Below are 230,686 nucleotides of genomic sequence, written 5' to 3' on the forward strand. Positions count from 1 at the left end.
AACGGGATTAACCAGTTCATTTACCAGGATGACACCCCAGACCAGAACCAGGGACGCGAAATACAGCCAGATCATAAACGAAGGCAATGGAAAATCACCGGTGTACTTTCTGGCCTGAAGCCAGGAACCCCAAAGAAACGCGGCGAATAAAACCAGAAAAATAGCCGTTGCAGCAGACACTATCAAGCCTTCCTTTTTATACCGGGACCGCCCGGATTATTTCACCGGCCAATCTGATATCATGTACGGCATCCCTGCCGCTGGTAATGGGTTCTGAATCGTTAACAATGCATTCATAAAAATGCATCAGCTCACTGCGGTACGCCTCATGGAAGGATGCGGAGACAACACTTTCCCGGGGACTGTCGGTGCCTTCGGCATTGTCGCAGATATAAACTTTCGAAGGGGCGTTTTTAAGGTACGGCCAGGGAAACACGAGTGACAGGTTCACTAAATCTGAATATACCGTAATGGATTCATCCCAGATTGACCGCTTCATAACCAAGCCGCTTTCCAATACGCATTCTATGTCGCCGAAACGCAGCACCGCGGTGGTAAAACTGTTTTTATAAACATCAGCGAAAAGAATCTTCGGTTCATTGCCGAAAAGATGGCGCATTAAAACCAGATCATGGGAAAATACGCCCAGCAGAAGGCTGTACGCTCCCAGTAAATGCTTCCGGTCGCCGCCGATCTCGCTGAGCATGGCAGCATTGGTTTTCTCCTTGCCTTCCAGCAGAACCGCTTCCGGAATATCACTCCCGGTGATTACGTCAAAAACATTTTTTGTGTAGGAAAAGGAACCGCCGAAATCATGGATCTTAACCATGCTGATATTGGTCATATTGTTTATCTGATTCCGCGCGAAATCAAACCCGGTATCGTAGCGTTTCATGTAGCCGACCATGAGCTTAACATTGTTTGCTTCAGCCGCGTCCGCCATTTTTTCGGCTTCGGCTAAACTGAAACCAAAGGGTTTTTCCACAAAAATATGTTTTTTCGCGTTCGCCGCTTTTACGGCCGGTTCACAGTGGTCTTTGGAACAGATAAAAACCGCGTCCAAATCTGGATCCGTGAGAAATAAATCGCAGTCCGTAAAAAGCTTTTCCGCGGGAACCTGGTATTTTACGCCGACTTTCTCCACGGTCTCTCTGGAAATATCACAAAGGGAATGGATGTTAAACCCATCAAGGTCGTGGAGGTAGGGCAAATGCATTATCTGCGCAATCTGGCCGCAGCCAAGAATACCCGCATTGATTTTCCGTTTCATACCGTTCCGCCTTTAAGGTTTAATGATGATTTTGATTGCCTGGCCGGAAGCCAGCTTCTTTATACCACTGTGTATTTCATCCAGAGGCATCACATCGGTAATCAGTGAGGCTAAATCAATGCTTTTCTCCTCGATGATTTTAATGGCCTGGGGAAAGGTAGCGTTGGCGAGCCAGGTGCCGAGCACGGCGATTTCCTTTGTGGTAATTTCCGACTGAGCTATTTCAGTTCTGGAATTCTTATTCACCCCGAACAGAACAACGGAGCCCCCTTTTCTGACCAGCTGTATAGAGGGAGCAATCTGAGAACCGGTCATGTCAAAGACGAAATCAGCTCCGATTTCGGTTTTATCGTAAATCACTTTTCGGGCGTCATCTTTGAGGGGATTCAATACCGAACCGAGGTTCAGCTTGCGGGCGAAATCGATTCTGTATTCCGAAGTTTCCAGTATAAAAAGGTTTGCGATGCCGGAGGCTTTTAATAACATTGCGGCCATAAGACCGATAGGCCCTGCTCCAATGACAACGGCGCTGTCACCGGGTTTTATATTAACCTTATTGAGACCGTTAATGGCGCAGGCAAGCGGTTCCGCGCAGGCGGCGGTTTCGGGAGAGACGGTTTTATCAATTTTATACGCAACCTTTGAATGAATGCACACGTATTTCGCGAAGGCACCATCGTAATCAATGCCCAAAGCTTCGATATTGCTGCACTGGTTGGGCAGGTTTTTTCTGCAGTATACGCAGACTCCGCAGTAGTTGTTCGGATTTACAACCACCCGGTCACCAACGTCGAGATGGGTAACGTTTTTTCCTTTTTCGATAATAGTTCCGCACAGCTCATGGCCAAGTGTTGTCCCGTCGGTTGCGATATACCCAGGCGGATCAGCGGTTATGTGAACATCGGTTCCGCAGATACTTACCGCTTCCACTTCCACAAGAACATGGTAATCACCCGCGAGGGAAGGAACCGGTACATCCTTCAGCACAAAACTTCCCTGTTTCTCAAAGACCGCAGCTTTCATTGTGTCCATACCAATCTCCTTAAAAATTTACCCCGCCCACAAGAATGATATTCGCATAAGGGGAACATTCGCCGGTCCTGATAAAAGCGACCGCTCTTTCGGTAATCTTTTTAAATTCCTCATGGGGTACACTTGTCCCCGCGACACCTTTCAGGGATTCCTCCAACGCGCTGTACAGCTCCGGGTTTTTAGCGGTTATTTCTCCGGCAGCAATATAAGACTCAACGGCTAGTTCCGGCAGAACAGCATTGAGTACATCCATAAATGAAGGGATGCCGCTGGTAAGGGAAATATCTATCACCTTTTTTCCGGGCGGTATCGGCAAGCCGGCGTCGCATAAAACGAGATACTGTGTATGACCAAGGGACGCGACAACTTCCAGTATCGCAGGATTCAGAATTCCGCTTTTTTTCATACCTGTTCTCCGTATTCCTTGATAAATTTTTCCACCTCCGTCCTGTCCGGGATGGAACTTTGCGCTCCGTTCCGGGACACTGAGAGGGAAGAGGCGAAATTGGCGAATATAATCGCATCCTCAACACTGCTATTTTCGGCAAGCCTGACCGCGACCGCCGCATTAAAGGTATCTCCGGCAGCGGTCGTATCAACGACATGTACATCAGGCGGCGGGTACAGTTTTGTCACCGTCGGAGAGACCAGCATAGCCCCCTTTGATCCGAGGGTAACGATCACATTCTTTACGCCCTTATTGAGAAAAAACCGCGCCGCTTCCTCTATATCCGGAAGCGAGTCCGTCTTCTTTCCCGACAGCTTCTCCAATTCCGTTTCATTGGGGGTGAAATAATCTATTTTTGAAAGAATCTCATCGGGGATTTCCGCAGGAGCCGGCGCGGGGTTAAAAATAATAATCTTACCCGCTTCAAAAGCGCTGCCGACGGTATGATACACCGTCTCTTCCGGGACTTCCATCTGAAGTACCACAATGTCGGAATCCCTGATTATTTCATGGTGCCGCTGTACATAGGCAACATCACACAATCCGTTTGCGCCGGCGAGTACCACAATAGTGTTTTTTCCCTCATTGTTTACATAGATATACGCCGAACCAGTGGGCTGCAGACCAGTGGTCTCCACCCGGGAATAATCAACACCGGCGGTTTTCATATTTTCAAGGATCAAATCACCGTGCTCGTCGCTGCCGACCAGACTTAAAAATGATATATTTCCCCCAAGGCGCCCGCACGCGTATGCCTGGTTCGCCCCTTTTCCTCCGGGAAATTTATCAAGCTTTTTCCCCGCCACGGTCTCGCCCACCGCGGGAAAACGGTCAAGCTGTAGCACAATATCAACATTTGAGCTTCCGATTACGGCAATCCGTTTCATTCAAACTCCAAACTGAAATATTTAATAAAATTGTTGTAAAATTTTAATTAAATGTTATAATGATTTTAGTGATATTTTAGCACAGCCTGCGGAGTTGTCAAGTTTTTTATTTACACAAATGCTTCGGCATCCGAAGGTATTTTTCAGGCAATGGAGTTACTTGAAAATGGAAAAACAAGTAACTATACTGTTTACACTTTACAGAGGTTCTTAGGGATTTATATGGAAGCTACCATTCATGATGTTGCCCAGAAAGCCGGAGTCTCAACAACGACAGTATCCTTTGTGTTTAATAACCGTAAGGGTGTCAGCGAAAAAACAAGAAAGATTGTGCTGGACGCCGCTAAATCCCTCGGGTATAAAAGCAATGTATCAAACAATTCCGGCAAAAAAAACGGATCAATCTGTTTTCTTAAAATTGCTTCCCACGGGCATATTGTCAATCCCGATCATAATGTCTTTATCGCCGATTATATTGACGGCATAGAGAAAGAGGCCCGTAAATCCGGTTTTTCCCTGGAGATACTGAACTATCCGGTTTTTGATATCAACGCCATAACCAAGGATCTGAAAAATTCCCGCTTTAACGGAGTGATCATCCTGGCGACAGAACTATCCTACAACGAGATAAGTTTGTTTACGCCGATACAGACGCCTAAGGTCTTTATGGATGTTACCTATCCGTTCTGCCCTTTTGATTTCGTTAATATGGATAATGAATCCGCCGTGTATACCGTGGTAAAAACTTTTCTGGATCACGGGCATACCAATATAGGATTAATTAAATCAAGCGCGGTTACCCAGAATTTCAAACTCCGGGAAAAGTATTTTTTTGAGGCCCTTTCGTATTTCGGGCTTGCGTCAAAAAAGGAATGGTGTTTTTCCGTGGATTCAACCTTTGAGAATTCCTACCACGAAATGTCACAGGTATTGAAAAAGTCACCATCCCTGCCGACCGCATTTTTCTGTGTATGCGATATAATTGCCCTCGGCTGCTGCAAAGCCTTCCGTGAAAAAGGCCTCAAGATCCCGCAAAATATTTCAGTAATAGGATTTGATGATCTGCCGTCATGCCAGATGACGGAACCGTCATTAAGCTCGGTAAAGGTATCCAAGAAGGATATGGGAAAGACAGCGTTCCAGATTCTGCACAGGAAATTATTGAAAAGCGACAATATCCATAATGAAAAAGTTTTTATCAGCTGCGATCTGGTACTCCGTGACAGCCTCCAGTCCAGAAAATAAACCGGGCGGAGCCGGTCTATATTTTAGTGGCAAACAATTGAGAAATACCCCATAATAGACACATTGTGTATTCTGTGCTCATTGCGGATGATGAACAGCTCATACGGAACGGACTGGCCCGTTCTATCCCCTGGGCCGATCTGGGATTCAGACTCGCCGGTACCGCGGCCAGCACTGAAGAAGCTATCGCTGTTTTTAAAAGCGGACCGGTAGCGCTGCTCATAACGGACATCAGCATGCCCGGAAAAGACGGGCTTGAACTTATTGACTGGGTGAACAGGAATTCGCCGGAAACACGGAAGATTGTTATCAGCGGCTACGACCGTTTCGATTACGCCCTGGGGGCGCTCAAATCAGGGGCAAAGGATTACATACTTAAACCCATAAAAAAACAGGAAATCATTTCGGCTGTCTCAAGGATAGCAAAAGAACTGGATGAGTTTTTTTTGCTTGAAAAGGAAAATGAAAAAACGGCCCGGTTTGTACGGGGATATTTTCTCCGCAAGCTCCTGGACAATTCCTTTGTCAGCTCCGAGGAGCTTAAGGAAATCAGGCAGCGGCTGGAACTTTCCGGAGAAACCGCCGCGAAATACCAGGTCACGGTGGTAGATACCTACGGCAGCGAACCATACCAGGAACCCTATATCCGAGCACTGGCGCCGTTCCGGGTTGATGATATCGGCAGCCTCCTTGTGGTTATCACCCTGGAGTCGGAAACCGCGGCGGTCCACCGGCTTGCGGAGGAGGCTATCGAAAAAAAGCTGATCCCTCCCCTGCCGCGGGAAAGCGGCAGTTCCCAGAGACTGGAAAATCTCTGTATTTCCTATGACAGCGCTCTGGGAAAAATGACAAACCGGGAACAGGAACAGGTACACGCCTTCCGGGCAACCCACAGCGAACACCGGGAACTCATAACCCTTATGGACCTGATTTCCATGGGAACCAACGAAAAAACAGAATCCATGGTACTCGGTAAATTCACCACCTTTGAGAATACCGCCAGCGGAAAACGGTGGTGCGTCTGGTTTATGGACCGGCTGGAGGAGAATTTTAAAAGCTATAAATTCACGGGAAAGTACCAGCAGGCGGTAAAGGATTTTCCCCGGAACCCGGAGGAGAATTCCTTAGAAACGCTTAGGGAATGCTTCATGCAATATCTGAAGAAGGTCTTTATGACCTTTGACGAAAAAAAACAGAGCGGAACAGCGGCTACGGTCAGCCGGGCAAAGGAACTGATCAGCCGGAATTTTCAGGATAAAAATTTCTCCCTCTCCGCTGCCGCGGAATCGCTGCGGGTAAGTTATGGGTATTTGAGCGGAATATTCAAACAGGAAACCGGTTCCGGTTTTACCGATTACTTAACTGAAGTGCGGATGAAAAAGGCGGCGGATCTTATCAGCGCCGGGGATATCCGGATATACGAAGCTGCGGACCGGTGCGGATATACGAACTACCGGTACTTTACGGATATCTTTAAAAAATACTGGGGCGTTCCGCCAAGCGAATACAAACCGGCCGCGGAGCGGCGGCCATGACGGCGAAAATCCGGTCCATCCGGAAAAAACTCGTCCGGTTCATGCTGGCGGTGCTTATCCTGTCTACCGCCTTGAGCAGTGTACTGCTCTACATTTTCCTGGCTGCCGCCGCGCGGAACAACGCGAAAACAAGCTACGGGAATCAGGCACTGCTGGTGCGGATGCTCATGCTCAGGGAACTCAGAAGCATAGAACAGGTAAACCTGGGAGTCATGTTTAACAGCACCATTCAAAATCTTCTGATGGATGAAACCCTGCTTCACTCGTACCGGGACCGGAACATCATCGCGTCGGTACTGATCGATCACCGGAATTTTCTGGATGTGGGAAACATAACCCTGTTCTCGCTGGACGGCAGGGTTCTCGCGTCTTCGGAAGGATACAACCGGGACCGGATGATTCAGAATCTGCACTTTTATCCGGAACTGGAACAATCCCAGGGAGCGCCGGTCTGGATAACCAGCCATATCGATACCGGAGACGACCGGTACGGCCGGGAATACGTAATCACCCTGGCCCAGAAAATCCGCCGCCTCGATACGGTCCGCCCGGAAAACAACGGTATTCCCATCGGATACGTGGTATTCAATATAGGCGAAACTTTTTTCTCATCCCTGATTGAGGAAGCCCGCTGGGACACTGCGGGATCGCTGTACCTCGCTGACCGGGAAGGGATAATAATCAGCCATCCGGAACGGGAAAAAATAGGCGGCCCCGGGTTATCACCGGGAAATACAATGGTGTTCCCCGAAACACGGATTGACCGGAAAAAAGGATTTCTTATCTCCACACAGCCTCTGGACCGGTACCCCTGGTATATTGAAGGCATTGTCCCGGTACGGATAATCATGGAAGGAGCCAACGGCGTCATAACCATAGGCATTATTGTTTCCTTTGTTTTTGCCTTTGTGTTTGCCCTGGTGGCGACCCGGATTGCCACGGCGATTTCCGCTCCCCTCGGGCGGCTTGAAAAAGCTATGGCCTCGGTTGATCTCAGCGGAACGGAAACAGTGGAGCTTGAGGAAAGCCCGGTAAAGGAGATCCGTTCCATCACCAGGAGCTACGAGGCCATGGTAACACGGCTCTCCGGACTTACCGAGGAAGTATACCGGTCAAAGCTGCGGGCCAAAGAATATGAACTTGCGGGGATACAGGCTGAACTGGCGGCTCTGCAGAACCAGATAAATCCGCACTTTCTGTACAATACCCTGGATTCAATCAATTGGATGGCCGACATGGAAGGCAATACGGCCATTGTTGAAATGGTTACCCGCCTCGGCGATTTCCTGCGGTTCAGCGCCCGGGGAACCGCGGTGGTAACCATTGGGGAGGAGCTGGATTATATTGATAATTACATTTACATACAGAAGATACGGTACGGAAGCCGGTTTTCCTACAAAACCGAATGCAGTCCGGCCCTCCGCAATATTCCGGTGATAAAACTCACCATCCAGCCGCTGGTGGAAAACGCGGTGATCCACGGCGCGGAAAATCTCAGCCGGCCGGTGGATATCGTCACAAGAATCGGTATTGAGGGGGACTTTGTGCGGGTTTCGGTTTCCGATAACGGATCGGGAATGGATTCGGAAACCCGGGAACGGCTCCTGAACAAAATTCAGACAAACCAGGGGATCGGACTGTCCAATGTGTACCAGCGTTTAAAACTGAGTTACCCCGGCGGCTTCGATTTTTCCTTTACCAGCGATCCCGGTACAGGAACGGAAATATCCTTCGCCTACCCCCTTCCTCCTGAAATATTCTGACACTTTCTGAAAAAAATACGGATTGCGGGTTTTCCCAAAACGCCGGATTATAAAGCAACCGGAAACGGTTTCCCATAGCGGCAGAATACCGTTCCCGGATAATTCAGGAGGAAGGCATGAAACGGATTATTTCAATAACCCTGACGGCGCTGTTTGCGTCAGCGGTGCTGTTCGCCGGCGGTTCCGGTGAAACCGGAAAGACCGGAAAAACCGTGATTAATTATTACACTTGGGAGGCTCTGGAGGACAGCAATCCCATCATAGAACAGTTCAACCGTGAAAACCCGGATATAGAGGTTGTTCTCCATATTGTCCCGGACAATCCCGACACCCAGGTAAAACTTGACGTGATGATGATGGGTTCCAGTGATATTGATGTGGTGCAGATCGCCGACGGACAGCAGTTTGCGAAAGCCAAGAACGGCCTGCTCAGGAACATCGATGACTATATCCGGCGGGACGGAATCGACATGAAAGCCAATTTCGGCGGAGCCGAGGAATGGGCAAAATTCGAAGGCAGTTACTATGTGTATCCCCGGCATAATTCCGTTGGCTGTGTATTCTACAACAAAACCATGTTCGACAGCCTAGGAATTCCCTATCCCAAGGATGACTGGACATACGCCGAATACATTGCTCTGGCCGAACGGCTTACCCATGGAAGCGGTTCGAACAAAGTGTACGGAACATTCAACCACATCCGGCCGGGATTCTGGTGTCTCACGGCGCTGCAGAAAGCGGATTTTTACACCAGCGACGGCATGGCGAACATCAACGCCGAACCGTTTGTCAATGATCTCCGGAACCGGATGCACCTGGACAGCAGCGGCTATGAAAAGAACTACAGTGAAATCATCGCCACCAATACGCTCCAGAATATTGAATTCTTCAATAAGAAATGCGCCATGGTAATGGCCGCATCGTGGATGGTCCGGGACATGAAGAACAAGGAAAAATATCCCTATGACTTTGAAGTCGGGGTCGCCCACTTTCCGCGGTATGACGGAACTATCGCGCCCAAAACTTCCTGGGGCAGTGTCTCCGCTCTGGCCATACCCACCACCAGCAAAAACCCCGACGCCGCGTGGCGCTTTATCCGGTACTACATAGAGAAGGGGTCTCTGGAGATCGCCAAAACCGGTACTGTCCCGGTTTACCTCCCCGCCTACAACCGGGAAATGATCGCCGCCTTCGGAGAAGGTTCGGGCCTGCCCCAGGGTGATATCGAAAAATTCTTTGATCCGGAAATTGTCTCGATCATGAAAATGCCCGTGGGCGAAGCGATGAATGAATACAACTCCATCATCCAGGAGGAAACCTCCCTGTTCTTTACCAACGCAAAAAGCCTGGAACAGACAGTCCGTGATATGAAGTCCAGGGTGGACAAGGCAATCCTCGATGAACGGTCCCAGAAAAAATAACCACTGATAATCCGTCCCTGCTATCCGGCGCAGGGACTGTGCTTGCACGCCGGGATATTCGGAATATCCCGGCAAACCGCTGAGAGGTTTTTATGGCGTATTTCCGGAAACTCACCCTTTCCGAACGGAAGGAGGAACGGGCGGGTTATCTGTTCATTCTCCCGAATCTGCTGGGTATCATCCTTATAATCGCGTTTCCCATTGTGTTTACCCTGGTTTTAGGTTTTACCAAATGGAATGTGATGCTCGGATTCAAGGGGATGGAATTTGTCGGGCTCGATAATTTCATCCGCCTTTTCGGCAACGAACGGTTCAGGGCAGCCTTGTCCAACAACCTGATGTACACCTTTACCACCGTACCGTGCACGATAATCCTGGCACTGATCCTGGCGGGAATTCTCAACCAGGCAGTTTATGCCAAGGGAGTGATCCGGGCAATGTTCTTCATGCCTTATATCTCATCCATGGTGGCTGTGGCGGTGGTATGGAATGTACTACTCTACCCCAACGGCGGTCCGGTGAACAGCGTGCTCCAGGCTTTGGGTGTACGGAACCTTCCCGGATGGTTTACCGACAAGGACTGGGCCATGCCGGGGCTGATCATTCTCGCCGTATGGTACCAGATGGGCTACTACATGATTATACTTCTGGCAGGAATGCAGAATGTTCCCCGGTCATTGTACGAGGCGGCGGATATTGACGGAGCCGGAACAATACAGAAATTCATCCACGTAACGGTTCCGGGAATCTCGCCGACGATATTTTTTGTTCTGATAATCGCCACCATCAACTCATTCAAAGTATTTGACCAGATAAATATCATCACCAAGGGCGGACCGGGATACGCCACCACCGTGCTGGTGTACGAAATATACCGGAACGCATTTTACGAATATAACTTCGGCATGGCTTCGGCGATTTCCTGGGTGCTGCTGCTGCTGGTCCTGGCTCTGACTGTAATACAGTGGATTTTCCAGAAAAAATGGGTCACCTATTGAGGAGTTTGCCATGATAACACCGCTGCAGAAAGCCGCCATACGAAAGACTGTGATAACGGTCATCATGTTCGGCCTGGCAATCCTTTTTATTTTTCCGTTTCTCTGGATGATATCAACATCCTTCAAATTTGAAATCGATGTCATGGAATTTCCTTTCCGGCTGATTCCGAAAAACGTGAACACCGCAAACTACACGAAGGTATGGACGGAAAGTAATTTCCCCCGGTACTATCTCAATTCCATATTCGTGACCACGGTAACCGTTTTCGGGGATCTGATACTCACATCCATGGCGGCGTACGCCTTCGCGCGGCTCCGGTTCCGGGGAAAGAATATACTATTTGCCCTGTACATCTCCGCCATGATGATCCCCGGTCAGGTACTGCTGCTTCCCAAATATATTCTTTTCGGATGGCTGGGCATCAACAATACCCACGCGGCGCTGATACTGCCGGGGATATTTTCCATCTTCAGTATTTTCCTGCTGCGGCAGTTCTTTATGACCATTCCGTATGACCTTACCGAAGCGGCAACTATTGACGGGGCCGGCCATTTCAGAACATTCCTGCAGATTATCCTGCCCCTGGCAAAACCGGGGCTGACGACACTCATTCTGATTTCATCCATCTGGTCCTGGAACGACTACATCAACCCGCTGATATTCCTTTCCAATGACAGGCTGTTTACGCTGACGGTAGGACTCCAGCGTTTTCAGGAATCCAATGGGACCAATTACGCAATCATCATGAGCGGCGCGGTCTGCGCCATACTCCCGGTGATCCTTCTTTTTATCGCATTCCAGAAACAATTCGTGCAGAGCATTGCCAGCGCGGGCATAAAAGGATAACAGTATGAATATCGACATCACCGCGAAACCATTCAATTTAAATGAACAGGCCTGCGTTTGGGTAAGAGACACCCTCAAGGCCATGACTGAGGAAGAAAAAATCGGCCAGGTTTTCTGCGGAATCCTCTGGGACAAACCGGGCACCCGGGCAGAAGCCCTCTTTGAAGATATCGCTCCCGGGGCAATCATGTACCGGCCTTTTGCCTCGGCGAAAATGCGGGACTATTCCCTCAAACTCCAGGCACTCTCGAAAATCCCTCTGCTCATTGCCTGTAATCTTGAGCGTGGCGGAAGCGGAGGAAACGGCGGTATGGCCGACGGAACGTATTTTTCAAGCCCCATGGGTGTGGCCGCCACGGACGAATATGAGCAGGCCTTACGTCTCGGCCGGATAGCCGCCCGGGAAGGAAACGCCGCAGGAATCAACTGGACCTTTGAGCCGATCATCGATATCGATATCAACCCGGAAAATCCTATTACCAATGTCCGGACCTTCGGTTCCGATACGGACCGGATTATCACCATGGCCAAGGGATACTGCGACGGCTGCGCGGAAAACGCCATGGCGGTCTGCATCAAGCATTTTCCCGGAGACGGGGTCGATTACCGGGACCAGCATCTCATGGCCAGCATCAATTCCCTTTCCGCGGAGGAATGGTTTGAAACATACGGAAAGGTATACCGGGCGCTGATCGGCCACGGGGCCCAGACACTGATGAGCGCCCATATCAAACAGCCCGCCCTTTCCCGCAGTATCAACCCTGCCCTTACCGACGGAGAAATACTTCCCGGTTCGCTTTCCCGGGAACTCAACCAGGGGATAGTCCGGGAAAGACTCGGATTCAACGGTGTTATATGCACCGACGCGACCCAGATGGTGGGCTTTACGGCCGCCATGAAACGGGAAGACGCGATTCCCATGGCCATCGAAAACGGCGCGGACATGCTGATTTTTTCAATAAACCAAAAAGAAGACGCCGGGTCCCTGCGCCGGGGAATTGCCCGGGGGATTCTTTCCCGGGAACGGCTGGATGCCGCGGTTCTGCGGATACTTGCCCTTAAAGCATCCCTGGGACTCCATGAGAAGCAGCGCTCCGGAACCCTGGTCCCGGAACCATCCGCCATGGAATGGATCCGGTGCGAAGAACACCGTGCCTGGGCCAGAGAATGCGCCGGCAAAAACATCACCTTGGTGAAAAACCAGGAAAACCTGCTCCCGCTTTCTCCGGATAAAACCCCCAAAGTGGCGCTTCTCCAGATAACCAATGAACGGTGTCAGGGAAAACTGCCGGAGGTTGAACTGTTTGCCGGTCTCCTGCGGAAAGAGGGTTTTTCCGTTTCGTATCTCGATGAAATACCTCTGCCCGGCCCGGAATATCCGGTCTCGGAATTCAAAAAAAACGTCGACCTGATTGTGTACTATGCCAACATGAAAGTAGGGAGCAACCAGACCACCATCAGGCTTGTCTGGGATGACTTTCTCGGGGAGACTTCCCCGAAATACGTCTGCGACATTCCGACACTTTTTCTTTCGTTTTCGAATCCCTACCACCTGGTGGATGTTCCTATGATTAAAACATATATAAACGCCTACGCTTCCCATCCACCGGCGGTAGAAGCCGCGGTGGAAAAACTCATGGGGCGGTCGGCCTTTACCGGCGTCAGCCCGGTGGATCCCTTCGCAGGGCTCTGGGATACCCGGCTGTAGGCTGCCGCTATGGTACGGTTTCCAGCCTTTAAAGCCGCGCCTGCGGAAAACGGAGCGGCTCCAGCCGAAAATTCCGGAGCCGGCCGGTGAGCCCCCGGGAACGGGGATGCTGCTTTGCCGCAACCGCAGCTTTTACATACTGTTTCGTCAGCCTCTACAGTATCAGTCCCCTGCTGCAGGACATCTCCGCCGAACTGGGACTTACCGCCGTCCAGGCCGGCGGCTACACTTCCTGGTATTTTGCGGGATACATCCTGAGCCAGATACCCGGCGGCATGCTGGCCGACCGGTACCGGCCCAAATGGATTCTGCTGGGGGCGGTGCTGTGCAATGGTCTGATGGCAGCGCTGATGGCGGCCGTTCCCGGATACGGCTTCGGTTTAGGGACACGCTTCTTTTCGGGATTGGCTTCGGGCTCTGTAATGGGAAGCTGCTCAAAAACAATCACAGCGGTTTTTCCCGGGGAAAAACGTTCCGGCGCCCTGGGTATTCTGCTGGCATCGCCGCCCCTGGGTATTCTCATAGCGAATCTCCTGGGAGGGATTCTGCGTCCGCTTATCGGCTGGCGCTGGGTGCTTCTGGGTATCTCGGGCCTGTCTGTGTTAACGGCGGCGGCGGTTTCATTTTTTCTTAATTCCCGGGATGTACCCAGAAAAGAATTGGAAACAAACCGCGGCCCCGGAATTGCGGGATTACGGATGTTTCTTACGGATTACCGTCAGGTTATAACCGGAATTGCCGGAGCCTTGTTCATGTTCTCAGTTGTAGGCTTTGCCACATGGATCAACCCGTACAGCGCGGCCATGGGTTTATCCGGAAATACCGGGCGCAGGATCATACTGGCGTACAGCCTCTGCGCGGTCCTGGGGGCTTCCGTCTCGGGGTTTCTCTTTACGGCTCTTAAAATAAGCCATTGCAGGGCGTTGATGATAATTTTCCCGCTGTTGTCGGGTCTTTCGGTACTCTTCGCTGTCCAGACAAATTCATTTCTCATTACCATGGTGGCCGCGGTTTACGGATTCACATCGTATCTGCCGTCCACCCATTTTACTTCCCTTGCGATAATCCGTGCGGGAGATACCTACGGAGCCACAGCGGCTTCTGTCCAGAATCTGTTTCTCCAGTCGGGCTCGCTGATCATGCCGGTGGTCACCGGATTGGTTATTGATACCAGCGGAAACATGTCCCTGATCTGGCTGATGTTTTCGTTCCTGTACGCGGCCGCTGCAGTCCTGGTCCGGGCAGCCGAGAAGTTCAGCTTCGGCCGGTAAAATGACCTGCCCATTGAACCGCCGCGGATCAAACATGCCGCGGAAAATTTGAGGACTTGTAAGAAACTGGTAATCATGTTACCGTTTACTAACACTCACCCGGGAGATGGCTGCAGATGGAACGAATTGGTTCGCGGAATGATATCACGGCTTTTTTCAGAGACCTTAAAAAAGGACAGCCCATCCGGATGCTCATAGCCCCGGCGGCGGCACAGTGTTTCGCCGATTTTCCGCGGGTTCTGGGTTTCCTCTGGGAACAGGGTGTGGTGTCGTTCCATCCGGTCCTGCCTTTTGCGGATATTGCCGTGTGGGTATACTATACCATGCTCCGGGAAAATCCCGAGGCACGTTTTATTACTTCCGCCTGTGTCGGTATGAACAGGCTTCTGGAAGAACGGTTCCCCCAATTCGGAGGAGCGCTTCCGAGGGTATACAGCCCCCTTCTCTGTGCCGCCCGTTATCTGAGGGGTTACAAAAAACTGAATGGCTCTTTCGCATTCCTTTCTCCCTGCGCATTAAAGTGGAAGGAATTCACCACCCCCGAAGGGGAAGAACTGGTCCGGTACAATGTGACCATCGACGCCCTGAACCGGTGGTTTGAGGCCAATCCGGCTGACCTGAGCCGGTATGAGCCCTGCTTCCCTGAGACCGGGGAAAACGGTCACGGCCTGACCCTGGCGGCTTTCGGCAGCATCGGGAAATCCCTGGAATTCCTGTTTCCGGAAATCACCAGCCGGGTTGAGCAGGGAACTGCCGACAGCCTGGCATACCTTTCCGGCGGAATCATGGAACGGGAGGAAGGACCCTTTGTTTTCGAACCCTATGCCTGTCCCGGCGGCTGTTCCAACGGCGCGGGCATTGGAAAAAAGAGGACCTCCGGCGATATCGGTTTTCTCAAATGCCGGCCCAGTACGGCCCGTGAGGATGTGGTGGGCCTGTTTTCCCGTTTCGAACGGGAGCTTGCTGTCGGCGATTTCCAGTATGGACAAACCATGGCCGGCACCGGACAGACCGCGGCGGCGGGATAAGTTCAGTTCATAATAGAAAACGGAAATTCCCGCTCCTTGCCCGGGAACTTTTCACGTAAAACCGGCAAATCAGCCCAATTAATTTTACTTTTCGCCCAAATCATATTAAAAATAAATATGGCTATAAAAGTTTCATCCCGCAATAACGGTGATTTTGCAGGCCTCATACAGGAAATTGACCAGCCCAATGTAAAATCGGTGATTTATTTTTACTCCGTTGAACTGGAGCCTCTCCAGCCGCAGAAAGCAATCAAAGACGCCTTCCCGAAGGCTCAGTGCATTGGGGCATCCATGATCGGCGGCTGGAATACCAACGGGGCCGTGGCCAGGGGAATAACCGCCATGTCCCTTTCATCAGATGAGGTTGACCAGGTTTTTACTGTTATCAAAGAGGGGGTCAAGGATGATCCCCGGGGGGCCGCCCGTAAGGCTATCGAGGATCTTAAGCGCAGCCTCGCGGGCCAGCGGGTAACTCCCGATGAATACCTGGGCATAATAGTTTTTGACGGACTCTGTCTGGGTGAGGAGATCATCCGGGAATTTACCATGGAAAAAGGCCTGACCATTCCCATGATAGGAGGAGCCGCCGCGGACGAATTGGAATTCAAGCGAACCCTGGTTTCGCTGAACGAGAAAATGTCCGGCGACGGAGTCGCGGTGATGGTTATGAAAATGAAGATTCCTTTTTTCTTCAACCATTACGTTCATTATATACCAACCAATACATCCTTCCTTATCACCCGTGCCGAACCTGCCAAAAGAATAGTCTGGGAAATAGACGGAAAACCGGCGGCCCCTTATTACGCGAATATTCTGGGGTTAAAAGGCGCTGAGGAAATTCAGCATTCCCATTTTGCCAAGAACCCCCTGGGAGTGGTGATCGGAGAAACGGTTTACACCCGGAGTCCAAACGCGGTCATCGACGGAACAGGGCTCCAGTTCTACTGCTACATTGAAGCCGGAACCAAGGTCCATCTGCTCAAACAGGGAGATCTGCTTAAAAACTCCCGGAACGCCCTCGATGAGGCACGGGAATATCTGCCGGACATCCAGGGGGCGCTGCTTTTTAACTGCATACTCCGGTATCTGGAAATGCAGGAATACAAAACCGTCGACGCCTTCAACGATGTGTTCAAACCCCTGTCGTTTATCGGCTTCAATACCTTCGGAGAGGAACTCTTTACCCACCATAACCAGACCCTTACCGCTGTATTTTTCGGAGGTCAGCAATGACGCCACTGTATCCAAGCAGACCGGACCTGACTCCGCCGGAACCATTCAGGCTGAAAACCAAACGCCTCTTCCATTTTCTCAACAGCAAAATCAAAGCCCTGATTTTTGAGATCGTTTCCAGCAGTGAACTCCTGAACGTGACCATCAGTTATTTGAATGAAAATTTTTCCAGGATCTCCGGGATTATGAAACGGGTGAATGTATCCTTCCAGGAAAGCATCAAGACCTTTATTACCTCTTTTCAGAATTCCCAGAACTCCATAGAAAAGATCAACCACACATTCAAGAATATCGACGGCGTTTTCAGTGAATCCTACAAGCTCAGCGAAGAGCTCCAGGCCCTTGCCAAAAGCGCCGGCGAGAACCTTTCGGTCATCAATGATATTACCGAAACCACCAACATCCTTGCTTTAAACGCGTCCATCGAAGCGGCCCGGGCCGGCGCCGCGGGAAAAGGTTTTGCCGTGGTAGCAGGGGAAATCAGGAAACACGCAACATCCACGAAGGGCTCTATTGAGGAAACATCCGGGAACATCCGTACATTGGTTCTTAAAATACACGAACTATCGGGAAAGATGGAAGCGATAAAAAAGGAAGTTGAACAGGGAACCGCCATTATCCGCGAACTTGTCACCGTCACCGATGATGAGCGCAGACTTATCGAAAAGGTCGATCAGGATGTCGAATCCGTGGATAAAACTTTTGCCGAATACGATACCATGAAGGAAACCCTGGAACGGATGATTAAACAATCTGAAGTTTCCAAGGACGAAATAGAAAAAATGCTCGTTTCATTCCAGGCGGATCTAAGCTGTATAGAAAAAAGCTGACCGGAACACGGAACCACCGCCGCAGGCGGTACGGTCCCGTTCCGGCCGGCACGCAGCAATCCCGGTCAGATTTCCGGCGGCGGTGACTCCACCACTCCGCCGCCGTTTCAGCTGACGCTGCTTCTCCGTTACAGAATACCGCCGGCTATGGGAATATTGGTTCCCGTCATATACCCGGCGTCATTGCTCAGTAAGAACGCGACTACACCGGAAATTTCATCCAACGTTCCGCATCTCCGCATGGGAACCGCGTTGATCATCTGCTCGGCGACTATCTTCGGATCCCGGTCGTAATACTGCGAGTCCGCCTCCGCCTGCAGATCCACCTGGCGCTGCCAAAGGTGCTTTGTATCCATAAACGCCGGGGAAATGGAATTCACCCTGATATGATACGGGGCAAGGTCGACTGCCGCTGTTTCGGTAATACCGATAACCGCTGACTTTGACGCGCCGTAGGCAATCATGTTCGGCGGTCCGTGTATCCCGGCCATGCTCGCCGCGTTGACAATCGCCCCGCCGTGGTTATCAATCATGGACAGGGAAACCGCTTTAAGCACGTAAAACACCCCCAGAACATTGACTTTAATAACCCTTTCAAAATCATCCGGCGGATATTCGTGGGTCTTCCGGAATTCACCCTGGATACCGGCGTTGTTAAAAAGGTAATCGATCCGGTTTTTCTTTGTTATTTCCCCGATGGTCTTTTCGACATTTTCCCAGGAACCAACGTCACAGACATAGGTCTCGGCTTCTTTCCCTAACGCCTGTTTCGCTTCGGACAATTTATCCCCGTTAATATCAATGAGTATTACCCGTGATTTTCTCCGGATAAATTCCGAAGCGACCGCCTTACCAATATCACCGGCGCCGCCGGTAATTACGATTGTTTTGCCTTCAAATTCACTGTTATACATATTCCGCATCCATAGAATTGGGGAACGTCCGGAACTCGAGTTTTTCCGCTTCCCCGCCGGAAAAAACTGAACCGACACTTGCGGAAAGCGGCAGAGACGCCGCAGCCGCAGAAACAAGCATTTTATTCGTCAGACCCCTCCGTATTTTCCGGCCCGCCTCCGGCAGGCTTACATCTATTCTTCCCGTCAGGAAGCGTAAAAATTTGTTGTTCAGGATGAACGCCCGAAAGAAGAAAAACGTTTGCGCTAACGATTTCCTATTTTACTCTTGATTTTTTCGGCTGTCAAGAAATTATTCAATTCATCAATTTTTTGTATTATATAAAGTTACCAATGGGTAAAAATTTATTGACAAAAATAGGGTCCTGTGGTTAACTATTTTATAGCGAAGGAAGGAAAACGTTTGACTAAAAATCCGGCCTACCGAAAACCAACGATGAAGGATGTCGCACAAACCGCGGGGGTTTCAATTTCCTCCGTGTCCCACGTTCTCAACGGCACCCGTTTCGTCTCGGAGGATACGAAAAAGAAGGTCGAACAGGCCATACAGGAACTTAATTTCAAACCCAATCCCATAGCCAGAAACCTGCGGAGCGGAAAGTCAAAACTCATCGGTTTTGTGGTTTCCAACCTGGAAAATTATTTTTACGTCAGCCTCGCCAAGGGTATTGAGAAAACCATCGGGACGTACGGATACCGCCTGATGCTGATTGATTCCGCGGAAAGCAAAAAAAGGGAAATCGAAAACGCTGAGTCCCTGTATCTGCGGGGCGTGGACGGGCTTATCATCGTTCCGGCGACGCCTGACTGTGAGTACCTTAAAAAAATTGTCAGACCCGGTTATCCGGTTGTATTTGTCGACCGGCAGCCGTCAAACTATTCGGGAGATACGGTTCTCCTCGCAAACGCCGAAGCGGCGTTTGCCGCCACGAATTACTTCATTTCCAAGGGATACCGGGATATCGGTTTCCTGGGTTTCCATTTCGGCGACCAGGAAATCGACAAAACCATGCAGGAACGCATTGACGGATACACACAGGCTCTCCGGGAAGCGGGTATTCCCGTGAACCGGGATTTTATCCAGGTAAAAACAGGCATGCCGGCGGCGATGAATGAACTGCAGCATACCGAATCCTACAAGATGATGGAGCATCTGAGAAAATCAGCGGTCCGGGCGGTACTCTGCGGCAACAGCCTTTCCGCCATCGGCGCGTACAGCTATCTGAAGGAAAACCAGATCCGGATTCCCGACGATATTTCACTCATCACCTTCGATGATGATGTCTGGCTGAAACTGACGACCCCGCGGATTTCATCGGTTGTCCAGCCGGCGGAATCACTGGGTATACTTGCGGCGCAGCGGCTGATGAACCGTCTGGGAGGAAAGGATCTTCCCTATGAATGTTTCAGGCTGAAAGCCGACATTGTTCTGCGGGAATCATAATCCCGAAATGGAGAAAGATATGGCAGCGGTACATCTTAACAGAAAAAATCTTAGCGGAATCACCTCGGGTGTCAAAGTTCCGGAATATTCACCGGATAACCTGAAACCGTCAATAGTCCACATCGGACTTGGCCATTTTCACCGGGCCCACCAGGCGGTGTATCTGGATGACCTGCTGAACCTCGGCTCCGGCAATGCCGGTATATTCGAGATAAACACGATTCCGGACGGCACTGGCCTCGCGGAAAAACTTGCCGGCCAGGACAATCTCTATACCCTGATTTCCAGAGACGCCGGAGGAGCGGAGGAAGTCCGTGTCATCGGTTCTATCCTCGGATACCTTTCCGCCCCCGATAACCGGGAGGCGGCTATTGCCAGGATGGCTTCGGCGGAAACGGAAATTATCTCCCTGACGGTAACCGAGAAAGGGTATTATTACGATACCGTCACGGAGGATCTCAGCCGGGAACATCCCGATATTGTCCATGACATAACCAACCCACGGGAACCAAAAACAGTTATTGCCTATATTGCCGCGTCGCTGAAACTCCGGTCCGAAACGAATAAGAAACCCGTCACCATTATGTCCTGTGACAACTTCCCGTCAAACGGAAAAATCCTGAAAAAATGCATACTGTCGTTCTGCGAAACCGCATATCCGGATCTGATACCATGGATAGAATCAAACACGGCTTTTCCCAGTTCCATGGTAGACCGGATTACCCCCGCTACAACGGAAGCGGATGTACAGTATCTGGAATCCGCGTACGGTATCAAGGATGCCCTGCCGGTGTGCTGCGAAGATTTCAGGCAATGGGTTCTGGAGGATAACTTTAAATCCGCGGTGCCGGATCTCGCCAAGGCGGGAGTGGAAATCGTTCCCGACGTGGAACCCTATGAGCTGATGAAAATACGGCTGCTGAACGGGAGCCATTCAGCCTTATCCTACCTGGCGTATCTTTTGGGGTACCGGGAAGTGGCTCCGGCCATGGGAGATCCTCTGCTGAAAACCTTTATCAGAAATTTTTATATGGAAGAAATCACAGCGACGCTCCAGGATATACCGGGAACCGATTTCCGTGTTTACAAGGACACGCTGATCTCCCGGTTCACAAATACCAATATCGGAGACCATATACTCCGGCTAACCTTGGACGGTTCAAAAAAGATACCCAATGCCGTGCTTCTGCCGCTTGAGGAAACCCTACGGCAGGGCCGGCGCTGCAACGCCATTCTGCTGGCATTGGCCGGCTGGGCGCGGTTTCTCGAAGGTACCGATGAAGCGGGAGTCCCTATTCCGGTAGAAGACTGCGGCCGGGATACTGTCATGGCAGCAGCAGCCTCGGCGCGGCGCGACCCGGAGGGTTTTCTGCGTGCCATCGGGGTCCACGGTATCGGGGCCGACGAGATGCGGTCAATTTCCGGAATATTCAAGGATTATCTCGAGAAGCTGCACAGGGACGGAACCCGCAGGACCCTTGCCGATTTTACAGGCGTCCCTGATTAAAGCTGCGGCGGATCCGGATCGGTTCGTTCCGCTTGACCGATTGTACCCGCGGCCTCCTGGACATTCATTTCCTTAAACACACCATACACCAGGGGGATCGCGAGGAAAAACGCGGCAATATCCGCCGCGGGCTGGCTCAGTTGAATACCCAAAAGACCGAAGGCATTGCCCAGAATGAACAGAGCCGGCAGAAGGAAAAAACCCTGCCGGGATGTCGCCATGACGCTCGCCTTGAAAGATTTTCCGATGGTCTGCAGCAGCATATTGGATAAAATGATCCATCCGCTCAGGGGAAAGGTAAGGCACTGGAGGCGGAGGCCGAGGCTGCCGATGCTGATCACCTCAAGGTCATCCTTCCTGAAAAGGGCAATGATCTGCGGAGAAAAAACAAACAGCACCGCCGCAGTAGCCAGCAGCACGAGAAAAGAAGATTTTACACAGAACCAGAAAGCCCTTTTTACCCGGTCATACCGTTTCGCCCCGTAATTGAATCCGCAGACAGGCTGAAATCCCTGGCCGAATCCCATCAGCGCCGATGATGCGAACATGGTAACCCGGGTCACAATGGAAATACCCGCGATGGCCGCGTCTCCGTAAAAACCGGCGAACTGGTTTATAAAGATTGCGGACGTGCTGCTGATGCCCTGCCGGAACAGCGAAGGAAGGCCGCCCCGGAGCATTTCCCGGTAATTTTTAAGGGTCGGGGAAAAATCCCTGAACCGTATCGGTATGTTGCCCTCCCGCCGGGAAACCATGAACAGGACTATACAGCTTACAAGCTGACTGATCATGGTGGCCAGGGACGCACCCTGGACCCCCATGTCAAAAACAAAAATAAAAAGCGGATCGAGAATAATATTGAGAATCGCGCCGGTAAGCATACCGATCATGCCGGAAGATGCGCTTCCCTGGTAGCGGAGCTGGTTATTTAGAACCAGGGACCCGGCCATCCAGGGGGTTCCTATAAGTATAAACAGGAGATAGTCGCAGGCATAGGGAAGGATTGTTTCGGTGGACCCCAGGAGCACCGCCAGGGGACGGAGGAAGATAAGTCCGGCAGCCGCGACAATGGTACCGCCGATCAGCGCCGAAACGAAACCCGTGGCTGCCATTTTTGACGCCCGCTCCATGTCTCTGGCCCCGAGCTGGCGGGAAATATACGTTCCCGACCCGTTGCCGAAAAAGAACCCCATGGCCTGGATAATGGTCATCAGAGGGAACACGACCCCCACGGCTCCGGTGGCGCTCGTACCCAGGGAACCTACAAAATACGTATCCGCCATATTGTACAGGGCGGAAATCATCATAATAACCATTGCAGGAACCGCCAGGTGGCAGACAAGAAGCTCCACGGGAGTTTCAATCATGCGGAAGTATTTTTCATTCTCGTGATTTACGGAGTCCATCAGGCTGTCCTTTTCGGATTTGAAACAGTATACCCTGAAGCCGGCCTCCGCGCAATTGACTGCGCGGGAGCGGCGGCGCAAAGATTCCGTAAATCCGCCTGAATACAGAAAACCCCGGACCAGCCGGTCCGGGGTTTCAGATCAAAAAATTATCCGGTTATTAACTTTCCAGGGCCGCGTTTTTTCCCGCAAGGTACCCTGACGTATGGGCCCAGGAAATCGCGTTGCCGCCGCAGTAGCTGGCGCCGCTGACACCGGCGACAACTTCGCCGGCGGCGTAGAAGCCCTGTACCGGGTTGTTTTCGGCGTCCATGACCTGGAGTTTTTCGTTGAGCCGGACGCCGCCCAGGGAGAGGTTGTTCCAGAAGGACATCCGGACCATGTAGTACGGCCCCGCTCCGATCTGCCGGGGCAGGTTCTGCCGTTTGAACAGCGTATCGTCCTTGGCCTGGACCATTCTGTTGTAGGATGAAACCGTATCCGCCAGAGCCTGGGCGGGGATACCGGCTTTCCGGGCAATATCCGCCAGGCTATCGGCTTTGAACACCACCTGTTCCTTGGCGAATTCCGCGTTGAGTTTATCCATGGACCATGAGGGCATGGAGAAGAGGGTTCCCACTTCATATTTCTTGAAGGTCTCGTCCCAGGTAGCCTGGTCCGCCAGGAGGAAGTGGCATTTCTCTTCCTGCTTGGGAAGTTCCGTGGAAATTTTAGTAAGCCCGGTTTCCTCGCTTATGAAGCGGACGCCCTTCTTATTAACCAGGATGCCGCCGTTCTGGCAGAAATACTGGAAACGGCAGGCGACTCCGTTCCGTCCGTCGGTGACCACGCCCCAGGGATAGCTCGCGATGTACTGCATATGGCTTATGGGAACAGCCACATCCCGCACCGCGGCCATAAGCGCCGCGCCGTCATTGGCCTTAGCGCCAACCGCGACTCCGGCGCCCGCCACCGAAGGCACCCAGGCGTCCAGGGTTTCCGCGCTTCCCGTAATGCCGCCGGAGGCGAGGATCACGGCCTTTTTTGCCTTAATTGTAAAATTACCGCTTTTTGATGAAGCTTCTATACCAACTACCCTGTTGGCGGCTTTATCGAAAAAGAACCTGACCAGGGCTGTATTGAGCTGAACCGGAATATTCCGGGCTTTGGCTTCCTTATCGAGAACGTCGATATAATCCTTGCCGGTAAAGGTCTTCTGCCGCACCGCCCGGAGATTCGTGTGGCCCGCGTACGCTTCCAGAAAGAATTCCGCGAGACCGTGATCAGCCATCCAGTCAAAGGCAGCTCCGGAATTTTCCGTCCAGACTTTGACAATGTGGGGGAAATTCATGTATCCGCCGTACTCCATGGCGTCAACGGCAAACTGCTCCGCACTGTCGCTGACATTCTGCTGTTTCTGTATTTTTGTTCCCGAAGCGGTAAAAAGACCGCCGCTGAGAACAGTGGCGCTGAGGTATGAAGACGCGGATTTGTCGATAACCGCGACGCTTGCCCCGGCGTCGTACGCCTGGATAGCGGCCATGAGCCCGGCCCCGCCGGCGCCGACCACAACCACATCAGCTTCCTGGTCCCAGCTTTTCGGAAGGGTTCCGGAACCGCTCCCTTTGGTACCTGTCCCGGTGGTAGCGCAGGATATCGTGACCGCTCCTGCCGCCGCCGCCATGGCGGTACCTTTGAGAAATTTCCTTCGCGATACATTCTTTGACATACATTTCCTCCAATATATCTTCTTTTCTTAAAAAACTACAAAAAAACGGCAGTTGCCGAGATCATTATAAAAAAGCGGAAAACACCATCAGCAATTGAGGGCTGCCATTATAAGGAAAAAAGATCTTCCAGGAATTCGGCGACCCCGTCTTCGGCGTTCGATTTTATCGTTATATCCGCCGCCTTCCGGACGGACTCCTTGGCGTTGGCCGGAGCCGCGGAAAACCCTGCGGTCCTGAACATGGGTAGATCATTGTCCTCATCACCGAAGGCTATCGCTTCTTCGGGTTTTATGCCCCGGAATTTCAAGGCTTCCGCGAGGCCGCTCCCCTTTGAAACACCCCTGGCCATGACTTCAAGGTAGAGGGTATACGACCGGGTCTGGTAAATTTCGGAACCGTATTTCTGTTCCAGTATCGCATAGATTTCATCCAGCACCGGGGGCTCCGCGATAAACATACCTTTGATACAGCCCGTTATTTCCGGGACGGCGATTGCCTTTTTGAGGTCGCAGAATTCAATATCAAGGCCGCTCCGGTTTTTATAAAAGTCCGATTCCTTTGAAGAATTCTCGGCAAGAAGCCGTTCCCGGGGGTCATTTCCGAGCCGGGGCAGAAAAATGTGGAAATAAACATTTTTTTTTCTGGAAAGATCAATGCAGAAATCCGCCACATCGAGTTCAAGAAGAGTGGATGCGAGGATATCGAATCCCGGCATGCGGATAACTTCCGCGCCGTTGTAGTATACCATGGGGCCTTCGGCGCCCATGACCGACCGGAAACGTTCCGCCGATTCCGGGGACCGGCCGGTGGCAACGACAATACCGATGCCGCGGTTTTTGCAGGCATCCAGGGCGGCAAGGGTTCTGTCACTCAGTACGGAATCCGGGCGGAGGGTTGTTCCGTCCAGGTCCAGGGCAAGAGCTTTAATACTTTCGGGGTTGATCACGGTTTGATTGTCCTTATCCATACTGGATATTTTATCCGAAAAAAATAAACACCGATAGACCGGCAAGCGGTGTTTACAGGGTTTCGATGATCCGTTCCGCCGCTGTCCGGCCGTCGGCGATGGCGTGTACCACCAGGCTTGCGCCGCGCCGGGAATCCCCGGCGGCCCAGACCTTCGGGTTTGAGGTATGGAAACTGCCTCTGGTCCGGATATTGCCCCGTTCATCCGTTTCAAGACCGAAATCCGCCACCGCGCCGTCCTGCACCACATGGGTAAATCCCATGGCCAGCAGGACCAGGTCGGCGCCGATCTCAAAATCCGAACCGGGAACATCTTTCATCTCCGGCCTGCCGCCGGCCCATTCCGCCCGGCAGGCCCGGACCGCTTCCACGGAACCGTTCCGTCCGATAAAACCCTTGGTATTAACCGACCAGAGCCGCTCCCCTCCTTCCAGGTGCGAACTGGATGTTTTAAGCACCCTGGGCCAGAGGGGCCAGGGTTCATCCGGCGTACGGTGTTCCGGAGGCCGGGGCATTACTTCAATCTGGGTAACCCTGAGCGCTCCCTGGCGGTTCGCGGTTCCCACACAGTCGGAACCGGTGTCCCCGCCGCCGATGACCACCACCCGCTTACCGAAGGCGGTAATCGGCTCCGGACCTTCGCCGCAGGCTTCCCCGGCGTTGGCGCGGTTCTGGAGGGCCAGGTAATCCAGAGCCTGCACAATACCTCCCAGTTCCCGGCCGGGCACCGCGATGTCCCGGGGCTCCCGGGCACCGATGGTCAGGAGTACCAGGTCAAAGGTTTTTTCAAGTTCCCGGGCATCGATATATTCAGCACTGCAGCCGCTGGTCCCGAATCCGAACCGGGCCGCTCCTACCCGGGCATTGGTTCTGAAGGTAACCCCTTCGGCTTCCATAACACCAATACGCCGGTCAATAAAATTTTTATCCAGCTTGAAATCCGGGATTCCGTAGCGGAGGTATCCCCCCGGCTTCCGGTCACCTTCGTATACGGTAACCGAAAACCCGGCGCGGTTGAGATAATACGCCGCGGCGAGTCCCGCCGGACCGGCGCCCACGACGGCGACGTTCTTTCCGTTTCTGCGCTTCGGGGGACGGGGAACCACCAGGCCAAGTTCATAGGCCTTTTCAATAACCGCGAGTTCGTTCTGGCGAATAGTCACCGGCTCGTCATTGATACCCAGTACACAGGAAGCCTCGCAGAGAGCCGGACAGACCCGGCCCGTGAATTCGGGAAAGGGATTCGTGTCTTCCAGGACGGCCCAGGCTCCGGCCCAGTCCCCCCGGTAAACCCGGTCCTGCCATTCGGGCATTACGTTCGATACGGGACAGGCCCAGTGACAGAAGGGAACGCCGCAGTCCATGCACCGCGCGGCCTGAAGCCGCCGGTCATCGTCGTCCAGACGGCTTTCTACTTCACTGTAATCGTTTATCCGCTGCTCCACCGGCCGGTACCCGGCAACCTTCCGTTTAATCTTCAAAAAACCCTTGGGATCACCCATGCTACGTCCTCACCGTTATGTCTTCCTGTTCCCGGATCTCGTAGAGTTTCCGGTCCAGTTCCGCCAGTTTCATCTGCTGAAGCGCCCGTTTGTATTCCACCGGGAGTACCTTGATAAAACTGTTCCTGCTATGGTGCCAGGAATCGAGAATCTCCTTGGCGTACCGCGAACCGGTCCAGTACACGTGGTTCCGGATCATGTCCCTGACGAAATTTTCATCTTCCTCATTATCCAAAGATGAAAGCTCAACCATTCCCTTGTTGATGAAATACTCCAGTCTGCTGTTCCGGTCAAAAACATAGGCGATCCCTCCGGACATGCCCGCCGCGAAATTCCGGCCCACGTCGCCGAGAACAATAACGCGGCCGCCGGTCATATACTCGGCGCAGTGGTCGCCGGTGCCTTCCACGACGGCGACGGCCCCGGAATTGCGTACACAGAACCGTTCCCCCGCGGCGCCGGCGGCGTACAGCTCACCGGAGGTGGCGCCGTAAAGAACCGTATTCCCGGCGATGATATTCTCATTAGTATTGAAGGATGATCCTTCCGGCGGGGCGACCACGATGCGGCCGCCGGAAAGGCCTTTGCCGAGGTAATCGTTGGCGTCCCCGGCGAGGCGGAAGGTAATTCCCTTTGCCAGAAAAGCGCCGAAACTCTGGCCCGCGGATCCGGAAAAATCCACGGTAACGAAATTTTCCGGCAGACCCTGCCCGCCGAACCGCCTGGAGACTTCATAGGAGAGCATGGTTCCCACAGCCCGGTCGGTATTGCGTACGGGAAAGTTCAGGGCGGTGGGGATTTTCCGGTCCAGGGCGGAGAAGCATTGTTCTATAAGCGACTGGTCCAGGATACCGGAGATCCGGTGATCCTGATCTTCCACACACCGGACCGCCTTTCCGCCGGGTACGTAACCGGGTCCCTGTTCACGGTACAGGAGGCCGCTCAGGTCCACCCCGGAAACTTTTGATTTTCCGTTTTGCCGCTGGACAAGCATGTCCGGACGGCCCACCAGTTCATCGAATTTTCTGAATCCCAGAGACGCCATTATCTCCCGGGTTTCTTCCGCGATAAAACGGAAAAAATTAACGAGGTGTCCGGCCTTGCCCGTGAAGAATTTCCGCAGTTCCGGGTCCTGGGTGGCCACACCCATGGGGCAGGTGTTTTCGTGGCACTTCCGCATCATGACACAGCCCAAAACAATAAGCACAGAAGTCCCGAAGCCGAATTCCTCGGCGCCGAGCATTCCTGCTATGACGATGTCCCGCCCGGTCTTGAGCTGGCCGTCGGTCATAAGACGGACCCGGCCGCGCAGACCGTTTCTGACGAGGACCTGGTGGGTTTCGGCGAGGCCTATCTCCCAGGGCAGGCCCGCGTGGCGGATAGAACTCTGGGGGCTTGCCCCGGTTCCGCCGTCGTAGCCGGAAATAAGAATATTGTCCGCCCGTGCCTTCGCGACCCCCGCGGCGATGGTGCCGACTCCGCTTTCCGAAACCAGCTTAACGCTGATCCGGGCCTTTGGGTTCGCGTTTTTGAGATCAAAAATAAGCTCCGCCAGATCTTCAATAGAATAAATATCGTGGTGCGGCGGCGGGCTGATAAGGGTAACCCCGGGAGTGGAATGGCGGGTCCGGGATATGAGGGTATCCACCTTGTGGCCGGGAAGCTGACCGCCCTCCCCCGGTTTCGCGCCCTGGGCGATCTTGATCTGTATCTCCTCGGCATTGGCGAGGTATTCGCTGGTAACGCCGAAACGGCCTGACGCGACCTGCTTGATGGCGCTCCGCGCCCAGGTTCCGTCGGGGCGGACCGCAAAACGGGAAGGATCCTCGCCGCCCTCACCGGAGTTCGACCGGCCTTTGATCGAGTTCATCGCCAGGGCAATCGTTTCGTGGGCTTCCTTTGAAATAGAACCGAAGGACATTGCCCCGGTGGTAAAGCGCTTCATGATGGATTCGGCGGGTTCAACTTCTTCCAGGGGAACCGGACCCGCGGGGCCATCCGGGACAGTACCCGGTTCCGCGAATTCCAGAAGGCCCCGGATCACATGGGGATTCCGGTTGAGAGCGTCCGCGGCGGCGGAAAATTCCTTGAATCTGGCGTAATCTCCGGAACGGGCCGCCCGCTGCAGCAGCTGTATGGTTTCGGGATTCCAGGCGTGCTGTTCCCCGTTTTTCCGCCACCGGTACTGGCCGTCACCGGGCAAGAGCGATTCCGAAGTACCGGAATATTCCCCCGGCCCGGTGTAGGCTTTCCGCGCGGAACGGTACCGGTCCACGGCTTCGGTTTCCAGTTCCGTGAAGCCAACGCCGCCGATACGGCTGACCGTACCGGGGAAACACTTTTCAACAACCGCGCCGCCGAGACCGACAGCCTCAAAAACCTGGGCTCCCCGGTAGGACCTGAGGGTGCTGATGCCCATTTTGGATATGATTTTCAGAATCCCTTTCTGGAGTCCTTTGCGGTAATTTTTTTCCGCGTGCCGGTAATCCCCGGTACGGGCGGCGCCGGAATTCCGGCACAGGGAGGCGACGGAAGCCAGCGCTCCGTAGGGTACGATGAGATCCGTGCCGTACCCGAACAGCAGGGCAAAATGCATAACCTCCCGGGGCTCGGCGGTTTCCGCGATTATTGATGTCTTCATTCTGAGTCCCGACCGGATAAGGCTGTGGTGCACCGCCGCAGCCGCGAGCAGGGCGGGAACCGCGCATCTGCCGGCCTCAGGGGCAAGGGCTGCCCGGTCGGAAAGAACGATAAACGCCGCGCCGTCCTCAGCGGCCCTGATGGCTTCCGCAGCGAGACGGTCCACGGCGGATTCCAGGGCGCCGGGTACATCCGGGGTCTTCCCGGCGGAATCACCCGGAACATCCAGGGGTACGTAAAAAGTCGTGTCCAGAATTACGGAACTGAAATCTTCCGGGTATATTTCTTTTAAACGCTGAAGTTCCGCGGGAGTCAGAATTGGATTGAGAACCTTGACCCTGCGGCAGCGGGATTCCGTTTCCTCCAGCAGATTTCCCTGGGGGCCGGAGAAACTTGTAAGGGTCATGACCAAATCTTCCCGGATTGAGTCGATCGGGGGATTCGTTACCTGGGCAAAAACCTGTTTAAAATAAGAATATACCCGCTGGCTCTTATCGGAAAAAACCGCCAGAGGTGTGTCGGTTCCCATGGAACTGGTCGGTTCCTGACCGGACTCCGCCATGGCGAGGAGAAGTGTATCCCGGTCTTCCCGGGTATACCCAAAGGTCCGTTCCATAAAAAGCACGGCCCGTTCATCAGCAAGCTGCAGATCGCCGAAATCGTCCGCCTCGGATTCCTGGTTCAGGGTAACGACCTGGCGGGAAACCCATTCGCTGTAGGGCTTCGATTCACAGACCAGCGTCTTAACTTCCTCATCGGGAATGATGCGGCCTTTTTCCGTATCCACGAGCAGCAGCTTGCCCGGCAAAAGCCGGCCTTTATAGACTGCTTCTCCGGGTTCAAAATCCTGTACCCCGGTTTCCGAAGCCATTACGATGAGATCATCCTTGGTTACGGTATACCGGGAAGGCCTGAGCCCGTTCCGGTCAAGGGTCCCGCCCACGTACCGGCCGTCGCAGAATACGATTGAGGCAGGACCGTCCCAGGGCTCCATCATGCACGCGTGGTACTCGTAAAACGCCTTAAGCTGCGGTGATATCGGGTTTTTATCGTTCCAGGATTCGGGAATAAGCATCATCAGCGCGTGGGGCAGGCTCCTGCCGGACATTACCAGCAGCTCCAGGACATTATCGAGGCTCGCCGAATCGCTCCGGCCGGGCTCTATGACCGGAAGGATATCCTTGAGGGCGGCCCCGAACCGGGGATGGGAAAACAGCGCTTCCCGGGCCGCCATCCAGTACCGGTTTCCCTTTACGGTATTGATCTCCCCGTTATGGGCTATCATCCTGAAAGGCTGGGCCAGAGACCACGCGGGGAAGGTATTCGTGGAAAACCGGGAGTGAACCAGGGCAATGGCGGTCTCAACCCCGTTATCCCGCAGCTCGGGATAGTAGTTCCGGAGCTGACGGGGCATGAGCATCCCCTTGTACACAATAGTCCTGGACGAAAGGGAGGTTATGCAGAAATGTTCGGCAATTTCCGAAAACCGGGGATCTTCCCTGACAGTTTTTTCAATTTTTTTACGAAAAATATACAATTGAAATTCCAGATCGGTTACGCCGGACTTTTCAGTCTCCCGGCCGGGATTTCCGCCGCCGGAATTATCCGGAATAAGGAAGATCTGCCGTACCGATGGTTCCGAGGCTTCCGCGATAATGCCTATTTCCGAATTATCCGTAGGAACATCCCGCCATACCGGAACCAGCAGCCCCAGGGACAATGCCAGTTTGTCTATTTCCTTTTCAATGAGGCGGACCGGTCCGTTTTTTGTTCCGCCGGGCATAAAAACCAGGCCGGTACCGTACGATCCCGGTTCACCCAGGGAGGGGACCAGTTTCCGGTAGTATTCATGGGGAATCTGAAGGAGAACGCCGGCTCCGTCACCGGTTTTATTATCCGCGCTTTCAGCGCCCCGGTGCTCCATCCGTTCCAGGACTTCCAGTCCGCGTTCCAGGATTCCGTGCGACCGGCGGCCTTTTATATCCGCCACAAAACCGATTCCGCAGGCGTCATGCTCAAATTCACCGCGGTATAGTCCGCCGGGATGGTTCCCTGCGGTTCCTTTTGTCTTTTTTCGCTGCCCCACGGTGCCTCCTCTAATCTGCAGTAGAATTGTATTTATTTTACTATCACTTAAGAAACATTATATTTATACATATTTATGGATATTTATGCAATATAAAGCGGAAGTTTTATACTAATTTTTATATTTATACATTTTGAAAATACCGGGAAAATAAAAAAAATGCCGCCGCCGAAAGGAGGAACGGCGGCGGCAACACAAAAAATTGTGGAGGAGGTTTTACATATATAATAACTAAAAATCGGGTAAATGGTTACAAAAAAAGAAATCTTTTGAGGTTTTTAAAAAAGGCCGCCCGGCGGCCCTTTGCGGTGAACGGTGAGCTTACAATTCCCAGGTATATCTGAGCCCCGTGGAGACACGGAACCCCGCGGCAAAATCGGCGGACCAGTTGTCCTCCTGACCCGATTCTGGAAAATACGACTGCCAGGCGAATTCCGCAAACAGCGAAAGCTTGCCGTCCGCAGCCCGTATGGTCAGCGGCGCCCAGGTAACACCGATGGCGCCGAGCCAGGAATTTCCGCCTTTATACGAGCGGGATTCCCCGCCAGACTCGAGCACGGGATCGCCGATGGTAAAAGCGGGTCCGATAAAAAACCGGAAGGTGTCGCTCAGCCCCGCCGACAGGGTCACGGGCATTCTGAAAACCCCCAGAGAACCGTCCCATTCGGGGCGCAGCTCCAGGCCAACGCGCAGGTAACGCTTGGCGATCGGGATATCATAGGCGGCCCGTATCTGGAATGCGCTGCCCCGGAGGGGATCGGCGAAGCTGCTGTTATAGGTATTCCAGCTGGGAGCCGCGGCAATGCCCAGGAAAAGTCCCAGGTAATCCGCCGAAGTCAGGGCTCTTCCTGCTCCGATATAGGTACGCTGCCAGTAATCTTCATGTAAAGATGAATAAATAACACCGGTTTTGGGGCCTTCCGACGCGGAATGGATGAACCGCCCTTCCCCCAGGTAAATCCCTACATGGGAAACGGAACCGGTGGTATTAAAAAACACCAGATCCCCGGGCTGCAGTTTTTCATCCCGGATCGGCTCGGTCCAGGTGTACAGGTTTTTTACGGTTCTGGGTACGGTTACATCCAGGACATCCCGGAAGACCAGGTATACCAATCCCGAACAGTCCAGGCCGTCGGCGCTGTGTCCGCCGTACCGGTAGGGAACTCCCTTGTATTTTTCCGCTGCCTGGGTCACATCGGAGCGTACGGATTTGGGTGATGATACGGCCAGGGGAACTGCTGCGAAAAGACTTCCGGATAGACACAAAAAAACGATTACCCATACCAGCGGTTTAGATAGCAGATTATATGGTATATTCTTCATTCTAACGGTACTAAAATACATAATTTTCATAAAAAAAGCAATATTCCGCGGGGTAACCGCAGTATATAAAAAGCTCTACACAGAAGTATGGAGATACTAAGCCGGGGGCCCGTCTGATGGAAAAAATACCGCAGGGCGGTTTTTCTTTCCATCAGACACCCCGCGTTGCTTTGTTGCGCCATACTTCTGTGCCGGTTCCCCTTGAATCCTGCGGTTACCCTGCTCTGAGGGGGTGCCGGCTATGTGACGCCATTCTCAGCGTGCGGCAGCGGTCACGATTTGGGGCGGCGGCTCAGGGCCCGGACGAACGCGTCCATATCCGCTTCCCCGCCGGGTCCATGGGGAAGAAGTTCCTCCCTGCTGATGTCAAGCTCAAAGGGCCGCCGGGCTACGTGCTCCGGATAATGGGCATCCGAAGACGTGGTCAGCGGATACCCAAGGGTATCGATCTGGGGCGGCAGCCGGACGCATTCCACCGCCGCCCAGGGGCCGGGAACAACGACGCCGAGCTGGCTGGTCATGGAAAACGCCGGACGGTCCACATGGGCGGGGATGGTGATGCCCCCGTATTTTCCGGTTACTGCCCCCAGATCGTCCAGACTGATGTCCAGGGCGTTCACCAGGTAGTATTCCACTTCACCTTCTATATTATCGTCTTCATCCACGTATACTTGATCGCCGGTGCGGTCAGGGTCATTGGGAAACTGGGGCAGCAGGGAATACGCATAGGAGCTGAATTCCATGGCGGCCTCAAGCTTTGAGAACAGGCACAGGACATGGACTTCCTCCTGGGAGGCGGCTTCCATGCCGAACAGGGGGATAAGTCCCAAACGGGCACAGTGTTTCGCGAAAGCGGGGCAATTAAGGGAGGAATTGTGGTCCGTCAACGCGAGAACCTCCACCCCCCGGGCCGCGGCCAGTTCCGCCAGCACCCCCGGCGACAGATCCAGAGAACCGCAGGGGGACAGGCAGGAATGGTTATGAAAATCCGCGACTAGGGCCATGGGGTTATTCCGTTTTTGCGCTGAGTAAATTGTACACTTTGCCGGAAACGGTAAACTGGTTGTCCTTGGTGCGGAGCACCGCGATACCTTCTTCCCGGGCGGCGTCCAGCATATCTTCGGGGACAGGCCGGGTATTGCAGACGATAACCGCTGTAACATTAACCAGGGTGGCCACGGCTATGGTATTTTTGTGGGCCTGAATGGTTATCAGCACACCCCCTTCCCGGGCGTTGGCCATTACATCCGAAAGCAGGTCCGACGTATAGGCGCCCATAACCGGGGTATCGGCGAATTCCTCATGGAGTATTTCCGCCCCCAGTTTTTCCGCCAGTTCCCTGATGGTCATTCATTGTCCTCCCCGTTTTTATTGAGGTAAATAATTGACTGAACCGTGGTCCCCGCTCCCTGGGAGGATTCAATGATAAATTCGTCGGAAACCCGTTTGGTATTCGCCAGGCCCATACCCGCGCCGAAACCCAGGGAACGGATCCATTCATTGGCGGTGGACCAGCCTTCCTGGATGGCGACTTCCACATCGGCGATACCGGGGCCTTTGTCGGCGGCGGTAATGATTACCTTTTCCGGCTGGATGGAACAGCTTATGGTGCCGCCCAGGGAATGGACCACCTGGTTTATTTCCAGCTCATAGCTTGCGATGGCGATCCTCCGGATGATTTTGGGGTCAATGTTCAGCCTTTTCAGGGCCTTTTTTATTTCCGTTGAGGCGTGGCCGGCAAGTTCAAAATCGTACCGGGTGGTTTTAAAATCCATCTCCGAAACCTCACCCGAGGGAGGCGCTTTTTCGTGCTGTATTTTTTCCAGCCTGAGCACCTCACGGTTCATCTCCACCAGCAGGGTGCGGATGACATCCTTGGAACTCAAGATACCCACCAGTTCACGGTTTTTATTGAGCACGGGAAAACGGCCGTAACGGAATTTGTTGAGGTAGCTGATGGCAAAGGAAACGGGCATATCATCCTCAAGGACAATCACGTTTTTCGTCATCCGTTCCTCCGCGGTATCATCGATATAGCCCTTATCCAGGGCAGTCACGATATCGTCAATCGACACGAGACCGAGCAGGCGGCGGTCTTCGGCGATGGGAAGCCCGGTGATGTAGTTTTCCCGCATCACCGCCTGGATATGCCGGAGGGTATCGGTCTTTTTTGCGGTAATGACAGCACTGGTCATTACATCCTTTATTTTAAGCCGGTATATGAGTTCAAGCACCACCGAAGGGGAATCAACGGTACTTATGGGTATATCTTCGTGAAGGGTATTGCCGTCACTCATGGCTGCACTCCTGCGGACTATCCGGGAAAGGGTTCCTTTCCCAGGATATAGCGTTCTATTATATCGGCGACGCCGTCATCGTCATTTGTCCGGGCGCTCACCACGCTGGCGATGGCCTTTATCCGCTCGTCACCGTTCACCATGGCGACACTGCGGCCGGCCCATTTGAGCATGGCCTCGTCATTCATGGAATCGCCCACGGCGAGGACCGATTCACGGCTGATGCCGAGCCGTTCGGCCACAATGGCCAGAGCCGACCCCTTATCCGTATCCTTTGGGAGAATCTCCAGGAAATAGGGCTTACTGGTAAAGAGGTTCGCCTCGTCATCCAGGTAGGTCTTGAGGATAATTTCCAGGGGTTTGAGGATCATAGGGTCCCCGGGAATAAGCAGCTTTGAGCAGCCTGAGGCGATCATGGCTCTGAAATTCTCCACCACCACCTGGCGCAGGCCGGTAAGCTTTACATCCTGGTCGGCAAATTCATTGGACCGGGAAACGTAGATTATTCCGTCCTCGTAAATCTGTACGGGAAAACCCTCGGCGTCGGCCAGGTCGTAGGCAATCCGGGCGGCTTCCGCGGGAAGGCGTACTTCGTAGATAATATTCCCGGTATGGCTCTCCTGGATAATGGCGCCGTTGTTGCACACCAGATATCCCGGCCGTTTGTGGAGTCCGAGAATCCTGGCAAACTCCTCCATGGCATTGGGGATCCGTCCCGATGCCAGGACCACCACCACTCCGGCGGCTTCGGCTTTTTTTATCGCGCTTCTTGTACGGAAGGAAATCGTAAGATCCGACCGCAGCAGGGTATCGTCCAGATCCAAAGCAAGCATCTTAATTTGATTCATACCATGGCCTCCGTCTTCAGGGGCCCCGAAAGACCCAGCAGGAACCCCAGGGAAATACAGGCCTCAAACATGGTCAGGGGCGTCGAAAGCAGGGTTATGTCCTGTTCTTCCGCCAGATCCTTCATGGCGCGCTGGGGCAGTTTATCGTTTACCAGAAGTATACCCCGGGCGCCGATCATGTCGGCGGTCCGCAGGGTCTGTTCGGTAGCCAGAGACGTTACGATAAGCAGATCCTCGTAATCGGTCACCAGGACATCGCTCATAAGATCTCCGGCAACCACATGGCGCAGGGTGATTCCGGAAAAATCCGTTGATTTATTCACCACATGGGCGGGTAAGTTTTCCACAACTTCGATAAACGTCATTCAGTCTCCAGTTTACGGTAGTTTTTCGCCGCCTCCGCGGCGGTTTTGACGTAAATTTCCGCGTTCCGCTTAAGATCCGCTATTTCCTCATCGGTAACATCCCGGATTCTGCGGGCGGGTGATCCCATTATAAGCGAACGGGGAGGAAAAATCTTCCCCCGGGGAACGAGGCTGCCGGCACCCACAATGGAATACTCCCCGATATGGGCATTCCCCAGAAGAACCGATCCCATACCGATAAGGCAGCCATCGCTGACGGTGCAGGAATGGAGGATTACCCGATGGCCTATGGTCACGTACTTTCCCACGGTGCAGGGGATGTTTTCATCCGTATGCAGCACCGAACCGTCCTGGATATTACTCCCCTCGCCTACTTTTATCGGCGCGAAATCCCCCCGGAGAACAGCGGAAAACCACACAGAACACCCTTCATCCAGTATTATATTACCAGCAACCTCGGCATTCCACGCGATAAATACGTTTTTTCCTATTATAGGGATGGTATCCCCTATGGTGTGAACCATTGTTACCCCCTGCTTACAGAATAAACCCTTGCCCTGGGGTATTCAATAGCAATTCTTCCCGGTATCATGCTATACTTAAGGAAACTATGGGAAGAGTATACGTTTTTGTTAACCAGAAAGGGGGTGTCGGAAAGACAACCTCCGCAATTAACATCGGCGCCTATATGGCGGAGGCCGGAAAGTCCGTTCTCCTGGTTGATTTCGATTCCCAGGCGAACCTTTCCAGCGGGATCGGCGTGGAAAACGCGAAACCCGGGGTGTATGAGCTCATTTCCGGCTCCGCCCCGATTGATCAGGTTATCAGGAAGACCAGCACCGCCCGGCTGTCGGTCATTCCCGCCAGTATCGATCTTTCCGGCGCCGCGGTGGAGCTTATTGAACAGGAAGAGCGGGATCTTTTTCTGAAAAAAGCCCTGGAACCGGTGCGGAACCATTATGATTTTATTCTCATAGACTGCCCTCCTTCTCTGGGGGTGCTGACCCTCAACGGGCTGGCGGCGGCGGACGCGGTGCTCATTCCCATGCAGTGTGAATATTTCGCCATGGAAGGCCTTTCCCTGCTGATGCAGACCATCAAGCGGATCCAGAAAAACCTCAACCCCCAGCTCCGTATCGGGGGAATTTTCTTTACCATGTTTGACCAGCGTACCCGGCTTGCCCAGGAAGTGGTCCGCCAGGTCAGCGCGTATTTTAAGGACCGGGTCTTCAGGACCATCATCCCCCGGAACGTGCGGCTTTCCGAAGCCCCGTCCCACGGACTGCCCATTTCACAATACGATCCCTCCAGTACCGGAGCCCGGAGCTATAAAAGCCTCGCCGAGGAGGTGATCGAACGTGGCAGTTAAGCACGGTTTGGGCAAGGGCTTGGAAGCCCTGATTCCCATGGAGGACGGAGAGGAAGTACTGAGAGGTCCCTCCGCGGCCGGGGAACGGCTTATTCCCCTGGATACTCTCAAAGCCAACCCCGGGCAGCCCCGGACCCATTTTGATGAGGAAGCCCTTATTGAACTGGCGGATTCAATCCGGGAACACGGTGTTATCCAGCCTATCATTGTGGAAGAAACCGAAGACGGGGGCTACATAATCGTCGCCGGGGAACGGAGGAGCCGGGCCGCGAAAATGGCGGGGCTCAAGGAAATCCCCGCCCTGGTGCGGAACTACTCCGAACAGCGGCGTATGGAAGTGGCTCTCATAGAAAACGTCCAGCGGGCGGATCTCAATCCCATGGAAGAAGCCCGGGCATATAAAAACCTCATGGCCCTGACAGGGCTGTCCCAGGACGAAGCGGCCCTGCGGGTCGGAAAAAACCGGTCCACCGTGGCAAACGCCCTCCGGCTGCTGAAGCTGCCCGAGGCGGTCCAGGAATCCCTGGAAGCCGGGCGGCTCACCAGCGGCCACGCCCGGGCGATTCTGGCGGTGAACAGCCCCGCGGACCAGGATGTACTCTACCGCGAAATCATCGGCATGGGTATTTCCGTGCGGGAAAGCGAACGCCGGGCCGGGGAGCTGAACAGCGGAAAACAGGGGGACCCGAAGAAAGAGCCCAAACCGGCGCCGGTGAAACGGGATCCCGAAATTGCGGCCATGGAAGAAAAATTCATCGAGGCCCTGGGGACAAAGGTCAGCATCCAGGGGGACCTCCAGAAAGGAACCATCCGTATCGACTATTATTCCATGGATGACCTGGACCGGCTGTATTCAATCCTTGGCGGAAAGGATTAGCTCCCAGTAACCCACATCACGCCATTCCCCGAGTTTAAATCCGACCTCTTTAAAATGGGCAACCTTATTAAACCCAAATTTTTCGTGGAGCCTGACACTCCCATCATTGGGTAAGGTTATTCCGGAAATAACCGCGTGGCATTCGGTTTTCCGGAGAACATCCAGAAGCGCCGTCAGCAAGGCCGTTCCGATCCCTTTGCCGGTAAGATTCGGCTTGAGGTAAATGGAATCCTCCACAGAATACCGGTAGGCGCTGCGTTCCTTAAACTTTCCAGCGTAGGCGTATCCGGTGATCTCACCGTTTTCTTCCCAGACGAACCAGGGATACGCGGCGGTAATATCCCGGATACGGCCGGCCATTTCTTCGTTGGAAAGGGGAAGCTCCTCAAAGCTGGCAGGGGTGTATTCAATGTAATAATTGTAGATCCCGGCAATTGCCGGAGCGTCCGCATCGGTCACAGGCCTAATCATTGGGTGTCTCAAGATCAAGGGACATGCGGATCATATCCCGGCATTCAATATCACCTTCAAAAATCGGTTCGGGGTAATTCCTTCTGAAAAAATCGAAATCCACCCCAACAATCCTGAACCCGCACCGCTGGTACAGCATCATCTGGTACAGCCCGGGATTACCCGTGCCGATTTCCACGGTACGGCACCCCGATTCCCGGGCTTTTTCAATGCCGAACAGGACCAGGGCCTTCCCGATGCCCCGGCATCGCAGGGATTCCTTAACCGCCACATTCATGATTTCCATGGTCCTGGGCCGTGTTTTAAGAAGCACGATTTCCCCGGCGATTTCACCGTCCAGGCGGACCGCATAACAGACACCCCGGCTAAGGTAATCGTCCACCATGGCCTCCGACGGATCAGCGTCAAGCAGCAGATCAGGCACAGCGGCCTTAGGATCTTCCAGAAGCTCAAAGGAAAGGTTCATAAAACCATACTATTTCCGCAGGAAAAATATTACAAGAGGAGAAACCCCGATTTTTTGAACAGAAAAGTACCATAAATTTTTGGAGCTTTCCTGCGTAACCGGCTCTATGCTGTCCGCTCGCGAGGGCTGCTGCAAAACCGAACAACGATGCTGCCATTTTATTCAGGAAAACTGCGATTTTTCCCGCCATCGCGGTGAGCACACCCAAATCATACCATCCAATACACGGCGCTAGCAAGGATTTTCAGGATACCAATGGGATGAAAAACACTGTACAGATTTTTACTTTGAAACCCTCTCAAATCCGGAATACGGCAGATCATGGAAGGCGTCTCCGGATACGGGTTCTTTATAGCGCAGGGAAAAATAATCCCACCCGTCTCCGCCTAACTCAACACAGGAAAGAAGTATTTCATATTTTTCAGAAGCGGCGGTTCCATCCGCGATCTCACCGCTGGGGGTGCACAGTATATCTGTCAGCGAATTATCCGTAATACCATAGACAGGATAATGATAGGAGGCTGAATCCCCTCTCGCAAAAACATGTTGTATCACCGGCGCGTCCGCAGGAATTTCCGTAACAGTTATCCCAAGCTCTCCGGTTTTTCTTTCCTCCCTGTTTCCCGTATAAAAAACAGTTTGGGTAAAATCCTTAAAAGCCAGCCGGTTACCGTTCATATCCCCGCCCCGGATTACACCGTTATACTCATACTGAATTGAACCATTACGGAATGACAGTGTTATCGTATAGGTTCTTGCCGCGGACGACCACCAGATATGATCGCTCATACCTGTTCCTATTTTTGTGTCAACCTCCTGTCCCCGGTAGGTTCCGACAAAGAAAGATTCCGAGGAGCGGTCGGAAGGATTATTACTGTCCGCAGCAGTTATGATACCATTTTTCCAGTTAAGCTGAATTGGAAAATCAGAAATAACAACCGGTAAATATCCGTAATTCGCGAAATCTTTAAAGGAGAGGGTATGCGATCCCGCCCCGGATACCTTTCTTTTGTACATCAGCATGGTTTGAGCGTTGCCGTCTTCGGCAGATAAACATATCTCGTATTGGCTGGAAGCCGATGTCTCAAGGGGCATAGTATCTTTATTTATATCGTATATAATTTCCGACACCGAGCCGCCGGAAGGAACAGCCTCATAAGAACCGGCAAAATAAAAATAATAATAATCATTGTCATCATCTTTGATAAGTGCAGTACCATCTTTCGCGCTTACCCTAATAGATGATGATTGGTATTTTTCCGGTATATCCGTAACGGTAATTTTAAGACTACCCGGAAGTTCTGTATCACCGCCGGGGATTACTCCGTTAGCACAGCTCCCCAGGAGCAGCACCGCCAAAAGAATAATCAGAACTTGAATTTTCTTCATCCAGATTTCTCTCAGCATGGGGCGTTGGTTCATCAGAGCTCTTCTTTTCCTGTGGCGACTCTGGTGCAGCTGATATTCAGATTTCCGTTGCGCTGGCGGATTTTGTCAATCAGTTCTTTTTCTCTTTTAGGATCAGTCAGTGTAATGGTATACCTAAGTTCATACAGACTCCCCAGGTTGGTGGTCTGGACCCGCTCAAGGGTTGCTTTCTTTGTAAATTCACTGAACAGATCATCAAACAGACCTGTATAATCCAGATCTTCCGGTATGACGATTCTTAAGGTTCGCTGCGACTGGTTACCTTCCCCGAAGCGAACGACGGAATAGAGCAGCATTACGACACTTATGACCACCGTAAAAATCACGGCATAGCCGATAAAACCCATGCCGGTGGCGAGCCCCACGGCCATGGCAAAAAAGATACTGGTGATTTCACTTGCGCTGCCGGGTATTGAGCGGAAGCGGACGAGGCTGAACGCGCCCATCACCGCGACACCTACACCCAGGTTGCCGTTGACCATAAGAATTACGGCCTGCACCATGGCCGGAAGCAGCGCGAGGGTTATCACAAAACTCTTGCTGTATATATTCCGGTACATATAAACCACAGCGATCACGACACCCAGTACCAGCGAGGCCGCAAGGCATATCAATGTCGTGACCGTTAAACTGCCGGGAGCTAGTGTTAAAATACTATCCAACATATCTTTTCTCCTTCATATTTAAAATTTCCCAATAGACCCTGCCGTATTTTGAGAAGGATATAGGGTAGATTTTCTGCTGGGACAGGAGATGGCTCAGCCAGAAGGGAAAAGCCCCATTCAGCTTGATCTCCATCAGACGTTCTCCGGGAGACAACAGAGGTGTACCATAATCTCCGCTTGCGAAAGTAAGCTGATCGTTCCGCCACCGGGTGTTTTTGTCGAAGGTGATACGTAAACTGCTGTCCGCGCTGCCGCACAGCGCAATCCGGTCGTAGAATACCAATACCTTGGGCGCCGGACGATAATGCATCTTAAACCATTCAATTTCGTTCAGAATCTGCCCTTTATGCTCCGGCAGTATGCCGCGGCTGAAGTATTGCTCACATTCATTAAGCGTCATGGGAACCCTGCGTTTATACGTGATACCGTTCAGCTTCTTTTTCAGTTCCAGAAATACAATGTCTTCCTGCTTTGGAATGCCATAGCTGCGCAGACGCAGTTTTTCTTTATATTCCGGCTTTTCAAGGGACCGCCGGATGAGTAAGTAATCCTCCGTATCATAGTAAAGGGAGCATATTGTGTGCAGTCCGTATTGATCCTGCTGCATATACTCCATCAATGATTTTAAAAGCTGTTCATATTCCGCCTGGGTTAGCAGATACTTCTTTTCATGGCGTTCAAATACCATTCCGGAAGCAATTTTTAGTTTCGCCATATATACCCTTATTTCCGCTTATCCTAGAGATAACTTCAAATCATACCATCTAATATACGGTACTTTCAAGGATTGCGCCCGGCGAAAAAAGCCGATTCTCCTGTATTTTAAAACAGCCCATCCGGACGGCTTTTCTGTGCCGCCCAAAACGCCGGGCAAATTTCCCGCGGTTTCTCCGGGAAATACCCGGTTTTTTGTATTTTTTTAATAAATTCAACAGATGAATAATTTGACAGCCGCCGTTCAGCCATTATAATAAACAGGAAACCCGGACAATTGAATTGTCCGGTAAATTTGGTTATACTTTAAATATGGATATACAAGCATTATCTATGGATATGGCTCAGGACCGGCTTCTCGAAGCCGCGGGTCTCCAGGTGCAGAAAATGGCCCTGGGGGACGCCAAAGAACAGGGCGCGGCCCTGATGAAACTCATGGATTCCGCGTCGGTGATTACCGATCCGGCCATGGGAAACAAAATCGACATCCTCGCCTGATTCATAGCCGGGAGGGGTTTCCGTAAAAACGCTTCCCGGCCACACTAATTTGATTTAATTCACGGTATACCCTTCTCCGCGGAGCGTCTGCACGGCTTTTTCCAGGGACACTTCCTTTATCATGATGTAATCCGTATCATAGGTTGAAACCACGAAAATACTGACCTCAGCTTCCGCGAGAACAGCGCTGATACGGCTGATAATTCCGATCATGCTGAATTCAAGGGTCCCGGAAACCCTGAACAGCCGCCACCCGGTTTCAGCCTTTTCGTATCCCCCTAAGGAACCGGCGGGCGCCGTCACCGAGAGCTCATCACCGGTTTTCGTCACCGAAACGAAGGCTCCGGCAAAAACATCAGCGGGCAGCTGAGCCGCCGGACCGTACCGGTACACGGAATATTCACCATCGAGAAGTTTCAGATTCATACACGCTCCTTGCCGCAAAAATCCCCGCTCAGATATTCCGAAGGGGTACAGCCGCAGATCTTCCTGAAGACCGCGCTGAAATAATGCTGATTTGAGAATCCCACCCGTTCCGCCACCTCAGCGATCCTGGTCAGCCGTCCCTCCCGGCGCAGAATCTCTTGGGCGCTGCCAATCCGCAGCTTTGTCAAATATTCGCTGAAGGACAAGCCGGTCTGTTTTTTCAGCACCTTGCTCAGGTGGCCTTCACTGATACCCAAAGCTTCCGCCAGGGTTCCCAGGGAATAGGCGCTTGCCCGGTAATGCTCTTCAATATGGCGGATAATGGAACCCAGCACAGGATCCCCGTCATACCCGGGGCCGGGTGTCACCAGTTCCATGGCGGCTTCCAGGGTGCGCCGGAGTTCTTCCGTATTAATCGGCTTGAGGAGGTACCGGAATACCCCGTGGCGGATGGCTTCCTGGGCGTATTCAAAACGGTTATAGCCGCTGATAATAATGAAGATTGTTTTAGGGTATTCCGCCTTGGCCGCTTCGATAAAGGCCAGGCCGTTCACGAAGGGCATGTTGATATCCACCAGGGCGATGTCCACGGGATTCTGCCCCAGGATCTCCAGGGCTTTGCGGCCGTCACCGGCTTCCTCGATACGGCCGGCGGGAAGACCGGAATCGGCTATCCGTTTCCGGATGCCGCTCCTGATCCGTTCTTCATCATCGGCGATGAGTATGCTTATCATGACGGCTCCTCCCCGCCGGAAATCACCGGAAACCGGACCCGGGCAATCACGATGCCGTCCCCGGCGAAAAGCGCCACCCCGCTGTCCGAGCCGAATTCGAGCCGGAGCCGTTCGTTGAGATTGAAAATACCGTGGCCGTGGGGGCCGCCGGTTTCTCCCGCGCCGAGCCGGCGGTTCACTTCCTCAATTTTCGCGGCATCCAGTTCGAGATAATTATTTTCGATCCTGATTTCGCAGACACCGCCGGCATTGCGGATCACCGCGCGGATGGTGCCGCCCCGCTCCATGGAGCGGATCCCGTGGTTTATGGCGTTTTCCACCAGCGGCTGCAGACTGAACTTCATGATCCGCTGATTCATGGGAACTCCCTCCGCGTCCAGGGTAAAGGAAAAACGCCCTTCATAGCGGAGCTGCTGGATCTCCAGGTAGCTTTCAAGGTGGCTCAGTTCATCCGCCAGGGGAATAAAAGACTCCAGGGTTGCCAGGCCGGTACGGAAGAACCGGGCCAGACCGCCGATGGCGGATTCAACCTTTCCGTAATCTCCCTCGATGGCCATGGACTGGATCGTTTCCAGAATATTGTACAGAAAATGGGGTTTAATCTGGGCGCAGAGAGCCCGGTATTCCGCCCGGCGTTTCTGCTGCTGTTCATCTCTAACCTGGCGGATCAGGGTCTGCATATTATCCAGCATGCTGTTATAGGAATGTCCCAGGCTGTGAATCTCGGCGCAGCTTGTATCGGGCTGTATGGGAATGAAGATCCCCTGGGCCAGCCGCTGCATGTGGTCCTCCAGGGACGCGATGGGTGCGACCAGTTTCGCGGTGCTTCTCCGGTTGAGCGTGATGGCCATTCCCAGCACCGCCGCCCCGAGCAGGACAATAAGCAGAATGGTGGTGTTTATCCGGCGGTCCAGAAAACTGTCGGGGACGAGCATTTCCACTATCCAGAGCGGGTAGGACCGGATCGGAGCGCTGAAAAGGGTATGCCCCCGTTCCTCTCCGGGACTTCCGGTCAGATCTGAAGCGATCAGGGTACGGCGGGTTTCCCGGTTTACCAGCCGCACAGGAAAGTCCCGGATATTCGCCCGGGACACAATTTCCCGGAGGTATCCCGATTCAACGGCGGAACTGAGGTAGCCCGTAATCGCCCCCCGGGAATTATAAATTTTCTTCAGAATCAGGAGCACCGACGCGCCATTCGCCCGGGACACAATAATATCCGAAATGACCAGATCCGTTTCTTCCCGCTGGAGGGCAATATAATAATCCCGGTTCCGTACGTCGAAGATATCTCCGGTGGTGACGTGGCTGAAGGCGTCCAGGCTGACGATTCCCATGGATTCATAAACTTCACTGTTCCGTTCCCGGAATAGTTCCAGCTGGGCCACGGCGGCGGCGACTTCTTCCGGCCCGCCGGTTTCCAGGGGGATTTCCCCGGCGAGCCGGGTAATCTCGGTTATCCGGGAATCCAGCCAGTAATTTATTTCATTGGATTTTGAATCCATCAGGTCCGTGGTGATCCGCCGGATATCCGGGGCGATGAACCAGCGGATATTGATCACCGAAACGGCGATGACCGAAAGCACCGCCACCCCCAGGAGGATGATCACCGGATAGGTTAGCCTTGCGTAAAGCGATTTCACGTATACCCCGATTGTCTGTGCTTCATTACCCTATTTCACCATATCCATAATTGTTTGAATACTCACCGGATAAAAACTGTTTACATCCACACCGACATTAACGGCTCTTTTTCCTAATACTTCAAACCGCGCTGCCTGCTCGCCGTTATTTCCGGAATTGTGAATATGGCCGTATAAATGTACCGCATCCCTGAAGTAACCGTCCCATTCCAATATGGGATAATGAAACAATACGAATTTCATCTTTTCATATTTCAATACATGATAGTCCTTAATCCATTGAAAGCATTTTTCATCAAACCCTTTTTCATAAATAAACTTATCATGGTTCCCCTTTATAAAGTATTTTTTTCCATTTAAGTTCTTTATAATTTCATTTGTTTCTGTTCCGCGGCCTCTGAATATCAGATCACCGAGAATATAAATCTCATCACGGTCCGTAACGCGGGAATTCCAGTTTTGAGCCAATGTTTTATTCATTTGTTCAACATCAGCAAAGGGTCTGCCGCATAAACGTATGATATTCGCATGGTTAAAATGCGTATCCGCTGTAAAAAATACCATCACAATGCTCCTTTAACAGAGTCGCTGAGATACAATCATACTCAAAGAATGAACCCGCGCATACGGGCCGGGATATCTTACTGGAGCATGAGCATTAATCATTTGGGAACAAAAAAATCCGAAACGGAAAGACTTATATTATAGCGGTTTACAATACATGACGCCGAAAACGCGTTCTGCAACCGGGCCAGTGACTTTTATCAATGGGCAATAATTCTGTGGGAAACAATGGCGGAACAGGAAAATCATCTCGGAGGCGCTAAACCGGCTCATCACGTTTTTTTGGCGAGGTTGGTGTAAACAGAATTGAATCACGGTATGATCCCAACAATCAAAACTTGGGATAAGTGATGGTAAAATGCGGAATGTATTACGAAGGACATAAACGGCAGGCTGATATAAAAAACCAGGGACTATGTGATTCCGTTGAATACAGTATATTGGCGGAGGATTATAAAAAGGCTCCCCGGTGATGTTCCGGGGAGCCTTTGGTTATTTTGATGTGACCGCGATTACTTTACCACATTCTGCCCGGCGATTCTGCCGAACACGATTATATCCGTGATGGCGTTGCCGCCGAGCCGGTTCGTACCGTGGATTCCTCCGGTGACTTCCCCGGCAGCGTAGAGGTTTTGAATGGGCCGGCCGCCGGTATCCAGTACCTGGGCTTTGGCGTTGATCTCGATTCCGCCCATGGTGTGGTGGGTGGACGGGGTGGTCTTCTGAATATAGAAAGGTCCTTCCTTAATGCTTATCAGGTTGCCGCCTTTGCTGAAATCCGGGTCCCGGCCGTTCGCGGCGAAGCCATTGAAGCGGCTCACTGTAGCGATGAGCGCCTGAGGATCGATTCCGTAATGGCGGGCGGCGTCTTCAATGGAATTGGCCTTGTAAATAACTCCGTCCTTCTCCATGGTTTCGTATTCCTTGGTATGGATAGAAACCATATTGCCCACGGATTCGATTTCCTTACCCCAGATAAGGTAGGCTACCGAACCGGTCTGGCTGACGATGCCCTGGGAAATAACGTCCCGCCGGCCCATTTCATCCACGAAGCGGTTCCCTTCCTGGTTAACCAGAATGGCGCCGTCGAACCGGGAGTTCGCCACGTAGGAAATAATTCCCGTCACGGGACTGCAGGTGGGATACACCTGGATGAGCTCCATATCGATGAGCCGGGCTCCGGCTTTTTCCGCCATAACCATTCCGTCGCCGGTGCTGGCCGCGGTGCAGGTGGTGGCGTATTTTTCATCGTATTCGGGGTTGTATTTCTTCCGCATTTCCAGGTTCGCGCCGAATCCGCCGGTGGCGATCACCACGCCATTGCCGGCATTGAAGGTGACGGTCTTGCCGTTGTTTTCGGCCGTTACTCCGGTGACGGCGTTACCCGACTTGACCAGGTCCGTCGCCCGGGTTTCGGGGAAGAAATCCACACCCAGTTCGTCCGCCCTGAGTTTGAGCTTGTTGATGAGGTCGTCCCCTTTGTTGCCCTTGGAAACCAGGGCCCGGGGAACGGAGTGGCCGCCGAACTGCTGGAGCCGGTCGGGCATGAATTCGACATGGATGGTTTCGATGAGCCAGTTGGACGCGTCCAGGGCGTTGAAGGCCATCACCCGGACCAGATCCCGGTTCGCGCGGCTGTCCCCGGAAAGGTAAGTATCTTCCTCAAATTTCTCGGGTGTATCCTTGACGCCCTGCCGGATCTGGAGGGCCGAGCCTGGCACATTGAGGCCGCCCCCTGAAACCAGGGTATTGCCGCCGGGGAACATGGTTTTCTCCAGGAGCGCCACCTTTGATCCCGCCTGGGCGGCTTCCACCGCCGCCGCAAGTCCCGCGCCGCCGGCGCCGACCACCACGACGTCATAGGTATAGGAATCCCGCATCGCCGGGCCGGAGGCGCTGACCTTTGCCATGGATTTGATAGTACTGTCCGCGGCGCCCGCCAGTTTCAGGGCGCCGGTTACCGCCGCGGCGATAGCTTCGGAACTCCGGGTCGCGCCGGAAATAGCGTCCACGTTGACCGTATTATTCCGCACCATGGCGGCGGCGATCTTGTCCATGGCCACGTCCCCAAGTCCCTTGGTTTCGCTGTGATCCGCCACGGTCACCGCGGTCATTCGGCCGTCATTAACCGCCACATCCACCGTAACGGTTCCGTTGTTTCCCGTACCGGTGCCGCGGTAGGTTCCGTCCCGGAGCACGTCATAGGTCTTCACCGCAGCTGCCTGGTCCGTCCCGCGGGAAGTGTTCCCGGCGCAGCCGATCAAGGCCATGACCAGAACAACCGCGGTTATTATGGATGGTATTTTTTTCATATTCTTTCCTCCTTCCTGATTCTGAAAAGGTATTACCCCACCGCATACTATCAGGCAGGAAAAAAAGAAGATTTACAAAATTCGGTTTATTTGTATGAAATCCAGTGATGGCGCCAGGGTAACCGCAGAATATCTGATTACCAGGCAAAGCAGCATGGTGATACCGGATCCGGGGGTCCTGCCTGGACACAGGGGATATGGCTCCTCAGCGGCCTGCGGCCTCGAAAGTCGCTCATATCCCCTGTGTCCAGGCACCCCGCGTTACCGAGATGGAACCATGCTGCATTGCCGCCACGCTGTATACTGCGGTTACCCTGCCTTAAGTGAGGGGCTGGGTGTGGGTAGATATTTCGGTATGGTGTGATGCCGAGGCCCGACGAGAGAAGCTCTTATGTTCTCATGCCATACCTGCGGAACCGGCAAGCATATCAGGGGACCCGAAGGACACACGCAGCCCTCCTGTGAAGGGCAGCATAAAGCCGGTTAAGGCCGGCAAGCACCCGGGCCGTAATGGAAACGCCGGGTGGCGTATACAAAGGGGATTGAGCGACTTTCTAGGCCGGAGGCCGACGAGGAGCCAATCCCCTTTGTATACGACAGGACCCGCGGCACCGATATACACCGGGTGCTTGCCGGATTGAAAGGCTTTGTGCTCCCCCTCTAACCGTGATACACTGGGCCTGTGAATATCATACTTTTCGAATCCCAGGAAGTGGGCCGGCCCCTTTCACGGCGGGACGAACGGACCATTCATCTCGTCAAGGTACTCCATAAAAAAACCGGGGATATCTTTGACGCGGGAATCCTCAACGGAAGCCTGGGAACAGGCCATATAGACTCAATAGGCATTGACGGGTCCCTTCGGTACTCCCTGGATCTCCGGGACGATCCGCCTCCCCGGAATCCCATACGGATTGGCGTGGGATTCCCCCGGCCGATACAGCTCAGGAGGCTGCTCCGGGACCTGTCCAACCTCGGGGTACAGTCCATCGACCTCCTGGGGACCGACCTCGGGGAAAAAAGCTACCGGGATACGAAACTGCTGAACGACGGCGGGGCCCGGGCCGCGCTTATCGAAGGCGCTGTCCAGGCCAGAGATACCCGGCTCCCGGACGTCCGCTCATTCAGAACTCTGGATACCTGGCTTGAGGAACAGCCCTGGGAGAAGGAATACGCGGAAAAGAACACCAATCTTCCCCTCCACGGCTCACCTCTGCTTATCGCGCCGGATAATGTCCGCCCCGAAGGATCCATGACTCACCTGGGCTCATCCAAGCGGCCGGTCGTTCTCGCGGTCGGTTCCGAGCGGGGATGGTCCGACCGGGAACGGGATCTGCTGGAACACAGCGGTTTTATCCGGCTGTCCATGGGAAGCCGGGCGCTCAAGACCGAAACCGCCTGCATCGCCGCGGTCATTCTGGCTCTGGAAAAAACCGGCGGCCTCGGGTAATATCCTTCTATGAACCAGGACCAGGTCAAAGAGATTCTCCTTTCCATTGAAGACGCCTCCCTCGATTTTACCCTCGTTTTTTCCGGGAAACAGAGTAAAAAGGTCAACGGCTTGTACAAACCCGAACCCAGGGAAATCATTATCCATAACCGGAATTTCAACGGGGACGACAATCTGCTCCTGTATACGGCGATTCATGAATACGCCCACCACCTGCACTGCTGTTCAATGGGGGGGAAACTGTCGGGCCGGGCCCATACGTCGGAATTCTGGGCGATATTTCACCGGCTCCTGGAAAAGGCAGAATCCCAGGGGACCTACCAAAATGTCTTTGCCGGATCACCGGAGCTGACCCAGCTGACCGATGAGATCAGAAAAAAATACCTCTACGAAAACGGCAGTCTGGTCAAGGAACTGGGACGGGAACTGCTCAAAGCCCATGAGCTCTGCACCGCCATGGGAGCCCGGTTTGAGGATTACCTCGACCGGGTGCTGTGCATTCCCAAGGTTGCCGCCAAGGCCGCCATGAAGATGTTCCAGTATAACCTGAATCCTTCGGTGGGTTCTGATAATATGAAGTTTCTCACGGGTATCAGAAACGAGGAACAGCGCATGGCCGCGGAAAGCGCCCTCCTGTCCGGAAAAAGCCCGGACCTGGTAAAAACGGAAATCGCCCGCAAACCCCGGGAGGAAGATCCCAAGGTTACCCTGGAGAGGGAAAAACTCCGGCTTGAGCGGACCATCGATTCCCTGACCAAACGCCTCGATGAGGTAGAACGGGAGCTGGAGGAACTCTAGATATTCCTCCGGGAAGATCACCACCTCCGGCCCCGCACAATGCCGGAACTGTCCCCATACACCCTTCACCGGCAGGGTACCTGCAGTATAGAGAGAAATGGTATGGAAGCATGGTGTATCCAAAGCCGCGCGGGGTGTCGTATGAAAAGAAATACCGCCCAGCGGGATTTTTTTCATACGACGGGCCCCAGGAAATGGCTCTCCATACTTCCGTGTCTACCTACTAAACCTTACTGCCGGTACCCTGGGAACATTCATGATTTCACCCTGTACTGCCGATAATCAGAAAACCATGCATGCCCTTAAAATGTCCGCGGCCGTTCCCGGCCGGGGGATTTGGATAGTTTTCTGCCTCCTGGCAGTCTGTATCCCCCATCTAAATGCTGAAAGCGCGTCAGTCGCCACCCCCGGAACCGTTGAAATAACCAGAACCGTTTCCCGGAAACCCTTTCCGTCTCTGTATTTCACGGACAATTACGCGGACTATCTGGCCAGGGAAGGCGCCCGGCCTTACTGGGTTTCTACGGAGGCGGAACTTGAATACCTTGCCCGCCTCGCGGAAGACCGCAAGTCAATCCTGCTTAACCAGGACATCCTCGCCTTTTACGGTCATCCCCTTTCCAAACGCATGGGGATCCTGGGAGTATATCCTATTGAAGAACTGGATAAACGCCTTACAGCCCTGGCGGATGAATACCGGGAGCACAATAACGGCAGGGGTATCAAAAAAGCGTTTTATATCATCTACGGCACCGTGTGGCCCGAGGGTGAAATTGGCATACTCCGGGATTCCGTACTGCTCAGCTACATCGAATACGCCCTGGAACACGATATTCTCGTTTTCATAGACCACCAAATCGGAAAATACGATGTCATTGATTCCCTGCGGCGGATGCTTCCCTATCTCCGGTTTCCCAACGTGCATCTTGCCCTGGACCCGGAATGGCGTACCCAGAAACCCATGGAGGAAATTGGCAGCGTCACCGCCGCGGAGGTTAATGAAGCCCAGCGGGTAATGGAAGAATACCTTATCGAACACAACCTTCCCGGGGAACGGATGCTGGTTATCCATCAGTTCAACTGGCGGATGATCCTCAACCGCGAACAGGTCAGGAGCAACTTTGACCGGGTCCGGATCGTCCACTGCGCCGACGGCTTCGGCAGTCCCGATCTCAAACGCCATTCCTACGCCTACAATGCCAGGGCCGCCAATATGCCAATCAAAGGTTTTAAACTGTTCTATAATTCCGGGATTCCCGGAGCGGGCTTTGACGATCCGATTTTAAGTCCCCGGGAAGTTCTCCGGCTTGACCCGAAGCCCTATATCATCATGTACCAATAGCAAAATCTTTCAGTACCCTTGCCGCTTATCCACAAGGTTCATCAGGGATTCGCCCCGGGTATACCGTCCCAGGTTGTCCAGGAATATTTCCAGGGCTTTTTCCCCGTAATCCGGACGGATTCCCCCGTAATGGCCGGTGATGATCACGTTTTCCATGTCCCATAAGGGCGACCCGGGATCCAGCGGTTCTGTTCCGAACACGTCCAGCAGAGCGCCGGCGATGGTTTCACGTTCGAGCGCCTCCGCCAGGGCGGTCTCGTCGGTGGTGGCCCCCCGGCCGATATTGCAGTACACCGCGCTGTTCTTCATGAGTTCAAATTCTTTTTTACCGAAGGAACCACGGGTTTCGGGTGTATGGGGAAGGATGTTAACCACAAAATCAGCCCGGGGAAGTTCGTCGTGGAGCCGGGCGGATGGAACAATACGCACCGTCCCGTCAGCTTTGCCGGCGGGAGGATTCCGCCTGAGACCGGTAACGGACATACCAAACCCGGCGGCAGCCCGGGCAGCGGATTCGCCGATGGACCCGTACCCGAGGATCAGCATTGATTTCCCGTCCAGGAGCGAAAGCGAACCGCCCCCAAGCTTCAGCCACTGGTGCTGCCGCTGGGCGGCAAAGGCCTTCGGCAGCGCCCTGCACCAGGCCAGGAGCAGAGCGAAGAGATGCTCCGCCATCTGGGGGCCGTGCATGCCCGATGTGGTGGTAAGGAGAAAAGGAAGGTCCTTTACTTCGGGATACTTCTGGAGCCAGTCCGCCCCGGCGGACCAGAGTTGTACCCACCGGAGGTTGGGCGCCCGGGAAATAAGAGAAAAAGGAAAGTCCCCGGCGGCGATTTCAATACGGTCCAGGTACTGCGCGATTTCATCCTGTTCCGAAGCGACGACAACTTCCCGGCCTTCCCCGGCGGCCGACACCTTTTCGGCTCCGCCGGCGGGGAATGATCCCGGTTTCAGGGCGACTAAAACAATTCCTTTTTTGTGTTCCATGGTTTTCATCATATAAAAAAACCCTTCAAAGTCAAAGGCTTTGAAGGGTCTGCGGACCAATCCCGCCGGGTTATTCCGGCGGAATGTTAAAATTAACGGGCTCCGGCGAATTTGGCGGACTGCTGCCCGGCCACCCGGCCGAAGACAACGATATCGGTGATGGCGTTTCCGCCGATCCGGTTGCCGCCGTGGATACCGCCGGTCACTTCCCCTGCGGCGTAAAACCCGGGAATGGGAGCGCCTCTGGTGCTGATGACCTCGGTATTGGTATTAATCTTCACACCGCCCATGGTGTGGTGGACACCGGGAGCGATTTTGATGGCGTAATACGGGGGATTAACCAGGGGATTTTCCATGGCCTCGTCCCGGCCGAAGGGATCGCCGGCGCCGGCCTTGGCGGCGGCATTCCAGGTTTCAACACTCTTCCGGAAGTTCGCCGGATTAACGCCCATCTTGGCGGCCAGGCCTTCCAGGGTGGGATCTTCCAGCACAAAGCCGCGGCTCACGTAGGTGTTGATAATAGACCGGATATTCCGGACATTCTGGTCGAATACGATGTACGCGTAGGAATCCGGCTGGGCCAGGACCGCGGCGGAAACCTTGTCCCGGGTGAGGATCTCATTGTAGAAGCGGTTGCCGTCGGCGTTGATCAGGATCGAGCCGTCCCGGCGGAGGCTTTCGGAAACCAGTTCCGACGTGGACTGCTCCACCGTGGGATGGATCTGGATCTGTTCGATATCCGTAAGGTCCGCGCCCACGGCCTCTGCCATTACGATACCGTCACCGGTCGCGCCGGGATGGTTGGTGGTCACGTAGCCCTTAAGTTCGGGGCGGTACTTGGTGAACAGGTCCTCATTGGCGCCGAATCCGCCGGTGGCCAGGACCACCGCTTTGGCGTTAACCGTAACAGTATTGCCGGTCTTACCCACACAGCGTACACCGGCGGCCTGGCCGTTTTTCATGATAATTTCCTCGGCCTTGGTTTCCAGCATCACCTGGATACCGTCCTGTTCCGCCCGGGCGGTGAGAACACGCATCAGCTCAATGCCTACGGGGCCGCCGTTATTGACGGCGTGAGACCGCTGGGCCGTAGTATAGTTCCCGAAGGTGTAGTTCATACCGAGGCCGGTAAGCCAGTCAACCGCGCCGGAAGAGTTTTCCACAAAGAACCGGAGCAGCGCCGGATCATTGAGTCCGTGGCCGCCGTCCATGGTATATTGGTAGAAAGTATCGTTGGTGTAGATCTTGCCCGCCCGTTTCTGGTACTGGGTTTCGGAGGCGTTCATACCGCCGGAGCCTTTGATGGTATTGCCGCCGACCAGGGGCATTTTTTCAATGATAACCACGGACCGGCCCGCTTCCTTCGCTTCGATGGCCGCGCTGAAACCTGCGCCGCCGGCGCCGATGACCACAACGTCAACATCCATGGTGACGTCCTTTTCCTTTGCCGCCGCAGCGCCGGCCTGTTTAAGGGCGGCGATGTTTCCGCCCGCCGCGGTCAGGGCAGCCTCAAGGGCGCCCAGAAGACCGTTGCTGGTAATGGTAGCGCCGGCCACCGCATCCACCGCCAGGGACTGGTTTTCGATAACCTGTCCGGGAATCATGGTGATGGCGTTGCTGCCGATACCGGGGGTTTCGTTGTTGTCCCCGATTTCAATAGCCGTAATCTTTGAGGCGTCCACGGTTACCGAAACCGTGAAGGTCCCGCCGAATCCCTGGGCTTCCGCGGAATACGTTCCCGGGGTGTAGCTCTGGGCACTGCCTTTGCCGGAACTGGCGCAGGCAAAAAACGAAATCACCACAGCGGCGCTCAGAACCGCGGCAATAAAAATTTTCTTCATGGTCACTCCTTAAAATACTAATTGCTCAATTGTTTGAAAGATCTTACAAAGATCCAGGTGACAGTAGTATATATCACGCCTGTGTTGCAATAGCGCGCCGGATTTTTATTAATCTTTTTTATTTCCGCCGAAGGGATTGAAGCTGATCCCCACATCATAGGCATCAACGGCTTCGGATTTTTTCAGCTTCCGGACGGTAAGATACGTTACCGGGGTCATGAGTACTTCTATGCCGCATTTGAAAAGATAGTTCGTCAGCACCAGCGTTACAAACAGTTCCCAGCCGAAGACACCTGTCAGAGAGGCAACGAACACAAAGACCAGACTGTCCAGGAACTCCCCCACCAGGGTGGAGCCGATAGTCCGGACCCAGAGATGCCGGCCCTTCATGGCGACCTTCATCCGGGAAAGCACCGCGGAATTGGAAAATTCCCCGATCCAGTATCCCAGAAGGCTTGCCAGGGCAATGCCGCCGGTGCTCATACCGCCGAGGATCGCGTCGTAGGCGGCGGTGCCCGCGTAATTTTCCCAGGCTGCTTCCGCGGGAAGGAACCGGAGCAGCAGGAATACCAGGGAGGAAAGCGCCAGCGCCGCGAACCCGGTCCAGATTACCCTGCGGGAAGCCCGGAATCCGTAAACTTCGGTCAGCACATCCCCGAACACATACGAAATGGGGAAGAGCAAAGTTCCGCCGTCGAATGCCAGGGGTATGCCGAAAAGCGAAAAACCGAGATCCACTATTTTTGCCGATGACGCCACATTGCTGACGATGAGAACCGCCACAAAAAAGGCCATCACAATATCGAGGTACCGGTACTGCCGGCTTTGGAGGTCCGCTGTTTTGGTTAAGGGGGATGATTCCACAATCACTCCTTGTTTTGTTAAGGCGGGTAGCAGGACGACCGCCGCGGCCAAAAGAAAAAGCACCCGGACCGCTGGGGTGCCGGGTGCACTGTAACACAGGAAAGATAATTTTACAAGATTACGGGGTTACCTGGTCAGGCCCATTTGATCAGACCGCTCCGGTAGGGATGCACCAGGAAGCTGTGCTTCGGTAGTATCCGCACGGTATGGCCCTGGCAGCCCGTATCGGTGCATTCAACCTTCAGCTGATACCGGTAAACGGAACCGTCATTGCTCACGGCCCTCATCTCGGTATGCCGGGCGTGTTCTATGGTAGCGTTCTGGTTTGAAACCCTTCCGTGGTACAGCTCCACCTGGAGTTCCTCGGGTTTAAGGTTCCCCAGGTCGATGTAGGCATTCACGGTGAGGGAGTCCCCCCGCAGCATCACCGGTTTGGCGTTGGATTCAACCTTGGTTATCCGCAGGCCGTTCCATGAGCTCCGGAGCCGGCCGAGATACCCCGCCAGGGATTTTGCCTCGGCAAAATCATCCTTGACCATGCGGCGGTAATTTTTGAGTGCCGGGAAGTAGAACTGGTTTGAGTAGTCCATGAGCATCCGGTGGCTCGACATGGACTGGCCGATTTCCCGCATGCAGTTTTTCATCTTCCGGATCCATTCCCGGGGAAGATTGTCCCTGCCGCGCTGGTAGAACATGGGAATGATTTCCCGTTCCAGGAGATCGTACAGGGCTTTGCTTTCCACATCGTCCTGAAGCTGGGGATCTTCGTACTGTTCACCCTGGCCGATGGCCCAGCCGACTTCGGGATTGTAGGCCTCATCCCACCAGCCGTCCAGGACCGAACAGTTGAGGACGCCGTTCATGGAAGCCTTCATACCGCTGGTGCCGGAGGCTTCCAGGGGCCGCCGGGGAGTGTTGAGCCACAGGTCCGCGCCGCTGGTAAGATACCGGGCGATGGTCATGTCGTAGTTTTCCAGGAAAACGATACGGCTGGTGACATCGTATTTTTCCGCGAAATGGATGATTTCCCGGATAAGTTCCTTGCCGGGCATGTCCATGGGATGGGCTTTGCCCGCGAAAATAAGCTGCACCGGCCGTTCGGTATCCTTGAGCAGCCTGAGGAGACGCTCCGGGTCCCGGAGCAGGAGATTGCCCCGCTTGTACGTGGCGAAACGCCGGGCAAAGGCAATCGTCAGGGCATAGGGCGACAGGGCGTCCTCGGCCTGCTGGATTTTCCGCTCCACCGCGCCGGTCCGCTTGAGATGCTGCCGGATCCGGTCCCGGGCAGCCGCCACCAGCCGTTCCCGGCGGCGTTCGTGGGTACGCCAGAGCTCCTCGTCGGAAATCCGGTCCATGCGGTTCCAGATCTCGAGGTCCGTGGGCTCCTCATCAAAATGGGGACCGAAGTAGCGGTCCAGAAGATCGGTCATGCTGCTGGAAACCCAGGTTCTCGGATGAACGCCGTTGGTTACGTGTCCGATGGGGATTTCCGACTCCGGAAGACCGGGCCACAGCCCCTTCCACATATCCCGGGATACTTTGCCGTGGAGCCGGGAAACGCCGTTGGAATAGGCGGACATTTTGAGGGCGAGGACGGTCATGCAGAAGGTTTCATGGTCGTCGTCGGGCCGTTCCCGGCCCAGGGCGAGGAAATCCTTCCAGGAGATACCCAGGATCTGGGTCCACTGGTGCATGTATTTGTCCACCAGGGCAATCTCAAACCGCTCGTTGCCCGCGGGTACCGGCGTATGGGTGGTGAAGATATTCGTAGGCCATACGACTTCCTTGGCTTCGGCAAAGCTGAAGCCCTTCTCTTCCATGACTTCCCGGACCCGTTCCAGCCCGAGAAACGCAGAATGACCTTCGTTCATGTGGGTTGCCGCGGGATTGATGCCGAGAGCCCGGAGGGCCCGGATCCCGCCGATCCCCAGGAGAATCTCCTGCTGTATCCGGGTTTCCTTGTCCCCGCCGTACAGGGTGGCGGTCACATTCCGCATATCCTGGGCGTTTTCTTCAATATTAGTATCGAGAAGGTACAGGGAACTTCTGCCGACCTTTACTTCCCAGATCTGGGCGATCACGTTTCTGCCGGCCATATCCACGGAAATTTTTAAGGGATTCCCCGATTTGTCGGTCTTCAGTTCCACGGGCATATTGTACCAGTCGTTTTCGGGATAGCTTTCCTGCTGGAAGCCGTCCGCGTTGAGATACTGCTTGAAATACCCCTGGCGGTACAGGAGACCGATCCCCACCAGGGGAAGCCCCATGTCCGAGGATGTTTTCATGTGGTCCCCGGAAAGAATTCCCAGACCGCCGGAATAAATGGGCAGGGAAACATCCATGCCGTATTCCATGGAAAAATACGCCACCACATCCTTTTTAGTTCCCCGGTACCAGGTATCGCCTTTCCTGTACCGCTGGAACCGGCCGTACACCTCCTTGAGGGCGGCCAGATATGAATCATCCTTGGCGACTTTTTCGAGCCGCTCCTGGCTGACCATACCCAGCGTCCGGATGGGACTCTGCTGGGATTGAAGCCAGGCGTCATAATCCAGCCGGATGAACAGCTGAATCGCGTCAAAATTCCAGGAAAGCCACAAATTGCGGGCCATTTCCTCAAGGGGCTTCAACGGAGCCGGAAGTTTCGGTTTTACCGTATATGTGGATATATTCATGTATCAATACTACGCATTTCCCCGGGGAAATGCAAATCCTTCCGGTGGGTTTTGACTGAAAAACAAATTTTATTGTAAGAAAGCCCCAAAAAGTGCAGATTATCCGAAAAAAGCCATAAAATAGATTTTTTTGAATAAGAAAACGGTTTTCCGGAACTGCCATAATAGCAAAAGAGCCCCGGATTCCGGGATTACTGGTATATTCCGCGGATATTTTTTGAATTTTACGTTTTCTCCGAATTATTATCGTGAAGGAAATCGAGAAACCGCGGGGATACGGCACTATTCCCGCGGTAAACCGGATAAAAAAATATACTGTACGGGCTTACGGCGAGGCTAAGGTTTTTTCAGAATAGGTTTAACGGATTGAAATATCAATGAAGCCTGAAACGCTCCGAAAGCCGTTTGACATGGGTTCCGATGAACAGCGCGCCGTACACGCTGATAATGATGCCGATGGTCAATCCAATCGCGAGCATAAATGAAGGGCTGGCGTTGGCGGAGAGTTCCTGGAAATCCAGCCCGAAAAAAGCCGATACCAGGGAAATCAGAATAACACATCCCGCGATTATCCAGCTTCGGAAAGAAAAGCCCCGCTGTTCCTCGAGATACTCCTCGGGTTCATCCCGGAAAACTTCGGCCATAATCATGTCCGACAGGTCCGGTACTTCCGGGAGCGCTTCGGTGGCAAGCAGTTCCCGTGCCGATTCATAGCGGTTTACCTCTTCGGCGCATTGGGGGCAGAGGAACAGATGAATCTGAATTCTGATGTACTGCAGCAGGGAACTGTGTTCATCACCATCCGCTTCGACAATACGGTCCATAACGGTTGTGCATTTCATCATATTCCTCCTTCCGTAAACTGTCCCAGCTGTTCCTGGAGCATTTTTTTAGCCCGGAACACATGGGATTTAATCGTATTTACCGGAAATCCCGTTACCGCTTCAATTTCCTGGTAGGACCGGTCGTAAAAGAAAAACAGGTCCACACAGATACGGTACCGTTCGGGAAGATCCGCCACGGCTTTTTTAACAGCCTCCCGGGAAGCCGTCATCAGCGCCTGCTTTTCGGGGTCGTCGAAATCCGGAATCTCCTGACCCTCCGCAAGGCTCTGGTACTCTTTTCTGCGGTTTACGCCATTTATCCCCGTATTGTAGGCTATTTTATACAGCCACGTTGAAAAACGGGCTTTGCCCTGGAACTGGGGTAAACTCCGGTAGGCTTTCAAAAAAACCTCCTGGGTAAAATCCGCCGCATCCTCCCGGTTACGGAAGAAACTCATTCCCATACCGAACACCGCTTTTTCATGACGCTGCACCAGGAACCGGAACAGTTCGGTATTACCCTGCAGGGTCTGCTGAACAATCAGCTGATCATCCAGGTCCCCGCCGGTTGTCATGATGAACGGTCGCCGCGTTTCATTCCATAATATGCAAGCAATCCTATCCCGAGGGAAAGGGGGATCAATCCGCCCAGGAGACCGAAGTCAAATCCCCGGAACAGGGCAAGAAAAACCGTTAGGCTCAATCCCACACTCACCAGGAGCAGTCCCGCCAGAAGGCTGAAAGACAGGAGATCAAACTCCGGCCTTTTGTACTGGCCTGCCTTGATGAGCAGGGTGTTGCGTTTGTAATTCCACAACAGGTAAAAAAACACCACCACGCTTCCCATGACTATACCCACGATGGGAATAACCGCGATGATGACGTCTGCAGCTGTCGATGATGTCTGCATAAACACAAAACCCCTTTGCATGAAAACGACGATATTCCAGTGTATCCGATAAACCGCAGTACCGTCCATGTATTTGACCCGGTAAACTCTAAAAAGTTGCACCGGCAGTAACAAAACAGTAGAACCGATTGTTCTATTATTAACGGGAAAATACCCGCAAAAAGGTCTAGAATATATAGTATGGCGGACTTTCGCAGGCTTCGGCCGTATCTTTTAGCAGTACTTATTCCCCTGATTTTCTCCGGATGTATGTCCGGAAATTCGGGTAAAACCATAGAGAAGGCCGTTTTTACCGCCGACCAGACCCGGAATCTGCAGATATACATCCTTCCCGGCCGTCCGGAATTCAGCGGAACCACCGCGGGAACCCTGCGCCAGTACAACGAAAACGTATACGTGCCCCAGGGAATAGCGGCGTATTTTCCCGCGCGGTTTTCCCGGGACGGTTCGGCTTTCGAATGGTCCTTCTCAAATACATTTTCCTACCGCATCGTTTCCCACACTGAGCAGAGCGGCGGAATTCTCCTGTACGGGGTTGAGGCCCGGGGGACCGGTGAGGATCCCGGCTACATCCGGCAGTATACCGTAACTTTCGACCGGGGTTCCCTGGAGGCCCCCCTGCAGCAGCCTGCCATGCACGCGCTGGAATTAGGGGTTGAAAAATCCGGGATCCGCTCCGGAACGGCCCGGCTGGAATCCCTGAAATACGACAGTCAGAGCGGCAGATTTACCGCCGAAGTCATCGTGGGCGGCGCGTAAATCCAGGTCCGGGCTACGTTACTTATCCGATTTTAATCCCGCGCCGCATATAGGTATAAGGCTGTCCGGCGGCGTACCGTTTTTCCGGGAGTATTCCAGATACGCCGCATACGTGGCGGCGGTGGTATGCTCGGCGTAAATGCCCTGGGCGGCCAAAGCGGCCCGGGCGTCAAGGATCCCGGCTTCCGGGGTGGCTGTTACTTCCATATTATATTTGTATATAAACGCAAGAATCTCATCCCCCCGCATGGGCTTCCCGATGGCGATACCTTCGGCCATGGTGGGACAGGGACGGATTTCCGCGGGATGGGAGGCCCGGGACACGGCGGCCTTGGCTATGGGATCACAGCATTCACTCTGGACCGCCACTATCCGGGGAAACTCCGGCAGACAGCCGCTTTCGGCCAGATGTTCCAGGCCTTTGACGATACCGATAAACAGCGTCCCGTTGCCCAGGGGTATGAAGACGGTTTTCGGTATCCGGCGGAGCTGTTCATAAACTTCATATATATACGTTTTGGTTCCTTCGTAAAAAAACGGATTGTACACATGGCTCGCGTAAAAAAGCCCCTCCCGGCGGGCTTTCTCCCGGCAGGCATCGGCGCAGTCGTCCCGGCTCCCGGGCACAACCGTTACCTCGGCGCCGTGGGAGGCGATCATGGCTATCTTTTTAGGAGAAGTTCCCTGGGGCACGAAAATTTCGCAGCCGATTCCCGCCCGGCCGCAGTAGGCCGCCACGCTGTTGCCGGCGTTTCCGCTGCTGTCCTGGACCACTTTATCGACACCAATGGATCTGCAGTGGGCTATAAGCACCGCGGCGCCCCGGTCCTTAAACGACAGGGTCGGCATGAAGTAATCCATTTTCAGCAGGATATTGCCCCCAAAAGGAACTACCGGGGTCATGCCCTCACCCAGGGAAATATCCCGCCAGGTTTCGTTTTCCAGGGCCATCCACTCATGGTACCGGAACATGCCCCAGACAGACCGGTCAATCCGGTCCGGATCAAATACCGGCGGCCGGTAATCCAGATCCCAAAGACCGCCGCAGCCGCAGGCAGCTGCCCGGGTCGCTGTGTCGGCCTCATGGCCGCACCGGGAACAGACGTACTTCACCGCGGGACCTCCGCCTCAGCCACGGCCTCCATTTCAATGAGGCATCCGAAATGCAGCTTCCCCACGGGGATTACGATACGGGCAGGTTTATGGTCCCCGAAAAATTCCGCGTACAGCCGGTTGACGGCATCCCACTGGTCAATGTCCTGAAGGTAAATCCGGCACTGCACCACACTGCCGCGGCCGAGACCCGCTGCAGCCAGAACCCGGTCCAGGTTGCGGAGCGCCAGGGCGGCGTGTTCCTCAATACCGCCGTCCGGGACTTTCCGGGTATCGGGGTCAATAGAAAGCTGGCCGGAAATATACAGCATGCCGTTGGATACAATCCCCGGAGTGTAATGGCCTTTGTTTTCCGCTTTGTACGAAGGGCTGATCATTTTCATGGCGTATCCTTTTACGGCTGTTTTTTCCCGCCGCTGACGGCCGGTTCGCGAAGGGTAACCCGTTCTATGGGTCTCATACGGAATGCAGCGGCGCAGGGAATGAGCAGGGTTGCGCAGATTATTGAAAAGGCCGCGGTAAAACCGTTCCCGGTATGCCGCTGGAACGCGCCGATCAGAATACCGCTCCCCCATTGGTACAGGATTATACAGAGAAAAATAATACAGTTTGAAACTCCGAATACGGCCCCGCCCTGCCCTTCCGGCGCTATCTCATGGACGGCGGCGGTAAACTGGGTAAAGGCAATGCCGCTGCAGGCGCCCAGCAGAAAGGAAACCAGCACGGTCGCTCCCATGGGAAGGACCAGATAAAACGAAAGTATCAGTCCGATCCAGAGAAAGAAAACCGCAAAAAGCGAACGGCGGATAACATGGTGGCGGCTTGCCGCATTCCGGCAGATAAACCCGCCGGCGAAATTCCCCGTCATGACACCGATACTCACTACGGTCGCGGCGGCGCTGGCCCAGTGCTTCAGTCCGGGGTAAACCGCGGCGAACCAGGAAACGGCCCAGAGGCCTTGGTACGCCATGATGGCGCCGAAGCTTACCATCCACATGAGCACCACTATTTTGAGTTCCCGGGAAACCCTGAGAACCCCCGCGGCCCGGACAAACCGGGAAAAAATTTCCCTGCCCAGGGACCGGCCGGTTTTTTCCTGGGGAGTCCGGCCGCCAAAAACCAGGAGCAGCACCGAAACCAAAACCGTCGTGATACATATAGCGCAGAAAACCCCGGCCCGGCCCCAGAGCCCCAGGGCCGCCGACAGAGGGGCCGCAGAAAACACAGCCCCCATATTTCCGATCATCATGGAAAGCCCGGAGAAAAAAGCGTACCGTTCCGGAGGGAACCGGCTGCCCTGGTATACCAGGAGACCGCTCAGAATGGGGGACAGTCCGATACCCATGAGCAGGCGTCCGGTTATCAGGGCCGCGGTATTGGCGGCCAGGCCGAAAATCAGGGAACCGATACCGGCAATAACAAGGCCGATAGCCACGACCTTCATCGGGCTGTATGTATCGTTAAGCACTCCGCAGGCAGGCTGCATCAGCGCGTAGGTATAAAAATACATGCTGGAAATAAATCCGATAATCCCGGCGCTCAGACCCCATTCAGCCTGGATCAAAGGGAGCGCCACCGAGGCGGAAACCCGGAAAAAAAGAGAAAAGAAATACGACAGCACCAGGAGGGAATATATGAAATAAACCTTCCCCTTATCCGAACCCATAGACAAACCACCGCTGACAGCCGGATTTTAGACTTGTCCGATAACCCGGTTGGGTATCCCATAAGTCTTGCCGTTTTGTGGCCTAACGGCCACAAAACATGATTTTTAAAGAGGAAGCTGCTGCGGACATTTCGTGTCCGGGACAACTGAAGTCATCAACAACGCTATTATTCAATAATCATAAAATCATTAAAATACAGTACATCGATTTTTCCCAGTCTCAGAAGGGCATTGTATCTGCCGAGGAGTTCCTCTTTAATCACCGGTTCCGTCTTAAGCCGCAGCTCTCCGGCGGAAAAGGACTCCAGGTACGATACGGCCTGGCTGCGGAAATCTCCGAGCCTGGAAACCAATTCTTCGGTAAAAACCCTGTCCCCGGGATCGTAGGGAAAAGACACCGAAAGGATTACCGCCGCGGGGGGTGAGTCCGCGGTTACGGCTCTGATCCTTCCGATCCCGGTAAAAACACGGTCGTCGGGACCGCCGCTTTCCGCTCCCGCGGGAGAGGTCTGCGCGGGGACACTGCCGCCGGGCCGGAAAAACAGGCCGTAGAGGGTCCCGCAGAGAATAACGATCCCCAAAAGCAATACCGCCGCGAGCAGAATCCGGTACAGAATAAGCATCCCCGGCGATTCCCGGTCCTGTGTTCGCTTCATCTTGTTTTATTCTATGTGGTGCGGCCAAAATGGACAAGCCCAGGGAAGCGCCATATACTTGAATAATATGGAAAAATACGATGTTGCGGTAATCGGCGGCGGCGGAACCGGAGCGGCGGCGGCCTACGATCTTGCCCTCCGGGGGATGCGGGTAATCCTGTTTGAGCGGGGAGAACTGACCTCGGGCACCACGGGACGCCACCACGGCCAGCTCCATTCCGGCGCACGGTACGCCCTGGGGGATGTGAATATCGCCCGGGAATGCATGGCCGAAACCCGGATACTCCTGGACATTGCCCCGGACTGCATCGAATTCAACAAAGGAATATTCGTAGCCATTGAAGAGGATGAAGCGGCCCTGGCGGATGATTTTATCGCCGCGTGCCGGGCAGCGTCGATTCCCGCGGAGGAAATACCGCCAGCCCAGGCCCTGGCCATGGAAGGCCGTATCAATCCTTCGGTACGCCGGGCTGTGACGGTGCCCGACGGGACCATCGACGCGTACCGGCTGGCCATGAGCTTTTTTTCTTCGGCAAAATATTACGGCGCGGAGATCCGGAATTTTTCCGAGGTAACCGCCATTGAAACAAAGGGCGGAAAAAATTTTGAGCTGCGGATCAGGAATATTCCGGACGGAACCGATTATACCGTTGAAACATTGTCGGTTATCAACGCCGGCGGCCCCTGGGCGGACCGCGTCGCCGCGCTGGCCGGAGCCGATGTCCCGGTAACTCCCGCGGCAGGCACCATGGTCGCCGTGGAAGGCCGCGCGGCCAACGCGGTTGTTTCGAGGCTCAGGCATCCCGGGGATGGGGATATCATAGTTCCCCAGCGGCGGCTTTCAATTATCGGGACCACCCAGCGCAAGGTTGAAAACCCCGACGGACTCCTGCCGCCCCGGGAGGAAATTGAGTTTCTTCTTTCCGCGGCGGATGAGATGCTCCCGGGATTTTCAAAACAGCCCTTCAGGGCGGCATGGTGCGCCGCCCGTCCGCTGGCAGGCCGGAGCGACGGCAGCGAACGCTCTCTGAGCCGGGATGTGGTACTCTATGACCACGGCAGAACCGGGACCTTGCCGGGATTCTTCAGTATAGTCGGAGGCAAAGCCACTACCCTGCGGATCATGGGAGAAATAGCCGCCGACGCCGCGGCGGCGCACCTGGGGGTGACCGAAAAGCCGGGAACCGCCAGCCGCGGACTGCAGCCCTACCGGAATTACTGGAGGTCCCGATGAAACGGAAACTAAATATTTACCAGGGCCGGGCCGGAAAAGGCGCCTATGAAACCTATGAAGTCGATCTCCCAAAGGAAGCCACCCTTCTGGACGCCCTGGAATATCTCCGGACCGGCGCGGTGCCTGACCTGGCCTACCGCCACTCATGCCACCACGGCTCGTGCGGAACCTGTACGGTGCGGGTCAACGGCAAAGAAATCCTCGCGTGCCTTACACCTCTGGAATCGCTGTATGACCCGGAAAAAGACGCGGCGCCGAGGATAGATCCGCCGGCGGTATTTGAGACGGTGCGGGACCTTGCCGCGGATCCGGGAATCCTTTTCCGTTCTATACCGGAAGGTATAGGGTATCTCAGAAAGAGTGAATGGGTCAGCGGGGAAGCCGGCCCTGACAGCGGCCCCGCTCCGGAGCAAAGCGGCGGCGATCAGGCCGGCCCGGTCCGGTTCGAGGACTGTATTGAATGCGGGGCCTGTGTTTCCGCATGTCCGGTGCTCAGGGAATGGGGCGGAAAGGGAAAATCAAGCCAGCCTTTTATGGGCCCCGCCGCGCTGGCGGCGCTCCGCCGGGAGACCATCAACAATCCCGAAGGGAAAGCCGGCCTTATGTTACGGGCAGCGGAGAAGGACGGCGTGGCGGCATGCAAACGGTACATCGAATGTTCCAGGGTCTGTCCCCGGAAGGTATACCCGGCGAAGCATATCGAGATACTGCGCCGGGAACTGAACCCGCCGGAATAGGTTTTCCCGGCGGACATACTGTACGCGGATCAGGCGAACTTAATACCGACTTCCTCGAAACGCTTGTTCACTTCGATGTTCACCCTGCTGAGGCTCTCGAGGTAATCCGCTTCCTTGGCAATATAAAAAATAAAATTAAGCTGATAGGACGAAGCGTTCATCGATTGCAGGCCCGCGGCGGAACCGCCCTCTATGCCGGTACAGTTTGCGCAGACTTCCCTGAGAATCGCGATAGCCTGTTCGAGTTTTTCCTGACCGTTGTCCCTGGTAATGGTTATCGTTTCGGTGACTTTCTTGTTCGGTTCCGAACTGATATTGATTATCGGGTTTGATGAAAAGAGGCTGTTGGGAATAGTTACCAGCTGGTTATCCGATGTCCTGAGCCGGGAAGTCCTGAGCCCCATGTCGGTGACATCCCCTTCGAAGTTGTTGATCTTGATACGATCATTTAATGTGAAGGGTTTATCCACAAACACCGTTATGGCGCCGAAAAAATTAGCCAGGGTATTCTGGGAAGCCAGGGCAATGGCAGCGCCGCCGAGCCCGAGGCCCGCCAGGAGGGTGGTTACATTGTAGCCGAGATTCCGGAGCATAAGCACAATGGCCAGTACCCAGATAACCGTTTCGGTAACCCGGATAAGCACCGGCTGAACATTCACCTGTTTCTTGTCTTCCCCGAAGTCCCCGGTGGCGGGCACAAATCTGAGGATAAGCGCCTGGAACAGCCTGGTCGCGGTCCATGCCACCACAAAGGTTACCAGAACCGCAAAGATCCTGGTGACCCAGAGCCCCACCGTGGGATTCATGGCCAGGTATTTAAGACCCAGATAAAGCCCGAGAATGGAAACGAGAAAGGTCAGCGGGCGCTGGGTAATGGGAATAATAAGCTCATCTACCCGGTTTTTCGATTTGCGGAATAAAACCCGGATAAGTTTAGTGACCGCCGCAGAAACGATTTTTCCGACAATAAAACCGCCGACAATAAAGCAAAGCGCAATGATCCAGTTCTTTACGGTATTGCCCAGAAAAACAAAATTCAAAATCTCTTCCATAATAATACCTATCCTAAATTAAATATATTTTGATGAATGAAAAACCACCATCGGGGACGATTTTTTTTTAATTGTGCTGTTCTTAATCAATACGCTGATACTATCAAGTATAGTAAAGGGCGGCCAACAATCAACAGTAAATTGCCTGGCAAAAACGCCGGGAGATTATTATGCCGCGTCCCGGCCCGCTGCGGGTGAAGGCCGATTCATGGATTAATCAGTATCGGCGCCGGAAACACCTTCGGCTGTTTTCCGCTTTCCCGCGAATAACAGATACCCCATAAACGCGGCAAGCATCTGCTGCAGTACAATCCCCGTTATCACGGGAACCGCGGAATCATGCGGGAAAAAACTGATGACGAGAACCATGGCTGCGCTGATATTTCTCATCCCGGTCCCAAAGGTCATCGCCACTTTGGTATCGTGCCTAACCCGCAGTCCGCAGGATGCGGCGTATCCGAGCAGATAACCGCCCACGGTAATAACAATATTGAGAAATATGATTTTCAGCAGCCTCGAATCAAAGCTGATCCGGTGAGCGACCTGGGATGTATTGATCGCCACAACGGCCAGCAGCGCAATCTTTGATAACGGCCTGCAGTACGGGACCACGCTGCGCTGTACTTTCTTTTTTGAAAAATGGTTGGCCATCACACCGATTACCGAAGGAATCACAACCATCGAAAAAAGGGAAATAATCATCCCCCTCGTATCAATGTTCACGTTGGAATCGGCAAAAATCCCAACAACCGCCGGTGTCACCAGAGGGGCCAGCAGCGTATCCAGGAGGATCACCGTCAATGAAACCGCTCCGCTGCCGTAATATATTGAAGTCCAGATATAGCTGGCAACAGCCGTTGGGGTGGCGGTCAGCAGAATATAGCCTGTCGCGATGTCAGGCTGTCCCGGGAACAGCAGGCTGGCGGCAAGGAACGCAAAAGCCGGCAGAAGAACATGGGAGCAGACAAACACCGCGGCCAGGGGCAGCGGGTTTTTTAGCACCCGTTTAAAATCAGCAATATCGAGGCCCATTGCCCCGGTTAAGGTAATAAACGCGAAGAGATAGGTAACCAAGGGTTTTAAGGGAGCGATTCTTTCCCCGAGGATAAACCCAAGGACAACACCGCCGGGAGTCAGGACAGGCATAATTCTGTCAAGGAAGGTATTGCATCTATTCAGAAAGCCCGCCGGACGATCAGGTTTTTCCATCGCATTGCAGTTTACCATATTGTATCCGGAAACGAAACCAGACCCCGGAAAAAACGGAAGCGGTACCCGCGGCCGCCTTTTCATTGTTTCTAAAACTATTATAATGGTTCCATAATTATCCGGAGGTTTTGCCATGATTATCCATCGGAATGCGATGAAAACCGAACTGAAAGAACACATGCGGGGCGGAGACGGAACGGTTACCCTGGTGCATTTTGACAGCGCCGAGAACATGAAGAACTGCCGGCTGATGGCGGAGCTTACCATACCGCCGGGAGCATCCATCGGCGAACACAGCCACGACGAAGAAACGGAATACTATATAATTCTTTCCGGAACCGGGATTGTGGTCGACGAAGGAACCGAACGAGCCGTCGGCCCCGGGGATGTGGTGGTGACCGGCAACGGAGCGTCCCACAGCATCCGGAATTCCGGCTCGGTTCCCCTGGTTTTCCACGCGGTAATTGTTACATACGGCACAGAAGCATAGAAGAACCGGTGCCGGGGGTCCTGCCGCAGGGTATGGGGTATGGCTCCTCAGCGGCCTTCGGCCTCGAAAGTCGCTCATACCCCATACCCTGCGGCACCCCGCGTTACCAGTGATCCCCATGCTTCTGTGCCGCTTCCACGGGAGGGAGGAATGGGAGACCTTTGCCGGTATGGTGATTCTCCGTATCCCAGGAACCCGGAGTGGGGGTAGCGTAAGACTTGCCGCCTGTGGTGCCAAGTCTTTCAGGAGTTTTGTGAAGCAAAACTCCACACACAATGCGGCAAGGCTGGAGCGAGGGGGAGCCGCCCGCGCGACCGGGCAGTACCGGGCCGGTTAAGCCGGAAAGCACCTGTGTATAAAGGTAACGCCGGGTGTCGGATGAAAAGAAATACCGCTTTGCGGTGTTTCTTTTCATCCGACGGGCCCCGCGGACCCGGTATACACGGGTGCTTTCCGGCTTGCCAGTCCCGGTGCTCCCCCGCCTATTGCTATTTCCGGCGGCAATATATTATAGTTAGGTTAACATAACCCGGAGGTTTTCCCAGAAAATTTCCGGAAATCCCGCATAAGGAGGAAGCGCAATGTCCGATACGGACGGCGGGGGTAGTTTACCCTGTCATAGACGCAGATTAAAGACCGTAACATTCCAAGCGCTTCCTTCGACCCGCCGGCCCCGTCGCTGAGACTCCGCCGGTTTCTTCTGAGGAAGCAATGTTTTCAGGAGAAACCGACATGATTACAATCAGAACCCAGGGGGACAGGGGCCTTGTCGAAACCAAAGTAGTTACCAAAGGCTGCTGGATCGATGCCCGGAATGTCACCAAGGAAGATCTCTTCCGGCTGGAAAGGGAATTCGGCATTGCCGGGGAACTGCTCACCGACATAATGGACGCCGACGAACAGTCCCGTATTGAAAAGGAAGATGATTACACGGCTATCATCATCCGGATTCCCGTACACGACGAAGCCTATGAGATTTCCTACTTCACCCTTCCGGTGGGAATAATTCTTTTTTCCGATAAAATAATAACCATCTGCCAGCGTTCCGGAGACGCCCTGGAGGATCTGGCGACCAACCGGATCAGGGGCCTCAATATTTCCAATAAGAGCACCTTTGTGCTGAACTTCCTCGGCCGGGCGGCGTTCACCTTCATGCGGTCCCTCAAGGAACTGAACAAAAGGACCAATGTCATTGAGCGGGAACTCCAGAAATCCGTCAAGAACAATGAACTGATCCAGCTGCTTTCGGTGCAGAAAAGCCTGGTCTATTTTACCACCAGCATAAAAACGAATGAGCTGCTCCTGGAAAAACTCCAGAAGTCTTCGCTCCTCCGTTTCAGGGAAGAAGAAAAGGAACTCCTGGAGGATGTGGTCACCGAAAACAGACAGGCCATTGAAATGGCGAACATCTATTCTTCCATCCTCACCGGCACCATGGATGCCTTTGCCAGTGTAATTTCGAATAACCTGAATATCGTGATGAAACGCCTGACCATTGTGTCGATTGTACTTATGATCCCAACCCTGATAACGAGTTTTTACGGCATGAATGTGGGGCTGCCTTTCCAGACTTCCCTGCTGGCGGTGTGGGGTATCCTGGCGTTAAGCATTCTGGCGTCGATAATCGGAGCGATTCTCCTTACAACCGACAGAAAACGAAAAAAAATTACCACCTTGACCTTGCCATATTCCCAGACTTATATGATGATACACAAATAGGGTTGTTCGGCAACCTCAGTTGTTGAACAACTTCCGCTGAAAAAACCATGTTTTGCGGCCTTTAGGTCGCAAAACTGCAGGACTTGTTCGATAATCAACCGGGTTATCGAACAAGTCTAATGAGGGTATGTGTATTATGAACAGCTGCTATGAAGCCAGGCGGGAACGGATATACGACTGGATGGCCCAGGAAGGTATTGCCCTGGTCATGTTTGAGGATACCGAAGGAAGGCGGGATACATCCATCCGCTGGATGACCGGGCATCCCGGGGACGCGCTTCTGTTTCTGGCCGTGGATAAACGGTCCCTGCTTGTTCCCTGGGATATCAACATGGCAAAGCTTTTGGCGGATACGGATATGGTGGTTCCCTACACGGAATTCGAACGCAGTTCCGTAACCGCCATCCGGTCCGCCGCGGAGTATTTCAAAATACCCTTTGGTTCACGGATAGAAATTCCCTCGGTTACGCCCTATGTGGTATTCCTAAAATACGTGGAAGCCCTTATGGACTTTGATGTGGTCTGCCGGGAATGGGGAGCCACCGAGGAGGTTGCGGAACTCCGGGCCGTAAAGGATTCCGCTGAGCTTGAAATCTACGAAACGGCCTCTTCAATTACCAATGAGGTAATCACTCTGCTGGAAGGTGAATTCAAATCCGGGGGACTCAAAACCGAAACCGACGTGGCGCTTTTTATTGAGGCGGAAGCCCGTAAGCGCGGCTGCGAGGGAACGGGTTTTGAGACCATCGCCGCGGGGCCGTCCCGGAGTTTCGGCATTCACGCGTTTCCGACATACACCGGCGGTCCGTTCGGCGGACAGGGGCTTTCCGTTCTCGACTTCGGTCTGAAATATAAAGGGTACACCACGGATGTTACCATCACCGTGGCCAAAGGTCCCCTTACGAAACCCCAGGAAACCATGCTTGCCATGGTCGAAAAAGCCTATACCCTGGCCCTGGAAATGGTTAAGGACGGGGTGTATACCCGGGACATAGCCGTGGCCGTGGATAACTTCTTCCGGAAATCAAAAAAAGCCATGCCCCACGCCCTGGGTCACGGAATCGGACTCCAGGCCCATGAGGCGCCGGCGGTCAGAAGCCGGCAGGACAACCAGTGGCAGCTCAGACCCGGGATGATCATCACCCTGGAACCGGGGCTGTATGACCCGGAGCACGGCGGATGCCGGCTGGAAAATGATGTCCTCCTGACGGAATCGGGTCCCAGAGTACTGACCAAGGCAGCAATCGTACGGTTGTAGTAAAGAATGACGCCCCGCCCTCAGCCGCCGATAAGTCTCTTAAGGGAGTCCGCCACGGGAATGGAACGGCTGTCGGTTTCGCAGAGGATTTCACCGCTGCCCGCGGCGTTGCGGTATTTAACCGCGATCAGCGGGTGAGAAGGAAACAGAATCCGGCGCCACCAGGATTTTTCGGTCCGGTATTCCGCGGAGACAATTGAATCCCTGGGAACAAAGATAGTTTTTTCCTGCGGTGGCTTGCCGCCTGTTGTTGACCGGCTCACCATCTGGAGCCAGCCTTCATGGGGAAAATGGTGGAACCGGAACCCGCCCTCGGTGGCAATTACCAGTCCCCAGAATTCCCCATCGTATTCCTTCCAGCCGCCGAGGTAGCGGCCCAGCCCATAGGCGAGAATTTTTTCGCCGTACCGTTCCTCATATTCCTTCCTGAACGCTTCGGCATCGGGATTGTATTTTGCCATGGGTTACCCTATGGTCCTGACGGCTATCACGTCTATACCGGTTCCTTTCCAGTCGGCAATAATCCGGTCCCCGGATTTTACGGGAATTTCCGCCTCGGCGGCGTAAATATCCGCCAGAAGATCACCGATCTGTTCCTTGGGACAGGGCGCGGAGGTTTTTACCGGCAGCCGGCGGGGATCGCTGATTCCATGGCGGCTGATTTTCGTATTTTTCGACCCGGGATTGCCTGTAAGCCGGCAGGTGGCGGTCACCACCCGCTTCGGCGAGCGGATTTCCTCCTGGGCGTATACGGCGCCCCGGGGACAGCGGTTGCCGGAAACAATTATTTCTCCGTCTTCCCGTTCTTCCACGGAGAGGGAACATCCGATGGGACACACTATACACGTTAATGACCGCATACCGTCTCCTATAAAATCGAAAATTCAAGTACGGAATCGGAGGAAAAGCCCTCCAGTTCCTTGGGACCAACGGTGAGGTTAATCATCTCCGACGGCTGTACGTGGCCTTTCTTTATTGTCTTAACCGGGCGGTTATCCAGCCGGAGTTCCAGCACCGCGTCATTTTTGACAATCAGCGAACGGAGATAAACCTTGTTTTCTTCCCGGGTGCTGAGCTTTCCGGGATTTACGTACCGCACGTTGGAACCGGCCTTTACCCTGACCTGCGGCCCGGTCCGCTCTCCCTTGAGCCAGGACGCGGCGTGCCGGCCGGCCCGGCGGGCTTCCTCGGCGACCCAGTCAACCAGGTCATGGACGTGGAGCACGTTGCCGCAGGCGAACACACCGTCGATGTTCGTCATGAGGCTGGAGTCCACCGCCGGGCCATTGGTGGTTCCGTTGAGTTCAACTCCAGCATCCTTGGACAGTTCGTTTTCCGGGACGAGCCCCACGGACAGCAGCACCGTATCGCAGTCGATGCGGAAAGCCTTTTCCGGCACCAGGGCGCCGTTTTCCATGGGAGTCACTTCCACACCCTCAACACGGTCATTGCCGAATATGTTCGTGGTCTGGGAGGAAAGGTACAGGGGGATGTCAAAATCGTGGAGACACTGGACGATATTCCGGGTGAGTCCCGAGGGATAGGGCATGATCTCCACCACCGCTTTTACGGTGCAGCCCACCCAGCTCATGCGCCGGGCCATGATCAGCCCGATATCGCCGGAACCGATAACCACAATTTCCTTTCCGGGGATATACCCTTCAATATTAACGAGACGCTGGGCAAGGCCGGCGGTGTATACCCCCGCCGGCCGGGAGCCGGGAATCCGTACATTGCCCCGGTTCCGCTCACGGCAGCCCATGGCCAGAACCACCGCCCGGGCGCTGATCCTGAGCATCCCCAGGTCCGGGGACGCGCAGATGAGTTCCTTGTAGGCACCTTCGGTATTCGAAGGGTCCACCGGCCGGAGGGAACAGACCGTGGTCCCAAGGTATACGGCGATATCGGAATCCGCGGTTTTTACCGCGAACCGTTCGGCGAATTCCGGGCCGGTAAGCTCCTCCGAGAATTCATGGAGGCCGAATCCGTTATGGATACACTGCATCAGAATGCCGCCGAGGTGGTCTTCCCGTTCAATGATCGCGCAGGAAAAACCAGCTTCCTGCAGTTCCAGGGCCGCCGCCATGCCCGCGGCGCCGCCGCCGATTACCGCCGCGTCGTACCGAAGTTCCTTCATAATTCAGCCTCCAAGACCCGGCTTTTCCCCCCGTGCTTCGTTACCTCGTCCCAGGTAAGGCCGGTTTCGCGCATGATTATCTTGATTATTTTGTAGGTGCAGAAACCTCCCTGGCAGCGGCCCATCTGGGCCCGGGTAAAATACTTTACCCCGTCCAGGGTGTAATGGCCGAGCCTGACGGCCTCAACGATTTCAGCTTCGCTCACGTTTTCGCAGCGGCATACGATGTTACCCCAGGCTGGATCTTCGGCAATGAGGCTGTCCAGCTCAAAGGGGGTAAGTTCACGGGTCCGGGACCGGGGTTCCACGAAGGGATCCCAGCCGGATTTTTCCGTAAGATCCAGGCCCATCTTCTTGAGAAGATCCTTGACGTATTCCCCGATTGCCGGGGACGCGGTAAGTCCCGGAGACTGGATTCCCGCGACCTGCACAAAGGCCGGGGCTTTTTGGGAAATATCAATATAAAAGTCCTCTTCCAGATACGGCCGCAGTCCCGCGAAACTGGTGATCACATCGCTGCGGCTTAAGGACGGAACCATGTGTTTTCCCGAATCGAGAATCTGCTCCAGCCGTTCCCCGGTGGTGGCGAAATCGTACTTGCTTTCCACCGGGTCCGCGGTGGGCCCCACCAGAACGGTCCCTTCCACCGTGGGAATAACCAGCATGCCCTTGGAAACCGAAGTGGGAACCGGAAAAATAACCCGGTCCGGGCGCGCCTTGGTAAGGCGGTCCATGAGAAAATATTCACCCTTTCTGGCTTTGATGGTAAATTCCTCGCCGCCGAAAACTTTCGAAATATCATCCGCGAAAAGCCCCGCGGCGTTTACCACATACCGGGCCGAAACGGTCCGGCCGTCCCCGGAACGGACGGTCCAGAGATTTTTCTTCTCATCCCAGCCGGCCCCTTCCACCAGATAATCCGTGTACAGATGCACACCGTTTTTCATGGCCGATTCGACCAGGGCAAACACGAAACGGTATGGTTCCACAATACCGCCGCCGGGAGCGTAGAGGCCGCCGGCCACATCGGAGGAAAGCTTCGGTTCAAGTTCGAGGATCCGTTCCCGGGAACACAGTTCAATGCCGATTACCCCGTTATCAACGCCCTGCATGTACAGGTGTTCCACGGATTTCATCTCATCATCATGGAGGGCGGCCACAAGAATACCGCACCGCTTAAAGGGAAAATCCAGCTCCCGGCGGAGCTGGTCAAACATAAGGTTGCCCTGTATTTCCAGCCGCGCCTTGAGGTACTGTTTGTTATGGTGAAAGCCGCCGTGGACAATGCCGGAATTCGCCTTTGAGGTTCCAAAGGAAACATCCGCGGCTTTTTCCAGCACCGCGATCCGGCAGGTATACAGGGAAAGCTTCCGGGCTATGTTCGCTCCGGATACGCCGCATCCGATGACCGCTACATCGTAAACTTCCTGGGCCTCCGGAGGAGGATTCAGATTGGCAATATTTATGGTCTTCATATAGGTTCCTCATATTCAGTATACACTACTTGCGGAAAGTATGCAGGAAAAACGGGTAGTCCCAAGCCTTCCAATCCGGCAGCACCCGGGGAGAGCCGGGGCACCAGAGCCGAAGGTTTTACTCCACCTAACCGGACCCGGCCCCGCCGCCCCTTTTGATTCAGGGGTTTTTTATATACAATAATCCCATGGCCGAATTCGATATTTCAAAAGAATGGACCATTCTCGCGCCGGACCGGGGATTGGTGTGGACCGCGGCGGAGGAAATTTCACGGTGCGTACAGGTGCTCCGGAAACGGGAAGCCCTAAATTTGAAACCCGCGGAGATTATTGACGGTTCCGGCGGAGCCCCAGAGGGGGACAGCCCGCTGATTGTGATGAACCATGACCAGCAGGACAACTGCCGATCGGGATTCTCCTGGCGCGCCGGGAAGGACCGCGTTGAAATTTACGGGGATTCTCCCCGGGGCCTCTGTGGCGGGGCGTACAGTTTTCTGGCGGCCCTGGGATTTTCCTGGCCCGATCCGTACACAGAAACGGTCCCCCAGAATACCGGAGCGGCCCGGAATCTCTACAGCCTCAGTTCCGGTTCGGGATTTGAAAAATCCGAAAACACCCCGGAGCATCACCGCCGGTTGGTCTTTACCAGGGAAACTCCGGCAAAAGCCGAAACAGCCTGGCTCGTGTGGGCCCGGCGCAATTCCGTGGATACCGCGGTGGTCCCCCTGTATTACGGACGTATTCCCGCGTCCGGGATCAGAGGCATGGGCGGCCGCAGGCAGAAGCGGCTGTGCAGGAAGGCCAGGGATATGGGCTTTACGGTTGAAGCCGGGGGGTGGGATCTTTCGGGATTTGTACCCCGGAAAAACTTCGGCGCGAAGCGGGAACTGCTGCGGATGGAACAGGGGAAGCGGATAAAACACACCAATTTCTGCGCCACCAATCCCGATACGTTAGAAATAATAAGGAAAGGTATATCCAAACTGCTTTCCGCCTGCCCGGAACTAGAAACGATCCATCTCTGGCCCGACCGGCACAACGAAACCCTGTGGTGCGCGTGCCCCGCCTGCCGGGCTTTTTCCGCCGGGGAGCAGTACCTCATGGCGGTCAGCGCTGCCGCGGACGCCGGGGAGCGGGTTAATCCCCGGTTCACCGTATCTTACTATGACACCGGAGAGACCGGGGATATTCAGCCCGGACCGAATACTCTGGGTCTGAATTTTCTTCCGGGATCACCGGAAGCCGCGGCCAGGGGCTGGTTTTTGGCGGATCGGTGACAGTGCCTTTGCTATTCCAGGCTGATGCCCCATTCTTTTTCTATTTCCCTTTTATATGAATCGAAAAGCCCGCGGTAGGCGAGGACATTGCCGGGAACGGGTTGGATCTCCTTTGTTTTGTTGAAGGCAATATACCGTTCGCACAATTCCTGAAGTGTAACGGGATTGCCTTTCACATGCCCGTCCAGGTACATGGCCTGAAGAGCGGCACCCAGGGCACCGCCTTCATCGCTCACGAGGCAGTGAACCGGCTTACCGAAAACATCCGCAATTATCCTGCGCCAGGGCGCGCTGTTGGCCCCTCCGCCGAAAACAACCAGTTCCCGGGGTTCGGGGAATGACCGTACGATTTTATCGAATCCCCATTTCAGGGTAAAGATGACCGACTCCGCGGCAGCCCGGACAATATTTTCCCGCCTGGTGTTCAGCGTGGTAAGATTTTTTACGATCCCCCGGGATGACGGCAGCGGCGGCATCCGTTCTCCGCTGAAAAAGGGAATAACCGTAACGCCATCAGCTCCGACAGGAGCGGTATCCATATCCCTGTCCAATTCCTCAATTCGGAGTCCGAACAGATCCTGGATGGTATTGGCGGCGCTGGTCGCGTTAAGCGTACAGGAAGTAACGAGCCAGATACCATCGATCACATCGTAAACCTGGAGAAGCCTGTCCACGGCGTTTTCCGTGACCGGGGAAAGAAGCGCCACGGTGCCGCTCGTTCCAAGCCCGATAGCGCAGCGTCCATTTACTATTGCCGATGTTCCCAGGGCTCCCATGGTGTTATCACCGCCGCCGCAGGCAACCAATGTACCGGGCGCCAGGCCGAGGGTCTCCGCGGTCTCCGGGAGAATTGTCCCCAGTGGTCTGTCCCAGCTGTATACCGGCGGCACCGCGTTTTTAAGTATGCCGGAAGGATCGATAATGTTTATCATTTCGGAAGAGTATTGCCGGGCGGCGACATCATAGTACCCGGTACCGCTGACTTCACTCCCTTCGGTGGCGTACACTCCGGTAAGATAGAAATTGATATAATCATGGGGAAGCAGAATATGCCGGACCCGGGCAAACAGTTCCGGCTCATGAACCGCCAGGTACCGGACTTTGCTGGCGGTAAATCCAACGGGAAAAGATGTATTGATCCGCCGCCATACCGCTTCGGGTCCGCCGGCATCCCGGATTATGGCGCTGTTTTCTTCCGCGGTGGATGTATCGTTCCAGAGCTTTGCCCTGCGCAGAACCTTTCCGTCCCCATCCAGCGCCACAAGACCGTGCTGCTGACCGCTTACGGCCAAGGCTCTGATTTCGCTGCCGCTGATCCCGGCATCCGCGACCGCCGCGCGGACTGATTCGATCAAAGCGGAAATCCACCATTGGGGATCCTGCTCACGCAGCCCTGAATCGTCGGCAGCAATGGAATGACCGGCATACCCCTTGCCGATTACCGCGCCGCCGCGGGAATCGAATACAATCGCCTTGGTTCCCTGGGTGCCGCAGTCGATGCCCATGTAGTACATATCCGGCTCCTAGGAGGCCTTCGCCTTTTTGAAATAATCGATAAGCACGGCGATTATTATTACGATGCCCTTCACCACGAGCTGCCACGAAGAATCGATACCCATCAGATTCATGCCATTGGACAGCACCGCGATGAGAACGACCCCGATGATGGTGCCGAAGAGCCCGCCCACACCGCCGCTCATGCTGGTGCCGCCGAGCACCACCGCCGCGATGGCATCCATTTCGGCGCTGGTACCGGCGGTGGAGGTCCCGCTGAACATCCGGGAAGCCAGGATGATTCCCGCGATTGACGCCATGAGAGAACTGAACACAAAAACCAGGAACGTTATGAACCGGGTATTGATGCCGCTGAATTCCGCGGCCTGGCGGTTGCCGCCGGTGGCGTACAGGTTCCGGCCGAATTTCGTCTTATTCAGGAGCAGGGCGGTAATAAGGCATATAACAATCATATACACAACCTGGGTCGGCACTACCCCGCCGATGTACCCCGTTCCAATATATGCAAAAAAGTCATTGTCGATGGAAATGGTCTTGCTCCCCGTATAGAGCCGGGCGAAGCCCCTGCCGATATTCATCATTGCCAAAGTAATGATGAATGGCGGAATCCCCGTGGAAGCGATGATGCCGCCGTTGATTACCCCGATGAGAAGGCCCACGAGCAAGGCCAGCACAATAGCTGCCATGGGCGGCATGCCATTGTTGGTCATAAATCCCGCGACCAGGCAGCCGGTTACCGCCATGGTAGAGCCCACGGAAAGGTCAATGCCGCCCAGCAGAATCACCATGAGCATACCGCAGGAGAGGAACATATTGTTGGAAAGCTGCCGGAGGACATTGAAAAAATTCCGCTGGCTCATAAATACGGGACTCATAAATGAGAGAAAGATACAGAGCAGAACCAAGCCAATGATGATACCGAGCTGATCCTTGATTCCGGCGTAGATCGGATTGCCTTCAAACCGGGCTAAGGGATTTTTCTTTGCCATACTATTCCTCCTAATCGATGTCCATGGTAGCGAGATGCATGATCTTTTCCTGGGTAAAATCTGAATCAATGATTCCCGCTATGCATCCGTGGTTCATCACCGCGACCCGGTCGCTCATATTGATAATCTCCGGCAGTTCCGATGAGATGAGAATGATACTCACCCCCTCCTTCGCCAGTTCGTTGATGATAGAGTAAATTTCAGCCTTGGCGCTTACATCGATTCCCCGGGTCGGTTCATCCAGGATAAGCACCTTCGGATGGGACGCTAACCAGCGGCCGATGATAACCTTCTGCTGATTGCCTCCGGAGAGTTTTGCGATCGCCTGGTTCAGGGACGGTGTCTTTACTTTCATCCTGGTACAGTACGTTTCCGCTATGGTCTGTTCCTTTTTTCTGTCCACATACACACCACGGATAAATTGATCCAGTACAACTATCGAGGAATTGAACCGGAGATTCTGAATAGGATAGATACCTTCCAATTTTCTGTTTTCGGGTACGAGGCTGAGTCCGTATTTCAGGGCGGTGCGAACGTTTTTAATGTTCGTCTCTCTGCCGCCGATTTTTATTGTTCCCCCGGTTTTTCTCGTCAGGCCGAAGAGGCACTTCATGGTCTCGCTCCGGCCGGCGCCGACAAGGCCGGCGAATCCGAGGATCTCGCCTCTGCGCAGGGAGAAGGAAACATCTCTGACCATGCCGCCGTCGCTGAGGTTTTCCACATTGAGTATCACCTCATCGGCGGCGGCGGCATCTTTGGTGTAGAAATTTTTGAGCTCCCGTCCAACCATCATGGAGATCAATTTCTCCCGGGTAGTGGACCGGGTCTCAACGGTTCCGATATATTTTCCGTCGCGCATAACCGTGATACGGTCGGCGATTTCGTCAAATTCACTGATACGGTGGGAAATATAAATAATACCGATTCCCTGGGCTTTGAGTTTTTTAATCCGGTCGAAGAGAACCGCCACTTCCTTTTCGGAAAGGGATGAAGTCGGTTCATCCATGACAATTATCCGGGCACCGAAGGAAATAGCCCGGATGATTTCAACCATCTGCTGGTTTGCGATGCTGAGGCTGCGGAGTTTAGCGGCAGCCTGCAAGTCAAGGTCGGCGTCATCGAGCATACGCTGGGTCCGGTTCTTCATTTCCTTTGCATTGAGAAGAACTTTTCCCCGCAGTTCCTTGCCCATGAAAACATTCTCTGCAATGGTCATATCGGGAACGACCATCAGTTCCTGGTGGATAATGCTGATTCCCAGAGCCTGGGCACCGTGAACGCTATCAATATGAACTTTTTCACCGTTGATAAAAATATCACCGCCGTCGGGATGGTAAATCCCGCCAAGGACTTTGATCAGCGTTGATTTTCCCGCTCCGTTTTCTCCCAGCAGGGCGTGAACCTCCCCGGGTCTCAACTCAAACAACGCGTCTTCCAGGGCCTTAACTCCCGGAAACGTCATGGTGATACCCTGCATCCTGAGCAATAGATTGTCCACGGTTCCTCCTTCACGCTCCTGAATTATCAGAAGAAAATTGTTTCATTCCGGAATCCGGAAAAGACCGCCCCGCCGGCCCTGCATGGCACCGGAGGAGCGGGACAGCCCCTAGTTTTTTACTGCCAGAAACCGAGGTAGTCTTTGGCGTTGTTAATATCCATAAGGAAAGTGGGAACGTAAAATTCTTTGTCGTAAGGCTGACCGGCGAGAATATTGTAGGCCACCTCGGCGCACTTTACGCCGATCTGCTTGGGACTCTGGGCGGCGGTCCCGGCGTACTGGGTTCCCTGGGCGATAACCTGCTTCGCTTCCGGCGCGCCGTCCACACCGTACACCAGCACATTGGCGTTGGCCTCAACCACGGCGCCGTAGGCGCCCATGCCGCTTTGGTCGTTGACACAGAAAAACGCCCTCAGATTCGGATTGGCGGTGAGGATGTCCGTTGCCTTCTCAAGACCGGGACCGGGTTTGCCCTGGGCATCCTGCTGGGCGACAATCCGGAAGTTGCTGTTGATGGCTGCCTTAAACCCTTCGGTCCTGTCCAGGCAGGCGCTGTTGGCGGGATAATCCAGAATGGCAATGGCACCGCCCTGAGGAAAGGCTTTATTGAGGGCTTCCGCGCAGATACGGCCCGCGCCCGTGTTGTCGCTGGCAATATAGGAAGCTACCAGGCTCAGATCCGCCACGGAGGTATCGAAATTTACCACCGGAATCCCGGCTTCCCGGAGGGCGAGCAGCGCCGGCCGGATTCCGTCCCGGTCCACGGGATTGAGGAATACCACATCCACGCCCCGGACGATAAAGTCGTCAATGATGTCCAGCTGGCGCTGATTGTCCTGCTGGGCGTCGATAATGATACATTCATCACCGTTGGATTCGGCAATTTCCTTTATCGATTGGCCGATGGTTTCAAAAAAGTCACTGGCCGCCCAGTAGGTGTAACCGAAAACCCGTTTATCCTTGGCTCCGTCCTTGGTGCCGCCGGCGAACAGAGAACCGCATACAATCACGGCAATCAAACCAATAACCAGAATCTTTTTCTTCATACCGTTATCCTCCTGAAGAGTTTTAAAATCGCGCCATGTTGTAAAATTAACAAACGCTGTAAATTCTTTTAACATTGAAACCGGGATCTGTCAAGAAAAATGTTTTTATTTTAAACATTTTTGTTTTTAGATTGACATTTATGTTATTCGATGCAACAATTTTGTTATTACTATTAACATTTTGGAGGTCCGTATTATGACGGTACTGAAAACCGGACAGCATATACTCCAGGAAATACACACGGGATTCAGCCAGCTGCCGGAATCCGGGGTAGATAATCTGATTTCCCAAATAAGAAAAGCCCGGAGGGTCTTCTGCGTGGGTGCCGGCCGGTCCCGGATTATGCTGAGCGCATTCTGCATGCGGTTAAACCATCTGGGAATTGAGGCTTACGTTGCCGGAAACATCCCCTGCCCGCCCGCGTCGGCGGGAGATCTGGTTATCGCGGCGTCCGGATCGGGAACGACCCCTTCGGTGGTGGCAATACTCAAGCGGGCAAAGGAAGCCGGAGCGGCGGTCGTAATGTTTACCGCCGCGGCGACCCCGGAGCTCCGGGATACCGCCGATACAATCATCGAAATTCAAGCCCCCAACGGACTGATAAACAAAAACAGCCCCGAGAGCACCCAGCTGATGCGCACCCTCTTCGAGCAGATTGTATTTATCGCGGAAGAATCCATAATAGCTATACTCAGCAAGGGCATTCCGGTAGAGGAAATAGCGAAACGCCATACAAATTTGGAATAAAGGATATACCATGAAGCAGGCACATTTTTTAAACCGGTCCATCGGGCAGATCGGCTATGTAGTGGAGGACGTTGAACAGACCGTACGGCAGTACCATGAGCGGTTCGGAATCGGCGGATGGCATTTCTACACCTACGCGCCGCCGCTTCTGAAATTCCAGAACTACCGCGGAAAGCCCATCGTGTACAGCGCCCGGATTGCCCTGGGATATTTCGGGGATACCCGGATCGAGCTCATACAGAATCTGGAAGGCCGCACGATTTATACGGATTTTATCGAAGAACACGGCTACGGGGTTCAGCATCTGGGTATTTACGTACCGGATATGCAGGAAGCCCTGGAAGACGCCGGAGCAGCGGGTTTTTCGGTTGTCATGGAAGGCGGAGGGTTCGGCCTCGACGGCGACGGCCATTTCGCCTATCTCGATACGGAAAAACAGTTCGGAACAACCTATGAGCTTATCCAGCGGCCGAAACGGCGGCATGAACCGGAAATGGTATATCCCAAGGAATAGCCCGCCCGGTGCGGATTACAATTTCACATAAAATGATAAAAACTTTATCATTTTATGTGAGAAATCCCTGTTGCTTCGGCAAAAATAATGTATACTTGGTGCAGTATGGAAAACCTGAATAGCCGGCAGAGACAGCTTGTGGAGCTTGTGCAAAGCTTTCATTTTATGACCATAAAGCAGCTTGCCCTGAAGCTTCAGGTATCGGAAATGACCATCCGGCGGGACATCATCCTGCTGTCGGAAAAAAAACTTATTACCCAGGTATACGGCGGGGTGACCGCCGTGGAACCCGAGGAAGCCGAAAAAAACTATTCCATCGCCCAGGCCCAAAGCCACAATACGAATCTGAAGTACCGCATGGCCCTCAAGGCCGTTGAGATGCTCGGCCCCGGCGAAGTGGTTTTCCTCGACTCCGGTACCACAATCCAGACCATGGCCGAACAGATTCCATCCGACGCGGCCCATACACTTATAACCGCCAGCTTCAACACCCTGGAGGTTATCGTAAAACTTCAGAACTGCACGGTCATTTCGCCCGGCGGCGTATACGCGCCCAAGCCCAGGATGTTTTACAACCACGATTCCGCCGATTTCATCAAACGGTACCGGGCGACAAAGTGCTTTATCGGAACCACCGGATACGATATTGCCCTGGGACTGACCTGCGGCTACCAGGAGGATGTTCCCCTCAAGCAGGCCATGATCCAGTCCAGCAAGGAAAAAATCCTGCTCCTGGATTCCTCAAAATACGACAAAGTCAGTACCCATGTTTTCGCGAAGATCGAAGACTTCTCCATGGTCATAACCGATGACGGTATATCTGAGGAATACGCGTCCTTTATACGGGAAAAAGGTATAACCCTGGCAATCGTGTAATCCCGGCGGAATCCTCCGGGACCGCGGACTAGAGCATCTCGGTGATAATCGAGGCGGAGGTGATTTTTTTATTTTCCACCGCCCGGCTGCCCTGACAGTAAAAGAATTTCGTAAACAGTATATCCACGATAAAAAGCTGCGCGGTTTTCGCGGAGATGGAGCCGCCCTGCATGGGTCCTTCCGCCGCGCCGGATACGAGGATCACGTCGCTGAACCTGCGGGCCGGGGTCTTTTCGAATTTCGTGATAAACACCACCTGTGCCCCGGATTGCTTGGCAAGCTTCGCCATATTGAGAGAATCCTTGGAGGTTCCGGAGTTGGAAAAAATGACCGCCAGGGAATCCTCACCCAGGAGTGAGGCGGTGGTAAGCTGCATGTGTGTATCGATGGTGAAGTAGACATTGGGAGTTATCTTGAGGAATTTATTCTGGGCTTCCAGCGCGGTAAGGGCCGAGCCGCCGATCCCGAAAAAGTAAATCCGTTTTGCCGCCGTCATCAGATCAATGGTTTTTGAAATCCGCTCGTAATTAAGAATGTGGTAGGCATCCTGTAAAGCGTCCGAGGTTATGTTGAAAACATTCGCCGCGATATCCTCGATTTTATCGGAGTCCGCGGGAACGCTGGTTTCCTTTACGTCCAGCATGTTCTGGCTGTTGGTGCTGAGCGCCAGGGAAAGTTTGAAATCCTGGTAGCCGTCAAGCTGCAGGGACCGGCAGAACCTGAACACCGAAGTATCCCCTACGCCGCTCATTTCCGCGAGGTCGGTAATGGTGGCGTTGAGCACATCCTGGGGTCTGGCCAGCACGGTGTCGGCGACCTTCTTTTCAACCTTGGTTAAATGCTCGTACCGCGACTGTATGTCTTTCAGCAAATTTGATGTCGGCATCCGGTTCCTTCTATTTGGACACGCCCTGCAGAAAATATCTGGTTATTTCCATGGGCCGGGTTATGGCGCTGCCGATGACGACCGCGTGGACCCCTTCAATGGCGCGGACCTGGTCAAAGGTTTCCTTGTCCCAGATTCCCCCTTCCACCACAACGGGGATCCGCACATTCCGGATCAGGTCCCGGATAAGCCGGATGTTGGGCTTAGGGTCGTCCCGGGTGGCTTCAGTATATCCGCAAAGCGTGGTGCTGACAACATCAAAGCCGAGGCGCTCGGCGGCAATCCCGTCATCCAGGGTTGCGCAGTCGGCCATAAAAAGCTGGTCCGGGTACCGCTCCCTGACGGCGCGGAAAAAAACTTCCCGGCCGCCACCTTCCGGCCGGGGCCGGTCCGTGGCGTCAGTCGCAATCACATCCACACCGCATTGGACAAGATTGTCGATTTCCGTTTCCGTAGGCGTGATATACACTTCGGAATCGGAATAAATCTTTTTTATGATACCGATAACCGGCAGATCCACCGCGTTTTTGATAGCTTCTATATCCGCAACGCTGTTGGCCCTGATCCCCGCGGCGCCGCCGAGCATAACCGCGTAGGCCATACGTGCCATAATCTGGGAACTGTGCAGGGGTTCATCCTCCAGGGCCTGGCAGGACACAATCAGCTTTCCCTTGGTTTTTGAAAAAAACTCGGAATTGTTCACAGGAACTTCCTTTCCGTAAAATATTTCCGGAATAAACCGGCTCTACTCATTTTTGGAAAAAATTTCTTTTTTTATGATACATCTTTTACTATTTTTTTTCAATCAAAAAAACAAAAATTCATATAAATAGTTTTATTTTATTATAATATAATGAAATACAACTAACACTTGATTTTTTTGCGGCTAATCATAAAAAAAATTTTTATTTTTCTGTTGCGGGAATAAAAAAGCTATGGTAATCTTACAACTAATGCATAGTATATGCACACAATCCGCGTTTCTTGCGGTTACCAAAATCCCAGGGAGAAATAAAGAAATGGCACAAAACAAAGGGTTAGGAAAAGTTATTGCCGCCGGTCTGGCGGCGGTATTGTGCTTAGGCTTGTTAAGCGCCTGTTCCGGCAGCAAGGACGGGAATGCTTCAGGCTCAAAATCCAATAAACTCGTTATCTATTCCCCCAATTCCGAAGGAATCATGAACAATATCATTCCCGCCTTTGAGGAAGAAACGGGAATCAAGGTTGAAGTTATTTCCGCGGGAGCCGGGGAAATCATCAAACGGCTGCTTTCGGAAGCCAACAATCCCTACTGTGACATCAACTTCGGCGGCATCAACTACGCGATCTACAAACAGAATCCCGAACTGTTCGAGCGCTACGTATCTCCCAACGATAAAAACCTGGCGCCGGAATTCCAGAATACCACTGGTTTCTATACCAACTATACCATCAACGGCAGCTGCCTCCTGGTGAACAAGAACCTTGCCGCGAATATTAAAATCGAAGGGTACGCCGATCTTCTCAATCCCGCATTAAAGGGAAAAATCGCCACCTCCGATCCGGCGAACTCATCCAGCGCTTTTGCCCAGCTGACCAATATCCTCCTGGCCATGGGTGGCTACGAAAACGCCGGCGCCTGGGATTATATGGAAAAACTCGTCAAACAGTGGGACGGAAAAGTTCTGTCCGGTTCCAGCGCGGTCTACAAGGGTGTCGCCGACGGTGAGTATACCGTGGGGCTGACCTATGAGGATCCCTGCGCCACCCTGGTGGCCAACGGCGCCCCCGTGGAAATCGTATTCCCGAAAGAAGGGGCGGTGTTCCTTCCCAGCGGCGCGGCGATTATCAAGGGATCAAAAAATCTTGAAAATGCCCAGAAGTTTATTGACTTCCTTATTTCCGAAAAAGCCCAGTCCATATTCGGTGAGAAACTGACCAACCGGCCTATCCTGGCGAGTGTTCCCAGCAAAAACCTGGAACCCATCGGAAACATCTATACAATCGTAGAAGACATTCCGTATATTGCCGACCATAAGAACGAACTGACAGACCGGTATAAAAAGCTGTTTGCGTCCCTTCAGTAGAAGAAAACATCTAAAAACTGAAGTTTTTAGATGTTTCCAGAAGTATAAAACCGGGGCTGCCAGGGAACGCTGGTGTTCCGGCGGCCCTTTGAAATTTACAAGGTGTACAGGGTGGTGAATGAATCATGAGTGTGGAAATTACGATTGCCAACGCCGTAAAAAAATACGGCGACAATACCATCATCGGAGATTTGAGCCTCACTATCCGGGAGGGGGAGTTCTTCACGCTGCTGGGGCCGTCGGGCTGCGGCAAGACGACTCTTCTCAGGATGATCGCGGGATTCAATTCCATAGAAGGGGGTGAGTTTTTCTTCAATGAAAAACTCATCAATGACATCGATCCCAGCCGGCGCAATATCGGGATGGTGTTCCAGAATTACGCGATCTTTCCACACCTTACGGTGGAGCAGAACGTTGCCTTCGGTCTCAAAAACCGAAAATGCGATAAAGAAACGATTACCAGGGAAACGGAAAAATTCCTCAGGCTGATGCAGATCGAGGAATACCGGAACCGGCTCCCGGAGCGGCTGTCCGGCGGCCAGCAGCAGCGGGTTGCCCTGGCCAGGGCTCTGGTGATAAGCCCCGATGTACTGCTCATGGACGAACCCCTTTCGAATCTTGACGCCAAACTCCGGGTGGAAATGCGGTCGGTCATCAAGGATGTACAGAACAGCCTGGGAATAACCACGGTGTACGTAACCCACGACCAGGAAGAAGCCATGGCGATCTCCGACAGAATCGCGGTCATGAACAAGGGTGAGATCCAGCAGATAGGTACACCCAAGGCGTTGTACCAGCGGCCGAAAAATTTGTTTGTGGCAACCTTCATCGGCCACACCAATATACTCAAGGGAACCCTTTCCGGCGGTCAGGGAAAACAGATCCTCGCCCTTCCCGATGGTTACTCAGTGGAACTCGGCAACGTCAGGGAAAAAACCGAAGCACCCAGGGACGTCCTTATTTCAGTGCGTCCCGAGGAATTCACCATTTCCGAAAAATCCGGAGAGCCGGGTATACAGGGCACCGTGGACAGCAGCATCTTCCTGGGGCTGAACACCCATTATCGGGTGAAACTGAGCAGCGGCGAAAAAATAGAAATTATCCAGGAATCTACCATTGACAGCATTATCCCCACGGGAACGGATATAGTACTGCAGGTAAAGAAAGAAAAGATCAATGTCCTGTCCGAGGACGGCGGCAGCAATCTTCTGGAAGGTGTACAAGATGATACAGCGGAAGCGTAAACCCGAAGTCTGGAGCTGGATAGGGTACGCTATCCTGGCTCTGTACGTGATTGCCCTGGTGTATCCCCTGCTCAACCTGCTCCGGCACTCGGTCTATTCCCCGGAAACGGGTTTCAGCTTCAGGAACTTCCAGAAGTTTTTTTCAACCAAGTACTACACGGTGACCCTGCTGAACAGCCTCAAAGTCACGGTGGCCACCACCGCCGTAACACTTCTGATCGGCGCGCCCCTGGCATACTTCTTTTCGTTTTACAGAATCAGAGGCCAGAAGGTTCTGAACATCCTTATAATCCTGTCGTCCATGTCGGCACCGTTTATCGGGGCGTATTCTTGGATACTGCTCCTTGGCAGAAACGGGATTGTCACCAATTTCATAAAAGGGTTTATCCCGTCGTTTTCCGTTGACATATACGGATTTTCCGGCATCCTGCTGGTACTCTCCCTGCAGCTGTATCCCCTGGTGTTCCTGTATGTTTCCGGCGCCCTGAAAAACATCGACAATTCCCTTATGGAAGCCGCCCAGAACCTGTGCTGCACCGGGCTGAACCGGTTTTTCAAAGTCGTCATGCCCCTGGTAGCGCCGACGCTCCTGGCGAGCGGTCTCCTGGTATTTATGCGGGCATTGGCTGATTTCGGAACCCCAATGCTCATCGGCGAAGGCTACCGGACCTTTCCCGTTCTTATTTATACTGAATTCATGAGCGAGGTCGGCGGGGATGAGGGGTTTGCCGCGGCCATAAGTGTCATGGCGGTGGTGATCACGGCGGTATTTTTCCTGACCCAGAAATTCGCCTCCAACAAACTGTCGTTCACCATGAGCGCCATGAACTCGGTGACCCAGAAAAATCTTTCCGGGGTCAGGGCGGTTCTCGTGCATATCTTCGCCTATATCGTGGTGGGCCTTTCCATCGTGCCGCAGTGCTTCGTTATCTACACATCATTCCTTAAGACGAAGGGGCTCATCTTTATTGACGGTTACTGGCTCGGCAGCTACGAGACGGCGTTCTCGAAACTGGGGAGTTCCATCCAGAATACGTTCATCATCGCGGGCACCGCGCTGGTGGTGATTATTCTCGCGGCGGTACTCATCGCGTACCTGACGGTACGCCGGAAAAACGCGGTATCCAATTCCATTGACCTTATCTCAATGATCGCGTATATCATCCCGGGGTCGGTCCTGGGGATTGCCATGCTGATGTGCTTCAACCGGCCGCCCCTGGCTATCAGCGGCGGATACCTCATCATGGTTCTTGCCCTGGTTGTGCGGCGGCTCCCCTACACTATCCGGTCCAGCACCGCCATACTGCAGCAGATCCCGGTGACCATCGAGGAGGCTTCCATCAGCCTCGGTTCATCCAAGATGAAGACCTTCTTTTTCATCACCATCCCCATGATGGCCAACGGTATTATTTCCGGCGCGATCCTCAGCTGGGTTACCATGATTACCGAACTTTCAACTTCGATCATCCTGTATACGGGCCGGACCAAGACCCTGACGGTCTCGATTTACACCGAGGTCATCCGGGGGAACTACGGCGTTGCCGCGGCGCTTTCGACGATACTGACGGTCCTCACCGTGCTGTCCCTGCTGATTTTTATGCGGATATCAAAAACGAAGAATGTGACTATGTAAAATAAAACCCCGCTGACAGCGGGGTTTTTACTTTTCCGGGAACCGGGATCAATCAAGCTTCCACGGTGAGGCCTTCCCGGGCCATCATTATTTCCATAGTTGTTTTTCCGGCCAGGCGGCGGCGGTACGCTGTTTCAAGGTCCTCCAGCTGTACATCGGTGCGGTTGGGATCGTGGTGGAAAAGCACCAGTTTATTCACCCCGGCCTTGTGGGCGGCATTGATGGCGTACTCGTAGGATGAGTGGCCCCACCCGACTTTGTCCTTCTCATATTCCGCTTTGGTGTACTGGGTATCATGGATAAGCACATCCGCGTCTTTGAAGAAGCGGAGCATTTTTTCGTTTTCCTCCCGGGCGGCGGACTCCCCTTCCATGGCAGCAAATTCATCGTAGCTGGGATCTTCCGGGTCCGTGGGAAATACATTCCTGAAGGGTTCCGTATCATAGGCGGTTACGATGGATTTTCCCTGGTATTCAAACCGGTAGCCCAGACACAGGATGGGATGGTTGAGGTATTTTGTGATTACCCGCAGTCCGCCGCCGAGATCGAGTTCGGTTTCTTTTATCTGGTCATATTCAATCTGCGCCGACAGTTCACTCTGGCGGACCGGCCAGTACCGGTAGGAAAGCTGGGCGCCGATGATGGATTCCAGGGAATCATCCTCGTAGGAGACAGGCCCCCGGATACGCAGTTTGGTACCGGGGACAAAAATAGGGGTAAACATGGGGAAGCCCATGATATGGTCCCAATGGGTATGGGTTATAAAAATATCCGTATCGATGGGGCCGTTTTTCTTGAAGTCATTGGCCATGAGCCAGTCGCCGAAAGGTTTAATCCCCGTGCCGAGATCCACTATTACCAGTTTTTCGTCCGCCCGGATTTCAAGGCAGGACGTATTCCCCCCGAAAACCACCGTATTGGGACCGGGACACGGTATGGATCCCCGGTCTCCCCAGAAACGCACCGACAGCATAACCTACCTCACACTCTAAGAAAGATCTGGGCTTTTTCGATTTCCTGGTTTACCGAACCTTCCAGGTCATCGAAAACATCCCGGGTTATACCGAGGAAATCCCAGACCATCGGATCCGTTTTGTCGGGATACCGGTCCCCGGAAAAACCGATTTCCATGGCATTGGCGAACCAGTTCGCCGCGACAACGCTGAAAAGAACATCCCGGTGAGGACCATCGTAGTTGGTATGCATATGATGGAATACGATGGAATCCCCGACCGCGCCTTCCAGTTTCCAGGCATCCACAATCATGGCCCCGGAGGCACAATGGTTGATACCCAGGGTCGCTTCTTCCGCTTTGTACAGGGGAATCCGTTCCCGGTCGGAAACACTCATGGCCACTATGTAGGATTCTCCCAGGACCGCGTTGAGGGGGATCTTTCCGATGTCGTGGAGCAGTCCCGCGGTAAAATACTCTTCCATCAGCTTCGGGTCGATGCCGCGTTTTTTTGCCAGCATCTTCGCAGTTACCCCCACACAAAGGGAGTGCCGCCAGAATCCCTCGGGATTTATGGCGTGAAACTCTTTTTTCGAAGCCAGGTTTCCCAGGACCGCGCTGGACAGGGCAAGGTTTTTAACGGTGTTTATTCCAAGCATAATGATAGCCCGGACCAGACTCGTAACCTGCTGCCCCAGGCCGTAATACGCGGAATTAATCAGCTTGAGCACCCGGCCGACCAGAACCGGGTCCAAAGATATAACGTGGTTCAGGTCAGCGGGACTCGTCTGGGGATTGTTGCAGACCTCCAGAACCTTGGAAACCGTGGTCGGGAGGCTGGGCATATTCTGGATATATTTTTCGATTTTTCTTATCGTATCTTCACCCATGGGTACCGCCAGTATTCTCCGGGGGAACGGATTTTTTTATTCCGGTTATGACCGTATCCACTTTGCGGTTGATCGCCGTGGTCAGGCCGCGGTCGGGAAGCGCCGCGGCAAGTTTGCCTAAATACGCCAGGGTTCCCGCCACTTCCCGGGCTTTGGGATTCATCTTCCGGACGCCGTCCGGGATACTGCCGGGTACGGCCTTTCCGGCGTCGGGAAGCCGCTGCTGGATTTCCTTGAAAAGTCCCTTCCGGCCTTCGAGGGTATCAATGATATACTCCATACTCAGCCGCACATCACTCTGTTTGAAGGTCTCCCGCTGTTCATCCGGAAGAGCGTCGGCAAGTCCTTTGAGGTAGCGCATGAGATCAAGCATACTGGATTTCTGCAGCTTGTCGTCTTTTTCTTCGGCCGGTTCCCGGGCCGGGGCGGCCTCCGGTTCGGGTTCGGGGATTTGAGGAATTTCATCTTCCGGTTCTTCCGGAGGAATTTCTTCGGCTTCCTCAGGCTCCTCCTCAAAGAGCGCTTCTTCGTCTTCCCCGCCAATGCTGTCCTCTGGATTTTCCGCTTCTTCCTCAAATAAGGATTCATCTTCCTCAGGCCCGTCTTCGGAAAACAATTCTTCGTCATCCTCATCAATAAGGGGAATTTCATCTTCCGGTTCTTCTTCGGAAATTTCTTCCGTCTCCTCCGGCGGAGCCAGGGAATCATCAGGAAGGGCCTCTTCTTCGAGATCCGGTTCAATTTCAGGTTCAGGCTCGGGTTTGGATTCCGGCGGCGGATAAGACGGAGGGTATGCCGGGGGCTGCCCGGTGGAATCCTCCGGGGCTCCGGAGGAGCCATCGCCGGAAAGACTTTCTTCCTCGGCCGGCGGTTCCGCGGACATCTTCGGGGAAGCGACGTCGGTTAAGGGGTCATCCTGAGGATACTCCTGCCCGGCCTGATTCGGATACGCGCCGTCGTATCCGTCGTTTTCCGCCAGGGAATCCAGGGAGGCGGATTCTCTGGGTTCATCGTACACGGAGAATTCATCATCCTCCAGGATAAGTTCTTCTTCCTCCGGTTCTTCCGAAGTTTCAATATCCTCAATAAAAAGAGCTTCCGTTTCTTCATCCACCGCCTGGGCGGTTTCCACGGCGCCGAAAAGATAGGACATGTCCTCATCGTCTCCGGCCTCCGAATCCTCCCCGTCCCGGAGAAGCCGCAGGTTGCGGTTCCACATTTCCCGGGTGGAGGATGAATAGGCGCTGACAGCGTTTTCATAAAATGAAAGGGAATCGTTGAGCTCGGAAAGATCATCCGGCGTCGCCCGGCCTCCCTGGAGGTTCACCAGTTTGTCCGCGGTCCTGAGGGCTTTTTCCAGTTCCCCCGCATCCTTGTGCAGTTCCGCGGCGGCGGCCAACGCCTCGGTATCGCTGGGATCATTCTTGGCCAGTTCCTCAAAAATCTGGATAGCGTGAGTCCGGTTTCCCATTTCGGCGTAAATCTTGCCTAACAGAAGTTTGGCGTTCCGGTCGTTCGGTTTCCGGGCGAGAAAAGCCATGATCCGGTCTTCCGCTTCCTTGTATTCCCGGCGCTTAAAATGAATGTCCGCCAGGTCAAGCTGGTAGGAATAATTTCCCGGATCTATAGAAAGGATTTTCTCAAAACTTTCCTTAGCCTTGTCGTCCTCGCCCTGCATCCGGAATCCGATACCGGCGACCCGCAGGGCCTGGATATTTTCCGGCTCCCAGTCCAGGGCTTTCCTGGCCTGCTCAATGGCTTCGGGATACCGGTCCATCCTGAGGTACAGCGAACCGAGCCGGGTCCTGACCTCGGCGCTGTTGGGCACAAGCTTAACCAGCTTTTCCAGCTCCACCACGGCGTCGGCGAAATTCCCCGCTTCCTCCAGAACGTGTTCCAGATTGACCACGGCCTTGACGTATTTCGGATCCGACTCAAGGGCCTGGCGGTAATTCTGAATAGCTTCCTTGGTGCGCCCCTGGTCCGCGAGGACAACCCCCATATTGTTTCTGGCTTCGGCGTTAAACGGATCGATTCCCAGGATACGGTTAAAGGTTTCCATGGCCTTAACGTGGTGGCCCTGCTTGAAATAAATAATACCCAGGTTGTTCATGGCCTCAAGCCAGCCCGGGCGGCTTCTGATAGCCGCCTTGTATTCGTTGGCGGCTTCCTCGAGGTGGCCCGTCGCCTCCAGGGCGACACCGTAATTAAAATGCAGGGTCGGGTTGTTCCGGTCCAGGGACAGGCCCTTGCGGAAAACATTAAAGGCTTTATCCCATTCGTGAAGCCGGTCGTAAATTGTACCAAGGTTGTTGTACGCCGGGACGTAGTTGGGATCCAGCTCAACCACCTTGGCGTAGGACATGCTCGCGGCTTTGAGGTTGTCCAGCTGTTTATGGATATTTCCGATATTGTAGTGGAATTCCGCCCTGGTCGGATCGATATCAATGGCTTCCAGCAGAACCCCCAGGGCATCCTGCAGTTTTTCCTGGCGCCGGTAAATAACCGCCAGATTGTTCAAGGCTTCCACATCCCGGGGATTCTTTGCCGTCAGGGTGGTGAATTCCTGGGCCGCTTCTTCCAGGCGGCCGGCTTTTGCCAGGGTTGTCCCCAAAAGCAGATGGGCGTCCCGGTCGTCAGGAACCTTGGCAATGTATGTTTTTAATAAACGTTCCGCTTCCTCATGGTCGCCTACCCTGGCGGAACCTTTGGCGCGTTCTAATATATCCTGAATACCAACGGGGCTCATGGAACCGTCCTTAGGGGCCGCGCGGTCACTTCCCGGGAAAATTCACCGATGTGGGGCGGGTTTGCCCGATCATACGCAGCAATGGAAAAATAATACAAGGTCCCGTTTTCCAATCCATCTATATGAATTGAAGTACGGTTACCCACATTTATGGGTGATACTCCAAGTATAGCACTTTCTCCGAAATATTCACCCATTGAAGTACCGTAGTATACCAGGTACCCGCCGATATCCGCCGCGGGGCTTGCCCGCCAGGAAAGATCCACCGCGCCGTCCCGGGGAATCACCCGTACCATGGAAGGCGGCGTCGGAGCCTCGTCGGCTATATAGGTGACCCGGATTTCATCCACATAGGGGGTCGTTTCTCCGTCCCCCGAGGGGAACAGTTCCACTTCAACCTGGACCCATTGGCCCCGGACAAAATCGGGAAGCTCCGTGCCCGGAATAAAAGGCATCCAGGATGAATCGTCTTCGCGGTCACCGCCGGACCACCGGTAGGGGGAGTCCGCCGCGCGCAGGAAAAAACGGAGTTCTGAATTGTCGGGGAAAACGTAGCCGGAAGCGCCGGTATAATCATTGCGGACAGCGCCGTCGATGGCGGAGGTTCTGCCGCAGAGGGCGTCAATCCTGACGATGCTGCTGTTGGTGGTCCCGAGGTTGATCGGTTCAGTCCGGAACCGGCCCCCGCGGGGTGGATATTTCGTCAGTACCGGGGTTTCCACAAAACGGCTGTACATTCTGAATTCATCCATGAGCCCGGAAAAACGCCCTCCCAGCACGAGGCTTCCGCCGCTGCCGATAATGGGAGCGTATATATCACCGCCCTCCCCGCCGCTGGAACTGGCGTAGACGATACCTTCAAGGCTGCCGTTTACCAGATATTCAATCATCCCCGTGCCGGAATCGAACCGGATCAGATGATGGCTCCAAACCTGAGGAATGAGGGGGGACGAGGAAGTGACCGACAGGGTCAGCCGGTGATCATCCCGGGGGGAAGCAAAAAAATCAAGGAAATTCCAGAGGAGCCGGTTTCCGCTGATCATGCATTGGATACGCTGAAAGGTACTTTGTCCCTGCATGCTCTGGCGGGTGGCGGACCAGGACAGAATCTGTTCACCGTTTTCCGCGTTGGCCGGAAACAGCCAGAATTCAATAGTAAAATCCTTGACTGACTGGCCGGAGGAAAACAGCGCCTCCGGGCTCCGGGGGACCGCCACCAGCGGGCCTTCGCTGCCGGAAGCCGCGGAGCTGCTGTCCATTCGGTTTCCGGAAAAAAGCGCCGCCCCGGTGCCGAAACGGGCCAGGTGCTGGCCGGCCGCGGAAAGGGCCGGTGAAACAGACAGGGAATAGTTTCCGGTTTTATCCCGGAACACCCCGGGCTGACCTTCGTCAAAACTCAGCGCCATATCCAGGGACGGGTCATCCGACGCCTGGCCGGAGGAAAGCAGCAGTACCGGATACGGGCGGACGGAGCTAACCTCGGCGACCCCCCGGCGCTGCCCGACGAGATTCCACCCCGAAGATGCCCCCAGGACAAGGGTCTGCTCCTCTATGGCCCGCAGGCTACCGGAAAACTGAAAAAAGATATAGAATAATAGAACAAAACGAATTTCTGTTTTCATGGATTTTCAAAAGTATATGCGAAAACACGCCGGTTTTCAGCATATAGTCCAGTTTTTTCGGGGATTCTTTACAAAAATTGTAGTTTTTCTACAGACCCCCTATATCTTATCGGCAGTAATACCCATGGAGCATGACAAGTTTTCTGAAAATTATAAAAACCTCAAAAATCAGGTAAAAGACGCGCCCCTGGAAGCGGGGGTATATATAATGCGGGATGATGAGAACCGGATTATCTACGTCGGCAAGGCCAGGATTCTGCGGAATCGGCTGCATTCCTATTTTTCCGGGGTCAAGGATATAAAAACCCGGACCCTTCTGCGCCACGCCCGGTCAATAGAAACAATTATCGTATCAAATGAATACGAAGCCCTGCTCCTGGAAAACACCCTTATAAAACAGCATTCGCCGAAGTATAACATAAACCTCAAGGACGGAAAAACCTATCCGGTGATCCGGATTACCAATGAACCCTTTCCCAAGGTGTTCAGAACGAGGCATATTGTTGAGGACGGATCCCAGTATTTCGGTCCCTTTCCCAACATTCCGGCGGTGGATACCATGCTTGACCTGGTGGACAAGCTGTTCCCCCTGCGGAAATGCCGGACCCTGCGGAAACGGGAAGCCCCCTGCATGTATTACCATATCGGCCGCTGCGCCGCGCCCTGCTGCGGAAGGATCAGCCAGGAGGAATACGCGGTTCACGTTGAACGGGTCAAGCTCCTGCTTTCCGGCGGAACCGAATCTCTGATAACCGAACTTACCGATTCCATGCAGAAAGCCGCCGCGGAACTGAAATTCGAGCGGGCCGCCCAGCTCAGGAACGCGATCCAGGCAATCCGGGAGCTTTCCGAAGGCAGTACGGTGGTTGATTTTGACCAGGAAGGCCGTGATTACATTGCCTGGGCCGGTGAGGGCGTGTTTACTACATATACGGTATTCTCCATGCGGGGAGGCAAAATGACCGGCCGGGAACTTTTCCGCACCCGGACGGCCGCCGAAGAGGACGAATCCCTGGATACTTTTATCGTCAGTTACTACTCACCGGACCGGCCCCCTCCGCCGCGAATTTACCTTGCCGCGGGAAACCGGGATTTTACCGGGATCAGCCATTGGTTTTCCGAAAGTTTCGGGTACAGCCCGGAGATACTGCCCCCGGATGAACGCCGCCACGAGGCGGTGCTCGCCATGGCCCGGCAGAACGCCCAGGAGGATCTCCGGCGGCGGCTCAAGGAACGGGGGGCGGGGCCTGCCCTGGACGAACTCGCCCGGGTTCTGAACCTGAAAACCCGGCCGGAACGGATCGAAGGGTTCGATATTGCCCAGCTCGACGGAAAACACCCTGTGGCGTCCCTGATTTCATTCAAAAACGGCGTGCCGGACCGGAAAAACTACCGGTACTTCAAACTCCGTTCCGTAGTAGGTATTGTGGATGACTTCGCGTCCATGCGGGAAGCGGTCTCCCGGCGATATTCCCGGCTGATCAAGGAAGACAAGGAGCTTCCCGACCTGATTCTTATAGACGGCGGTATCGGGCAGGTCAACGCGGCAAAGGGCGTTCTCGATGAACTCGGGATGGACTCGGATATCGTGGGTCTGGCCAAGCGGGATGAGGAACTGTGGCTTCCCAACGCCAAGGAACCGGTGCGCCTTTCGAAACGGTCCGAGGCACTGAAGGTGCTCCAGTTCGTCCGGGACGAAACCCACCGGTTCGCCACATCATTCAACCAGCGCCTCAGGTCAAAGGACCTCCGCTTTCCCGTGCTCGAATCCGTCGAAGGTATCGGCCCGAAACGGGCCGCGGCTATCATGAAGGCTTTCGGGACCCTCGAGGCAGTGGCGGCGGCCAAACCGCTGGAACTGGCGGAACAATGCGGCATCACCGAAGCCAGCGCCCGGGCCGTCAGAGCGGCGGCGAAACTCAGCCTGGAGGACCAGGAAGCGTCGAAAAAAGGATTCCGGTCCGGGCTCGGCCGTTCCGCTCCTAAGGACGGGAAGGACGGCATCTCAGGCAGAAGCGCGGCGGTGGGGGCATCCCTGGCCGCGGAAGCGGCGGCGGATTACTCCGCCGCGCAGGATTCGGAGTGCCGGAACAAAAAGGAATAATCACCTTTCCCGCGGGCGCCTACTTATTTTGATAATATTTTTTTGAAAACCACAACCTCATCATTCGGATAGATCTTAAGCGTATTTTCATCAGTAAGATTGTATTTTGAAAGCTCACTGTACATTTCATATTCATTCATACGAAAAGCTCTATTAAAAACATACAAAACATCGAATGATTCGTTTTGTTCATAAGCAGACATAACATCAAATCCGTAATACTGCGCCAAATCAGGCGCAGGATCAAGCATTGCGGACTTTTTATCCGAATGCGCCGCCGCGTCCGCCGCTATATAAGCGCGGCTTTCTTTGTATGAACCATAACCACCGCCAGGGATTCGTGCCTGCCCTGTGTACAAAGAAGCAGCCGCGGCCCATAACAGGAAAACAAAACCATATTTAAGGATATGGTGACGCCGGGCCATAGTTAACATCATTGCAATCAAAGAAATAAAAAACGGGAACGTGATTGGGAGCAGATACTTATACGCCAACATGGGTCTGACAAGTGAGACAAAGAAGGCAAGTACAAAAAGTGCGATGGGTACATATACGGTATAAGAAAAAAACATTCCCTTAGAGGAAGGTAATATTCGATTAAGGTTTAGCTTTTTCCGATAGATGAAAAGAATCGCGGCAAGAACCGCAATGATGGCTAATAATAAAAGAAAATCAGGCTGGATCGGAAAATCTCTTTCAAAGAAATATTTTTTAACAGAAATCTGATAGAAGAAAAACGGCAAAAAGGATACCGCAATTATACAATTCCCCAGAAAGAAAAACAGACCTTTTTTCCAGATGAACCGTTTCTGCGAAACCATATAAAGACAGTAAAAAATAAAATTCGCCATTACCAGCAGTATTCCGTAATAATGGGCGTTGACTATTAAGATACAAAGGATACTGTACAAAATCAGATCTTTCAAAGACTGCCGATTAATAAATTCGAGAAAGAAGTAGGTAATTACTGGCACAAGAAAGATTTTGAGTATATATGCACGCATTTCCTGAGAATAATCAACGGCGAAACCGCTTATGGCCATCAAAAAAGCTGCCAGGATTGCGGTATTCCGGCCAAAATATTTTTTTACCAAAATATAAAGTACCGGAATCGCGGCGGTTCCCAAAAGGACAGAAAGCAAAGTTCCCGATACCTCTGTCCACCCGAAAAGCATAAACCACGCTCTAAGAAGAATAAAATAGAACGGAGGATTGCCCGGATCGGTAAAGGTCTCAATAAACGGAAGCGTGGGGTTTCCCGCGATGGTGGCGGAATACAACTCATCAGACCAGCCTGAATGGCGGACGAAACCATTTATACGGAGCGCAAAGCCAATCAGAATAATTATAACAAGAGCGACAGGTCCGAACCATTTATTTGGTGTTTGCCGAAATTTCGTATAAATTTCCCGGAGACGGTTCCGGTAAAGATAAATCAATCCAAACAAAAAAAGATATGAAAGAAAAAAATTAAAGGGGAAAACAAAAAAACCGGGGATAATTTTTAAAGCAATATTAAAATCGCCGTAGTAATTTACCCAATCCTTTACCAGCAATGATTTTGTGTAATAGAGACTGGGAATGCGGTACATGTGATAGCCATCTTTTGTTTTGAAATCAAACTGCCGGATATCCTCTTTCGAAAAGTAAACAAGACGATTACCGATAAAAACACTTATATTGTCAACGGCGGCAACCGTTTCTTTCGGAAAACTATCAGGGAAACACAGGTAAAGTCTGCGGTGCAATCCATTTGTACGAAGCTGTCCATGCAATATAATATTCTGAAGACTGCTTTCATCCGATACAACAGTCGTAGGATTCAGATAATAAAACTGAGTGCTGCCGCCTGGCTCCGAATAGACAGCAATACGGTGGGTGTACTGTTTATCAATTTCTACATTTATATGAACAGGGGCCAGCCATTCTCCGAACACTGTTCTGTTGCCGTCGATCTGCAGGTAGGCTGAAATTCCCGCACTCAATAATACACCAACAGCGCAAGTTAGGGTGAGAACTATTTTAACCGGCTTACTCACTTTTTTCTCCTGAAAACAAGGAACTTCGATACAGCATAATTAATAACCATTCCGGCTAAGATGCCGCCGGCTTGGGCAATTAACTTCAATGGTACGTTAAAGTATGTCAGGATAGCCCGCATTACAAGAATATTTATGCCAAGTCCCAGAAGAGAGCTTACAATAAACAAAAACCATTTTTTTATTGAAGGTTTATCACTTTCGGTACGATTTCTGAATGACCAATGATGGTTTATAATATAGTTTTGTGTTGCCGCCACAATGAAACAGCATATACTTACAGGAATTTCAGGCAGCTTCAGCAAATCAGCGAAAATAAAAAATATTACTAAATTTGTTACAGTACCGAGTCCCCCGGTCACAGCAAATTTAATAAATTCAAAAGATCCCTTATCAGTCCGGGCATTACTTTTTATTTTCCATATATTGATCAGGGCTTCGACAAAAATTCCTTTGGACATTTTTGATTTGCCCTGTTTTCTGTCGGTAAAAATAATGGGTATTTCAGTTATGCTGCACCCGGCCAGAAAAGCTTTGTATTTCATTTCAATCTGGAATAAATATCCCTTTGCGGAGATAGTTTCCAGGTTGATTTTTTCCAGTGCCGACTTGCGCCACATATTGAAGCCGCCGGTCAGGTCCTTGATCGGGCACCCTAAAACAAGCCGGGAATACAGCGAACCGCCTTTGGAAATAAAATTCCTCAGCGCGGACCAGCCTTCCACACCGCCGCCGGAAATATTACGTGATCCGATAACAACATCATTGGTTTCGATTTTATCTATCATCTCCGGTATGTATTTGGGATTGTGTGAAAAATCAGCATCCATTTCCAGAAAAACATCGTATCCCCGGGAAAGTCCCCATTCAAACGCGGCAAGATACGCCGCGGCTAACCCCTGCTTCGATTCACGGTTAAGGATATGAAGCCGATTGGGATAATTCCGAATGAGGTCTTCTACCGCGGCCGCGGTTCCATCCGGTGAATTATCATCAATCACGAGGATATCCGCATAATCTGGAATATGCTCAAATACAGTTATTACAAACCGTTTAATATTTTCAATTTCATTGTACGTTGGAACGGCTATAAGTAATTTCATTTAAATAGTGTAATCCAGGTTATGTTTATTAACAATTCCCCCCCAGGGAAATATATTTTTATTATAAAAATATATACACTATTGATACGGAAAAGGGATCGTCTATATTAACCCGCGGCAAGCCTTGCATCGTATGCACCAGTTCTATCAGCCATCCGGCACTTCTCTGACGGGCATTAAAAAACGCCGCTTCTGCGGCGTTTAAACAGGAAGATCAGAAAACGGGTTTTACCGCTTTTCTTTGACCTTTTCCTTTTCTTTGCTGATTTTTGCTTCCAGTTTATCCATGAGCTTATCGATAGCCGGATTCAGCTCAAAATCACGTTCCTTGACGTGGATCGAGACACCCCAGCGGAAGTTTACCGTTGCTTCTGCCACAAAGTCCTTTTCTTTCGTAAACGTGAACAGGAGATCCACAATCATGTTTTCGGCATTGTGGATGCGGGTGATCTTGCGGTCCAGGTATTCCCTCCCGTCTTCCCGTAACGTAAAATGGACTGCTTTGACATCAATGTTCATGTATACCTCCATTCTGGCGCGGCGGCGGGCCGCGCAGGTCGTTTTACCCCCGGGATTCTCCATTCGGCGGCAACTGTACACCGCATATAGATTTATCCCGCGGGCCTATATTCAATATCGCACCAAAGGCTCCGCAAGACAAGGAAAAACGCATGGTTTATCCAGGTTAACCGCATGATACCCTGATGGTTCATCTTGTGTAGGATGAACCGAAGTCAAGTTCCTTCCGGTATTTTGCCACGGTCCGGCGGGCAAGGGGGATGCCTTTCTGGGCAAGCAGATCCGACAGTTCCTGGTCGGAAAAGTTTCTGGCTTCGCTCTGGATCAGCTCCCGGATTATTTCCTTGACCCCTTCCTTGGAATACCGGGATCCTCCGGATCCGGCGCCGCTTATGGAATTGGTAAAGAAATGCTTGATCTCAAAAATTCCCCATTCCGTCTGCATGTATTTACCGTTGGCCGTCCTGGACACGGTGGTTTCGTGCACTCCCAGTTCCTGGGCAATATCCTTAAGGGTCAGGGGCGCGAGGTACTTTGGTCCGTTGGCAAAAAAAGACCGCTGGAATTCAACAATGGCCCGGGAAACCCTGAGCAGGGTGTGGTTGCGCTGGTTTATGGACTGGATAAACCAGCGGGCTTCCTTGATATTTTCCCGGGCAAAATCCCGGGCCGTTTTCTCCTCTTCCTTTCCGCCGGAAATTTTCATGAAGAACGGATTGATCCCCAGCACGGGGATTTCCTCCTCGTTCAGAACAATGACAAATTCCCCTTCCTTCCGTATAACCTGTACATCCGGGACCACGTACCGGGTATCCTCTGTGGAAAACTGCCGGCCCGGAAAGGGAGAAAGTTCCTTTATCCGATCCGCGATGAGCCGGACCTCGTCTTCGGTCCGGTTTATTTTTTTTCCGAGCTCCGCCAGTTTTCCCCGCTCCAGCAGTTCCAGGTATTCCAGGGCGTCTTCCAGCCCCGGAGGCGCTTCCGGAAGGAGTTTAGCCTGAACCCTGAGGGATTCCCGGTAATCCGCCGTGCAGGTCCCCTGGGGGTCCAGGGAACGGACCAGGCTAAGGGCAGCTTCCACCGCAGCAGGATCCTTACCTTTAAGCAGCGCCGGAAGGGGTTCTTCATTGAAACCGTCGGCGTTGAGGTTCTGTATGAGCCGTTCCCCTATCCGGCGGATCGCGTCATCCACCGGCTGCAGGCGCAGCTGCCACAGGAGGTGTTCCTGCAGGGTTTCCGGCCGGGAAAGGGCGCCTTCTATGAATTTATTCTGCTCATCGGCGTCACTGTCGCCGCCTTTCCGGATAAATCCGGGGTCTGAGGACTCCTCAAAGTAGGTATCCTCATCCTTCTGCGGAGCGTACGCCTCGTCCAGGGAGACCGTCAGGCGGTCCTCCAGCACCTCCAGGGCAGGATTCCGTTCAACCTCTTCCTCAATCCGTTCCCGCAGATCCACAATGGGAAGCTCCATCAGCTTGATTGACTGATAGAGCTGGGGATTCATTTTGAGTCGCTGTTCCTGGGATAACGACGGACGCTGCACCTGCACGGGCAAAACTCCTACAATAAAACTATTACCCCGGAGGGTTCCTTTGTCAAGAAATATCCGACCCGCATTGACTGGATACAGCCCTCCGTACCATACTGGTCCGAAAGGAATGAACCATGCCAACTGTTTATGAACGCCTTGCCGGGTTTGGCACGGCAGTACCGGAAATACTGATCCCCAAAGAGGAAATTCCCCTCGGGGTCTGGTCGGTAATTGCCTGCGACCAGTTTACCCAGGATCGCCGTTATTGGGAACAGGCAGCCCGGCACGCGGGGGAAAATCCTTCCACAATCAACCTGATTTTCCCGGAAATTTATCTGGAAGACGGCAGCCGGGAGGAACGGATACGGGATATCCACCGATCGATGGATGGGTATATCCGGGAAGGGGTGTTCGCCCCGCCTTTCCGGGGATTCATTTATATTGAACGAAGCACCCCCTACACCCCCTGCAGAAAGGGTATAATCGCGGCGGTGGACCTTGAACAGTACGACTGGGCCCCGGAATCGAGGCCGCTCATCCGTTCCACCGAAGGAACGGTTCCCGAACGTATCCCTCCGCGGGTGGCTATCCGCCGGGGAGCGCCCATGGAATCTCCCCATGTAATCCTGCTCATCGACGATGCCGGAGATACGATCCTGAAGACCCTGGGGGCGCGGGCAAAAAAAGCCCCTCCCCTCTATTCGGGGCCGCTGATGATGGAATCCGGCGGCATTACCGGCTGGCCGCTGAAACGCGAAGAGGATTGGAGCGTCCTGGCGGATGGGCTTGAGAACCTCGCTGAAACCGCGAATTCCCGGTACGGTACGGACGGCAGCGTTCCGTTTCTGTTCGCGGTCGGGGACGGCAACCACTCCCTGGCCACCGCAAAGGCCGTATGGGAGGAATACAAGAAAGCCCACGCCGGGGAACCGGGGCTCATGGAACATCCTGCCCGGTATGCCCTGGCGGAAATAGAAAACATCTACGATCCGGGCATAACCTTTGAACCGATTCACCGCGTTATTTTCGGCGCGGATCTGCCCGAAGTAACCGAAACGCTTTCCGCGCTGCCCGGCTTGGCGGTCCGGCCCGCCGGAAGCCGGGAGGAACTGGCCCGCCTCATTGGGGACGGCAGTTCCGGGAAAAACCGTTACGGCCTGGTCTCCGGAGACCAATGCGTGCTTCTCGAATCGGATGCCCCGGGTATTGCCACCGACGCGCTGCAGCCGCTGCTGGATGGGTTTATCGCCGCGGCTCCGGGCCGTTCCATCGATTACATCCACGGCGCGGAAGAAATATTCAGAATCAGCCGGGAGAAGCCGCGGGAAGCCGTGGGGATTCTCCTGCCTCCCATAAAAAAGGAAGACCTCTTCCGGACGGTAGCACGTTCGGGCCCCCTGCCAAGGAAAAGTTTTTCCATGGGGGAAGCCGCTGAGAAGCGGTTCTACCTTGAATGCCGGCGGCTTTTCAGTTAGAATCAACGAACCGGAAACCCGGTCCAGGTTTTCCGTCATGCCGGCGTGGTGAAATGGCAGACACGGTAGACTCAAAATCTACTGACCGCGAGGTCGTATCGGTTCAAGTCCGATCGCCGGTAATCACAGAGTCTTTCAAGCCGGAAAGTATCCGTGTTTACAATGCTGCGGGGCCTGCCGTACAAAAACGGGAATGGCTCCTCAGCGGCCTTCGGCCTCGAAAGTCGCTCATTCCCGTTTTTGTACGGCACCCGATGTTACCATTATTACCCGGATACGTTCCGGCTTAACCGGCTCGGTGCTTCCCGTTTGCGGTGCGGCTTGTGCCCGAAAAAATATGATCCGTCAGTGTTAACCAGTCATTATTTTTCGGTTATCTGGCGGTCCAGTTTCCGGTTTTCCTCTTCAAGAACCTTAAGCTGCAGTTTCTCTTTTTCAATTTCCAGTTCAAGGATGTCCTTCTGATGCTCCAGCTTTTCCAGATCGAGCTGATTTTTTTTGCTTTTATATTTATACATAAAAATAATGCCCGGCAGTCCTATAAAAAGGGTCAGTACTGAAACAATGGGGATAAGAGCTTCCATCTGGTATTGGTTCCGTCCTATTATTTATTTTACGGTACATAAAAACCTTTTACCCGCGGATTGTCAATAACGGGCTGTCCGGAAATAAAAAGCCGCCGGTTTTTAGCCGGCGGCAGATTTTCAGTGCTTTTTTTTACCGGAGCGCCCTGGTCGAATTCACAATCGCGATGACCGCCACGCCTACATCGGCAAAAAGGGCCATCCACATATTCGCCATACCAAACGCCGCAAGGATTATAAAGAGAGCCTTGGCAGCCAGGGCAAAAACCACATTGCCGATTACGATCCGCCGGGTTTTCCGGGACCGCACCACCGCTTCGGACACACGCCGGGGGTCATCGGTCATGATTATCACATCCGCCGCTTCAACCGCCACGTCCGCGCCGGAACCCATGGCAATCCCCACATCGGCCCGGGCCAGAACCGGCGCGTCATTGATGCCGTCTCCCACGAAAACCGTGGTTCCTTCCTTGGCAAGGGATTCGATCCCAATAAGCTTGTCTTCCGGGAGCAGCTCCGCTTCGACCTTATCGATACCAAGCTCTGCGGCAACCGCCTCCGCTGTTCCGCGGCTGTCTCCGGTAAACATTACGGTCTGGCGGATTCCCAGGGCCTTGAGCTCCTCCAGAGCTTCCCGGGCGCCTTCCTTAATCGTATCCCCGATAAGTATGCGGCCGAGATATTTTCCGTCCCGGGCGACATACACCGAAGTATAGGTCGTTGCTTCTCCATCAGACTTAACCGCGGCAATGCCGGATTCCTCGAGCAAAGCCCGGTTCCCCGCGAGAATCGCCGTATCTCCCGAACGGACTTCCAGTCCGCGGCCGGCTATTTCACGGTACTGTATTCCGGCCTGCGGAGAAAGGCTTATGCCCCTTTCCCTGCCGCCGCTGAGGATGGCCTGGGCAATGGGATGGTTCGACTCGCCTTCCGCCAGGACAGCGGTTTCCAGAAGATCCTGTTCGCTCACCCCCTGAGCCGGTTCAATAGACGCGATGGAAAATTTCCCCTTGGTCAGGGTCCCGGTCTTGTCAAAGGCCACATACTGGGCGTTTTTAAGGGAATCGAGATGAACCGCGCCCTTGACCATGATACCCCGCCGGGACATACCGCCGATTCCCGCAAAATACCCCAAGGGTACGCTTACCACCAGGGCACAGGGACATGAAATAACCAGCAGGATTAGCGCCCGGTACAGCCAGTCCGAAAAAAGAGCGCCGGGGATTACCAGTGGCGGAACCACCGCGAGTATAACCGCGATACCAACTACCAGGGGTGTATACCATTTGGCAAACGCCGAAATAAACCGTTCCGGTTTTGCTTTTGCCTGGCTCGCGGATTCCACCAGTTCAATGATTTTCGCCGCCGAGGAATTTTCGGCGCTTTTGGTGGTCCGCACAGTCAGGACACCATCCACCGATACGGTACCCGACCGGACTTCGTCGCCGGGCCTGACCATAACAGGCCGGGATTCGCCGGTAAGCATGGACGCATCCACGGAACCGGCCCCTTCCTCAAGAATACCGTCCAGGGGGATACGCTCCCCCGGGCGCACCAGGACGAAAGCTCCGGGAATTACACTGTCGGCGGATGTTTCCTGCCAGCTATCTCCGATCTTAACCCGGGCCGTATCAGGCTTGAGGGCAAGGAGCGCGTCAATGGAACGCCTGGAGCGGAGCACCGCCGCCTCCTGGATGAGCTCCCCGATCATATAAAAAATCATAACCCCCACGGCTTCAGTCCATTCCCCGATAGCGAAGGCGCCAATCGTGGCGATAGCCATGAGAAAATTCTCATCCAGGGGATTTTTCCGTTTTAAATTGATAAAGGCATTCTTTAAAACCGGAATCCCCGCCAGCGCGTAGGAAGCGAGAAAGGGAACAAGCGGCAGGTACGCCAGGAACCCAATTCCGGTGCGGGCAGCGAGATCGAGTCTTCCGATAATTATACCGGCGATCCAGAGGAGGAGCGCGCCGCCGAATACGGCCACCCGTTTTACGGGAAGCGCGTATGAACCAAACCGGATATACCGCCCGGTTTCGGCAGCCGCGGCAGTCTTTCGGGGGCTGTGCAGCGCAGCGCAGGCCGCGCAGTCATGTCCATCGTTGTCATTTTTTTCGGTTTGACCATGAGGATGTTCCTGGCTGTGGCCGTGATTATGATCCGAACAGCTGCATACGGCATTGCCGGTTTCGGCATTTATATTTTTCATTATTCTTCTCCCAAGTGATCCCAGGCGAATTTGATGATTGAATTAACGTGATCATCATCCAGGGAATAATAGATTATCCGGCCTTCCCGCCGGTACTTAACCAGCCGCACCCGTTTGAGCGCGGACAGATGGTGGCTTACCGAGGAAACACTTGCCCCGATGGTCACCGATAAATCAAATACACACAGTTCTCCCGTCCGCAGGGCGTAGAGTATCTTGAGCCGTGAAGGATCGGTAAGAACCTTAAAAAATTCCGCCAAATTATTGAGGCCTTCCTGCGGCGGAAGGTTTTCAGCCGCCTGGTCAACCATATCCTGATGAAATACCACTGCCGGTTTCGGTGTACCCATTAATCCTCCAATTCATTTGAATATTTGAACAAACATTCAAATGATAATTACAATATACCGCGGCTTTATATTTCTGTCAATACTTGAACAGATATTCAAATGAAAAAATGAGGAAAGTTTTTTGAGGAATTCAGGGGTCAGAGTTCCGCCTGGGTCCACTCGTGGAGAAACTGAAGGGCATACTGCTGGATGCCGCCGAAATACGTATCGATAAAGTAATTGAGCTCCCGGCCGACATACCGGTAATGCCAGCTTTCCCAGCGGTACCCCGTAACAGCCTCATAACCTTGCGGAAACGAGATTGACCATCCGAAACGGCCGGCATTGTCAACCATCCAGCGGCCGGCTTTGGTCACCGCAAAGGAATCGTCAATCGAACCGAAGTCCACCACCAGGCCGAGCTGGTGCTGGCTGTGGCCCGGACGGGCTGATTCCCGGTCCGCGGTTTCCTGGCCGGACTGCCTGACGTTCCGGGCATAGACTTCTTCCTGGTAGGTATATGAACGGTAGGTTGAAGAGGCTATCAGGGTAACCCCCTCTGCCCGGGCGGCGGCGGCCATTTCTTCCAGGGATTCGGCGGCGGGGCTTCGGAGCAGGAGGCCTTTGCGGTTTACCAGATACGAAGGTCCGGTTAATTCCACAAGATCATCAGGCTCATAGCCCGGAGGGAGGGCGTGTTTTTTGTCTACCAGGATCCACAAATAGGGATCACCTTCAATAGCGGTAAGGAGATCGAGGATAAATGAAGGTCCTGCGGCGGCCTCATCCATCACCGACCGGGCAAGCGCCCCGGGAATGGCAGCGGCTTCGAGAATACGCTGCAGGTGATCGTTAAAAACCATTTCCGGATCCGGCCCGGGATTTTCCGGTTCCGCCGGAACAGGGCCGGTACTTCCCGGGGACGGCTGAGGCTGCGATCCGGCCCGGGAGCATGAAAAAAGGCATAGCAGCAATACACATACCAGCACAGACACGAAATGGGTGGCGGAGGCAAAAAACTTCATACGGAAATTATGCAGCAATTTAAGAAGAATATCCAGGGTTCGGGTCAGAGTGCCTGCGTAATAAGTTTTACCCGGCACAGAAGCATGGGGATACCAGGTCCGGGGGTCCTGCCGGGATGCTATGGGGTATGGCTCCTCGTCGGCCTTCGGCCTCGAAAGTCGCTCATACCCCATAGCATCCCGGCACCCCGCGGTACCTTTTCGCACCATGCTTCTGTGCCGGCCTGTACGGTAATGCAGGCATCCTGCTTTATTGGGGAACTGGGTGGTGGAGGACGATTCCGGGGATGGGGGATGCGAGTTATAATGCGGTTTACTCCCCCGCGAGGGCTTCTACGGGATCGAGTTTGGCGGCGCGGATAGCGGGATGGAGGCCGAAAAATATCCCCACCACCGCGGAGAACAGAAACGCCACCGTACAGATGCCCCACTGGATCACGAAAACCCAATTGAAAAAACCGATGACCACGTAACTCAGCAAAAGGCCGATAATAATGCCGACAACGCCGCCGAAGAGTGTCAGAGTCGCGGATTCCACAAGAAACTGCATGCGGATTGCCCCGGGGCTTGCGCCGAGGGCTTTGCGGATGCCGATCTCCCGTTTGCGTTCGGTTACCGTGACAATCATGATATTCATAATGCCGATTCCCCCTACCAGCAGTGAAATACCGGCGATCCCCGACAGGAGGAGGTTCATGGACATGGTAATCTGGTTGTACTGATCCAGGATGGACTGAAGGGAAAACACATATACCGCCTGGGGGTTCCCGGTTTTCTCAAAGCCCAGGGCTTCCACCTGCTGCTGGATTTGGGGGGTTATGGCCTGGTCAATTCCCTGGATCAGAATATTGCCGGCCTTTGTATCGGGATTAATCTTCCGGGTATAGGTTGTCCGGGGAATAAAGGCGCATTGGTTGGGACTTTCAAAGCCGACGGATTCCGAATATTCGAGCACCCCCACAACTTCAAAGCCCAGCTGGTATCCGTCCATCTGGAGCATCACGGTTTTCCCCGCCGCCCGGCCTTCGGGAAACAGGTACCGCACGGCTTCCGTACCGAGTATTATTTTCTGTGAACCCATGACCTGTTCGGAAACCGAAAAAAAGCGGCCGTAATCCATCTTGAGTCCCATCATGGGAAAATACTGCGGTTCCACAGCCCTGAGACTGAGCCCCAGGTTCCGGTCCAATTGGTCATTCCTCAGACGGCCGCCGAATTCATTGCTGTACACAAGATTCCTGATCCCCGGAATTGTTTCCAGGAGCTCCCTGCGGAAGGCTTCATCGAACTCGAGTTCCTTGGCGCGCCGCATATCCCAGCCGGGCATTACCTGGACCAGATCCAGCCCCGCTGAACCAAAGGAACTTTTGATATCCTCGGTGGCGCTCAGGCCAATGGTGGTAACCATTATAACCGACGCCACACCGATTATGACGCCCAGGAGAGACAGAAGGGTCCGGATTTTGTTGGTTCTGAAATTCTGGAGGGCGTTTATGAAATCCTCAAACACGCTCATCCTCCGTAATTTTTCCGTCCCGGATATGGATACGCCGCCGGGCGCTGCCGCCGATTTCCGGATCATGGGTCACGATAATTATGGTTGTCCCGGCCCGGTTGATCTCCCCGAAAAGGTCAATCACCGATTGGCCGGTCTCACTGTCCAGGGCGCCGGTGGGTTCGTCCGCGAGGACTATGGCGGGTTTCGTTACGGTTGCCCGGGCAATGGCGACCCGCTGTTTCTGCCCGCCGGATAATTCATGGGGCAGATGCTTTATACGGTCACCCAAGCCGATCCGCTCCAGAACTTCCCGGGCCCTGTGCCTGCGTTCATGCAGAGGCAGCCCCTGGTACCGCAGGGGGAGCATAACATTTTCAAGGACGTTCATATTAGCTATCAAATGATACTGCTGAAAAACAAAGCCGATGGTTTCGTTCCGGATCTCCGCCAGTTCGGTTTCGTTCATCTGGGATGTGCCCGTTCCGCCGATGAGAATCTCCCCGGAGGTCGGCCGGTCAAGGCAGCCGATCATATTCATGCAGGTGGACTTTCCCGAACCGGAGGGTCCCATGATGGACACAAATTCACCTTTTTCAATTGTAAAGGAAACTCCGTCCAGGGCGCGGACTTCCGTATCACCCATGGCGTAGTACCTGTGGACATTCTGCAAAGAAACAAGGGGCCCCGGTTCCGGCATAAGACGCTACCGCCTGCGGCCCATGGAAAAGCCGCCTTCAGTCTGCATCTTGACCGTATCCCCGGGGTTCAGCCCGGAAAGAATCCGGACCATATCCCGGCCGTAGGGAACGACTTCGACATCAGCCCGCAGAACCGTTTCCCCGTCTGTTTTTTCGGCATACGCCTGACCGCCCTCGTACGCGATCGCGGCGGCTTCAACCATAATGATTTCTTCCTCTTCCCCGCTGATTATTTCCCCGTCAAAGGAATAACCCGGCAGGATCTCCGCCGGGGGATTGTCAATCCGGATCTCCGTATCGAGCACCGTGGTTCCCCGGGTGGTTATGCGTCCCACCGCGGGAAACGACAGAACCTTTGCCTCCACATGCAGATCGGGATACGCGGGAAAAGTCAGCGTCACCCGCTGGCCGGCTTTGAGGCGCGACGCGTCGGTCTCAACCACCTCAACGGTTGCCTTGAGGTAACTCCGGTCGATGAGGTAGCCGAAATTGTCCTGGGCTTTGGCGTAATCCCCTTCGGTAAGGGTGAGCTGCCCGATAATTCCGTCAAAAAGCGCTGTCATCCGCCGGTCCTCGATCTTCTTTATCAGGACTTCCCGCTGCTGTTCCATAAGTTCAAGCTTTCCCAATGCGCCGTTGATCCGTTCCTGGTTCATCTGGAAATCGTGGTTTGCCAGGTTGTATCTTTCGGAGGAATCGTCCAGGCGGAAAAGGATATCGCCTTTTTTTACCCGGTCGCCTTCCCGGACATAGACCGCCTCTACGGTGCCGTCGCCGGCGGCCTGGAGGTTCTGCTGCTGGGCGGCTTTAATGTTTCCGGTAATTTCTATGACATCCCGGTACAGCTCGGACCGTACGGTAAAATTCATCGCCGGGATGTCACGGCCGCCTGAGTTCCGGGAACGGTAAACGAAGAATCCGGCGGCAATCAGTATCAGAACCGCCAGAGGAACCAGTATTTTCGCTGCCTTCGATTTTTTCCGTTTTTTCATTCCAGATGCTCCCTGACTGATTCGGGCACAAAGAGGGCCTGTACTTCGAGGTTGTACAGTCTGCGGTCAATCTGCGCGGACAGTAGCCGGTTTACCGCCAGAAGGTAATCCGTCCGGGCATCCAGATAATCCGTTTCATTTATAATACCCCGGTCGAACCAGGTTTTCATTTCCTCAGCGTTAAGGCGGTACAGTTCAGCCTCTTCATCGTAAACCGTTTTCTGCCATTCCAGGTCACGCTTCTTCCGCCCGTATTCGGTGATGTGGTCCGAGTAATTCCGCAATGCGTCGGAGATGGCTTCCCGTTCCTTTCTGGCCGTAACATCCCGTATCTGCCGTTCAATATTCGCAATGGTCCAGGACGACGGCTTCCAGATGACGGAAAATGTCAGGGACGGCTCGAAGGGACCATTCACCGGAACCGATATCCCCGCGGTTACGCTGCTCCCGGCCACGGAAAAACCAAGCCCGGCATTAACCGAAGAAGTTCCGCCGGTTCCGGATACGGCGGTGGCGTAATTATTCCAGGTGTACCCCGCAAGTCCGTCCAGGCCGATCCGGCGGTCCTGGTAATCCCTGATCTGGGTATTGAGGCCGTGGCGCCACCGGGCCTGCTCCAGTTCAGTATACCATTGGGAATCAAAACTTTCGAGGTCAAGCAATTCCCCGCCGGGAATATTGCCCGGAACAGCTGCCGAGGCGACGCCGCAGTCCGCGGCAAAGTCCTCCAGGGCATCGGAAAAAACCCGCTCCGCCTCCCGAAGTTCCCGCTCCCTGGTCCGGAGTTTCAGTTCCGCGGTGCGCAGAATTATCCCGGAAGCGCTGTAACCGCCGGCCCGTTTCTGATCAAGGTCGTACCGGGCGGTGAGCACTTCACTCTGGGCTTCCAGCATAGTGTTCCGGCACGCAAGCAGATTCTGTACAGCCCGGCAGAATTCCTGTTCCGCCGCGGCGGTGCGGTATTCCAGGTTCCGGGTGGCCTCAAGGTAGCCGCGCTGCCGTTCGGCAAGCGCCGCCCGGTGGCTTTCCCGGCGGGGGGTGATGATCCCCATTCTGACCTGGGCGTCCACCCCATACAGGGTAGTCCGCCCGCTTCCGGCCTGTACCGGGACTTCAACATTAAGCGAACTGTCCCCATTACCCGGCAGGGTAATCCCGATTCCCGGTCTGACAGAAAACACCGGACCATCGGAGGAAAACCGGACCGTCGAGTCTCCGCTGAAAAGGGAAAAATTGATCCCGGTTTCGGTTTCATACTTCCGCAGCTCCAGAGCGGCCTGTTCATGTTCCAGGACAAGGGCAATCCGCGCGGCATCATGCTCGAGATAACCGGAAAGAAGCGAATAGTAATCACCGCCTTCTTCAGCGCATACAATTCCGGGCAGGAACAGCGCGGCAAGCGCGCCCAGTACGGCGGAGAAACAGATTGGCTTCTTTTTTAAAACCATGATTGCACTGCCCGCGGAAAGGGATCGTCAGCCCCTGCGGTGGTATTCCCGGACGAACCGTTCAGAGATAATAAGATGGTCCCTGCTGGTTCCCGCATAGGCAATGATCCGGGTAGCAAGCAGCCGCTGGAGACAAAGGTCGATTTCCTCAAAGGGAATACCCAGATGACCGTTGATCCACATACGGATATTCCGGAGCGGTACAAGGTAGTGGCCGTTTTTCAGCCGTTCTCCGTCCCGGAGGGCGAAATTGGACATGCCGATCATAATACGTTCACGGGGGGAAGTTTCGATCAGTTCCTCCACCTGCTGGTTGGAATTCCGTATCCGTTCGGAGAGAATCTTGATTATTTTGAGGGCGAATTTTCCGTTGGACAGGATCATCTTCTCAAATGAAGCGCCGTCGATGGCCATAACCTTCGTATCCGAAGCGGCCACAGCGGAAGCCGAGCGGGGTCTGCCGTCGATCAGGGCCATTTCCCCGAAGAACTCACTCGGTTTCGTAAGGGTTTTGAGAACAAGCTCTCCCTTTTCAACCTTTTTCTTGAGATCCACGGTTCCTTCCTGAAGGATATACATGAGATCGCCGAGATCCCCCTCACGGAAAATGATTTCGCCTTTTTCAAACGTTTTGATGGTCATACTTTTAAAACCTACATCAACAATACTGTATAACCATACACCCGGCAAGTGGTTCTTCTGAAGAAATTAGGAGGGGGAGCACAGGTTCTTTCAATCCGGAAAGCACCCGTGTTTACCAGTACGGACGGGTGCTTTCCGGCCTAACCGGCTCTGTATTCCCCTTCGCGGGAGGGCTGCTCCCCCTGACTTCAGCCTTGCCGCCTGTGGCGTCAAGGCTTACGTCACCCCCACTTCGGGTTCCCGGATGATGGGGACAGCGGATGATGGGGACAGAGTAACGCAGGGCCGGCGGTATTTACAGAAAGGTTTTAAGCAGTTTCGGCAGTTCCCCGGCTTTTGCCGCCTGGTCCACAAGGGGCGTTCCGTTGAAAATCTCCGGCCTTCTCTCGTGGAATGTGGGGGCTTTAGCCTGGTAGAATATCCCGATGGGGATTTTTTTGCCCCATTCCGTACACCGCTGCATGGCTTTTTCCCGGTTTGAAGGCTTGTAATCTTTTTCCAATTCGTAAACCCGCTCATTGTAGTAGGCAAAGGTATTTACTTTATTAAAGCTGATACAGGGCTGCAGAATATCCACCAAGGCGTACCCTTTGTGGGCAACCGCGGCTTTCATAATACGGGCGAGATGTGCTTCGTTACCGCTGAAGGAACGGGCCACAAAGGTTGCTCCCGCGGCCAGGGCAAGAAGCAGCGGGTTAAGGGGACTATTGATATTGCAGGCCGCCGATGGCAGATCCGAACAGGCGGCGGACGTGGGAGACGGCTGGCCTTTGGTAAGTCCGTATATCTGATTGTTGTGCACAAAATGGGTGATATCCGCGTTGCGCCGGATATTATGCAGAAAGTGGTTGCCCCCTTCACCGTAGGAATCACCGTCGCCGGTATTCACAATAACCGTAAGGGACTCGTTGGCGATTTTCGCCGCCACCGCCGCCGGCAGAGCCCTGCCGTGGAGGCCGGAAAACCCGTTGGCATTGACGTACTGGTTGAGCTTTGCCGCCTGACCAATACCGCCTACCAGGAGAATTTCCCGGGGTTCCTTTTTCAGCGAATTCAATACGGAAACCAGGGTCTCCAGAATGGCGAAATTACCGCATCCGGGACACCAGGCTGTTTCGGTGGAATAGAATGTATTGTTTTTCATAATTATGTCCCTTAAATTTTTAATTGTTTAAGTCCGTCAAGGATTTCATCCGGAGAAATCTGGCGGCCGTCGTATTTGAGAATGCTTCCGGTACAGGGCAGCAGGGTTTCCTGGCGGATAAGCTTCGCGAGCTGACCGGTGCTGTTCTGTTCAACATTGACCATCTGCCTGACTTTGGAGGAATGCTCCAGAAGCTTTTCCGCCGGGAGCGGGTATACATCACTGAAGCACAGGGCTCCGATTTTTTTCTTTCCCTGCTTGTTGCGGATTTCAACGGCTTCCTTAATGGCGCCGGCGGTTGAACCGAACCCGACAAGCAGCACTTCCGCATCCTGGTCGCCGAAAAAATCGGGCTCCTGCAGTTCCGTCCGGATTCCCGCGGTCTTGCGGTTTCGTTTGTCCGTCATGGCGATCCGTACTTCCGCGGATTCGGTGATAACACCCCGTTCGTCGTGTTCGTCGCTGTCGGCGCGTACGGCGGAGACGCTTTTCCCCGGAGCCGCCAGAGGGGAAATGCCGTTCTTGGTCAGTTTGTAGCGAAGATAATCCTGCATGGCGGTGGCGGTCGGTTTCCGTGCCGCGGGAGCACCGTACCTGGACGCTTTTTTTGTGTCCAGGAGCGGAATGGTAACCGCTGAATCCGCGAGATACTGGTCGCTGAGGAGTATCACCGGAACCTGGTATTTTTCCGCCAGGTAAAAGGCCCGGGCAGTCTGGTAGAACGCGTCGGCATGGTCCTTCACCGCAATCACTATCCGGGGGAATTCACCCTGGGAAGCGGAAATAACAAAGCTGAGATCGCTCTGTTCCGTTCTGGTCGGCAGGCCCGTGGAAGGTCCGGGACGCTGTATATCGGCAATCACAATGGGAATTTCAGCAATTCCCGCAAAACCCAGGGCTTCGACCATCAGGGCGAAACCGCCCCCGGAGGTTCCCACCATGGACCTGGCCCCGGTATAGGACGCCCCCAGGGCCATGTTGACAGCGGCTATTTCATCTTCCGCCTGCTCAACCCCAATCCGGAATGCCCCGGACCGGGCGGAGAAAAATTCGAGCAGGGTTGTGGACGGCGACATGGGATAGGCAGAATAAAAACGGATGTTTCCCGCCAAAGCGCCCATGGCCATGGCGTCGGAACCGGTCAGGAGCATGGTATTCTTCGTGGTACCGGCTTTTGCCGAAAAACGGCGGTCCGCGGCGGCGTACCCTTTTTTGGCCGCCGCAATATTGGCGTCAAGTATCTTCGGGGGGAGCTTTTCCTGCAGAACCGATGCAGCGGCTTTATCGGAAATTCCGAACAGTTTGAGCAGGGCACCAATATAGACAGTGCTGATGCTTTTGGGATTGCCCGCTTCTTTGGCAAGTTTCTTGCCGTCAATTTTTATGAAATTCCGGCCGGCAATATCAAGGCTTTTATCACAAAGGACAAAGGCGTTTTTTGAGAGACAGTCTTTATGAAGGAAGTATGATTCCTTATTAAAAACGACCAGCCCGTCCAGGGTATCCCGGTGGGCGCTGACCGGCTGGTTTCCGAAACGGATAAGGGCGAAATTATGACCTCCCCTCACCCGGGACATAAAATCCCGCATGGAAAAAAGGTAAAACCCGGACCGCAGCAGTATTTTTTCCAATATGCCCGCCATGGTCTCGATACCATCACCCGCGGCGCCGCCGATTAAGACATTAAACATTTTTAGCTCCTGGTATTTTTAACTTTTATTTAAGTATAGAACAGCCGCGGCCGCGGGTCCAGTTTTCGGACCAAATTACTCTGTCCCCAATTAGAACTAAATCGCATATTTTTCTTTAGATTGACAAACTTTATAACTTTAAGTATACTACAGAAAATACAGTTATATTTAAGAGGAAGCCATGCGGTACTGGTTTGGTGAAAAAATCCGCGCTGTCAGGGAACGCCGGGCGCTGACCCTCCGGGAAGTAGCCGATAAAGCCGGGGTCAGTGAGAGCCTGGTATCCCAGATCGAACGGAACCGGGTGTCTCCGGCCATCGATACTCTTCTCGCTCTGGCGGATGCCCTGGATCTCGATCTGGAATATCTATTTTCGGATTACCGGCGGAACCGGTCGGTCCGGATAACCAGAAGCACCCAGCGGGGAACCTTTACCAGGCCCGGGGTACTGTACGAACGTCTTGCCCAGCTGGAAAACCCCTCCCCGGGAAACGAAGGGATTGAAGCCTACTATATAACTATAGATCCGGGGGCAAAGACCGGGGGCAAAGAATACGGCCATCCCGGCTGGGAGCTGGGAATCGTCCAGGAAGGGACCGCGGAGCTGGCCGTAGGGAACAGTACATTTACTCTGTCCCCGGGAGACTCTGCGAGTTTCAGGGCCGATGCCCCCCACATTCTATCCAATACCGGAAATACGCCCTTGCGGGTCTTCTGGATTATAACACCCCCAAAGGGTGAAATCGGAAATGGAGGCTGATAATGGGAAAAACCCTTGCGGAAAAAATATTCGCCGCCCATGTGGTGGATAAACCTTTCGGAGAGACCTGGGTCCTGAAACTAGACGCGGTTTTCTGCCATGAAATTACGACACCCATAGCTATCAATGACCTTGTTTCAAAGGATATGGACAGGGTTTTCGATCCGGGAAAAATAAAAGCGGTCATTGACCACGTAACCCCCGCCAAGGATTCGAAAACCGCGGAGCAGGGGAAAATTCTGCGGGACTGGGCCCGGCGGCATAATATCAGGGATTTTTTTGATATTGGAAAAAACGGCGTCTGCCACGCCATATTCCCGGAAAAAGGCTTTGTACGGCCCGGCTATACGGTAATCATGGGCGACAGCCATACCTGCACCCACGGCGCTTTCGGAGCCTTTGCCGCAGGTGTGGGTACGACGGATCTGGAAGTCGGTATCCTTAAAGGTGTCTGCGCGTTTAAGGAACCGGAAACCATCCGTATCAACCTTACCGGTTCCCTCCGGAAGGGAGTTGGCCCGAAGGATGTAATCCTCAAGGTAATCTCCGAGCTGACCGTTTCCGGAGCTACGGACACGGTGATAGAGTTCCGGGGTCCGGTGATTGACGCCATGAGTATGGAAGGCCGGATGACCGTGTGCAATATGGCCGTTGAGGCCGGCGGAACCTGCGGGGTCTGTATGCCCGATATGGTTACGGTGGAATACCTCTGGCCTTTTATCGGTCCTGATGGGGACAGAGCATATACAACTAAGGACGAAGCCCTGGCGGATTTCCGGAAATTGCACAGTGATGCGGACGCGGTATACAAACGGGTAATTGACATCGACTGCTCCGGGCTGGAGCCTTCGGCAACCATAGGATATAAACCGGACCAGGTAAAAACCATCCGCGAACTTACGGGAACTCCGGTGGACCAGATTTACATAGGATCCTGCACAAACGGCAGGATCGAAGACCTCCGTGCGGCGGCGGCGGTTCTGAAAGGCCGAAAAGCGGCGGATTCCGTCCGGGCTATTCTGGCCCCGGCAACACCGGCAGTATACGCCCAGGCGCTGGAGGAAGGCCTCATTCAGATTTTTATGGATGCCGGCTTCTGCATTACCAATCCAACCTGCGGAGCCTGTCTCGGCATGTCTAACGGCGTTCTCGCGGAAGGGGAAGTCTGCGCTTCCACAACTAATAGGAATTTCTACGGCCGTATGGGCAAAGGCGGCATGGTTCACCTTATGAGCCCCGCGTCCGCGGCGGCCAGCGCTGTTGCCGGCTCAATTGCTAATCCTGAGGATCTTTAGGAGACATACGTTATGAAACAATTCGGCGGTCCCGTACTTTTCCTGGACAGAAACGATATAAATACCGATGAAATCATACCGGCACGGTACCTTACGGAAAATTCAAAGGAAGCCCTGAAACCGTATATCCTGGAGGATCTTAAACTGGGGGACTTCGATCCCCGGAACGACATTCCGGGGAAAGCGGCCATTCTTACCAGAGCCAACTTCGGATGCGGCAGTTCACGGGAGCACGCCCCGTGGGTCCTGGAAGTAAACGGAATCAATATTGTAATCGGGGAAAGTTTTGCCCGGATTTTCCGCCAGAACATGTATAACTGCGGGATGATCGCCGCGGAACTTCCGCCGGAAATCCTTGATGAGCTGTTTGCGGTTTTTGCGGGACAAAATACCAAGCTGTCAGTGGATCTCGGGAGTACCACCCTGACTTTTTCGTCCGATACCGATGAAAAAACCGTTCCATTTATATTGAAGGATTTTGAACGGGCATTGGTGGAAGCCGGCGGATGGGTGGAATACGCGGCGAGCCATTACTGAAGGGATTGCAGGAATTCCGAAAATATTTTACATCTACAGATGAGGAATATTCTATGTATGCGACAACAGTTACACCCCGCTTCGGAGACGTGGACGGCCTCGGGCATATCAATAATACGGTACTGGGGAACTGGTTTGAATTAGCCCGGAACCCCATATTCAGGATTTTCCGGCCGGACTTAAACCTTTCCCATGAAACATGGCCCCTGATTATGGCCCGGACGGAATACGATTTTACGGATCAGCTGTTCTTCCAGTACGATGTTGAAATACGAACGTGGATTTACCGTATCGGAACAAAATCCTTCACCACCTACCATGAAGCATGGCAGGAAGGGCGGCTCTGCGTAAAAGGCAAAGCCGTGGTGGTGCATTTCGACTTCCTGAAAAATAAGACAACCCCGATTCCTGAGGATAAACGGAAACTGCTGGAAGAACATCTTTTTACGGAATGACTTTTTTGTGTGTTTTTTTGGGGACAGAGTAACTAGTTTTTACAGCCCTGCCAGACCCCCCGCTACTCCCGCGGCCACAATATATACAATAGGGTGTTTTTTGAACTTATAAATCAGGAAAAACAGAACCGCAAACAGCAGGCACTCCTTCCAGCGGATAATTTCATACCACTCTGAAAATGAGGGATTATACAGGGACAGAGTAATTACCCCAAACCCGGCCGCCGCGATAAGCCCGGTTGCGGCAGGGCGGAGGCCGGAAAAAACCGACTTTACTATCCGGTTTTCCTTGAATGCCTGCAGGATTCTTGCGACGATCAAAATAATAATAATAGATGGACAAATAAGCCCCAGGGTGGCGATCACGGCGCCAGGGATGCCTGCACACTGGTATCCAGTATACGTTGCCATGTTGACACCAATAGCACCGGGGGTCGCTTCGGAAACCGCGATCATATCAACAATTATTTCCGGCGTGAGCCAGTCATATTTATCCGCCAGTTGATACAGAAACGGCAGGGTCGCAAGCCCGCCCCCAATGGAAAATAAGCCGATTTTAAAGAATTCAGCAAAAAGAAGGAGCAGTATCATTGTTCTGGCTCCTTCGATTTTCTTGGAAAATACAGCAGAAATCCCGCAAGACCCGCTGTTAGGACGATTAAAACCGGTGAGGTTTTAAAAAAAGCTGAAAGTACAAAAGCAGCGATACATATGATAACCGCTTTAAAATCCTTTACCCCGCCACGGAATAATTTAATCACAGCATCGAGAATCAAAGCTCCCACCGCGACCCTGATTCCCGCCAGAACATGCTGGATCATTTCAATATGGGAAAAATTCTGAAGAAAGGCGGCGATTATTGTTATGATAATGAGTGAAGGAAGAACAAAACCCAGGGTTGTCAGAATACCGCCGAGATTACCCTTCCGCTTGTACCCGATAAAGGTAGCGACATTAACGGCGATAATGCCCGGGGTCACCTGGCCCACGGCAAAATAATCCATCACCTCATCCATGGTGGCCCATTGTTTCTTTACCACCAATTCACGCTCAATAATCGGAAGCATGGCGTAACCGCCGCCAAAGGTTACGCAGCCCATTTTGAAAAATGTCCAGATAAGATCGAAATAATCCTTCACAGCTAACCTTTGTACTGTTAATTCCCTTCCTGAGGGTAACGGATTGAAAGATGAAGTTCATCCAGCTGTTTTTGATCCACTTCGCTGGGACATTCATCCATGGGGCTTACTGCAAAGGAGTTCTTCGGAAAGGCAATTACTTCCTTAATAGAAGTCTCGCCGGCCATGAGCATTATCAGACGGTCCAGCCCCGGCGCGATACCGCCGTGGGGCGGCGCACCATATTTAAACGCTTCTATTAAAAAGCCGAATTTCTTTTCCGCTTCGATAGGATTAAAACCGACAATACTGAAGATCCGCTTCTGCAGTTCCGGATCATGGATACGGATTGAACCCGAGGCAAGCTCATACCCGTTAAGCACAAGATCATAGAGATCGCCTTTTACCGCCCCCGGATCCTGCTCCAAGGTCGCGTGGTATTTCTCCTGGGGCCAGGAGAACATATGGTGAGCGGCTTCCCACCTGTTTTCTTCTTCATTGAATTCGAACATCGGGAAATCCACAATCCAGGCAAATTCAAAACGGTCGGGATCACACAGCCCCAAATCTTTGCCAATCTTTGAACGGACCGCGCCCAGGGCTATATTCGCCGTCCTCCGCCGTGAGTCCGCCACAATGAGGATCAGATCTCCGGGTTTTGCGCCGAGGCCGGAGGTAATTTCAGTTGCTCTGTCCCCAAAAAACTTTGAAATTCCGCCTTCCAGAATAGGGTTAGCCGCCGAACCGGCGACTTTCATCCAGGCGAGGCCCTTTGCCTTATAAATCTTTGCATGGGCTTCCAATTCTTCGATTTGTTTCCGGGAATAATCCGCCTTTCCGGGAACAACAAGAGCCTTTACACCGCCGCCGGAGATGGTTACGCCTTTTAAAGCGGCTGCGGACTGTTCAGCGGCGCCCTGCGCCAGGGCATCCTTAAATGCCTGGAAGTCACTGTTTTCCACAAATGCAGCAAAATCCTGGAGCTGTATATCGAAACGGAGATCCGGCTTATCCGTTCCGTATATTTCAAGCGCATCGTCATAGGTTAAACGCCTAAATTGTTCCGGTAAATTCACCCCAAGAGTTTTCCGGAAAACATGCTGAAATAAACCTTCGGTCATAGACAGTACATCATCCCGGCTGACAAAGGACATTTCAATATCAATTTGGGTAAATTCAGGCTGACGGTCTCCCCGGGCATCTTCGTCCCGGTAACACCGCGCGATTTGGAAATATTTATCAAAACCGGATACCATCAGCAGCTGTTTATACAGCTGCGGAGACTGAGGAAGAGCGTAAAATTTTCCGGGATAAAGCCTTGAAGGAACAAGATAATCCCGCGCCCCCTCAGGGGTCGATTTTATAAAAGTAGGGGTTTCAATTTCAAAAAAACCATGTTCTATCATCCACTCCCGCACGGCAAACATGACATCATTGCGAAGTTTTATTCTGCGCTGCATGCCGCCGGACCGGAGATCCAGGTAACGGTATTTCAGACGAAGCTCCTCTTTCGCTTCAGATTCCTCATCAATCTGGAACGGAAGCACCTCGCATCGGCTGAGAATAACAAGCTTTTTAACAACGACTTCAACTTCTCCGGTTTCCATATCCGGGTTTACCATTGTTTCAGGCCTGGTCCGGACAATTCCTTCAACAGCAATGCAATATTCATTCCGCAGTTCTTCGGCGGTACTTACCAGATCCGATGGAGAATCCTGATCAACAACAACCTGGGTTATACCATAGCGGTCACGGAGATTAATAAAAGAAATTCCGCCATGATCACGCTTTCTGTGAACCCATCCATTGAGGACAACGTTTTTTCCGGCATCCGCAGCCCGAAGCACACCGCAGTTAACTGTACGTTTCATTATTTCCATAGAAGAAAACTATATCCGCAGGGCGGTGGGTTGGCAAGAGTATATTTATTATACTCTGTCCCTGATTTGCTGTGATAGAAACAATAGGGACAGAGTACCATTATTTTTTTAAAGCATAGTTCACCGCCGTTCCATAATAATCACGATGAGAAAACCAAGGGTCACAAAAAATGGAGCAACATACCACATTACCGTCCGAGCTAACAGGAAAGAAATTATTATGTATGATAAGAAAACTTTTAATCTTTTTGTTAAAACTATAGAGCGGGCAAAACAAAAATATTCTTTTGACGTTTTTAATTTTTGTCTCATGGGCAATCATGTCCATATTATCATTCGCCCGGGCGTCAAAGAGTCAATTTCACGAATAATGCAGTGGATTCTCAGTGTTTTTGCCCGGGCCTGGAATAAAATACATAATCTTTCCGGTCATGTATGGGGTGAGCGGTTTTATTCCAAAATGATTGATAATTTCAGGGAATTTACCCATACATTTGAGTATCTTTTTCAGAACCCTGTAAGAGCAAAACTTTCAAAGTACCCTGAGAAATGGAAATACAGCGGAATTTACCATTTCCTTTTTGGCAAAAAAGCAATTTTAGGTGATCTTCCGCCTTTCATACGCGAAATATATAATAATTTATTGTAACTATAAATCACTGGTAAGCTAATAAGTTGCTTCTATAAAATCAAAGACAAAAAACGCTTCTACTTAACAATTTTCAATCACAAACTACGCTAATAAAAACTTTCGTTTCTGTTTAATTTTGCATTCATAAATTATTATTCAATAAACCGTAAATTTTATTATTTTCATAGTTAATGTAGTATTGGTTTTAGGAAAATGTATAGGATTTTGGGGACAGAGTTGTATACATCATACTCCTTGCAGGAATAATTATAAATAAGTATACTATACTTCTCGATTTTTATTATCCAAGGAGGTTATAAGAAGAATTGTTAAAGCATGTCCGAGGACGGAAAGTCCGTTTGGAAGGGTTTAATAATCTTACTAAATCCCTTAGTTTTAATATATATGATATTTGTTATGCGCGTTCACAGCAGTCACAGCTTGAATACCTTGAATATATCGACGAAGAGTACGATTCGGAACGGCTGCGGGGTATAATCGAGGAAGTAACCCGGATTGTCGACGCTAAATTAGTCAATCTGACGACCCAGGATTACGATCCCCGGGGAGCAAGCGTTGTTGCCCTTATCAGCGAGGATGATCCCATAGTTCGGGATTCCAAGGTGCTGGTTTCATCGGAGACCAGCATTGTCGGCCACTTGGATAAAAGCCATATTACAGCCCATACATACCCGGAATTCGATACAAACACTGGACTTGCGACATTCCGGGTGGACATTGATGTCTCAACCTGCGGTATGATAAGCCCGTTAAGGGCCCTGCATTATCTGATTTCATGTTTTGATTCTGATATTGTGATACTTGATTACAGGGTACGGGGCTTTACCCGGGATACCAGAGGACAGAAAGTTTTTATTGACCACGATATTAATTCAATCCAGGATTTTATCGCGGAAGATGTTCTGTCCGATTATTTGGTTTATGACATAAATATCCTGTCAGATAATATTTTCCTTACCAAAATGCAGAAAAAAGAGCTTAAACTTAATGATTATCTTTTTGGCCCCGATATGGAAGATCTGGAACCAATAGAGCGGAAACGGATCAGGGAGTTATTAAAAAAAGAAATGCAGGAGATTTTTGAATGCGAGAATTTCTAGAAAAACGGGAAATTCGGGAACGGTACAGCCGGACATCGGGCTGGTTTTATGAAACCGGCAAAACTCTGTATTCAGGACATACAAATTTCCAGGACATTGAACTGGTGGAAACCGATGAATTTGGTGTTACCCTGCTTCTTGACGGCGCTACTCAGGTAATGGAAAAGGTAGAATTTCAATACCATGAACCCATGGTTCATATTCCCATGCTGGCGCACCCCGAACCGAAACGGGTTCTGATCATCGGCGGCGGGGACGGAGGAAGTCTCCGGGAAGTCCTGCGCCATTCAACGGTTGAGCAGGTTGATTTTGCGGAATTAGATCAGGATGTGGTTGCATTTGCCCGAACCCATCTAAGCTCGCTTAACGGAGGAGCATTTGAAGATTCCAGGGTAAAAATCTATTTTACTGACGGAAGGCATTTTGTTGAAAAATCAGATCCCAATTTATACGATATAATAATAATGGATATGACGGACCCTTCCGGCCCTTCTCTAAAGCTATATACCGCAGACTTTTTCCAGTCAGTAATGAAAACCCTTAAGGATGATGAATCTTTTTTCGTGATGCATTCGGAATCACCAGAGGCCAGACCCGAAGCATTTTCACGAATTCACCGTACACTGAAATCAGTTTTCCCGGTGGTTCGGGGTGCTTACACATTTGTAAGAATGTACGGCACATTTTGGTCATTTGCAGTCGCTTCCGGCAAACGGGATCCCGCCAATGTTCCGAGGGATATTATTTCCTGGCGTATAACAGAACGGAATATAACTTCGCTCAAGCTGATATCCTCTAAATCGTGGCCCGCTCTTTTTGCGGAATACCCCTATATTGAAGAACTGTTAGCCGCAGAAGGACCAATCTCTACAGATGAGAATCCCGATTTTCCGGATACATTTGACCCCCGGAATTAGTTTTTTAAACATTGAAACGGGGACAGAGTAACTGAATCATGGCAGATTATCTTCAGGTGGGCGGATTACAGGTAGCCGTAGAATATAAACGGATAAAACATCTCCGTCTTACGGTTTACCCGCCGGAAGGTAAAATTAAAATATCTGCCCCTGTGTACTGTACCACCCGGGATATTGAGCAATTTATCACATCAAAACGGGACTGGATCGAGAAACACCGTCAAAAATACCAGCGTCACGCCAATATAAAAAATTTATCCCTGGAAAGCGGGGAGCACCATTATGTATGGGGTATCCCATGTGTGCTTGAAGTAATCGAAAAAAAAGGCAACCCAAGAATAGAAAAGGAGGGACAGAGCATTAAATTATTTGTCCGGCCTAATACGGAAAAGAAAAAGAAAGCCGAAATAATGGATACCTGGTACCGGTCATTGATCCAGGAAGCGGCACCTCAATTTGTTGCTAAATGGGAGCCCTGTATAGGGGTGAAAGTTAAGGGCATATACTACAGAAAAATGAAAAGCCACTGGGGAAGCTGCAATTACAGCAGCCAGACTATCCGGCTTAATACGGAGCTCGCAAAAAAGAGCCCGGAATGCCTGGAATACGTGATTATTCATGAAATGGTTCATATTCTTGAACCATCCCATAACCGGCATTTTTATGAAATAATGAACAAATGGTATCCTTCATGGAAGGATATCAGAAAAAAAATGAATTCCGGTGAATTATAGAAAATTCAGCGAATGCGCCTTTATTCCAGGATAGTTATTTCCACCCTGCGGTTTCGCTGCCGGCCTGTTTCAGAGGAATTGTCTCCCAGAGGCCTTGTTCCGCCCCAGCCTTTGTATATAAAGCGATCCTGCGGAATACCACGGGCTGATAATTCCTCCACGATCCGTTTTGCCCGCCGCAGAGAGAGCTCTAATTCCCCTGCGGGCCGCCCCACTGCGGCGGTGTGGCCTTCCACAAGGAAAGTCCGTTCGGGTATCTGCCGCAGTACCTGGGCGATCAAATCCAGGCGGTAGCGTTCTTCAGACAAAATTTGATCGGAATCAGGTTCAAAGCGAATATCATTGACTGTTAGCCTGATCCCCTCGGGGACAGAGGAAACCTCGATCCCGCCATCGGAAATTCCCTCAGAATTGCCGCCGGGTCCTCCGGAAGCCTGCCCGATAGCGTCACGGAGGGTTGATTCAAGATCCCCTGATCCGGCAATCGTGTCTTTCGGGCCATTTGCTGCATGCCCGACAGAATTAGCCGCAGTGGAACTGCCTAAAGTACTTCCGATTGAGGCAATAACCGCCTCACGGTCCAAAGGTATGGATCCTTCACCAAAAACCAGGGTAAAGCCCCTGAAACGGATGGTACTCCCATCCGGCCATACATAGGTTTCATCCATAGTATCCCGCATAAGCAGGGGAAGGCCGTCCGAAACACGGATCAGGATATCCACTTCATGACTGCCATGGAGTTTAATAAAGCTCTGTCCCCCGGAGCTTTCATACCGGGAAGCATACTTGGCAAAAACCCGGTGAACCGGGATATTTTTATACTCTTCCACACCGCGGTATTCATACTGGGCGACAATGGGAATCACAACGGGACATCCCTCATTCCGGGGATCCACCGCCCGCGCCCCCCTGGCGGTCCAGACTGTTCCCGGACGAACTGATTCCGCCGGAAAAGCAGGAAATCCCCGCAAATGCGGAAACCCTTTGTCATCATCGATTCGAACGGTTCCGTCTGAAAACATTTGGAAAGAAACAGGAATAACATCATCCACGGCTCTGGCGCTTTGCCGCATATCCCTGAGGGTCTCCTCCAGGACAAAGAAATTTCCGCGGTACAGCAAAACATCTTTTTCAGTTTCTTCCGGAATTATTGATGATCGTACCTCCCGGTAAACGTGGCCGGTATACTTTCCGTTATCATACCGGGACCAGTTTGACCGTTCCGTCATGGTATAGGGGCCGGTCTGGCTGCGGGCGAGCCGTACCGGACCGGGTGTTTCCTGAGCAGGCAGAATTACAGTAACTATCAATGACAAAAAGAGGGACAGAGTAACCAGGTTTTTTTTCAGAATTTGACTCCTTTGTTTCTCTATACATAGTGTAATACAAGTTTTATAGTATAGGAATTGCTATTATATAAGGAGATCACCGTGGAAAAATCCCCCTATGATCTGACCGGAATGGACACCAAAGCCGCAAAGGAATATATACTGCACCATATCACCGCATTAAAGCTCAATGAAAAAAACATCCGGGAGCTGGATTCCGATATCAATAAGTGGGAAAACAGAATACAGCTTGCCCATTCCAAGGGCATTTCCGATCTTGCGGAAGAAGCGGAAAAGGAAGTCCTGAGGATTAAAAATGAACTGGACACCCTTAAAACGGAAACGGCCGATCTTAAAAGCGGTATACAAAGAATGATTCGCCAGCTGCCCGGACTGGCCGCCCGGGACCGCAGTGTAGACCCGGACCTGCTGGAACAGGAACTCCTCATTGTAGCGGGTTTTATGCCCGGGGATGAAGAAAAAGCAGCCCAGGACAGGGAATTTGCGGCCCTGGAGAAGAATGCCCAGGCGGATTCCGCCTTGGCGGATCTTAAGAAGAAACTTCAGGACGGCAACCAGTGATTATGGATACTGTTTTAGAAAATAGTGAATGTGGAGTTTGAATAATGAACCGTATTGCTCTCTTGCCTGACCATCCCCGGCCGCTTCTTTTTGCCCATCGCGGATGTTCGTCCCTGGCCCCCGAGAACACCATGGCTGCCTTTAAAACCGCCAGGGAGCTTCATATACCGGGAATTGAGCTGGATACCCATGTGTGCGCGTCCGGAGAATTAATTGTTGCCCATGACGATACGTTTGAACGGACCGCCGGCGACCCCCGGATCGTGGAACAGCTTACCCTGGACGAAATCCGTTCCATAGATGTAGGGTCATTTTTTGCCCCCGCGTTCAAAAATGAACGGGTTCCTTTACTCAAAGATGTCCTCGAAGAATTCTGTCCGGCCATGTATATTGATATTGAAATGAAAACCAGGAAAATAAGAAACGACCCCCTCCCGGGGCTCCTGGCAAATTTATTAAAAACCATGGGGGACAGAGTAACGAACTCCGTCACCGTTTCTTCATTCAACCCCATGGCAATACGGGCTTTCCGGGGGATGAGGACCGGTATTCCCACGGCGGTTATCTGGGGCGATGACAAAGGAGTGCCGCCCCTGCTGCGGCATGGCGAAGGGCGATGGATTGCCGGGTGTGATTACCTTAAACCCCAGTACGCCCAAGTCAGCCGTTTCAGCCGTTTCTGGCTTTCAAAACTCGGGAGAAGGCCCATGGCGGCCTGGACCGTGGATGATCCGTCGGTGGCCCGGAAACTTGCAGCCCTGGGAACAGAAGGTATTATAACGAACCGCCCGCAGGATATGCCGGCGGAATGGAGATTGCAGGGTGCCGGAAAATAAGACTCCCGACAACGATCCGGTTCCGGAAACACGGGAATCAGGGGGACAGAGCAAACCCGTGGACCAAGGTTCCCGGTTTTTGGTCCGCCAGGGATCAATGCTGTCCATCCTGACGCTGATATCCCGTGTTCTGGGACTCATCAGGGAAATGACCAAGGCGGCGCTGCTAGGAACCAGCGCGCTTTCCGATGCGTTTTCCGTGGCGTTTATGATCCCCAACCTTTTCCGCAGGCTTTTCGCGGAAGGTTCTATATCCGTCGCCTTTATACCGACTTTTAAAGAATTTCTCCTGGAAGGGAATAAAGAGAAAATTCGGGATTTCCTTTCCAGCATCCTCACCTTCCTCAGTTTTTTTGTAAGCCTTACCGTTGCCCTGGGGGTTCTCGCGGCGCCTTTCGTGGTAAAGCTGTTTAATATGGAAGAATACAGTGAAACGGTGTTTCTCACCCGGATGATGTTTCCGTTCCTGGCGTTCATTTCAATTGCGGCATTTTTCCAGGGAATTCTCAACAGTGTCCGTATTTTCACCCCAGCGGGTTTCGCTCCGATTCTGCTCAATGTCGCCACGATCCTGTGCGCCTATCTTCTCAGCCCGTTTATGAAAAACCCCGCCCGGGCCATGGCAGTGGGGATACTCATCGGAGGTTTCCTGGAAGCGGCTATACAGTTTCCCTTTGTACTCAGACAGGGATTCCGTTTCTCCTTCACCAGTCTGAAAAAAGCGCTAAGCAATCCCGGGACCAAGGCTGTACTCCGCCTTATCGGCCCCACTATCATCGGGATGGCGGCGTATCAGCTGAATGATCTGGTATCCACTGCTCTGGCCGGCCATGCGGGACCTGGGGTTGTTTCAAGCCTGCAGTATTCACTGCGGCTCCAGGAACTCATCCTCGGGGTTTTTGCCGTATCCATAGGGACAGTGCTACTTCCGGACTTGGCGGAATCCGCAAAAACATCCCGGTGGGATATGTACAACCGGCGGCTCATCGGCGCCATGGATATCATCGCGCTCATCACCATACCCATAACATTCCTCTGCCTGAGCCAGGGCGAGACCCTGATACGCCTTCTGTTCCAGACCCGGAATTTTGACAGCCAGTCGGTAGCGCTGACATTATCCGCCTTCAGGTTCCACATTCCCGGATTGTTTTTCATTGCCCTCAACCGTATATTGGCGCCGGCTTTTTACGCCCAGAGTGATTCCAAATCACCGACCCTGGCGGGAATCCTCTCGTTTGTGGTTAATATCATCCTCGCCGCGGCCCTGGTCCGGCCCATGAAAGGAGCCGGGGTAGCGCTGGCGCTGAGCACCGCCAGCGCGGTGAATACCATTCTGCTTCTGGTTTTTCTCCGGCGAAATCCCAATATCGCGGTAGGCAAAGCCCTGCGTTCGGCCCTGGTATATACGCTTAAACTGGCGGTATTTTCATGTATCGCCGCGGTTCCGCTCCATTTTCTGAATCCATTGCTGCTTGGATATTTCTCCGGCAGGGGAAGGTTTATTTCCTACGGCATTCCCTTCATCGTATCCACAATAATTTTTGCGGCAATTGGAATACTTCTGCTGGTTATTACGAAAGACAAACAGGCAAAAGCCGTTGCGGGAATGTTTAAGCGAAAAAGAAATTAACGGAAAACAACTAAACCGATGGGGCTTTTATCTTCCGGCGGTGTGCCGTACAATAATGGAATGTATTCCGTATCCTATCTGCTTGAACACTCCAACCTTCCCAGTCCCAGGGGCAATCTCGAATTGCTCCATGAGTTTTCCCGGCAGGCGGACGCCGCAGCAATCAAAGAATGCCTTGCGTATATCAAAACAGATACGGCCAACAGCCCCGAAGAATTCGCCGGCATGTGCGGTATTGTGGGATACGGTTTGTACCATAGTGATGATATTCCGGGGACAGTTAAGTTCCTGCGTCCTTACGCGTCCCACGGCAGCTGGCGTATCCGGGAAGCCGTGGCCATAGCGTTTCAGGAAATAGCCGCAAAAGGCATCCCTCCCCGCCAGGGCCGGAAAGATTTCTCCAAGGAGAAAAATCCCTTTCTTGAACGGCTTCTTGAAGAAACGGCGCCGTGGATTCAGGGGAATCCCCTGGAACAGCGCGCCCTTGCCGCGGCGTTCTGCGAGCCGAAACTGCTGACCAATGCCGCAGCAAACAAACGTATTCTCCGTTTGCTGCAAACCATTACCAATACATTCGAAAATTCCGGCTCCCTTTCCGATGATGAAAAAGTACTCCGGAAAACCCTGGGATACGGCTGGAGCGTGGTTATTGCCGCCCAGCCGGAGGAAGGGAAAAAGCTCTTTGAATCCATGGCCGGCAGCACAAACAAGCATATCCGCTGGATAGCTAAGGAAAATCTTAAGAAAAACCGGCTCATCAAAATGGACGAAAATTGGACACGGAAAATGTTATCCGTCCTTGAGATATAGCATCGGCTGTAATTTCAAAACAACTTTTTTAACGCAAGCGGGAAACTCCGGATAATTCCGCCAAAAAATCTTGACTCTTTCTGAAAACCGTTTAATATGAATTTAATCTTTCATTTAATTAATTAAGGAGAATAACATGAAGAAACTGCTCCTGTGCGTTTTGGCTTTATCCATGGCAGCGGCGATGCTTTTTGCAGGAGGAGGCCAGCAGGGCTCTTCCGGCAAAATTGAACTGAATTTTCTGGAGGTCATGACCAGCCCCGCAAGAACGGAAGTTCTTAACAGCATGATTGCCCAATACGAGGCATTGCATCCCAATGTAAAAATAAACCTTATCTCACCGCCTTACGAACAGGCGGACAGCAAACTCACCATGATGCTGAACGCCCAGGAAGCGCTCGATATTGTGGAAGTACGGGACCTTACCGCGTCCCAGTACGTTACCAACCGCCGCCTTGAGGACCTGACGCCGTATCTGGAAAAATGGGACGAAGCCGGGACGCTGCTGTCCATAACAACGGAAGCCGCATCCTCAGCAGGCGGGCGGCCGTATCTCATTCCCCAGTTCTTTTTTATAAAAGCGCTGTTCGTTAGAAACGATATCCTTGCCCGGTACGGAGTAACTAAAATGCCCGAAACCCTGGATGAACTGTACGATATCTGCAAACGGATAACCAATCCGGCGCAGAATCAGTTCGGGTTTACCCTGCGGGGAAAAGGCAGCGCGTTTAAAACTTCGGATGTCATGATTATTTCGGATATTGCCGGCGTTGATACGGAGGATTTCTATAAAATGAAGGACGGCAGTTCCGTCTACGACAATCTCCAGTATCTGGCGGCGCTGAAAAAATATATTGATCTGTATGAAAAAGGAACTCCCTCTGATTCTATAAACTGGGGATTTAATGAGCAGATCAACGCCTTTGTCTCCGGTATAACTCCCTTCCTGATACAGGACCCGGATACGGTGCCATTGCTCGATGAACAGCTCGGAAGGGATAAATATACTGTCATCCCCATGCCGGCCGGAAGATCCGGAACCATATACCTTGATTACGGATTTGCCGGCTTCGGAATTCCTTCATATTCAAAAAACAAGGAAGCCGCCTGGGATTTTATCGCCTTCATGTCTTCATCGGAACAGAATTCGGAATTCTGTAAAAAATACGGAGCCCTTCCCGTCCATACAACATCCTTTGAAAGTGATCCGTATTTTAACAGCGGATTGTACCAGGCATGGGCCAAAACCATGAACACCCCCGGAAGGTTTACCTTTATAAAGTATCCCTATGCTTCCGAAAAATTCCCCGGCTGGGGACAGGTTCAGGAACAGTATATGCAGTCCGCCCTTATGGGCAGGACAACCCCCGAGGCCGCGGTAAAGGCCTGGGCCGATTACTGGAAGAACTAATCTGAGCACGGGCGCCTGCCAATCCGCGGGCGCCCTTTCTTATCTCAATCAAGGAAGTCTCCATGGGAACAAAACGAATCGGAGGCCGGGCGCATCTGTGGATGTTCGTTCCGGCCATTCTGCTTCTCTCGGTTTTTATTTACTTTCCCGTAGTACGGGGCATCAGCATCGCTTTTATGCGGTATACCATGCTGGATCTTTCCCAGACACGGTTTAACGGATTTGACAATTTTACCGCCATTTTTACCAATCCCAATATCAAATTTACCCAGATTATTTTTAATACCGCGGTCTGGGTATTCATCTCCCTTGCCGGTCAGTTCATCCTTGGATTCACCCTGGCGCTGCTGCTCCGGAAACCCTTCAGGGGACGGGGAATATACACGGGTTTTGTTTTTTATACCTGGGCATTATCGGGGTTTGCCATCGGACTCGTATGGTCCTGGCTTTTCAACGGACAGTTCGGGATCATCAATGATCTGCTAATGAAAACCGGTATTATAAATACACCTATTGGATTTCTTTCAAATCCCCGGTACGCCATGGCTTCGGTGATAATCGCGAATATATGGTACGGCATTCCGTTTTTCGCCATCATGCTTCTGGCCGCGCTCCAGTCGGTTCCCAGGGAACTGTATGAATCAGCGGAGATAGACGGTGCCGGAAAACCCCGGCAGCTCTTCCAGGTGACTATCCCATATATCCAGTCAACCATTACCAGCACGGTACTGCTCAGGTTTATGTGGATCATGAATTTTCCGGATATTATTTACGGTATGACCGGCGGCGGACCCGCGAACGCCACGAATATTCTCGCCACCGAGATGATCAATAAAATTATGAAAGCGTACGACTTCGGGCAGGGAGCCGCGGTGGGATTCATAATAATAACGATTCTGTTTGTATTCGCTTTCTTCTATCTCAGGATTGTCGCCCGGAAGGAGCTTACTTTATGAAGCAGTATTCTTCAAAAAAAATGGTCAAGCGGGGTTTCGGGAGGCTGTCCCGTTTTATTGCCCTGGCACTGTTCCTCGCATTTGCCGTGCTGCCGCTGTTCTGGATTATAATAACCTCCCTCAAACCATCCCAGGAAATCTACACATTCCCGCTGCGGTATTTTCCGTCACGGATCAGCTTCGCCGGGTACCAGAAGCTGCTGGGGTTTGCAAAATTCGGAACGTACTTCGCGAATTCACTGTGGATCTCCCTGCTGGCATCCTTCGGCGGACTTATCGCCAGCGTACTTTCAGGCTTTGCTCTCTCCCGGCTGAAGACCAGTAAAAAAATACAGGGGCTGCTGCTGGTTTTATATTTTACCCAGATGGTTCCGTCCTTCCTGCTGATGACACCGCTGTTTCTTATGCTTTCAAAGATGGGATTAACCGACAACCGGCTTGCTTTGGCGGTGGTATACGCCGCTACCACCGTCGCCTTCGGCGCAATCATGGCCAAGGGATTCTTTGACCGGATTCCCGCCTCTATTGAAGAAGCGGCTCTCATTGACGGATGTGACCCCTTTACGGCATTGTTTAAGGTGATCCTCCCGATCACCCTGCCCGGACTTGTGGCGATCTTCAGTTTTGCTTTTGTCAATGTCTGGAATGAACTTTTCCTGGCGGTTATGCTAATTTCCAGCGACAGGAAGCTGACGGTCCCGGTGGCGCTGAATTCATTTATCTCAAAGGCCGGGGTAAGCTGGGATGTCATGAGCGCCGGCATTGTGGTAGCCCTGATTCCTACCATGGTAATTTTTGCATTCGGACAGAAATACATAGTCGCCGGTCTTACCGAAGGCGGCGTAAAAGGATAACCGGCGGCAGCCAAAGGAGTTTTTACAATGGACAGCGAAACCAGCCTGAGCTATATTCTGCATCACATGGACGAGGACAACCTTCCGGGCAATGCCGTAAGTCCGCCGATTTTTCAGACTTCCATATTCTGTTTTCCAACCTTCGCGGAATTCAGGGATGCGATCAACGATGAGGTAAACCATTCGCTGTACACCAGGGGCAACAATCCCACGGTGATGCTTGCGGAAAAAAAGCTTGCCGCCCTGGAAGGGGCCGAACGGGCAAAGCTTGTGTCTTCAGGAGTTGCGGCTATTTCCCATTCGGTCATGGCTTTTGTTAAATCCGGAGACCATGTGGTGTGCGTTGAGGACTGCTACTCCTGGACGAGAACCCTCCTCAGTACGTACCTGGCGCGGTTCGGGGTTTCCGTTACCTATGTTGAAGGAACCGATCCCGGGGAAGTTATCGCGGCGGTCAGGCCGGAAACGAAAGTAATTTATCTCGAGAGCCCCACCACCCTCACCTTCAAGCTCCAGGATCTGCCGGCAATCGCGGCGGAAGCGAGGAAACGGGGTATTAAAACCATGGTGGACAATACCTGGGCGACCCCGATTTTCTGCAACCCTATTTCCATGGGGATCGATCTTGTAATCCATTCGGGGAGCAAATACTTCGGCGGCGCCAGTGATATAATCGCCGGGGTTATTGCCGGCTCAAAGGAAGATATCGACCTGATCCAGGAACAGGAATTCCTCCAGCTTGGGACCGTGGCGGATCCGTTTATGGCATGGCTGCTGCTCCGGGGACTGCGGACGCTCCATATCAGAATGAAAGCCCATTATGAAGGGGCTTTGGCGGCGGCCCGCTATCTCGAAAGCCATCCCAAGGTTGAAAGTGTCCTGTATCCCATGCTTGATTCCTACGGCCAGGCGGCATTGTCCCAAAAACTGTTCCGTGGCGGCTCGGGGCTTTTCAGCATCCAGCTGAAAACCAAAGATATCCGTGACGTGATAAAATTTACCGATAGGCTCCGGCTGTTCAAACGGGCGGTAAGCTGGGGCGGATACGAAAGCCTGGTGTTTCCCAATGCGGTAAAATATCAGAACCCCGCGGAAATCCCGCCGGACAGGCTGGGTTTGGTCCGCCTCCACATCGGGCTTGAGAAACCGGAAGAGCTTATGGATGATCTTTCCCGGGCACTTGGGACGATCTCTTAGTCTCACCCGGTTGATTCGGTTCTTTTCGTTTTAAAAAAACAGCCCCGGAAAAACCGGGGCTGTTTTCAAATAACGCGGCTCATACATAAACCACGGCAGTAAGCAGTTTCAATAAACCGCTCACGTGCCGCGGCAGTCCATAACTAGAATTGAATCCCGCCGAAAAATCCCAGCCGGTGGATATTCCGGTCGTCACTCCAGTCAAAGGTATACCCTATGCGGCTGTCGGGAACCGGGGAAAGATTGCTGAGGGGCCTGATGTAATCATAGGAAACACCCACAAAGATTCCCAAATGCCGGAAGAACTTTAATCCCGCTGTCAGGCGTGCCTGGGCTATAAAGGAAGTAACCTTATCGTAGACTTTATCGCAGTCGTCGTACCGCTCATCCCTGAGGGCGCTCAGGTTTATTATGCTGCCCGACATAACATCGAGATTTACAAAAACCGGTCCCAGGGGCAGTTCAACTCCGAGGCCCGCCCGGTAGATCATAAGATTATCCTCAATGTCCCTGTCCAAAGCTATTTTATGGTTGTCCCCGATGGGAATTTCCTGCACACCGGCGCTGAGTATTGAATATACATATTTGGAACCGGTTTTCAGCCCGACGTTCATGAACGACATATCATCGACCCATACCGACGGACTGAAGATACCGCCCTTGACGAAGTTCAGAACCCCTATAGGCACGGTCTTCTCATTTCTTGAAATATTGATCACACCCAGCTGGACACCGGCGCCGTCTTCGCCGCTTCCATTGATTACACCGGCCTGCACACCGGTAAGGCCGCCTCTCGTCCAGTTAATTACACCAGCCTGCACACCGTGGAGATCTCCGCCGGTGTAGTTGAAGGCGCCGGCGCTCTGAATACCGCGGACGTTTTTGCTGGCCCAGTTGGCCCCCGCGGCGCCCTGGACACCGGTCAGATTCCCCGAGACGATATTAAGTCCCGCTGTGCCCTGAACACCCAGAACGTCACTTTCAGCCATATTGAATCCGACGGAACCCTGCACACCGGTTAATTTTCCCGATACTTTGGTAAATCCAAGAGCGCCCTGGACACCCATCACATCGCCGTAATTCATGACATACCCGAAGCCGGCGCCGATACCGCGAAGATTGTATCCGTCGGCGGCAACGAGGCCAAGAAGGAAATTGTTTGTTACTTTGTCAATTTCCCGGCCCATCCATTTATCGGGAATAATATCAAACTGGAAAGTCTTGACCGGCTCCGGGCTGTCACTCTCATCGTCCGCCGCGTTCACGGGCTGAACCGCATTGCCTCTGGCGACAGCGGCGGTAGCGTTAATCTGGGAGAAGGTCTCCATACTCAGGGGAGTGCGCTGATCCTTGGAAAGGAAAACTTCCGACCGGTAGAACGCGTCACCCTTCTGCAGCACCAGCCTGTACAGCCCCGGTTCAAGGCCAATTTCCATGACTTTGTTGTTTGTCTTAGTGATCTCCGCCATGAGATAGTCCGAACTGTCCCGGATGGAAATCCGTCCGGTTACATCAGCCGCTATGACCAGGCTTGCGGTGGTTTCCTTTATATCCGTAAGGACCACATCCCCGGTGCCGCTTATCTGCATATCGTAGCTGGGATGCTGCGCGCCGTGGAGGGATGTTTCGGTCTTTGCGAGGGTTTCGGTATAGGCGAAACGGTAAACCTCATTGAGGGTAACCCGGCCGTCACCCACCATATCCGCCGCGCCCCGGAGACCGGAAACGAGGCTGTGGGTAAAATATGAACCCCGGATTGCGTCCGATTCCTGGGAAGCCTCAGTGGCGGAACTGGATGTAAGGAAAGCGTAGCCCTCCGCGGAAATGGAATCGTCGATCATAAACGGCATGGTCTTAACACCGCCCTTTACCCGGGTGAACGCGCCGGAGGAACAGGAATCGAGAATGACGATTCTCATATCGGAGGAAAGGCTGTTGATTTTTTCCCGGAGTTCGCGGTAGGAATATTTTTGCCGGTTGAGCAGGAGCCCTTCTTCATCGGAATGGCCCGAGTAATAGAATACGACCTCGGTCCGTTTGAACGCTCCCGCGGCTTCATTGATTTTTCCCTGGACAAGATCAATCTGGCGGTCGATTTCCCTGATTGACGGTTCAATAAGAAGCACATTGTCACTGTGCTGGATTCCGCCCATCTCACCGAAGACCTTGGAAACCGACTGGGCGTCGCTTACGGCATACCGGAGCATTGTACGGTCACGGCCGCCGTTGTTGGCGCCGACAAAAATGCCGAAGCGCCGGGTACTGTTCTCAACCGCTCCGAAGGCAGCGGTTGTGACGACAAAAAAAGCAAGAAAAGCTATCGTAATAACCCGTTTCATAATCACTCCTTTCTCAGAACAACGGTTTTGATTTCATAATCTTTGAAAACCCTGCTGCTTTGCTCCAGAACTGTTCCGGGGTTGAGGGCCATTATTCCCGCGGAATTCATAATCTTGGTTACATTCAGAGGTTCGTCATCGATAACAAAGAAGAAAATCTCATAATCCGGCGCGTCATCCAGGGTGTAGGCGTCCTCCAGGGCGGTACGTTTTCCGGAAACCAGCAGGGTGCTGCCTTCCATGGAATAGGGGTAATGCATGGTAACCGCCCCCCGCCCGTCTATGGAAAAAATAACACCGTACCGGTTTCCGCTTACCATATACGCGAGCTGGATAGTATTCCCGGCGCCCAGGACCGCGTTATCCGGGAGCTTGGCGTTGTCGGTTTTTAAATACACAGTCAGCTCCGCCCCGCCCTTCATCCGGTCGGTCATGGGAACCGAAGCATCGCTCCTGAAAAGCGGCAGCATAGCGGCAAAGAGCGCCGCCGCGGCGCAGAGGCCCAAGGCAATGGGAGCAACAGCTGCGGTTCTGTATTTCTTCTTTCCGGACTTGGGAAGGGAGCTGTGTTCCGGATAGGTATTTCTGAATTCAAAATCGGAACGGCGGATATCCGCCAGCGCCTGGGACAGTCCCGCGTCGGAGTCAAGCGCGGTTTCGATCTGTTCTTTTTCCTCCGCGGTTACCTCACCGCAGTTATACCGTTCAAGCATAAGCACCGAAATGTGTGATGGCCTGTTCATAGCTCATCCCCTTCCTCAATTTTTATTCGTGCCCGCTTATGGAATGTTACCAGGCGTTTTCTGACGCCGGAAATAGACATACCCATAGCTTTTCCTATCTCATCCAATGTCATGCCATCCGCGTGGTACATAAAGCAAATGGCCCGGGTGGTTTCTGATTCGGTGCTGAGGATGTGTTCAACCAGAAGCTTCGCATCCACATGGTCATAGGACCGGTCAACACTCAACAGTATGCCTTCCCCCGCTTCATCATGACCTGTCTCACTGTGGCGCTTTTTCCAGCGCAGCCGGTTAAGGCAGGTATTGGTAGCCATGGTATACAAAAGGCTTGAAGGAAAATCATTTCTCAGGCGTTTGCTGCTTTTGATAAGCTTGAAGAAGACATCCTGCACCGCATCCAGTGCGTCCTCCTCGCTGCGAAGCATCTGCTTGCACCGCCGGTATACCATGGGGGCATATTTTTCATAGTACCGTTCAACATCAATATGTGATTCCATTATTCGTACCTAAAAACCGGTTTATTATGATACGTACAATAATACAACACCGGTAGTGGGATAATTTACACCGCGGGACTGATTTTTTTTGTATATATACGTTATATGAAATATATCACGAAACAGGCGTTTTTTAAGGCTTTTCGGCGCGAAATGGGCCGGAAGCCGCCGGACCCTACCCCCGGAAAGATTCCGTCAGATTGCCGTTTTCTTCTATTATAACCCTGCTTCCGTCTTCCATAATGGCGGTTATGGTGGGATTGGTGACCAGCCCGTCGAGGTGAATCAGGGACGGCGCGTCCCCGTCGTAATTGAGGCCCACGGCAAAATGGCATGTATTAAAGGCTTTTTCATCCTCCAGCATGCTGCCGGTAATCCGGGCTTTCGGGTTGAGCCCTATTCCTATTTCTCCGATATGCCTGGCGTTCCGGGCGTATACCGCGCCGGCCCCCGGGGGAAGTTTCCCCTGTTTTTCGTATTCCTGGGCGTTTTTTTCCGCCAAGGTAACGGTATTCAGCAGGGCATCCGCTTCGGTACCGCCGGATATTTCGGTTATGAAACCCCGGTCCAGGGTGCAGCGGATCGGTTCCCGGATCACAATATCCCCGTCATGGAGGCTGATGGATCCGTCAAAGGCGATTGTTCCCTGGGCGGTGCCGTTTTCCGGGCTGATAAAACTCTCCCCGGCGGGGAGATTGCCGCCGCGGCCGCCCCGGGAAAAGTCACCGTCATCGGATTTTGCTTCCCGTTTTCTGAGACCGAAACGGATATCTGTCCCCGCGGGAGCGGTGACCGTGATTTCAGCCGCCGCGTCGAGGACTTTTTTTATGGCATCGCACTGGCGTTTCAGCAGTCCGTAATCAATGGGAACGGTCCGTATAAAGGATTCAACGGTGGTACTGGGGGACCAGAAAGCCCTGCAGGTTTTCCTGCCGTACATCTGGAGATGGAAAATATGGTCCCAGGATTCCCCGTTGTAACGGTAGGGAGCGGCAATACCTTTCCTGTCCTTTCCGAGTTTTTCCGCGCTCAGGGATATGAATACCGAAGGTTCCGCTTCGAAGGCGGCAATAACCGCGGGTTCGGCGAAATCGAGCTGGGTTTTAACCGGCTGGTACAGAAGCACCGGATTTGCTCCGGCATCGAGGGCTGCATCGTATATGGCCTGGGAAATCCGGGAGACATCTCCCTGGGGATTGGTCACAATAAGAACCTGTTCTCCCGGCTTAACCTTGAGGGATTCATCCACTGCGATCCGCGCTGCTTCGCGGAGTTCCGGAAGCACGGCATCAATTGTCGAAAATTTCATGTTGGCGGCGTTCATACCGAAAGTATGGCGTTCAACAGCAATGGGGTCAAGCCGGGACAGCCGCAGTGTACCGTTGGGATATGAGCAACGAAGCATGGATATAATGGGACCGGGGGTCCTGCCGGGATGTATGGGGTATGGCTCCTCGTCGGCCTGCGGCCTCGAAAGTCGCTCATACCCCATACATCCCGGCACCCCGCGTTACAATCACGACACCATGCTTCGTTGCCTTTTCTCAATGGGGCGGGGACTTTGGCTGTTCCGGTTTAGGGGGAGACGCTTGGTAAGGGGGACGTTCTGTTCAGGGCAATGCACCTATATCGGAGTGTGATTCACCGCAACCCGGGAATCAGAAGTGGGGGTGGCGTAAAACCTGTTATGCAGGTTTGGAGCCAGGGGGAGCAGCCCTCTCGACAGGGCAGCACCGAGCCGGTTAAGCCTGGAATCATCCAGCCTGCAATTGTATCGCCGGGTGTCGTGTATAAAAGGGTATGAGCGACTTTCGAGGCCGCAGGCCGACACGGAGCCATACCCTTTTATACACGACAGGCCCCGCGGCACTGGTTACACATGGATGATTCCAGGTTTGTCAGACTCGGCGCTCCCCCTCATAATGCGGGCGCCCGGTAGAAGACGATTTCCCCGACTTCCGGGGTAACGGTCTGATAGGTTTGGTCCGCCGAATCATACATGACAATGCAGTTTCTGCCGTGTTTTTTTGCTTCGTACATAGCCATATCAGCCTGATTATACAGTTCCTCCGCGGTATCCGTTGATCCGCCCCGGAGTATATACATGCCGATACTGGCGGTTATATACGGCGCTGTGGGGGAATCCTCATGGGGAATCTGAAGATCAATAATCATCTGACGTATTTTCAGCGCCAGGCGGCGGGATTCACTTAAACGGTTTTCCGTCCAGAGAATAATAAATTCCTCCCCGCCTATCCGCGCGGCAAAAATATTCTCTTCCACGGCAAGCTGGTTCAGTACCTTCCCTATGGATTTGAGCGCCTCATCTCCGCTGGTATGGCCGTAGAAATCATTGTACGATTTGAAATGGTCCACATCCATCATAATAATACAGATCGTCTGCCGCACATGCTGGCATACGGAAGTATAAAATTTTACCGAATGGAAAAAATCACGGCGGTTGCTGAGACCGGTCAGTTCGTCGGTAATACTCGCTTCCTTAAAGCGGTTCCGCTCCTCCTCCAGCTTCTGGCCGGTGAGAATTTTGCTGATAAGCGCGTGGGCGATATTCCAGTTAAAAATAAATCCGGCAATCCCGGCAACCGAAGCGTTAACCACATCCACGGCCCATATCTCAGGGCGTTTATATGACATGGAAAGAATACTGAAGATCAGCACCGTGACGATATTCATCACGAGATTCCGCAGGGGAGTAAAAACAAACATCAGCTGCGAACAGACAAGGAAAATCATAAAGTTGATGGCATATTGGGTACCGACATTGAGGATGCCGATATAAATGCCGAAAAACATGAGCGCGGAAAAAAAACAGAGGAACCCGGCGTACACAAGCCACGGAGGGATGTTGTTTATTTTCCGCAGCCGTGATGCGGCGATAAAAATACAGAATTCCGCCAGCATGGTTCCGGTATAAAAGAAAAATTTAACGGTATTTTTTTCTATTAATAAGGGGAAAAAAGAATACAGTCCCAGCATGATTGCCGCAACGAGGCTTATAATCCTGAGGCTCGCAGCGTTGTGGCGCTGTATTTCCTTTTTGCAGGCCTCCAGAGAATCCATATCGAATTTATAGTATTTCCATAAACCGTATAGCCTGATAACAGACCTCCTCCTGGAATCAGCGTATGGATGCCGTTTTCCCGTTGCGCTATAGAAATTATATCAACGGTACCGTTAAAACCAACGTTTTAAAGAGAAAAATATGCCTTTTTACGATTTCTAATAGTATGTTACGAAAGATCCGGAATCCTCCGGTTTTTCATAGCGGCTGCTGATATCCCTGACGAGATCCAGGGCTTCTCCCCATTTTGAATCCATAGAGTTAATCAGGGCTATCTGGTTTCTGGCGCGGTCAAGATTGTGGCCCGGCCGGGCAATGCGGTAGTAGTGATCCCCTTCGAGGAAATCCGTCAGGAACCGCAGACCCATGATCTGGGTGATATTGCGGCCCGATTCCAGAAGCAGATCCCTTTCGCTCCGGGTCAGGAATTCCGCGGCGGCGGAAACGTACCCGTCCATGAGGGCTTCCAGGAAGCCCAGGTCGAATTCAACCTTGGAAAGATCCCGTTCGTCCTCTTCGGCCCGGGTGGTCACGGTTCTGATCAGGTCGCCCATATCGAAAAGACTCGTACCGGGCATTACCGTGTCCAGGTCCGTTACACAGAGGCCTTCGGAACTTCCGTCGTCGATGAGAATATTGTTCATCTTTGTGTCGTTGTGGCAGATCCGTTCCGGGATGAGGCCGTCCCGGAGAGCCCGGATGAGGGCTGCCCCCCGTTCCTCATTTTCCCGCATAAATGCGATTTCGGCTTGAACATCCTTAACGCGGTTATGCGCGTCCTTCGCGATGGCTTCGGAAAACCGGCGGTACCGCATTTCCATATTGTGGAAATCCGGGATGGTCTCATGGAGCCGGGGCCCGTCCAGATCGGCCAGCTGCTTCTGGAAGGCGCCGATGGTCGCCCCCAGGAAACGGGCTTCCTCCGGGGATTTCGCCAGTTCCAGCGTATGGGCGCCTTCAATAAAAAGATAGGTCCGCCACCACCCGCCTTCGTCGTCCCGGACCCAGGGCTTTCCGTCTTTGGAGGGAATAACCGTCAGGGTCCGACGGCTTGGGCCGGGGACTTCGGACCGGGTAAGTTTCTCCGCGATATGAGCGGTTACCCGCACAATATTGTCCATCACCTGGTCGGGATGGACAAATACGCTTTCATTGATCCGCTGGTGCAGGTACCGGACCCTGGTCCCCGCCTGATTCCACCGGGACATGAAGGTACTGTTGATATGCCCCGAGCCATAGGGTTTTGCGGTTTCAAAATCACCGTACAGCGCGAACCGGTCCAGGATATTGTACAGCAGAGACAGCGGATCCGTACCCATACTCAGCTCCAGAGTTTTGCCGGGTAAATTCCCTGGCTTACGAGATCGGCGATACGTTTGATTGCCGCTTCCCGGTCTTCTTTATAGGTGACCCCAAACCAGTGAGGGTCCGCTTCCAGGGACCGGATTTTAAGAAGATTATTTTTAATGAACCAGTCCGCCGCCATGGGCAGGTAGCATTCGCTCTTCGGCTGGTCTCCGGACTCAGCCAGGAAATCGCTGAAGTACCGTTCCATGTCAGGGAACACTTCCAGGGGGAAGCCCCAGAAATTCATGGAAACCGGCGTATCCGGAGCGAGTTCCCGCCTGCTGCCGTCCGGCGCGGTATTGAATATGCCTCCCGCTTCCCGCTCTATGGCCAAGAGTTCATTTACCGATGTGAGGTATCCGTCCCGGATTTCGCAGACTCCCCGGGCGACACTGCCCTTGGGGCTGAGGGTTCTTTCGAGTTTATACGGTACAATGGCCCCGTCCCGGACTTCCGGCCCGGAAAGGTATGATCCAATGGCGTCAAAGGCTTCTTTTCCGTAAAAATCATCGGCATTGAGCACGGCGAAAGGCGCGTCGATGGCATCCTTGGCGCACAGCAGGGCGTGGGTCGTTCCCCAGGGTTTCGTCCGGTTTACCGCCCGGGATTTTTCCATGATTTCCGGGGGAATAAGTTTATCCAGTTCCTGGAAGGCCACTTCGCAGTTAACCGATCCCTTCATCCGGCCCAGGACAATTTCCCGGAAGTCCTTTTCAATATCCTGGCGGATAACAAAAACAACCTTGGAAAACCCCGAACGCATGGCATCGAAAACGGAGTAATCCAGGAGGACTTCCCCGTTTGTACCGATCCGGTCCATCTGCTTAAGCCCGCCGTAACGGCTGCCCATACCTGCCGCCAAAACAACCAATACTGGTCCTTTCATAGCCACTCCCCTTGCATCTGTTTTACTAATGAGGGCATATAATATAAAATCATGCCCTCCATAAATTATATTATCAATAGCCGGGGAAGTAAAAAAGATGGACAAACGTGCAAAGAGCCTATAGTATTTCTCCATGGCCGAAAAATTGGGTTTATTTTTCAATGAAGAAGTTCAGCAGCTTATTGATAGTTTCGCGTATTGCTTTAAAGTAAAAATTACGGTTTTCTCCGCGGACATGGAGGAACTCATCGTCGGACTCCAGAATCCCGGTTCCCGGTTCTGCCGGATGGTACAGAAAAAACTGCGGCTCCGGTACCGGTGCTGCCGCCAGGATAAACTTATGTGTGAACGCTGCGGCGTAAAGCAGGAGCTCACGGTGTACCACTGCTACGCCGGGCTTTCGGAGGCGGTGGTTCCCATCGAACTGGAGGGCGCCCTCATCGGCTACGGTATGCTTGGGCAGCTCAGAACAAGTAAAACCCTGCCGGAGGAAATAAAAGATGCCTGGAAACGGGCCGGCCAGGAGCAGGATGTTCTGGAAGCGGCGTTTCTGGCGCAGCCGTTTTTTGACAAGCCCGCCCTGGATAATATGCTCCGGCTTTTCTCCATGCTCGTCGCCTATATCGTGACCCAGGAATACGTGAAGGTCCGCAGGCCCGGACTGGCGGAGAATGTTGTCCACTGGCTGGATGACCATATCACGGAAACACCGGACCTCGATACCGTGGCGGACGCCATGAACCGGAGCCGGTCCACGATTTCCCATACCTTAAAACGCCAGCTGGGGCTCAGTTTTAAGCAGCTGTACATTCTGAAGCGGATTCAGCGTTTTGAAAGTATTATCACCATGGAGCCGGATATTTCCATCCGGGAGGCCGCCGCCCGGGTGGGCTACGACGATCCCTATTATTTTTCCAGGATTTACAAGAAGGTCCGCCTGGCCGCTCCGTCGGTATTCATCAAGTCCATCCGGGATTCCCGGAGCGCCGAAGAAAAAATGGCGGAACCCTTCCAGAATACTTTGGATCTCGAACGGATGTCCCTGATGTGAGTGCGGGGGAGCACCGGGACTGACAAGCCGGAAAGTACCCGGGATTACTGGTACTGCGGGTACTTTCCGGCTTAACCGTCTCGGTACTGCCCGGTCGCGCGGGCTGCTCCCCCTCGCTCCAGCCTTGCCGTACCAGCTCTGGAGTTTTGCTCCGCAAAACTCCTAAAAGACTTGACGCCACAGGCGGCAAGTCTTACGCTACCCCCACTTCTGGTTCCTTGCCTCGGTCGCCTTTCCGGCGATGGTTCTGTGCCGCTCGTCTGCATGAACGGCGGGCAGCCCTATTGCGGGGAGGTTTATTTCAGTATTTCCCTGAGGAAATCAAGGATACTGTCCAGCTGTTCCGGGCGGCCGGGTTCTATTCCTATTTTGACTTTGCTGTCGCCGGCGAGGCCTTTTATAAGGAAGCTTTCCGACCGGAGGGTAAAAAAAGGGGTTTTCAGGTGCTTCAAAAAAATGAGCTCCCCCAGGGGGACCAGATTTTCAATAAACGCCACAGCAACGGGTCCGTCGAAGTGAATATAATACGCGAACCAGCCGCTTTCGGCGCAGAGGTCAGGGGATTTTTCCACTTCAATTATCTGCATAGGCAATTTCACGGACCGCCGCAACCAGGCGGTCCACGTGATCCTCGGGAGTCAGAGCCGAAACACTGGCCCGGATGGTTCCCCGGGGAGCGCCGATATGATCCATGATATACGGCGCGCAGTGGTACCCGGTCCGTACAGCAATATTATATCCTTCCTGGAGAATATACCCTACATCGGATGGGCTGAGGCCGTTGACGGTAAAACTTATAATTCCGCCGGAATCTCCCGGCGGACCGTACAGAGAAAGCCCCTTTATATTGAGAAGGCCTTCCCTGAGCCGCATAAACCGCTCTCCGGTCAGCCGGCGGACTTCATCCAGTCCTAGGTCCAGAATGAATGAAGCGCCGGCGTTGAGCCCGGCGATTCCCGGTATATTCGGTGTTCCCGGTTCAAAGGCGCCTGGACCGGAAGGAGCCATATTCCCGGGCTCCGTGCCGGTCCCCCCGAATTTAACCGGAACCAGCGGAACACCCTCACGGACAAAAAAGCCGCCCGTGCCCGCGGGGCCGAACAATGCCTTGTGTCCGGTAAATATCAGAATATCCGCGGAACAGCTGTCCCCTTGTACCGGCATAGCCCCGGCGGACTGGGCGGCATCCACCGCAAAAAGCGCCCCGCCGCGCCGGGCGATGGCTCCGATGGCGGCGATATCCTGAACGGCTCCGGTAACATTGGAGCAGTGGTTGACCACCACACAGGCGGTATCATGCCGCAGGGCGGCCTGTACAGCGCCGGGAGACACAAGACCGTCCCGGCCGCAGGGTACCATGGTAATATGCTTTTCCCCGTAGAGATTGTACAGCGGACGGAGCACGCTGTTGTGTTCCGAAGCGGTAATTACGATGTGGCGGCCTTGAAGTGCGAGGCCCCGGAATACGAGATTCGCCGCCTCAGTGGCGCCTGAGGTAAAAAATATCCGCCGGTGGTCGGAAACCCCCAGAAGCAGTCCGAGATTTTTCCGGCATTGATCCTGGACCGTTTCCCCGGTTTCGTAATTGCTGCGGCCGTTTTCCTGAGGAAGGGATCCGAGGCAGTCCGCCACCGCCTGGATAACTCCGGGCGGTTTTGGAAAGGTCGTGGCCGCGTTATTGAGATAAGCGGGGGAATACTCCGGGGAACGCCCCTGTAATCCCGCGGCCTTACGGTTCGACAATTTCAAATCCCATGATTCTGGACAGGGCCCGGAGCTTTTTCCGCTGGTCGCCGAATACCAGTACCTGATGGTGGCCGAAATCCATGACCGCGTGGAGAAAATCCCGGGCACGGTCCATTTCAATAAAATAATAAGGACTGCAGTAGGTCATTTTATATTCACTTGACAGTACCTTACCGGTCTTTACCAGCATCTTTGTGCCTGTGGGATCGAACCGAGCCAGGGTAACTTCCTCTTCGCGGTTCTGGGCAAAGTCAATCTGGATCTTGCCGCCGAACCCCTGTCCGGTAAAGGGATAAATTTTATAATCCAGTTTCTGGGCGTCGAAGCCGTTCATTTGGAGGCAGGGCACCGAATGATGAAGGGTAATAACTTCGTCGGTCTCATACAGAGGATTCCCCATAAAAGCCGGTTTGAGGCTGGTGTACATGAGAATGGTCATTGCGGTGAGGGCATTGAGATCCTCTTCACATCCGCTGGGCATGCCCCGGTCTTTGAGCAGGGAATGGGTTATACAGGGAACGAACCGCCGCGCCTGGGGTATCCGGGACCGGCAGAGCTCGACACATGCGGTTGAAAAGGCGTTGCATCCGAAGCGGTCCATCATTTCCTGTGCCGCGAGATAATATTTTAAATCCGAAGTAAGGTCGTCCTGGGTGAGTTTGTTTTCCTGGGACCCCTCCGCCAGTTCCCGGGCGAGGCGGCGGGCTTCGGTTTCGTCCGCCGAGTCCATGGCCGGGAAAATATCCGTATACGGTTTTTTGATTATTTCGATTCCGAACCGTGACCGGAGACCTTCCAGATCCCTGATGTTGCTTAACAGTCCCCAGGTAGGACTTTCGCCGGCGGTGAGGATCAGCGGCCTGGTCCGGGAAACCGCCTTCCGCACCCAGAGAAGGTGGAGCAGTTCATTCAATTCTTCCAGATCGATGGCATAATATCCTTCCCTGCCGATGGACCGCAGGTACGCGCAGATATCCGCCGCGCTCACCGCGTGGGTATAGGATATAACCGGTTTGCCGAACCGTTCAATTTTCGGAATGCGCTGGTTCATCACCATGATGCAGTCGGTTCCGGGCATATCTGTTTCGATTTCCCGGACTATGGCATCATCCACCACAAATGATTCAGTATAAGGAACAAACACCGGATCCAGGACTTTTACCTGGGGGATGAGCCGTTCCAGAATGGGTTTGTTTTTTTTGAATTTTTCCCGGGCGGTCTTGAGTTCCGCATCGGGCATCATTTCTTCCTTTATACCGCCCCGGCAGGGACCTTCCCAGAAATCGCTGTGCACGAGAATTCCCATAAGGGGTTTAACGCTGAGGGTTACTTCCATGGCGCTTGCAGGCATGGCGTGCTCCTTGTATCGGCTGTTTGCCAGGATAAAAAACAATCCTGATGATTCCGACTATACCGGACAATCCGGCTGAACGCTAACGGAAGATTACGGATTTTCTATGGTTTATTCAGGTTTGGGCAGCGGCGTCAGCCGGTACCGGCTTGGGGTGGTACCGGTCCGTTTTTTAAACGCCGCGTTAAAGCTGGAGAGGTTCGCGTAGCCGCAGGCGTAGCAGACATCGATCACCGCCATGTCCGTGGTGGCCAAAAGCAGGCAGGCGCTGTTGATGCGCACCATTTCGATATATTCGGCGGCGCCCATCTTCATTATTTTTTTGAAACATGAGCTGAAGTAAGTACGGCTCATGGCGCTTTGTTCCGCCAGCAGTTCCAGGTCCAGGGGTTCGTCGTAGTGGCGGCCGATGTACTCCACACTGGGCCGTATCCGCTGGTAGGTTCCCTGCAGCAGGAGAAGTTCCCCGCTTTCCATGTCCGCGGGCAGCAGCCGGTAAAACAAAGCCAGCAATTCCATCAGTTTCGCCTTGAGCAGAAGTTCGTACCCCTTTTCGCGGTGGAGCCATTCACGTTCCATATCAGCGAATAATCCATGGACCCGGTCCAGGGCGGATTGATCCAGGGAGGCCCGGTTCGAGCTTCCGGGACCGGCATAGTAGAACGGAAGCAGATATTCGTAATTTTCCGGATTCCCCTGCCATATAAACGCGGGATCAAAAATAATTATTTTCATCCTGAGGGAACCATCGGAAATGGCGATATGGCGCTCAAAATTGTTTATGAGAAATACATCCCCGCCGGCAAGGGGATACTCCCGGTCCTGGATATAGTTTATCCCCGTTCCCGCGGTGACCAGATTTATTTCCAGACAATCATGGATATGGAAATCCGGTTCCCGGAAAGCGCCCTTGGCATCCAGGATGGCAAAGGGAAGTTCCGGCGGAAGGTAAAAATCCTCTTTCCTAACCGCGTGTACGGGAATAGTGATCCTCCTGCAATGGCAAACAGGCGGAACCTGCCCGAAAGGCGGCGAGCCTTCCGGACCGGCTCCGGTGTTCTTTATTTCTAAAACGGCCGAATTGTTTTGTTCTTATTCGTCCGCGGCCTTGAGAAGTTTCACGAAGCCTTCGGCGTTCACATCCCCGAGGACCAGGGCTTCCAGGGCCGAGGGGAATGCGTTTATCACGGGGATTGGCATGGAACCCTGGAAGTGGCCGATGAGGAAGGGAGCCGCGGCCTGCTGCGCAACGATTTCAGCCTGCACGGGATCACTGAGTCCGTCGGTGTCAATATTAATGGCGAAGAGGGCTCCGGAGGAATTCGCCAGCTCCAGGAGCCGGCCGGGGTCGGTGATGTATTCAAAGAAAGCCTTAACCGCCGCTTCCTTGTCGGGGTTGGTCTGCTTGCCCGCGGCGAAATACGCGAGGATCGAAGTCACATACGCGCCGCCGTTCCGTCCCTGGTAGCTGAAGCCGGGACTGATGATGAGATTGTCGTACAGACCGGCGACACCTTCGGATTTGATCCGGCCCAGGATCCAGGTTCCGTTGGTGTAGATAGCCGCCCGTTCGTTGAAGAAATGGCCGTTTACCACACTGGCGTCGGCGCCCACCGCGTCGGATGAGGTGTTCCGGAACATCTGCCGCATAATGTCGGCGGCTGCTGCGAATGCGGGATGATCAAGACCGGTCCTGTACACATCCGGTCCTCCCACGGCTGCCACTGCGTAGGAATACCAGAGCATGGAGGTCCAGGCATTGTTGTTTGTCATCTGGGTGGTGGGGAATATTCCCCGGGCCTTGAGTTTGTCACAGGCGGCCCACAGTTCTTCGTATGAAGTCGGGACCTTGTCAACGCCGGCCTGCTGCAGAAGCTTGCCGTTCATCATAATCGGGACGATCGCCATTTCATAGGGGAAGGCATAGTTGATACCGTTAATCTGGGTTTCCTCTATGGCGTTGGCGGAAAACTTATTATACATGGCAGGAGCTTTGAGGAAACCCGTCATGTCCATCAGTTTTCCCGATGACGCAAACAGCTGCAGGTCCGCGAAGCTATCCAGGGTAAAGATGTCGGGAGCGTTGCCCGTGGCAATCTGGGTCCGGATCTTGTCCCGGTAGGCGTCGTAATCGGTTTGTTCCTCGACCTTAACCTCGTACTTACCGGCGTATTCCTGGTTGAATCCGGTAATCATCTTGCTGAATACCGGAGCCTTGCTGTCGGAACCCACCCAGATACTGGGGAAGCTCAAGGTCACCACTCCGCCGCTTCCGGCTGACTTGTCCCCTTTGCCGGAACATCCCGCCAGCATGATCAGGGCGAGGATCAGTATTCCAGAAACTACAAGCATTTTTTTCTTCATTATGCATCTCCTTTCTAATATATATTTTGGTTTTATTCCCGCTGTATTGCAGCGGAATAAACTCCAAAGCCCATCAGTAACCGTATTGGTTCTTTACCGTAAGAAAGAGATCCCTGTACGGAGACGCTGCCCGGAAAAAGACCGGCGCTCTCCCGATTTTTGCCGGCACCCGGTGGGACCCTTTCCCGAATTGTCCGCCGGTCCAAAGGAAGACCCAATCGTCACCGGGGAGCCAAACCCGCCAGTCTTCTCTGCCCGCCTCCAGCACCGGCGCCACCAGCAGATCCCGGCCGAAGAGATATTCGGTCTGGATGGTCCAGGCATCGGGTTCATCTTCATAGTGCAGGAACAGCGGCCGCTGGGCGGGAAGTCCGATGCGGGAATTCTCCGCCACCAGATCTTTGATGTAGGGTTTGAGCAGCACATGGATGCGGGTCATATCCGCGAACTGTTCCATGGTTTCCCCGTCGTCGTAAAACTGGAAATTCGTGTCCGGGCGGTTGCCCTCATGGGTGCGCATCACCGGGGTAAAAACCGCCATCTCGGCCCAGCGGAGGAATAACTCTTTAGTGCGGGTATTGTCAAACAGAGAAGTATACCCCCCTATGTCACTGTGGCTCAGACCGCAGCCGCTCATGCCGGCGCTCAGCGCCGCCGTAACCGTGGTCCCCAATCCGTCATGGCGGGAGAAGTCCACGCTCTGGTCCCCGGCCCAAAGCAGGGGACACCAGCGCTGGCTCCCGGTGGCACCGGCACGCATAAAGAAAAAAACTTTTCCGACGGTCCCGGCCGCCTCCATGGCGTCGTAATTGCACTTTGCCCACAGGGCCGGCCACCGGTTGTGCTCAAGCATGGGAGAGATACCGCTGTGGAGTTTCATGTCCGTGGGGAGGTATTCACCGAAATCGGCCATCCAGCCCTCGGCGCCGAAATCGATAATTTCCCTGATGATACACTGCTTGTACCATTCATACGCGTCGGGATTGGTCAGGTCTATTACTCCGCAGTAGAACTCACCGAAATCAACCAGGTAATCGCCGCCGTCTTCCGCCGTTGCGAAGTACCCCTTCGCTTTTGCCTCACGGTACAGGTCGCCGTCGTTTACCAGGAATGGGTTGTTGTACACCAGAAAACGGATTCCCTTTTCACGGTATTCCCTGATTTTCTCCGGAAGCCCGGGGTACATTTTTTCATTCCAGTGCCAGTCCCACTGAAGACGGCGGCCGAAGGATGTTTCCCGTTTGCCCGCCCAGTCTTGGCACCATACGCCGGAGACAAGGATGCCGTTCCTTACCGAACGGTCCACAAGACGGAAGGCGCGGTCCGTGCCGCCCTGCACTCCCAGGATGGCGCCGTCATGGACCCATTCCGGCAGTTCCGGCTGGCGGCCGAAGAAGGCGGTAAGTTTTTCCAGCAGGGAAACCATGGTATCGGCGGCCTCTATGCGGATCCGGGCGGGCACAGCCCAAAACTGCAGTTCATGGAAATCATCGTTCCGGAAGTCGAAGTCCGCGTAAGCGGTGCAGTCCGCGTCAAGGTAATAACGCCTGGAAGAAACAAAAGTCGGCTGGGGATAATTGGTATGGTAGTAATCGCCGCCGGCTTTGTTCTCCACATCCGACCGCCAGGTCACGTAGGTGGTCTTGTCCCTGCCGACCCCGGGTTCACTGGTCCACAAAGGAAAATGACGGCCACGGAGGTTGAAGTAGGACATCTGTTCCCCGCAGCCGTAGCAGGTTTCATTCTGTTCCGCGGGAACCCGCAGCCAGAAACGGTTGATGCCCGGATTCCCGGATTCGAAGAAAATTTCAGCGTTGTCCCCGGCCAGAACGATCCGGGCCTGTATCTCACAGCCGAAGCTGCAAACCCAGGCGGCGCCATCCTTCTCAATATCCGTAAGCTCCAGGGGCCGCCGCTCGGTAACGTAATCCTCAATGGAAAAGTTTCCCCGGTACATGTCCATAGTCTCATGGCCCTTCCCGATAAAAATCATGGGGAAGTTTTTATCATGCCGGAGCAGGACCGCCCCGTTCCGGGAAAGGGTAAATCCGTTTTGGTGTTCAGCAAATTCCATATAAAACTCCGTACCGTTGTTCCATCTCTGCGATGGTTACTATTCTTTTTTCCGCGGCGCTTTGTTCCGCGGCGAGGGCGACCAGGGTACTGTTGAGTCCGGTACACAGATCCGTATAGGGCTGCCTGTTTTCCCGGATACATTGCGCCAGTTCCCTGAGGGAAGGAATAATGTCCTCCGCGTGGGCTTCGCAGTTTTCCCTGAGAAAGGAAATCCGTTCCTCGTTCATGCATTCCCGGTCCCAGAAATAAAGATCGTCGTCCCGCATTTCCATGCGGCCCCGGTCTCCCAGAAGACCGACTTCCAGAGCGTGGAGATGTTTCTGACCTTTTTTCTCCGGGGAGAAGAGACAGAGGGAAAGCATGGCCCGGATTCCGTTTTCATACTCCACCGTAACGAAGGCGTTATCCAGGACATCGGTGGCGGCGTAAATGGTTTTGTTGTCTCCGCTGGCGTACACCGAAACGGGCTTTGCCCGGGCAATCATATTAAAGAGATCGAAATGGTGGCAGTTTTTTTCAAGCAGAGTCCCGCCGGAATATTTCTTCTGAATGATCCAGTCCGGGGTACTCCCTTCTTTCTTGAGGAAAGGATGGCGGAATTCGTGGCACCAGACCATCCGGAGATTACCGAGCCGTTCCTGCTGTTCCCGCATACGGACGATCAGGTTCGAGTACCGGAGTTCAAAGCCCACCTGGACAATACGGGGACACCGCTTCCAGGCATCGATGATTCGCCGGCACCCTTCCACGGTAGTAGCCATGGGTTTCTCAAGACGGAGATGCTTGCCGGCGTCCAGGCAGGCCGCGGCCATTTCCTCATGGAGAAAATCCGGAGTCACAATTACCGCGAGATCGAAATCGGCTTTATCCAGCAGTTCCCGCCAATCCGTATAGGATTCGACGGTCTGCCCTTTTGATTTGAACCATTCCACGGCGCGGACGAGATTGGGTTCATGGTTGTCGCAGACCGCGGTTATTTCAAAATCATCCACCGCGGAAAAACAGTTTCGTATCTGGGCGAAACCCATCATACCCAGTCCGATGACGGCGGTCCGTATTCTTTCCATATTAACGCAGCACTCCCATGGGCGGCTCCGCCACGTAACTTGCCAGGATCAGCTTCGCGTCCCCGTGGCGCTGGAAAAACGAAGCCGGGACAAACCGGCTCACATCACCCAGGAGGATTTTGCGGACAATCCCCTTCTGCCATTGGCGGTTGAGGTAGAACCGGATTTTTTTTGCTGAAAGTATTTCCTTCATACCCACGGTAACGCAGGTCCGGGGAATGTAGTCGATGTATCCGTTGGCGGCGGTGACTGCGTTGATGGTACGGGTTTCCCTGGTAAGGGTGAGAACCCTGGTCGGCAGAGCGGCAAACTCCTCATCGGTGATGTGCTCATCCGGCTCCGGGGGTTCGTTAAAAGCAATATGTCCGTTGATACCGATGCCGCCGTAGGATACATCCACGCCGCCGAGTTTTTCTATGAGTCTGCCGATTTCATCTTCGCGGCCGGGCCGCGGAAAAATCCGCTGCGACTCGGGAATGTTCAGGTCCGGTTCCATGTGCCGGTAGAATTCCCGGTTCATAAATCCTTCAAAACTGAGCGGATGGTCCTCCGGTACGGCCCTGCCGTCACCACCGAGATATTCATCCATGTTGATGAACCACGTGTTTTTCAGGGAAATCCTGTTCCGGCTGCAGAGCCAGGAGAGTCTCCGGTACTGGCCGATGGGCCCCACGGGGACAATAAAAACCGTGGGTTTTCCGAACTGTTCATTTTCGGAAATATGGGAAACCATATCCAGCGCCATGTGGTAGTATATGTCATCTTCGGTGTCTACAATCTCAATGGGGATCTTCGACCGTTCCCACAGTTCTTCCGCGCCCACGTGTTCAAAGGTCTGCATTTTCTTCTCCTCTCTGAATTATTTCTTCTCCCCGTATAAGCTCCGTGAGGCGGCCCCGGGGATCCAGTATGTTCAGCCGGGCTTCATAACCTTTTTCCACGGCGCCCTTCCCTTCAAGGCCAAGGAGCCGGGCCTGGCTGCCCGAAGCCATATAGACCGCGTGTTCCGCCGGAACACTGTATTCCCCGATCAGGCGCTCCACCATTTTGTTAATGGGCGTCACACTGCCCGCGAAGGCGCTGCGGTCGGGAAGCACCGCGATACCGTCCAGTACATCAACGGCGACTCCGTCATCCTCAGCCCCGAGCATGTATCGTCCGGGAATTAGCCCTGTAGCGCGCATGGCATCCGATACGAGGCAGATCCTTTCATACCCCTTGCATTGGTAAATAAGTTTGAACAGCTCCCGGGGGATATGCCAGCCGTCGGCGATGACCTCCGCGGTAAGCCCCGGCTCTGTAAGGGCGATCTCCGTGAGGCCCGCGTATTTCCGGTAATCCCCTGCACGGCGGCCGGCCATGGAAGAGCAGCAGTACAGGTGGGTAACGCCCCGCATTCCCGCGTCCATGGCTTTGTACACTTCCGGCGCCAGGGCGTTGTCATGGCCGCCGAATACCGTGATACCAAATTTCGTGCAGAATGAAATAAAATCCGCCGCGCCGGGAATATCCGGCGCCACGGTGATAAGTTTTATGGTCTTCCGGTACTGTTCAATAAAATCTTTATCTTCCGCCGCCGGCGCGCGGATAAACTCGGTTTGCTGGGCGCCGGCGTTTCCCGCCGAAAGATATGGGCCTTCCACATGGACGCCCAGGACATCCACCGGGACCGGCGGCGAGTAATCTTCCAGCGCGGAGAATACCGCCCTGATCCGGTCCAGAGGGGCGGTCATGGTGGAAAACAGGAATGAACCAACACCGCGGGAAAAATGGTGCCGCGCTATGGCGTCGAAGGCTTCACTCCGGGCATCCATGGTATCGAAACGCTTGGCCCCGTGGTTATGAATGTCGATAAACGCGGGGCAAAGAAAAGCCCCTTCCCGGTCGGCTGTCTGGCCTGGCCCCCGGCGGTATCTGTCCATGGGGCCTGTTTCGAGAATGGTATTGCCAACGATACGGACGTAGCGCTTGTCCAGGCGCGAGGCGTTTGAAAGTACCGCAACGTTGATAATATCCAGCATCTATGGTCTTTCCTTATTCATCCTTTTACAGCGCCGCTGGTCAGGCCGGATATAACCTGTTTCTGGAACAGAATGTATCCGAGCACACTGGGTATGATGGCTATCACAATGGCGGCGTACATGGAAACGTAATCTGTGGTGAACTGGTTGGTAAAATACCGTATCCCGATCTGGATTGTTTTATTCTGGGGTGAACTGGTAAGCAGGTTAGCGTAGACAAATTCGTTCCAGCAGGTAAGGAACTGGAAGGTCCCCGCGGTAACCAGCCCGGTTTTTGACAGAGGCAGTACAATACGGAAAAACCGGCCGAAAAAACCGCAGCCGTCAATGTACGCGGCTTCCTCAATTTCTCCCGGCAGAGAATCCATAAAGCCCCGGATAATAAAGGTTGAAATGGGAAGGCCGATGGCGGCGTACAGTATGCGCAGAGAATTCAGCGAATCCAGAAGCCCTATCCGGCTGAAGATGGTAAAATACGGAACCATCAGCGCGTTGAGAGGAACCATAATCCCGGCGGAGAATAAAAGGAAGATAATTTCTCTCCCTTTAAATCTGAACCTGGACAGGGGGTACGCCGCCATGGACGCCACCAGGAGATTGACCGCCACCGCGGCCACCGAAACCGTTATGGAATTAAAAATCATCCTCCCGAGGTTCGCCTGGTTAAAGGCGTTCACGTAATTACGGAACTGGAACACCGCGGGAAATGAAAAAGGATCAGCGAAATATTCGGCGTTGGTTTTTAATGAAGTAATAAAAAGCCAGAGCAGCGGAAAGAGGGTATACACCGCGAAAAACAGAATGAGGAACCACTTAATCAGGAAGAACACAATTTTTGAGGGTGTGTATTTGCGGTATGAATTGCCGGCGCCTGCGGCTGCTGATTGAACCATGCGGCCCTCCTTAATCGTCATTGCGGCGGCCCAATGAAAAGGCCACCCGGATCAGAGCGATAACCACCACGCCGGTGAGGATAAGCATCATGCTGGAAGCGTTCGCCCCTCCGTAGTTGTTGTTCCGCATCTGGTTGTACAGAAACAGGACCAGTACCGAAGTACGGTTCGCCGGTCCGCCGTTGGTAAGAAGGTATACCTGCTCAAAGGTTCGGAGTCCGAACACCGCGGCCAGGGTAATACAGGTCAGCAGGGCGTACCGGATAAAGGGAATGGTTATATGCCGGTCCATCTGGAGCCGGTTCGCGCCGTCTATGGTGGCGGCTTCATAATAGCTTTCATCAATGGTGGTAATACTGGCCATCATGATAACCATGTAATACCCAATGTAGAGGAGACCGTACACCAGCACACAGAAAAAAGCGGTGGACGGATCACCGAGCCAGTTTCTCGTATGCGCTCCGAGGCCGACCGCCCGGAGAATGCCGTTCAGCAGTCCGAATTCGCTGTTGTACACGGAACTCCACAGGGTGGCGATGGCAATTCCTGAAATTACCTGGGGGAGAAAATATACGGTGCGGAAAAATTTCCATCCCTTGGGTTTTTTGGATAATAGCAGCGCCATGAGGAGCGCCAGCGGAACCTGTATGAAACAGGCCGCCAATGCCCAGATAACATTGTTCCGGATACTTCTCCAGAACACAGGGTTGGCGAAATTTCTGGTGTAGTTGGAAAACCCCGTAAACTCCGCGTCGCTGATACCGTTCCATTTAAAGAAACTCATGAATCCTACGGATCCGATGGGGATAACATAAAACACGATAAACAGGAACAGAGCCGGAAGCAGAAACAGAATTATTCCGGGAGTGTCCTTCAATCTTGCTTTCATTGTATATGTATCTCCTTTTTAAAAAAATTCACCGGCCCCTAATCAAGCCCCGCGGGGTTAATACACCGGTTTTCGCCGAGCAGTCCCGGGTGAACTCCCTGACTGGTCAGCTGGGTCCGTTCGGGATGGGCGATCATCCATTTGTTGAATTTGAAAAGCAGCCGGGATTCGGGGTCCCCCTCAGGGGAGGCCGCGGCGGAAATCCCGTCTTCCAGGGGAAGGTTCGTTCCCCGGGGCAGCACGATAATCATCTTGAACCCCTCACGCCGGGCCGCGCAGGGGGAAAGATGGAGAACCAGGGGATCCAGCACAAAGACCGCTCCCCGGGGGATGTAAAAAACAGAAGCCGCGGAAGTGTCGCAGGTATCGAAGTTCCGCAGGGCAGTATAGGGACATAGAAAGAGTACGCTTTCGGTAACCGCCGCGCAGAGCTCCGGTGTTTTATGGTACTCCAGGCCGTTCATTGTCCGGTTGGGACCGTTGCAGTATCCCACCTGGACGGGCATGCCGCCGAATACTGGAACAAAATTTCTGACACAGGCAAGGGCCTCAAATTCCGGTACCCCCGGAACGTATACATTGCCTTCGGGATTGACGGAAGTCGTCCTGTCCGCCAGTTCCAGGAGTTCCTCCGCCCTGAGCCCATCCAGAATCCGGCCGTACGCGGCAAAGGCCGGATCATCAAGAGGCAGTATAGCGGTCCCGGGATTAGCCGCGGCCAAGGCGGCAGGCACGGAATAATTAATTGTCACACTTTCATTAACCATATCAGAACTCCCTTGGTTTTACAGAAACAGCATGAAACATCCGGTTGCGAGCAGCATGGCGAAAACCACGACGGAAAAAATACGCTCATCCAGTTTGTCGTGGACCTTTTCCCCGACAACGATTCCCGCGATTACAAAAGGAACCAACGCCCCGGTTGTTCCCGCGATGGAGGGCGTTACCGCGCCTTCAATAAGATAGGTGACGATGATCACCGTATTGAGGGTTGCCCACAGCAGGCACAGGGTCGCCCGGAATTTACCCTTGTCCGGGAGCGCCCGGGACGCGTAGATAACCGCCAGGGGGCCGCCGGAGGAAAACATCCCGTGGACGATTCCGCCGCAGACGAGTATCGCGTAATACGGAATCGCCGCCGCTCCCCGGGGCAGATCCCGGCTGAGAGGTTTATCCCTGCGGACAAGCCGGACGCACAGCTGCCACACGGAAACAACAATGATGAAAACCGCGAGGATTCGTTTCAGAATCAAAACATCAAAGACCCGGAATAAGTACATACCCGCAGGAAGGCCGATCAGCATACAGCCGCAGATGACGGCGTACTGCTTGAAATCAATCATCTTCCGTTTGGTTATAACAATGTACAAGGCCAGGATCCACGCCAGGATAGTAATCACGATAACACCCTGCCGCATACCAAGCAGGGCGGTTACAAAAGGCATGGCCAGGACCGAGCAGCCGAACCCGGTGACCGCTTCCAGCGCGTGGGTGAAAAAAACCACCACCCCCGAAACCAGAATAGAGATCAGCATTTTTTCTCCAGGAAAGGATAGATAGTTTCCTTTGACGCCGGAGGCAGCTGGTTGAGCATTTTCGGATCCGAAAAGGAACGGCTGAAATGGGAATCGATTTCTCCGGCGGAGATGGTTACCCCAAGATCCCTGAAATTTTCCGGCATGGCCATATCCCGCATCATGGCAGCGATCATCTTCCGCAGAGCCGCCGTAAGTTCCCGTTCATTCTTACTATCAGGATGAAACCGGGCGCTGATCCGTGCGAGGCTTGCGGCGGTATCCGCGTTTTCCAGAGCCAGATCGAAAACGTCCAGCAGGGTAAAGGCGCAGGCCGCCCCGTGGGGAACGTGCCAGTCCTCACTGAGAATAAACGAAAGGGCGTGGCCCGCGGCGGTTCCGGTTATATTAAAGGCGGTCCCCGCCATGCAGGAGGCGGCCAGCATTTTCCGGTTTACCGCCATGAGTTCCCCGGGATCGGGTCTCATGCCGTCCCGGATCTGTACCGCGTGGGCGTACGCCCGGGGAAGCCAGGTGAGCACTTCAGCCGCGGCGTCCTCGGCGATTGCCCGGGTATGGTCCGTGGCATTTTTGTTCCAGATGGATTCCAGGGAATGGTCCAGAGCGTCGAAACCCGTGGCCGCGCACAGCCGGGGCGGCACACTGTTAAGGAACGAACCGGACAGAACCGCGCTTTTCGCCATCATCAGCGGAGACCCCAGGGTATGCTTCCGGCCTTCGGGGGATGTGTACACCCCGACCTTGGTAACCTCGGAGCCGGTCCCCGCGGTGGTGGGAATAAGTACCAGGGGAATGGATTGTTTGGTGATGGTCCTTGCCGGCGCCGCGCCGAGATAGTCCGTCAGCGTCCCGCCGTTGGCGGCCAGCATAGCCAGGGCCTTGGCGGAGTCCAGGACACTGCCGCCGCCGATACCCAGGATGACCGACGCCCGCCGGACCGCCGGCTCCCCCGCCATGACCATAATGTCATCGGTCCGCGGGTTGGGTTCCACCCGGTCGGATACGGCCAGGGAGCAATGTTTGCCCAGGGCTTCGAGAAGCCGGTCCCGTTCTTCCAGGGGCGTCCCGTCAATGACCGCCGCAACCCGAAGAACGTCGCCGGAATCCGCGGGAATCCCGGCGCTCTCCCGGAGTATTGCAGCCAGATCATCCGTTTCTATCCGGTCGAAATCATACACCGAAACCGGAGTATCCAGTTTCACGTTCATTTGAAATTTTCCTCTTCCAGGGCTTTGACCTGCTCAAAGGCATTGGCCAGGAAATCGTGTTTGAACTCCATCTTCTGGGTGAATTCCATGGAAAGCCAGGCATCCACGATTTCGCAGCCCACGAAGGGAGCGGTGATCCAACCTCCCAGGGTAATCACATTGGCGTTGTTGACGATCTTCGCCCGCTCGCCGCTGAAGACATCATCCACCACGCAGGCGTACACGCCTTTGAATTTGTTCGCCGCAATGGCCATTCCCTGGCCGGTTCCGCAGACCAGAATTCCCCGCTCCGCAGAACCTTCCTGGATCGCCTTGGCAACCTTGGGGGCCTGCACGAAATACGGCTGGGGTTCGGCATCCGACGGGATACCGTAATCAGTGACCTCATGGCCCTTTTCCCGGAGGTGTTTTACTATTTCCTGCTTCAGGGGGAAACCCGATAAATCCGACGCGATAACAATTTTCATACCCTTCTCCTTTTAGTGGGGACTGCGGTCCGGTCAGGCGAAAAGACCCATTGCCTTTCCGGCAATATCCGCCGCGGTCAGTTTGAAATGCTGCTGGAGCCAGTCCTGAGTGCCGACCTCCCCGAACACGTCCCTGATGCCGACCATAGCCACCGGCGTCGGCCGTTCCTCGGCGAGGAGTTCAGCCACGGCCCCGCCCAGGCCTCCCGCGGTCTGGTGGTTTTCCGCGGTAACGATCCGGCCGGTTTTGGCGGCGTACTTTAGAACCAGCTCCCGGTCCAGAGGTTTGACAGTGAGGATGTCGATCACCGCGGCGCTGAACCCTTTCTCTTTGAGCAGTTCCGCCGCCTTGAGCGCCTCGGGTACCATGATCGCGCCCAGGGCTATAATAGTCACATCGTTTCCGTCCTTAAGAACTTTGCCTTTGCCAAGCTCAAATGATTCATCCGCCGGATACAGGGAAGCCACGGGCTTCCGGTGGAGCCGCATGTACACGCAGCCGTAGTGCGCGGCGCTCGCTTCAACAAGTTTCTCCAGGGAAACCGGATCCGAAGGTTCGATAATCGTCAGCCCCGGAACGAGGCGCATCATGCCAATATCCTCAAAGGGCATGTGGGTTCCGCCGTTGAAAGCCGCGGAAATCCCCGGATCGGTACCGGTAAGTTTTACATTAAGCCGCGCGTAATTCGCAGAAAGGAAAAACTGATCGAAGGTTCTCCGGGAGGCGAAACAGCCGAAAGTCGCGGCAAAGGGAATTTTCCCCGCGGCGCTGAGTCCCGCGGCGACGCCGACCATATTGGCTTCGGCAACCCCCACGTCGATCCCGCGTTCCGGGAACGCCGTTTTAAAGGGCATGGTTCCGGATGCCCGCATGAGATCCGCTTCAAGTATCACAATGTCCCTGTTTTTTTCGGCAAGCCCCTGGAGGGTTTCGCAGTAGACTGCCCGCATTTCTTTGTCTGCCATGGTGCTCCTCTTATCCTAATTCAGCGATTGCCTGCCGGGCGGTTTCAATGCTCACGGGCATGTTGTGGTTCTCTACTTTGCCTTCGCAGAAGGCGGCGCCCTTTCCCTTGATGGTGTCGAGAATAATCATGGAGGGCTTACCCTTTCCGTCTTTTCCCTGGGCTTTGGCAGCGGCCACCGCTTCGTGCATGGCGGCGAAGTCATGGCCGCTGCACCGCTGGACGTGCCAGCCGAAGGATTTCCACTTCCCTTCAATATCCGAAAGACTCATGATCTCATCCACGGGGCCGTCTATCTGCAGTTTGTTGTAATCCGTAAACGCGATGAGGTTTGACAGGCCGTAATGGGCGGCGAACATAGCGGCCTCCCAGTTCTGTCCTTCCTGGCTTTCTCCGTCCCCGATGACCGCGAAAACATGAACATCCTTCCGGTCAATCTTCCTTCCCAGGGCAAGGCCGCAGGCCGCGGAAAGCCCCTGGCCCAGGGAGCCGGTGGTCATATCGATGCCCGGCGTCTTGGTGCGGTCGCAGTGGCTCGGCAGGCGGGTTCCGCCTTTGTTCAGCGTATCCAGCCAGTCCAGCGGAAAAAATCCCTTTATCGCCAGGGCGGCGTACAGCGCCGGACCCGCGTGGCCTTTGGACAGAACCAGCAGATCCCGGTTTTCCATGGCGGGATCGGCGGGGTCATACCGCATTTCCTTCCCGTATAAAAGGGCAAGGATATCCGCTATCGAGAGGGCTCCGCCGATGTGTCCGACCCCGAGGGTCCCTATGGTATAGAGGGTCTTCTTTCGTATTTCCCTGGCAAAGTCCTCTAGCCCGGATATCTCAGCCTGATCAAGCATATATCACCTCATAATTATTTACTTAGTGAAAGAAATGATATATCATGTTATTGTATTTGTAAAGTTTTTATTGCATTATTTAGGAGAGGAATGAAACAGTATAATCCCCTGCGTTCCGCGGACATGCGGATCCATAACCAGAATATTATTCTCTCAAGAATTTACGAAGCCCGGGAACGGGGTATATCCCAGTCGGAACTTGTCCAGGAAACCGGACTCAAGGCGCCGACAATCTTCAGGATATTCTCAAGCCTGGAGGAACAGGGACTCATCGAGATTTTCAACGATTCCGGAGACCACGATACGGAAGTCAGGAAAGGCCGCCGGCCCGTGGCGTACACCGTTATCAAGGATGCGCTGTATACCATCGGCCTGGAATTCTGGGCATCCAGTATTTCCCTGGGGGTTTTCAACTTCAACGGGACGAGAATTTTTTCCCGGATAGAACCGTTAAAGGGCGATATCGACAGCGCCGGAATAACCCGTCTTATTGTGCGGCTGGTCAACGATGCCCTGGCAAGCCTGAAAATTTCCCGGGAAAAGGTTCCCGGTATCGGAGTCGCCGCTTCGGGACAGGTGGATGTAAACCAGCGCTCGGTCATCTTTTATCCCCGGATACGGGGTATGAAGGAGGTTTTTCTGGCGGAAGCCCTGGAAAAAGAGCTGGGTATAAGCGTTTTGCTTCATAATAACTGTTCCGCCATAGCCCTCAGTGAATACCGGTACGGGAATTACGACCACCGGGGATCCATGTTCACCTTCCTGCTGCGGGCCGGTGTAAACGGCGCCTTTGTTGATGAAAAGGGAATTTACATAACCAGCCAGGGCACAACCCTGGAAACCGGACACGTCCCCATAGATTCACGGGGTCCGCAGTGCAGCTGCGGGACCCATGGCTGCCTCGAAGCGTACCTCCGGGAACTGGACAAAAAAAACGTTGAACAGGGCCTGCCCCTCTTCAGCGGATTCGACGAGCGTCTTGCCGCCGGAGACAGGGACGCGAAAAAAACCATGACCGCCGCCGCAGACTGTCTGTTCGTGAGCATGAAAAGTATAATGCGGTTTCTGACCCCCCGGTCGTTCCTAATCATCGGGAACGGCGAGCTGATTTCAGGCCATATTGCCACGGCCCTGCGGAAGCGCTGGGCCAGCGAACCCGACGCGTTCGTGCCCGATCCGCCCCAGGTATTCAGCCACGCCTATGACCCGCTGGTTTCCCAGCGGGGAGCCTCGGACCTGGTTATCTCCTACTATTTCTCATAACAAACCAATATCCGGAGTGATTTTTTACTTGACGAATCACCGGGGATGTTATTTACTTACATAAAGTAAATAATAGATGTTCTATTAGTTATGCGTACCCGTACAGGAGGAAAGCATGAAGAAACATATAACCCTGGGCATCGTCTGTCTTGCCAGGAAAACCTACGACTGGGAAGCCGCCGCGGATATCTACAAGGGAATTCTCGAAGCGGTAAAAAAAATAGAAGCCGTTACCTGGGAGATCGTCCCGGAACTGGTCATCAGTGTTGAGGAAGGCCGGGACGCGGCTCTGCAGCTCGCCAAGGCCCACGTGGACGGGGTTGTATGTATTTCCGGTACCTTTCATCTGGGCCACCTGGTGCTGGAACTGCGCCGGGAAAATCCTGTCCCCTTCCTGCTGTGGGGCCTCCCGGAGCTTCCCTACAACGGCGGAAAAATACGGCTTAACTCTGTGTGCGGCCTCAACCTGAACGCCTCGAACCTCTACAAAAGCGGTGTCCGGGATTACCATGCCTCGGTGCAGAACACCATCGATGGGGACTGGGTCGGCGCGGTGCGGATTCTGGCGGCTCTCAAACGGGCGAAAATAGGGATCGCGGGTTTCCGGGCGGACGGCTTCTTTAATGTGGGGGTGCAGGATAATCAGCTCTTCGGCGCCATGGGAGCCCTGGTGGATCATTATGAACTGGATGAAATTTACCGCCAGTCCGTAAGCGGCGGCGAAATTTCCGCCAGAAAGGAACAATTACAGAAGACCTTTGATGTCGGCGGTATCTCCGCGGAACAGCTCGGTTCCGTGGCGTCTCTGTCGGCTAAACTGCATTCGTTTTACCGCGAACGGAACCTCGATGCCCTGGCCATCCGCTGCTGGCCGGAATTCGCCAGGGATTTCGGGGTGGCGCCCTGCGCGGCCATGAGTCTGCTCCAGTCCGAGGGAATGATCCTGGCCTGCGAGGGCGACATTGACGGCGCCGTATCCATGATTGCCCATCAGGCCATTGGCGCGGAGACACCCTTTCTCTTTGATTTCTCACAGGTTGATTTTGATGAGGACTGCGCCCTCTTCTGGCACTGCGGGGTGGCGCCCTGCAATCTCTGGGACGGAACCTGCCAGCGGTCCCTGGACACCTACTTTGCCGGGGGAAAAGGGGTGACCGCTGACTTTGTCCTAAAGGACGGGGAGCTTTCGGTACTCCGCATTGATTCGGCCCTGGGAGAATACCGGATCTTCCAGCAGAAAGCCCGGGCGGTTCCCATGGAAAAACTCCTCCGGGGAACTTACATGAAAGCCCGCTTTGACCGGCCGGTCAAGGAAGTGCTGGACCTGATCATCGACAACGGCTTTGCCCACCATTCATCGGTGGTGTACGGCGACTACCTTGGTCCGGTAAAAATCTTCGCGAAATTCAAGGGCTGGAAAATTACAGAGTAATCAGGGCCGCCGTTTTCGATTTACTGCCCAACCCCGGAAACATGGTAAAAACAAGCCAGGGGGTTCTGTCAGATGGAAAAAATCCCCGTGGTCGGGTATTTTTTCCATCTGGCACCCCGCGCTGCCGTGTCTTCCCCATGTTGCTGTGATATTGCCTGGATATACTGCGGTTACCCTGCTTTTTCGGGGGTGCCGGAAAGCCTATCCCCGAAGAAGCAGCCGAATCAAGGAACCAGGAGTGGGGGCAGTGGAAGACCCGCGAAGCGGGTCTGAAACGAGGGGGAGCAGCCCTCCCGCGAAGGGCAGCACCGAGCCGCTTAAGCCGGAAAGCACCCGCCGTACTGGTAACGCCGGGTGGCAGGTAAAATAGGGTATAAGCGACTTTGGAGGTCGAAGGCCGAGACAGGAGCTATACCCTATTTTACCTGACAGGACCCGCGGCATCGGTATCCACGGGTGCTTGCCGGCTTGTCAGACTCGGTGCTTCCCCGCTTATTTCTGCTTGCCGGTGCGGAGTTTTTCCTCAAACCGCTCCAGGGCTTTGCCTTCCAGTACCGCGGCCGGTTCCGCGTTCTGCGGGGTATCCCCCAAACGCCGCCGGAGCTCAGCGAATTCTTCCCGGGAAAATGAAACACCCCCGAGCATGTGCCGCTCAAAGGAATCGCAGCACCGGGGTGCCACCTTCCTGGTAATATCCAGCAGAACCTCCGCGTACAGGCGGATTTCCTTCTGCGCGTGGGAATCCAGCCGCAGGGAAAGAAAATGAAAGAGATTATGGAGATCAATCTGCCAGTACCATTCGGTGTACAGGGACAGAGGAAGGTTTATCCGGGCAAGTTCCCGGGCCAGCCCCTGGTCAATGAGCGCCGAATAGTCGTCATAGGAGTTCCGCTGCCCCTTCTCAAAGGCCGACCGGATTCCGCCGGTCACTTCCCCGCTGAGAACTTCATCGGACCGGCCCTGCTTGTTGTCCGTACTTTGGAACGCAACGTCTTCGTGGGCGGGTACGTAAAAATCGTCCTTCATCACGGAGTACCGGCCGGACATCTCGTTGAGCCTGGCGGTCCGGTGGCGGATCCACTGCCGGGCCACAAAAATTGGCAGCTTTACATGGAAGGTCAGCACCACCTGCTCAAAGGGTGACGTATGCCGGTTCCTGAGCAGGTAATCGATAAGCCCCGCGTCCTCACGGTAACTTTTTGTCCCCGAACCGTAGGAAACCCGGGCGGACTGCACCACCCGCTCATCGCTCCCGAGATAATCAACCAGCCGTATAAATCCTTTATCCAAAACCGGAAACCTCTGATCCAGTATTTCTTCAGCTTCCGGTACTACGCAATGTGCCATCCTGATTCCCTCCACAGTTGATTGTATTGAGAAAACCGGCCAAATGGAAGGGTTACGCGGATTTTCATATTTATAATTTTTGTTGAGGATACGCGAAAATATGGTAAAATAAGATCTGCCGCGGCGAAACGGCATGCCATAAAGGAGACCGCCATGAAAAAACTCATTTTTTTGGTTTGTATTTCATTTTTTCTGTTTTCCTGCGAAGACATTCTGTATAACGATATAACCCTGAGCAACAACTGTTCATGGCAGGTCCAGGCCAATGTTACCGGATCCGGCTCTTCGCCCGATTCATATCAAAGTATTGCCCCTTCCGGCAGCTATACCTTTGAAGATCTGGATGACGGGGATTACTATATACACGTAACATCATACACAGCGCCGTCCGCCGCCGCCAGAAACAACTACTTCATAAAAATTGAAGTTACCGGCTCGAAGACCTATACCCTTAACTGGGACGGAAGCACGTATTACGTTACCTACTATGAATAGGTAAAAAGCCAGCATCCAGCACTGATTCAACTTCCGCCGCCGAAATTCGTAAAAAAAGCTGGAGGATCTTCCGATTTCTGGTATAATATTCACATAAATGAAGAAATCCTCCGTCATTACTCCTTTTTTTGTTTTTCTCATGGAAACCGTTACCGCGGGCATCGAGCTGCGGCTCTATCCGGTAAAACCGGTCACCCTCCGGGCAAAATTCGGCGGCCAGTTTTTTGAAAATTTCACCATGTCCGAAATAGAGGTCCAGGCGGGCATTGCAATCAAGGCAGGGGAACTATTCCTGGGGTACCGGCGGCGGGGACTGGAGAACAGCGGCTGGAATGGTTTTTCCGGCGGCTTCCGGTATTATTTCTGAGTCCCGGACCGGGTTTACCGCGGTCCCTATTATTGCGTACCACCGCAGCGGCGGTGCAGTTATCCGCGGCGGTACAGCCGCCGGCGGAATCAAGGTTTCTCCCCGGCAGAAGACCCAGTTCTTTTGGCCGGTATCACAGCCAATGAGGGTATGGTATGGCAAAGAAAAAATCCCTGAAGAATCCCCGTCTCTATATCGCGTTTGCCGATGTAATCAGGAATTTCTACTCCCAGAAAACCGCGGAGCTGGAAAAACTCAAACTAAAGCAGTCCCAGGCGCGGCTGCTGCACTTTCTTTCCGATTTCGAAGGCTCCAACCAGCAGGATATAGCCGCCGTGTTCGGGGTAGGAACATCCACCGTATCCGAACTGATCTCGGCTTTGGAAAACGACGGACTTATTGTCAGAAAGGTAAACCCGGACAATAAACGCATGGTCTTCGTGAATCTGACCGATCTCGGCCATTCCCACGCGAAGGAAATTTACCGGCTCTTTGAGCAGTACTGCCTTGAATACCTGGAAGGATTCACCCAGGATGAAGTAAAAACCCTGGAAAAACTTCTGGGGAAATTTACCGGGGAATAACCAGGCGCCGGAAAAACTTCATCTCCGCGGACTGTACTTCAGAAAAATGTTGACCATCATCGGTATGCGTGGTATGTATTATATTGTTCGCTTTCCGAACTATTCGTATACAAAACATTATGGAGGTATTAGATGAAGAAAAGAGCCATACTTTCGTTTCTGGCGGTTCTCGCGGCATGCGCCGTAATTTTCGGCTGCGTCAGCACAAAACCGAACCCCGGCACGTATTCCGCAGCGGAGAAAGGATATATCAGTGACGTCACGGTGACAGTAACCGTGGATGAACAGGGAAAAATCACCGGCCTGGAAGCGGCGGCGGAAGGGGAAACCCCGAAGATCGGCGGTGAGGCGGCGCCAAAGATGGCGGCCCGCATTATCGAGTCCCAGCGCCTGGACTGCGATGTGATTTCCGGCGCCACCCTGACGTCCAAGGCCATACTTTCGGCGGCGGAAAAAGCCCTTAAGCAGGCCGGGGTCAATACGGCGGCCATGAAGGCCCAGGCGGCCGGAACCGGGAAAGATGAACTTGTAATTGTGGACGTTGCCGTAGTCGGGGCCGGAGCTTCAGGGACTGCCGCCGCGGCTGCTGCTATCGACGGCGGCGCTTCCGTCCTGATGGTGGAAAAAACCAACAACATCGGCGGGATCAGCAAATTCTTTGCCGGCGGTCCCTTTGCCGTCGAATCCCATCTCCAGAAAGAAGCGGGCCCGAAATATTCAGGTATTACCAAAAACGATGTACTCCAAACTTTGAATGATTATTCCCATTATATTAATTACGCTCCCCTGACCAAGGCGGTGGTTTTCAAATCCGGGGATACCATCAGCTGGCTCGAAAAATGGGGCATTACTTTCCATGTAAACCCGGAAACACCCCAGGTCGCCCACCGGGATGACGACATGAAGTGGACCATGTACCACTGGTACGATCTGTTCAGCTATGAACCCACAGAAAAGGCGGCCATCGATGTGGTCCACGAAAACCTTGCCAAGGCTGGTCTGGATCTCCGGTTCAACACCACGGCGACAAAACTGCTCACCGACGGCAGCGGCAGGGTAACCGGCTTTACCGCGGTCAAGGAAGACGGGAAAACCCTGACGGTTCACGCCAAGGCGGTGGTCCTGGGGACCGGCGGCTTCGCGGGGAATCCTGAAATGATGCAGGAATACTTCAATACACCGTACCTCGGCCTCTGGGGCGAAAACGGCAGCGGCGTCAAAATGGCATGGGAAGCCGGCGCGGCAAAATGGGATACCGCGTCCTCCCTGCTTCACGGCAACGGCCCGGTGCCCCCGGTGAATCCCACCAAGCTCAACCTCAACGCGTCTCCCTTCAACCAGATTCTCCGGTCTCCGGTGATGTGGATTGACCAGTCGGGTAACCGGTACTGCAATGAGGAAGCGGTCTGGGATACGGCGTACGCTTCCAATACGGGATATTCCGTGGGCGGAATTTATTACGTGCTGGTGGATACCGCCACCCTGGAAGGGTACACCGCCGGCCGCACTCTCGTTATGGATACCGCCGTGGGCGGCCCCAACATGGCCAAAGCCGACTTTATCGAGCTGGCGGAAGAAGGGGTTTACCAGGGAATTATCACGAAAGGAGCCACCATCGCGGAGCTGGCGGAAAAACTCGGTATGGAACCGGAGCGGCTTACGCTCAACGTGAATGAGTACAACACCGCGGTAAGGACAAAAAATGATCCCTATGGAAAAAGCGCGGCCAGCCTTGTCTACGGTGTGGAACGGGGCCCCTTCTACGCGGTGAAGATGCAGATCAGCAACCTGGGAACCCTGGGAGGCGTCCGGGTAAACGAAAAACTGCAGGCCACGGATACCAACTTAAAACCCATTCCGGGACTGTATGTGGTTGGTAACGATGCCGCGGGATTCTACGGCAACATAACCTCCTATCCTCCCTATGAAGGGCTCGCCACGGGATTTGCCTGGAATTCCGGCAGGATCGCCGGAGAAAACGCCGCCCTGGACGCGAAGAAATAATATATGACCAGGGAAGCGCAGTATCTCAAGGGAAAATGCCAGCGCATACAGACTATCCGAAACCCCGCCCTCCCCTAAGGCAGGGTACCCGCTTTATTCGGGGCAAAGCAAAGAAACATGGTCCGGGATGCTATCGCGGGGTGTCTGATGGAAAGAAATCTCCTTTACGGGGATTTCTTTCCATCAGACAGGACCCCCGGTATTTCTATCTCCATGTTTCTTTATTTTTACAATAATACGGTTACCCTGCCGCGCTATTGACGAAAAGGGCCGGAACCATTATCGTATTAATTGAAACTTAGGTTTCAACAGCGATTTTCAGGGTCGGGTGCGTTCGGAAATTTTACATCGTAAATTTCCGCAATAATTCCCAACCGGCGGTATAGCCCGCGACTTCGGTGGAAACACCGGACTGAACCGGTGTAATTCCGGTGCCGACGGTACAGTCCGGATGGAAGAAAATCACGGCCCCGGATACGGTTATTCCGGGTCCCCGTCATCTCCCAGCAATTTCTGCCCTGGATATCACTCCGGGGTTTTTTTATGCTCCGGATATATCCACTTTTCCGGAGGTTCCCTATGGGATACCACAGCAAAACAAAACCAGCGGGATTTTTTATTGCCGCGGCGTTTATCTTCTGTTCGGCAGCGGCGCTGTTTGCCGGCGGCGGCGGCGATACCGGCGGCAAGTCTTCAAAAGAAATTTCCATCGCCGTCTTTGTGCCCGGGGTAATGTCCGGCAGCCCCATCTATGAGATGCTGGCCGAAGGCGTACGGAAAGCCGGGAGCGAAGAACCCGGCGCGGCGGTAACGGTTATTGAAGGCGGATTCAACCAGGCGGAATGGGAGCCTAAGCTGACGGCCCTGGCCGCCACGGGCAGCTACGATCTCATCGTTTCATCCAATCCGTCCCTCCCGGCGCTGGCGTCGTCGGTGTCAGTAAAATTCCCCAAACAGAAATTCCTGCTTCTGGACGGCGAAATTTCGGGCAACCCCATGATATATACCATGCGGTACAACCAGCGGGAACAGGCCTATGTGGCGGGGTACCTGGCGGCCATGGTCGCCCAGGAAGGTAAAACCGGCGTGGGGAAAACCAGCCGCATCGGGCTCCTGGCGGGACAGGAGTATCCGGCGATGAACACCATCATGCTGCCGGCGTACCTGGAAGCGGCCAAAGCAATTGATCCGGCCTTTGAGGTGGACTTCCGGGTTGTGGGGAACTGGTACGACGCGGGCAAAGGCGCGGAACTCGCGTCGGACATGATACGGAATAAATCCGCGGTAATTCTGTGTGTCGCCGGAGGCGCCAATGAAGGGGCTGTCCAGGCCGCCGCTGAAACCGGGGCCAAGGTAATCTGGTACGACACCAACGGATACGCCGTCAGACCCGGAACCGTGGTGGGCAGCGCCATACTCCGCCAGGATAAAGCCGCCTATGAACAGACCAGGCGTTTCCTTGACGGCACCCTCCCCTTCGGCACCGCGGAAATAGTCGGGATGAAGGAAGGATACGTCGATTTCGTCGAAGACGACCCGAACTATATTGCTGCGGTGAGCCCCGGGATCCGGGAAAAACAGGCGGCCCTTCTGAGCCGGCTCCGGTCGGGCGAACTCGATCTGGGCGAGTAAGCGGGAACATCCTCGGTGGTGGAACTCAGGGGCATTCAGAAATATTTTCCCGCCAATGGTGTCCACGCTCTGGAGAACGCGGATTTTACGCTCCTCCCCGGGGAAATCCACGCCCTGGTCGGCGAAAACGGCGCGGGCAAATCGACCCTCATGCATATCATGGCCGGGTTTATCCGCCCCAGCGCGGGATCAATATACACGGACGGTACCTTGGTAAACTTTCCCGGGCCCGCCGCGGCGCTGGCCTGCGGGATCGGAATGGTGCGGCAGCATCCCCGGCTCGTACCCGGGTTCCAGGTATGGGAAGCCTGTATCCTTGGATCGGCCGGCGGTGCGGCCGGGATTATCCGCAAAAAAAAGATGCGGAAAATGGTGCAGGAGGTATCCGACCAATGGGGCTTTGACCTCCCGGCGGACCAGGGCACCGACACCCTCACGGTAAGCCAGCGCCAGAAATGCGCCATCCTTTCGCTGCTCCTCAGGAACGCCGAGTACCTTATCTTTGACGAACCCACCGCGGTGCTGACCCCCCTGGAAACGGAACGCCTCTTTGATCTCATGGGACGGCTCCGTTCCCAGGGCAAGGGAATCGTACTTATTTCACACAAACTTGAAGAAACCCTTGCCCTGGCCGACCGCGTGACGGTGCTGCGGAAAGGAGAGGTAACCGCGACCCTTCGGGCGGATACAGTCAGCTCCGAGGAAATCAGCACCCTGATGTTCGGCACCGACCGGGAAACCCGTTCCGACAGTACCGCGGATTTTCCCGCGTTTTTACCGGAACAGCCCGCAATGGTTCACGGAGAAAACGACGGGGAACACGAGCAGGCGCCCCTTCTCCGGGTTACCGGCCTGACCGTGGAGATTTCCAAACGCCCCTTTATACGGTCCATTGATTTTGAAGTTCCCCGGGGCAAAATAATCGGTATAGCCGGAGTCCGTGACAGCGGCCTGGAAACCCTGGAACTTGCCCTGACGGGTTTCCTCAATCCTTCCGGCGGAACGGTGGAGGTTAACGGAACCCGCACGGACAACAAAGGACCCCGGACGTTCCGAAAAGCCGGAGCCGCGTACCTCAGCGCTGACCGTACCGGCACGGCTCTGGCGATGCAGCTTCCCCTTTGGGATAGTCTGATTGTCCATGCCCACCGGCGGGCCGAAATGGGCCTTCCGGGACATTTCGGTATTATGAAACGGAGCTACCTTGAAGCCTGGGTTCAGCATATCATGAACCGGGCGCAGGTTTCCCGGTCGCCCCGGAATCCGGCGGAATCATTTTCCGGAGGAATGCTCCAGCGACTCGTCCTTGCCCGGGAATTCGCCGAGCCCGTCCAGCTGATGGTGCTTGCCGAACCCAGCTGGGGTCTCGATACCGCGGGCAGGGAGCTGCTGATAACACGGATAAAAAAATACGCCGCTGGCGGAAAATCCGTCCTGGCTTTTTCCACCGATGTGGAAGAACTTATTGCCATGGCCGATGAAATTCTCGTTCTCCGCAACGGTGAAATCGCGGCCCGTTTTCTCCTGGGCAAGCAGGAACTGCGCGGCCCGGAAACGGACGGAGCGTCTTCCGGCCAGGGAATCAGGGAACTAATCGGGCAGACCATGGTGGGCATGGGGGAAAGCTCTTCAGCGCCGGAGGATCAAAACCGTGAGTAAACAGAAGAATCCCCGGCCCAGGGAACCAAGACAGGCTGCTTACGGCTCGGTTATCACCCTCGTCTGTGCCACCCTGGTGGCCGTAATCCTGATTGCGGTCAACTCCGCGTCACCCGCGGCATCGCTGAAAGCTTTTTTTGCCGGACCATGGTCATCGCCGTGGTTTTCCGGAAACACCCTCGACAGTATCGCCCTGCTTCTGACAGCGTCTCTGGGGATTGCCCTGGCGTTCCGGGGAGGGACGTTTAACCTCGGCGGCGAAGGCCAGATCTACATAGGCGGCCTCGCCGCTTCGGCGCTGCTCCTTTCCGGGGAAACATTCCCCGGCTGGACCATGCTGATCTTCGCGGCAATTGCCGCCATGGCCGTCGGCGGGGCCATGGGCGCGGTTTCCGGACTGCTCAAACGGAGATTCGGGGCAAACGAACTTATCACGACATTTCTGCTTTCCTCCGCCTTAACCCCCGCGGCGGATTATCTTATTACCGGTCCCCTCCGGGATCCTTCGGGGAATCTCCTGGCCACACCGCGGTTCGCGGCGGACAGGATACTGCCCCATATCCTTCCGCCGTCGAGTCTTTCGGTTTCATGCATAATCGCCGCCGTTCTGGTCATTGGAGGCCACATTTTCATTGCCGGGACCGGCCCGGGGTACCGGTTCAGGATTGCCGGGGCGGCCCCGGAATTTGCCCGGTACGGCGGTATCGCGGCGGAGCGGTACTGGACTCCGGCGCTGTTTTTTTCGGGGCTGTTCCACGGACTGGCGGGATTTTTCGCTGTGGCCGGAACCTACGGCATGGGCCATCTCGGCTTCCCCGGAGGATTGGGCTGGAACGCAATCGCCGTGGCCCTTATTGCCCGGAACCATCCATTGGCGCTGTTTCCGGCTGCGCTGATATACGGCTGGCTCAAAGCCGGTTCCGACGCGGCGCTTCTTGCCACGGGCCTCGGCTTTGAGGCGGCTTCGTTTATCCAGGCGGCGGTCCTCATCCTTGCGACGGTACGGTTTGCTGGATTTCCCCGGCTCAGGCTCCGGAGGGTACGCCCATGATAGCCGGCCTTCTTACCGTAGCGGCGCCCCTTATTCTCGCCTCCCTGGGAGGGCTGTTAACGGAGCTGAGCGGAACCCTGGGAGTTTTTATCGAAGGATTTATGGTTCTCGGTTCCTTTTTCGCGTGGATAATCGCGGGATGGACGGGGTCGGTATTTGCCGGCTGCTGTATAACGGCGGTATGCGCGGGGTTTGTGGGCTGGCTTCTCGCCCGGTTTGTCCATAAAACCGGGGCAAACCCTTTTATAGCGGGACTTGCCCTTAACCTGACCGCCGGAGGCCTTACCGATTCACTGTCCATTGCCTGGTTCGGAACAAAGGGGGTTCTGCGGAATCCTGATCTGAAAATCCCGGAGCCTGTGCATATTCCCCTTATAGAAGATATTCCCTTTATCGGCCGGCTGTTTTCGGGACAGCTGCCCTTCGCGTACATTGCCCTGGCCTTTACGCTTGCGGCGGCCCTGGTAATCGGCAAAACACGGCTGGGGCTCCGGCTTAAAGCGGCGGGGCTGTCCCCGGAAGCGGCGATTGACCAGGGCATCTATCCGGCCCGGTACCGGGAAGGCGCCTGGGCGGCGGCGGCGTTTCTTGCCGCCCTGGCGGGAGCGGCCCTTACCTTCAGGGTAGGCGCCTATGCCCCGGGCGGCGTGGCCGGCCGCGGATGGATTGCGCTGGCGGCGGTGTATCTGGGATTCCGCAACGCCTGGGGCTGCGCCGCCGCGTCGCTGGTCTTTGCCCTGGCCGAACGCATCGGGTTTATTGCCCAGGGGCTGCATACCATCCCCGCCACGGTACTCCTGGGATTACCCTCAGCCCTGGCGCTGGTACTGTTCTCGGTATCCCAGGGATTCAGCGCCCGCCGAGGGGGCGGCAAAAAACCTCCCCGGGAATAAACACCGGAACCGGGACGTCTTTTGCCGGCAGCTGGTATACAGCCCGGATAGTACTCCACCACCGAGAAACCCGAAGTGGGGGCAGCGGAGAAGCGTTTGTGTCACACCGTGACACAAACCTTCGGAGCGAGGGGGAGCAGCCCGCCAGAAATGTTACCCCCAGCAGGTAGAGGCAGCAAGCATACGGTCGAAATGGTAACGCCGGGTGTCGGGTAAAAATGGGAATGAGCGGCTTTCTAGGCCGAAGGCCGACGAGGAGCCATTACCATTTTTATCCGACAGGACCCGCAGGTACGGTATACTCGTATGATTGCTGTTTATACAGCCCAGTGCTCCCCCTTAACTATTTGCGTTCCCGGAGGATTTCCGGCATACTGTAACCATGGATGTACTGCAGCGGTTCAGGAAATCGATTCAAATAAAAACGGATTGGCCCGAGGGCGCCCAGGCCGGGGATGGCCGGGCGGAAGCGCCCCTCCGGGAGTTTCAGGAATTCCTGAAAATTTCTTACCCTGAATTCCACAAAAAAATAGAACGCAGCGTTCTGAATCCTTATGCGGTGATCTACCAGTGGCCCGGGGAATCGGCGGAAGCGAAGCCCATCCTGTTCCTCGCCCACTACGATGTGGTTCCCGCGGAAACTGAAAAATGGACGGTGCCGCCGTTTTCCGGAGACGAAAAGGACGGGTATATTTACGGCCGGGGAACCCTGGACATGAAGTGTATCCTCATCGGCATCATGGAAGCCGCGGAAACCCTCTGCGCCGGCGGCTTCCGGCCGAAACAGGATATCTGGTTTGCCTTCGGCGGCGACGAGGAACGGGCCGGAACCTGGGGCGCGAAAACTTCCGTCCGGTGGTTTGCGGAACGGAACATCCGGTTTGCCTGGGCCCTGGACGAAGGAAGTATTGTGGCCCGCAACCAGATAGCCTGGATCGATAAACCCCTGGCTCTTCTGGGTATTGAGGAAAAGGGCTTTGCCAGTTTTGAACTGCGGGCAGCCCAGCAGAGCGGCCACGCGTCCCGGCCGCCGAAAGTGCAGGCCGCGGCGGTGCTCGCCCGGGCGCTCCTCCGGATTTCAAAGAAACCCTTTCCCTTCAGGCTGACCCCGACGGTGGAAGGTTTTTTCCGGAGCCTCGGGGATCTGAGTACCGGTGCCATGGCGTGGGTGCTGAAGCATCCCCGGCTGCTGGGGCCGCTGTTCTTTAAGGCGGTGGCGGGCAGCCCCGCAATAGCGTCCCTGCTGAGGACCACCGTGGCCATGACCCAGCTCGAGGGAAGTCCCGCGGACAATGTCATGCCATCCTCGGTACGGGCGGTTCTCAACCTGCGGCTCCTGGATCCCTGGACCGTGGAGACGGCTTTGGAATATGTCAGAAAGGCTGTAAACGACGGCCGGGTTGAAGTGGATATATGCAACGTTTCCACAGATCCGGTTCCGCCGAATCCCCTGCACGCGAAACGCTCCGGACCGGGCTGGGAAGAAATGGAAGCCGCCGTCAGCGCCGTATTCCCCGGGGTTCCGGTGATGCCTTTCCTGGTGACTGCCACCACCGATTCCCGGCACTACAAGGACCTCTGCGGCGGAATCTTCCGGTTCTGCCCCCTGGTACTGACCCCGGAGGAACTGGCCCTTATCCACGGACATGACGAACGGATATCGGAACAGAACCTCCGGAACTGCGTGAATTTCTATACCGATTTATTAGCTCGGCTCTGAACCGGCAGAATACAGCGAAAGGACATACTATGGGAAATACTGCGGAAAAAACGAACGGCGGAGCTGCGCCCAGTTCCATAAAAATCGGAAAAAAAGCGTTTATCCTTTCGGCTTTAATAATTCTGCTGCTTATGGCTGTGTCGGGTATTCTGACTCTGGTCCTCACCCCCGGGGAATATGAACGGGTAACCGTGGACGGGCGGACTCTGGTGGTGGATGGGAGTTATGCTGAAGTCCCGCGGCCGGATTATCCCTTCTGGCGATGGTTTACCGCGCCGGCGGAAATCCTCTTCGCTCCGGGAAACCTGACGCCCATTGTGCTGATCCTGTTTATCATTGCCGTGGGCGGCTCCATAGCGATTTTGGAATACGCCGGCGTTATGGAGGAACTGGTGAACCTCCTGGTCCGGCGGTTCGCAAAACGGAAATACCTGCTTATTGCCCTGATAATTCTGTTTTTCATGGTGTGCTCCAGCTTCGTGGGTATCTATGAAGGAATGGTACCCATGATTATTTTTATAATTCCCGTCGCCCTGTCCCTGGGATGGGATTCCCTGACCGGCCTCGGCATGAGTCTCCTGCCCCTGGCATTCGGCTTCGCTTCGGCGGTGACGAATCCCTTTACCATCGCGGTGGCCCAGAAGATCGCCGACCTTCCCTTGTTTTCCGGTGCCTGGCTGCGGATTATTTTCTTCGCCGCGGTATATGCCATCGTTACGCTCTTTGTGGTACGCCACGCCAAGAAGGTGGAAAAAAATCCAGCCGCTTCGCTGAGTTTTGCCGACGACGAGAAACTGCGCGGGAAAATGCATGCCGACGGCGGCGCGGGGGCCGCCGCGGAAATCCGCGGCGGCAGGCGCCACTGGAACACCCTGATCTGGTTTGTGAGCTGCGTTATCCTCGCCATGGTTATTGTTGTGGCCACCGCCCGGATCCCCGGGCTTTCGGACGCGGCCTTTCCGGTCATGACCCTGCTCTTTCTCATCGGCGGAATCGGCGGCGGCCTCTTCGCGGGTCTCCGGGGAAAACACCTGGCTCTGAGTTTTTTTAAAGGAGCCCTTAATCTGCTGCCGGGGGTTCTCCTGGTTCTCATGGCCTACAGCGTAAAACACATCATCACCTGCGGAAAAATCATGGATACCATTCTCTACATGGCATCCGAACTGATCAGGCGTTCCCCGCCCATGGCCGCGGCGTTTCTGGTGTACGCCACCACCCTGGTGATGAACTTTTTTATCGGATCCGCCAGCGCGAAGGCGTTTCTCATGATGCCCCTACTGACACCCCTGGCGGACCTGGTGGGTATTACCCGGCAGACCGCGGTCCTGGCCTTTGATTTCGGGGACGGTTTTTCGAATATGATTTTTCCCACCAATGCCCTGCTGCTTATTGCACTTTCCTTTACGGTGGTGGGCTACCCCAAGTGGATGGCCTGGACCTGGAAACTCCAGCTGATTATGCTTGCCCTTACTTCGGCTTTTCTGGCCTTTGCCGTGGTTATCGGTTTCGGGCCGTTTTAAACATGACAGGCACTTGTCATATTCATTGCGCTACACTGTTACCATGGAATATATTCCCGCAAAGACCATAGTCACCCGGACAAAATCCCCCGGCGTGTGGTTTGGTATCGAATACAATATGAATATCTACCGGGGCTGCTCCCACGGCTGCATCTACTGCGACAGCCGGAGTCTCTGCTACGGTATAGAGAATTTCGATACGGTCAGAGCGAAGCAGGACGCCCTGCGGATAATCAGGAACGACCTCGCGGCAAAAAGAAAAACAGGGGTAGTCGGCACCGGTGCCATGAGTGACCCTTACAATCCCTTTGAGAGAGAACTGAAGCTTACCCGGAATGCCCTGGAACTGATCAACGCCTACCGCTTCGGAGCGGCCATTGCCACCAAGAGCCCCCTGGTCGCCCGCGACACGGATATTCTGAAGGACATCGCGGAGCATTCGCCGGTGATGGTAAAGATGACCGTCACCGCCGCGGATGATGGGTTATGCAGAAAAATCGAACCCCGGGTGGCGCCTTCCAGCGAACGGTTCGCCGCGGTAAAGGCCCTCACCGACGCGGGGGTCTGCGCCGGAATACTGATGATGCCGATTCTTCCCTTCATCGAAGATACGGAAGACAATATTCTGTCCATTGTCCGCCAAGCCGCGGAAAGCGGCGCCCGGTTTATTTATCCCGCCATCGGCATGACCCTCAGAGCGGGAAACCGGGAGTATTTTTACGAACAGCTGGACAGGGAATTCCCGGGCATCAGGGAAAAATATATCCGCAGTTACGGCGACCGGTACAGCTGCACATCCACAAAAGTCCGTTCACTTTGGAAGCTCTTTACCGCCGAATGTCAGCGGTTCGGGATCCGGTACGAGATGCGGGATATCATCATTGACTACAAACGGGGATATACTTCGAAACAGCTCAGCCTGTTCTGAGGGCGTTTATTATTATCAGCCCGCGGCCGCGATGGCATCACAGAGGTAATCCATTTCTTCCCGGGAATACCGCTGGTCCACGGGGACCGACAGAATATGGGCGTAAATATACTCCGCTCCGGGATAATCCGCGGGATCGAGATGGGGCGGCACCGGCCAGTACACGGTGGATTTTATTCCGCGGCGCCCGAGAATCTCCTGCGCCCGGTCCCGGTCTTCAGCGTAGAGCGGGAAATGGCTGGGGCAGACACCTTCAGGCAGGTCCGGGAATACCGGTCTGAGACTGGAGGAAAAGGGATTCCGTTCCAGGACAGCGCGGAAATTTTCCCGCCGTTTTGCAATCGCGTCCCGGTAAGGGTAATGGGCGATAATTTCCTTGGATGTCTCATCACTTTCAAAAACGTCGAACATCCGGCGCAGGCGCAGTTCGGTCTTCCAGAAAATATCGCCGACCGCTTCCTCAGTAGCGCCGGGTTCACCCTTCAGTACTTTTTCGCGGGTCTCGAAACAGGCGATCCTTCCGGCGATATGTTCCTCCTCCGGCGGCAGCGTAGGCAGGGTGAACTGCCCTCTGCGTTTGACCGCAATCCCGCCGGAGGGGATTCCCATCCATTTGCGGAGGCTGCCCGCGGCGTAGGCCGCGTGCCCGTCAATTCCATCGGAGGAAAATACCGAATGGGTAATATCGTGGAGTACCGCGGCCCCGGAATCGGAACACTTCCGGACAAAGTCCCTGCTGTAGGATGAAAAGCCATAGTAGCCGCAGAGGTTGAGCACGGAAATATCCGGGATTGCCGCTTCATCGAAAACCGGAGTCAGCAGTTCCGGGGAAACGTCATAGAACCTGAGGCTGTATCCCGCCTTGACATAGGAGTCGATCACCGTTTCGCAGGTGTAGGCCGGAAGATAGGCCTTTAGTTTTTCATCCCGCTGTTTGAGGTCCAGGAGTGAATAGTAAATTCCGCAGCGGCCGGACATGAAAAACCGCAGGTCACCCTCAAGGGATCCGGGAAAATCCTGGACTTCCCCTTGGGTGCTTTCGAGACAAAACATTCCGCCGACTTTCATGGTTATTCCTTTCAGGACAGCCGCATATACATACCATCCCTCACAGAAGCATGGGGATACCAATCCCGGGGGCCCGTCTGATGGAAAAAATCAGCCTGCGGCTGGTTTCTTTCCATCCAAACCTCTGTTTGAAGACACCTCACAGGGCCTGCTCCTACCATGCTTCTGTGCCGCTGTCCGGTATCCTGCGGCTGTCCTGCCTTGGATGAGGGAGTTAAAATCCTTTTATGACCGAATCGTCCAGAACCCGTATTATTTCACAGGCGAGTTTAACGGCGTTTTCATAATCCGAGTACGCCGAGATACCGTAGTGGGTGTGGGCGTACCGCACCGGGACGCCGATAACGATAACCGGTACAGCTTTGCCGGTGACATGGATGATACCGCCGTTGGTTGACCCCGCGGCGCGGACCGCCTCCTGGGCGGGGATTCCCTTTTCCTTTGCCTTGTCCAGGGCAAAACGCTGGAACCGGGGATTGGTGATCATCCTGGCGTCGATATGCCGCAGCATGGGCCCTTTCTTGAGGGCGGTCTGTGACGCGTAGGCGTCCACCACCGTATCATCCGCGGGACAGCCTTCGAAGGAAATGGCGATATCCGGCCGCACCACCTGAGCGGTAACCGTTGCCCCCCGGAGCCCGACCTCCTCCTGGGCGGCGAAAGCGCCGGTGATGTTGACCTTGAGATTTTCCCCGGACAGTTCCTGCAAAGTCGAAATAATCGCCGCGCAGCCGAGCCGGTTATCGAAGCCTTTGCCGACCATGGTATCGTGGGCCGGAGAATATTCAAAAGCGACCTCCGGTACCACCGGAGCGGCCACGGGGATTTTATACTCCTCCGCCACTTCCCGGTAACTGGACGCTCCCACATCGATGACGAGGCTGGAGATTTCCAGGGGGGCCTTCTTTTCCGCCTCGGTCATATAGTGGGGCGGCTTGCTGGCCACCACACCGGGAATGTATTTGCCTTCGGTGTTTTTTATCAGAACCCGGTGGGCGGGGATATTGGAAACGACCCACCCGCCGATGGGGATAAAATCAATCATTCCGTTGGGACGGATGGCTTTTACCATAAAGCCGACTTCGTCGCTGTGGGCATCGAGCTGGAGCACCGGAAGCCCGTCCCGGCTTCCCGGCCGGCGGATGTAGAAGTTCCGCATGGCATCTTCAGTACAGTCACCGAGTCCGGCGGCGTACTGCCGGATCAGTCTGACCGGCTCATCCTCAAACCCGGAAATACCCGGCGCGTCAGACAGAGCCGCTATCATTTCAATTGTTTTCTGCTTATCCATGATTTAATCCTTTTGGCGGCATAGTTCAACAGTCCGCCGGCAGTATCATACTTTGACCTTTTCGAATTCTACCACGAAATCCGCGAGATAATCAGCCATGGCCTGGAGCATCTTTTTGCCCCACTCCTCGGTGGCCGTATTGGGATGGTCGGGACCGATCCATCCGTTGTCCGTTACGTGAGGGGTCGCCCGGGGAACCGTTACCTGGATGCCTTTGAATTCCACGGTGTAAAAACCCGTTGCCTTGAGCCCCGGAGACACGTCTTTGAGCTTGAGGTCTTTGTTAATTTCACTCATGTCCACCAGGGATGGATCGATGCCCATGATACCGGCGGTTTCCTCGCCGCCGCCGTGGCCGCCCTTCCATGCGGGATCCATTTCCCAGACATTGAGCCACCAGTTGAGCAGGGCCAGGAGACAGCCTTCCTTGTCGAGTTCGATACCGATGCGCTCAATGGTTTTGACGTTCCCGCCGTGGCCGTTGAGGATGATGAATTTTTTCGCGCCGTGCTGGCGGAGGCTGTCGATGATCCGTTTCATAAGCTGGTACAGAATATCCATGCCGATATTGATCGTTCCGGGGAAGGGTTCAAGACTGTCGCAGGATCCGTAGGGAATCGTGGGCACGATCAGTATTTCTTTGTTTTTTTCTTCCAGCAGTTCCAGAATCCGGTCAGGGATCAGGGTATCGGTTCCCAGGGGAAGGTGCCTGCCGTGGCATTCGATGCTGCCCACGGCAATGATAACGATGTCGTGTTTCTTAAAATAAGCCTCGGCCTGGGGCCAGGTTATATTGGCTAAACGCATAATTTCTCCTTAAAAAAAGGGTACACGGACCTTCCGGCCCGGGTACCCTGCATTACATCCGCTGTTCTGCGGGATTTACGTTCCTGCACCGGAAGGCCGGTCCGCCGCGGGATGCGGCGGAAAACCGACCGGTTTCTGGAACTATCTCCGGACCTGGACTCCTTCGAGTTTGTGGTACCCGATGGGATCAAGGATGAAATTTTCCACTTTGTTGTTCGCGCCGGCATTGATCTCGGTATACACAATGTTGGCGTTGTTGGCAATATCCGCGAGCCGAACCGCGAGATCCCGGTAGGCTGCTTCCCGGATTCTGGGATCGGTGTTGGTGCGGCCGGTGGTTACCAGGCGGTCCACTTCGGGATCGGAGATAAAGGACCGGTTACCCGGGGCGCCGTGCTGGCTGGAATGTTCCAGTGAGTAGTAGGTATAGTCCGCGTCCTTGGTGGAGGTTACCCAGCCGAAGTAGCCCATGTCGTGTTCGCCCGCGGAGGTCCGCTGGATAAAGGCGCCGAATTCCAGAACTTCAAGCTTGCAGTTGATGCCCACTTCCCGGAGCATTTCCACCACCGCCTGGCAGACTTCCACCCGGTCCTTGTTGTTGTTGACCCAGATGGTACAGCTGAACCCGTTGGGGTATCCCGCGTCGGACAGAAGTTTCTTCGACAGCGCCGGATTGTACTCGGGCACGCCGGTGCTGTAGTACCCGTATACCGCGGGGGCTACGATGGCGTCCGCCGGCTCACCGCTGCCGGAGAGCACCGTATCGATAATGAGCTGCCGGTCAATGGCGTGGGTAATAGCCTGGCGCACCAGTTTGTTGTCAAAGGGCTTTTTCCGCATGTTCATGGAAATGTAGAAGCAGCTCAAAGAAGGAGCCGTGTACATGGTAAGATTTTTGTTCGCGTCCACAATTTTGAAGTCGTTGGTGGTCATATCGTAGGCCAGATCGATTTCCCCGGTTTCCAGGGCGATGGTCCGCTGGGACGCTTCGGGAATGACCTTCATGACCAGGTTTTTGGTTTTGGCGGGGCCGGCGTAGTACTCTTCATACGCTTCAAGCTTAACCGAGTCGTTCTGGCTCCAGGACACGAATTTGTAGGGGCCGCTGCCGATGGGCTGCCGGATAAACCGGTCGGGATCGGCCTGGACATAGGCCTTAGGAACGATCGCGGCAAAGGGAACCGCCAGGTTCCGGAGGGCCGGCGCGTAGGGAGCCTTGGTGGTCACCACCACGGTGTAGGAATCTTCAATTTTAACATTGTCGATGAAGTCGACAATATAGGAAACCGAACCGGAGGCGATGGCCCGGTCAAGGGAGAATTTTACATCATCCGCGGTCAGCTCCGTTCCGTTGTGGAACTTGATTCCCTTGCGGATAAAAAACCGGTAGGAAACATCCGACAGCTGTTCCCAGCGTTCCGCGACCTGGGGCACCAGTTCGTTGGTTACTCCGTCGACTTCGACCAGGGTGTCGAAGATATGGTTGGTAACCTGGACCGCGGGGGTTTCCTTGCCCACGTGGGGATCAAAGGATGTTACGTCCGCTCCCTGTCCCCAGGTGATGGTATCCTTGTAGGTTCCGTCTCCCGCGCCGGAATCACTTCCGCCGCCGGCAAAGGCAAAAGCCGCCGCGAGCAGCAATACCGCGGCGATAGAAATAATCTTTTTCATTTTTGTCCTCCTGAAATTTTTTAAACCGGATAATCCGGCACTGGTTACACTAGGGTACAGGCCACAAAATGGTTTTCTTCGGCTTCCTTAAAGGGAATATCCGCGCCGAGGCACGCATCCGTTACGTAGGGACACCGTTTGGCGAAACGGCATCCCGGCGGCGGTTCAATCGGAGAGGTCAGCTCCCCCTTGAGGGAAATACGCTGCACATCGAAATCCGGATCCGGAACGGGTATGGCCGAAAGCAGCGCCTGGGTGTAGGGATGCAAAGGTTTTTCGAAGAGCTTTCCCGCCGGAGCTTTTTCGACCATCTGGCCGAGGTACATAACCAGGATGTCATCGGACAGATGCTTAACCACCGAAAGGTCATGGGTAATGAACAGGTAGGTAAATCCCATCCGGTCCTGAAGGTCCTGCATGAGGTTGAGTATCTGGGCCTGGATAGAAACATCCAGGGCGCTGACCGGTTCGTCACAGACAATCATCTTCGGGTCGAGGGCCAGGACCCGGGCGATACCGATCCGCTGCCGCCGGCCGCCGTCGAGCTCATGGGGGTAGGTGTTGACCAGCCGGGGCGCCAGGCCGACCATGTCCATGAGTTCCAGGGCCCGCTTCCGGAGGCCCTCCTTATCCCGGGGGGAATAGAGCTTCTGAATGAGCAGGGCCTCGTAGATGGTTTCGCTTACGGTCATCCGGGGATTGAGGGACGCGAAGGGATCCTGAAAAATAATCTGCATATCCCGGCGCATGGCCTTCATCTTCTTCTTATCGTAGGCGAGGATGTCTTCCCCCTCAAAGAGGACCTTTCCCGAAGTCGGTTCATGGAGCCGGAGGATGGCCCGGCCCAGGGTGCTCTTGCCGCAGCCGCTTTCACCGACGATCCCCAGGGTTTCCCCCTTCATAACGGTAAACGAAACATCGTCCACCGCGTGGAGAACACCGAAGGGTGTATTGAAGTATTTCTTGAGATGCTCCACCCGGAGCAGTTCGGTCTTTGCGTGGGCCATTACAGAACCTCCCCATTAGCGGACAGCGCAGGTTCCTCACCGGCAGCGTCCGGCTGAGCGGCAGAGGGAAATTCCCTTCCCGCGTAAATACAGCGGACCAGATGGCCGGTTTCGGTTTCCGTAAGGGCCGGGACAGCCTGTATACACTGCTCCGATACGTAATTGCACCGGGTATGGAATTTGCAGCCTTCGGGCAGGCAGGTGGGATCGGGCATCAGGCCTTTGATGGGTTTGAGACGCACCACCTCTTTTGCCAGACTGGGAATGGACTCCAGGAGCCCGATGGTATAGGGATGTTCGGGATTCTTGAATATGTCCCGGAGCGTGCCGTATTCCACGATTTCTCCGGCGTAAATTATGGCCACGTGGTCGCAGTTCTGCGCGACTACCCCCAGGTCATGGGTAATAAGCAACATGGAAGTATTCAGCTTGCCCTTGAGGGACTGAATCATTTCCAGCACCTGGGCCTGGATGGTCACATCGAGCGCCGTGGTGGGCTCATCGGCGATAAGCAATTTTGGGTTGCAGGCAAGAGCGATAGCGATGATGACCCGCTGTTTCATTCCCCCGGAAAACTGGTGGGGATATTCCCCTGCCCGGTCCGCGGAGATCCCCACGGTTTCCAGCATGTCCCGGGCCGCCGCCGCGGCTTCGGCTTTGGTCATTTTATTATGCGCCTGGATTACTTCCATTATCTGGTCGCCCACGGTCATGACAGGATTGAGGCTCGTCATGGGATCCTGGAAAATCATGGAAATCTGCCGGCCCCGGATGCCCCGCATTTTCGCTTCGCTGAGACCCAGCAGTTCCTGTCCGTCAAAGTGTATCTTTCCCCCGCAGATTTCCCCCGGAGGGCTGGGGATGAGACGCATGATCCCCTTTGCCAGGGTTGTCTTGCCCGCGCCGGTTTCCCCGACGAGACCCAGGGTATGGCCTTCCTTAAGGGACAGGCTGATGCCGTTGAGGGCTTCCACGGTACCATCGTCGGTTACGTACCGGATGGCCAGATCTTCTATCCGGAGCAGTTCTTTCTCGTCACTCATAGCAGCCACCGTACCTTAGGTTTTGAGTCTCGGATCAAGGGCGTCCCGGAGTCCGTCGCCCACCACGTTAAGGGCCAGAATCGTGAGCATAATACCGAGCCCCGGAATAACCGTAATATGCCATCCGTCCCGGATATACGAGCGGGCCCCGGAAAGCATGGATCCCCATTCCGGGGTCGGCGGCTGAATGCCGAGGCCGAGGAAGGAGAGCCCCGCGATAGAAAGGATGGCTCCGGCCACACCCAGAGTCGCCTGGACGATCAGCGGCGCCATGGAGTTGGGAATAATATATTTGAAGATAATACGGGAATCCCCCGCCCCCAGCGCCCGGGCCGCCTCAATGTACTCCTGGTCCTTGACCGTGAGAACCGAGGCGCGGACCGTCCTGGCAAAGGTCGGGATATAGGAAATCGCGATGGCGATGAGTACATTGGTCAGGCTCGTTCCCAGGGCCGCCACAATTGCCGTGGCCAGGAGCATGGACGGTATGGCCAGAAGAATATCCATAAAACGCATGATCGCGTTGTCGGCGAATTTACCGTAATACCCCGCCAGGGCGCCGAGGACTCCGCCGATCAGCGTGGAAATGACAATCGCGAAGGTTCCCATGAACAGGGAATACCGGACGCCCCAGAGCATGCGGAGCAGTATGTTCCGCCCGAATTCATCCAGGCCGAAGGGGTACTGCCAGCTCGGTCCCTGCAGGCGCATGCGGAGATTCTGTTTTATCACGTAGTTGTTGTACACCGACTGACTGGTGACAAAGTCAATGACAATGGTACCGACGGCGATCACCACCAGGATGGAAAGAAACCCAAGCCCCACCAGGGCGAGTTTGTTTTTCTTGAGCCGCCGCCAGACTTCGGCCCAGAGGGATCTTTGCTTTTGTCCGCCTGATTTTGCGGAAGTTTTTTTCAGTGCCATTATACGACCCCCTTGGACGTGGTTTTATACTGGGATTTAATCCTCGGATCGACAAAGGCATAGATGATATCCACACAAAGGTTAACAATGGAAAAGGTCACCGCCATAAAAATGACTGCCCCGAGCACCATGGGAATGTCCTTGCTGCCGATGGAATCAACCATAAGGCGGCCCAGACCCGGCCAGGAGAACACCGTCTCTGTCAGCATGGCTCCGCCGAGGAGAACCCCGAACTGGAGTCCCACAGCGGTGATGATCGGGATGAGGGCGTTTTTGAACATATGCCTGCGGGTTACTTCCTGCTCGGTTATTCCCTTGGAACGGGCGGTAAAAATATAATCCTGCCGGATAACCTCCAGCATGGATGACCGGGTCATACGGACCACCGTGGCGGCGGCGCCGGTCCCCAGGGTCAGGGCAGGCAGGACAATACTTCTCAGGAGCGGAATAAAGCCCGTTCCCATGCCCTGGGATGGAAGCCATCCCAGCTTGAGGGCAAAGAGCAGCGAAAACAGGAGCCCCAGCCAGAAGTTGGGCATGGAGACCCCCACCAGGGATAGGACCACCGAAACATTGTCCATGGCTGTGTACTGTTTCTTCGCGGATAAAATCCCCACGGGAATACCGATGAGGAGCGCCACAAAAATCCCCGCGAAGGCCAGGATAACCGTATTGGGGAATTTGTCCCAGACCTGGTCCCAGACACTGATTTTGTTTTTATAGGAGGTTCCCAGATCACCCCTGAGCATGTTCTTCATGTAATTGAAATACCTGACCAGAAGGGGGTCGTTGAGTCCCAGTTCTTCCCGTTTCAGTTCCAGCGCCTCCGCGGTGGCCTGGTCCCCAAGGATGATTGCCGCGGGATCTCCGGGGGTCAGGTTGAGGATAAAAAAGACAATGAAGGTAACGCCCAGAAGAACGGGAATCATAAGAAGCAGTCTTTTCAGAATGTACTTAATCATGGCAGCCCCCGCAACAGGATTCAATAAAAATGAATAAAAATCAATATTACCGGGGAATTTTCTGTATTTTTATTCAGAATATTCCCGTTTTCTGCAAGAAAATACGTTTCAATTCTCCAAAAAATCCAATAATATCATCACCACCGCAGTGGTCTGGGAACACACCCAGGATTGCTATTTGCTTTCCAGAGTCCGGATGTGCATGTATACGGTATTCTTTGTTATGCCGAGGTCCTTGGAAATAAGCTTTACTGAGTTTTTCAGCTTGAATATTCCCTGGTGGTACAGGAGGGTAATGATCTCCTTGTTTTTCTGTGACACGGGGATTGAAGAATCCGATTCTACATTGGCTTTTGTTTTCTCCAGGGCCTTTACGATCAGCTCATCGGATTCACTGATAAAATTCTCGGTTACGTATTCGGTGTAATTGTTGTTGGGAAGAAAGCTTTGGAGCACCGTGGAAAAAGACGTATCCATATAAAAGTTGATACATAAAAGTCCGATAACCGTATCCTGCTCCCCAAAGATGGCGATAGTTACGGCTTTAACGGGTTTTCCGTATTTGCTTTTCGAATGGTAGGCAATAAAGTGCGCTCCGTCACTTTCGGTAATTTTTTCCAGCATGGAAAGGGCAAGGTCCGTTATGGGGGCGCCTTCCTTCCGCCCCGAGTGCATACCGTTTACGATTTTGATAACCGAATGGTCGAGGTCATCCAGATCATGGAGTACGAACTCGAAAGCTCCGCCCAGATACGCCGCCAATCCGTCCAGGCAGGCTTTGTAGGAATTTAAAATATGTTTATCGGTGCTGGATAGGGAACTCTTGGTCTTTGACATATTATTCTACCAATAATTCAGCCGTTTCAGGAACAGATGAACCTAAACCTGACTAAATTATTTTTTATTCTACAGGGTGAATTAAATACTGTCAAATAATAAAAACAGGGTATCCGCAGTTTATTGTATTGCCCGGCACAGAAGCATGGAGGGACCGGGTTCGGGGGTCCTGCCTGTGGGAATGGGTTCTGGCTCCTCAGCGGCCTTCGGCCTCGAAAGTCGCTCAGAACCCATTCCCACAGGCACCCCGCGATACAGGTAAACACCATACTTCTGTGCCGCTCTTCCGTATTGCTGCGGGTATCCTGTTTTGGGGGTGCTGGGTGGCGGTGGATGGTTACGGTATTTGTATATGATTATCCGGTGGTACCAATATACCCCCGGCGGGGATACCGCCGGGGTTTTGCTGTATTACAGTTTGTCCAGGAAGGGGATTCCGGTTACTGCCAGCTGTTTTTTGAGCTCCCGGAAATCCTCTTTGTATTTTGCTTCCATGGCGGGCTCGAGGCGGCCGAAGGGTTCCCGGCAGTAGCCCGCGTCGAGGCCCATCCACTGCATCTCGGCTTTTATCCCGACCTGGAAACCCCGGTCCAGGGTGTGCATGATGATGGCGTTGGCAATACGCTGTTTTTCCGCTGCCGCGAAAAGGTTTCCCTCCTGCACCGCTTTGTATATATCCAGGAACGGTTCGGGAATCAAATTATAGAAAGAACCGATGATACCATCCGCCCCGAAGCTCAGTCCGGTCATGGCCATTTCATCCGCCCCGGAATAGACCATAAAATCCTGTCCGATTTCTTCTTTTATACGCATCATCTCAAACTGGGATGTAAGGGTGTACTTGATGCCTTCCACCCCTTTTATCGACGCCAGGGATTTTATAAAATTGAAACCCACGGCCCCGGCGAGGGCAATATTGTACACAACCATGGGGATATTCACGGATTCTGAAATATCCCGGTAATAGCTGTACATCTGGGACTCGGAGAATTTCCAGTAGAAGGGCGGCACCGAGGAAATCGCGTCCGCTCCGGCGGCTTCAGCGTGTTTTGCCAGGTCCGCGGAAATTCTCGTCCCGATGGCGCCCACATGGACAATCACCGGGACACGGCCTTTCACTTCATCAATCACATCCTCAACCAGTTTCTTCCGTTCCTCCGGGGTCATGAGAAATCCCTCTCCGGTGCTTCCGGTGAGGTACAGACCATGGATACCCCGGTCAATCAAATAGGAAGTTACCTTCCGCTGGCGCTTTTCATCGTAGTTTTCGTGTTCATCAAAGCAGCTGACCAGCGCAGGGATGACACCTTTAATTTCCTTAAGGGGAACGCGGCTCATAGTTTACTCCTTAATCTCCGTTGCATTAATAAAATGGCAGGAAGCGTAATGTTCCTTGTTGTTGACCAGATATTTTTTTAAACCCGGCGCTTCGGTCCGGCAGCGTTCCCGGCACTCGGGGCATCGGGGATGGAAATGGCATCCCGCCGGCGGGTTTATGGGGCTGGGTACGTCGCCCTGGAGCATGATCCGTTTTGATCTGCGGTCCAGGTCAGCCACAGGGATGGCTGAAAGCAGCGCCTTGGTATACGGGTGTAGGGTATTCTTGTAGAGATCCTCACTTTCGGAAAGCTCAACGATTTTTCCCAGGTACATCACCGCGATCCGGTCGCTGATATATTCCACCACACTTAAATCATGGGTGATGAACACATAGGTCAGCCCCCGTTCATCCTTCAGTTTTTTCAGAAGTTTGATTACCTGAGCCTGGATGGAAACATCCAGGGCGCTGACCGCTTCGTCGCAGACGATCAGTTCGGGATCAACGCTGAGGGCCCGGGCGATGCCGATCCGCTGGCGCTGGCCGCCGGAAAACTCATGGGGATAACGGTCCATGTAATCGGCCTGCATGTTCACCGCTTCCAGGAGTCCGGCGATTTTTTTCCGCCGTTCTGTTCTGGTTTTAATGCCGAACTTTTTCAGCGGATCCTCCAGGGAACCGAAGATGGTAAACGCCGGATTCAGCGATGAGTACGGGTCCTGGAAAACAATCTGGAGCCGTTTCCGGAATTCCTGAAGCTCCCGGGGTTTGAGCTTCATCAGGTCAACCTGTTCCGGCGTGCTCCCGCCAGCGTCAGCGGCCGGCGCGGAGGTTCCGCGGTATTCCACGGACCCGCCGCTGGCTTTAACCAGCTGCAGGATGGTTTTTCCCAGAGTGGTTTTTCCGCAGCCGCTTTCGCCCACAAGACCCAGGGTCTCGCCGCGGTATATGTCCAGGTCAACACCGTCCAGCGCCTTTACATGGCCCACGGTTTTCTTGAACACCCCTTTGTGCACGGGGAACCAGGTCCTGAGATCCCGGATTCTGAGAATCACTTCCTTGTTATCGGTCATACCGGTTTCCCTCCGCTTTTCCAGCACCGGACCCCATGGGTCCCGCCGAGGCTCACCTCTTCGGGCATGGATGAGCACCGTTCATGGCAGTAATCACAGCGGGGGGCAAACTGGCAGCCCGGGGGACGGTTAAACGGATCCGGGGTACTTCCCTTAATCGGTTCCAGGACCTGATTCTTTCCTTTGCCCAGAATGGGAATCGATTCGAGAAGCGCCTGGGTGTAGGGGTGCGCCGGAGTCCTGAGAACTTCCTCAACGGTTCCCCGCTCCACGATATTCCCCATATACATAACGATCACATCGTCGGCCAGTTCCGTAACCACCCCCATGTCATGGGTGATCAGCATGATCGCCGTTTCCCGGGTTTCCTTGAGCTTTTCAATAAGCTCGAATATCTGGGCCTGGATAGTCACATCCAGGGCCGTGGTCGGCTCATCGGCGATCAGGAGCTGGGGGTCGCAGGCCATGGCCATGGCGATCATGGAACGCTGGCGCATTCCCCCGGAAAACTGGTGGGGGTATTCCCTGACCCGCTGTTCCGGAGCGGGGATTCCCATGCTGCGGAGCAGGTCCACGGATTTTTCCCGGCGCTCTTTTTTATTCATCGCCGTATGGTACTGGAGGTTTTCACCGATCTGGAATCCGATGGAATAAACAGGATTGAGGGCCGTCATGGGGTCCTGAAAAATCATGGCCATTTCCTGTCCCCGGAGGGACCGCATGATCCTGCCGTTTGCCTCGAGCCGGTCAACCCGGATCGGTCCATTTTCTTCACTGTTGTAGGTGATGGATCCCTTTTCTATTCTCGCCAGCTGGGGGAGCAGCCGCATGATGGCGGACGCGGTAACACTCTTGCCGCAGCCGCTTTCCCCCACAACACCCAGGGTCCGCTTTCTGCAAATATCAAATGAAACACCCCGGACGGCTTTGTTGCACCGCTGGTTGTTATAGAAATACACTTCCAGGTCCTTCACCTGGACCAGGATATCTTTTTGGTCCATGTTCCTACCCCTGCTGGGACGGATCGGTGGAATCCCTGAAGCCGTCTCCGATAAAGTTGATGCTCAGCACGAAAAGAGAAATCACGATACCCACCGGAAGCCAAATCCACCAGTTCTCCCGGAGAATCGTGATGTCCTGAGCAACATTAAGAATGTTCCCCCAAGTCGCGATCTGCAGAGGGACCCCCAGGCCGAGAAAACTCAACCCCGCTTCTTCCAGAATAAACATGGCGGTGCTGAGGGTAATATTCACCGCGATGGGACCCAGGGCATTGGGAAGCATGTGCTTGAAGCAGATAACGAAACTGTTGATTCCGAAGGCCCTGAGGGACTGAACGTACTCCTCTTCCCGGATCGACAGTATCCGCGCCCGGGCCATGCGGTACATGCTGCCCCAGCCGGTAATAATAAAAATGACGATCAGGTTCATGAGACTCTGCCCGATTATCGTAACCAATAAAAGCACCAGGATGATCTGGGGAAAACTCATAAAGACTTCCGAAACCCGGAGGCAGGCCGCGTCAAAAAAACCGCCCTTGTATCCCGCGTAGCATCCCAGGGAAACGCCGATCAGAGCCGCTCCCAGGGCGCTCCCGAATCCTACCAGGATAGAAATCCTCCCGCCGTATACGATCCGGGCGAAGATGTCCCGGCCGACCTTATCGGTTCCGAGGATATGTTCCGATGAAGGAGACTGAAGGATTGAATTGAGATCTATCGCCAGGGGGTTGTACCGGCAGATCAGGGGGGCGAAAACCGAAGCCAGAAGGATCACGGAAAAAACAGCAAGCCCGAATACGGAAAGCTTATTGTTGAAGAATTTCCGCAGCGCCCGGCTGATTTCCCGGCTGCTTAGGAGGCCCGCTTCTTCCTTCGCCAGGATCTTATCCATCTGCCGGTCCAGGCGGCTCTTTCGTCTTACCGCAGTATCACTCATAGCCGCTCCTTAACTCAATTTAACCCGCGGGTCCAGCAGTGCGGTGAACACATCCACCAGAAAGCTCGCCAGGAGCATCACCGAAACCATAAGCAGGGCGATCATCATAACCAGGGGATAATTCTGGCCCCGCACCGCGGAGACGAATTCCCGCCCGATCCCCGGCCACTGAAAAACCTGCTCAAGCACAACGGAGCCTCCCACCAGGGTCGGCAGCCGGAATCCTATAAGCACAATAACCGGGGTCAATGCCACCCGGAATCCGTGGACAAAGTTTACCCGCCATTCGGGAAGCCCCTTGCTCCGGGCGGTTTTGATAAAGTCCTTGTTCATGGCGTCCAGCATACTGGACCGGGAATACCGCATGACCCCGGCGGTCATGGAAAGGGCCATCACCAGGGAGGGCAGGACGAGATTCGGGACGCGGTCGAAAAAGCCGGTATACTCCGGACTCAGCCGGCCTCCGGCGGGCAGCCAGTTGAGACGGAGGGAGAATATCAGGATGGCCACCAGGCCGAAGAAAAACTGGGGAATGGAAACCCCCAGCATACCCGCCACGGTCAGGGCGGTATCGCCGATGGACCCGCGCTTGAGGGCACTCACGGTCCCGAGGACACTCCCGAAAACCGTGGAAAGGAGCAGCGCGATCCCCGCCAGTTCCAGAGTCGCCGGGAGTCTGGTGGCCACAATGGATTTTATGGCCACGCCGCTGGTAAGGCTGTACCCGAAATCGCCCTTCACCACATTAAAGAGCCATTTTCCGTAACGCACGATAAACGGATCGTTCAGCCCCAGGGCTTCCCGCATGGCATTGAGCTGGGCTTCGGTCATGGAAGCCATGGCTTCCGGTCCGATCATATAGGAAACAGGATCCCCGGGGGTCAGCTCAAGTCCGAGATAAATAAGGAAACTGATAACCAGCAGCATGGGAAGCATTATCAGTAAACGCCGGATAATATATGCAGCCACGGGAATCCCCTTCAGGGAACCGCTAAAAAACCCGGTTGAAGTTTTTAGAAGTTCTCTTCAGCAAAAATTCAATAGAAAAAACGCCGGCCCAGACGGACCGGCGAAGACGTATCTGTTTTTATTTCTTGGGGAATTTATTCACAAAGAACAGCCGGGTATAGAACATATTCACGGGGAAAACCTTCATACCGGAAACTTTTTCCAGAGCAATGGCGTCATTGGAATTCTTGGTGTATCCGTAATCGAGGTTGTTGGCATTGGCGTTGATCACCAGGTTGGCGTCATTCTCGCCGCTGGGGTACGAACGGATTTCATCGATTTTTGCCACGCCCTTGTAGTAATCCCGGAAAGGCACGAATACCGCGTAGTCGTTCATCTTGGCTTCCCTGACCATAAAGGGACCGGAGCCGACGGGTTTCTGCCAGTAAGCGTTCTGCTGGAACTGGGCAGGGTCGGTGCCGATAAAATAACTCTGGGGAAGCGGGGCGAACTGGGAGAAGGTCATGAGCATGTTGGGATCCAGGGCGGCAAATTTAATGGTAATGGTATTGCCGTTAATCTGGATTCCCCGTACATCCTGGGCCGACCCGGCTTTGAATTCCGCGGCGCCGTCAATGGCGTTGAAGGTCGAAGCAAACACCGCGTGAATAGCGGGAACCTTAAGGGCGTACTCGATACTCCATTTGACATCCTGGGGGGTGATGGGTTTTCCGTCATGCCATTTGATATTGTTCCGCATGGTAAAGGTAAGGGTCATGTTGTCCGGAGAAACTGTGTATGACGAAGCCAGGGCGCCTTCCTTGGGAGCGAGGGAACCGTCCGCAACGATAAGCCGGTCAAAGAGAACCTTGGAACCGATATACACTCCGGGGTTGAACCAGGGATGCTCAAAAAACTGCACGGGCCCGGCGTTGGTCTTAAGAACCTTTTTCCCGGAAGCGTCGGGTTTTACATCCCAGTTGATGATGTTCCAGTCGTAATTGTACTGGGCGTTGCCGTTGGTGTCCCCGGTCCGGGTAACCGTATCCCGGCAGAAAATGAACAGGGGCTGGTAATACAGCGGAATGGCGAACAGGTTTTCGTTTTCATATTTCTGCAGTTCGTTGAAAGCCGCCTTCTGTTTTGCCACATCCGCGGTGGCGTTGGTGGCCGCGATAAGCGTGTCGAGCTGGGGATCCGTAGGGGTATGGGAATTGCCCGCGGAACCGCCGATGTATTTATTGTAGTATTCATGGAGAACCAGGGCGGCGGTGGCGCCGTACAGGACATCCCAATCCACCGCGGAAGGACCGTTTACCGGATCCTTGGGCGGCATCCACAGGAGGGTATTAAAATCTCCCTGTATCCTGCGGAAGTTGGCCTTAATCCCGACCGCTTCGAGGTAAGCCTGAACGGCAACCATCAGATCCACGGTCTGCTGGTCGTCATAGTAATACCCCACATCCAGGGTGTAGTTCGGATCCCACTTGGCCGCCTTGAGCAGCTCCATGGCTTTGGACGGATTGTACGTATAGTTATTCAATCCGGAAACTTTCCACTCACCATTGGGGGTAAGGCTGTTCGCGGGAACAGCCTTGTCCAGGAGCAGGGTTCTGCAGATTGTATCCATATCAATCGCGTAAGCAATCGCCTGGCGAACCTGGGGGTCCGACAGGGGATTGCTGTTTACGGCTCCGGTCCCGCCCGCTTTGTCACTTCCGCCGCCTGCGAAAACACAGACCGAAAGAGCTGCCAGCAAAACCGAAAGACACAGTTTTTTCATGGGATCCTCCTGAAATTCATTCGAAATAGGTAAGATCATGCTATGACGGGAATTCCTATTTGTCAAGAAATTTTGATAGTATTTTTACATTTTCTTATAAAACATAAAAATTTTCTTTCAAGTTTGAAAATACTGCGGTAAGATAGAACAGGGTAAGAAAATACTTTATGATAAGGAACGATATGAATTATTCCCTTGACGTAATTATCCAGATAGGCGGGGCCATTAATACATTCAGCAAGACTGAAAAGAAAATAGCCCAGTTTATCATGGACAAACCCAGCGAGGCGCTTGCCCTCTCAATCACCGATCTGGCGAAGACATGCAATGTCAGTGAAGCTACGGTATTCCGGTTCTGCAAAACCCTGAATCTCAACGGATACCAGGAACTCCGGGTGGAGCTTATGAAGGCGATTTCAAAACGCCAGAACCCGGAAAAGCTGGAAGACGCGGCTATCGAAGACCGGGACAGCCTCCAGGTACTGGCTAAAAAAGTTATGCACCTCCAGCAGGAGGCTTTGGAACGGGCCTACAACGCCCTGGATTTCAAAGCCCTTGAAAAAGCCATAACCCTGATAGACCGGGCGGAAAAGGTATACTTTTTCGGAACCGGGAATTCCTTCCTGAACGCCATGATAGCGAAAACCCAGTTCATGGATGTTTCCCATAAATTCCATGTGGAACAGGATATTTACGCCCAGGCGTACGCGGCGTCCCTCCTTCCGAAAGGGACCGCCGCGGTATTTTTTTCCTACAGCGGCGCTACCCAATGTACCGTCGAGGTGGCAAAACTTGCAAAGGCTGCGGGGGCAAAAATAATCGCCATCACCCGGTTTATCCGTTCACCGCTGACCGAATACTGCGACGTCGTCATCCAGTGCGGAGTCAATGAGGCGCCTAACCAGCAGGGGTCGCTTTCGGTAAAAGTCGGAACCATGTACCTGCTGGATATTATTTTTACCGATTATATCCGCCGCAACCAGAGCGCGGTGACGAGAAACCGCGAGATTTCGGGACACGCGGTCTTTGACCGGATTCCGACGAAAACGAAAAAAAAGAAAAAGGAAGAACCATGATTTACGATACTACGGAAAACGCGGATCAGTACCGGGGGATCTCCTCCAATCTGGATAAGGCTCTTGATTTTATAAAAAGCTGTACCCCCGATATTACCGAAGGCCGTCACGAGATCGACGGGGAGAAGGTGTTTGCCCTGGTCAGCAATTACCAAAGCAAACACCAACAGGAAAGCAGCCCCGAGGCGCATGTGCGGTACATTGATCTGCAGATGGTGCTGTCCGGTGAGGAATTCCTGATCTGCGGTTTCCTGAAGGATGCCCGGAAGAAACTGTCCGGAGATCCGGATAAGGATATTGCCTTTTACGAAGCCGACGGGATACCCCTGCCCCTTTCTCCGGGAAAATTTGCCGTTCTGTTTCCCGCGGACCTCCACCAGCCGGGAATCCGCGTGCACGAACCGGCTCCGGTAAAGAAACTTGTTATTAAAATTGAAATGCAACAAAAAAGCATGGTATAACAGGTTCAGGGGGTCCTGCCGGGGAGAATGGGGTATGGCTCCTGCCTCGGCCTGCGGCCTCCGAGAAGCTATACATTCGGTACTCCGACAGGCCCCCCGGCCCCGGTATCTCCGTGCTTCTGTGTTTATCAATGATTTTATAATGCAGGTACCCTGCCCGGCAATTGTATCTCCATACTTCTTTGCTTATTATGAAGATATACTGCGGTTGTATGGAGGAAAAACATGGCAGCAAAGAAACTGACGGTTCGGGAAAAACTCGGGTTCGGGATTTACGATCTCGGCGGCAATCTGTTTTTTACCGCCCTTGGTTTCTGGAGCCTTAACTACCTAACCGATACGGTCGGTTTGGCAGCGGGCCTTGCCGGGCTCGCTGTGATGATCGGCAAGCTGTGGGATGCGGTCACCGATCCGGTAATGGGCTATATCTCAGACAGGACGAGATCCCGCTGGGGGCGGCGGCGGCCCTATCTGCTTTTCGGGGCGGTCCCGCTTTTCCTGACCATGTGGTTCTTTTTTACTAATCCTCAGATTGAAAATCCGGTGCTGCTGACACTCTGGGCGGCACTGGCGCTGATGCTGCTCAACACCGCCTATACCGTAACGAATATCCCTTATTCATCCCTTACCCCGGAACTGACCGACGATTACCATGAACGGACAAGCCTCAACGGCTACCGCTTCGGATGCGCGGTATTCGGCACCATAATCGGGGCGGCTGCGGTACAGCCCATTGTGGACACCTTCCCTGATAAAAGCAAAGGGTTCTCCGCGGCGGGTTTTATCCTCGGACTGATCATGATGGCGGCGACCTTGATAACGTTTTTCGGAACCAAGGAAAAAAAACATTCCCCCAAGGATTACCCCACGGAGGGTTTCTTCTCAACCTACAAGGCGGTCTTCTTCAATAAACCCTATGTAATACTGCTCATCACCTATGCCCTCAACCTCATGGGATTGAATTTTCTCCAGGGCATTCTGGTATATTACACAAAATATATTTATAACCGTGAGGACATCACCACCATTGCCCTGGTGATACTTTTGGCTGTGGCCATGGTGTGCATTCCCCTCTCGGTGCTGGTCTCAAAAAAGATCGGCAAGAAGCGGACCTATCAGATCTGTTTCGGTGTGCTTGCTTCAGCCTGCGCCATTATCTTTTTTCTGGGGCACATCCTGGGACCGAATTTCTTTTTAGGTCTCATGGTATACGCAGGAATCGGTGTCGGCTTCGGGTATGTGGCGCCCTTCTCGATGGTCCCCGATACAATTGAATTCGACGCGGTAAAAACCGGAGCGCGGAAAGAAGGAGCGTACTACGGCATGTGGACCTTTGTATCCAAGGCAGGCCAGGCTCTTTCGATCTTTTTTTCCGGCCTCATCCTTTCCCTGGGAGGGTATGTCGCGGACGGCATCCAGAATTCCGGAGCGATCATGGCAATCCGGTTAATTATCGGCCCCTTCCCCGCACTGGTACTGATCGCGGCGTTCATCCTGGTACAGTTTTATCCGATAGACGAAAAGACCTACCAGAGCATCATTGCCCAAAACAGCCGGGAAGAATCCTAGGCCGTTACGGAGATACGTCCTGTTTCGGGAGGATCCGTCTCAGCAGGGTCCTGAAAAACGAAATCAGCGGACCGGTGCACAGCGCCGTCAGCAGTGTGCCGATACCTACGGTACTGCCAAAAAGCCATGCCACCAGAACACAGACGGCGTCGGTAAAAATTCTGAACCACCGGAACAGGGATTCCCGGTGGAGTTTTTCCGCCGCCACCAGAGCCAGGGCATCGTAGGGTGATGTCCCAAGATTGGTTTCAATATAAATAGTAGCCCCAACGCAGATAAGCAGGATCCCCAGGAGCATGCCAGTGACACGGATATAGATATTCTCCGGCGGCAGGATTGATTGAATTATAAAAAGACCAAAATCCGATATATACCCGACTATTACCATACTCACCAGGGTTCCGAACCCGATTTTACTGCGGTCGGCAAAGAAGACAACCACCAGAAGAATCGCGTTAAAGATGATCTGCCAGGTCCCGAAACTTATTCCCACGGCCCGGGCCAAACCAATATTCATGCCCGAATAGGGATCGGTTCCCAGTTCCGCAAAACGCAGAAAAGAAATCCCTATGCTGATAATTGCCACACCAAGGACACACAGGGCACCTCTGATAAGATACGGTTTCATTCTTAAATCTCCGAACAGTTCCGCAGCCGCATTTTTGTTTCACACCGATGGTAAACTGCCGCAGACTAACAGGAGTGTACCGGGAAACCGTACTTTATTCCAGGGCAGCCGTGTTATGCGGAACGACAGCCGTGGCTGCTTATACGTTTGGCAGGGCCGCCGGAGAGATTCCATACGGCCCGTTTTTCCAGAACTTGCGTTGCTCCGGAGGCCCATATAAAGTATACTTCTGGATACATAAGTGAAGAAAAGGTGTATATGGCAGATTCAGCAGATAAGACTACTTCCCGGGCAGGAATCATCAGGACCGCCGCCCTCACGGCGCTCATCGGCAATACCATCCTTGCGGTACTGAAAATAGTTGTCGGGCTTTCTTCCGGCAGCCTTGCGGTTGTGGGGGATGGTATCGATTCATCCATCGATGTCCTCATTGCCCTGATGTCGCTTTTGGTCGCCCGGATTATTGCCCGCCCCGCTGACGCGGGCCACCCCTGGGGTCACGGACGGGCGGAGACGATCGCAACGGTGGTTCTTTCTTTTATCCTGTTCTTTGCCGGCGGCCAGCTGATCCTCAACGCGGTATCTTCCATAGCTTCCGGGGAAGTTCCCGAGGTTCCTTCCATGCCGGCGGTGGTGGTTACGGTTATTTCCATAGCGGGAAAGCTGCTCCTTGCGTACAGCCAGTTCGCTTTCGGCAAAAAGGCCAATTCCGCCATGCTCAAGGCAAACGCAAAAAACATGGCATCCGATGTTATTATTTCTGCGGGAGTACTGGTGGGCCTCGGTATTTCCATGCTTACGGGGATCGGTATTATTGATCCCATTGTGGCGATCCTGGTCGGCTTCTGGGTCATAAAATCGGCGGTGGGCATTTTTACGGAAGCCAATGCGGAACTGATGGACGGCGGTTCGGGAACCGAACCGTACCGGGAAGTTTTCGATGCGGTCCGCACCGTTCCGGGAGCCGGAAACCCCCACCGGGCGAGGATGCGCCGCATCGCGGGCTTCTGGGATATTGATATCGATATAGAAGTTAACCCCGACCTGACTGTCCGGGAAGCCCACGGGATCGCCACGAAAGTGGAGGATGCCATAAAGGCGCGGATAGAAGGCGTGTACGATATCATGGTTCATGTCGAGCCCGCAGGGGATTCTACCAATTCAACGGAAGAAGGATTCGGTCTGTGCGAGGATGAACTCCGGAAAGACGGGAATTAAAACGTGATGACCGCCGGGAGCGAAACATCACTGCTGTAATGCTTAATCGAAACAAAATAGGTAAACCGGGAAACAAGGCTGGAAATCAGCCGCTCCCGGCTGCCGCCGCTGAGCGGTTCATTGCCGGAAATTGAAGGGAAGCCGACAATCAGAGTCCAATATTCCCCGGGGGGACCGCTTTCCAGGGACAGGGCAAAAAGCTGTCCGTCCTCCGTATTCTGTTCACGCATTTGATATCCTCCGGGGGACGGCCGCAGGGTCCAAATCCCCGGATCGTAGTATACCGGTTCTCCGCTGGCCCAGACGAAAAATCCCGGAACGTCAGAAGCCGCCCCGGCCTCCCCTTCCGCGGGAAATTCAACATTATATTCACCGTATACCGACGAAAACGCGTTGGGGCCGAACCCAGGCAGCCCGGAAGCGCGGGTATCCCCGCGGACAAGAATTGCCGAAGGCGCGGTTACCGGCTGGACCGGCCGCGGGTCCCGCTCAACCAGCAGGACCGGGGACTGTCCCTGCCGGAAGAGGTCCGTTCCTCCGGAACCATCCTCCGGGCGGAGAAGCCCCGCGCAGGAAAAAAGTGACAGACAATATAAAGCGACGGCACCGAAAAAAAGGCGGCGCCTAACACCCCAAGCTTCCATATAATAATGATACCTGAAATAGAAAAATTTTTCCATAATTCGTAAAATAGTCTTCTCAGGGAATCCGGGATCTCCTCGAACATGTCACTTTTTATCGCTAAAATATTGTCGTTTTAGCAATAAGAATGTATGATAAAGTAATGGCTCAGAATACCGCATTATATCCAATACTCCGATCATTCGCGAACAAAAACCACTACCCGGAAATAAATATTGAGGCATTTATCAGTTTTCTGGAGAAGTACGCGAAACGGGCAATTCCCGAACGGCCGGAGTGGAACCGGTGGGCCGAAGACACCAGCCAGAGAGTCTGGGGAGAACTTCCCTCGCTGGTGGAAGATGAAAAGATTCAGCTCTTAACCGATGAGTTCGGTACGAGAATCGTGATGATCCACTTCTATGTGGATATAATCCAGCAGGCTTATGAATCGCCGGACTCAACGGCGGACCTGCCCTTTCCCGACGAAAAGTCGTTCAAATTATCTATCTCCGAGGACCAGATCAGGCCGATCAGTGTTGAATACGATCTTTCGGCGTATATTGATAATCCCCAGGAAACTCAGCTCCCAATCATCAAACTGACCTTCCCCGACGGGTTGGGCAATACCCTGATCCTGGCGTCCATGATACCCGACACCCTTCTGGAATCGGCTTTTCTCAAGATCAGGAATTTTCTCCGGAGCCACAACAACAAAGAATATTTCCAGCACAAACTGGCGCCGTCATTCCAGGGCAAGGAGTCCCAGCTCCGGGAAGTCCTCAACCAGCTTCTGGTAAAACCCTTCGAAGCCCTTCGGATTATGAAGGATGCCGGGGATTTTTCATTTTTGTTCTGGTCATATTTCGCAAATTTTGTCAGAAGCGATATTAAAAAGAAAAAAGAACAGCTTCTGGAAGAAACCGCCGCGCTCCAGTCAATATATATTATTGAAGTTTTCAACAGTTATTACAAAGGAAAGGCGGTTAAAAGAAGGGAATCAGAGCTGGCGTTTAAAAACCTGGATTTGCTGCTGGACAAACCGCCCTTTATGTATACCCTGGACAATGTCATCAAATTCACCGATAAAAACGGCGTCCCCCTGCTGGGACAGTACACCCAGGAAGCGCTGGAAGATTTTTTAAAAACAAAAACCACCGAAAGCAAGCAGGATGAACTCCCTGAGCTGCTCATTGTCCGCGGACTGCAGGACGAACGCTGGTTTGTCAAAAAAACAAAAATGCTTCCACTGTGTACGCGGCTTCTCGGTGACGCCAGACCCCTGATACGGAAGGCGATCTCCAAACGGTGGCTTAAAATTCTTAAGGAATACCAAAACGAGCCGGCCATGGAAAGCGACGCCGAGTTTGAAAGACTGCTGCTGAAATACATGACTGAGCTGGCTCCGGCGCTGACCGCTCTGCTGGAAGATCAGAAGCTCTACCTCGTGTATGAAGAGCTGGAACGCACCCAGTCGGATATTCCGGAAACGAGCCGGCTGTACCGCAACGGTGTGCTCATACCGCTCAACGAACTTCTGCTCATCCGGCGCAAGGATACCTTGACGGATACCAAGATACTGCTGCCCTTCTGGCATTCTATTCCGATACTCACCTGGCTTATCGGCTTCTTTAAAAATCTGGGAAAACGAAAGCAGATCAGCCGCGCCATGGAGCAGGAAAACCAGGCCGCGGAAGACGAAATCATCCCAACGAAAAAAATCACCTCCCAGCAGCATACACTGAAAGCCGCTGCCCAGGATCTCAAGGAACAGCTTGTTCCCGAAGGGGAAACCCTGGATTCATATCTTCAGATTCTGCAGGAACGGTGGAGCCGCCTGCTCAACGCCCAGGCTAAACAGAATCTCATTGAGGATGTCAACGCCCTGGTCCGGGACCGGCTCAGACAGATTCTTCGCATCCAGAAGAATTCCACCCTTACGGAAGACACTCTCCACAGAATGTCAAATGCCATTATCAACGATACACCGGCGCTGCAGCGGCTGGGCAGCCGGGAGTCCCTGACCATGTATATTGAAATTTACGTTATAAAACTCGTTCTGAATATCCGGTTCTGATTGCTCCTTTTACACAGAGTAATTTTCGATTCAATTGCTTTTTCCATACCCCTGGACCGCTGCGTCTAAATACGCTCACCGCCGGGACGCGGCTGTGAACTTCTCCGCAGAAAAACGGATATCCCGAATTCCGCCGCTGATTACCGGTGTACATTGTGCAAAACCTTGAACACCAAAGGTAAATCACGCATACTAATAAGGATACTAATTGCGGATCAAGGTACGTGAACCTATGGCAAATGGACTGAATAACAGTAATCTCAAAAGCAGCAACCGAGGCTTAATGCTGCAGCTTATTGCGGCGGGAAAGCAGCCGTCCAGAATAGAATTGGCCAGACAAAGTAATTTAACTAAGATGGCGGTTTCCAAAATTGTCACCAATCTGATCGATGACGGATTGGTTGAAGAAACCGGAATTGAAGAAACAAACAATGTCGGACGCAACCCGATCGGGCTGGGAATTTCTTCCCGGGCGCCTAAAATTGTTGGGCTGCTTATTGACCGCAAATACTGTATGGCGATTCTCTGCGATCTGAGAATGAAAATATTGTTGTTGGAACGTTTGGATCTGGACGAGTCCTGTAACAGCACTTCACTGCAGAAAACCATCTATACCCTGCTGGGAAAAATATTCCGCAGCCCCCAGGCTGATACTGTACTTGGTATTGGAGTTGGAACACCAGGTCCTGTTGATATCAACAACGGGATTATTCTGAATCCGCCTAATTTTTACGGAATCACAAACTTCCCGGTTGGATCAATACTGCGAAGAAAGTATGACCTGCCGGTTCTTGTCGACAACCAGTGCAACACCGCCGCGGTGGTGGAACGTTTTTTCGGGGTTGGAAAGTATTTTTTAGATTTTGTTTATGTGGGAATCACAACCGGCATTGGCTCCGGCATTATTACGAACGGTCAGCTGCTCCAGAACTTCAACGGTCTTTCCAGTGAAATCGGGCATTTGAGTATTAATTATGACGGCCCCGTTTGCACCTGCGGAAACCGCGGATGCCTTGAGGCATATATCGGAACGCCGGTATTAAGCAAAACAATTGAAGAACTTACCGGAGAGCGTCTGTCTTTCCGGGAGCTTTGTGAACGGGATGGAACCTCACCCTATACGGAATTGTTTGAGGATATGATTGAAAAACTGGGGAGCGCGTTAACCAGCTGTATCAATTTGCTCAATCCGCAGGCAGTTGTATTGGGCCACGAAAGCTACTGGCTTTCGGATATGCGAACCAACCAATTGGAGCAATTACTCAACGCGCGCAAAATATCGCAAACCTACCGTCATATAGAAGTCATCAAGCCTTTTTTCGCTGAACAAACGACAGTTCTGGGCTGTGCCTCATCGATTGCGGCGCTTGTTTTTAGCGGACAGCTATTGTCCGGCAAATAGCCAATGCAAAAACGGGTATCCGGCAGTTAGGGTATGGTTATTTTATACCGGGTATGTTCAGATTTTTACGGAATCAACGATTCACAGCGGCGGGACGTTTTTTCCAACCTGCTTCGATCTTCTTTATCATTTCCTCAAAGGACATCAATCCGCTTAACGCATCGTAGGATGCGACACAGCAAGCGCCCGCGCCGGCGGCGAGCTGCAAACATCGCTGCGGAGAATATCCTTCTATGGCAGCCATAAGGAACGCCGCCAGGCTCACATCACCGGCGCCTGTGCCGGAACAGTAACGCTCTTCCTGGTAGCTTGCCTCAAAAACATCCGTACCAGCCCATGGTTCATACTGCGGTCCAAGCGCCGTGAGGGTTCCTGCGTCCGCTGTCCGCAGATACATCCCGGGAGCTCCGCACTTTATCAGGACTATTTTCGCGCCCCAATCAATCAGCTGGTCCGCAAGCGGTTTAATGTCTTGTTCCAAATCAAGGACCAACGTAACATCTTTGCCCTTGCTCCGGTCCAGCCATTCGGCGTGGCGTTCACGATCCAGCATAAAACACAGCTCCTCTACACTGGGAACAAAAAAATCAACATATTGTATCAAGTCCTTCAGGATCACCCGCCAATCCGGTTTCGCCGCATCCGATGACGGATCGATTGCCGCCATATCCAGGGATGTCAGGATGCCCAGATCTTTGACTTCCCTGAAAATCCGGATCAGCTCGGAACCGTTATTCCCGTATAGGCGCTGCATAACAGTGGGGTAACCGAAATGAAACAGGTCAGCGCCTTCAACTTTGCCAAAGTCAATATCGCTGTAATCGAAAAAATTGCTGGCCCCGGGATAATGAAGGAATATCCGGTCAATTCCGGGCGGGGAAAGAACCACCGAATACGATGTGCCGCAATCGGGCGAAACAATCAGACCTTCATGGATTCCATACCCGGCGAGAATTTTTTCAACAAGGGTTCCAAAATAGTCCCGGCCGATTTTTCCCATCAACGTAACATCAGCGCCGAAGTACTGGAACGCAAGTCCGGAATTTGCCACGGAACCGCCGGTATGAATATCCGCGTTGTCGATCTCTATCAATTTTCCAGGGGACAGAAGTTCCTGTATTTCTTTCCTGGGACCTTCCTTGAAGACCGGCATTATATCAAGACACAGCAGCCCGGCGGATACTATCTTTTTGGCCATGGCACATTCACCCTTTATTATTAAGCTCTGTTTACCGAACCAAAGAGCTGCAGCTTTTTCACCACCTCTGCCTGAATAGCCTCTGTTACACCAATCTCCAGGTCGGTATAACCCATTCCGTCTTTATAATGGCCGGCGATATAGCGGGCGGCAGTGTTATTGATGTCGGTAAAAATATTAACCTTACAGATTCCTTCCCGGATGCAGTTTCTGAAATCATCGGCCGACAAGCCGGAGCCGCCATGCAGTACCAGCGGGCATGAAACATCGGATGAGATTTGCTTCAGAATACCAATATCCAGTTTGGGAGCTGTGGTATACGCGCCGTGCGCATTGCCGATGGCGACAGCCAGAGCATCAACCCCTGTCCGCTCTGCGTATTCCTGCGCCTGTTTTGGATCAGTATAGATAGAATGATCATCTCCTCCGCTGCTTTCGGCGGCATTTTCATTTGCTCCCACATGCCCAAGCTCACCTTCCACTGACGCACCAAAGTTATGCGCTGCTTTCGTTAATGCCGCGACCCGTTTGATATTATTCCCGTAGGTGTCGGTTGAGCAATCGTACATAACCGAGGTAAAACCGGCTTTCAGCGCATGAAAAATATTTGCTTCTGTCAGACCGTGATCAAAATGGACGACCACCGGAACTTTGGCTTTTTTCGCCATGGGGATCAGAAAGTAAGACAGTTCCTCCAAACCGGCGATGGGAAGAAGGACCTCGGCGGTACCGAATATGACCGGCGACTGTGTTTCCTCGGCGGCGCGGATGATACCTTTGGCCATTTCGAGATTGGTCGCGTTGAACATACCCACCGCGTATTTATTCTTCCTGGCGTCTTTCAGGACTTCATTCAGTGTTACGAGCATATTATAGACCCCCTTCTTTCTTCGAACGAGCCTCCGCGGGGAAAAACCTGCGGAGACTCTTTGACCTTATACGCGCTTGATCCGCGGGTCGGTAAAAATGTCGTATTCATCGTGGCTTGCGGTGCTGAACTCGGATATAACCGCCCCTTCGGGGCCGGCCTGGAACCAATGGAGCGTATCCGGTACCAGTGTATACTGCTCACCCGGGTTCAGGACTATTTCCCTGGCAGCGGTATAGTATGCCTCGTCGCCCGCGGGAGCCTTTACCGCCGGATCCGGCGTGGCTTCGCCCGCAACGTGAAGATAGACCTTCCCGTAGCGGCAGCGGAATGTCTCCTCCTTCCCCATATAGCCATTGTCCAGGGGTTTATGAGTGTGTTCCGGACACGTTTGCCCGGGCATTAGTACCATCTCTTTGGCGCAGCACAGATCGGTATTTACATAGGTCAGGATACAGATGCCGGTCCGGTCGAAGTCGTCCAGCGCACAGTCTACGACTTCAATCTTCTGTTTTTCCGATTCCGTAAGAACAATATGCGCCTTCTCATACATCATCAAAGCATTCTGAACGGCGCTGCTGTGTTTCTGTTTAGTCATTATCCCTCTCCAATAAGGCAAATGCATTTTCAATAGTAATAGGTGTTTACTATTATTAAGTACATTTTATTATCTGTCAATCAAAAATTACCAGGCGTATCTTTTATGCGGAAGAGCGGCCGTAACTTCAAAGAGAACGATATCCCATGAGAGACAATACAAACCATACTATTACTCAGAATTGCCATGCGCGTTTTGAATCGTTCGATTGAGACTGAGTCATTCCGCCGTATTCGATTTCATCAGAAGCAGAACCGGATTAATCGTCAGCGTGTTGCATTCCCCGGGGCTGCCGCCTTTCATGGTTATTAAAAGTCATTTGGATCCCGCATATTGGGATAGATTTCTTTCAGCAAATTATCAGGATAGTGTTTGTCGAGAAATAACTCCAGGCGATTTTTTGCTTCGATACCGTCCTGCCGCTCGCCCCAGCGGTATACGGCCACTGCTGAAATCGCCATATCAAAGATAATAAAAACCACGAGAATCCATGTTACAAATCTGTTTTGTTTCCTGGCTATTCTATTGATAAGTTTCAGGAACCGGGGAAGGACAAACTTCATAAAGAGAACTCCAAGGATGCCCCAGAAAATCATGGGCAGCAGTGCGGTTCTTCCTTCTTTGCCTATGGCGAAAATTTGCCCCTTATATTGCCATGAAACGGTTCCGAATATTTTCTCCTGAATAAAACTGCATACCCATTCAAAGGCGCCGCCGATAATAGCGCTGCCTATAAAAATAATAATAGTTTTCTTTTTTACCAGAGGCAGTAACGCAAGTACGATGATAAGTCCGCCGAAGGCATATACCTGGTTGAATGGACCATAGATTACTCCCTGACGGCTTTCAAGAACACCCCGGGTAACGAGCGCAAACAATGTTTCAACCACATAACCAAAAATCCCGCAGATAAGAAATATCCAAAACACTTTGGAAAAGTTTAAGCCGCCGGTCAGTTCCCGCGCGTCCTGCTTTGCCGATTCAATAAACCGTTTTGATTTCGTTTTAGTCTTGATCCATCCGCGTTCAACCCAGCGATCTTTATCCCTTTGCAGCAAATCCTTAAGTATGGTGATGCTCTCGCCGTCATCCTTGATTTTCATATCCGGATAGGATTTAAACAACCGGTAACCGCTGTGTTCTTTTTCAGTAATTGTATTTATTTCTTCCCTAATCTCCGGGGGGAATTGATCAAACTCCGTCTTATTTTTTATTTGAACGAGCTGACACTTTCCCTCTTCATCCAATTTCGCGTATAACTTTTTCCAATCTGTCAGTCTGTCATGAAAATCCGCCAGATTTTTTAGTGAAAAATATTGGTCTGTGATTATAACGATAATAATTCCGGAGGAAATCAAACGGAGAACCGCAGAAGGGGTATTTCCAAAAAGAAGACCGAATATTGGCCCGCCGTAAAAAATTAAACAACTGAAAACAAGGGCATAAAAAAATGCATAGGGAAAATAAACCCGTCCGCGAAACTGCAGTTTTCGGCCGTCGTAATTCCACCACTGGATATTGGTAAGTTTCTCAAGAACAAGATTTCCGGTATATTCGTAAAAAATAAAGAATAGAAAAGCAAAAAGGAAAAAGAGTAAGAATGGAACAGGCAGAATCATCTTAAACAGGATCAATATGAGCCCTGCAAAACCATACATAGGACTATACGGGCCGAAAAGAAATCCTTTATTCACGAATTTTTTATAATGGATAAGATGCAGTATTGTTTCGCCAATCCATCCGACAACACTAAAAAACAAAAGGGAAAAAATAACATCAGAAAATGAATCAATAACCATACTTCATCCCGTACGTCATTTAAAAGTGATACATAATTCTGCAGCCGCCGGTGAACTCCTATTGCAGGCAAATTCACCGGCGCCTCTATAAAAAAGCATTAATACTATTGTCAAAGATAATGGAACCTGCGGCCGATTTCACCACCCCAATGGGTAGGAAATGAGATATCCGGGACGTATTTTGGTGAAAAAAATGTTTTTCCTTCATAAATAACGGCTTTTCTGTTTTGCTGGAAATCAACGCCGGGAAGGGTACCAACTTTCCTGCTGATAAACCAGTGAAAGAAATTTCTTGCTGCCGGCATATAGAACATTAAAGCAAACTGCCCAACCACCCCATATTAAGACTACACAGGCAGAACAAAATGATGCCATTCGTGCTGCTTGGTGTCTCCGTCTGATCGGAGATTATTTCAATACGGGAGGCCTTCATGAATAATTTGAATAGCCTGCTTCTTGAGGGTAATTTAGTAAAGGATCCGGTGTTCCGTTCCACCGCAAAAGGAACGCCGGTCTGCACCTTCAGTCTCGCTTCGAACCGTTTCTACAGGCAGGATTCGGGTCTGGAAAAAGAAGTCAGTTTTTTTGATGTTGAGACCTGGGCTAAGCTCGCGGAGAACTGCTACAACCTCGGCCGCAAAGGCCGCGGCGTCCGGGTAGTCGGCAGGCTGAAACAGGAACGCTGGAACGGGGCCGACGGAAAGCAGCATTCAAAGGTCACCATAGTTGCGGAACACGTAGAATTCAGGCCCGAATTCAAAAAGGACAAGGAAAAACAGTCCGGAGAACCGGAAGAAATAATTCCTGGAGATTCTCCCGAAGACGAAGACATCCCCGTTCTTGAGGAAGCCGAAGCCGTTACTTTTTAAGCGGGAGTATCCGCCGTTCCGCGGGACTTAAGTAATCCTGAAACAGATACAGCGGTTTTTCCATTCTGAAAAATGAGAAACCGCTGTATCATTTATTGAATAGCGGTATCCGGTCAGCCGCCGCGGTTATTTCCGGACTGGCGGTTTTCCCCGGGGCTTTCGCTGTTGGAGAAGAATCCATCCTTCCAGTTAAACCGGGTTATATTCGGCAGTGGCGTTCCGTTTTTAACGGCGTCCATAACATCTTTGTAATCTTTTTTCCTGAGCCTGGGTCCGGAAAAATCAACGATAAAACGGCTGAATCCCGCCTCTTTGAGAAACGGAATTTTATCGACAATCGAGAATGGTTTTTCCGGAATAATCCGGCTCCCCTCGTCACCGGTGATAAGCGTAAAATTTTCGTTCCGGCTGTCCGTAAAATTCCTGAAGTCATAGACATTCCCCAGGCTTGACCGGATTCTGAACAGCGCAGGATAGGCAAATACCGGAATAAAAACATCCCGCCGCCGTTCTCGAAGAATTGTTTTTTCAAGATTCTGCCTGTTGTTTTCCAGGGGCGAGACGATGGCATCCGTTCCAAGGTCAGAGATAAAACTTTGCGCCCACCGGTTAAATACATACAAATACGGACCGGCGATAAGTTTCGCATCGGTATTTCTGAAATACGAAAAATGTCCCAGATTATTGACAACATACTGCCGGTATCCGGCTTCCAGAAGACGGGGAATTTCTTCCGCCAGGACATGGTCCATACTTTGCGGGAAATACGGATCCAGGACGAGAATTATTTCGCCCGGGGAGAATGGCACCGGCTGTTTGGGATCAGCCAGGAGGACGGAAACATTCCGGCGGGTGTATTCAAGCATAACCCGTATCGGCCGCTGTGACTGGACAATAAAAAGATCATCCGCAGTGGAAACACCAACATACATACCTTCGGGAAACAGTTCGGAAGATTTTTTCGGAGCCGGCGGAAATACGGGAAGGGGCGCTTTATCCCTGCCGGGCATACGGCGGAAGGCCGATAAATCCCTGGGAACGACCGGAGCGTACCGTTTACCCATGGCTTTTGTCTGAATAAGATATACCGAATCCCCTATATCGAAACCTTCGGGAATTGAAATCCAGAGATTGCCCGAACCATCCCGTTCGGTTTCGGTAATCTTATGGGATTTCCGCTCCGTATCATCAGCTCTGTGAAACCTGACCGAATCCCCGGGTCCGGGCATCCACGATCCCCAGGAAATCAATCCGCGGCGGCGCGCTTCCCGGCCTTTTACTTTAAGAATATTTCCAAGGGGTATACCGGTCCCGCCGTCCTGGGATGCGTTGAGCCAATTCTCAGGGCTGCCTCCGTTAAAGTAGAATAAAGTTTTTGACCGGGCGAAATCATTCTGCAGAACCTTAAGCCCCTCGGAAATCGCCGCCTCCCGGTCTCCGTCGAGCCCGTCAAGAACCCGCCGGTAAGCCGAGACGACAGTACCGACATACTCGGCACTCTTCATGCGTCCTTCGATTTTAAAGGAAGTGACCCCCGCGTCCACAAGGCTGGGGATCAGCTCCAGAAGCTGGAGGTCCGATGGGCTGAAATAATACCCCCGGTTTTCCTGATCATTATACAGCCGCCGGCAGGCTTGGGTGCACATGCCGCGGTTTGCCGATTTTCCTCCGAGGTAGCTGGAAAACAGGCAGAGTCCCGAAGACGATACACAGAGAGCCCCATGGACAAAAACTTCCAGCTCCATATTGGTCTTTTCCCGGATATCCCGGATTTCCTCAAGGGTCAATTCCCTGGCAAGAACGACCCGGGAGAAACCGTACTTTGAAAGGAGGTTTGTACCGCGGGCGGAAGCAATATTCATCTGTGTCGATGCGTGGAGCTTGAGTCCGGGAAAATTATCCCTGGCCATTTTCGCGGTTCCGAGATCCTGGACAATGATTCCGTCGGGACCCACGGATGAAAGATATTTTAAAAGCTGGTAGAGTCTGTCCGCTTCCCGCTGTTCAAAAACAGTATTCACCGTAACGTAAATTTTACGGTTCTGGCGGTGGAGATTCCGGACGGCCCCCTCAAACTGCGAATAAGCGAAATTGGAAGTCCGCATCCTGGCGTTGAAGTTTTTTAAACCAAGGTAAACAGCATCGGCACCTTCGCCGACAGCCGCATCAAGAGCTTCCGGCGAACCGGCAGGAGCTAAAAGTTCGGCTTTTTTCACCCCAGCATCCCCCCGACAATGCCAAGCTTCACCATACCATCATAGACAAACTGTACGGAAAGGCCGGAAAGAAGAAGGCCCATAATGCGCTCAATCACGGAAACACCGGTTTTCCCCAGGTATTTCAGAATTATATCCGACGCCTTAAAAGCAATTCCGGTTATCGTGAGAATTATGATAAGGCAAACAAAAAGCATTACCATCATACTGACCGGCTCGTGTTCCGAGCTGGTAAAGAGAATAATTGTGGTTATTGCCCCGGGCCCCGCCATCATCGGAATTGCCAGGGGAAAAATGGCAACGGAGGCCCCTTCCTCACCATCTTCTTCCCTTTGGGTTTCCTGCGGCATTTCCTTCCTCGACACCTTTGTCCTGGAAGGCCTTCCGAACAGCATTTCCAGTGAAACGATAAACAGCATTATGCCGCCGGCAATAAAGAACGATCCCGCTTCAATATGGAGCAGACCAAGAATCCACTTGCCGGCAATGATAAACAGACCCAGTACAAGAAACGCCGACAGCAGGGCTTTGCGGATTATTTGGCCTTTCAGGGCGGGATCCGTATGGGATGTCAGTCCCAAATACATGGGAACCAATCCGATGGGATCAATTACAATAAACATTGTAAAAAAAATAGGGAGGAACGTCGCTAACATAGGTGTATTATAGAGGGGAAATAATAGTCCATACAAGCATCTGTCTCTTGTTGTTTTGTTGCGGTTAATTTATTACTATAATTAAGGTAGAAATAATTAGGAGTTTGTATGAGTACAGGAATAACCTTAACGGATGAAAATTTCGCAACCGAGGTAATTGAGTCGGATTTGCCGGTACTGATCGATTTCTGGGCTGAGTGGTGCATGCCCTGCAAAATGATCGGACCAATTATTGACCAGCTTGCGGGCGAATACGCGGGAAAAATCAAAATCGGTAAAGTCAATATCGATGAGGAAGGTGATTTAGCCGCTAAACACAATGTAATTTCAATTCCAACTTTAATAGTATACAAAAACGGAAATATTGTGCGGCAGAAAGCCGGCGCCGTTCCAAAACACGAAATTGAAAATCTTTTTAAGGATCTCCTCTAGCGCAGTTTTTCTGCATGCGGCTTAATCACTTCTACGGTGTATACCGTTTTACGCTGTTCGTACCGCCGGGAGTTGCCTGGCTTGTGGCGCAGATATACCAGTCGGCGGCATTATTGCGGTCCGGCAATGTTTCGTCCCGGCATACGGTCCGTGTGGCCGTGGCGCCCTGGGTAATGACAGCGTCCCGGGGACTTACCAGGGTACTTTCGGGGTTATCCAAGGGTATCCATGCGCCGTGATCGGCAAACATCTGAGCCGCGGAAACCATTTCCTCCTTTGCCCACCACGCATCCGCGGTTTCGCTCAGCAGAACAGCGTCAATAATCCGGTCGTCCTGATCAAGAAAAAACACGGCATCGGTTTTTCTGAGACGTTTTACCGCTCCGGGAGTCCAGAAATCCCTGGCATTGGGAGAAGCCTCATTTCCCGGGGACAAAGCCAGATCAGTCCCGGTTTCATCAGCACTTTCCGGGTCGAGAGTCCTGAGATGCAGGACGATGTATTCATCCGCGGCAACTTCAACCGGCGGAAATTCATAAACCGGTGTCTCAAACCCCTGGCTCGCGGTATAAACCCTGACCGCCCCCATATTTCCCGCGGCGGCTGTTTTGATTTCGATAAATTCAACCCGGGGTTTGGAATATTCCGTCCGCAGCTCATTAATAAGGAATTCCGGTATGCGGTCATTGCGGGTCCGGAAAGGGACAAGGACCTGCAGGGTATTGCCGTGTTCATCCTCCACAAGTACATCCGCCGTTACCCGGCTTCCTTCCGGCAGGGTTTCGGATATGCGGACTATAACCTGCTCTCCGCTGCCCACGGAAACCGTTTCCAGGGGCGGATCGAAACGCAGGGAAGCCACGGTTACACTGCAGGAAAACCGGAATTCAACCTCATCCCGGGAAACGGACCGGCACCCGAGGAAAACCGGCGAATCGGTACTGCCCCCCAGGATTTTCTGAATCGATTTTTCCGGGGAACAGGCGCAGGCGGAAAACAGCAGCAGAGCAGCTATAATAGAAGAGAAAAAACGCAGTACGGATCTCATGGCAGCCTCCACGGAAATAAAGGCTCCGCCGTGGCCGCTACTTTAAAATTCATGCTTTTTTATGTATTATCCCGGGTATGATTCCCCTTGATTATTTTACCCTGGATCTCCGTTCCCCCCTGGTTTATGCCAGGGACGCAAAAATGCGACCATTCGAATATTCCCGGGATTCCGGTGAAACCGTGCACAGTTTTACGGTTTTTCCCGAACAGGCGTATACCATAGAACCTTCGGAAGAACACTATATTGGCGCCCCCGAATGGATAGGCAGGAGTACCGGAACAGAAGCAGCCGGACCATTGGCTGAAATCCCCGGGGGACTGTATTTCTTTTCCCAGACCCGGATGGTTCTGGACAGGGATGATTTTATCCGCATGGCCATAGAAGTGCAGAAAGAAGCGCTCTGGCAAAAAAAAAGCCTGGGAACCAGGCTCTACCTCCGGTACTTATACGAAGGAGGAGGACCGGTCACCCAGGTTTTCAGGGAGATTATCCGGTAACGGCTACAGCCGCAGGGCTTCCACCATATACCGGATATCGTGGCCGTCGTCGCTGATTTTACGCATTTCCACCACAAAAATCAGGGAACCGTCCCTGGGCGCTATCATCGCTTTATGGATATGGTATGAAGAAATCATCGGCCGCTTAAGCTGGGGCGTTCCGACGATATAGGATGATTTCGTACCGTTTGAAGCGGTTCTTTCAACATTGATATAGAAGGAAGATTTTAAATTAGGGCCGAGACCTTCCACATAGGGAATAAGTGTCGCCTTGTAGGAACTTCCGGATTCAAAATCCCTGAATTCAATGGTCTCCCCGCTGTTCCCGTCCCGGGATCCGGTATTGAGGGCAACATACAGCGGCTGCCCCTGGAACAGGAAATCCACCCCGTACCGTTCGGCCAGGGACGCGTTGCGGGCGATGAGCCGGTACAGGGCTCCGGACCCATCCTGGCCCGATACCACCGGCGTGCTGTGGACATAGGAAATCCGGCCGCCGGAAACAAAATTGTTCTTAGGCACATCCACAACGTATAAATCGGCCCACGGCCGCAGGGTTTTCGATTCAATTCCGTATTGGGCGAACATATACACTTTTCCGTCCGGAGAAAAGCCCAGATCGACAAAGGACGCGGCATCACCCGCCCACAGGCAAGCTGCACTGAAAAGAGAGGTTACTATTATAAAAATGAAGAATTTCCTTTTAGACATACGGTTCTCCTCCTCTTTAATATCGGTTTTTACCTTGAACTCTTGAGGCTCAGTACCGTAAATATTTGAACCGCAAAGTCCCCAGCCAACCCTTGAGTCAACCAAGTCTGATAGGCTATGCTTATAGTATGACCCTGCTGCAACGAAACCGGCTGTTTGTGTTTGGTATTGCCCTTTCCGCCCTCATGTTTCTGGCGGTACTGGCATTGTCGGTGATGATTGTCCCCTCCTTCGGGGAAATTACAGCAGGCGCCGCACGGCGGGCTTCGGGAATTCTCCAGCCGCTTATGATCCGGCTGCTTGATCCGTCTCCGTATGTTCCCTATATTTCCATGATCCTTGCGTGTACCTATTCCCTGGCAACCACCATTCTGATTTTTTACTTCTTTGAGAAAACCCAATCCTCGGAGATTCTTTTCTTTTCGCTGTTTGTGCTTTCCTTTACCGCGGAGGTCATGCGTACGGCGGTCCCTTTGTTTTCAGTTCTGGAACTTCCCCACGTGTACCTTATCATGACAGGACGGGTTCTCTATTTTGGCCGGTATTTCGGACTTTTGTCGCTTTTTGCCGCCAGTGTGTACGCCGCGGGTTTGGATATACAGAAGCAGGGCACGGTTATCCTCATTTCTTTTGTCATCACCATGCTCATTGCAATTGGCATACCCATTGACGGCCTTTCCTGGGATACGAGTTTTACCGTAACCACCGGCTATTCATCCATGTTCACCCTGGCCGAAGCCGGAATCGGCTTTATCACCATACTGAGTTTCTTTATTGCAGCTTATTCCAGGGGATCAAAGGAATATACCTTTATAGGAATCGGGTCACTGCTGGTTTATATTGGAAGGAATGTACTGCTTACCGCGGATACCTGGCCGCCGCTGCCTCTGGCGATTGCCATGCTCGCGGCGGGCACATGGCTCACCTGCACGAGGATACACCAGGTGTATCTGTGGCTGTAATGTATTATACGATCATAAGAAGCTGAACGACAAAGCCGACGGACAGGGGAAGCGCGATATTATCGTAGTCATTCAGCGGAAGAGCTTCTACCAGTGCGGCGGTTATGGCCGCGAAAAAGGCAATCCGGAAATCCGCTGATATATGATACGCGGCGAAAAAAACCGCCGTGAAACAGGCCAGGGATCCTTCCACGCTTTTGCCCATAAGGAACGCGGGACGGATGCTTCCGAATATTTTGCCGATAAGGCTGGCGAGACCGTCGCCGAACGCCAGGGCGTAAATAGCTATGGCAGCGGCGGGGGACGGGTACAGAAGCAGCGCCAGAAGCGCGCCCAGGCCGAGAGTAACGGGACCGAGAACAAAGCGGCCCTGATCCCTTGAACGGGACGCCATAGCGGTGACCGAAGAAATAACCGGTATATGGACGCCGGAAAGCCGGAGGTGTTCCATAAACGCATAGGAAACCGTCCCCAGCATGAGGAGAAGAACCGTAACAGGACGGTTAATAGCCGCCATGGTCGGGGTTAAGGCAATAAGTAAATGTATGGATTTTCTGATTAATTCAGTCTTTATTTCCTGAACGGCGGCGGATGCGGCTCCGATACCGGGAAGAGCAAAAATCTGGTTTCTGTAATCAATAGCAAATTTATTCATATATATATTATAGCAAATTCCGTGCCATTTAAAAAGCAGAATGACAAAACAAAAAAGCGGATATAATTCATTATAAAATAATGAATTATAAACTGGCCATTTTCTACCGTCTCGGAGGCTGAAGAAAATGTATAAAAAATCATACGCGGAATTATTCATATATTACTATGCGTCCGCGTCCGTGCAAAAAACAGAGCAGCATGGAGGAAAAAGCGCCTCGGGGATTGGTATTTCAGCCCAAAAAACCCAATCCTTGACAGGATTTTTTCCCGGTGGTAGTATTGCTTCAGATTTTCGGACGATTAACTCAGCGGGAGAGTGCTACCTTCACACGGTAGAAGTCACTGGTTCAAATCCAGTATCGTCCATTGCGCTGACTATTTATTGTATAGTGAATTAAGTCCACCCGAGAAGAACGGACGGCGTAACACGAATAAAAACCGACTGATATAATTTTTTCAAATCCTAAAAGTTCAAAGTCCTCCTAAACACCCCAGGATTACAGATTGAAATCAACATAATATGGGCTGTCTTCCAATAATTATTCTTTATCAAAATATTTCTTGCAATCAATTTTTAATGAATCTATCTTTGTTTTGAGATTGACCTAAAAAAGTTAACCGGAGGAAATCGCAGAACATGGATCAAAAAAAAATTACACAGCTCGAACAGATAATTGACAGTGAATACAGCAACACTGTGTGTATTGCCGTACAGAAAAACGGAAAACCACTGTATGAAAACTACTTTAATGGGTATGCAGCCAACAACGCCACCCACGTATATTCGGTAACCAAAAGCGTTTTTTCCGCACTCATTGGGATCGCCATTGATAAAGGGTATATAAAAAGTATCGATCAGACGGTGCTGGAATTTTTTCCTGACTGCTTGATTTCCGAAGGAGAAGAAACGATACAGCACGTTACGATCCGGGACATGCTGACCATGACGGCTCCGTACAAGTATGATTCGGAACCCTATGAAGCGTTTTTTATGAGTGAGAATTGGATGAACTTTGCGCTTGCCCAATTGGGCGGAAAAGAAAAAACCGGTGAATTTGTTTACTCGGCCATTGTGGGAACGCATATCCTTTCCGGAGTATTGGCAAAAGCAGCCGGCGGTTCAATCCTTGATTTCGCCGCGGAAAACTTTTTCTCGCCCCTTGGAATCACTGTGCCGGGTAATGTGGAACTGCGCACTAAAGAAGAGCATATTGCCGCCATGACCGACAAAAACACCAGCGGCTGGGCTGCTGACCCTCAGGGGATAAACCCGGCAGGCTGGGGACTTTTCCTGACACCCTCTGACATGACAAAAATCGGCCAGCTATATTTAGATGGCGGCAAGTGGTATGGAAAGCAGGTTGTACCGGCTTGGTGGGTGGCTGAAAGCACACGGACACAGAGCCGATGGGGTGATTTGTCCTATGGTTTTCTGTGGTGGATCATTGACGAGAAGGAACATATTTACGCCGCCATGGGCGACGGAGGCAATGTAATTTATATAAATACAAGGAAAAATATGGTAATTTCTATTGCCGCTCTCTTTGCGCCTGACGCGAAAGACAGAATTGGACTTATTACGGAATATATCGAGCCGCTATTTGCGGACTAATCCTGAATCTCCATTTTAGTTTACAAGAGGACCAGAATCAGCAGAGTGCGGATAAAGCGGCTTTATCTGCGCCAAAATGCACGCTGGCCGCCGCCGGCTACTCCCGAACCTGGAAGGGAATATCCCCGGAAAGGCCCGTGGACGGAGGGGCGAGCTTTTCCCATATAGACGGTTCAATCACATCCTTGTCAATCTGGGTGTAGATCTGAGGCTCATACCCCTGTTCGGGATACAGGGTATTCCGGGAGTTGAGGTACGCCTGATTTACGCCGGGGCCGGAAAGATCCGCGGCGCCCATACGGATCATGGTATCGGGATTTCTGGTCAGGGCATCCCAGGCACGGGCCGATTCAACGTACAGCGCCATGGCCCGGGACCGGTATCCGGGATCGCCGGTCCGGTCCGCCAGGGCTTCCAAGGTTACCCCGAGGTTGTTCCGGGCGACCATCAGGCGTTCCGCCAGTTCCATGTGCTCCGGCCGGTCATGGGGCAGGAGCATGGGGAACCGGGACCGTTCGGCTTCGAGCATATCCAGAAGCCGGTTGAAATATCCCTGGGCAGCAAAATAGTTGCCCCGGAGATATGAGGTATTGCCCAATGCGTACAGCAGCCGCCGGTTCAGCGGCAGCGACGATGAAGCTTCGAAGAAATTCTCCAGGGAAGGCGCCCACTGTTCCGTATGGTAATACGCGGAACCGAGGCGGTACAGCATTTCCGGCGGCGCCCATCCGTTCTGCCGTGATTCCCGGTAATAGAGGATGGCCCGTTCCATATTTCCGTCTTTCGTAAAATATTCAAGATCCCCGAGGTCGGCGTACAGCCTGCCGAACTCCGGCGCCCGGGACAGCACCCGCCGGCGGACCGCGTCTTCATAAATATCAATGCCCTTGATGAGCTGTTCCTCGGCGGGGAAAAATTCTCCGGCGCTGGTTAACAGCCAGGCGTACCGCTGCTGGGCGTTGATTCTGTAGGATACCCGCTGGGGAGACAGTTCCGGGGAAATATCAAAATACCGGATGGCGTTTTCCAGGGTCTGCCGTTCCTCCATGCTGTTGCCGAAGCGGCTGTAATACCGGGAAAGGTGGTAATGGGCTTCCGGGTACGCGGGATCCAAACCGACCGCCCGGAGAAGGATATCCCTGATCCCCTCTATCCGGCTGAGATTCTCATCCGGGACACCCCGCACTTCTTCAAACCGTTTGTCCAGGAGATATCCCCCCAGCTCGCTGAGGCCGGATACGGAGATCTTTGTCCTGGGGGAACTCATAAAATGAACCTGCAGGGGGAGAACCTCGCCGAGCTGGTCGGTGCGGATAAAGTATTTCATCATCCGTTCGAGGTACTCATCCTTTTCCCCGTAGGCTTCCATAAGGCGGGCATAGGCGCGCCGGGCTTCCTCATACCGGGATGGGTCGACCTCGCCCCAGGCAAGGTTGTTGTCCCCCAGCGCCAGAAGCCCTTCCCGGTCATCCACGGAATAATTGAGAATATTGGTCCTGAGGATCCGGTCGGCTTTTTCAAAATTCCGGAGGTAATTCGTTTCAAGATCCGCGTACGCCAGGGCGCCTTCCTTGTCCCGGGGATAATACCGGAGGAGCTCATCGTATTTCTGTTCCGCGTACAGGTACTGCCGGGCGTCCCTGAACCCTATGGCGTAACTGAAGAACCACTTCTTCATCCTGCGGATCCGCAGGGCTTCCAGGAAATTCTCGTTGGCCCGGGCGTACTGCCCGGCTTCAATCCGCTCATATCCCCGCTGGTACATGGCATTTGCCCGGAGAGGCGTATAGACAAACTGGTATATAAGGTAGAAAAGTGAAACTGCCACAATACCAACGGCCAGGAAAATCCGCAGCACCGGCAGAAAGTTATGGACGAAAATATACCCAAAGCTGGACTGTTCCGCTTCAAGCTCTTCGCCGGTTTTCTTCTCAAACCCCTTGGGAATGGGAATGCTCCGGCCCAGGATTTTGCCCGCCAGGGAGGCGGTTTCCTTTGGTCCTGCCCCTGCGACGAGTTTTTTGACCAGGGCGGACATCAGATCCGGAGAAACCGCCTGCTCCGCGATGAGTTCTTCCACGGCGATACGCAGGTTTAAGGGATAGGACGCGAGGGTTTTCTCCAGTTTTTCCAGGTCACTGCCTGAAAGCTGTATCTCCTCAACCTCTTCGCCGCCGCCTGATACTCCGCCTCCCGCCGCCGGTCCGGCCCCCTGGGGCCTTCCGGGCTCTTCGCCGCCGAATACATCATCAATACCGGGAAGGGAAAATTCCTCAAGACGGCCAACATCGCCGAAGGTACTATCATCGAGGTTCAGATCGGAGTCGGGAATATTAAAGTCCATTCCCAGGGAATCCCCGTCCAGGCTGAAACTGTCAAAAGGATCCGCGTCCGGGGTTTCCCCGCCGCCGGGCTCCTCAAAAAATTCCCCGCCCAGATCCAGAGCATCCCCGCCGGCCTCATCGGCAGCTGAACCATCCCCATCCGCGGCGGTTCCTTCCTCGCCGGTTATACCCTGCTGGATATCCCCGCTGAAATCGGCGTCAAAATCGGGAATGGAAAAATCATCGAAACTGTCGGCGGAGGAACTTTCCTCCAAGGGCCCGTCATCCGCCGGCGGCATTTCCTCCGGAAGTCCGTCATCCGCTTCTCCGCCGAGATCCATGTCCACGGAATCACTGCCGGCGGATTCATCCATGTCCGGGAAAGTACCGTCAAAGTCGGGGATGGAAAAATCGGAACTATCCTCCGCTTCCGGCTCTGGCGTGTCCGGGGAATCCTCCTCCGCCGGAGGAGGATCAGCGGGCGCCTCGGAAAACAGGGAGAACATTTCATCCTCCGGAAGATCCAGGGGATTATCGGTGAAATCCGGAAGGCCCTCTTCCGGCTGGGAATCTTCCGCAAAGGTATCGCCGGCTTCGGGAAGTTCCGATTCCTCGGGAATGCTGAAATCTCCGAAGTCATCAAACCCCGCGGGATCGTCCCCGGACCCGGTATCCCCTGAAGTGTCCAGAATTTCGGCATCCTCCGCGCCGCCGGATTGGCCGCCGAAAACGGATTCTTCCGGCAGTCCGCCTTCCGTATCTTCACCGGAACCGAAATCGGGTATGGAAAAATCATCGGAATCATCGAATCCGGCGGACATATCACCGGCATCCGCGGATTCACCGTCGAAGTCGGGAATGGAATAATCATCCCCGGAAAAGGTATCGCCGCCGGTGATATCCTCAAAGGAAACCGCAGGGGAATCGCTTTCCCCGGCGTTCGCGCGTTCAGCTTCTATTTCATCCGCAAAACCATCGAGGAGATTATCAAGTATATTGAAGTCATCGGGATCATCCGGCGCGGCGTCTTCTCCCGCGGCCCCGGAATCAATATCGCTGCCGGAAAAATCAAAATCACCGGAAATATCGTTTTCCGGGACCGACAGATCGTCGGGGATTGTATCCAGAAATGCCCCGAAATCGAGGCCGGAACCGTCATCATCGCCGGTGTTTCCGGTAAAATCGCCGAATCCGTCAAAATCACTGCCGCCGGTCCCCGGTGAATCCGCCCCGGAATCCGAAAAACCGCTGTCCCCGGGATCGTCGAAATTGATAAACCCCGGGCCGGGCATGGCGGCGGAACCGGACTTGCGGTCCGCAAAGGGGTCCGACGCCGGATCGCTGCTGGGAAGATCGAGATCGTTTAAGGGTATGCCGCGCTCGGCCATGACCATGGCTTCGTCACCGATGTCCCGGAAAGAGGATTTAAACTCTTCAAGCGCTTTTCTTGTCGGCATAATTAAGATATTGAAGCATCAACCGATAATTGTAAAGAACATGAAGTACTTTAATTGTCTGATGCTCTTATTGCTTATTATCGGTAATATCAGCGCGGTAGATACAGAATCTTATCAATTTATTGATCACCTTTTGTCGATTTCCGGACCAAAGGCGCCGGAAATCTATGAAGACGCTGTTATTTTTACCGTGCCCTCCTCATACCGGCGGGTGGGAATTACCTTTGCCCACGAAGGGTTCTCAAAAATCTACTGGTTCCGGAACCTCATGGTTTCCGGAGAAATTCCCCAATCCGGGAATACCGAAACACCCCCGAAGCCGCCCCGGATCACCGAAGTCGATTCGGGCTTTCTCTTTCATGTTTTTAATTTTCCAGAGGGATTGTCACAGCTTGAATACCGGCTCATTATCAACGGGCTCTGGACCACCGATCCCATGAACCCGCGGACAAAGCTGGATTCCGGCACGGGGCTGACCCTTTCTGTTCTGGAGCTGCCGGCGCTGCGGAAAGTTGATTCCATCTTTGACGCCCCTCCGGGCCATCTCCGGTTCATCTATTCCGCCCCTTCGGGGGAAGCCGTCACCGTGGCGGGGAGTTTTAACGGCTGGGATCCTTTTATGTATGAACTCCGGGAAACATCGCCGGGATATTATACCCTTACGCTTCCGGTTCCCCCGGGAACCTACCAGTATGTATTTTTCCACCGGGGCCGCCGTGTCCCCGATCCGGGCAACCCCAATACGGTATTTACCCGGGAGGGAACCGCGGCTTCCGAGATACGGGTCAATTAGGTTCCGCCGGCGCCGTACCGGGATTATAGGTACTCAGTTGTCATACACTATAAAAATACTCTAAAATATAAAAAATAATTTCAGGAGGAAATATGAAAAAAACCGCAGCATTCTTAATGATCTGCGCTGCCGCCCTGGCAGCCGTTATCGGATGTGCCACATCATCCGGTTCCGGCGGTGAAAACCTTAAAAACGCCCGGACAGTTGAAACCGATATCGTTATTGTAGGCGGAGGCGGAACCGGCCTCAGCGCGGCTCTGGCCGCGGCGGAACAGGGCAAAAAAGTCATTTTGCTGGAAAAAATGGGATACCTCGGCGGGGCAACCGCTATGTCCGCGGGAAAAGTACCCGCCGCCGGCACGAAACAGCAGGCGGCTCTGGGTATTGAGGACAGCCCTACCGCTCTTGCCATCGATATACTCCGCCCCGGAGACTGGAGCCAGCGCATAGACCTGGTTAACCTGGTGGCGGACAACGCCAAAGAATATATTGAATGGTCCGAAAAGCAGGGTGTCCAGTGGGAACTTGAAACCAACCTGCTCTACAACGGCCAGAGCGCTTACCGCATGCATGTATCCAAAGATGCCGGAGCGGGCCTCGTAAAAGCCCTGTCCGACGCGGTTAACGCCAGCCCCAACATCACGGTTATGCTCAACACCCCCGGCACCGGACTTATTTCCAACGCCAAAGGTGAAGTAACCGGCGTAAGCGCCACGGACAACAGGACCAAAGAAAACCTCCGCATCAACGCCAAGGCGGTTATCCTGGCCACCAGCGGCTTCGCGGCCAACCGGGAAATGGTGGAAAAATACACACCTTCCATTGCCAACGCGTACCCCCTGGTTGCCCCCGGCGCCACCGGCGAAGGGATTCTGTGGGGACTCGGGCTCGGAGCGGGGGTCCGCAACATGAGCTCATACCAGGGCTACGCGCCCATCAGCTTTGAAAGCAAGAAAGGCCTCGGCCAGAGCATCCTCAATGCCGGCGGTATTATGGTAAACAGCGACGGCTGGCGCTTTACCGATGAATTCGCCGGTTATTCAAATCTGGCCGCAACCATCGTCAACCAGAAAGGCGCCTTTGCGTACATGCTTTGGGATGACAACATCGCCGCGGCCCAGCGGAATCTGGTCAACCAGTGGGAAAAAGACGGTATCCTGATCAAAGCGAATTCGATCCAGGAAATGGCCGGAGCCCTTTCGGTTAATTCCTCCCGGCTGCTGAAGGAAATCGACCTGCTCAACGCGGGTATTACGAAAGGTATGGATTACCTCGACCGGGTAATGCTGCCGAAACAGAGCTATAAACCGCCCTACTACGCGGTAAAAGTCACCGGAGATTTCCGGCACACCCAGGGCGGTCTTACCATTGACCTCAGCACCCGGGTTCTCAAAGACGACAACACCGTGATTCCCGGATTGTACGCCGGCGGCGGTGTCACCGAGGGATTCTCCAGCACCGGCGGCCCCGGCTACATGTCCGGAAACGGCCTGCTCCAGGCGCTGGTTCTGGGAAAAATCGCCGGCCAGCAGGCGGCAGCGTACTAATTCCAAAAACTGAAAAAGGTTCATCCCCGGATGAACCTTTTTTATTCGACCGCCCGGTTTATTATCCCGCGGAGATTATTTCCCTTTTTTTAAAAATTACGTCCGGAAACTTGACAGCCTCACCATTATCCGTTAAATTCGAATGAATGATTCGCTCGTAATATCGTGAATCTTTTACATTCTGCGGACAGAGAATGTCATATAATCGAACGAACTGTTCGCTCACAAAAAAGAGGAAAATGATGACTATCAGCCATAAGGCACTGCTCCTGTTTGTTCCGGCAATGATCCTTTCGGGGGCCATCCGGGTATATCCAAAGCCGTATATTTCCGGCGCCGCGGCGGAAATAGCCGTCGTTCCCGAAATAAACAGGAGCCTGGGGTATTGCTGGAACATCACGGCCAAGGGAACCCTGGAACTGAACAAACTGCTGGAATTCAGCGGCGGCGCCGCCTTGGGACAGGAAGGGACCTCCGCCGCCGATGTTTTCGCCCGGGCAGGCGCGGGACTTCCCTTTTTTCCCAACCTATCGTTCCACGCTGCGTACATCTTTAACACCTACCCCGGCTACAATACCAGGATCCATTCGGTGATACCCGCGGTCCGCCTCAGACTGTGGCGGATTGAGGCGGTCCTGGGCTACTGCTTCCGCGTGACGGTTTTTGGTTCTGAGGATACCCTGGCGGAACGGAATTTTGCCTACCGGGCGGGAATAAAACTGATTGATTCAGACCGGGGAAATTTCTCCGTACACATCGGCAACGTATCCGATTTTTTCTGCGGCAACTTAGGATCCTACAGTCTGGGCTTTTCATATTCCGTACCGGTATCCCGACGAATCTCGATTTCCGGAGGCATGGAATTATACCAGACGGGAAGCATTGCCCTGGCTTCAAATAATTACGGCACCGCATTAAAAGGAGGGGTGGTATTTTGTTTTCAAAATTAATGAAGAAACTGCGGCGGATGGTTCCGGTAATCGTTTTGGCGGCGGCGGTCCCGGCAATTTCCTGCTCAAACGATCTTTTCGGGCTCGTCTCCGCCGGGGACAGCAGCGAACGGGAGTCGTACCGGAATGTTTTCGTTTTTCCGGCGGAAGCCGAAAGAAACATTTCCCTGGGAAGTTCCTATTCGTTTGTCGTACTGACCGATGTCCACATAACGGGAACAAATGCCTGGAAACTGGAACAGCTCGGCCCGATTCTGGAGGAAAACAACGACGCCTTCATGGTAATTACCGGGGACATTACCCAATCCGGGGAACGGCAGGAACTCGAACGGTTTATAGAAATAGCCGGAACATTTCCTGTTCCGTGTTTTCCGGTGATCGGAAATCACGATGTATATTTCGGGAACTGGGAGGTCTGGAAAGAATTGATAGGATCTTCCATATACCGGATAGACGCAGGAGATACCACCTTGATCGTTCTGGATTCCGCCAACGCGTCCTTCGGCGCGAACCAGCTCGACTGGCTGGAGGGCCAGCTCGCGGCGGCCGGCAAAAACACCTTTGTTTTTACCCATACCAACCTGTTTACCGACGGTTCCGACTGCCTGCAGCAAATCACCGATATCAGGGAACGGGCCCGTTTTATGGCGCTTCTTGAAAACCGGTGTACGGCCATGTTTTCCGGGCACGTCCACAGAAGAATACTCAGGGAAGCGGGCGGAGTACGCTACGTGACTCTGGAGGATTTCCGGTCGGAAGGCACATACTGCCGGGTCAGGGTTTCTCCGGAAGGGGTCTCTTATGAATTCCGCACAATTACAGCGGACAATCCCGCTTCATGATACTGCTTCCAGAAGTCCTTCCGGTCAGGCGGCTCTGGTCCGGGAGCGGATAACCGCTGCTGAAGCGAAAGGGCTTCGCAGACAGGGCGTTCTTCCAGGGAAGCCGCGGCAGCCGACAGCCCGAGCAGGTTTTTGCCTTGGGGTGTATTTACCAGCACAAGCGAAACCCCCAGGGGATCATAAAAGTTCGGTGCTGATTTCTCGATGCCAAAATAATCAGCCATGGTTATATCGGAGGTCCGTTTTATATCGGCAAAGGGGCAGCGGTAACAGCTGGGACGGACAATGGCGTTCCCATTAATAAAGAGTGTATAAAAACGGTCATCTCCCCTGTCATCATCTTCCCCGGATATTTTATACAGGAATCCTTTATTGGAGTTCGCCCGGTTCCAGGGGTATTTTTTTGAACGGAACTGAACCCAGGACAGTTTTCCGCGGCATTCTGTTTCCAGCAGTTTCTTGTAGTCTTCCCAGACACGGGGACTCGGGACACTGTGGCAGATGACATCACAGAGAAATAAATTGCTGTCCGCCGGGAATACCGCGCGTATTCCCGCGGACTGGCACGGGGTTCCGGTGAAGAGTACCTTTTTACCCGCCGCGAGATCATTTCCGATATCGCGGCAGATACCGCGGAGATCACTCTGTACGTATTTTGAAAACCGCATGGCATTCCTCTCTTCCGGAGTACTTGCCCGCCTGTGCACTACCCGCAGATCTCCGTCAAAGACAGCGCCGTACACAATGCCCCCCAAAGCCAGGACACTGTCGGAAAACGCCGTAAAGGCACCGCCTGAGGTTGACTGCTTTAATACTTCCGCGGACTTATGGCGCAGCGCGTAACATGAGGGCTCGGCTTCAGACTTATAATGATCTTTCTTCCGGAAGGGACAGAGGACAACGCATTTTCCGCAGCCGACACAGGCAGTCCGGTTTATCAGAGGATAGAGAAAACCTTCTTCGTCCGGAAGCATGGTGATGGCAGCCGCCGGGCAGATACTCTCACACGCGCCGCAGCCGGAGCAGCTGTGTTTTTTAGAAAAAACCGATTCCATTTCATTTCCCGCCTAATACTGATTAGTTTCTTCCAAATACCGCTCCATGCGCTTAAGGCGCTGCTGTGTTTTTTTCATACTCCGATGGCCTACAAGGAGCACGATTTTTTCCATATTCATCACAAAGCTGGTGTAGGCATTAAAAAAGCTGAAGTTGTCCGCACTGTTGATTACAATAGTGTCGGCGTATTCCGCGAGGGGTGCGGCATAGCTGTCGGTCATAACCACAATGCGGGAAGAACTGTCCTTAGCCATGCGCACCGCAAAAAGAGTGTCCCGGGAATACCGTGAAAAGGAGATGGCGATGAGCAAATCCCGGCTTGTCAGATCAACCAGCTGATCAACAATGGGTTGCTGATCCACGGTATAAATATCCGGGCGGCAGCAGGCAAGCATGGTTCTGAAGGTCGACGCAAACCCCGCGCAGGCGCGGAAGCCGGCGATAAAAACCCGTTCCGCGGATAATATCGAATCGGCCGTTTCGGAGATCTTATCCTCCGTTGCCGGGTTCGCGTCCGTTTGAATGTGACGGATTACATTCTGGGTATAAGAAGCCAGCAGCTGCCGGCCGGATAAATGGCGGTTCCCAGCCAGTTTTTTATACGGAAGGGTTTTTGATTTTCCCGGCGGAGTGTTTCCCGTGACCTCATTCTGCAGAGCCCGGCGCAGGGCGGTATAGTTTTCAAATCCGAGCTTTTTCGCTAGCCTGACCACCGAAGACGCGCCGATATTCAGATTTTTCCCGATTTCAGCGGAGGTCATAAAACAGGCTGAACCGAGGTTCTTCATAATATAATCCAGCGCAAGCCGTTCCTTTTTGGTTAAATCCGTAAGATTCGCCCGCTCTTCGATTGTCTGATTCATAACGCCCCTGCCCTATTGATTATTTTTACAGTACCACATTATATTGGTTCCTGTAAACCATATAATATTATTTTTGGTTTTTAATAACCATAAAGAAGAATCATACCATGCGTGACATGACGGAAGGTAGTATTCCCGGACACATGATGAGGTTCACCGTTCCGCTGCTGTTAAGCAATGTGTTTCAGCAGCTGTACAACGCGGCGGATACCGTTATAGTCGGCAGATACCTTGGCAAGGAAGCGCTTGCCGCAGTGGGCAG

At 53.3% G+C, this 230,686-nt stretch carries 209 protein-coding genes, 2 tRNA genes and 1 riboswitch (2 of these 212 cut by a window edge); of the genes, 83 read left to right on the forward strand and 128 right to left on the reverse strand.

Annotated features, from left to right (window positions below; translation table 11 throughout):
- The 5 genes in view from JFL75_RS10665 to rbsK are tightly spaced (at most 16 nt apart) and all read right to left on the reverse strand, a layout consistent with a single transcriptional unit that may run on beyond the window.
- On the reverse strand, nt 1-180 hold the 5' end (the start) of the coding sequence (locus JFL75_RS10665) for a hypothetical protein (protein ID WP_215626675.1). Its footprint begins 807 nt before the window's first position; the window shows 180 of its 987 coding nt (coding positions 1-180); its start codon is at nt 178-180; the stop codon falls past the left edge of the window.
- A 16-nt stretch (nt 181-196) separates the two neighbouring features.
- Entirely contained in the window at nt 197-1,270 is a 1,074-nt protein-coding gene (locus JFL75_RS10670; RefSeq protein WP_215626676.1) for a Gfo/Idh/MocA family protein, read from the reverse strand.
- Between the two features lie 12 nt (nt 1,271-1,282).
- Nucleotides 1,283-2,302, reverse strand: a complete 1,020-nt coding sequence (locus tag JFL75_RS10675) for an alcohol dehydrogenase catalytic domain-containing protein (protein ID WP_215626677.1) — start codon at nt 2,300-2,302, stop codon at nt 1,283-1,285.
- Between the two features lie 10 nt (nt 2,303-2,312).
- Entirely contained in the window at nt 2,313-2,708 is a 396-nt protein-coding gene (gene rbsD / locus JFL75_RS10680; RefSeq protein ID WP_215626678.1) for a D-ribose pyranase, read from the reverse strand.
- The gene (gene rbsK / locus JFL75_RS10685) at nt 2,705-3,637 is read right to left on the reverse strand and encodes a ribokinase (RefSeq protein ID WP_215626679.1); all 933 of its coding nucleotides are present in this window, start codon (nt 3,635-3,637) and stop codon (nt 2,705-2,707) included. The genes rbsD and rbsK overlap by 4 nt, the downstream gene beginning before the upstream one ends.
- Nucleotides 3,638-3,859: 222 nt before the next feature.
- On the opposite strand from rbsK, the gene JFL75_RS10690 reads away from it, so the two are divergent.
- The 11 genes from JFL75_RS10690 (at nt 3,860) to JFL75_RS20820 (ending at nt 17,516) form a co-directional block, all read left to right on the forward strand.
- Nucleotides 3,860-4,882, forward strand: coding sequence for a LacI family DNA-binding transcriptional regulator (locus JFL75_RS10690; RefSeq protein WP_215626680.1), 1,023 nt, complete (start codon nt 3,860-3,862; stop codon nt 4,880-4,882).
- A 65-nt stretch (nt 4,883-4,947) separates the two neighbouring features.
- The gene (locus tag JFL75_RS10695; RefSeq protein ID WP_215626681.1) at nt 4,948-6,417 is read left to right on the forward strand and encodes a response regulator transcription factor; all 1,470 of its coding nucleotides are present in this window, start codon (nt 4,948-4,950) and stop codon (nt 6,415-6,417) included.
- Nucleotides 6,414-8,180: a cache domain-containing sensor histidine kinase gene (locus tag JFL75_RS10700; RefSeq protein ID WP_215626682.1), complete on the forward strand. Its 1,767-nt coding sequence runs from the start codon at nt 6,414-6,416 to the stop codon at nt 8,178-8,180. The genes JFL75_RS10695 and JFL75_RS10700 overlap by 4 nt, the downstream gene beginning before the upstream one ends.
- Nucleotides 8,181-8,296: 116 nt before the next feature.
- The gene (locus JFL75_RS10705; protein ID WP_215626683.1) at nt 8,297-9,601 is read left to right on the forward strand and encodes an ABC transporter substrate-binding protein; all 1,305 of its coding nucleotides are present in this window, start codon (nt 8,297-8,299) and stop codon (nt 9,599-9,601) included.
- Nucleotides 9,602-9,693: 92 nt separating this feature from the next.
- The gene (locus JFL75_RS10710; protein ID WP_215626684.1) at nt 9,694-10,599 is read left to right on the forward strand and encodes a carbohydrate ABC transporter permease; all 906 of its coding nucleotides are present in this window, start codon (nt 9,694-9,696) and stop codon (nt 10,597-10,599) included.
- A gap of 10 nt (nt 10,600-10,609) precedes the next feature.
- Complete coding sequence (locus JFL75_RS10715; protein WP_215626685.1) at nt 10,610-11,446, forward strand: carbohydrate ABC transporter permease; 837 nt, start codon at nt 10,610-10,612, stop codon at nt 11,444-11,446.
- A gap of 4 nt (nt 11,447-11,450) precedes the next feature.
- Entirely contained in the window at nt 11,451-13,154 is a 1,704-nt protein-coding gene (locus tag JFL75_RS10720) for a glycoside hydrolase family 3 protein (protein WP_215626686.1), read from the forward strand.
- Nucleotides 13,155-13,240: 86 nt separating this feature from the next.
- A complete protein-coding gene (locus JFL75_RS10725; RefSeq protein WP_215626687.1) occupies nt 13,241-14,425 on the forward strand; it encodes an MFS transporter in 1,185 nt (394 codons plus the stop codon).
- Nucleotides 14,426-14,541: 116 nt separating this feature from the next.
- Nucleotides 14,542-15,453, forward strand: a complete 912-nt coding sequence (locus JFL75_RS10730; RefSeq protein WP_215626688.1) for a [Fe-Fe] hydrogenase large subunit C-terminal domain-containing protein — start codon at nt 14,542-14,544, stop codon at nt 15,451-15,453.
- Between the two features lie 117 nt (nt 15,454-15,570).
- The gene (locus tag JFL75_RS10735; RefSeq protein ID WP_215626689.1) at nt 15,571-16,686 is read left to right on the forward strand and encodes an FIST signal transduction protein; all 1,116 of its coding nucleotides are present in this window, start codon (nt 15,571-15,573) and stop codon (nt 16,684-16,686) included.
- Nucleotides 16,683-17,516: a methyl-accepting chemotaxis protein gene (locus JFL75_RS20820; RefSeq protein ID WP_215626690.1), complete on the forward strand. Its 834-nt coding sequence runs from the start codon at nt 16,683-16,685 to the stop codon at nt 17,514-17,516. The genes JFL75_RS10735 and JFL75_RS20820 overlap by 4 nt, the downstream gene beginning before the upstream one ends.
- A gap of 128 nt (nt 17,517-17,644) precedes the next feature.
- Here the strand turns inward: JFL75_RS20820 and JFL75_RS10745 are convergent, their stop codons facing one another.
- Nucleotides 17,645-18,430, reverse strand: coding sequence for an SDR family NAD(P)-dependent oxidoreductase (locus tag JFL75_RS10745; protein ID WP_215626691.1), 786 nt, complete (start codon nt 18,428-18,430; stop codon nt 17,645-17,647).
- 403 nt (nt 18,431-18,833) lie between these two features.
- Here JFL75_RS10745 and JFL75_RS10750 point away from each other — a divergent pair, with 403 nt between their 5' ends.
- Nucleotides 18,834-19,874 carry a LacI family DNA-binding transcriptional regulator gene (locus JFL75_RS10750; protein ID WP_215626692.1) on the forward strand — a complete coding sequence of 347 codons (1,041 nt, stop codon included), beginning with the start codon at nt 18,834-18,836 and terminating at the stop codon, nt 19,872-19,874.
- A gap of 19 nt (nt 19,875-19,893) precedes the next feature.
- Complete coding sequence (locus JFL75_RS10755; protein WP_215626693.1) at nt 19,894-21,381, forward strand: mannitol dehydrogenase family protein; 1,488 nt, start codon at nt 19,894-19,896, stop codon at nt 21,379-21,381.
- Here JFL75_RS10755 and JFL75_RS10760 read toward each other — a convergent pair.
- From JFL75_RS10760 to JFL75_RS10785, 6 genes are all read right to left on the reverse strand, one after another.
- Nucleotides 21,378-22,787 carry an MATE family efflux transporter gene (locus tag JFL75_RS10760; RefSeq protein WP_215626694.1) on the reverse strand — a complete coding sequence of 470 codons (1,410 nt, stop codon included), beginning with the start codon at nt 22,785-22,787 and terminating at the stop codon, nt 21,378-21,380. The genes JFL75_RS10755 and JFL75_RS10760 overlap by 4 nt on opposite strands.
- A gap of 160 nt (nt 22,788-22,947) precedes the next feature.
- Complete coding sequence (locus JFL75_RS10765) at nt 22,948-24,495, reverse strand: FAD-dependent oxidoreductase (RefSeq protein WP_215628582.1); 1,548 nt, start codon at nt 24,493-24,495, stop codon at nt 22,948-22,950.
- A gap of 107 nt (nt 24,496-24,602) precedes the next feature.
- Nucleotides 24,603-25,463, reverse strand: coding sequence for a Cof-type HAD-IIB family hydrolase (locus tag JFL75_RS10770; protein WP_215626695.1), 861 nt, complete (start codon nt 25,461-25,463; stop codon nt 24,603-24,605).
- 52 nt (nt 25,464-25,515) lie between these two features.
- Entirely contained in the window at nt 25,516-26,964 is a 1,449-nt protein-coding gene (locus JFL75_RS10775) for a glutamate synthase subunit beta (RefSeq protein WP_215626696.1), read from the reverse strand.
- Nucleotide 26,965: 1 nt separating this feature from the next.
- Complete coding sequence (gene gltB, locus JFL75_RS10780; protein WP_215626697.1) at nt 26,966-31,690, reverse strand: glutamate synthase large subunit; 4,725 nt, start codon at nt 31,688-31,690, stop codon at nt 26,966-26,968.
- Between the two features lie 321 nt (nt 31,691-32,011).
- Complete coding sequence (locus tag JFL75_RS10785) at nt 32,012-32,884, reverse strand: C40 family peptidase (protein ID WP_223292620.1); 873 nt, start codon at nt 32,882-32,884, stop codon at nt 32,012-32,014.
- Nucleotides 32,885-32,900: 16 nt separating this feature from the next.
- Here JFL75_RS10785 and JFL75_RS10790 point away from each other — a divergent pair, with 16 nt between their 5' ends.
- Entirely contained in the window at nt 32,901-33,113 is a 213-nt protein-coding gene (locus JFL75_RS10790) for a hypothetical protein (protein WP_223292621.1), read from the forward strand.
- Nucleotides 33,114-33,285: 172 nt separating this feature from the next.
- Here JFL75_RS10790 and JFL75_RS10795 read toward each other — a convergent pair whose 3' ends face one another.
- Genes JFL75_RS10795 through JFL75_RS10820 form a run of 6 tightly spaced genes read right to left on the reverse strand, consistent with a single transcriptional unit; the run spans nt 33,286 to nt 37,047 of the window.
- Nucleotides 33,286-34,017 carry a PHP domain-containing protein gene (locus JFL75_RS10795; protein ID WP_215626699.1) on the reverse strand — a complete coding sequence of 244 codons (732 nt, stop codon included), beginning with the start codon at nt 34,015-34,017 and terminating at the stop codon, nt 33,286-33,288.
- A 4-nt stretch (nt 34,018-34,021) separates the two neighbouring features.
- A complete protein-coding gene (locus JFL75_RS10800; protein WP_215626700.1) occupies nt 34,022-34,363 on the reverse strand; it encodes a DRTGG domain-containing protein in 342 nt (113 codons plus the stop codon).
- Nucleotides 34,360-35,310 carry a CBS domain-containing protein gene (locus JFL75_RS10805; RefSeq protein ID WP_215626701.1) on the reverse strand — a complete coding sequence of 317 codons (951 nt, stop codon included), beginning with the start codon at nt 35,308-35,310 and terminating at the stop codon, nt 34,360-34,362. The genes JFL75_RS10800 and JFL75_RS10805 overlap by 4 nt, the downstream gene beginning before the upstream one ends.
- A gap of 17 nt (nt 35,311-35,327) precedes the next feature.
- Nucleotides 35,328-36,158, reverse strand: coding sequence for a Cof-type HAD-IIB family hydrolase (locus JFL75_RS10810; protein WP_215626702.1), 831 nt, complete (start codon nt 36,156-36,158; stop codon nt 35,328-35,330).
- Entirely contained in the window at nt 36,155-36,523 is a 369-nt protein-coding gene (locus tag JFL75_RS10815; protein ID WP_215626703.1) for a hypothetical protein, read from the reverse strand. The genes JFL75_RS10810 and JFL75_RS10815 overlap by 4 nt, the downstream gene beginning before the upstream one ends.
- Nucleotides 36,520-37,047, reverse strand: a complete 528-nt coding sequence (locus tag JFL75_RS10820; RefSeq protein ID WP_215626704.1) for a gamma carbonic anhydrase family protein — start codon at nt 37,045-37,047, stop codon at nt 36,520-36,522. Before JFL75_RS10820 ends, JFL75_RS10815 begins: the two co-directional genes overlap by 4 nt.
- Nucleotides 37,048-37,133: 86 nt before the next feature.
- On the opposite strand from JFL75_RS10820, the gene JFL75_RS10825 reads away from it, so the two are divergent.
- Both JFL75_RS10825 and JFL75_RS10830 read left to right on the forward strand, forming a co-directional pair.
- Nucleotides 37,134-37,892, forward strand: coding sequence for a ParA family protein (locus JFL75_RS10825; RefSeq protein WP_215626705.1), 759 nt, complete (start codon nt 37,134-37,136; stop codon nt 37,890-37,892).
- Entirely contained in the window at nt 37,882-38,769 is an 888-nt protein-coding gene (locus tag JFL75_RS10830; RefSeq protein ID WP_215626706.1) for a ParB/RepB/Spo0J family partition protein, read from the forward strand. The genes JFL75_RS10825 and JFL75_RS10830 overlap by 11 nt, the downstream gene beginning before the upstream one ends.
- On the opposite strand, the gene JFL75_RS10835 is transcribed toward JFL75_RS10830, so the two are convergent.
- The 5 genes from JFL75_RS10835 to JFL75_RS10855 all read right to left on the reverse strand — a co-directional run bounded on the left by JFL75_RS10835 (nt 38,746) and on the right by JFL75_RS10855 (nt 42,514).
- A complete protein-coding gene (locus tag JFL75_RS10835) occupies nt 38,746-39,240 on the reverse strand; it encodes a GNAT family N-acetyltransferase (protein WP_215626707.1) in 495 nt (164 codons plus the stop codon). The genes JFL75_RS10830 and JFL75_RS10835 overlap by 24 nt on opposite strands.
- A complete protein-coding gene (locus tag JFL75_RS10840) occupies nt 39,233-39,706 on the reverse strand; it encodes a GNAT family N-acetyltransferase (protein ID WP_215626708.1) in 474 nt (157 codons plus the stop codon). The genes JFL75_RS10835 and JFL75_RS10840 overlap by 8 nt, the downstream gene beginning before the upstream one ends.
- Nucleotides 39,707-39,988: 282 nt before the next feature.
- Nucleotides 39,989-41,095, reverse strand: a complete 1,107-nt coding sequence (locus tag JFL75_RS10845) for a hypothetical protein (protein ID WP_215626709.1) — start codon at nt 41,093-41,095, stop codon at nt 39,989-39,991.
- Between the two features lie 32 nt (nt 41,096-41,127).
- Nucleotides 41,128-41,799: a DUF4956 domain-containing protein gene (locus JFL75_RS10850; RefSeq protein ID WP_215626710.1), complete on the reverse strand. Its 672-nt coding sequence runs from the start codon at nt 41,797-41,799 to the stop codon at nt 41,128-41,130.
- Entirely contained in the window at nt 41,789-42,514 is a 726-nt protein-coding gene (locus JFL75_RS10855) for a polyphosphate polymerase domain-containing protein (protein WP_215626711.1), read from the reverse strand. The genes JFL75_RS10850 and JFL75_RS10855 overlap by 11 nt, the downstream gene beginning before the upstream one ends.
- 311 nt (nt 42,515-42,825) lie before the next feature.
- Between JFL75_RS10855 and JFL75_RS10860 the strand changes: the two genes are divergently transcribed.
- Nucleotides 42,826-43,011: a YjfB family protein gene (locus JFL75_RS10860; RefSeq protein WP_285291950.1), complete on the forward strand. Its 186-nt coding sequence runs from the start codon at nt 42,826-42,828 to the stop codon at nt 43,009-43,011.
- Between the two features lie 54 nt (nt 43,012-43,065).
- Here JFL75_RS10860 and JFL75_RS10865 read toward each other — a convergent pair whose 3' ends face one another.
- The 5 genes from JFL75_RS10865 to JFL75_RS10885 form a co-directional block, all read right to left on the reverse strand.
- Entirely contained in the window at nt 43,066-43,437 is a 372-nt protein-coding gene (locus JFL75_RS10865; RefSeq protein ID WP_215626713.1) for an ACT domain-containing protein, read from the reverse strand.
- Nucleotides 43,434-44,171, reverse strand: a complete 738-nt coding sequence (locus JFL75_RS10870) for a response regulator transcription factor (RefSeq protein ID WP_215626714.1) — start codon at nt 44,169-44,171, stop codon at nt 43,434-43,436. The genes JFL75_RS10865 and JFL75_RS10870 overlap by 4 nt, the downstream gene beginning before the upstream one ends.
- Complete coding sequence (locus tag JFL75_RS10875) at nt 44,168-45,814, reverse strand: histidine kinase (RefSeq protein WP_215626715.1); 1,647 nt, start codon at nt 45,812-45,814, stop codon at nt 44,168-44,170. The genes JFL75_RS10870 and JFL75_RS10875 overlap by 4 nt, the downstream gene beginning before the upstream one ends.
- A 30-nt stretch (nt 45,815-45,844) precedes the next feature.
- Nucleotides 45,845-46,378 (reverse strand): metallophosphoesterase, encoded by a 534-nt coding sequence (locus JFL75_RS10880; protein WP_215626716.1) that lies wholly within the window; start codon nt 46,376-46,378, stop codon nt 45,845-45,847.
- 512 nt (nt 46,379-46,890) lie between these two features.
- A complete protein-coding gene (locus tag JFL75_RS10885; RefSeq protein ID WP_215626717.1) occupies nt 46,891-48,690 on the reverse strand; it encodes a flavocytochrome c in 1,800 nt (599 codons plus the stop codon).
- Between the two features lie 682 nt (nt 48,691-49,372).
- Between JFL75_RS10885 and JFL75_RS10890 the strand changes: the two genes are divergently transcribed.
- The 3 genes from JFL75_RS10890 (at nt 49,373) to JFL75_RS10900 (ending at nt 52,280) form a co-directional block, all read left to right on the forward strand.
- The gene (locus JFL75_RS10890) at nt 49,373-50,140 is read left to right on the forward strand and encodes a 16S rRNA (uracil(1498)-N(3))-methyltransferase (protein WP_215626718.1); all 768 of its coding nucleotides are present in this window, start codon (nt 49,373-49,375) and stop codon (nt 50,138-50,140) included.
- Nucleotides 50,141-50,149: 9 nt separating this feature from the next.
- Nucleotides 50,150-50,938, forward strand: a complete 789-nt coding sequence (locus JFL75_RS10895) for a hypothetical protein (protein ID WP_215626719.1) — start codon at nt 50,150-50,152, stop codon at nt 50,936-50,938.
- A 256-nt stretch (nt 50,939-51,194) separates the two neighbouring features.
- Entirely contained in the window at nt 51,195-52,280 is a 1,086-nt protein-coding gene (locus JFL75_RS10900) for a hypothetical protein (protein ID WP_215626720.1), read from the forward strand.
- 9 nt (nt 52,281-52,289) lie between these two features.
- Here JFL75_RS10900 and JFL75_RS10905 read toward each other — a convergent pair whose 3' ends face one another.
- The 7 genes from JFL75_RS10905 to JFL75_RS10935 all read right to left on the reverse strand — a co-directional run bounded on the left by JFL75_RS10905 (nt 52,290) and on the right by JFL75_RS10935 (nt 60,381).
- Nucleotides 52,290-53,279: a D-2-hydroxyacid dehydrogenase gene (locus tag JFL75_RS10905; protein WP_215626721.1), complete on the reverse strand. Its 990-nt coding sequence runs from the start codon at nt 53,277-53,279 to the stop codon at nt 52,290-52,292.
- 80 nt (nt 53,280-53,359) lie between these two features.
- Complete coding sequence (locus tag JFL75_RS10910; RefSeq protein WP_215626722.1) at nt 53,360-55,108, reverse strand: flavocytochrome c; 1,749 nt, start codon at nt 55,106-55,108, stop codon at nt 53,360-53,362.
- Nucleotides 55,109-55,216: 108 nt separating this feature from the next.
- On the reverse strand, nt 55,217-55,972 hold the full coding sequence (locus tag JFL75_RS10915) for a queuosine precursor transporter (RefSeq protein ID WP_215626723.1): 756 nt from the start codon (nt 55,970-55,972) through the stop codon (nt 55,217-55,219).
- A 134-nt stretch (nt 55,973-56,106) separates the two neighbouring features.
- Entirely contained in the window at nt 56,107-58,647 is a 2,541-nt protein-coding gene (gene glgP, locus JFL75_RS10920; protein WP_215626724.1) for an alpha-glucan family phosphorylase, read from the reverse strand.
- 374 nt (nt 58,648-59,021) lie between these two features.
- Nucleotides 59,022-59,492: a peptidoglycan-binding protein gene (locus JFL75_RS10925; RefSeq protein ID WP_215626725.1), complete on the reverse strand. Its 471-nt coding sequence runs from the start codon at nt 59,490-59,492 to the stop codon at nt 59,022-59,024.
- A complete protein-coding gene (locus tag JFL75_RS10930) occupies nt 59,489-60,046 on the reverse strand; it encodes an RNA polymerase sigma factor (protein ID WP_215626726.1) in 558 nt (185 codons plus the stop codon). Before JFL75_RS10930 ends, JFL75_RS10925 begins: the two co-directional genes overlap by 4 nt.
- The gene (locus JFL75_RS10935; RefSeq protein ID WP_215626727.1) at nt 60,043-60,381 is read right to left on the reverse strand and encodes a hypothetical protein; all 339 of its coding nucleotides are present in this window, start codon (nt 60,379-60,381) and stop codon (nt 60,043-60,045) included. Before JFL75_RS10935 ends, JFL75_RS10930 begins: the two co-directional genes overlap by 4 nt.
- 249 nt (nt 60,382-60,630) lie before the next feature.
- Between JFL75_RS10935 and JFL75_RS10940 the strand changes: the two genes are divergently transcribed.
- Nucleotides 60,631-61,140, forward strand: a complete 510-nt coding sequence (locus tag JFL75_RS10940; protein ID WP_215626728.1) for a hypothetical protein — start codon at nt 60,631-60,633, stop codon at nt 61,138-61,140.
- Between the two features lie 18 nt (nt 61,141-61,158).
- Here the strand turns inward: JFL75_RS10940 and JFL75_RS10945 are convergent, their stop codons facing one another.
- The 4 genes from JFL75_RS10945 to JFL75_RS10960 form a co-directional block, all read right to left on the reverse strand.
- Entirely contained in the window at nt 61,159-62,253 is a 1,095-nt protein-coding gene (locus JFL75_RS10945) for a threonine synthase (protein ID WP_215626729.1), read from the reverse strand.
- Nucleotides 62,250-62,636 (reverse strand): RidA family protein, encoded by a 387-nt coding sequence (locus tag JFL75_RS10950; protein ID WP_215626730.1) that lies wholly within the window; start codon nt 62,634-62,636, stop codon nt 62,250-62,252. Before JFL75_RS10950 ends, JFL75_RS10945 begins: the two co-directional genes overlap by 4 nt.
- Before the next feature lie 11 nt (nt 62,637-62,647).
- Nucleotides 62,648-63,919, reverse strand: a complete 1,272-nt coding sequence (locus tag JFL75_RS10955; protein WP_215626731.1) for an MFS transporter — start codon at nt 63,917-63,919, stop codon at nt 62,648-62,650.
- A gap of 167 nt (nt 63,920-64,086) precedes the next feature.
- On the reverse strand, nt 64,087-64,575 hold the full coding sequence (locus JFL75_RS10960; protein WP_215626732.1) for a flagellar basal body-associated FliL family protein: 489 nt from the start codon (nt 64,573-64,575) through the stop codon (nt 64,087-64,089).
- Between the two features lie 67 nt (nt 64,576-64,642).
- Here JFL75_RS10960 and JFL75_RS10965 point away from each other — a divergent pair, with 67 nt between their 5' ends.
- Together JFL75_RS10965 and JFL75_RS10970 are read left to right on the forward strand one after the other, a co-directional pair.
- Nucleotides 64,643-65,809: an FAD-dependent oxidoreductase gene (locus JFL75_RS10965; RefSeq protein ID WP_215628583.1), complete on the forward strand. Its 1,167-nt coding sequence runs from the start codon at nt 64,643-64,645 to the stop codon at nt 65,807-65,809.
- Nucleotides 65,806-66,546 carry a 2Fe-2S iron-sulfur cluster-binding protein gene (locus tag JFL75_RS10970; protein WP_215626733.1) on the forward strand — a complete coding sequence of 247 codons (741 nt, stop codon included), beginning with the start codon at nt 65,806-65,808 and terminating at the stop codon, nt 66,544-66,546. Before JFL75_RS10965 ends, JFL75_RS10970 begins: the two co-directional genes overlap by 4 nt.
- A 29-nt stretch (nt 66,547-66,575) precedes the next feature.
- Here JFL75_RS10970 and JFL75_RS10975 read toward each other — a convergent pair whose 3' ends face one another.
- Both JFL75_RS10975 and JFL75_RS10980 read right to left on the reverse strand, forming a co-directional pair.
- A complete protein-coding gene (locus tag JFL75_RS10975) occupies nt 66,576-67,598 on the reverse strand; it encodes a mechanosensitive ion channel family protein (RefSeq protein ID WP_215626734.1) in 1,023 nt (340 codons plus the stop codon).
- Between the two features lie 213 nt (nt 67,599-67,811).
- Nucleotides 67,812-68,825 (reverse strand): bile acid:sodium symporter family protein, encoded by a 1,014-nt coding sequence (locus tag JFL75_RS10980; protein WP_215626735.1) that lies wholly within the window; start codon nt 68,823-68,825, stop codon nt 67,812-67,814.
- Between the two features lie 115 nt (nt 68,826-68,940).
- Here JFL75_RS10980 and JFL75_RS10985 point away from each other — a divergent pair, with 115 nt between their 5' ends.
- The 3 genes from JFL75_RS10985 (at nt 68,941) to JFL75_RS10995 (ending at nt 72,274) form a co-directional block, all read left to right on the forward strand.
- Nucleotides 68,941-69,297 (forward strand): cupin domain-containing protein, encoded by a 357-nt coding sequence (locus tag JFL75_RS10985; protein WP_215626736.1) that lies wholly within the window; start codon nt 68,941-68,943, stop codon nt 69,295-69,297.
- 732 nt (nt 69,298-70,029) lie between these two features.
- A complete protein-coding gene (locus JFL75_RS10990; RefSeq protein WP_215626737.1) occupies nt 70,030-71,016 on the forward strand; it encodes a magnesium transporter CorA family protein in 987 nt (328 codons plus the stop codon).
- 136 nt (nt 71,017-71,152) lie between these two features.
- On the forward strand, nt 71,153-72,274 hold the full coding sequence (locus JFL75_RS10995; protein WP_215626738.1) for a M24 family metallopeptidase: 1,122 nt from the start codon (nt 71,153-71,155) through the stop codon (nt 72,272-72,274).
- A 20-nt stretch (nt 72,275-72,294) separates the two neighbouring features.
- Here JFL75_RS10995 and JFL75_RS11000 read toward each other — a convergent pair whose 3' ends face one another.
- The 4 genes from JFL75_RS11000 to JFL75_RS11015 are packed head-to-tail and all read right to left on the reverse strand — an operon-like array spanning nt 72,295 to nt 75,886.
- Nucleotides 72,295-72,735, reverse strand: coding sequence for a hypothetical protein (locus JFL75_RS11000; RefSeq protein WP_215626739.1), 441 nt, complete (start codon nt 72,733-72,735; stop codon nt 72,295-72,297).
- A gap of 3 nt (nt 72,736-72,738) precedes the next feature.
- Entirely contained in the window at nt 72,739-73,134 is a 396-nt protein-coding gene (locus tag JFL75_RS11005) for a DUF1667 domain-containing protein (RefSeq protein WP_215626740.1), read from the reverse strand.
- Nucleotides 73,135-73,142: 8 nt separating this feature from the next.
- Nucleotides 73,143-74,411 (reverse strand): NAD(P)/FAD-dependent oxidoreductase, encoded by a 1,269-nt coding sequence (locus JFL75_RS11010; RefSeq protein WP_215626741.1) that lies wholly within the window; start codon nt 74,409-74,411, stop codon nt 73,143-73,145.
- The gene (locus JFL75_RS11015; RefSeq protein ID WP_215626742.1) at nt 74,408-75,886 is read right to left on the reverse strand and encodes an NAD(P)/FAD-dependent oxidoreductase; all 1,479 of its coding nucleotides are present in this window, start codon (nt 75,884-75,886) and stop codon (nt 74,408-74,410) included. The genes JFL75_RS11010 and JFL75_RS11015 overlap by 4 nt, the downstream gene beginning before the upstream one ends.
- A gap of 188 nt (nt 75,887-76,074) precedes the next feature.
- Between JFL75_RS11015 and JFL75_RS11020 the strand changes: the two genes are divergently transcribed.
- The gene (locus JFL75_RS11020) at nt 76,075-77,163 is read left to right on the forward strand and encodes a glycoside hydrolase family 20 protein (protein WP_215626743.1); all 1,089 of its coding nucleotides are present in this window, start codon (nt 76,075-76,077) and stop codon (nt 77,161-77,163) included.
- Nucleotides 77,164-77,174: 11 nt separating this feature from the next.
- On the opposite strand, the gene xylB is transcribed toward JFL75_RS11020, so the two are convergent.
- The 4 genes from xylB to JFL75_RS11040 form a co-directional block, all read right to left on the reverse strand.
- Nucleotides 77,175-78,677: a xylulokinase gene (gene xylB, locus JFL75_RS11025; RefSeq protein ID WP_215626744.1), complete on the reverse strand. Its 1,503-nt coding sequence runs from the start codon at nt 78,675-78,677 to the stop codon at nt 77,175-77,177.
- Between the two features lie 9 nt (nt 78,678-78,686).
- The gene (locus JFL75_RS11030; RefSeq protein WP_215626745.1) at nt 78,687-79,667 is read right to left on the reverse strand and encodes an ABC transporter permease; all 981 of its coding nucleotides are present in this window, start codon (nt 79,665-79,667) and stop codon (nt 78,687-78,689) included.
- 10 nt (nt 79,668-79,677) lie between these two features.
- Complete coding sequence (locus JFL75_RS11035) at nt 79,678-81,165, reverse strand: sugar ABC transporter ATP-binding protein (RefSeq protein ID WP_223292622.1); 1,488 nt, start codon at nt 81,163-81,165, stop codon at nt 79,678-79,680.
- A 116-nt stretch (nt 81,166-81,281) separates the two neighbouring features.
- On the reverse strand, nt 81,282-82,211 hold the full coding sequence (locus tag JFL75_RS11040; RefSeq protein ID WP_215626746.1) for a sugar ABC transporter substrate-binding protein: 930 nt from the start codon (nt 82,209-82,211) through the stop codon (nt 81,282-81,284).
- Nucleotides 82,212-82,407: 196 nt separating this feature from the next.
- Here JFL75_RS11040 and JFL75_RS11045 point away from each other — a divergent pair, with 196 nt between their 5' ends.
- From JFL75_RS11045 to JFL75_RS11055, 3 genes are all read left to right on the forward strand, one after another.
- A complete protein-coding gene (locus JFL75_RS11045) occupies nt 82,408-82,959 on the forward strand; it encodes an SIS domain-containing protein (protein WP_215626747.1) in 552 nt (183 codons plus the stop codon).
- Between the two features lie 10 nt (nt 82,960-82,969).
- Nucleotides 82,970-83,473: a VOC family protein gene (locus tag JFL75_RS11050; RefSeq protein ID WP_215626748.1), complete on the forward strand. Its 504-nt coding sequence runs from the start codon at nt 82,970-82,972 to the stop codon at nt 83,471-83,473.
- Nucleotides 83,474-83,578: 105 nt separating this feature from the next.
- Entirely contained in the window at nt 83,579-84,349 is a 771-nt protein-coding gene (locus JFL75_RS11055) for a DeoR/GlpR family DNA-binding transcription regulator (protein WP_215626749.1), read from the forward strand.
- A 28-nt stretch (nt 84,350-84,377) separates the two neighbouring features.
- Here the strand turns inward: JFL75_RS11055 and JFL75_RS11060 are convergent, their stop codons facing one another.
- Nucleotides 84,378-85,235 (reverse strand): MurR/RpiR family transcriptional regulator, encoded by an 858-nt coding sequence (locus tag JFL75_RS11060; protein WP_215626750.1) that lies wholly within the window; start codon nt 85,233-85,235, stop codon nt 84,378-84,380.
- Nucleotides 85,236-85,245: 10 nt separating this feature from the next.
- Nucleotides 85,246-85,938 carry an N-acetylmannosamine-6-phosphate 2-epimerase gene (locus JFL75_RS11065; RefSeq protein WP_215626751.1) on the reverse strand — a complete coding sequence of 231 codons (693 nt, stop codon included), beginning with the start codon at nt 85,936-85,938 and terminating at the stop codon, nt 85,246-85,248.
- A 316-nt stretch (nt 85,939-86,254) separates the two neighbouring features.
- Between JFL75_RS11065 and JFL75_RS11070 the strand changes: the two genes are divergently transcribed.
- From JFL75_RS11070 to JFL75_RS11080, 3 genes are all read left to right on the forward strand, one after another.
- Entirely contained in the window at nt 86,255-87,301 is a 1,047-nt protein-coding gene (locus JFL75_RS11070) for an ABC transporter substrate-binding protein (RefSeq protein ID WP_215626752.1), read from the forward strand.
- Nucleotides 87,302-87,426: 125 nt separating this feature from the next.
- Nucleotides 87,427-88,545 carry an ABC transporter ATP-binding protein gene (locus JFL75_RS11075; RefSeq protein ID WP_215626753.1) on the forward strand — a complete coding sequence of 373 codons (1,119 nt, stop codon included), beginning with the start codon at nt 87,427-87,429 and terminating at the stop codon, nt 88,543-88,545.
- Nucleotides 88,526-90,178, forward strand: coding sequence for an ABC transporter permease (locus JFL75_RS11080; RefSeq protein ID WP_215626754.1), 1,653 nt, complete (start codon nt 88,526-88,528; stop codon nt 90,176-90,178). Before JFL75_RS11075 ends, JFL75_RS11080 begins: the two co-directional genes overlap by 20 nt.
- 52 nt (nt 90,179-90,230) lie before the next feature.
- Here JFL75_RS11080 and JFL75_RS11085 read toward each other — a convergent pair whose 3' ends face one another.
- The 4 genes from JFL75_RS11085 to JFL75_RS11100 are packed head-to-tail and all read right to left on the reverse strand — an operon-like array spanning nt 90,231 to nt 96,391.
- Entirely contained in the window at nt 90,231-91,151 is a 921-nt protein-coding gene (locus tag JFL75_RS11085) for an MBL fold metallo-hydrolase (RefSeq protein WP_215626755.1), read from the reverse strand.
- Nucleotides 91,152-91,159: 8 nt separating this feature from the next.
- On the reverse strand, nt 91,160-92,020 hold the full coding sequence (locus JFL75_RS11090; protein ID WP_215626756.1) for an HDOD domain-containing protein: 861 nt from the start codon (nt 92,018-92,020) through the stop codon (nt 91,160-91,162).
- The gene (locus JFL75_RS11095) at nt 92,013-94,769 is read right to left on the reverse strand and encodes a tetratricopeptide repeat protein (protein ID WP_215626757.1); all 2,757 of its coding nucleotides are present in this window, start codon (nt 94,767-94,769) and stop codon (nt 92,013-92,015) included. Before JFL75_RS11095 ends, JFL75_RS11090 begins: the two co-directional genes overlap by 8 nt.
- On the reverse strand, nt 94,766-96,391 hold the full coding sequence (locus tag JFL75_RS11100) for a LamG-like jellyroll fold domain-containing protein (protein WP_215626758.1): 1,626 nt from the start codon (nt 96,389-96,391) through the stop codon (nt 94,766-94,768). The genes JFL75_RS11095 and JFL75_RS11100 overlap by 4 nt, the downstream gene beginning before the upstream one ends.
- Before the next feature lie 124 nt (nt 96,392-96,515).
- On the opposite strand from JFL75_RS11100, the gene uvrC reads away from it, so the two are divergent.
- Nucleotides 96,516-98,495: an excinuclease ABC subunit UvrC gene (gene uvrC / locus JFL75_RS11105; protein ID WP_215626759.1), complete on the forward strand. Its 1,980-nt coding sequence runs from the start codon at nt 96,516-96,518 to the stop codon at nt 98,493-98,495.
- Between the two features lie 23 nt (nt 98,496-98,518).
- On the opposite strand, the gene JFL75_RS11110 is transcribed toward uvrC, so the two are convergent.
- From JFL75_RS11110 to rpoN, 4 genes are all read right to left on the reverse strand, one after another.
- Nucleotides 98,519-100,534 carry a glycosyltransferase family 39 protein gene (locus tag JFL75_RS11110; protein WP_215626760.1) on the reverse strand — a complete coding sequence of 672 codons (2,016 nt, stop codon included), beginning with the start codon at nt 100,532-100,534 and terminating at the stop codon, nt 98,519-98,521.
- Nucleotides 100,531-101,637 carry a glycosyltransferase gene (locus JFL75_RS11115; protein WP_215626761.1) on the reverse strand — a complete coding sequence of 369 codons (1,107 nt, stop codon included), beginning with the start codon at nt 101,635-101,637 and terminating at the stop codon, nt 100,531-100,533. The genes JFL75_RS11110 and JFL75_RS11115 overlap by 4 nt, the downstream gene beginning before the upstream one ends.
- 228 nt (nt 101,638-101,865) lie before the next feature.
- Nucleotides 101,866-102,156 (reverse strand): ribosome hibernation-promoting factor, HPF/YfiA family, encoded by a 291-nt coding sequence (gene hpf / locus JFL75_RS11120; RefSeq protein ID WP_215626762.1) that lies wholly within the window; start codon nt 102,154-102,156, stop codon nt 101,866-101,868.
- 190 nt (nt 102,157-102,346) lie between these two features.
- Nucleotides 102,347-103,705: an RNA polymerase factor sigma-54 gene (rpoN, locus tag JFL75_RS11125; protein ID WP_215626763.1), complete on the reverse strand. Its 1,359-nt coding sequence runs from the start codon at nt 103,703-103,705 to the stop codon at nt 102,347-102,349.
- A gap of 116 nt (nt 103,706-103,821) precedes the next feature.
- Between rpoN and JFL75_RS11130 the strand changes: the two genes are divergently transcribed.
- Both JFL75_RS11130 and JFL75_RS11135 read left to right on the forward strand, forming a co-directional pair.
- Nucleotides 103,822-105,162, forward strand: coding sequence for a DUF1015 domain-containing protein (locus tag JFL75_RS11130; protein WP_215626764.1), 1,341 nt, complete (start codon nt 103,822-103,824; stop codon nt 105,160-105,162).
- A 39-nt stretch (nt 105,163-105,201) separates the two neighbouring features.
- Nucleotides 105,202-105,284 (forward strand) — tRNA-Leu (locus tag JFL75_RS11135).
- 240 nt (nt 105,285-105,524) lie between these two features.
- On the opposite strand, the gene JFL75_RS11140 is transcribed toward JFL75_RS11135, so the two are convergent.
- From JFL75_RS11140 to JFL75_RS11190, 11 genes are all read right to left on the reverse strand, one after another.
- Nucleotides 105,525-105,746: a hypothetical protein gene (locus JFL75_RS11140; RefSeq protein ID WP_215626765.1), complete on the reverse strand. Its 222-nt coding sequence runs from the start codon at nt 105,744-105,746 to the stop codon at nt 105,525-105,527.
- Nucleotides 105,747-105,879: 133 nt separating this feature from the next.
- A complete protein-coding gene (locus JFL75_RS11145; protein ID WP_215626766.1) occupies nt 105,880-107,958 on the reverse strand; it encodes a heavy metal translocating P-type ATPase in 2,079 nt (692 codons plus the stop codon).
- Nucleotides 107,958-108,308, reverse strand: coding sequence for an ArsR/SmtB family transcription factor (locus JFL75_RS11150; RefSeq protein ID WP_215626767.1), 351 nt, complete (start codon nt 108,306-108,308; stop codon nt 107,958-107,960). Before JFL75_RS11150 ends, JFL75_RS11145 begins: the two co-directional genes overlap by 1 nt.
- 137 nt (nt 108,309-108,445) lie before the next feature.
- A complete protein-coding gene (locus JFL75_RS11155) occupies nt 108,446-109,150 on the reverse strand; it encodes a M15 family metallopeptidase (protein WP_223292623.1) in 705 nt (234 codons plus the stop codon).
- Between the two features lie 475 nt (nt 109,151-109,625).
- A complete protein-coding gene (locus JFL75_RS11160; RefSeq protein WP_215626769.1) occupies nt 109,626-110,822 on the reverse strand; it encodes an ABC transporter permease in 1,197 nt (398 codons plus the stop codon).
- On the reverse strand, nt 110,815-111,507 hold the full coding sequence (locus JFL75_RS11165) for an ABC transporter ATP-binding protein (RefSeq protein ID WP_215626770.1): 693 nt from the start codon (nt 111,505-111,507) through the stop codon (nt 110,815-110,817). The genes JFL75_RS11160 and JFL75_RS11165 overlap by 8 nt, the downstream gene beginning before the upstream one ends.
- A 6-nt stretch (nt 111,508-111,513) precedes the next feature.
- Entirely contained in the window at nt 111,514-112,500 is a 987-nt protein-coding gene (locus JFL75_RS11170) for an efflux RND transporter periplasmic adaptor subunit (RefSeq protein WP_215626771.1), read from the reverse strand.
- Entirely contained in the window at nt 112,497-113,948 is a 1,452-nt protein-coding gene (locus JFL75_RS11175; RefSeq protein ID WP_215626772.1) for a TolC family protein, read from the reverse strand. The genes JFL75_RS11170 and JFL75_RS11175 overlap by 4 nt, the downstream gene beginning before the upstream one ends.
- Nucleotides 113,949-113,975: 27 nt before the next feature.
- Nucleotides 113,976-114,590 (reverse strand): Crp/Fnr family transcriptional regulator, encoded by a 615-nt coding sequence (locus JFL75_RS11180; protein ID WP_215626773.1) that lies wholly within the window; start codon nt 114,588-114,590, stop codon nt 113,976-113,978.
- A 295-nt stretch (nt 114,591-114,885) separates the two neighbouring features.
- Nucleotides 114,886-115,734 (reverse strand): thiamine pyrophosphate-dependent enzyme, encoded by an 849-nt coding sequence (locus tag JFL75_RS11185; protein ID WP_215626774.1) that lies wholly within the window; start codon nt 115,732-115,734, stop codon nt 114,886-114,888.
- A gap of 11 nt (nt 115,735-115,745) precedes the next feature.
- The gene (locus tag JFL75_RS11190; RefSeq protein ID WP_215626775.1) at nt 115,746-117,425 is read right to left on the reverse strand and encodes a 2-oxoacid:acceptor oxidoreductase subunit alpha; all 1,680 of its coding nucleotides are present in this window, start codon (nt 117,423-117,425) and stop codon (nt 115,746-115,748) included.
- Nucleotides 117,426-117,606: 181 nt separating this feature from the next.
- Between JFL75_RS11190 and JFL75_RS11195 the strand changes: the two genes are divergently transcribed.
- From JFL75_RS11195 to JFL75_RS11210, 4 genes are read left to right on the forward strand one after another with little or no spacing between them, the layout of a single operon-like run.
- The gene (locus JFL75_RS11195; RefSeq protein WP_215626776.1) at nt 117,607-118,185 is read left to right on the forward strand and encodes a helix-turn-helix domain-containing protein; all 579 of its coding nucleotides are present in this window, start codon (nt 117,607-117,609) and stop codon (nt 118,183-118,185) included.
- A gap of 2 nt (nt 118,186-118,187) precedes the next feature.
- Complete coding sequence (locus JFL75_RS11200) at nt 118,188-119,480, forward strand: 3-isopropylmalate dehydratase large subunit (protein WP_215626777.1); 1,293 nt, start codon at nt 118,188-118,190, stop codon at nt 119,478-119,480.
- Between the two features lie 12 nt (nt 119,481-119,492).
- Nucleotides 119,493-120,017, forward strand: a complete 525-nt coding sequence (locus JFL75_RS11205) for a 3-isopropylmalate dehydratase small subunit (protein ID WP_215626778.1) — start codon at nt 119,493-119,495, stop codon at nt 120,015-120,017.
- 53 nt (nt 120,018-120,070) lie between these two features.
- Nucleotides 120,071-120,472, forward strand: coding sequence for an acyl-CoA thioesterase (locus JFL75_RS11210; protein ID WP_215626779.1), 402 nt, complete (start codon nt 120,071-120,073; stop codon nt 120,470-120,472).
- A 39-nt stretch (nt 120,473-120,511) separates the two neighbouring features.
- Here the strand turns inward: JFL75_RS11210 and JFL75_RS11215 are convergent, their stop codons facing one another.
- From JFL75_RS11215 to aspS, 3 genes are read right to left on the reverse strand one after another with little or no spacing between them, the layout of a single operon-like run.
- Nucleotides 120,512-121,063 (reverse strand): chromate transporter, encoded by a 552-nt coding sequence (locus tag JFL75_RS11215; protein ID WP_215626780.1) that lies wholly within the window; start codon nt 121,061-121,063, stop codon nt 120,512-120,514.
- Nucleotides 121,060-121,611, reverse strand: coding sequence for a chromate transporter (locus tag JFL75_RS11220; protein WP_215626781.1), 552 nt, complete (start codon nt 121,609-121,611; stop codon nt 121,060-121,062). The genes JFL75_RS11215 and JFL75_RS11220 overlap by 4 nt, the downstream gene beginning before the upstream one ends.
- A gap of 17 nt (nt 121,612-121,628) precedes the next feature.
- Entirely contained in the window at nt 121,629-123,461 is a 1,833-nt protein-coding gene (aspS, locus tag JFL75_RS11225) for an aspartate--tRNA ligase (RefSeq protein ID WP_215626782.1), read from the reverse strand.
- Between the two features lie 154 nt (nt 123,462-123,615).
- Between aspS and JFL75_RS11230 the strand changes: the two genes are divergently transcribed.
- The 4 genes from JFL75_RS11230 to JFL75_RS11245 all read left to right on the forward strand — a co-directional run bounded on the left by JFL75_RS11230 (nt 123,616) and on the right by JFL75_RS11245 (nt 126,873).
- On the forward strand, nt 123,616-124,119 hold the full coding sequence (locus JFL75_RS11230; protein ID WP_215626783.1) for an REP-associated tyrosine transposase: 504 nt from the start codon (nt 123,616-123,618) through the stop codon (nt 124,117-124,119).
- A 341-nt stretch (nt 124,120-124,460) separates the two neighbouring features.
- On the forward strand, nt 124,461-125,222 hold the full coding sequence (gene speD / locus JFL75_RS11235; protein WP_223292624.1) for an adenosylmethionine decarboxylase: 762 nt from the start codon (nt 124,461-124,463) through the stop codon (nt 125,220-125,222).
- Nucleotides 125,207-126,139, forward strand: a complete 933-nt coding sequence (gene speE / locus JFL75_RS11240) for a polyamine aminopropyltransferase (protein ID WP_215626785.1) — start codon at nt 125,207-125,209, stop codon at nt 126,137-126,139. The genes speD and speE overlap by 16 nt, the downstream gene beginning before the upstream one ends.
- 38 nt (nt 126,140-126,177) lie before the next feature.
- The gene (locus JFL75_RS11245) at nt 126,178-126,873 is read left to right on the forward strand and encodes a M48 family metallopeptidase (RefSeq protein WP_215626786.1); all 696 of its coding nucleotides are present in this window, start codon (nt 126,178-126,180) and stop codon (nt 126,871-126,873) included.
- 20 nt (nt 126,874-126,893) lie between these two features.
- On the opposite strand, the gene JFL75_RS11250 is transcribed toward JFL75_RS11245, so the two are convergent.
- Nucleotides 126,894-128,189, reverse strand: coding sequence for an OmpA family protein (locus JFL75_RS11250; RefSeq protein ID WP_223292625.1), 1,296 nt, complete (start codon nt 128,187-128,189; stop codon nt 126,894-126,896).
- 114 nt (nt 128,190-128,303) lie between these two features.
- Between JFL75_RS11250 and JFL75_RS11255 the strand changes: the two genes are divergently transcribed.
- The 8 genes from JFL75_RS11255 to JFL75_RS11290 all read left to right on the forward strand — a co-directional run bounded on the left by JFL75_RS11255 (nt 128,304) and on the right by JFL75_RS11290 (nt 136,477).
- Nucleotides 128,304-128,783 (forward strand): PspA/IM30 family protein, encoded by a 480-nt coding sequence (locus tag JFL75_RS11255; RefSeq protein WP_223292626.1) that lies wholly within the window; start codon nt 128,304-128,306, stop codon nt 128,781-128,783.
- 44 nt (nt 128,784-128,827) lie between these two features.
- Entirely contained in the window at nt 128,828-129,619 is a 792-nt protein-coding gene (locus JFL75_RS11260) for a glycerophosphodiester phosphodiesterase (protein ID WP_215626787.1), read from the forward strand.
- A gap of 58 nt (nt 129,620-129,677) precedes the next feature.
- Nucleotides 129,678-131,249, forward strand: a complete 1,572-nt coding sequence (gene murJ / locus JFL75_RS11265) for a murein biosynthesis integral membrane protein MurJ (protein ID WP_285291978.1) — start codon at nt 129,678-129,680, stop codon at nt 131,247-131,249.
- 42 nt (nt 131,250-131,291) lie between these two features.
- Nucleotides 131,292-132,059, forward strand: coding sequence for a hypothetical protein (locus JFL75_RS11270; RefSeq protein WP_223292628.1), 768 nt, complete (start codon nt 131,292-131,294; stop codon nt 132,057-132,059).
- 136 nt (nt 132,060-132,195) lie between these two features.
- On the forward strand, nt 132,196-133,470 hold the full coding sequence (locus JFL75_RS11275) for an ABC transporter substrate-binding protein (RefSeq protein WP_215626789.1): 1,275 nt from the start codon (nt 132,196-132,198) through the stop codon (nt 133,468-133,470).
- 62 nt (nt 133,471-133,532) lie between these two features.
- Nucleotides 133,533-134,426 (forward strand): carbohydrate ABC transporter permease, encoded by an 894-nt coding sequence (locus JFL75_RS11280; RefSeq protein WP_215626790.1) that lies wholly within the window; start codon nt 133,533-133,535, stop codon nt 134,424-134,426.
- On the forward strand, nt 134,423-135,280 hold the full coding sequence (locus JFL75_RS11285) for a carbohydrate ABC transporter permease (protein ID WP_223292629.1): 858 nt from the start codon (nt 134,423-134,425) through the stop codon (nt 135,278-135,280). The genes JFL75_RS11280 and JFL75_RS11285 overlap by 4 nt, the downstream gene beginning before the upstream one ends.
- 27 nt (nt 135,281-135,307) lie before the next feature.
- Nucleotides 135,308-136,477, forward strand: coding sequence for an aminotransferase class I/II-fold pyridoxal phosphate-dependent enzyme (locus JFL75_RS11290; protein ID WP_215626791.1), 1,170 nt, complete (start codon nt 135,308-135,310; stop codon nt 136,475-136,477).
- A 143-nt stretch (nt 136,478-136,620) separates the two neighbouring features.
- Here the strand turns inward: JFL75_RS11290 and JFL75_RS11295 are convergent, their stop codons facing one another.
- The 7 genes from JFL75_RS11295 to JFL75_RS11325 form a co-directional block, all read right to left on the reverse strand.
- Complete coding sequence (locus JFL75_RS11295; RefSeq protein WP_215626792.1) at nt 136,621-138,816, reverse strand: caspase family protein; 2,196 nt, start codon at nt 138,814-138,816, stop codon at nt 136,621-136,623.
- Nucleotides 138,817-138,818: 2 nt separating this feature from the next.
- On the reverse strand, nt 138,819-139,559 hold the full coding sequence (locus JFL75_RS11300; protein WP_215626793.1) for a hypothetical protein: 741 nt from the start codon (nt 139,557-139,559) through the stop codon (nt 138,819-138,821).
- Complete coding sequence (locus tag JFL75_RS11305; RefSeq protein WP_215626794.1) at nt 139,556-140,056, reverse strand: RNA polymerase sigma factor; 501 nt, start codon at nt 140,054-140,056, stop codon at nt 139,556-139,558. The genes JFL75_RS11300 and JFL75_RS11305 overlap by 4 nt, the downstream gene beginning before the upstream one ends.
- Nucleotides 140,057-140,231: 175 nt before the next feature.
- The gene (locus JFL75_RS11310; RefSeq protein ID WP_223292630.1) at nt 140,232-141,461 is read right to left on the reverse strand and encodes an aminopeptidase; all 1,230 of its coding nucleotides are present in this window, start codon (nt 141,459-141,461) and stop codon (nt 140,232-140,234) included.
- A gap of 512 nt (nt 141,462-141,973) precedes the next feature.
- Nucleotides 141,974-143,137 carry a GGDEF domain-containing protein gene (locus JFL75_RS11315; RefSeq protein ID WP_215626795.1) on the reverse strand — a complete coding sequence of 388 codons (1,164 nt, stop codon included), beginning with the start codon at nt 143,135-143,137 and terminating at the stop codon, nt 141,974-141,976.
- Between the two features lie 159 nt (nt 143,138-143,296).
- Complete coding sequence (locus JFL75_RS11320) at nt 143,297-144,457, reverse strand: phosphotransferase enzyme family protein (protein ID WP_215626796.1); 1,161 nt, start codon at nt 144,455-144,457, stop codon at nt 143,297-143,299.
- 2 nt (nt 144,458-144,459) lie between these two features.
- A complete protein-coding gene (locus JFL75_RS11325) occupies nt 144,460-145,371 on the reverse strand; it encodes a nucleotidyltransferase family protein (protein WP_215626797.1) in 912 nt (303 codons plus the stop codon).
- A 133-nt stretch (nt 145,372-145,504) separates the two neighbouring features.
- On the opposite strand from JFL75_RS11325, the gene JFL75_RS11330 reads away from it, so the two are divergent.
- Nucleotides 145,505-146,422, forward strand: coding sequence for a PocR ligand-binding domain-containing protein (locus tag JFL75_RS11330; protein ID WP_215626798.1), 918 nt, complete (start codon nt 145,505-145,507; stop codon nt 146,420-146,422).
- A 296-nt stretch (nt 146,423-146,718) separates the two neighbouring features.
- Here JFL75_RS11330 and JFL75_RS11335 read toward each other — a convergent pair whose 3' ends face one another.
- The 17 genes from JFL75_RS11335 to JFL75_RS11415 form a co-directional block, all read right to left on the reverse strand.
- Complete coding sequence (locus tag JFL75_RS11335) at nt 146,719-147,009, reverse strand: hypothetical protein (RefSeq protein ID WP_215626799.1); 291 nt, start codon at nt 147,007-147,009, stop codon at nt 146,719-146,721.
- Nucleotides 146,996-148,165: an aminotransferase class V-fold PLP-dependent enzyme gene (locus JFL75_RS11340; protein WP_215626800.1), complete on the reverse strand. Its 1,170-nt coding sequence runs from the start codon at nt 148,163-148,165 to the stop codon at nt 146,996-146,998. Before JFL75_RS11340 ends, JFL75_RS11335 begins: the two co-directional genes overlap by 14 nt.
- Entirely contained in the window at nt 148,152-149,519 is a 1,368-nt protein-coding gene (locus JFL75_RS11345) for a hypothetical protein (protein WP_215626801.1), read from the reverse strand. The genes JFL75_RS11340 and JFL75_RS11345 overlap by 14 nt, the downstream gene beginning before the upstream one ends.
- 111 nt (nt 149,520-149,630) lie before the next feature.
- A complete protein-coding gene (locus JFL75_RS11350) occupies nt 149,631-150,584 on the reverse strand; it encodes an AraC family transcriptional regulator (protein WP_349629703.1) in 954 nt (317 codons plus the stop codon).
- A gap of 27 nt (nt 150,585-150,611) precedes the next feature.
- On the reverse strand, nt 150,612-151,883 hold the full coding sequence (locus JFL75_RS11355; RefSeq protein ID WP_215626804.1) for an ABC transporter substrate-binding protein: 1,272 nt from the start codon (nt 151,881-151,883) through the stop codon (nt 150,612-150,614).
- A 73-nt stretch (nt 151,884-151,956) separates the two neighbouring features.
- Nucleotides 151,957-153,957 (reverse strand): alpha-glucosidase, encoded by a 2,001-nt coding sequence (locus tag JFL75_RS11360; protein ID WP_215626805.1) that lies wholly within the window; start codon nt 153,955-153,957, stop codon nt 151,957-151,959.
- Nucleotides 153,944-155,026 carry a Gfo/Idh/MocA family protein gene (locus JFL75_RS11365; protein WP_215626806.1) on the reverse strand — a complete coding sequence of 361 codons (1,083 nt, stop codon included), beginning with the start codon at nt 155,024-155,026 and terminating at the stop codon, nt 153,944-153,946. The genes JFL75_RS11360 and JFL75_RS11365 overlap by 14 nt, the downstream gene beginning before the upstream one ends.
- Nucleotide 155,027: 1 nt before the next feature.
- Nucleotides 155,028-155,867, reverse strand: a complete 840-nt coding sequence (locus JFL75_RS11370) for a 6-phosphogluconolactonase (protein ID WP_215626807.1) — start codon at nt 155,865-155,867, stop codon at nt 155,028-155,030.
- Nucleotides 155,854-157,047, reverse strand: a complete 1,194-nt coding sequence (locus tag JFL75_RS11375; RefSeq protein ID WP_215626808.1) for an N-acetylglucosamine-6-phosphate deacetylase — start codon at nt 157,045-157,047, stop codon at nt 155,854-155,856. Before JFL75_RS11375 ends, JFL75_RS11370 begins: the two co-directional genes overlap by 14 nt.
- 17 nt (nt 157,048-157,064) lie before the next feature.
- On the reverse strand, nt 157,065-157,940 hold the full coding sequence (locus tag JFL75_RS11380; protein WP_215626809.1) for a carbohydrate ABC transporter permease: 876 nt from the start codon (nt 157,938-157,940) through the stop codon (nt 157,065-157,067).
- Between the two features lie 10 nt (nt 157,941-157,950).
- On the reverse strand, nt 157,951-158,829 hold the full coding sequence (locus JFL75_RS11385; RefSeq protein ID WP_215626810.1) for a carbohydrate ABC transporter permease: 879 nt from the start codon (nt 158,827-158,829) through the stop codon (nt 157,951-157,953).
- 38 nt (nt 158,830-158,867) lie between these two features.
- Nucleotides 158,868-159,596, reverse strand: a complete 729-nt coding sequence (locus JFL75_RS11390) for a DUF4867 family protein (protein WP_215626811.1) — start codon at nt 159,594-159,596, stop codon at nt 158,868-158,870.
- A gap of 18 nt (nt 159,597-159,614) precedes the next feature.
- Nucleotides 159,615-160,364, reverse strand: coding sequence for a sulfite exporter TauE/SafE family protein (locus tag JFL75_RS11395; RefSeq protein WP_223292631.1), 750 nt, complete (start codon nt 160,362-160,364; stop codon nt 159,615-159,617).
- Nucleotides 160,358-161,572: an iron-containing alcohol dehydrogenase gene (locus JFL75_RS11400; RefSeq protein WP_215626812.1), complete on the reverse strand. Its 1,215-nt coding sequence runs from the start codon at nt 161,570-161,572 to the stop codon at nt 160,358-160,360. Before JFL75_RS11400 ends, JFL75_RS11395 begins: the two co-directional genes overlap by 7 nt.
- Entirely contained in the window at nt 161,569-162,039 is a 471-nt protein-coding gene (locus JFL75_RS11405) for an RpiB/LacA/LacB family sugar-phosphate isomerase (RefSeq protein WP_215626813.1), read from the reverse strand. The genes JFL75_RS11400 and JFL75_RS11405 overlap by 4 nt, the downstream gene beginning before the upstream one ends.
- Before the next feature lie 33 nt (nt 162,040-162,072).
- Nucleotides 162,073-163,005 (reverse strand): transketolase family protein, encoded by a 933-nt coding sequence (locus JFL75_RS11410; protein ID WP_215626814.1) that lies wholly within the window; start codon nt 163,003-163,005, stop codon nt 162,073-162,075.
- Between the two features lie 10 nt (nt 163,006-163,015).
- On the reverse strand, nt 163,016-163,849 hold the full coding sequence (locus tag JFL75_RS11415) for a transketolase (protein ID WP_215626815.1): 834 nt from the start codon (nt 163,847-163,849) through the stop codon (nt 163,016-163,018).
- Between the two features lie 90 nt (nt 163,850-163,939).
- Between JFL75_RS11415 and JFL75_RS11420 the strand changes: the two genes are divergently transcribed.
- Nucleotides 163,940-165,112, forward strand: a complete 1,173-nt coding sequence (locus tag JFL75_RS11420) for an ROK family transcriptional regulator (protein WP_215626816.1) — start codon at nt 163,940-163,942, stop codon at nt 165,110-165,112.
- Between the two features lie 115 nt (nt 165,113-165,227).
- Nucleotides 165,228-166,544 (forward strand): L-fucose/L-arabinose isomerase family protein, encoded by a 1,317-nt coding sequence (locus tag JFL75_RS11425; protein ID WP_215626817.1) that lies wholly within the window; start codon nt 165,228-165,230, stop codon nt 166,542-166,544.
- 492 nt (nt 166,545-167,036) lie between these two features.
- Here the strand turns inward: JFL75_RS11425 and thyX are convergent, their stop codons facing one another.
- Nucleotides 167,037-167,891, reverse strand: a complete 855-nt coding sequence (gene thyX / locus JFL75_RS11430) for an FAD-dependent thymidylate synthase (RefSeq protein WP_215626818.1) — start codon at nt 167,889-167,891, stop codon at nt 167,037-167,039.
- A gap of 153 nt (nt 167,892-168,044) precedes the next feature.
- On the opposite strand from thyX, the gene JFL75_RS11435 reads away from it, so the two are divergent.
- The 11 genes from JFL75_RS11435 to JFL75_RS11485 all read left to right on the forward strand — a co-directional run bounded on the left by JFL75_RS11435 (nt 168,045) and on the right by JFL75_RS11485 (nt 180,744).
- Complete coding sequence (locus tag JFL75_RS11435; RefSeq protein ID WP_215626819.1) at nt 168,045-168,386, forward strand: hypothetical protein; 342 nt, start codon at nt 168,045-168,047, stop codon at nt 168,384-168,386.
- A 97-nt stretch (nt 168,387-168,483) separates the two neighbouring features.
- Nucleotides 168,484-168,753, forward strand: a complete 270-nt coding sequence (locus JFL75_RS11440; protein WP_215626820.1) for a hypothetical protein — start codon at nt 168,484-168,486, stop codon at nt 168,751-168,753.
- Nucleotides 168,754-168,908: 155 nt separating this feature from the next.
- Nucleotides 168,909-169,337, forward strand: coding sequence for a MarR family winged helix-turn-helix transcriptional regulator (locus JFL75_RS11445; protein ID WP_215626821.1), 429 nt, complete (start codon nt 168,909-168,911; stop codon nt 169,335-169,337).
- Nucleotides 169,338-169,469: 132 nt separating this feature from the next.
- Nucleotides 169,470-171,341: an FAD-binding protein gene (locus tag JFL75_RS11450; RefSeq protein ID WP_215626822.1), complete on the forward strand. Its 1,872-nt coding sequence runs from the start codon at nt 169,470-169,472 to the stop codon at nt 171,339-171,341.
- Nucleotides 171,342-171,651: 310 nt separating this feature from the next.
- Nucleotides 171,652-171,808: riboswitch (FMN riboswitch) on the forward strand.
- Nucleotides 171,809-171,920: 112 nt separating this feature from the next.
- The gene (locus JFL75_RS11455) at nt 171,921-172,973 is read left to right on the forward strand and encodes a BMP family ABC transporter substrate-binding protein (protein WP_223292632.1); all 1,053 of its coding nucleotides are present in this window, start codon (nt 171,921-171,923) and stop codon (nt 172,971-172,973) included.
- A 15-nt stretch (nt 172,974-172,988) separates the two neighbouring features.
- Nucleotides 172,989-174,632 (forward strand): ABC transporter ATP-binding protein, encoded by a 1,644-nt coding sequence (locus JFL75_RS11460; RefSeq protein ID WP_215626824.1) that lies wholly within the window; start codon nt 172,989-172,991, stop codon nt 174,630-174,632.
- Nucleotides 174,625-175,683 carry an ABC transporter permease gene (locus JFL75_RS11465; RefSeq protein WP_215626825.1) on the forward strand — a complete coding sequence of 353 codons (1,059 nt, stop codon included), beginning with the start codon at nt 174,625-174,627 and terminating at the stop codon, nt 175,681-175,683. Before JFL75_RS11460 ends, JFL75_RS11465 begins: the two co-directional genes overlap by 8 nt.
- On the forward strand, nt 175,680-176,576 hold the full coding sequence (locus JFL75_RS11470) for an ABC transporter permease (protein WP_215626826.1): 897 nt from the start codon (nt 175,680-175,682) through the stop codon (nt 176,574-176,576). Before JFL75_RS11465 ends, JFL75_RS11470 begins: the two co-directional genes overlap by 4 nt.
- Before the next feature lie 382 nt (nt 176,577-176,958).
- The gene (locus JFL75_RS11475) at nt 176,959-178,296 is read left to right on the forward strand and encodes a M20/M25/M40 family metallo-hydrolase (protein ID WP_215626827.1); all 1,338 of its coding nucleotides are present in this window, start codon (nt 176,959-176,961) and stop codon (nt 178,294-178,296) included.
- 29 nt (nt 178,297-178,325) lie between these two features.
- Nucleotides 178,326-179,816 carry a YfcC family protein gene (locus tag JFL75_RS11480; RefSeq protein WP_215626828.1) on the forward strand — a complete coding sequence of 497 codons (1,491 nt, stop codon included), beginning with the start codon at nt 178,326-178,328 and terminating at the stop codon, nt 179,814-179,816.
- A 13-nt stretch (nt 179,817-179,829) separates the two neighbouring features.
- A complete protein-coding gene (locus JFL75_RS11485) occupies nt 179,830-180,744 on the forward strand; it encodes an SPL family radical SAM protein (RefSeq protein WP_215626829.1) in 915 nt (304 codons plus the stop codon).
- A 15-nt stretch (nt 180,745-180,759) separates the two neighbouring features.
- On the opposite strand, the gene JFL75_RS11490 is transcribed toward JFL75_RS11485, so the two are convergent.
- The 15 genes from JFL75_RS11490 to JFL75_RS11560 all read right to left on the reverse strand — a co-directional run bounded on the left by JFL75_RS11490 (nt 180,760) and on the right by JFL75_RS11560 (nt 197,414).
- Nucleotides 180,760-181,812, reverse strand: a complete 1,053-nt coding sequence (locus tag JFL75_RS11490) for an aspartate aminotransferase family protein (RefSeq protein ID WP_215626830.1) — start codon at nt 181,810-181,812, stop codon at nt 180,760-180,762.
- A gap of 214 nt (nt 181,813-182,026) precedes the next feature.
- Nucleotides 182,027-183,103 carry a M42 family metallopeptidase gene (locus tag JFL75_RS11495; protein WP_215626831.1) on the reverse strand — a complete coding sequence of 359 codons (1,077 nt, stop codon included), beginning with the start codon at nt 183,101-183,103 and terminating at the stop codon, nt 182,027-182,029.
- 45 nt (nt 183,104-183,148) lie between these two features.
- The gene (locus JFL75_RS11500; RefSeq protein ID WP_215626832.1) at nt 183,149-183,910 is read right to left on the reverse strand and encodes a creatininase family protein; all 762 of its coding nucleotides are present in this window, start codon (nt 183,908-183,910) and stop codon (nt 183,149-183,151) included.
- Nucleotides 183,911-184,051: 141 nt separating this feature from the next.
- Complete coding sequence (locus JFL75_RS11505) at nt 184,052-185,581, reverse strand: ABC transporter substrate-binding protein (protein WP_215626833.1); 1,530 nt, start codon at nt 185,579-185,581, stop codon at nt 184,052-184,054.
- A 44-nt stretch (nt 185,582-185,625) separates the two neighbouring features.
- A complete protein-coding gene (locus JFL75_RS11510) occupies nt 185,626-186,588 on the reverse strand; it encodes an ABC transporter ATP-binding protein (RefSeq protein WP_215626834.1) in 963 nt (320 codons plus the stop codon).
- The gene (locus JFL75_RS11515) at nt 186,588-187,631 is read right to left on the reverse strand and encodes an ABC transporter ATP-binding protein (protein WP_215626835.1); all 1,044 of its coding nucleotides are present in this window, start codon (nt 187,629-187,631) and stop codon (nt 186,588-186,590) included. The genes JFL75_RS11510 and JFL75_RS11515 overlap by 1 nt, the downstream gene beginning before the upstream one ends.
- A 15-nt stretch (nt 187,632-187,646) precedes the next feature.
- Nucleotides 187,647-188,555, reverse strand: coding sequence for an ABC transporter permease (locus tag JFL75_RS11520; RefSeq protein ID WP_215626836.1), 909 nt, complete (start codon nt 188,553-188,555; stop codon nt 187,647-187,649).
- On the reverse strand, nt 188,555-189,517 hold the full coding sequence (locus tag JFL75_RS11525; RefSeq protein WP_215626837.1) for an ABC transporter permease: 963 nt from the start codon (nt 189,515-189,517) through the stop codon (nt 188,555-188,557). Before JFL75_RS11525 ends, JFL75_RS11520 begins: the two co-directional genes overlap by 1 nt.
- A 174-nt stretch (nt 189,518-189,691) precedes the next feature.
- The gene (locus tag JFL75_RS11530; RefSeq protein WP_215626838.1) at nt 189,692-190,354 is read right to left on the reverse strand and encodes a helix-turn-helix transcriptional regulator; all 663 of its coding nucleotides are present in this window, start codon (nt 190,352-190,354) and stop codon (nt 189,692-189,694) included.
- 411 nt (nt 190,355-190,765) lie between these two features.
- Entirely contained in the window at nt 190,766-191,692 is a 927-nt protein-coding gene (locus JFL75_RS11535; protein WP_215626839.1) for a dihydrodipicolinate synthase family protein, read from the reverse strand.
- Between the two features lie 3 nt (nt 191,693-191,695).
- A complete protein-coding gene (locus JFL75_RS11540; protein ID WP_215626840.1) occupies nt 191,696-192,745 on the reverse strand; it encodes an ABC transporter ATP-binding protein in 1,050 nt (349 codons plus the stop codon).
- Nucleotides 192,742-193,746 carry an ABC transporter ATP-binding protein gene (locus JFL75_RS11545; RefSeq protein ID WP_215626841.1) on the reverse strand — a complete coding sequence of 335 codons (1,005 nt, stop codon included), beginning with the start codon at nt 193,744-193,746 and terminating at the stop codon, nt 192,742-192,744. The genes JFL75_RS11540 and JFL75_RS11545 overlap by 4 nt, the downstream gene beginning before the upstream one ends.
- A 4-nt stretch (nt 193,747-193,750) precedes the next feature.
- Nucleotides 193,751-194,683 (reverse strand): ABC transporter permease, encoded by a 933-nt coding sequence (locus tag JFL75_RS11550; protein ID WP_215626842.1) that lies wholly within the window; start codon nt 194,681-194,683, stop codon nt 193,751-193,753.
- A gap of 9 nt (nt 194,684-194,692) precedes the next feature.
- On the reverse strand, nt 194,693-195,652 hold the full coding sequence (locus JFL75_RS11555) for an ABC transporter permease (RefSeq protein WP_215626843.1): 960 nt from the start codon (nt 195,650-195,652) through the stop codon (nt 194,693-194,695).
- A gap of 118 nt (nt 195,653-195,770) precedes the next feature.
- Nucleotides 195,771-197,414, reverse strand: a complete 1,644-nt coding sequence (locus tag JFL75_RS11560; protein WP_215626844.1) for an ABC transporter substrate-binding protein — start codon at nt 197,412-197,414, stop codon at nt 195,771-195,773.
- A 167-nt stretch (nt 197,415-197,581) separates the two neighbouring features.
- On the opposite strand from JFL75_RS11560, the gene JFL75_RS11565 reads away from it, so the two are divergent.
- From JFL75_RS11565 to JFL75_RS11575, 3 genes are all read left to right on the forward strand, one after another.
- Nucleotides 197,582-198,490 (forward strand): MurR/RpiR family transcriptional regulator, encoded by a 909-nt coding sequence (locus tag JFL75_RS11565; RefSeq protein WP_215626845.1) that lies wholly within the window; start codon nt 197,582-197,584, stop codon nt 198,488-198,490.
- On the forward strand, nt 198,487-198,951 hold the full coding sequence (locus tag JFL75_RS11570; protein WP_215626846.1) for a NanQ anomerase/TabA/YiaL family protein: 465 nt from the start codon (nt 198,487-198,489) through the stop codon (nt 198,949-198,951). Before JFL75_RS11565 ends, JFL75_RS11570 begins: the two co-directional genes overlap by 4 nt.
- A gap of 225 nt (nt 198,952-199,176) precedes the next feature.
- On the forward strand, nt 199,177-200,520 hold the full coding sequence (locus JFL75_RS11575) for an MFS transporter (RefSeq protein ID WP_215626847.1): 1,344 nt from the start codon (nt 199,177-199,179) through the stop codon (nt 200,518-200,520).
- 4 nt (nt 200,521-200,524) lie between these two features.
- Here the strand turns inward: JFL75_RS11575 and JFL75_RS11580 are convergent, their stop codons facing one another.
- Nucleotides 200,525-201,148 carry a YczE/YyaS/YitT family protein gene (locus JFL75_RS11580; RefSeq protein ID WP_215626848.1) on the reverse strand — a complete coding sequence of 208 codons (624 nt, stop codon included), beginning with the start codon at nt 201,146-201,148 and terminating at the stop codon, nt 200,525-200,527.
- A 258-nt stretch (nt 201,149-201,406) separates the two neighbouring features.
- Between JFL75_RS11580 and JFL75_RS11585 the strand changes: the two genes are divergently transcribed.
- Nucleotides 201,407-202,366 carry a cation diffusion facilitator family transporter gene (locus JFL75_RS11585; protein WP_215626849.1) on the forward strand — a complete coding sequence of 320 codons (960 nt, stop codon included), beginning with the start codon at nt 201,407-201,409 and terminating at the stop codon, nt 202,364-202,366.
- Here JFL75_RS11585 and JFL75_RS11590 read toward each other — a convergent pair.
- Nucleotides 202,363-203,010, reverse strand: coding sequence for a hypothetical protein (locus JFL75_RS11590; RefSeq protein WP_215626850.1), 648 nt, complete (start codon nt 203,008-203,010; stop codon nt 202,363-202,365). The genes JFL75_RS11585 and JFL75_RS11590 overlap by 4 nt on opposite strands.
- Before the next feature lie 140 nt (nt 203,011-203,150).
- Between JFL75_RS11590 and JFL75_RS11595 the strand changes: the two genes are divergently transcribed.
- Both JFL75_RS11595 and JFL75_RS11600 read left to right on the forward strand, forming a co-directional pair.
- Nucleotides 203,151-205,064 carry a hypothetical protein gene (locus JFL75_RS11595; RefSeq protein ID WP_215626851.1) on the forward strand — a complete coding sequence of 638 codons (1,914 nt, stop codon included), beginning with the start codon at nt 203,151-203,153 and terminating at the stop codon, nt 205,062-205,064.
- A 232-nt stretch (nt 205,065-205,296) separates the two neighbouring features.
- Nucleotides 205,297-206,466, forward strand: a complete 1,170-nt coding sequence (locus JFL75_RS11600) for an ROK family transcriptional regulator (protein ID WP_215626852.1) — start codon at nt 205,297-205,299, stop codon at nt 206,464-206,466.
- A 73-nt stretch (nt 206,467-206,539) separates the two neighbouring features.
- Here JFL75_RS11600 and JFL75_RS11605 read toward each other — a convergent pair whose 3' ends face one another.
- From JFL75_RS11605 to JFL75_RS11620, 4 genes are all read right to left on the reverse strand, one after another.
- Nucleotides 206,540-207,664, reverse strand: a complete 1,125-nt coding sequence (locus tag JFL75_RS11605; RefSeq protein ID WP_215626853.1) for a carbohydrate kinase family protein — start codon at nt 207,662-207,664, stop codon at nt 206,540-206,542.
- 20 nt (nt 207,665-207,684) lie between these two features.
- The gene (locus JFL75_RS11610; RefSeq protein ID WP_215626854.1) at nt 207,685-208,533 is read right to left on the reverse strand and encodes a class II fructose-bisphosphate aldolase; all 849 of its coding nucleotides are present in this window, start codon (nt 208,531-208,533) and stop codon (nt 207,685-207,687) included.
- Nucleotides 208,534-208,599: 66 nt separating this feature from the next.
- Nucleotides 208,600-209,130, reverse strand: a complete 531-nt coding sequence (locus JFL75_RS11615) for a D-lyxose/D-mannose family sugar isomerase (RefSeq protein ID WP_223292633.1) — start codon at nt 209,128-209,130, stop codon at nt 208,600-208,602.
- A gap of 308 nt (nt 209,131-209,438) precedes the next feature.
- A complete protein-coding gene (locus JFL75_RS11620; protein WP_215626855.1) occupies nt 209,439-210,929 on the reverse strand; it encodes a putative ABC transporter permease in 1,491 nt (496 codons plus the stop codon).
- A 431-nt stretch (nt 210,930-211,360) separates the two neighbouring features.
- Here JFL75_RS11620 and JFL75_RS11625 point away from each other — a divergent pair, with 431 nt between their 5' ends.
- The gene (locus JFL75_RS11625) at nt 211,361-211,798 is read left to right on the forward strand and encodes a single-stranded DNA-binding protein (RefSeq protein ID WP_215626856.1); all 438 of its coding nucleotides are present in this window, start codon (nt 211,361-211,363) and stop codon (nt 211,796-211,798) included.
- Between the two features lie 113 nt (nt 211,799-211,911).
- Here the strand turns inward: JFL75_RS11625 and JFL75_RS11630 are convergent, their stop codons facing one another.
- Complete coding sequence (locus JFL75_RS11630; RefSeq protein WP_215626857.1) at nt 211,912-214,014, reverse strand: peptidase U32 family protein; 2,103 nt, start codon at nt 214,012-214,014, stop codon at nt 211,912-211,914.
- Nucleotides 214,011-214,670, reverse strand: coding sequence for a MarC family protein (locus tag JFL75_RS11635; protein ID WP_215626858.1), 660 nt, complete (start codon nt 214,668-214,670; stop codon nt 214,011-214,013). The genes JFL75_RS11630 and JFL75_RS11635 overlap by 4 nt, the downstream gene beginning before the upstream one ends.
- A 108-nt stretch (nt 214,671-214,778) precedes the next feature.
- Here JFL75_RS11635 and trxA point away from each other — a divergent pair, with 108 nt between their 5' ends.
- Nucleotides 214,779-215,102 (forward strand): thioredoxin, encoded by a 324-nt coding sequence (gene trxA, locus JFL75_RS11640; RefSeq protein ID WP_215626859.1) that lies wholly within the window; start codon nt 214,779-214,781, stop codon nt 215,100-215,102.
- A 31-nt stretch (nt 215,103-215,133) separates the two neighbouring features.
- On the opposite strand, the gene JFL75_RS11645 is transcribed toward trxA, so the two are convergent.
- The gene (locus tag JFL75_RS11645) at nt 215,134-216,150 is read right to left on the reverse strand and encodes a lipoprotein TP_1001-related protein (RefSeq protein WP_215626860.1); all 1,017 of its coding nucleotides are present in this window, start codon (nt 216,148-216,150) and stop codon (nt 215,134-215,136) included.
- Between the two features lie 77 nt (nt 216,151-216,227).
- Between JFL75_RS11645 and JFL75_RS11650 the strand changes: the two genes are divergently transcribed.
- The gene (locus JFL75_RS11650) at nt 216,228-216,650 is read left to right on the forward strand and encodes a hypothetical protein (RefSeq protein WP_215626861.1); all 423 of its coding nucleotides are present in this window, start codon (nt 216,228-216,230) and stop codon (nt 216,648-216,650) included.
- A 3-nt stretch (nt 216,651-216,653) separates the two neighbouring features.
- Here the strand turns inward: JFL75_RS11650 and JFL75_RS11655 are convergent, their stop codons facing one another.
- Nucleotides 216,654-217,361 carry a DUF2259 domain-containing protein gene (locus JFL75_RS11655; protein WP_215626862.1) on the reverse strand — a complete coding sequence of 236 codons (708 nt, stop codon included), beginning with the start codon at nt 217,359-217,361 and terminating at the stop codon, nt 216,654-216,656.
- 128 nt (nt 217,362-217,489) lie between these two features.
- Here JFL75_RS11655 and JFL75_RS11660 point away from each other — a divergent pair, with 128 nt between their 5' ends.
- Nucleotides 217,490-218,323, forward strand: coding sequence for a DUF3631 domain-containing protein (locus tag JFL75_RS11660; RefSeq protein WP_215626863.1), 834 nt, complete (start codon nt 217,490-217,492; stop codon nt 218,321-218,323).
- 4 nt (nt 218,324-218,327) lie between these two features.
- Here the strand turns inward: JFL75_RS11660 and JFL75_RS11665 are convergent, their stop codons facing one another.
- The gene (locus tag JFL75_RS11665) at nt 218,328-218,978 is read right to left on the reverse strand and encodes a diacylglycerol/polyprenol kinase family protein (protein WP_223292634.1); all 651 of its coding nucleotides are present in this window, start codon (nt 218,976-218,978) and stop codon (nt 218,328-218,330) included.
- A 296-nt stretch (nt 218,979-219,274) separates the two neighbouring features.
- Between JFL75_RS11665 and JFL75_RS11670 the strand changes: the two genes are divergently transcribed.
- Together JFL75_RS11670 and JFL75_RS11675 are read left to right on the forward strand one after the other, a co-directional pair.
- Nucleotides 219,275-219,346, forward strand: a tRNA-Val gene (locus JFL75_RS11670).
- 271 nt (nt 219,347-219,617) lie between these two features.
- Nucleotides 219,618-220,592 carry a serine hydrolase domain-containing protein gene (locus tag JFL75_RS11675; RefSeq protein WP_215626864.1) on the forward strand — a complete coding sequence of 325 codons (975 nt, stop codon included), beginning with the start codon at nt 219,618-219,620 and terminating at the stop codon, nt 220,590-220,592.
- Between the two features lie 97 nt (nt 220,593-220,689).
- Here JFL75_RS11675 and flcA read toward each other — a convergent pair whose 3' ends face one another.
- Nucleotides 220,690-224,373: a periplasmic flagellar collar protein FlcA gene (flcA, locus tag JFL75_RS11680; protein WP_223292635.1), complete on the reverse strand. Its 3,684-nt coding sequence runs from the start codon at nt 224,371-224,373 to the stop codon at nt 220,690-220,692.
- Nucleotides 224,374-224,413: 40 nt separating this feature from the next.
- Between flcA and JFL75_RS11685 the strand changes: the two genes are divergently transcribed.
- The 4 genes from JFL75_RS11685 (at nt 224,414) to JFL75_RS11700 (ending at nt 228,505) form a co-directional block, all read left to right on the forward strand.
- Complete coding sequence (locus JFL75_RS11685) at nt 224,414-225,166, forward strand: glycogen-binding domain-containing protein (protein WP_215626865.1); 753 nt, start codon at nt 224,414-224,416, stop codon at nt 225,164-225,166.
- Nucleotides 225,167-225,258: 92 nt separating this feature from the next.
- Nucleotides 225,259-226,713, forward strand: a complete 1,455-nt coding sequence (locus JFL75_RS11690; protein WP_215626866.1) for an FAD-dependent oxidoreductase — start codon at nt 225,259-225,261, stop codon at nt 226,711-226,713.
- Nucleotides 226,714-226,952: 239 nt separating this feature from the next.
- On the forward strand, nt 226,953-227,663 hold the full coding sequence (locus tag JFL75_RS11695) for a hypothetical protein (protein ID WP_215626867.1): 711 nt from the start codon (nt 226,953-226,955) through the stop codon (nt 227,661-227,663).
- Complete coding sequence (locus JFL75_RS11700) at nt 227,648-228,505, forward strand: metallophosphoesterase family protein (protein WP_223292636.1); 858 nt, start codon at nt 227,648-227,650, stop codon at nt 228,503-228,505. The genes JFL75_RS11695 and JFL75_RS11700 overlap by 16 nt, the downstream gene beginning before the upstream one ends.
- On the opposite strand, the gene JFL75_RS11705 is transcribed toward JFL75_RS11700, so the two are convergent.
- The gene (locus JFL75_RS11705) at nt 228,463-229,560 is read right to left on the reverse strand and encodes a Coenzyme F420 hydrogenase/dehydrogenase, beta subunit C-terminal domain (protein WP_215626868.1); all 1,098 of its coding nucleotides are present in this window, start codon (nt 229,558-229,560) and stop codon (nt 228,463-228,465) included. The genes JFL75_RS11700 and JFL75_RS11705 overlap by 43 nt on opposite strands.
- 12 nt (nt 229,561-229,572) lie before the next feature.
- Entirely contained in the window at nt 229,573-230,424 is an 852-nt protein-coding gene (locus JFL75_RS11710) for a MurR/RpiR family transcriptional regulator (RefSeq protein WP_215626869.1), read from the reverse strand.
- An 89-nt stretch (nt 230,425-230,513) separates the two neighbouring features.
- On the opposite strand from JFL75_RS11710, the gene JFL75_RS11715 reads away from it, so the two are divergent.
- A protein-coding gene (locus JFL75_RS11715; protein ID WP_223292841.1) for an MATE family efflux transporter crosses the window boundary here: on the forward strand, nt 230,514-230,686 show its start. The gene runs 1,210 nt beyond the window's last position; only the first 173 of its 1,383 coding nucleotides appear in the window; its start codon is at nt 230,514-230,516; the stop codon falls past the right edge of the window.

The sequence above is a fragment of the Breznakiella homolactica genome (assembly GCF_016616095.2).
Classification (GTDB): domain Bacteria; phylum Spirochaetota; class Spirochaetia; order Treponematales; family Breznakiellaceae; genus Breznakiella; species Breznakiella homolactica.

Bases quoted from the DNA above. Each gene is read 5' to 3' on its own strand.
- JFL75_RS11420 (WP_215626816.1), top strand. From the start codon at position 163,940: ATGAAACAGTATAATCCCCTGCGTTCCGCGGACATGCGGATCCATAAC.
- JFL75_RS10845 (WP_215626709.1), bottom strand. From the start codon at position 41,095: ATGAAGAAAATTCAAGTTCTGATTATTCTTTTGGCGGTGCTGCTCCTG.
- JFL75_RS11600 (WP_215626852.1), top strand. From the start codon at position 205,297: ATGGCAAATGGACTGAATAACAGTAATCTCAAAAGCAGCAACCGAGGC.
- JFL75_RS10925 (WP_215626725.1), bottom strand. From the start codon at position 59,492: ATGATGAAATGCACAACCGTTATGGACCGTATTGTCGAAGCGGATGGT.
- rbsD (WP_215626678.1), bottom strand. From the start codon at position 2,708: ATGAAAAAAAGCGGAATTCTGAATCCTGCGATACTGGAAGTTGTCGCG.
- JFL75_RS11480 (WP_215626828.1), top strand. From the start codon at position 178,326: ATGGGAAATACTGCGGAAAAAACGAACGGCGGAGCTGCGCCCAGTTCC.
- JFL75_RS11370 (WP_215626807.1), bottom strand. From the start codon at position 155,867: ATGCAGACCTTTGAACACGTGGGCGCGGAAGAACTGTGGGAACGGTCG.
- JFL75_RS11275 (WP_215626789.1), top strand. From the start codon at position 132,196: ATGAAGAAACTGCTCCTGTGCGTTTTGGCTTTATCCATGGCAGCGGCG.
- JFL75_RS11140 (WP_215626765.1), bottom strand. From the start codon at position 105,746: ATGGAAGCTCTTATCCCCATTGTTTCAGTACTGACCCTTTTTATAGGA.
- flcA (WP_223292635.1), bottom strand. From the start codon at position 224,373: ATGCCGACAAGAAAAGCGCTTGAAGAGTTTAAATCCTCTTTCCGGGAC.
- thyX (WP_215626818.1), bottom strand. From the start codon at position 167,891: ATGGCACATTGCGTAGTACCGGAAGCTGAAGAAATACTGGATCAGAGG.
- JFL75_RS11155 (WP_223292623.1), bottom strand. From the start codon at position 109,150: ATGGTTTTTAACGATCACCTGCAGCGTATTCTCGAAGCCGCTGCCATT.
- JFL75_RS11590 (WP_215626850.1), bottom strand. From the start codon at position 203,010: ATGGAAGCTTGGGGTGTTAGGCGCCGCCTTTTTTTCGGTGCCGTCGCT.
- JFL75_RS10700 (WP_215626682.1), top strand. From the start codon at position 6,414: ATGACGGCGAAAATCCGGTCCATCCGGAAAAAACTCGTCCGGTTCATG.
- JFL75_RS11450 (WP_215626822.1), top strand. From the start codon at position 169,470: ATGAAGAAAAGAGCCATACTTTCGTTTCTGGCGGTTCTCGCGGCATGC.
- JFL75_RS11095 (WP_215626757.1), bottom strand. From the start codon at position 94,769: ATGAGCCCCGTTGGTATTCAGGATATATTAGAACGCGCCAAAGGTTCC.
- JFL75_RS10965 (WP_215628583.1), top strand. From the start codon at position 64,643: ATGGAAAAATACGATGTTGCGGTAATCGGCGGCGGCGGAACCGGAGCG.
- JFL75_RS11565 (WP_215626845.1), top strand. From the start codon at position 197,582: ATGATAAGGAACGATATGAATTATTCCCTTGACGTAATTATCCAGATA.
- JFL75_RS11535 (WP_215626839.1), bottom strand. From the start codon at position 191,692: ATGAGCCGCGTTCCCCTTAAGGAAATTAAAGGTGTCATCCCTGCGCTG.
- JFL75_RS11295 (WP_215626792.1), bottom strand. From the start codon at position 138,816: ATGAAACGGGTTATTACGATAGCTTTTCTTGCTTTTTTTGTCGTCACA.
- JFL75_RS11505 (WP_215626833.1), bottom strand. From the start codon at position 185,581: ATGAAAAAGATTATTTCTATCGCCGCGGTATTGCTGCTCGCGGCGGCT.
- JFL75_RS11070 (WP_215626752.1), top strand. From the start codon at position 86,255: ATGGCACAAAACAAAGGGTTAGGAAAAGTTATTGCCGCCGGTCTGGCG.
- JFL75_RS11710 (WP_215626869.1), bottom strand. From the start codon at position 230,424: ATGAATCAGACAATCGAAGAGCGGGCGAATCTTACGGATTTAACCAAA.
- JFL75_RS11660 (WP_215626863.1), top strand. From the start codon at position 217,490: ATGACCCTGCTGCAACGAAACCGGCTGTTTGTGTTTGGTATTGCCCTT.
- JFL75_RS10755 (WP_215626693.1), top strand. From the start codon at position 19,894: ATGGCAGCGGTACATCTTAACAGAAAAAATCTTAGCGGAATCACCTCG.
- JFL75_RS11645 (WP_215626860.1), bottom strand. From the start codon at position 216,150: ATGAGATCCGTACTGCGTTTTTTCTCTTCTATTATAGCTGCTCTGCTG.
- JFL75_RS11365 (WP_215626806.1), bottom strand. From the start codon at position 155,026: ATGGAAAGAATACGGACCGCCGTCATCGGACTGGGTATGATGGGTTTC.
- JFL75_RS11675 (WP_215626864.1), top strand. From the start codon at position 219,618: ATGGATCAAAAAAAAATTACACAGCTCGAACAGATAATTGACAGTGAA.
- JFL75_RS10885 (WP_215626717.1), bottom strand. From the start codon at position 48,690: ATGAAAAAAATACCATCCATAATAACCGCGGTTGTTCTGGTCATGGCC.
- JFL75_RS11215 (WP_215626780.1), bottom strand. From the start codon at position 121,063: ATGATACTGCTCCTTCTTTTTGCTGAATTCTTTAAAATCGGCTTATTT.
- JFL75_RS10930 (WP_215626726.1), bottom strand. From the start codon at position 60,046: ATGACAACCGGCGGGGACCTGGATGATCAGCTGATTGTTCAGCAGACC.
- JFL75_RS11290 (WP_215626791.1), top strand. From the start codon at position 135,308: ATGGACAGCGAAACCAGCCTGAGCTATATTCTGCATCACATGGACGAG.
- JFL75_RS11380 (WP_215626809.1), bottom strand. From the start codon at position 157,940: ATGGTTCAATCAGCAGCCGCAGGCGCCGGCAATTCATACCGCAAATAC.
- JFL75_RS11445 (WP_215626821.1), top strand. From the start codon at position 168,909: ATGGCAAAGAAAAAATCCCTGAAGAATCCCCGTCTCTATATCGCGTTT.
- JFL75_RS11415 (WP_215626815.1), bottom strand. From the start codon at position 163,849: ATGCTTGATCAGGCTGAGATATCCGGGCTAGAGGACTTTGCCAGGGAA.
- aspS (WP_215626782.1), bottom strand. From the start codon at position 123,461: ATGAAACGTACAGTTAACTGCGGTGTGCTTCGGGCTGCGGATGCCGGA.
- JFL75_RS11585 (WP_215626849.1), top strand. From the start codon at position 201,407: ATGGCAGATTCAGCAGATAAGACTACTTCCCGGGCAGGAATCATCAGG.
- JFL75_RS10715 (WP_215626685.1), top strand. From the start codon at position 10,610: ATGATAACACCGCTGCAGAAAGCCGCCATACGAAAGACTGTGATAACG.
- JFL75_RS11500 (WP_215626832.1), bottom strand. From the start codon at position 183,910: ATGCGTTTAGCCAATATAACCTGGCCCCAGGCCGAGGCTTATTTTAAG.
- JFL75_RS11205 (WP_215626778.1), top strand. From the start codon at position 119,493: ATGAAACAATTCGGCGGTCCCGTACTTTTCCTGGACAGAAACGATATA.
- JFL75_RS10730 (WP_215626688.1), top strand. From the start codon at position 14,542: ATGGAACGAATTGGTTCGCGGAATGATATCACGGCTTTTTTCAGAGAC.
- JFL75_RS10910 (WP_215626722.1), bottom strand. From the start codon at position 55,108: ATGAAGAAAATTTTTATTGCCGCGGTTCTGAGCGCCGCTGTGGTGATT.
- speE (WP_215626785.1), top strand. From the start codon at position 125,207: ATGCGAGAATTTCTAGAAAAACGGGAAATTCGGGAACGGTACAGCCGG.
- JFL75_RS11005 (WP_215626740.1), bottom strand. From the start codon at position 73,134: ATGCGGTCATTAACGTGTATAGTGTGTCCCATCGGATGTTCCCTCTCC.
- JFL75_RS10880 (WP_215626716.1), bottom strand. From the start codon at position 46,378: ATGGTATTTTTTACAGCGGATACGCATTTTAACCATGCGAATATCATA.
- JFL75_RS11495 (WP_215626831.1), bottom strand. From the start codon at position 183,103: ATGGATAAGCAGAAAACAATTGAAATGATAGCGGCTCTGTCTGACGCG.
- JFL75_RS11385 (WP_215626810.1), bottom strand. From the start codon at position 158,829: ATGAAAGCAAGATTGAAGGACACTCCCGGAATAATTCTGTTTCTGCTT.
- JFL75_RS11595 (WP_215626851.1), top strand. From the start codon at position 203,151: ATGGCTCAGAATACCGCATTATATCCAATACTCCGATCATTCGCGAAC.
- JFL75_RS11400 (WP_215626812.1), bottom strand. From the start codon at position 161,572: ATGAACGTGAAACTGGATACTCCGGTTTCGGTGTATGATTTCGACCGG.
- JFL75_RS11455 (WP_223292632.1), top strand. From the start codon at position 171,921: ATGGGATACCACAGCAAAACAAAACCAGCGGGATTTTTTATTGCCGCG.
- JFL75_RS11520 (WP_215626836.1), bottom strand. From the start codon at position 188,555: ATGGCACTGAAAAAAACTTCCGCAAAATCAGGCGGACAAAAGCAAAGA.
- JFL75_RS10855 (WP_215626711.1), bottom strand. From the start codon at position 42,514: ATGGCGAAACTAAAAATTGCTTCCGGAATGGTATTTGAACGCCATGAA.
- JFL75_RS11435 (WP_215626819.1), top strand. From the start codon at position 168,045: ATGAAAAAACTCATTTTTTTGGTTTGTATTTCATTTTTTCTGTTTTCC.
- JFL75_RS11620 (WP_215626855.1), bottom strand. From the start codon at position 210,929: ATGGTTATTGATTCATTTTCTGATGTTATTTTTTCCCTTTTGTTTTTT.
- JFL75_RS11130 (WP_215626764.1), top strand. From the start codon at position 103,822: ATGCCAACTGTTTATGAACGCCTTGCCGGGTTTGGCACGGCAGTACCG.
- JFL75_RS11115 (WP_215626761.1), bottom strand. From the start codon at position 101,637: ATGAAATTACTTATAGCCGTTCCAACGTACAATGAAATTGAAAATATT.
- JFL75_RS11310 (WP_223292630.1), bottom strand. From the start codon at position 141,461: ATGCTTCGTTGCTCATATCCCAACGGTACACTGCGGCTGTCCCGGCTT.
- JFL75_RS10805 (WP_215626701.1), bottom strand. From the start codon at position 35,310: ATGAGTGACGGCAATACCCTTCACGAAGATATACCCATAAGTACCGTT.
- JFL75_RS11305 (WP_215626794.1), bottom strand. From the start codon at position 140,056: ATGGAATCACATATTGATGTTGAACGGTACTATGAAAAATATGCCCCC.
- JFL75_RS10970 (WP_215626733.1), top strand. From the start codon at position 65,806: ATGAAACGGAAACTAAATATTTACCAGGGCCGGGCCGGAAAAGGCGCC.
- JFL75_RS11560 (WP_215626844.1), bottom strand. From the start codon at position 197,414: ATGAAAAAACTGTGTCTTTCGGTTTTGCTGGCAGCTCTTTCGGTCTGT.
- JFL75_RS11190 (WP_215626775.1), bottom strand. From the start codon at position 117,425: ATGTTTAATGTCTTAATCGGCGGCGCCGCGGGTGATGGTATCGAGACC.
- JFL75_RS10995 (WP_215626738.1), top strand. From the start codon at position 71,153: ATGAACAGCTGCTATGAAGCCAGGCGGGAACGGATATACGACTGGATG.
- JFL75_RS11395 (WP_223292631.1), bottom strand. From the start codon at position 160,364: ATGCTGATCTCTATTCTGGTTTCGGGGGTGGTGGTTTTTTTCACCCAC.
- JFL75_RS11635 (WP_215626858.1), bottom strand. From the start codon at position 214,670: ATGTTAGCGACGTTCCTCCCTATTTTTTTTACAATGTTTATTGTAATT.
- JFL75_RS11325 (WP_215626797.1), bottom strand. From the start codon at position 145,371: ATGAAAGGACCAGTATTGGTTGTTTTGGCGGCAGGTATGGGCAGCCGT.
- JFL75_RS10955 (WP_215626731.1), bottom strand. From the start codon at position 63,919: ATGGGTTCGGATAAGGGGAAGGTTTATTTCATATATTCCCTCCTGGTG.
- JFL75_RS11260 (WP_215626787.1), top strand. From the start codon at position 128,828: ATGAACCGTATTGCTCTCTTGCCTGACCATCCCCGGCCGCTTCTTTTT.
- JFL75_RS11545 (WP_215626841.1), bottom strand. From the start codon at position 193,746: ATGGACCAAAAAGATATCCTGGTCCAGGTGAAGGACCTGGAAGTGTAT.
- JFL75_RS11405 (WP_215626813.1), bottom strand. From the start codon at position 162,039: ATGAAAATTGTTATCGCGTCGGATTTATCGGGTTTCCCCCTGAAGCAG.
- JFL75_RS11075 (WP_215626753.1), top strand. From the start codon at position 87,427: ATGAGTGTGGAAATTACGATTGCCAACGCCGTAAAAAAATACGGCGAC.
- JFL75_RS10770 (WP_215626695.1), bottom strand. From the start codon at position 25,463: ATGGATAAGGACAATCAAACCGTGATCAACCCCGAAAGTATTAAAGCT.
- JFL75_RS10865 (WP_215626713.1), bottom strand. From the start codon at position 43,437: ATGAATCTGAAACTTCTCGATGGTGAATATTCCGTGTACCGGTACGGT.
- JFL75_RS11475 (WP_215626827.1), top strand. From the start codon at position 176,959: ATGGATGTACTGCAGCGGTTCAGGAAATCGATTCAAATAAAAACGGAT.
- JFL75_RS11175 (WP_215626772.1), bottom strand. From the start codon at position 113,948: ATGGTTTTAAAAAAGAAGCCAATCTGTTTCTCCGCCGTACTGGGCGCG.
- JFL75_RS10960 (WP_215626732.1), bottom strand. From the start codon at position 64,575: ATGAAGCGAACACAGGACCGGGAATCGCCGGGGATGCTTATTCTGTAC.
- JFL75_RS10975 (WP_215626734.1), bottom strand. From the start codon at position 67,598: ATGGAAGAGATTTTGAATTTTGTTTTTCTGGGCAATACCGTAAAGAAC.
- JFL75_RS11470 (WP_215626826.1), top strand. From the start codon at position 175,680: ATGATAGCCGGCCTTCTTACCGTAGCGGCGCCCCTTATTCTCGCCTCC.
- glgP (WP_215626724.1), bottom strand. From the start codon at position 58,647: ATGAATATATCCACATATACGGTAAAACCGAAACTTCCGGCTCCGTTG.
- JFL75_RS10720 (WP_215626686.1), top strand. From the start codon at position 11,451: ATGAATATCGACATCACCGCGAAACCATTCAATTTAAATGAACAGGCC.
- JFL75_RS11490 (WP_215626830.1), bottom strand. From the start codon at position 181,812: ATGAAAGTCGGCGGAATGTTTTGTCTCGAAAGCACCCAAGGGGAAGTC.
- JFL75_RS11085 (WP_215626755.1), bottom strand. From the start codon at position 91,151: ATGCTGTCGGTGCGTTTCTGGGGAGACCGGGGATCCATACCGTGTCCC.
- JFL75_RS11615 (WP_223292633.1), bottom strand. From the start codon at position 209,130: ATGACTAAACAGAAACACAGCAGCGCCGTTCAGAATGCTTTGATGATG.
- JFL75_RS11150 (WP_215626767.1), bottom strand. From the start codon at position 108,308: ATGGGTACACCGAAACCGGCAGTGGTATTTCATCAGGATATGGTTGAC.
- JFL75_RS11440 (WP_215626820.1), top strand. From the start codon at position 168,484: ATGAAGAAATCCTCCGTCATTACTCCTTTTTTTGTTTTTCTCATGGAA.
- JFL75_RS11195 (WP_215626776.1), top strand. From the start codon at position 117,607: ATGCGGTACTGGTTTGGTGAAAAAATCCGCGCTGTCAGGGAACGCCGG.
- JFL75_RS10795 (WP_215626699.1), bottom strand. From the start codon at position 34,017: ATGGCCCTAGTCGCGGATTTTCATAACCATTCCTGCCTGTCCCCCTGC.
- JFL75_RS20820 (WP_215626690.1), top strand. From the start codon at position 16,683: ATGACGCCACTGTATCCAAGCAGACCGGACCTGACTCCGCCGGAACCA.
- JFL75_RS11605 (WP_215626853.1), bottom strand. From the start codon at position 207,664: ATGGCCAAAAAGATAGTATCCGCCGGGCTGCTGTGTCTTGATATAATG.
- JFL75_RS11690 (WP_215626866.1), top strand. From the start codon at position 225,259: ATGAAAAAAACCGCAGCATTCTTAATGATCTGCGCTGCCGCCCTGGCA.
- JFL75_RS10905 (WP_215626721.1), bottom strand. From the start codon at position 53,279: ATGATGAAAACCATGGAACACAAAAAAGGAATTGTTTTAGTCGCCCTG.
- JFL75_RS10985 (WP_215626736.1), top strand. From the start codon at position 68,941: ATGATTATCCATCGGAATGCGATGAAAACCGAACTGAAAGAACACATG.
- JFL75_RS10670 (WP_215626676.1), bottom strand. From the start codon at position 1,270: ATGAAACGGAAAATCAATGCGGGTATTCTTGGCTGCGGCCAGATTGCG.
- JFL75_RS11000 (WP_215626739.1), bottom strand. From the start codon at position 72,735: ATGGCAAAATACAATCCCGATGCCGAAGCGTTCAGGAAGGAATATGAG.
- JFL75_RS10765 (WP_215628582.1), bottom strand. From the start codon at position 24,495: ATGTCAAAGAATGTATCGCGAAGGAAATTTCTCAAAGGTACCGCCATG.
- JFL75_RS10710 (WP_215626684.1), top strand. From the start codon at position 9,694: ATGGCGTATTTCCGGAAACTCACCCTTTCCGAACGGAAGGAGGAACGG.
- JFL75_RS11210 (WP_215626779.1), top strand. From the start codon at position 120,071: ATGTATGCGACAACAGTTACACCCCGCTTCGGAGACGTGGACGGCCTC.
- JFL75_RS11200 (WP_215626777.1), top strand. From the start codon at position 118,188: ATGGGAAAAACCCTTGCGGAAAAAATATTCGCCGCCCATGTGGTGGAT.
- JFL75_RS11045 (WP_215626747.1), top strand. From the start codon at position 82,408: ATGACGGTACTGAAAACCGGACAGCATATACTCCAGGAAATACACACG.
- JFL75_RS11330 (WP_215626798.1), top strand. From the start codon at position 145,505: ATGGCCGAAAAATTGGGTTTATTTTTCAATGAAGAAGTTCAGCAGCTT.
- JFL75_RS10760 (WP_215626694.1), bottom strand. From the start codon at position 22,787: ATGGACTCCGTAAATCACGAGAATGAAAAATACTTCCGCATGATTGAA.
- JFL75_RS11060 (WP_215626750.1), bottom strand. From the start codon at position 85,235: ATGCCGACATCAAATTTGCTGAAAGACATACAGTCGCGGTACGAGCAT.
- JFL75_RS11050 (WP_215626748.1), top strand. From the start codon at position 82,970: ATGAAGCAGGCACATTTTTTAAACCGGTCCATCGGGCAGATCGGCTAT.
- JFL75_RS11540 (WP_215626840.1), bottom strand. From the start codon at position 192,745: ATGACCGATAACAAGGAAGTGATTCTCAGAATCCGGGATCTCAGGACC.
- JFL75_RS11665 (WP_223292634.1), bottom strand. From the start codon at position 218,978: ATGAATAAATTTGCTATTGATTACAGAAACCAGATTTTTGCTCTTCCC.
- JFL75_RS10690 (WP_215626680.1), top strand. From the start codon at position 3,860: ATGGAAGCTACCATTCATGATGTTGCCCAGAAAGCCGGAGTCTCAACA.
- JFL75_RS11090 (WP_215626756.1), bottom strand. From the start codon at position 92,020: ATGGGTGAAGATACGATAAGAAAAATCGAAAAATATATCCAGAATATG.
- JFL75_RS11705 (WP_215626868.1), bottom strand. From the start codon at position 229,560: ATGGAATCGGTTTTTTCTAAAAAACACAGCTGCTCCGGCTGCGGCGCG.
- JFL75_RS11345 (WP_215626801.1), bottom strand. From the start codon at position 149,519: ATGCCTGCAAGCGCCATGGAAGTAACCCTCAGCGTTAAACCCCTTATG.
- JFL75_RS11230 (WP_215626783.1), top strand. From the start codon at position 123,616: ATGAGAAAACCAAGGGTCACAAAAAATGGAGCAACATACCACATTACC.
- trxA (WP_215626859.1), top strand. From the start codon at position 214,779: ATGAGTACAGGAATAACCTTAACGGATGAAAATTTCGCAACCGAGGTA.
- JFL75_RS10935 (WP_215626727.1), bottom strand. From the start codon at position 60,381: ATGCAGACATCATCGACAGCTGCAGACGTCATCATCGCGGTTATTCCC.
- JFL75_RS10900 (WP_215626720.1), top strand. From the start codon at position 51,195: ATGATTTCACCCTGTACTGCCGATAATCAGAAAACCATGCATGCCCTT.
- JFL75_RS11020 (WP_215626743.1), top strand. From the start codon at position 76,075: ATGGCCGAATTCGATATTTCAAAAGAATGGACCATTCTCGCGCCGGAC.
- JFL75_RS10775 (WP_215626696.1), bottom strand. From the start codon at position 26,964: ATGGGTGATCCCAAGGGTTTTTTGAAGATTAAACGGAAGGTTGCCGGG.
- JFL75_RS10895 (WP_215626719.1), top strand. From the start codon at position 50,150: ATGAACCAGGACCAGGTCAAAGAGATTCTCCTTTCCATTGAAGACGCC.
- JFL75_RS11055 (WP_215626749.1), top strand. From the start codon at position 83,579: ATGGAAAACCTGAATAGCCGGCAGAGACAGCTTGTGGAGCTTGTGCAA.
- JFL75_RS11300 (WP_215626793.1), bottom strand. From the start codon at position 139,559: ATGAACAGGCCATCACACATTTCGGTGCTTATGCTTGAACGGTATAAC.
- JFL75_RS11390 (WP_215626811.1), bottom strand. From the start codon at position 159,596: ATGGTTAATGAAAGTGTGACAATTAATTATTCCGTGCCTGCCGCCTTG.
- JFL75_RS11165 (WP_215626770.1), bottom strand. From the start codon at position 111,507: ATGCCGGAACCGGGGCCCCTTGTTTCTTTGCAGAATGTCCACAGGTAC.
- JFL75_RS11375 (WP_215626808.1), bottom strand. From the start codon at position 157,047: ATGCTGGATATTATCAACGTTGCGGTACTTTCAAACGCCTCGCGCCTG.
- JFL75_RS11575 (WP_215626847.1), top strand. From the start codon at position 199,177: ATGGCAGCAAAGAAACTGACGGTTCGGGAAAAACTCGGGTTCGGGATT.
- JFL75_RS10705 (WP_215626683.1), top strand. From the start codon at position 8,297: ATGAAACGGATTATTTCAATAACCCTGACGGCGCTGTTTGCGTCAGCG.
- JFL75_RS11685 (WP_215626865.1), top strand. From the start codon at position 224,414: ATGAAGTACTTTAATTGTCTGATGCTCTTATTGCTTATTATCGGTAAT.
- JFL75_RS11245 (WP_215626786.1), top strand. From the start codon at position 126,178: ATGGCAGATTATCTTCAGGTGGGCGGATTACAGGTAGCCGTAGAATAT.
- JFL75_RS11525 (WP_215626837.1), bottom strand. From the start codon at position 189,517: ATGATTAAGTACATTCTGAAAAGACTGCTTCTTATGATTCCCGTTCTT.
- JFL75_RS11335 (WP_215626799.1), bottom strand. From the start codon at position 147,009: ATGCAGATAATTGAAGTGGAAAAATCCCCTGACCTCTGCGCCGAAAGC.
- JFL75_RS11145 (WP_215626766.1), bottom strand. From the start codon at position 107,958: ATGAAAAATATAAATGCCGAAACCGGCAATGCCGTATGCAGCTGTTCG.
- JFL75_RS11655 (WP_215626862.1), bottom strand. From the start codon at position 217,361: ATGTCTAAAAGGAAATTCTTCATTTTTATAATAGTAACCTCTCTTTTC.
- JFL75_RS11410 (WP_215626814.1), bottom strand. From the start codon at position 163,005: ATGGCAGACAAAGAAATGCGGGCAGTCTACTGCGAAACCCTCCAGGGG.
- JFL75_RS10825 (WP_215626705.1), top strand. From the start codon at position 37,134: ATGGGAAGAGTATACGTTTTTGTTAACCAGAAAGGGGGTGTCGGAAAG.
- JFL75_RS11580 (WP_215626848.1), bottom strand. From the start codon at position 201,148: ATGAAACCGTATCTTATCAGAGGTGCCCTGTGTGTCCTTGGTGTGGCA.
- JFL75_RS10870 (WP_215626714.1), bottom strand. From the start codon at position 44,171: ATGATAAGCATACTCATCGCCGATGATGAAGAACGGATCAGGAGCGGC.
- JFL75_RS10815 (WP_215626703.1), bottom strand. From the start codon at position 36,523: ATGACGTTTATCGAAGTTGTGGAAAACTTACCCGCCCATGTGGTGAAT.
- JFL75_RS10820 (WP_215626704.1), bottom strand. From the start codon at position 37,047: ATGGTTCACACCATAGGGGATACCATCCCTATAATAGGAAAAAACGTA.
- JFL75_RS11530 (WP_215626838.1), bottom strand. From the start codon at position 190,354: ATGTCAAAGACCAAGAGTTCCCTATCCAGCACCGATAAACATATTTTA.
- JFL75_RS11320 (WP_215626796.1), bottom strand. From the start codon at position 144,457: ATGGGTACGGATCCGCTGTCTCTGCTGTACAATATCCTGGACCGGTTC.
- hpf (WP_215626762.1), bottom strand. From the start codon at position 102,156: ATGAACATTGATGTCAAAGCAGTCCATTTTACGTTACGGGAAGACGGG.
- JFL75_RS11315 (WP_215626795.1), bottom strand. From the start codon at position 143,137: ATGGATTCTCTGGAGGCCTGCAAAAAGGAAATACAGCGCCACAACGCT.
- JFL75_RS10735 (WP_215626689.1), top strand. From the start codon at position 15,571: ATGGCTATAAAAGTTTCATCCCGCAATAACGGTGATTTTGCAGGCCTC.
- JFL75_RS10810 (WP_215626702.1), bottom strand. From the start codon at position 36,158: ATGAATCAAATTAAGATGCTTGCTTTGGATCTGGACGATACCCTGCTG.
- JFL75_RS11010 (WP_215626741.1), bottom strand. From the start codon at position 74,411: ATGAAGGAACTTCGGTACGACGCGGCGGTAATCGGCGGCGGCGCCGCG.
- JFL75_RS10860 (WP_285291950.1), top strand. From the start codon at position 42,826: ATGGATATACAAGCATTATCTATGGATATGGCTCAGGACCGGCTTCTC.
- JFL75_RS10745 (WP_215626691.1), bottom strand. From the start codon at position 18,430: ATGTATAACAGTGAATTTGAAGGCAAAACAATCGTAATTACCGGCGGC.
- JFL75_RS11650 (WP_215626861.1), top strand. From the start codon at position 216,228: ATGATTCCCCTTGATTATTTTACCCTGGATCTCCGTTCCCCCCTGGTT.
- JFL75_RS11040 (WP_215626746.1), bottom strand. From the start codon at position 82,211: ATGAAGAAAAAGATTCTGGTTATTGGTTTGATTGCCGTGATTGTATGC.
- JFL75_RS10990 (WP_215626737.1), top strand. From the start codon at position 70,030: ATGATTACAATCAGAACCCAGGGGGACAGGGGCCTTGTCGAAACCAAA.
- JFL75_RS11080 (WP_215626754.1), top strand. From the start codon at position 88,526: ATGATACAGCGGAAGCGTAAACCCGAAGTCTGGAGCTGGATAGGGTAC.
- JFL75_RS10840 (WP_215626708.1), bottom strand. From the start codon at position 39,706: ATGAACCTTTCCTTTGAGCTTCTGGAAGATCCTAAGGCCGCTGTGCCT.
- JFL75_RS11570 (WP_215626846.1), top strand. From the start codon at position 198,487: ATGATTTACGATACTACGGAAAACGCGGATCAGTACCGGGGGATCTCC.
- JFL75_RS11030 (WP_215626745.1), bottom strand. From the start codon at position 79,667: ATGGCAAAGAAAAATCCCTTAGCCCGGTTTGAAGGCAATCCGATCTAC.
- JFL75_RS10940 (WP_215626728.1), top strand. From the start codon at position 60,631: ATGTCCGGAAATTCGGGTAAAACCATAGAGAAGGCCGTTTTTACCGCC.
- JFL75_RS10675 (WP_215626677.1), bottom strand. From the start codon at position 2,302: ATGGACACAATGAAAGCTGCGGTCTTTGAGAAACAGGGAAGTTTTGTG.
- JFL75_RS11360 (WP_215626805.1), bottom strand. From the start codon at position 153,957: ATGGAATTTGCTGAACACCAAAACGGATTTACCCTTTCCCGGAACGGG.
- JFL75_RS11100 (WP_215626758.1), bottom strand. From the start codon at position 96,391: ATGAAAACAGAAATTCGTTTTGTTCTATTATTCTATATCTTTTTTCAG.
- JFL75_RS11425 (WP_215626817.1), top strand. From the start codon at position 165,228: ATGAAGAAACATATAACCCTGGGCATCGTCTGTCTTGCCAGGAAAACC.
- JFL75_RS11695 (WP_215626867.1), top strand. From the start codon at position 226,953: ATGATGACTATCAGCCATAAGGCACTGCTCCTGTTTGTTCCGGCAATG.
- JFL75_RS11170 (WP_215626771.1), bottom strand. From the start codon at position 112,500: ATGAAAAAACGGAAAAAATCGAAGGCAGCGAAAATACTGGTTCCTCTG.
- JFL75_RS10850 (WP_215626710.1), bottom strand. From the start codon at position 41,799: ATGTTGGATAGTATTTTAACACTAGCTCCCGGCAGTTTAACGGTCACG.
- xylB (WP_215626744.1), bottom strand. From the start codon at position 78,677: ATGTACTACATGGGCATCGACTGCGGCACCCAGGGAACCAAGGCGATT.
- JFL75_RS11280 (WP_215626790.1), top strand. From the start codon at position 133,533: ATGGGAACAAAACGAATCGGAGGCCGGGCGCATCTGTGGATGTTCGTT.
- JFL75_RS11625 (WP_215626856.1), top strand. From the start codon at position 211,361: ATGAATAATTTGAATAGCCTGCTTCTTGAGGGTAATTTAGTAAAGGAT.
- JFL75_RS10980 (WP_215626735.1), bottom strand. From the start codon at position 68,825: ATGGTAAACTGCAATGCGATGGAAAAACCTGATCGTCCGGCGGGCTTT.
- uvrC (WP_215626759.1), top strand. From the start codon at position 96,516: ATGGAGCATGACAAGTTTTCTGAAAATTATAAAAACCTCAAAAATCAG.
- JFL75_RS11515 (WP_215626835.1), bottom strand. From the start codon at position 187,631: ATGAGTGACGAGAAAGAACTGCTCCGGATAGAAGATCTGGCCATCCGG.
- JFL75_RS11550 (WP_215626842.1), bottom strand. From the start codon at position 194,683: ATGAGTGATACTGCGGTAAGACGAAAGAGCCGCCTGGACCGGCAGATG.
- JFL75_RS11355 (WP_215626804.1), bottom strand. From the start codon at position 151,883: ATGAAGAAAAAAATGCTTGTAGTTTCTGGAATACTGATCCTCGCCCTG.
- JFL75_RS11510 (WP_215626834.1), bottom strand. From the start codon at position 186,588: ATGGCCCACGCAAAGACCGAACTGCTCCGGGTGGAGCATCTCAAGAAA.
- JFL75_RS11180 (WP_215626773.1), bottom strand. From the start codon at position 114,590: ATGACCATCAAAACGTTTGAAAAAGGCGAAATCATTTTCCGTGAGGGG.
- JFL75_RS11015 (WP_215626742.1), bottom strand. From the start codon at position 75,886: ATGAAGACCATAAATATTGCCAATCTGAATCCTCCTCCGGAGGCCCAG.
- JFL75_RS11610 (WP_215626854.1), bottom strand. From the start codon at position 208,533: ATGCTCGTAACACTGAATGAAGTCCTGAAAGACGCCAGGAAGAATAAA.
- JFL75_RS10835 (WP_215626707.1), bottom strand. From the start codon at position 39,240: ATGATTAGGCCTGTGACCGATGCGGACGCTCCGGCAATTGCCGGGATC.
- JFL75_RS10800 (WP_215626700.1), bottom strand. From the start codon at position 34,363: ATGACCATCAGGGAACTGGCGGAAAAACTGGGGGCGGAAATACTCCAT.
- rbsK (WP_215626679.1), bottom strand. From the start codon at position 3,637: ATGAAACGGATTGCCGTAATCGGAAGCTCAAATGTTGATATTGTGCTA.
- JFL75_RS11185 (WP_215626774.1), bottom strand. From the start codon at position 115,734: ATGAAAAACAATACATTCTATTCCACCGAAACAGCCTGGTGTCCCGGA.
- JFL75_RS10950 (WP_215626730.1), bottom strand. From the start codon at position 62,636: ATGAAAATGATCAGCCCTTCGTACAAAGCGGAAAACAAAGGCCATTAC.
- JFL75_RS11285 (WP_223292629.1), top strand. From the start codon at position 134,423: ATGAAGCAGTATTCTTCAAAAAAAATGGTCAAGCGGGGTTTCGGGAGG.